The 226,785-nt window shown below is 69.5% G+C and carries 200 protein-coding genes, 2 tRNA genes and 1 riboswitch (1 of these 203 running past the window's edge); of the genes, 123 read left to right on the forward strand and 79 right to left on the reverse strand.

Translation table 11 applies throughout. The features are described 5' to 3' along the window. Positions 1–624, reverse strand: the 5' portion of a protein-coding gene (locus tag BJQ94_RS05235) for a biliverdin-producing heme oxygenase (RefSeq protein WP_265399583.1). 27 nt of this gene lie to the left of the window's left edge; the window shows 624 of its 651 coding nt (coding positions 1–624); the start codon lies at positions 622–624; the stop codon falls past the left edge of the window. A 135-nt stretch (positions 625–759) separates the two neighbouring features. Then, positions 760–841 (reverse strand) — tRNA-Leu (locus BJQ94_RS05240). A gap of 93 nt (positions 842–934) precedes the next feature. On the opposite strand from BJQ94_RS05240, the gene BJQ94_RS05245 reads away from it, so the two are divergent. From BJQ94_RS05245 to BJQ94_RS05265, 5 genes are read left to right on the forward strand one after another with little or no spacing between them, the layout of a single operon-like run. Continuing rightward, the gene (locus BJQ94_RS05245) at positions 935–1,915 is read left to right on the forward strand and encodes an ABC transporter substrate-binding protein (protein WP_265399584.1); all 981 of its coding nucleotides are present in this window, start codon (positions 935–937) and stop codon (positions 1,913–1,915) included. Positions 1,916–1,929: 14 nt separating this feature from the next. Further along, a complete protein-coding gene (locus BJQ94_RS05250; RefSeq protein ID WP_265399585.1) occupies positions 1,930–3,000 on the forward strand; it encodes an iron ABC transporter permease in 1,071 nt (356 codons plus the stop codon). Continuing rightward, positions 2,997–4,043, forward strand: coding sequence for an iron chelate uptake ABC transporter family permease subunit (locus tag BJQ94_RS05255; protein ID WP_265399586.1), 1,047 nt, complete (start codon positions 2,997–2,999; stop codon positions 4,041–4,043). Before BJQ94_RS05250 ends, BJQ94_RS05255 begins: the two co-directional genes overlap by 4 nt. Beyond that, a complete protein-coding gene (locus BJQ94_RS05260) occupies positions 4,040–4,933 on the forward strand; it encodes an ABC transporter ATP-binding protein (protein WP_265399587.1) in 894 nt (297 codons plus the stop codon). The genes BJQ94_RS05255 and BJQ94_RS05260 overlap by 4 nt, the downstream gene beginning before the upstream one ends. Positions 4,934–4,935: 2 nt before the next feature. Further along, positions 4,936–5,646: a GntR family transcriptional regulator gene (locus BJQ94_RS05265; RefSeq protein ID WP_265399588.1), complete on the forward strand. Its 711-nt coding sequence runs from the start codon at positions 4,936–4,938 to the stop codon at positions 5,644–5,646. 53 nt (positions 5,647–5,699) lie between these two features. Here the strand turns inward: BJQ94_RS05265 and BJQ94_RS05270 are convergent, their stop codons facing one another. After that, a complete protein-coding gene (locus BJQ94_RS05270) occupies positions 5,700–5,900 on the reverse strand; it encodes a hypothetical protein (RefSeq protein WP_265399589.1) in 201 nt (66 codons plus the stop codon). A gap of 155 nt (positions 5,901–6,055) precedes the next feature. Between BJQ94_RS05270 and BJQ94_RS05275 the strand changes: the two genes are divergently transcribed. From BJQ94_RS05275 to BJQ94_RS05310, 8 genes are all read left to right on the forward strand, one after another. Continuing rightward, complete coding sequence (locus tag BJQ94_RS05275; RefSeq protein WP_265399590.1) at positions 6,056–7,288, forward strand: ATPase, T2SS/T4P/T4SS family; 1,233 nt, start codon at positions 6,056–6,058, stop codon at positions 7,286–7,288. Then, positions 7,285–8,145: a type II secretion system F family protein gene (locus BJQ94_RS05280; protein ID WP_265399591.1), complete on the forward strand. Its 861-nt coding sequence runs from the start codon at positions 7,285–7,287 to the stop codon at positions 8,143–8,145. Before BJQ94_RS05275 ends, BJQ94_RS05280 begins: the two co-directional genes overlap by 4 nt. Continuing rightward, positions 8,142–9,077: a type II secretion system F family protein gene (locus BJQ94_RS05285; RefSeq protein WP_265399592.1), complete on the forward strand. Its 936-nt coding sequence runs from the start codon at positions 8,142–8,144 to the stop codon at positions 9,075–9,077. Before BJQ94_RS05280 ends, BJQ94_RS05285 begins: the two co-directional genes overlap by 4 nt. A 70-nt stretch (positions 9,078–9,147) precedes the next feature. After that, positions 9,148–9,333: a hypothetical protein gene (locus BJQ94_RS05290; RefSeq protein ID WP_265399593.1), complete on the forward strand. Its 186-nt coding sequence runs from the start codon at positions 9,148–9,150 to the stop codon at positions 9,331–9,333. A 6-nt stretch (positions 9,334–9,339) separates the two neighbouring features. Then, positions 9,340–9,750, forward strand: coding sequence for a TadE/TadG family type IV pilus assembly protein (locus BJQ94_RS05295; RefSeq protein WP_265399594.1), 411 nt, complete (start codon positions 9,340–9,342; stop codon positions 9,748–9,750). Then, positions 9,743–10,216: a hypothetical protein gene (locus BJQ94_RS05300; protein WP_265399595.1), complete on the forward strand. Its 474-nt coding sequence runs from the start codon at positions 9,743–9,745 to the stop codon at positions 10,214–10,216. Before BJQ94_RS05295 ends, BJQ94_RS05300 begins: the two co-directional genes overlap by 8 nt. A gap of 8 nt (positions 10,217–10,224) precedes the next feature. Then, entirely contained in the window at positions 10,225–10,671 is a 447-nt protein-coding gene (locus tag BJQ94_RS05305) for a pilus assembly protein TadG-related protein (protein ID WP_265399596.1), read from the forward strand. Between the two features lie 88 nt (positions 10,672–10,759). Beyond that, positions 10,760–12,025, forward strand: a complete 1,266-nt coding sequence (locus BJQ94_RS05310) for an acyl-CoA dehydrogenase family protein (protein WP_265399597.1) — start codon at positions 10,760–10,762, stop codon at positions 12,023–12,025. A gap of 30 nt (positions 12,026–12,055) precedes the next feature. On the opposite strand, the gene BJQ94_RS05315 is transcribed toward BJQ94_RS05310, so the two are convergent. Further along, positions 12,056–12,511: a MarR family transcriptional regulator gene (locus BJQ94_RS05315; RefSeq protein WP_265399598.1), complete on the reverse strand. Its 456-nt coding sequence runs from the start codon at positions 12,509–12,511 to the stop codon at positions 12,056–12,058. Between the two features lie 346 nt (positions 12,512–12,857). On the opposite strand from BJQ94_RS05315, the gene phoA reads away from it, so the two are divergent. Then, entirely contained in the window at positions 12,858–14,798 is a 1,941-nt protein-coding gene (gene phoA / locus BJQ94_RS05320; protein WP_265399599.1) for an alkaline phosphatase, read from the forward strand. A 141-nt stretch (positions 14,799–14,939) separates the two neighbouring features. Beyond that, positions 14,940–15,824 (forward strand): EamA family transporter, encoded by an 885-nt coding sequence (locus BJQ94_RS05325; RefSeq protein ID WP_265399600.1) that lies wholly within the window; start codon positions 14,940–14,942, stop codon positions 15,822–15,824. A gap of 390 nt (positions 15,825–16,214) precedes the next feature. Here BJQ94_RS05325 and rmuC read toward each other — a convergent pair whose 3' ends face one another. Together rmuC and BJQ94_RS05335 are read right to left on the reverse strand one after the other, a co-directional pair. Next, positions 16,215–17,540 (reverse strand): DNA recombination protein RmuC, encoded by a 1,326-nt coding sequence (gene rmuC, locus BJQ94_RS05330; protein WP_265399601.1) that lies wholly within the window; start codon positions 17,538–17,540, stop codon positions 16,215–16,217. 86 nt (positions 17,541–17,626) lie between these two features. Next, positions 17,627–18,244, reverse strand: coding sequence for an exonuclease domain-containing protein (locus BJQ94_RS05335; RefSeq protein ID WP_265399602.1), 618 nt, complete (start codon positions 18,242–18,244; stop codon positions 17,627–17,629). Positions 18,245–18,361: 117 nt separating this feature from the next. On the opposite strand from BJQ94_RS05335, the gene ychF reads away from it, so the two are divergent. The 4 genes from ychF to BJQ94_RS05355 all read left to right on the forward strand — a co-directional run bounded on the left by ychF (position 18,362) and on the right by BJQ94_RS05355 (position 21,614). Beyond that, the gene (gene ychF, locus BJQ94_RS05340; protein WP_265399603.1) at positions 18,362–19,435 is read left to right on the forward strand and encodes a redox-regulated ATPase YchF; all 1,074 of its coding nucleotides are present in this window, start codon (positions 18,362–18,364) and stop codon (positions 19,433–19,435) included. A gap of 85 nt (positions 19,436–19,520) precedes the next feature. Further along, positions 19,521–20,132, forward strand: coding sequence for an ImmA/IrrE family metallo-endopeptidase (locus BJQ94_RS05345; RefSeq protein WP_265399604.1), 612 nt, complete (start codon positions 19,521–19,523; stop codon positions 20,130–20,132). Beyond that, on the forward strand, positions 20,132–21,166 hold the full coding sequence (locus tag BJQ94_RS05350) for a DUF6545 domain-containing protein (RefSeq protein WP_265399605.1): 1,035 nt from the start codon (positions 20,132–20,134) through the stop codon (positions 21,164–21,166). The genes BJQ94_RS05345 and BJQ94_RS05350 overlap by 1 nt, the downstream gene beginning before the upstream one ends. Before the next feature lie 37 nt (positions 21,167–21,203). Further along, positions 21,204–21,614 carry a hypothetical protein gene (locus BJQ94_RS05355; RefSeq protein WP_265399606.1) on the forward strand — a complete coding sequence of 137 codons (411 nt, stop codon included), beginning with the start codon at positions 21,204–21,206 and terminating at the stop codon, positions 21,612–21,614. 208 nt (positions 21,615–21,822) lie between these two features. Here the strand turns inward: BJQ94_RS05355 and BJQ94_RS05360 are convergent, their stop codons facing one another. Further along, a complete protein-coding gene (locus tag BJQ94_RS05360) occupies positions 21,823–22,605 on the reverse strand; it encodes an SDR family NAD(P)-dependent oxidoreductase (RefSeq protein WP_265399607.1) in 783 nt (260 codons plus the stop codon). 141 nt (positions 22,606–22,746) lie between these two features. On the opposite strand from BJQ94_RS05360, the gene BJQ94_RS05365 reads away from it, so the two are divergent. Continuing rightward, positions 22,747–24,342: a cryptochrome/photolyase family protein gene (locus tag BJQ94_RS05365; RefSeq protein WP_265399608.1), complete on the forward strand. Its 1,596-nt coding sequence runs from the start codon at positions 22,747–22,749 to the stop codon at positions 24,340–24,342. Between the two features lie 41 nt (positions 24,343–24,383). Here BJQ94_RS05365 and BJQ94_RS05370 read toward each other — a convergent pair whose 3' ends face one another. Then, the gene (locus tag BJQ94_RS05370; RefSeq protein ID WP_265399609.1) at positions 24,384–24,809 is read right to left on the reverse strand and encodes a VOC family protein; all 426 of its coding nucleotides are present in this window, start codon (positions 24,807–24,809) and stop codon (positions 24,384–24,386) included. A gap of 102 nt (positions 24,810–24,911) precedes the next feature. Between BJQ94_RS05370 and BJQ94_RS05375 the strand changes: the two genes are divergently transcribed. Then, positions 24,912–25,898 (forward strand): WYL domain-containing protein, encoded by a 987-nt coding sequence (locus tag BJQ94_RS05375; RefSeq protein WP_265399610.1) that lies wholly within the window; start codon positions 24,912–24,914, stop codon positions 25,896–25,898. Here BJQ94_RS05375 and BJQ94_RS05380 read toward each other — a convergent pair. The 3 genes from BJQ94_RS05380 to BJQ94_RS05390 all read right to left on the reverse strand — a co-directional run bounded on the left by BJQ94_RS05380 (position 25,895) and on the right by BJQ94_RS05390 (position 28,474). Next, positions 25,895–26,248, reverse strand: a complete 354-nt coding sequence (locus BJQ94_RS05380; RefSeq protein ID WP_265399611.1) for a UBP-type zinc finger domain-containing protein — start codon at positions 26,246–26,248, stop codon at positions 25,895–25,897. The two genes, BJQ94_RS05375 and BJQ94_RS05380, sit on opposite strands and share 4 nt — an antisense overlap. Positions 26,249–26,348: 100 nt before the next feature. Next, entirely contained in the window at positions 26,349–27,242 is an 894-nt protein-coding gene (locus BJQ94_RS05385) for a hypothetical protein (protein WP_265399612.1), read from the reverse strand. 353 nt (positions 27,243–27,595) lie between these two features. After that, complete coding sequence (locus BJQ94_RS05390; protein WP_265399613.1) at positions 27,596–28,474, reverse strand: LysR family transcriptional regulator; 879 nt, start codon at positions 28,472–28,474, stop codon at positions 27,596–27,598. Positions 28,475–28,616: 142 nt separating this feature from the next. Between BJQ94_RS05390 and alsS the strand changes: the two genes are divergently transcribed. The 4 genes from alsS to BJQ94_RS05410 all read left to right on the forward strand — a co-directional run bounded on the left by alsS (position 28,617) and on the right by BJQ94_RS05410 (position 32,711). After that, positions 28,617–30,341 carry an acetolactate synthase AlsS gene (gene alsS, locus BJQ94_RS05395; protein WP_265399614.1) on the forward strand — a complete coding sequence of 575 codons (1,725 nt, stop codon included), beginning with the start codon at positions 28,617–28,619 and terminating at the stop codon, positions 30,339–30,341. Next, positions 30,338–31,069: an acetolactate decarboxylase gene (gene budA, locus BJQ94_RS05400; protein ID WP_265399615.1), complete on the forward strand. Its 732-nt coding sequence runs from the start codon at positions 30,338–30,340 to the stop codon at positions 31,067–31,069. The genes alsS and budA overlap by 4 nt, the downstream gene beginning before the upstream one ends. A 159-nt stretch (positions 31,070–31,228) precedes the next feature. Beyond that, the gene (locus BJQ94_RS05405; protein ID WP_265399616.1) at positions 31,229–32,269 is read left to right on the forward strand and encodes a hypothetical protein; all 1,041 of its coding nucleotides are present in this window, start codon (positions 31,229–31,231) and stop codon (positions 32,267–32,269) included. Continuing rightward, a complete protein-coding gene (locus BJQ94_RS05410) occupies positions 32,208–32,711 on the forward strand; it encodes a DUF1801 domain-containing protein (RefSeq protein WP_265399617.1) in 504 nt (167 codons plus the stop codon). Before BJQ94_RS05405 ends, BJQ94_RS05410 begins: the two co-directional genes overlap by 62 nt. Positions 32,712–32,762: 51 nt before the next feature. Here the strand turns inward: BJQ94_RS05410 and BJQ94_RS05415 are convergent. Beyond that, positions 32,763–32,833, reverse strand: a tRNA-Cys gene (locus BJQ94_RS05415). Positions 32,834–33,102: 269 nt separating this feature from the next. Between BJQ94_RS05415 and BJQ94_RS05420 the strand changes: the two genes are divergently transcribed. Genes BJQ94_RS05420 through BJQ94_RS05445 form a run of 6 tightly spaced genes read left to right on the forward strand, consistent with a single transcriptional unit; the run spans position 33,103 to position 40,318 of the window. After that, complete coding sequence (locus BJQ94_RS05420) at positions 33,103–34,743, forward strand: ABC transporter substrate-binding protein (protein ID WP_265399618.1); 1,641 nt, start codon at positions 33,103–33,105, stop codon at positions 34,741–34,743. Beyond that, complete coding sequence (locus tag BJQ94_RS05425; protein WP_265399619.1) at positions 34,721–35,704, forward strand: ABC transporter permease; 984 nt, start codon at positions 34,721–34,723, stop codon at positions 35,702–35,704. The genes BJQ94_RS05420 and BJQ94_RS05425 overlap by 23 nt, the downstream gene beginning before the upstream one ends. Further along, positions 35,701–36,591, forward strand: coding sequence for an ABC transporter permease (locus BJQ94_RS05430; protein WP_265399620.1), 891 nt, complete (start codon positions 35,701–35,703; stop codon positions 36,589–36,591). The genes BJQ94_RS05425 and BJQ94_RS05430 overlap by 4 nt, the downstream gene beginning before the upstream one ends. Continuing rightward, positions 36,588–38,351, forward strand: a complete 1,764-nt coding sequence (locus BJQ94_RS05435) for an ABC transporter ATP-binding protein (RefSeq protein WP_265399621.1) — start codon at positions 36,588–36,590, stop codon at positions 38,349–38,351. The genes BJQ94_RS05430 and BJQ94_RS05435 overlap by 4 nt, the downstream gene beginning before the upstream one ends. After that, positions 38,348–39,760 carry an NtaA/DmoA family FMN-dependent monooxygenase gene (locus tag BJQ94_RS05440; protein WP_265399622.1) on the forward strand — a complete coding sequence of 471 codons (1,413 nt, stop codon included), beginning with the start codon at positions 38,348–38,350 and terminating at the stop codon, positions 39,758–39,760. Before BJQ94_RS05435 ends, BJQ94_RS05440 begins: the two co-directional genes overlap by 4 nt. 39 nt (positions 39,761–39,799) lie before the next feature. Further along, on the forward strand, positions 39,800–40,318 hold the full coding sequence (locus tag BJQ94_RS05445; RefSeq protein ID WP_265399623.1) for a winged helix-turn-helix domain-containing protein: 519 nt from the start codon (positions 39,800–39,802) through the stop codon (positions 40,316–40,318). Between the two features lie 19 nt (positions 40,319–40,337). On the opposite strand, the gene BJQ94_RS05450 is transcribed toward BJQ94_RS05445, so the two are convergent. From BJQ94_RS05450 to BJQ94_RS05465, 4 genes are all read right to left on the reverse strand, one after another. Beyond that, complete coding sequence (locus BJQ94_RS05450) at positions 40,338–40,967, reverse strand: MBL fold metallo-hydrolase (RefSeq protein ID WP_265399624.1); 630 nt, start codon at positions 40,965–40,967, stop codon at positions 40,338–40,340. Further along, the gene (locus BJQ94_RS05455) at positions 40,967–42,061 is read right to left on the reverse strand and encodes an S-(hydroxymethyl)mycothiol dehydrogenase (protein WP_265399625.1); all 1,095 of its coding nucleotides are present in this window, start codon (positions 42,059–42,061) and stop codon (positions 40,967–40,969) included. The genes BJQ94_RS05450 and BJQ94_RS05455 overlap by 1 nt, the downstream gene beginning before the upstream one ends. Positions 42,062–42,168: 107 nt before the next feature. After that, the gene (locus tag BJQ94_RS05460) at positions 42,169–43,191 is read right to left on the reverse strand and encodes a PHP domain-containing protein (RefSeq protein ID WP_265399626.1); all 1,023 of its coding nucleotides are present in this window, start codon (positions 43,189–43,191) and stop codon (positions 42,169–42,171) included. Between the two features lie 86 nt (positions 43,192–43,277). Beyond that, on the reverse strand, positions 43,278–43,598 hold the full coding sequence (locus BJQ94_RS05465) for a hypothetical protein (protein ID WP_265399627.1): 321 nt from the start codon (positions 43,596–43,598) through the stop codon (positions 43,278–43,280). Between the two features lie 164 nt (positions 43,599–43,762). Here BJQ94_RS05465 and BJQ94_RS05470 point away from each other — a divergent pair, with 164 nt between their 5' ends. From BJQ94_RS05470 to BJQ94_RS05495, 6 genes are all read left to right on the forward strand, one after another. Next, positions 43,763–44,356: an HhH-GPD-type base excision DNA repair protein gene (locus BJQ94_RS05470; RefSeq protein ID WP_265399628.1), complete on the forward strand. Its 594-nt coding sequence runs from the start codon at positions 43,763–43,765 to the stop codon at positions 44,354–44,356. 119 nt (positions 44,357–44,475) lie between these two features. Further along, on the forward strand, positions 44,476–44,847 hold the full coding sequence (locus BJQ94_RS05475) for a hypothetical protein (protein ID WP_265399629.1): 372 nt from the start codon (positions 44,476–44,478) through the stop codon (positions 44,845–44,847). 119 nt (positions 44,848–44,966) lie between these two features. After that, a complete protein-coding gene (locus BJQ94_RS05480) occupies positions 44,967–45,683 on the forward strand; it encodes a DUF2461 domain-containing protein (protein ID WP_265399630.1) in 717 nt (238 codons plus the stop codon). 127 nt (positions 45,684–45,810) lie between these two features. Further along, complete coding sequence (locus tag BJQ94_RS05485; RefSeq protein ID WP_265399631.1) at positions 45,811–46,119, forward strand: hypothetical protein; 309 nt, start codon at positions 45,811–45,813, stop codon at positions 46,117–46,119. 55 nt (positions 46,120–46,174) lie between these two features. Continuing rightward, positions 46,175–47,257 carry a hypothetical protein gene (locus BJQ94_RS05490; RefSeq protein WP_265399632.1) on the forward strand — a complete coding sequence of 361 codons (1,083 nt, stop codon included), beginning with the start codon at positions 46,175–46,177 and terminating at the stop codon, positions 47,255–47,257. Between the two features lie 148 nt (positions 47,258–47,405). Beyond that, the gene (locus tag BJQ94_RS05495; protein ID WP_265399633.1) at positions 47,406–47,828 is read left to right on the forward strand and encodes a DUF1761 domain-containing protein; all 423 of its coding nucleotides are present in this window, start codon (positions 47,406–47,408) and stop codon (positions 47,826–47,828) included. 51 nt (positions 47,829–47,879) lie between these two features. Here the strand turns inward: BJQ94_RS05495 and BJQ94_RS05500 are convergent, their stop codons facing one another. From BJQ94_RS05500 to BJQ94_RS05530, 7 genes are all read right to left on the reverse strand, one after another. Continuing rightward, entirely contained in the window at positions 47,880–48,449 is a 570-nt protein-coding gene (locus BJQ94_RS05500; RefSeq protein WP_265399634.1) for a carboxymuconolactone decarboxylase family protein, read from the reverse strand. Between the two features lie 71 nt (positions 48,450–48,520). After that, the gene (locus BJQ94_RS05505) at positions 48,521–49,714 is read right to left on the reverse strand and encodes a GtrA family protein (protein ID WP_275875563.1); all 1,194 of its coding nucleotides are present in this window, start codon (positions 49,712–49,714) and stop codon (positions 48,521–48,523) included. 8 nt (positions 49,715–49,722) lie between these two features. Further along, positions 49,723–50,697 carry a phosphodiester glycosidase family protein gene (locus BJQ94_RS05510; RefSeq protein WP_265398211.1) on the reverse strand — a complete coding sequence of 325 codons (975 nt, stop codon included), beginning with the start codon at positions 50,695–50,697 and terminating at the stop codon, positions 49,723–49,725. Positions 50,698–50,782: 85 nt separating this feature from the next. After that, positions 50,783–52,417: an FAD-dependent monooxygenase gene (locus BJQ94_RS05515; protein ID WP_265398210.1), complete on the reverse strand. Its 1,635-nt coding sequence runs from the start codon at positions 52,415–52,417 to the stop codon at positions 50,783–50,785. A gap of 4 nt (positions 52,418–52,421) precedes the next feature. Further along, on the reverse strand, positions 52,422–52,739 hold the full coding sequence (locus tag BJQ94_RS05520) for a hypothetical protein (RefSeq protein WP_265398209.1): 318 nt from the start codon (positions 52,737–52,739) through the stop codon (positions 52,422–52,424). Positions 52,740–52,790: 51 nt separating this feature from the next. After that, a complete protein-coding gene (locus tag BJQ94_RS05525; RefSeq protein WP_265398208.1) occupies positions 52,791–53,543 on the reverse strand; it encodes an LON peptidase substrate-binding domain-containing protein in 753 nt (250 codons plus the stop codon). 152 nt (positions 53,544–53,695) lie between these two features. Next, positions 53,696–54,106, reverse strand: a complete 411-nt coding sequence (locus tag BJQ94_RS05530) for a GNAT family acetyltransferase (protein WP_265398207.1) — start codon at positions 54,104–54,106, stop codon at positions 53,696–53,698. A 59-nt stretch (positions 54,107–54,165) separates the two neighbouring features. On the opposite strand from BJQ94_RS05530, the gene BJQ94_RS05535 reads away from it, so the two are divergent. The 4 genes from BJQ94_RS05535 to gcvP all read left to right on the forward strand — a co-directional run bounded on the left by BJQ94_RS05535 (position 54,166) and on the right by gcvP (position 59,795). Then, positions 54,166–54,684: a GNAT family N-acetyltransferase gene (locus tag BJQ94_RS05535; protein WP_265398206.1), complete on the forward strand. Its 519-nt coding sequence runs from the start codon at positions 54,166–54,168 to the stop codon at positions 54,682–54,684. A gap of 165 nt (positions 54,685–54,849) precedes the next feature. Beyond that, a riboswitch (glycine riboswitch) is annotated at positions 54,850–54,948 on the forward strand. A 215-nt stretch (positions 54,949–55,163) separates the two neighbouring features. After that, complete coding sequence (gene gcvT, locus BJQ94_RS05540; protein ID WP_265398205.1) at positions 55,164–56,327, forward strand: glycine cleavage system aminomethyltransferase GcvT; 1,164 nt, start codon at positions 55,164–55,166, stop codon at positions 56,325–56,327. A 115-nt stretch (positions 56,328–56,442) separates the two neighbouring features. Continuing rightward, positions 56,443–56,814, forward strand: coding sequence for a glycine cleavage system protein GcvH (gcvH, locus tag BJQ94_RS05545; protein WP_265398204.1), 372 nt, complete (start codon positions 56,443–56,445; stop codon positions 56,812–56,814). Between the two features lie 83 nt (positions 56,815–56,897). After that, positions 56,898–59,795: an aminomethyl-transferring glycine dehydrogenase gene (gene gcvP / locus BJQ94_RS05550; protein ID WP_265398203.1), complete on the forward strand. Its 2,898-nt coding sequence runs from the start codon at positions 56,898–56,900 to the stop codon at positions 59,793–59,795. 124 nt (positions 59,796–59,919) lie between these two features. Here the strand turns inward: gcvP and BJQ94_RS05555 are convergent, their stop codons facing one another. Further along, positions 59,920–60,744, reverse strand: coding sequence for a CPBP family intramembrane glutamic endopeptidase (locus BJQ94_RS05555; RefSeq protein WP_265398202.1), 825 nt, complete (start codon positions 60,742–60,744; stop codon positions 59,920–59,922). Beyond that, positions 60,741–61,133 carry a DUF393 domain-containing protein gene (locus BJQ94_RS05560; RefSeq protein WP_265398201.1) on the reverse strand — a complete coding sequence of 131 codons (393 nt, stop codon included), beginning with the start codon at positions 61,131–61,133 and terminating at the stop codon, positions 60,741–60,743. Before BJQ94_RS05560 ends, BJQ94_RS05555 begins: the two co-directional genes overlap by 4 nt. Positions 61,134–61,442: 309 nt before the next feature. On the opposite strand from BJQ94_RS05560, the gene BJQ94_RS05565 reads away from it, so the two are divergent. The 11 genes from BJQ94_RS05565 to BJQ94_RS05615 all read left to right on the forward strand — a co-directional run bounded on the left by BJQ94_RS05565 (position 61,443) and on the right by BJQ94_RS05615 (position 76,943). Next, positions 61,443–63,062 (forward strand): ABC transporter substrate-binding protein, encoded by a 1,620-nt coding sequence (locus BJQ94_RS05565; protein ID WP_265398200.1) that lies wholly within the window; start codon positions 61,443–61,445, stop codon positions 63,060–63,062. Between the two features lie 115 nt (positions 63,063–63,177). Then, positions 63,178–64,107, forward strand: a complete 930-nt coding sequence (locus tag BJQ94_RS05570; RefSeq protein ID WP_265398199.1) for an ABC transporter permease — start codon at positions 63,178–63,180, stop codon at positions 64,105–64,107. Beyond that, positions 64,097–65,038, forward strand: a complete 942-nt coding sequence (locus tag BJQ94_RS05575; protein ID WP_265398198.1) for an ABC transporter permease — start codon at positions 64,097–64,099, stop codon at positions 65,036–65,038. The genes BJQ94_RS05570 and BJQ94_RS05575 overlap by 11 nt, the downstream gene beginning before the upstream one ends. Then, the gene (locus tag BJQ94_RS05580) at positions 65,035–66,783 is read left to right on the forward strand and encodes an ABC transporter ATP-binding protein (protein WP_265398197.1); all 1,749 of its coding nucleotides are present in this window, start codon (positions 65,035–65,037) and stop codon (positions 66,781–66,783) included. Before BJQ94_RS05575 ends, BJQ94_RS05580 begins: the two co-directional genes overlap by 4 nt. 70 nt (positions 66,784–66,853) lie before the next feature. Continuing rightward, positions 66,854–67,456, forward strand: coding sequence for a PH domain-containing protein (locus BJQ94_RS05585; RefSeq protein ID WP_265398196.1), 603 nt, complete (start codon positions 66,854–66,856; stop codon positions 67,454–67,456). 343 nt (positions 67,457–67,799) lie between these two features. Next, a complete protein-coding gene (locus BJQ94_RS05590) occupies positions 67,800–68,783 on the forward strand; it encodes an ABC transporter permease (RefSeq protein ID WP_265398195.1) in 984 nt (327 codons plus the stop codon). Between the two features lies 1 nt (position 68,784). Next, positions 68,785–69,720 carry an ABC transporter permease gene (locus tag BJQ94_RS05595; protein WP_265398194.1) on the forward strand — a complete coding sequence of 312 codons (936 nt, stop codon included), beginning with the start codon at positions 68,785–68,787 and terminating at the stop codon, positions 69,718–69,720. After that, positions 69,713–71,899, forward strand: a complete 2,187-nt coding sequence (locus tag BJQ94_RS05600) for an ABC transporter ATP-binding protein (protein WP_265398193.1) — start codon at positions 69,713–69,715, stop codon at positions 71,897–71,899. Before BJQ94_RS05595 ends, BJQ94_RS05600 begins: the two co-directional genes overlap by 8 nt. A gap of 63 nt (positions 71,900–71,962) precedes the next feature. After that, the gene (locus BJQ94_RS05605; protein WP_265398192.1) at positions 71,963–73,648 is read left to right on the forward strand and encodes an ABC transporter family substrate-binding protein; all 1,686 of its coding nucleotides are present in this window, start codon (positions 71,963–71,965) and stop codon (positions 73,646–73,648) included. A gap of 833 nt (positions 73,649–74,481) precedes the next feature. Next, positions 74,482–76,392 (forward strand): translational GTPase TypA, encoded by a 1,911-nt coding sequence (gene typA / locus BJQ94_RS05610; RefSeq protein ID WP_265398191.1) that lies wholly within the window; start codon positions 74,482–74,484, stop codon positions 76,390–76,392. Between the two features lie 95 nt (positions 76,393–76,487). Beyond that, the gene (locus BJQ94_RS05615; protein WP_265398190.1) at positions 76,488–76,943 is read left to right on the forward strand and encodes a hypothetical protein; all 456 of its coding nucleotides are present in this window, start codon (positions 76,488–76,490) and stop codon (positions 76,941–76,943) included. An 88-nt stretch (positions 76,944–77,031) separates the two neighbouring features. Here BJQ94_RS05615 and efeB read toward each other — a convergent pair whose 3' ends face one another. The 3 genes from efeB to efeU are packed head-to-tail and all read right to left on the reverse strand — an operon-like array spanning position 77,032 to position 80,483. Continuing rightward, complete coding sequence (efeB, locus tag BJQ94_RS05620; protein WP_275875564.1) at positions 77,032–78,387, reverse strand: iron uptake transporter deferrochelatase/peroxidase subunit; 1,356 nt, start codon at positions 78,385–78,387, stop codon at positions 77,032–77,034. Positions 78,388–78,417: 30 nt separating this feature from the next. Further along, positions 78,418–79,587, reverse strand: coding sequence for an iron uptake system protein EfeO (gene efeO / locus BJQ94_RS05625; protein ID WP_265398391.1), 1,170 nt, complete (start codon positions 79,585–79,587; stop codon positions 78,418–78,420). A 38-nt stretch (positions 79,588–79,625) separates the two neighbouring features. Beyond that, positions 79,626–80,483 carry an iron uptake transporter permease EfeU gene (gene efeU, locus BJQ94_RS05630; protein ID WP_265398390.1) on the reverse strand — a complete coding sequence of 286 codons (858 nt, stop codon included), beginning with the start codon at positions 80,481–80,483 and terminating at the stop codon, positions 79,626–79,628. A gap of 186 nt (positions 80,484–80,669) precedes the next feature. On the opposite strand from efeU, the gene BJQ94_RS05635 reads away from it, so the two are divergent. The 5 genes from BJQ94_RS05635 to BJQ94_RS05655 all read left to right on the forward strand — a co-directional run bounded on the left by BJQ94_RS05635 (position 80,670) and on the right by BJQ94_RS05655 (position 85,347). Then, positions 80,670–81,635 carry a hypothetical protein gene (locus BJQ94_RS05635; RefSeq protein ID WP_265398389.1) on the forward strand — a complete coding sequence of 322 codons (966 nt, stop codon included), beginning with the start codon at positions 80,670–80,672 and terminating at the stop codon, positions 81,633–81,635. Between the two features lie 36 nt (positions 81,636–81,671). Next, the gene (gene fdxA, locus BJQ94_RS05640) at positions 81,672–81,995 is read left to right on the forward strand and encodes a ferredoxin (protein WP_066594116.1); all 324 of its coding nucleotides are present in this window, start codon (positions 81,672–81,674) and stop codon (positions 81,993–81,995) included. A gap of 2 nt (positions 81,996–81,997) precedes the next feature. Continuing rightward, the gene (gene dapC, locus BJQ94_RS05645; protein WP_275875565.1) at positions 81,998–83,119 is read left to right on the forward strand and encodes a succinyldiaminopimelate transaminase; all 1,122 of its coding nucleotides are present in this window, start codon (positions 81,998–82,000) and stop codon (positions 83,117–83,119) included. Between the two features lie 115 nt (positions 83,120–83,234). After that, on the forward strand, positions 83,235–83,606 hold the full coding sequence (locus tag BJQ94_RS05650) for a hypothetical protein (RefSeq protein ID WP_265398388.1): 372 nt from the start codon (positions 83,235–83,237) through the stop codon (positions 83,604–83,606). A 445-nt stretch (positions 83,607–84,051) separates the two neighbouring features. Then, complete coding sequence (locus BJQ94_RS05655; RefSeq protein ID WP_265398393.1) at positions 84,052–85,347, forward strand: citrate synthase; 1,296 nt, start codon at positions 84,052–84,054, stop codon at positions 85,345–85,347. Between the two features lie 79 nt (positions 85,348–85,426). On the opposite strand, the gene dapD is transcribed toward BJQ94_RS05655, so the two are convergent. Next, positions 85,427–86,422 carry a 2,3,4,5-tetrahydropyridine-2,6-dicarboxylate N-succinyltransferase gene (gene dapD, locus BJQ94_RS05660; protein ID WP_265398387.1) on the reverse strand — a complete coding sequence of 332 codons (996 nt, stop codon included), beginning with the start codon at positions 86,420–86,422 and terminating at the stop codon, positions 85,427–85,429. A gap of 59 nt (positions 86,423–86,481) precedes the next feature. Between dapD and dapE the strand changes: the two genes are divergently transcribed. The 3 genes from dapE (at position 86,482) to BJQ94_RS05675 (ending at position 89,069) form a co-directional block, all read left to right on the forward strand. Next, a complete protein-coding gene (dapE, locus tag BJQ94_RS05665) occupies positions 86,482–87,585 on the forward strand; it encodes a succinyl-diaminopimelate desuccinylase (protein ID WP_265398392.1) in 1,104 nt (367 codons plus the stop codon). Between the two features lie 3 nt (positions 87,586–87,588). Next, positions 87,589–88,830: a hypothetical protein gene (locus BJQ94_RS05670; RefSeq protein ID WP_265398386.1), complete on the forward strand. Its 1,242-nt coding sequence runs from the start codon at positions 87,589–87,591 to the stop codon at positions 88,828–88,830. Between the two features lie 62 nt (positions 88,831–88,892). Beyond that, positions 88,893–89,069: a DUF3117 domain-containing protein gene (locus BJQ94_RS05675; RefSeq protein ID WP_084021373.1), complete on the forward strand. Its 177-nt coding sequence runs from the start codon at positions 88,893–88,895 to the stop codon at positions 89,067–89,069. Between the two features lie 93 nt (positions 89,070–89,162). Here the strand turns inward: BJQ94_RS05675 and BJQ94_RS05680 are convergent, their stop codons facing one another. Continuing rightward, complete coding sequence (locus tag BJQ94_RS05680) at positions 89,163–89,795, reverse strand: O-methyltransferase (protein ID WP_265398385.1); 633 nt, start codon at positions 89,793–89,795, stop codon at positions 89,163–89,165. An 87-nt stretch (positions 89,796–89,882) separates the two neighbouring features. Between BJQ94_RS05680 and BJQ94_RS05685 the strand changes: the two genes are divergently transcribed. After that, a complete protein-coding gene (locus BJQ94_RS05685; RefSeq protein WP_265398384.1) occupies positions 89,883–90,266 on the forward strand; it encodes a sec-independent translocase in 384 nt (127 codons plus the stop codon). Positions 90,267–90,359: 93 nt separating this feature from the next. Here BJQ94_RS05685 and BJQ94_RS05690 read toward each other — a convergent pair whose 3' ends face one another. From BJQ94_RS05690 to BJQ94_RS05705, 4 genes are read right to left on the reverse strand one after another with little or no spacing between them, the layout of a single operon-like run. Further along, positions 90,360–91,925 carry a succinic semialdehyde dehydrogenase gene (locus BJQ94_RS05690; RefSeq protein WP_265398383.1) on the reverse strand — a complete coding sequence of 522 codons (1,566 nt, stop codon included), beginning with the start codon at positions 91,923–91,925 and terminating at the stop codon, positions 90,360–90,362. Positions 91,926–91,985: 60 nt separating this feature from the next. Next, positions 91,986–93,140: a P-loop NTPase gene (locus tag BJQ94_RS05695; RefSeq protein WP_265398382.1), complete on the reverse strand. Its 1,155-nt coding sequence runs from the start codon at positions 93,138–93,140 to the stop codon at positions 91,986–91,988. Then, positions 93,133–93,774 carry a DUF1003 domain-containing protein gene (locus BJQ94_RS05700; RefSeq protein WP_265398381.1) on the reverse strand — a complete coding sequence of 214 codons (642 nt, stop codon included), beginning with the start codon at positions 93,772–93,774 and terminating at the stop codon, positions 93,133–93,135. Before BJQ94_RS05700 ends, BJQ94_RS05695 begins: the two co-directional genes overlap by 8 nt. Beyond that, entirely contained in the window at positions 93,761–95,092 is a 1,332-nt protein-coding gene (locus tag BJQ94_RS05705) for a CBS domain-containing protein (protein WP_265398380.1), read from the reverse strand. Before BJQ94_RS05705 ends, BJQ94_RS05700 begins: the two co-directional genes overlap by 14 nt. 172 nt (positions 95,093–95,264) lie before the next feature. Between BJQ94_RS05705 and BJQ94_RS05710 the strand changes: the two genes are divergently transcribed. Next, positions 95,265–95,963, forward strand: coding sequence for a general stress protein (locus BJQ94_RS05710; RefSeq protein ID WP_265398379.1), 699 nt, complete (start codon positions 95,265–95,267; stop codon positions 95,961–95,963). Between the two features lie 75 nt (positions 95,964–96,038). Here BJQ94_RS05710 and BJQ94_RS05715 read toward each other — a convergent pair whose 3' ends face one another. From BJQ94_RS05715 to BJQ94_RS05725, 3 genes are all read right to left on the reverse strand, one after another. Further along, positions 96,039–98,912, reverse strand: coding sequence for a cation-transporting P-type ATPase (locus BJQ94_RS05715; RefSeq protein ID WP_265398378.1), 2,874 nt, complete (start codon positions 98,910–98,912; stop codon positions 96,039–96,041). A 169-nt stretch (positions 98,913–99,081) separates the two neighbouring features. After that, positions 99,082–100,629, reverse strand: coding sequence for an aminopeptidase P family protein (locus BJQ94_RS05720; protein ID WP_275875566.1), 1,548 nt, complete (start codon positions 100,627–100,629; stop codon positions 99,082–99,084). A 57-nt stretch (positions 100,630–100,686) separates the two neighbouring features. Further along, positions 100,687–101,739, reverse strand: coding sequence for an endonuclease/exonuclease/phosphatase family protein (locus BJQ94_RS05725; RefSeq protein ID WP_265398586.1), 1,053 nt, complete (start codon positions 101,737–101,739; stop codon positions 100,687–100,689). A gap of 54 nt (positions 101,740–101,793) precedes the next feature. Here BJQ94_RS05725 and BJQ94_RS05730 point away from each other — a divergent pair, with 54 nt between their 5' ends. Further along, positions 101,794–102,666 carry a PHP domain-containing protein gene (locus BJQ94_RS05730; protein ID WP_265398585.1) on the forward strand — a complete coding sequence of 291 codons (873 nt, stop codon included), beginning with the start codon at positions 101,794–101,796 and terminating at the stop codon, positions 102,664–102,666. Between the two features lie 188 nt (positions 102,667–102,854). Here the strand turns inward: BJQ94_RS05730 and BJQ94_RS05735 are convergent, their stop codons facing one another. Beyond that, positions 102,855–104,336, reverse strand: a complete 1,482-nt coding sequence (locus tag BJQ94_RS05735; RefSeq protein WP_265398584.1) for a DEAD/DEAH box helicase — start codon at positions 104,334–104,336, stop codon at positions 102,855–102,857. Between the two features lie 269 nt (positions 104,337–104,605). Between BJQ94_RS05735 and BJQ94_RS05740 the strand changes: the two genes are divergently transcribed. Continuing rightward, on the forward strand, positions 104,606–105,223 hold the full coding sequence (locus tag BJQ94_RS05740) for a ferritin-like fold-containing protein (protein WP_265398583.1): 618 nt from the start codon (positions 104,606–104,608) through the stop codon (positions 105,221–105,223). Between the two features lie 73 nt (positions 105,224–105,296). Here BJQ94_RS05740 and BJQ94_RS05745 read toward each other — a convergent pair whose 3' ends face one another. Together BJQ94_RS05745 and BJQ94_RS05750 are read right to left on the reverse strand one after the other, a co-directional pair. Further along, on the reverse strand, positions 105,297–105,599 hold the full coding sequence (locus BJQ94_RS05745) for a hypothetical protein (protein WP_265398582.1): 303 nt from the start codon (positions 105,597–105,599) through the stop codon (positions 105,297–105,299). A gap of 7 nt (positions 105,600–105,606) precedes the next feature. Continuing rightward, positions 105,607–105,831, reverse strand: coding sequence for a DUF3107 domain-containing protein (locus BJQ94_RS05750; protein WP_265398581.1), 225 nt, complete (start codon positions 105,829–105,831; stop codon positions 105,607–105,609). 99 nt (positions 105,832–105,930) lie between these two features. Here BJQ94_RS05750 and BJQ94_RS05755 point away from each other — a divergent pair, with 99 nt between their 5' ends. Both BJQ94_RS05755 and BJQ94_RS05760 read left to right on the forward strand, forming a co-directional pair. Then, complete coding sequence (locus BJQ94_RS05755; protein ID WP_265398587.1) at positions 105,931–109,257, forward strand: UrvD/REP family ATP-dependent DNA helicase; 3,327 nt, start codon at positions 105,931–105,933, stop codon at positions 109,255–109,257. Next, on the forward strand, positions 109,254–112,688 hold the full coding sequence (locus BJQ94_RS05760; RefSeq protein ID WP_265398580.1) for an ATP-dependent DNA helicase: 3,435 nt from the start codon (positions 109,254–109,256) through the stop codon (positions 112,686–112,688). Before BJQ94_RS05755 ends, BJQ94_RS05760 begins: the two co-directional genes overlap by 4 nt. Here the strand turns inward: BJQ94_RS05760 and BJQ94_RS05765 are convergent. Then, positions 112,583–113,848: a phosphotransferase gene (locus BJQ94_RS05765; RefSeq protein ID WP_265398579.1), complete on the reverse strand. Its 1,266-nt coding sequence runs from the start codon at positions 113,846–113,848 to the stop codon at positions 112,583–112,585. The two genes, BJQ94_RS05760 and BJQ94_RS05765, sit on opposite strands and share 106 nt — an antisense overlap. 93 nt (positions 113,849–113,941) lie before the next feature. Between BJQ94_RS05765 and nudC the strand changes: the two genes are divergently transcribed. Together nudC and BJQ94_RS05775 are read left to right on the forward strand one after the other, a co-directional pair. Next, a complete protein-coding gene (nudC, locus tag BJQ94_RS05770; RefSeq protein WP_265398578.1) occupies positions 113,942–114,943 on the forward strand; it encodes an NAD(+) diphosphatase in 1,002 nt (333 codons plus the stop codon). Then, the gene (locus BJQ94_RS05775) at positions 114,936–116,657 is read left to right on the forward strand and encodes an ATP-dependent helicase (protein ID WP_265398577.1); all 1,722 of its coding nucleotides are present in this window, start codon (positions 114,936–114,938) and stop codon (positions 116,655–116,657) included. The genes nudC and BJQ94_RS05775 overlap by 8 nt, the downstream gene beginning before the upstream one ends. On the opposite strand, the gene BJQ94_RS05780 is transcribed toward BJQ94_RS05775, so the two are convergent. Continuing rightward, positions 116,548–117,471 carry a TOMM precursor leader peptide-binding protein gene (locus BJQ94_RS05780; protein ID WP_265398576.1) on the reverse strand — a complete coding sequence of 308 codons (924 nt, stop codon included), beginning with the start codon at positions 117,469–117,471 and terminating at the stop codon, positions 116,548–116,550. The genes BJQ94_RS05775 and BJQ94_RS05780 overlap by 110 nt on opposite strands. 133 nt (positions 117,472–117,604) lie before the next feature. Here BJQ94_RS05780 and BJQ94_RS05785 point away from each other — a divergent pair, with 133 nt between their 5' ends. The 7 genes from BJQ94_RS05785 (at position 117,605) to BJQ94_RS05815 (ending at position 127,376) form a co-directional block, all read left to right on the forward strand. Further along, positions 117,605–119,161, forward strand: coding sequence for an SDR family oxidoreductase (locus BJQ94_RS05785; RefSeq protein WP_265398575.1), 1,557 nt, complete (start codon positions 117,605–117,607; stop codon positions 119,159–119,161). Between the two features lie 101 nt (positions 119,162–119,262). Continuing rightward, positions 119,263–120,864, forward strand: coding sequence for an HNH endonuclease signature motif containing protein (locus BJQ94_RS05790; RefSeq protein WP_275875567.1), 1,602 nt, complete (start codon positions 119,263–119,265; stop codon positions 120,862–120,864). A gap of 91 nt (positions 120,865–120,955) precedes the next feature. Further along, positions 120,956–121,513 carry a GDSL-type esterase/lipase family protein gene (locus tag BJQ94_RS05795; RefSeq protein WP_265397713.1) on the forward strand — a complete coding sequence of 186 codons (558 nt, stop codon included), beginning with the start codon at positions 120,956–120,958 and terminating at the stop codon, positions 121,511–121,513. A 67-nt stretch (positions 121,514–121,580) separates the two neighbouring features. Further along, complete coding sequence (locus BJQ94_RS05800) at positions 121,581–123,494, forward strand: DUF2207 domain-containing protein (protein ID WP_265397714.1); 1,914 nt, start codon at positions 121,581–121,583, stop codon at positions 123,492–123,494. Next, entirely contained in the window at positions 123,494–123,832 is a 339-nt protein-coding gene (locus BJQ94_RS05805) for a DUF6804 family protein (RefSeq protein WP_265397715.1), read from the forward strand. Before BJQ94_RS05800 ends, BJQ94_RS05805 begins: the two co-directional genes overlap by 1 nt. A 210-nt stretch (positions 123,833–124,042) precedes the next feature. Continuing rightward, entirely contained in the window at positions 124,043–126,217 is a 2,175-nt protein-coding gene (locus BJQ94_RS05810; RefSeq protein ID WP_265397716.1) for a DEAD/DEAH box helicase, read from the forward strand. A gap of 130 nt (positions 126,218–126,347) precedes the next feature. Then, positions 126,348–127,376, forward strand: coding sequence for a 6-phosphofructokinase (locus tag BJQ94_RS05815; protein ID WP_265397717.1), 1,029 nt, complete (start codon positions 126,348–126,350; stop codon positions 127,374–127,376). Between the two features lie 107 nt (positions 127,377–127,483). On the opposite strand, the gene BJQ94_RS05820 is transcribed toward BJQ94_RS05815, so the two are convergent. Then, positions 127,484–127,747 (reverse strand): mycoredoxin, encoded by a 264-nt coding sequence (locus BJQ94_RS05820; RefSeq protein WP_088455649.1) that lies wholly within the window; start codon positions 127,745–127,747, stop codon positions 127,484–127,486. Positions 127,748–127,819: 72 nt separating this feature from the next. Between BJQ94_RS05820 and BJQ94_RS05825 the strand changes: the two genes are divergently transcribed. The 3 genes from BJQ94_RS05825 to BJQ94_RS05835 all read left to right on the forward strand — a co-directional run bounded on the left by BJQ94_RS05825 (position 127,820) and on the right by BJQ94_RS05835 (position 129,996). Next, positions 127,820–128,296 (forward strand): 8-oxo-dGTP diphosphatase, encoded by a 477-nt coding sequence (locus BJQ94_RS05825; protein WP_265397718.1) that lies wholly within the window; start codon positions 127,820–127,822, stop codon positions 128,294–128,296. A 177-nt stretch (positions 128,297–128,473) separates the two neighbouring features. Then, on the forward strand, positions 128,474–129,667 hold the full coding sequence (locus BJQ94_RS05830; RefSeq protein ID WP_265397719.1) for an inorganic phosphate transporter: 1,194 nt from the start codon (positions 128,474–128,476) through the stop codon (positions 129,665–129,667). Beyond that, entirely contained in the window at positions 129,664–129,996 is a 333-nt protein-coding gene (locus BJQ94_RS05835; protein WP_265397720.1) for a peptidase, read from the forward strand. Before BJQ94_RS05830 ends, BJQ94_RS05835 begins: the two co-directional genes overlap by 4 nt. A 353-nt stretch (positions 129,997–130,349) precedes the next feature. Here BJQ94_RS05835 and BJQ94_RS05840 read toward each other — a convergent pair whose 3' ends face one another. After that, entirely contained in the window at positions 130,350–131,624 is a 1,275-nt protein-coding gene (locus BJQ94_RS05840; protein WP_265397721.1) for a solute carrier family 23 protein, read from the reverse strand. Between the two features lie 124 nt (positions 131,625–131,748). Here BJQ94_RS05840 and BJQ94_RS05845 point away from each other — a divergent pair, with 124 nt between their 5' ends. Continuing rightward, positions 131,749–133,380 carry a carboxylesterase/lipase family protein gene (locus tag BJQ94_RS05845; RefSeq protein ID WP_265397722.1) on the forward strand — a complete coding sequence of 544 codons (1,632 nt, stop codon included), beginning with the start codon at positions 131,749–131,751 and terminating at the stop codon, positions 133,378–133,380. 205 nt (positions 133,381–133,585) lie between these two features. Next, entirely contained in the window at positions 133,586–135,007 is a 1,422-nt protein-coding gene (locus BJQ94_RS05850; protein ID WP_265397750.1) for an NCS2 family permease, read from the forward strand. 31 nt (positions 135,008–135,038) lie between these two features. Here BJQ94_RS05850 and BJQ94_RS05855 read toward each other — a convergent pair whose 3' ends face one another. The 5 genes from BJQ94_RS05855 to BJQ94_RS05875 form a co-directional block, all read right to left on the reverse strand. Further along, entirely contained in the window at positions 135,039–135,842 is an 804-nt protein-coding gene (locus BJQ94_RS05855) for an FCD domain-containing protein (RefSeq protein ID WP_265397723.1), read from the reverse strand. Positions 135,843–135,905: 63 nt separating this feature from the next. Beyond that, complete coding sequence (locus BJQ94_RS05860) at positions 135,906–136,694, reverse strand: 3-oxoacyl-ACP reductase (protein WP_265397724.1); 789 nt, start codon at positions 136,692–136,694, stop codon at positions 135,906–135,908. Positions 136,695–136,730: 36 nt separating this feature from the next. Then, positions 136,731–138,098 carry an aldehyde dehydrogenase family protein gene (locus BJQ94_RS05865; protein ID WP_265397725.1) on the reverse strand — a complete coding sequence of 456 codons (1,368 nt, stop codon included), beginning with the start codon at positions 138,096–138,098 and terminating at the stop codon, positions 136,731–136,733. Further along, complete coding sequence (locus BJQ94_RS05870; RefSeq protein ID WP_265397726.1) at positions 138,095–138,922, reverse strand: gamma-glutamyl-gamma-aminobutyrate hydrolase family protein; 828 nt, start codon at positions 138,920–138,922, stop codon at positions 138,095–138,097. Before BJQ94_RS05870 ends, BJQ94_RS05865 begins: the two co-directional genes overlap by 4 nt. Beyond that, complete coding sequence (locus BJQ94_RS05875) at positions 138,909–140,231, reverse strand: glutamine synthetase family protein (protein WP_265397751.1); 1,323 nt, start codon at positions 140,229–140,231, stop codon at positions 138,909–138,911. The genes BJQ94_RS05870 and BJQ94_RS05875 overlap by 14 nt, the downstream gene beginning before the upstream one ends. A 301-nt stretch (positions 140,232–140,532) precedes the next feature. On the opposite strand from BJQ94_RS05875, the gene BJQ94_RS05880 reads away from it, so the two are divergent. The 3 genes from BJQ94_RS05880 to BJQ94_RS05890 all read left to right on the forward strand — a co-directional run bounded on the left by BJQ94_RS05880 (position 140,533) and on the right by BJQ94_RS05890 (position 144,767). Further along, complete coding sequence (locus tag BJQ94_RS05880) at positions 140,533–142,065, forward strand: amino acid permease (RefSeq protein WP_265397727.1); 1,533 nt, start codon at positions 140,533–140,535, stop codon at positions 142,063–142,065. A gap of 255 nt (positions 142,066–142,320) precedes the next feature. Beyond that, positions 142,321–143,793: an aspartate ammonia-lyase gene (locus tag BJQ94_RS05885; RefSeq protein ID WP_265397752.1), complete on the forward strand. Its 1,473-nt coding sequence runs from the start codon at positions 142,321–142,323 to the stop codon at positions 143,791–143,793. A gap of 62 nt (positions 143,794–143,855) precedes the next feature. After that, the gene (locus BJQ94_RS05890; protein ID WP_345893480.1) at positions 143,856–144,767 is read left to right on the forward strand and encodes an alpha/beta hydrolase; all 912 of its coding nucleotides are present in this window, start codon (positions 143,856–143,858) and stop codon (positions 144,765–144,767) included. Here the strand turns inward: BJQ94_RS05890 and BJQ94_RS05895 are convergent. Genes BJQ94_RS05895 through BJQ94_RS05905 form a run of 3 tightly spaced genes read right to left on the reverse strand, consistent with a single transcriptional unit; the run spans position 144,749 to position 148,023 of the window. Then, positions 144,749–145,510, reverse strand: coding sequence for a glycosyltransferase family 2 protein (locus BJQ94_RS05895; protein WP_265397728.1), 762 nt, complete (start codon positions 145,508–145,510; stop codon positions 144,749–144,751). The two genes, BJQ94_RS05890 and BJQ94_RS05895, sit on opposite strands and share 19 nt — an antisense overlap. Next, on the reverse strand, positions 145,500–146,375 hold the full coding sequence (locus BJQ94_RS05900) for a fumarylacetoacetate hydrolase family protein (protein WP_265397729.1): 876 nt from the start codon (positions 146,373–146,375) through the stop codon (positions 145,500–145,502). The genes BJQ94_RS05895 and BJQ94_RS05900 overlap by 11 nt, the downstream gene beginning before the upstream one ends. 4 nt (positions 146,376–146,379) lie before the next feature. Next, positions 146,380–148,023, reverse strand: a complete 1,644-nt coding sequence (locus BJQ94_RS05905) for an AlkA N-terminal domain-containing protein (RefSeq protein ID WP_275875568.1) — start codon at positions 148,021–148,023, stop codon at positions 146,380–146,382. 119 nt (positions 148,024–148,142) lie between these two features. Between BJQ94_RS05905 and BJQ94_RS05910 the strand changes: the two genes are divergently transcribed. The 3 genes from BJQ94_RS05910 to BJQ94_RS05920 all read left to right on the forward strand — a co-directional run bounded on the left by BJQ94_RS05910 (position 148,143) and on the right by BJQ94_RS05920 (position 150,546). Next, entirely contained in the window at positions 148,143–149,366 is a 1,224-nt protein-coding gene (locus tag BJQ94_RS05910) for a PrsW family intramembrane metalloprotease (protein WP_265397730.1), read from the forward strand. Between the two features lie 191 nt (positions 149,367–149,557). Beyond that, positions 149,558–149,929, forward strand: a complete 372-nt coding sequence (locus tag BJQ94_RS05915; RefSeq protein ID WP_265397731.1) for an FKBP-type peptidyl-prolyl cis-trans isomerase — start codon at positions 149,558–149,560, stop codon at positions 149,927–149,929. A gap of 179 nt (positions 149,930–150,108) precedes the next feature. Then, positions 150,109–150,546, forward strand: coding sequence for a hypothetical protein (locus BJQ94_RS05920; protein ID WP_265397732.1), 438 nt, complete (start codon positions 150,109–150,111; stop codon positions 150,544–150,546). A gap of 26 nt (positions 150,547–150,572) precedes the next feature. On the opposite strand, the gene BJQ94_RS05925 is transcribed toward BJQ94_RS05920, so the two are convergent. From BJQ94_RS05925 to BJQ94_RS05950, 6 genes are all read right to left on the reverse strand, one after another. Then, on the reverse strand, positions 150,573–150,998 hold the full coding sequence (locus BJQ94_RS05925; protein ID WP_265397733.1) for a pyridoxamine 5'-phosphate oxidase family protein: 426 nt from the start codon (positions 150,996–150,998) through the stop codon (positions 150,573–150,575). A gap of 74 nt (positions 150,999–151,072) precedes the next feature. Beyond that, on the reverse strand, positions 151,073–152,350 hold the full coding sequence (locus BJQ94_RS05930; protein ID WP_265397734.1) for an LPXTG cell wall anchor domain-containing protein: 1,278 nt from the start codon (positions 152,348–152,350) through the stop codon (positions 151,073–151,075). A gap of 72 nt (positions 152,351–152,422) precedes the next feature. Then, entirely contained in the window at positions 152,423–153,670 is a 1,248-nt protein-coding gene (locus tag BJQ94_RS05935) for a cobalamin-independent methionine synthase II family protein (RefSeq protein ID WP_265397735.1), read from the reverse strand. 71 nt (positions 153,671–153,741) lie between these two features. Continuing rightward, on the reverse strand, positions 153,742–154,008 hold the full coding sequence (locus BJQ94_RS05940) for a protealysin inhibitor emfourin (protein WP_265397736.1): 267 nt from the start codon (positions 154,006–154,008) through the stop codon (positions 153,742–153,744). Between the two features lie 123 nt (positions 154,009–154,131). Next, positions 154,132–155,241 carry a M4 family metallopeptidase gene (locus tag BJQ94_RS05945; RefSeq protein WP_265397737.1) on the reverse strand — a complete coding sequence of 370 codons (1,110 nt, stop codon included), beginning with the start codon at positions 155,239–155,241 and terminating at the stop codon, positions 154,132–154,134. A 57-nt stretch (positions 155,242–155,298) separates the two neighbouring features. Then, complete coding sequence (locus BJQ94_RS05950; RefSeq protein ID WP_265397738.1) at positions 155,299–156,060, reverse strand: SDR family NAD(P)-dependent oxidoreductase; 762 nt, start codon at positions 156,058–156,060, stop codon at positions 155,299–155,301. Between the two features lie 171 nt (positions 156,061–156,231). Here BJQ94_RS05950 and BJQ94_RS05955 point away from each other — a divergent pair, with 171 nt between their 5' ends. Continuing rightward, positions 156,232–157,110 (forward strand): LLM class flavin-dependent oxidoreductase, encoded by an 879-nt coding sequence (locus BJQ94_RS05955; RefSeq protein ID WP_265397739.1) that lies wholly within the window; start codon positions 156,232–156,234, stop codon positions 157,108–157,110. Positions 157,111–157,355: 245 nt separating this feature from the next. Here the strand turns inward: BJQ94_RS05955 and BJQ94_RS05960 are convergent, their stop codons facing one another. The 3 genes from BJQ94_RS05960 to nirB are packed head-to-tail and all read right to left on the reverse strand — an operon-like array spanning position 157,356 to position 162,421. Further along, positions 157,356–158,501, reverse strand: a complete 1,146-nt coding sequence (locus BJQ94_RS05960) for a uroporphyrinogen-III synthase (RefSeq protein WP_345893499.1) — start codon at positions 158,499–158,501, stop codon at positions 157,356–157,358. 28 nt (positions 158,502–158,529) lie between these two features. After that, positions 158,530–159,630 (reverse strand): uroporphyrinogen-III C-methyltransferase, encoded by a 1,101-nt coding sequence (gene cobA / locus BJQ94_RS05965; protein WP_265397740.1) that lies wholly within the window; start codon positions 159,628–159,630, stop codon positions 158,530–158,532. Between the two features lie 4 nt (positions 159,631–159,634). Beyond that, positions 159,635–162,421, reverse strand: coding sequence for a nitrite reductase large subunit NirB (gene nirB, locus BJQ94_RS05970; protein ID WP_265397741.1), 2,787 nt, complete (start codon positions 162,419–162,421; stop codon positions 159,635–159,637). Between the two features lie 228 nt (positions 162,422–162,649). On the opposite strand from nirB, the gene nirD reads away from it, so the two are divergent. The 6 genes from nirD to BJQ94_RS06000 all read left to right on the forward strand — a co-directional run bounded on the left by nirD (position 162,650) and on the right by BJQ94_RS06000 (position 172,455). Further along, on the forward strand, positions 162,650–163,087 hold the full coding sequence (gene nirD, locus BJQ94_RS05975; protein WP_265397742.1) for a nitrite reductase small subunit NirD: 438 nt from the start codon (positions 162,650–162,652) through the stop codon (positions 163,085–163,087). Beyond that, a complete protein-coding gene (locus tag BJQ94_RS05980; protein WP_265397743.1) occupies positions 163,084–163,905 on the forward strand; it encodes a CbiX/SirB N-terminal domain-containing protein in 822 nt (273 codons plus the stop codon). The genes nirD and BJQ94_RS05980 overlap by 4 nt, the downstream gene beginning before the upstream one ends. A gap of 291 nt (positions 163,906–164,196) precedes the next feature. Continuing rightward, positions 164,197–165,633, forward strand: a complete 1,437-nt coding sequence (locus tag BJQ94_RS05985; RefSeq protein ID WP_265397744.1) for an MFS transporter — start codon at positions 164,197–164,199, stop codon at positions 165,631–165,633. Between the two features lie 138 nt (positions 165,634–165,771). Beyond that, positions 165,772–167,940 (forward strand): molybdopterin oxidoreductase family protein, encoded by a 2,169-nt coding sequence (locus tag BJQ94_RS05990; protein WP_265397745.1) that lies wholly within the window; start codon positions 165,772–165,774, stop codon positions 167,938–167,940. After that, entirely contained in the window at positions 167,933–169,726 is a 1,794-nt protein-coding gene (locus BJQ94_RS05995; RefSeq protein ID WP_265397746.1) for an FAD-dependent oxidoreductase, read from the forward strand. The genes BJQ94_RS05990 and BJQ94_RS05995 overlap by 8 nt, the downstream gene beginning before the upstream one ends. A gap of 350 nt (positions 169,727–170,076) precedes the next feature. Then, the gene (locus tag BJQ94_RS06000) at positions 170,077–172,455 is read left to right on the forward strand and encodes an FdhF/YdeP family oxidoreductase (protein ID WP_265397747.1); all 2,379 of its coding nucleotides are present in this window, start codon (positions 170,077–170,079) and stop codon (positions 172,453–172,455) included. A 5-nt stretch (positions 172,456–172,460) separates the two neighbouring features. Here the strand turns inward: BJQ94_RS06000 and BJQ94_RS06005 are convergent, their stop codons facing one another. After that, entirely contained in the window at positions 172,461–172,775 is a 315-nt protein-coding gene (locus BJQ94_RS06005) for a DUF6457 domain-containing protein (protein WP_265397748.1), read from the reverse strand. A gap of 211 nt (positions 172,776–172,986) precedes the next feature. Here BJQ94_RS06005 and BJQ94_RS06010 point away from each other — a divergent pair, with 211 nt between their 5' ends. Next, positions 172,987–174,495: an HNH endonuclease signature motif containing protein gene (locus BJQ94_RS06010; protein ID WP_275875569.1), complete on the forward strand. Its 1,509-nt coding sequence runs from the start codon at positions 172,987–172,989 to the stop codon at positions 174,493–174,495. A gap of 27 nt (positions 174,496–174,522) precedes the next feature. Continuing rightward, positions 174,523–175,050 (forward strand): 2'-5' RNA ligase family protein, encoded by a 528-nt coding sequence (locus tag BJQ94_RS06015; protein WP_265399044.1) that lies wholly within the window; start codon positions 174,523–174,525, stop codon positions 175,048–175,050. A gap of 42 nt (positions 175,051–175,092) precedes the next feature. Here the strand turns inward: BJQ94_RS06015 and BJQ94_RS06020 are convergent, their stop codons facing one another. From BJQ94_RS06020 to fdhA, 3 genes are all read right to left on the reverse strand, one after another. Further along, on the reverse strand, positions 175,093–176,298 hold the full coding sequence (locus tag BJQ94_RS06020; protein ID WP_265399045.1) for a molybdopterin molybdotransferase MoeA: 1,206 nt from the start codon (positions 176,296–176,298) through the stop codon (positions 175,093–175,095). A gap of 114 nt (positions 176,299–176,412) precedes the next feature. Continuing rightward, entirely contained in the window at positions 176,413–177,105 is a 693-nt protein-coding gene (locus BJQ94_RS06025; RefSeq protein WP_275875570.1) for an NTP transferase domain-containing protein, read from the reverse strand. 195 nt (positions 177,106–177,300) lie between these two features. Further along, a complete protein-coding gene (fdhA, locus tag BJQ94_RS06030) occupies positions 177,301–178,518 on the reverse strand; it encodes a formaldehyde dehydrogenase, glutathione-independent (RefSeq protein WP_265397965.1) in 1,218 nt (405 codons plus the stop codon). Positions 178,519–178,828: 310 nt separating this feature from the next. Here fdhA and BJQ94_RS06035 point away from each other — a divergent pair, with 310 nt between their 5' ends. Next, entirely contained in the window at positions 178,829–179,950 is a 1,122-nt protein-coding gene (locus BJQ94_RS06035; protein ID WP_265397964.1) for an AI-2E family transporter, read from the forward strand. A 156-nt stretch (positions 179,951–180,106) separates the two neighbouring features. On the opposite strand, the gene BJQ94_RS06040 is transcribed toward BJQ94_RS06035, so the two are convergent. Continuing rightward, positions 180,107–181,687, reverse strand: a complete 1,581-nt coding sequence (locus BJQ94_RS06040) for a Na+/H+ antiporter (protein ID WP_265397963.1) — start codon at positions 181,685–181,687, stop codon at positions 180,107–180,109. A gap of 189 nt (positions 181,688–181,876) precedes the next feature. Between BJQ94_RS06040 and BJQ94_RS06045 the strand changes: the two genes are divergently transcribed. The 4 genes from BJQ94_RS06045 (at position 181,877) to BJQ94_RS06060 (ending at position 186,232) form a co-directional block, all read left to right on the forward strand. Beyond that, positions 181,877–182,734 (forward strand): class II fructose-bisphosphate aldolase, encoded by an 858-nt coding sequence (locus tag BJQ94_RS06045; RefSeq protein ID WP_265397962.1) that lies wholly within the window; start codon positions 181,877–181,879, stop codon positions 182,732–182,734. Position 182,735: 1 nt separating this feature from the next. After that, positions 182,736–184,256, forward strand: a complete 1,521-nt coding sequence (gene dhaL, locus BJQ94_RS06050) for a dihydroxyacetone kinase subunit DhaL (RefSeq protein ID WP_265397961.1) — start codon at positions 182,736–182,738, stop codon at positions 184,254–184,256. A 130-nt stretch (positions 184,257–184,386) separates the two neighbouring features. Beyond that, a complete protein-coding gene (gene dhaK, locus BJQ94_RS06055; RefSeq protein WP_265397960.1) occupies positions 184,387–185,382 on the forward strand; it encodes a dihydroxyacetone kinase subunit DhaK in 996 nt (331 codons plus the stop codon). A gap of 172 nt (positions 185,383–185,554) precedes the next feature. Then, positions 185,555–186,232, forward strand: coding sequence for a maleylpyruvate isomerase N-terminal domain-containing protein (locus BJQ94_RS06060; RefSeq protein WP_265397959.1), 678 nt, complete (start codon positions 185,555–185,557; stop codon positions 186,230–186,232). A gap of 236 nt (positions 186,233–186,468) precedes the next feature. Here the strand turns inward: BJQ94_RS06060 and BJQ94_RS06065 are convergent, their stop codons facing one another. After that, positions 186,469–191,826, reverse strand: a complete 5,358-nt coding sequence (locus tag BJQ94_RS06065; protein WP_265397958.1) for a DUF4011 domain-containing protein — start codon at positions 191,824–191,826, stop codon at positions 186,469–186,471. Between the two features lie 564 nt (positions 191,827–192,390). On the opposite strand from BJQ94_RS06065, the gene rpsO reads away from it, so the two are divergent. The 8 genes from rpsO (at position 192,391) to BJQ94_RS06105 (ending at position 199,690) form a co-directional block, all read left to right on the forward strand. Next, complete coding sequence (gene rpsO / locus BJQ94_RS06070; protein ID WP_066594293.1) at positions 192,391–192,660, forward strand: 30S ribosomal protein S15; 270 nt, start codon at positions 192,391–192,393, stop codon at positions 192,658–192,660. Positions 192,661–192,843: 183 nt separating this feature from the next. After that, positions 192,844–194,724: a hypothetical protein gene (locus tag BJQ94_RS06075; RefSeq protein WP_265397957.1), complete on the forward strand. Its 1,881-nt coding sequence runs from the start codon at positions 192,844–192,846 to the stop codon at positions 194,722–194,724. Between the two features lie 238 nt (positions 194,725–194,962). Next, a complete protein-coding gene (locus tag BJQ94_RS06080; protein ID WP_265397956.1) occupies positions 194,963–195,370 on the forward strand; it encodes a hypothetical protein in 408 nt (135 codons plus the stop codon). 1 nt (position 195,371) lies between these two features. After that, positions 195,372–196,409, forward strand: a complete 1,038-nt coding sequence (locus BJQ94_RS06085) for an FAD:protein FMN transferase (protein ID WP_265397955.1) — start codon at positions 195,372–195,374, stop codon at positions 196,407–196,409. Next, a complete protein-coding gene (locus BJQ94_RS06090) occupies positions 196,409–197,077 on the forward strand; it encodes a ferric reductase-like transmembrane domain-containing protein (RefSeq protein ID WP_265397954.1) in 669 nt (222 codons plus the stop codon). The genes BJQ94_RS06085 and BJQ94_RS06090 overlap by 1 nt, the downstream gene beginning before the upstream one ends. Then, positions 197,074–198,456 (forward strand): NADH-ubiquinone oxidoreductase-F iron-sulfur binding region domain-containing protein, encoded by a 1,383-nt coding sequence (locus tag BJQ94_RS06095; RefSeq protein WP_265397953.1) that lies wholly within the window; start codon positions 197,074–197,076, stop codon positions 198,454–198,456. The genes BJQ94_RS06090 and BJQ94_RS06095 overlap by 4 nt, the downstream gene beginning before the upstream one ends. Continuing rightward, a complete protein-coding gene (locus BJQ94_RS06100) occupies positions 198,453–198,758 on the forward strand; it encodes a ferredoxin (RefSeq protein WP_265397952.1) in 306 nt (101 codons plus the stop codon). The genes BJQ94_RS06095 and BJQ94_RS06100 overlap by 4 nt, the downstream gene beginning before the upstream one ends. 95 nt (positions 198,759–198,853) lie before the next feature. Beyond that, a complete protein-coding gene (locus tag BJQ94_RS06105; protein WP_265397951.1) occupies positions 198,854–199,690 on the forward strand; it encodes a fructosamine kinase family protein in 837 nt (278 codons plus the stop codon). 14 nt (positions 199,691–199,704) lie between these two features. On the opposite strand, the gene BJQ94_RS06110 is transcribed toward BJQ94_RS06105, so the two are convergent. Beyond that, positions 199,705–200,259 (reverse strand): type 1 glutamine amidotransferase domain-containing protein, encoded by a 555-nt coding sequence (locus BJQ94_RS06110; RefSeq protein ID WP_265397950.1) that lies wholly within the window; start codon positions 200,257–200,259, stop codon positions 199,705–199,707. A gap of 276 nt (positions 200,260–200,535) precedes the next feature. Here BJQ94_RS06110 and BJQ94_RS06115 point away from each other — a divergent pair, with 276 nt between their 5' ends. Both BJQ94_RS06115 and BJQ94_RS06120 read left to right on the forward strand, forming a co-directional pair. Continuing rightward, the gene (locus BJQ94_RS06115; RefSeq protein ID WP_265397949.1) at positions 200,536–202,074 is read left to right on the forward strand and encodes an amino acid permease; all 1,539 of its coding nucleotides are present in this window, start codon (positions 200,536–200,538) and stop codon (positions 202,072–202,074) included. 212 nt (positions 202,075–202,286) lie between these two features. Beyond that, entirely contained in the window at positions 202,287–204,314 is a 2,028-nt protein-coding gene (locus BJQ94_RS06120) for a multicopper oxidase family protein (RefSeq protein ID WP_265397948.1), read from the forward strand. Positions 204,315–204,355: 41 nt separating this feature from the next. Here BJQ94_RS06120 and BJQ94_RS06125 read toward each other — a convergent pair whose 3' ends face one another. The 3 genes from BJQ94_RS06125 to BJQ94_RS06135 form a co-directional block, all read right to left on the reverse strand. After that, positions 204,356–204,808: a hypothetical protein gene (locus tag BJQ94_RS06125; protein ID WP_265397947.1), complete on the reverse strand. Its 453-nt coding sequence runs from the start codon at positions 204,806–204,808 to the stop codon at positions 204,356–204,358. An 84-nt stretch (positions 204,809–204,892) separates the two neighbouring features. Further along, positions 204,893–206,623 carry an alpha-glucosidase gene (locus BJQ94_RS06130; RefSeq protein WP_265397946.1) on the reverse strand — a complete coding sequence of 577 codons (1,731 nt, stop codon included), beginning with the start codon at positions 206,621–206,623 and terminating at the stop codon, positions 204,893–204,895. Between the two features lie 143 nt (positions 206,624–206,766). Beyond that, positions 206,767–206,928, reverse strand: coding sequence for a hypothetical protein (locus tag BJQ94_RS06135; protein WP_265397945.1), 162 nt, complete (start codon positions 206,926–206,928; stop codon positions 206,767–206,769). Between BJQ94_RS06135 and BJQ94_RS06140 the strand changes: the two genes are divergently transcribed. The 7 genes from BJQ94_RS06140 to BJQ94_RS06170 all read left to right on the forward strand — a co-directional run bounded on the left by BJQ94_RS06140 (position 206,903) and on the right by BJQ94_RS06170 (position 215,018). Further along, the gene (locus BJQ94_RS06140; RefSeq protein WP_265397944.1) at positions 206,903–208,039 is read left to right on the forward strand and encodes an ROK family transcriptional regulator; all 1,137 of its coding nucleotides are present in this window, start codon (positions 206,903–206,905) and stop codon (positions 208,037–208,039) included. The genes BJQ94_RS06135 and BJQ94_RS06140 overlap by 26 nt on opposite strands. Before the next feature lie 77 nt (positions 208,040–208,116). Beyond that, on the forward strand, positions 208,117–209,310 hold the full coding sequence (locus BJQ94_RS06145; RefSeq protein WP_265397943.1) for an LLM class flavin-dependent oxidoreductase: 1,194 nt from the start codon (positions 208,117–208,119) through the stop codon (positions 209,308–209,310). Between the two features lie 2 nt (positions 209,311–209,312). Continuing rightward, the gene (locus tag BJQ94_RS06150) at positions 209,313–209,957 is read left to right on the forward strand and encodes an FMN reductase (RefSeq protein ID WP_265397942.1); all 645 of its coding nucleotides are present in this window, start codon (positions 209,313–209,315) and stop codon (positions 209,955–209,957) included. A 216-nt stretch (positions 209,958–210,173) separates the two neighbouring features. Further along, positions 210,174–211,166, forward strand: coding sequence for a dihydroorotate dehydrogenase (locus BJQ94_RS06155; protein ID WP_265397941.1), 993 nt, complete (start codon positions 210,174–210,176; stop codon positions 211,164–211,166). Then, positions 211,166–211,471 (forward strand): helix-turn-helix domain-containing protein, encoded by a 306-nt coding sequence (locus tag BJQ94_RS06160; protein ID WP_265397940.1) that lies wholly within the window; start codon positions 211,166–211,168, stop codon positions 211,469–211,471. The genes BJQ94_RS06155 and BJQ94_RS06160 overlap by 1 nt, the downstream gene beginning before the upstream one ends. After that, positions 211,468–212,466 carry a dihydroorotate oxidase electron transfer subunit gene (locus BJQ94_RS06165; protein ID WP_275875571.1) on the forward strand — a complete coding sequence of 333 codons (999 nt, stop codon included), beginning with the start codon at positions 211,468–211,470 and terminating at the stop codon, positions 212,464–212,466. Before BJQ94_RS06160 ends, BJQ94_RS06165 begins: the two co-directional genes overlap by 4 nt. Positions 212,467–212,729: 263 nt before the next feature. After that, complete coding sequence (locus BJQ94_RS06170; protein WP_265399054.1) at positions 212,730–215,018, forward strand: polyribonucleotide nucleotidyltransferase; 2,289 nt, start codon at positions 212,730–212,732, stop codon at positions 215,016–215,018. Between the two features lie 117 nt (positions 215,019–215,135). Here the strand turns inward: BJQ94_RS06170 and BJQ94_RS06175 are convergent, their stop codons facing one another. Next, entirely contained in the window at positions 215,136–215,612 is a 477-nt protein-coding gene (locus BJQ94_RS06175; RefSeq protein WP_265399055.1) for an Lrp/AsnC family transcriptional regulator, read from the reverse strand. A 137-nt stretch (positions 215,613–215,749) separates the two neighbouring features. On the opposite strand from BJQ94_RS06175, the gene BJQ94_RS06180 reads away from it, so the two are divergent. Further along, the gene (locus BJQ94_RS06180) at positions 215,750–216,412 is read left to right on the forward strand and encodes a VOC family protein (protein ID WP_265399056.1); all 663 of its coding nucleotides are present in this window, start codon (positions 215,750–215,752) and stop codon (positions 216,410–216,412) included. A gap of 5 nt (positions 216,413–216,417) precedes the next feature. Here BJQ94_RS06180 and BJQ94_RS06185 read toward each other — a convergent pair whose 3' ends face one another. Then, the gene (locus BJQ94_RS06185) at positions 216,418–216,921 is read right to left on the reverse strand and encodes a glutathione peroxidase (RefSeq protein ID WP_265399057.1); all 504 of its coding nucleotides are present in this window, start codon (positions 216,919–216,921) and stop codon (positions 216,418–216,420) included. 240 nt (positions 216,922–217,161) lie between these two features. Here BJQ94_RS06185 and BJQ94_RS06190 point away from each other — a divergent pair, with 240 nt between their 5' ends. From BJQ94_RS06190 to BJQ94_RS06200, 3 genes are all read left to right on the forward strand, one after another. Continuing rightward, on the forward strand, positions 217,162–218,178 hold the full coding sequence (locus BJQ94_RS06190) for an aldo/keto reductase (RefSeq protein ID WP_265399058.1): 1,017 nt from the start codon (positions 217,162–217,164) through the stop codon (positions 218,176–218,178). Between the two features lie 163 nt (positions 218,179–218,341). Next, entirely contained in the window at positions 218,342–219,709 is a 1,368-nt protein-coding gene (locus BJQ94_RS06195) for a pitrilysin family protein (protein ID WP_265399059.1), read from the forward strand. Positions 219,710–219,769: 60 nt separating this feature from the next. Further along, positions 219,770–220,372, forward strand: coding sequence for a histidine phosphatase family protein (locus tag BJQ94_RS06200; RefSeq protein ID WP_265399115.1), 603 nt, complete (start codon positions 219,770–219,772; stop codon positions 220,370–220,372). A gap of 57 nt (positions 220,373–220,429) precedes the next feature. On the opposite strand, the gene BJQ94_RS06205 is transcribed toward BJQ94_RS06200, so the two are convergent. Continuing rightward, a complete protein-coding gene (locus BJQ94_RS06205; RefSeq protein WP_265399060.1) occupies positions 220,430–220,912 on the reverse strand; it encodes a GNAT family N-acetyltransferase in 483 nt (160 codons plus the stop codon). 59 nt (positions 220,913–220,971) lie between these two features. Between BJQ94_RS06205 and dapB the strand changes: the two genes are divergently transcribed. Then, positions 220,972–221,787, forward strand: a complete 816-nt coding sequence (gene dapB / locus BJQ94_RS06210; protein WP_265399061.1) for a 4-hydroxy-tetrahydrodipicolinate reductase — start codon at positions 220,972–220,974, stop codon at positions 221,785–221,787. Beyond that, complete coding sequence (locus BJQ94_RS06215; RefSeq protein ID WP_265399062.1) at positions 221,784–222,227, forward strand: tetratricopeptide repeat protein; 444 nt, start codon at positions 221,784–221,786, stop codon at positions 222,225–222,227. Before dapB ends, BJQ94_RS06215 begins: the two co-directional genes overlap by 4 nt. Before the next feature lie 207 nt (positions 222,228–222,434). Here BJQ94_RS06215 and BJQ94_RS06220 read toward each other — a convergent pair whose 3' ends face one another. The 5 genes from BJQ94_RS06220 to BJQ94_RS06240 all read right to left on the reverse strand — a co-directional run bounded on the left by BJQ94_RS06220 (position 222,435) and on the right by BJQ94_RS06240 (position 226,724). Beyond that, on the reverse strand, positions 222,435–223,427 hold the full coding sequence (locus BJQ94_RS06220) for a hypothetical protein (protein ID WP_265399063.1): 993 nt from the start codon (positions 223,425–223,427) through the stop codon (positions 222,435–222,437). A 900-nt stretch (positions 223,428–224,327) separates the two neighbouring features. Continuing rightward, positions 224,328–225,212, reverse strand: coding sequence for a TIGR01777 family oxidoreductase (locus BJQ94_RS06225; RefSeq protein ID WP_265399064.1), 885 nt, complete (start codon positions 225,210–225,212; stop codon positions 224,328–224,330). Positions 225,213–225,231: 19 nt separating this feature from the next. Beyond that, positions 225,232–225,657 carry an OsmC family peroxiredoxin gene (locus tag BJQ94_RS06230; RefSeq protein ID WP_265399065.1) on the reverse strand — a complete coding sequence of 142 codons (426 nt, stop codon included), beginning with the start codon at positions 225,655–225,657 and terminating at the stop codon, positions 225,232–225,234. A gap of 108 nt (positions 225,658–225,765) precedes the next feature. Beyond that, positions 225,766–226,251 (reverse strand): DUF4395 domain-containing protein, encoded by a 486-nt coding sequence (locus tag BJQ94_RS06235; RefSeq protein WP_265399066.1) that lies wholly within the window; start codon positions 226,249–226,251, stop codon positions 225,766–225,768. A 32-nt stretch (positions 226,252–226,283) separates the two neighbouring features. Next, the gene (locus BJQ94_RS06240) at positions 226,284–226,724 is read right to left on the reverse strand and encodes a thioredoxin family protein (protein ID WP_265399067.1); all 441 of its coding nucleotides are present in this window, start codon (positions 226,722–226,724) and stop codon (positions 226,284–226,286) included. Positions 226,725–226,785 lie beyond the last annotated feature (61 nt).

The raw sequence follows: 226,785 nt of genomic DNA on the forward strand, positions 1-226,785 counted from the left end.
GCCGTTGTACGTGAAGGCCGCATCGACCTCGGCCACCAGGGTGTCGACATCGGCGGGCGCGAGCGGCAGGGCGTTCAGCCGGTCGCGGTAGGCGCGCTTGTACTGCACGATATTGTTGATCGCGTCGAACCTGTAGAAACCCAGCTGCTCAGGGGCCGCGCCGTAGTGGCGGGCGACGAGGGCGGCGATGGCCTGGCCGCCGGATAGGTCGCCGAGGTAGCGGGTGTAGTGGTGGGCCAGGCACCGCACGCTGTCGGCGCTGGTGAGGGACTGCAGGTGGGAGATGTATTCGGTGGTCGACGGGAGCGGGGGATGCTCGCGGCGCCAGTCCTGCACCCCGAGCGCGGCCAGGTCGCTTTCGATCGCCGGCAGCCGGTCGAGGGCCGGGTCGAAGATTTCGATGCGGTCGACCTGGGAGACCCGGTCGACGAGCTGTTCGAGGGCTTCGTAGACCCAGGCGTACTGGCCGAGGTATCGGGTGTAGTCGGCGAGCGACAGATCGCCGCTCATCAACTCGGTAATGAACGAACGCGTCTCGGTGTCACGGTGCTGGCCGCTCGAGCTGGCGCGAAGATAATCGGCCAGGCTCGGCTGCTGGTCAAGAGTGTGCGGGGTCGTGTTCATGGGAGGAACCGATCTGCTTGGTTTGCGAGTAAGGCAATCCTAACCTAAGCAAATTCCGGTGGCCAGAATTGTGAGGGAGTTCCTGGAAGCGAACAGCGCACGACTTCAGATGGGTCGATAGCCGGTGTTCGTCGGTGCGGGAGAAGGGACTTGAACCCTCACGCCTTACGGCACAGGTACCTAAAACCTGCGTGTATACCAATTTCACCACTCCCGCGAGTGCGGCTCCAGTCTAGGGCGCGAGGCGCAGGCTGACCGGAAAAGCCGTCTCGTTCCCAATTCTGTCGACAATGTAGGTTAGCCTTGCCTTATGCCCATCTTGCCCGCGGACTTCCGCCCTGCCCGAATCCTCACTGGACTCGCCGCCTCCGCGGCCACGATCGCCCTCCTCGCCGGCTGCAGCGCGGGCGCCCCGGCGGATGCCGATGCCGGTAGCGGGCGCACCGTCGACACGGTCCTCGGAGAAATCACAGTGCCGGAACAGATCGACTCCGTCGTGGTCATCGAAGGACGCCGCGACCTCGATATCGCCCTGGCGCTGGAGCTGCCCGTTGTGGGGTTCCCGATCGAGGAGGAAGGCGCCCTCGAGCTGGAGTCCCCGCTCGCCGACGCCCGCTCCCTTGCCGAGGAGAACGGCGCGACGGGTCTCTTCCTGGCCGACGAGATCAACATCGAGGCGCTCGCCGAAGCCGCGCCGAGCCTCATCATCAGTCGCTCGGACGACGTCGAACCGATCCTCGACGAGCTCACCGCGATCGCGCCGGTGCTCGCGATCGGTGAACAGGACGTCTCCACCTGGCAGCAGGACCTGCTCCTGGTGGGCGAGGCGACCGGTACCACGGCCACCGCCGAGGCCCTCATCGCGGAGTACGACGCGCGGGTCGCCGACGTGGCGGCCACCTACGCCGATGTCATCGCGACCACGCTCGTCGTGCCGCTGGGCACTGACGCCGACGGATCGCAGGTGCGCCCGAACCGCCTGCTGTCCACCGTATTGCAGGATGTCGGCGCCGCGCCGAGCGCCGCGTTCGCCGAGGCCATCGCGACCGGCGACGGCGTGGAGTCCGGGCCGGAACAGCTCTTCGACGCGTTCAAGGATGCCGACGGAATCGTCGCGCTGGTGAACGTCGCCGACGAGTGGGCCGCCACCCAGGCGAACCCGCTGTGGACCCAACTGCCGGCAGTGCAGGCCGGGCACGTCGTGCGGTCAGACAAGTCCACCCACGAGGGCGGTCCGATCACAGCGATGCACGCACTCGACGTGGTCGAAGCGCTCTACGCCACCTTCTGACCCTCGGCCTTCCCGTGACAGCGACACCCTCCAGCGTGCCCTCGGCGAGCCTGACCCGCGTGGCGCTCGTCGGGGTGCTCGTCGTTCTGGCCGTCGTGGTCGTCGCGGTGATCAGCCTGTTGATCGGAACCCGGCAGTTCGATCCGGCCACCGTCTTCGGCGCCCTCACCGGCACCGCGGGGGAGGAAGCGCAGACCATCGTGCTCGGCCAGCGGGTGCCGCGCACCCTGCTGGGCATCGTGGGCGGCGCAGCCCTCGCGATTGGCGGTGCCCTGGTGCAGGCGCACACCCGCAATCCCCTGGCCGACCCTGGCCTGCTCGGCGTCACCGCGGGTTCAGCGCTCGCCGTGGTGTTGGCCGTTTCGCTCCTGGGCGTGACGACTCCGCTCGGCTACCTGTGGTTCGCGTTCGCGGGGGCCGCGACCGGTACCGTGCTTGTGGCGGTGTTCGGCACCCTGGCGACCAGACGGCGGGATGCCGGACCGGCTTCGCTGGTGCTCGCCGGTGCGGCTATCTCCGCGCTGCTCAGCGCCGTGACCGGGGTCATCCTGCTCCTGGACACCGCCACGCTCGACGTCTACAGGTTCTGGACCGTCGGCTCTCTGGCCGGCGGGCGCGGGACGGAGGCCCTCGGTGTGGTCTGGCCGTTCCTCGTTGTCGGCTTCATCCTCGCCGTGGCGCAGGCGCCCGCGCTCAATGCCCTCGCCCTCGGCGATGACATCGCCCGCAGCCTCGGCCGGAATCTGGCCGGGACGCGGGCACTCGGACTCGCTGCGGTGGTCCTGCTGGTGGGTGGCGCCGTCGCCTGCATCGGCTCGCTCGGCTTCGTGGGCCTCGTCGCCCCGCACCTCGTTCGACGGCTCTGCCGTGACGACCAGCGCGCTGTGATCCCGCTCTCCGCCGCGGCCGGAGCTCTTCTGGTGCTGCTCGCCGACATCGTGGGACGGGTGGTCGTGGCCCCGGCCGAGCTGCCGGTCGGGATCACCCTCGGGGTCCTCGGCGGGCCGGCCTTCCTGCTGCTGGTGATCTCGGCCGCCCGCCGCCGCCGCCGCCCCAGAGCACCCAGAGCACGGACCCTCTCGTGAGCGTCATCCGGCTCGGCCCACTCTCGGTGAAAGTGCGCCCCCGCCTGCTCGTGGTGTCGGTCGTTGCCCTGACCCTGGCCGTGGTCATCGCCGTCGTCTCGCTCGGCATCGGCGACTTCGCGCTCACCCCCATGCGAGTCGTCGAGGTGATCCTCGGCGGCGGCACACCGCGGGAGGAACTCATCGTTAGCACCCTCCGGCTGCCCAGAGCCATCCTCGCCCTCGTCATCGGTGCCGCCCTGGGCATTTCCGGTGCCATCGTGCAGACCACGGCCCGCAACGCCCTCGCCAGCCCCGACCTGCTCGGGGTCACCTCCGGGGCGAGCGCCGGCGCCGTCGCGGTCATCGTGCTCGGCGGCACGAGCGGCCAGGCCGCCGGTCTGCTCCGGTCCGTCGGGGTGCCCATCGCCGCGGTGGTCGGAGGGCTCGCCGCCGCCGCGCTCGTCGCCCTGGTGCTGCGCGTCGTGGATGCCGGCGGGGTACAGCCGATCCTCGTGGGCGTTGGCGTGTCGGCCTTTTTCGGCGGCCTGGTGAGCTGGATGATGATCGCGGCCAGCATCGACGACGCGGCCAGGGCGAACGTGTGGCTCACCGGCTCTCTGAACGGTCGGTCGTGGCCCGAATTGACGGCGGCGGGAACGGTGACCGTGCTCGGCTTGCTCGCGCTCGTTCCGCTCGCGCCCCGGCTCGCGACCCTGTCGCTCGGCCCGGACATCGCCCGGTCGCTGGGCCTGCGCCCCCTGCCCGCCGTCGTCGCGCTGCTGGTCGTGGCCGTGGTGCTCGTCTCCGTGGCGACGGCCGTCGCCGGCCCGATCGCGTTCGTCGCGCTCGTCGCCCCGCACCTGGCGCGGATGGCGTCCCGCGCTCCAACCCCGCCGCTGTTCGTGTCGGCGGCGCTCGGCGCCCTCATCGTGGCCGGAAGCGACATCGTGGCCCGCACCGTGCTCGCCCCGATCCTCCTGCCCGTCGGCGCCGTCACCGCGGCCGTCGGCGCCCCGTTCCTGCTCTGGCTGCTCGTTCGCGGCCGAAAGGCGTCAGCATGACCCACGACAGCACCCCTCGCCCGCCCGCCGCCGACGCCGACGAGGCGAGCGTAGACATCCGCCCGCCGGAGTCGAATCAGTTCGTGATCGACGGGCTGACCGTGCGCTATGGCGACCGGGTGGCGCTCGACCGGGTGAGCGCAACCCTCCCCGAGCGGGCGATCACGGCGGTCATCGGGCCCAACGGCTGCGGCAAGTCCACCCTGCTGCGGGCGCTCGGCCGACTCGCCGCGGCCGACGACGGCCGTATCTCGCTCGGCGGCACCGACATCGCATCGATCAAGACCAAGCAGTACGCGCGTCGCGTGGCCATGCTGCCCCAATCACCCGTCGCCCCGGAGGGGCTCACCGTCGCGGATCTGGTGGCGCGCGGCCGGGACCCCTACCGGCACTGGTACGACCAGTGGTCACGCGGCGATGAGGAGCTCGTGCGCGAGACCCTCGTGGCGGCGGACCTGACCGAGCTGGCCGACCGGCACCTCGACTCACTCTCCGGCGGCCAGCGGCAGCGCGCCTGGATCGCGATGGCCCTCGCCCAACGCACGGGCGTGCTGCTGCTCGACGAACCGACAAGCTTTCTGGATGTGGCCCACCAGCTGGAGGTTCTCGACCTGGTGGACAGGCTGCACGCCAATCTCGGGGTCACGGTCGTGATGGTGCTGCACGAGCTCAGCCTGGCCGCCAAGCACGCCGACCACCTTGTGGCCATGAAGGACGGCCGGATCGTCACCACCGGAACCCCAGCCGAGGTCGTGACGCATGATGTGCTGGCCGAGGTCTTCGGGATCGAGGCCGAGATCGTCCCCGACCGGCGCACCGGCCGGCCGCTCGTGATCCCCACGGGCCTGAGCGGGCGTGCGGCCACCGGAGTGCAGCGTGGGAGGATCTGACCATGAGTGACATCGCGGTCTTGCCCGCCGCCAGTGCGACAGTGCGCGCGGCCGACTCCGTTCGACGGCTCATCACCTCCGGCCGGCTTGCCCCCGGCAGCCGGCTGATCGAGAGCCGGCTGGCGGCCGATCTCGGCGTGTCCAGGTCGCCCCTGCGTGAGGCGTTGCGGGTGCTCGAGGAGGAGGGGTTGCTCTCCTCGGTGCCCAACCACGGGGTGACCGTCACCGAGCTCAGCGCGCAGGACGTCTACGAGATCTACACGCTCCGGCGCACCCTGGAGGAGATGGCCGTGCGGATCGGGGTGCCGGTCACCGATCCTGCGCGACTGGAGCGCCTCGACGGTGCCTTCGCGCAGATGCTCGAAAACGCGCACAACGGTGACGAGGACTCGGCCGCCGAAGACAGCCACCGCTTCCACCTCGCGCTCGTCGGCCTGGCCGGGCATTCCCGCCTGGAGCACAGCTACCGCTCACTCGCGCTCCAGCTCACGATGCACCTGAACCGGCGCGCCCGTGCGGCGAGCGAGACCCTGGTCGAACGGGCTGAACGCCACCGGCGGGTACTCGACCTGGTGCGGGCCGGCGACGCCGAGGCCGTCATCACCGAGCTCGCCGACGGGGCGGCCGTCACCCTCGTGCGCCGGCTGGGCGGTCCGGGCCTGCTGACTCCCGAAGCCGAACGCTGGTACCTGGCGGCGCTGGCCCACGACTGACGGATGACTGTGCGGACCGGGGCAGTTGCGGCCGCCGACCCGAAGGTTCTCGGTCAGAGCAGCCGTTCGACGAGGTCTTCCTGCTCGTGCGCCGCGCCGCAGTACCCGCGGTGACCCAGCGCCGTCGACACGCGCAGGGTGACCCAACCGTTGCGGTCCGCCCTGTCGTGGTCGGCCAGACGGCAGGGGCGCAGCCGATCTTCGCGGCTCGCCAGGAGGCGGGCAAGCGGAGTCAGTGGCGGGGTCTGGGCCATATGCCCAACCTAGAACCCGGACCGGGCCGATTCGGCGCATCCGGTCGGTTGGCGCACCCCCAGTAGGGGGCGACATTTCGGGCGCCCAGTTGCCCTAAAAGGCCGGCTGTGGATAACTCGCACGCGGCGGACCGCTCGTGGCGCAGGATTCCTACATGAGCGAGGCCGTGCGCATCATCACCGAGCAGGTGCGGCTTCGCGTGCGCCGCGACGGCGTCGACCTGGCCGCCAACGACACCCTGGCCGACCAGTACGTGCGCGACGAGGTGCGCCGGTACAGCGAACGGGCGCTGGGCGGGTCGATGCCGCTGATCGTCGACGAGTTCCAGGCGGCCAGGGAGGTGGTCGCCGCGCTCACCGGCTTCGGCGCCCTGCAACCGTTCCTCGACGACCCCGAGATCGAGGAGATCTGGATCAACTCGCCCACTCGGGTGTTCGTTGCCAGGGACGGCGTGCCCGAGCTGACCACGATGGTGCTCACCGAACGCGAGGTGCGCGACCTGGTCGAGCGGATGCTGCAAGCCTCCGGCCGCCGCGTCGACCTCTCGTCCCCGTTCGTCGACGCGTCCCTGCCCGACGGATCCCGGCTGCACGTGGTGATCCCCGACATCACCCAGCGGCACTGGTCGGTCAACATCCGCAAGTTCACCCGGCGCATCCGCGATCTCACCCAGCTGGTCGCGCTGGGCGCGCTCACCCAGCCGGCCGCCGACTTCCTGCGGGTGTGCGTGCGCGGCGGGCAGAACATCCTGGTCTCCGGCGCCACCCACACCGGCAAGACCACCATGCTCAACGCGCTGCTGTCGGCCACCCGGCGCACCGAACGCATCGTGACCGTGGAGGAGACCTTCGAACTGAGCGTGGGCGCCCGCGATGTGGTGGCCATGCAGTGCCGGCAGCCGAGCCTGGAGGGCGCGGGCGAGATCACTCTGCGCCGGCTGATCAAGGAGTCGCTGCGGATGCGCCCTGACCGGCTGGTGGTAGGAGAGGTGCGCGAGGCGGAGAGCCTCGACCTGCTCATCGCCCTCAACAGCGGCCTGCCCGGCATGTGTTCGATCCACGCCAACAGTGCCAGGGATGCGCTGGGCAAGCTGTCCACGCTGCCCCTGCTGGCCGGGCGCAACATCGACTCCGCCTTCGTGTTGCCCACCGTGGCCGGCTGCATCGACATCGTCGTGCACTGCGAGATCGACCGGCACGGTCGCCGCCGGGTGACCGAGATCATCGCGCCCAGCGGCCAACTCACCGGCGCCACCATCGAGGCGAGTCCGCTGTTCCTGATGAAGGACGGCGTGCTCGAACACACCGGAGGATTCCCCACCAAACTCGCCAAGTTCCGGGCCGCCGGCCTGGACCCCGCCGAGGTTCTGCGGAGGGGAGCGGCATGATCCTCATGCTGGGCAGCCTCCTCGGTGCCGGCCTGGTGCTGATGAGCGCGCCGCTGCTGTGGCCCGCCTCCCGCACCGGGAACAGGGGCGGCCGGCTGCTGGACGGCTGGCGGGCCCGCCTGGCTCAGGCCGGGTTCGGGTCGCTGCCGCTGTCGGTGTTCACCACGCTGTCCGGGGTGCTCGCCGTGGCCGCCGCCGCGCTCGCCGAGGCGCTGCTCGGAGTTCGGGCGCTCACCGTCGTCGCCGGCCTGACCTGGCTGATCCTGCCTACCCTTCTGGTGCTGTGGCGGGCCAGGGCCAGGCGCCGGCTCAACCGCACGGTGTGGCCGGACGTCGTCGACCACCTCGTCTCGGCGGTGCGGTCCGGCCTGGCGCTGCCCGACGCCGTGAGCAGCCTCTCGCAGGCCGGGCCGGTGGCCACCCGCACCGCGTTCGCCGAGTTCGAACGCGAATACCGGGCCACCGGCAACTTCGGCTACAGCGTCGACCGGCTCAAGTCCTCCCTCGCCGACCCGTTCGCCGACCGCCTGCTCGAGACCCTGCGGATGGCGCGGGAGGTGGGCGGCAGCGACCTCACCGTGGTGCTGCGCAGCCTGTCCAGCTGGCTGCGACAGGATGCCGCCGTGCGCGCCGAGGTCGAGGCCAAGCAGTCCTGGGTGGTCAATGCCGCCCGGCTCGGTGTCGCGGCGCCGTGGATCGTGCTCGTCCTGATCAGTTCTCGGCCGGAGGCCGCGCAAGCCTTCAACACCGCCGCGGGCACCGTCGTCATCCTCGGCGGCCTCACGGTGTCGGTGCTGGCCTACCGGGTGATGCTGATGCTGGGGCGGCTGCCCGAGGAACGCCGGTGGTTCCAATGAACACGATCGCCTGGGGCGCCTTTTTCGGGTCGATGCTGGGCATCGGGTTGTGGTCGCTGGTGAGCCTCACCCCGCGGCTCAGCCGGCCGCGTCTCGCGAATCGGTTGGCGCCGTACCTGCTCGACGTGTCGGCGGAGGCGCGCATCGTCGTCGGCCGGCGCTCGGTCGACCCGATCCCCGTGCTGGGCACCCTGTTCTCGCCGGTGTTCACCGCACTCGCCCAGGCCCTAGCCGGCGCGCTCGGCGGCGCCGACGTCATCGCCAGACGCCTGCGCCAGTCCGGCTCGGCACGCTCGGTCGAGGCGTTCCGCTCCGAACAGCTGGCCTGGGGCCTGATCGGCCTGGCCGCCGCGCTGCTCACGATTCTCGGCACACCCCTCGGCCGGGCCTGGCCGCTGGTCGTGCAGTTGGCCGCGCCTGTCGTCGCCGCCACGGCGGGGGTGGTGCTGCGGGACTCGGTGCTGAAACGGGCGGCGACGGCACGGCTGGCCCGGATGGACAGCGAACTGCCCACCATCCTCGAATTCCTCACCCTGTCCCTCGCGGCCGGGGAAGGCATCCTCGACGCCCTGCGGCGGGTGGCGCGCAGCACCTCGGGGGAGCTCTCGCGTGAGTTCGCCGGGGTGGTCGGCGACGTGCACGCGGGGGTCTCAGTCACCGCGGCGCTCACCGACCTGTCCCGGCGGATGCGCCTCACCTCGCTGACCCGTTTTGTGGACCAGGTCGTCGGCGCGATCGACCGAGGCTCCCCGTTAGCCGAGGTGCTGCGGGCGCAGGCGCAGGATGGCCGCGAGGAAGCGAAGCGGCACCTGCTCGAGGCCGCCGGCAAGAAAGAGGTGGCGATGATGGTGCCGCTGGTGTTCCTGATCCTGCCGATGACCATCGTGTTCGCGATTTTCCCCGGCCTGTTCGTGCTGCAGGCCGGCTTCTAGGCATACCCGAACCGTGCGACCAGAACCACCCCGCACCATCCGTGCACCACCCAGAAGAAAGCAGGACACCGTGAGTCTCATCATCCAGTTTCAAAACCGTATCCGCGCCTGGCTGCACGACGAGAGGGGTGACGTGCCCGGCTGGGTGCTCATCACTCTGATGACGGCCGGGCTCGTCATGATCATCTGGGGTCTGGCCGGACCGGCCCTCAGCGGCATCTTCGAGCAGGCCATCGACCGGGTCAGCGGCATCTGACGCGCCATGATCCGCGGCTGGCGCGGTGCTCCGGGCGACACCGAACGCGGTTCGGCCGTGGCCGAGTTCATGATGGTGACCGCCCTGCTCACCGCGCTCACCCTCGCCGTGCTGCAGCTGGCGCTGGCGCTGCACATCCGCAACACAGTGCTGGACGCCGCCGCCGAAGGCGCCCGGTATGCCGCCCTGGCCGACAGCGGGCTAGACCGCGGTGCCGAGCGCAGCCGCGACCTGATCACGGCGGCGCTCGGACCGGCCTACGCCGCGGATGTCTCGGCGAGCTACACCGAGGTCGCCGGGCAGCCGGGTGTGCGGGTGCGGGTGGTGGCCCCGCTGCCGTTGTTCGGGTTGCTGGGCATGGATCGGGGTTTGGAGGTGGAAGGCCATGCGGCCGTGGAGGGATTGGCGGATGACTGAGCTGCGCGCACTGCTGGCCGGGTGGCGGGCGGCGCTCGCCGGAGAGACGGGCTCCGCGTCGCTGGAGTTCATCGCCGTCGGCCTAATCCTGCTGGTGCCGCTGGTCTACCTCGTCGTGACGATGTCGGCGCTGCAGGGCGGTGCGTTCGCGGTGGAGGGCGCCGCCCGGCAGGCCGCCCGCGTGTATGTGCAGGCGCCCACCCCGGCGGAGGCCGAAGCACGGGCCGAGCGGGCGGTGCTGGTGGGGCTGGCCGACTACGGCATTGACGCGGCCGACGCCGAGGTGAGCATCGGTTGCGCGGGCGCGCCCGTCTGCCTGTCCCGGCGCAGCGTGGTCACCGTCACGGTGCGGGTGCAGGTGGCGCTGCCCTTTGTGCCCGCGGTGATCACGCGGTCTCGGGGTGCGAGCATCCCGCTCGAGGCGTCGGCGACCCAGACCGTGTCCAGATTCTGGCACGAGGGCTGAGGGCGCCGATGCGACGGCTCCGCCGCAGAGTGCAGGGCGAGGAGGGCTCAACCCTGCTGCTCACCATCTTCTACGGCTTCCTCGCGCTTGTCGTGGTGCTGATCGTGGTCGCCGCCACGAGCCTGTACCTCGAGCGCAAGAAGCTCTTCACCCTGGCGGATGGCGCGGCGCTCGCCGGTGCGGAATCGTTCGCGCTCGACGCGGTCGCGATCGACTCCGGCGAACTGCACGCCGCGCTCACCACACCCGAGATCCGGGCCGCCGCCACGGCCTACCTGGCCGCGGCGCCGCATCCGGAGCTGGAGTCCGTGACGCTCACGCGCGCCGAGACCGTGGACGGCCAGAGCGCCACGGTCTCCCTGCGGGCCTGGTGGCGCCCGCCGGTGCTCACCCTGTTCGTGCCCGACGGCCTGCCCGTGGAGGTGACGGCGGTCGCCCGCTCGGTGTTCCACTGACATTCGTTCCACTGCCGCGAAGCCCGTAGGATTAGTCAAAGCTTTGATCAATTTTCTATCCTCCCCTCTTCGCGTCGAAAGAAGTGCTGTGTCCTCATCGGTTTTCTCACCAACATCGTCGTCTGTCGTCGCACCCACGCTGCTCTCCGACCTGTCGCTCCAGACTGAGACCGAACAGCGCAACGCCGAGATGGTGATTGCCGCGGCACGAGCGCTTCGCCAGGAGCTACGGCAGGATCAGGATGCCGCGGACGATCGCGGAATCTACTCCGCCGGCATCCACCGGAAAATGCTCGAAAAAGGGTTGTACGACATCACCACCCCGCGCGCATATGGCGGGCTGCAGCTGCCTTTGCCGGTGCTGATGGCCGTGATCGTGGAGATCGCGACGGGCAACCCCGGTAGTGGGTGGAGTTTTGCGCTCGCGGCGCAGCACACCACCACAGTGGCCGCACACTGGCCCGAGGAGGTGCAGCGCGAGGCGCTAGCAGGTGGCTCGTTCCTGGCACCGCACCAATTCGCCCGTCCGGGCGACGTACGTGCTGTTGACGGTGGCTACATGATTGACGGCGATTATCCGTTCAGCTCCGGGTCGCCGTATTCAACCCACGTGATGATCTCGGCTCCGGTGCGTGATGCCGAGCCGGGTGATCCTGCTGCTCCGGATTATGTGACGCTGCTCATCCCACGGGAGGGCTACAACGTGCTGGACGACTGGCGCGGCTCATTCGGCATGAAGGCATCGGGCAGCAACACAGTGCGTTTTGCCAAACGATTCGTTCCGGGCGCCTGGGTGATCGCGGGCATCGGAGACGATGTGACCACGATTCCCGGCGGTGTGACGCTGCACAACGACGGGCTCTATTTCGGTCGCCTTGAGGCGTATCACCCGGTGGGACTGGCCGCCGTTGCCGTCGGGGCTGCGCGCGCAGCCATCGAGGAATTCACAACGGTAGTGAAGTCCGGTTCCGATAAGTTGAGCGGCTCGGCGAAGTCTGACGACCCCGCATTCCAGTACACCCTCGGTCTCGCCTCGGCGCGGGCCGACGCTGCAGAAGCGCTGGTTTACGCTGCCGTGGATGCCTACACAGCCGTCGGCCGTCGGCATCTGGCAACCGGGGTTTCGCACACCAGAACAGAACTCACCCGGATCGCAGGCCTCGGAACGTCCGCGATGAGCTTGGCCGAGAGCGCGGTCGATTCGGTATTTGAGCACATCGGCACACTGCGTGTGGTGGATGGCACCCGGGTTCAGCGCTACTTCCGCGACGTGTCCACCTTGCGCACCCACGGCCGGTTTCACCCCTACACGGTTGCAGTCGCGCACGGGGTGGCGATGCTCAGCGCACCCTGATAACACGCACCCGCGTGACCAGACGAAGAATCAGGCGCGAGAGTGGATGTCGGGCGGGGCTCCGCCGGCCAGCTGGCGCAGGAGCCGGACAAGTTCGGTGCGATCTGCGGTGGAGAGTGCGCCCGCCCATTGCTGTTCGCGCGCGTTAAGTCTGCGGAACAGTGCGGGAATGCGCGAGTGGCCCTCGGGGCTGAGGCTGAGCACCACGGAGCGTCCATCTCGGGTCGACGGGGTGCGCAGAATCCAGCCGTCGCGGTGAAGGGTTTTGGTGACCGCCGACACGGCCGCCCTGCTCATGCCACTCGCGCTGGCAAGCCGGGATCCCTCCATCGGTCCGTCGACCGCCAGCAGCGCCACAACGAAGAACGACGAGTAGTTCAACGCTGCCGGGCGGTGCACAGTCGATTCGAAGTCGTAGGACGTGACGCGTGCCACCCGCGCAAGCAGAACAAACAACAGCATCGCCTCGGCGTCGAGCTCAGGCACGAGGTCAACCGCGAGCTGGGTGAACTGAGCGGAGTAGTCATACGCGCCGTTGGGTGAGAGCGCATCCCGGATTCCGTCAGCGGCCTCGGATCCGTGCGGGTCCTCGGAACCGTGAGCGTCCAGCGTGATCTCCTCCAGGGTGGCCGCTCCCGGTGGTGAACGGCCTCCGTGAGAGTTTAGCGGCGGCGGGTGGGAAGCGGCGGGGTTGACGCAACGGCCCGGCACAGGGCATTTCGCCCGCTGTTCACCATGGGTTCAGGCGGCGTCTGTGCCAGCCCTGTTGCCTTGTGGGCGTTGCTTTCGAACCGGAAACAACACCGAGTCACCGATTTCAGGGGGAAACACCGTGTTCCGTGCCGCCAAGTCATCCACCCACCGGGGCCAGCGCGGCGCGCTGCTGGTCGCCGCCACCGGCCTCCTCGCCGGTGCCAGCATCCTCGCGCCACTCGGCGCCTACGCCGCCACCGACGACCACGGTGGCGCCGCCCGCAATGACGGCGACAAGACGGCCATGATTCGCGACTCCATCGTCGACGGCCCGGCCAAGAACGTCATCCTGCTGATCGGTGACGGGATGGGCGACAGCGAGATCACCGTGGCCCGGAACTACGCCGAGGGCGCCGCCGGCGAGCTCGCCGGCATCGACGCGCTTCCGCTGACCGGCCAGTACACCACCTACGCCCTCAACGAAGACGGCACCCCGAACTATGCCTCGGAATCGGCCTCCACTGCCAGCGGTTGGTCCACGGGCACCAAGACCAAGAACGGCTCGCTCTCGGTCGACATCAACGGCACCCCGCAGTCGACACTGCTGGAACTGGCCAAGGCCAACGGGCTGCGCACCGGCGACGTCTCGACCGCCGAAATCCAGGACGCCACCCCGGGCGCCCAGGTCGCCCACATCTCCGCCCGCGGCTGCTACGGCCCGGTGAAGACCACCGAAAACTGCGCCTCGGAGGCGCTCGAAAACGGCGGGCTCGGGTCCATCTCCGAGCAGCTGCTCACCCTGCGTCCCGACGTCGTGCTCGGCGGCGGGTCCGCCACCTTCACCGAGACCGCCGTCGCGGGAGACTGGGCCGGGCAGACGCTCTTCGAGCAGGCCACCGACCGTGGCTACCAGCTGGTGAACGATGCCGCCGGCCTCGACGCGATCACCGCGGCCGACCAGAGCGCCCCGGTGCTCGGACTCTTCACCGAGGGCAATTTCCCCACCCGCTGGGTCGGCCCTGAAGCCACCGTCGGCGGCGGCGACCTCGCCCCGGTCTCCTGCACGGCGAACCCCGAGCGCCTGGCCACCGGGCTGTCCCTGGCGTCTCTCACCGACAAGGCCATCGACCTGCTGTCGGCCGACAGCGAGCAGGGCTTCTTCCTGCAGGTCGAGGGTGCCAGCATCGACAAGCGTGACCACGCCGCGGATGCCTGCGGCCAGATCGGCGAGACCGTCGACCTCGACGAGGCCGTGCAGTCCGCCCTGGCGTTTGCCAAGGCCGACGGCAACACCCTCGTCGTGGTGACCGCCGACCACGCCCACACCAGCCAGATCGTCGGCTCGACCCCGCCCGGGCTCAGCGTGGCTCTGACCACCGAAGAGGGCTCGACCATGCTCGTCAGCTACGGCACCGCCGAAGCCGGGGAATCCCAGCAGCACACCGGATCCCAGGTGCGCATCGCCGGCTACGGCCCTGGTGCCGCGAACGTGCTTGGCCTGACCGACCAGACCGACCTCTTCTTCACCTCCGCCAACGCCCTCGAGCTCACGACCGACCTCGCCTCCCTCAGCGCGGCCGCGACTCTTGTGCTCGACCAGGCCACGGTCGCCCCCGGCGCGGACTTCACCGCTGCCGGTGCCGGCCTGGCCGCCGACTGGCAGGCCACGGGCGAGGTGAGCACCTCGGGTGCGGCCGACCCGCTGGGCGTGTCCGACGTGATCGACGGCGAGGCCGTCTTCACCGGCACCGCGCCGACCGAACCCGGTGACTACACGGTCACGCTGACCGGCGCGCAAACCGGCGTTGCGGTTTCCGCGGTGCTCACGGTTGCCGCAGCCGGCGTAGCGACACCGGATCCGACGCCCAGCGCGTCGCCCACGGCCACGGCCCCCGCCGCGGTCCTGCCCGGCGCTGACTCCGGTTCCGGTCCCGCCGCGAATGCTGCGGCCGCTGCGGTCGAGGTCCTCGCATCCACCGGGGTGCAGCTGGCACCGGTGGCTGGACTCGCTGCGGTGCTTCTTGCCGCCGGCGGTGCTCTGCTCGTGGTCCGTCGCCGTCGCCACGGTCTGAGCCACTAGGTTCCCCGCTCACCAGTGAAGGCCGCTCCTGCCGGGGCGGCCTTCGCCCGTTGAGGTGCCTTCAAGCATCCCTGGCGCGGGCGGGAGGCCGCCGGTTCGGTAATGTCGACGGAGTGCCGCATCCAGCGGCGAGGGAGACCAGTGACAGCCAAGCGTGACCGCCTCACCGGAGCCGGAGCCCAACTCGTCACCGAAGTGACCATCAACTACGGCTCGTCACTGGCCGGGCTGCTCATCCCCATGGTCGGCTCGCCGGTGGTGGTGGCCGTGCGCCAGCTGGTGATGGCGATCACCGTGCTGCCGTTCTACCGGCCCAAGTTCGTCACCTTCACCTGGGCCCGGCTCTGGCCCGCGCTGGCGCTGGGCGTCACGCTCGCGGTGATGAACCTCACCTTTTACGAATCGGTCGCCCGGCTCGGTCTCGGCGTGGCCGCGACCATCGAGTTCCTCGGCCCGTTCGCCGTGGCGCTGGCCGCGTCCCGGCGCTTCCTCGACTTCGTCTGCGCGGCCGCGGCCGCCGGCGGGGTGGTTCTGCTCACCTGGTCGGATGGCACGCTCGATCCAGTCGGCATCGCCCTGGCGCTCACCGCCGCTGCGGCGTGGGCCGGCTACATCCTGCTCACCCGTCGGGTGGCCACCCAGTTGCCCGGACTGGAGGGCATCACCATCGCCAGCCTGGTCAGTCTGGTGCTGCTCGTTCCGCTGGCGCTGTTCACGGTGGACTACTCGACGCTGAACTGGGGCGTCATCGGTCTGCTGGTCGCCGTCGGCATCCTCTCATCGGCGTTCCCGTACACGCTCGACACGTTCATCCTGCGGCGCATCACCCCGCGGCTCTACGCCATCATCACCAGCTTCGGCCCGGTCGTCGCGGCGGTGTTCGGGGTGCTGGTGCTCGGCGAGAGCCTGTTGCTGCAGCAGCAGATCGCTATCTTCGTGGTGTGCGCCGCCGCCGGTGCGGCGATCGCCACCCAACGCGAGCAACCGGTCTCCGACCTCGAGCGCACGGCCCGCGCCATACCGTAGAAGCACCCCGTTCGCGCGCCATTCGTGCGCGCCAGTTCGTAGCGACACCCCCGCCGACTTGCCGCAAAAGTACCCGTTTCGGGCGCTGAAGGGGCACTTTGCGGCAAGTCGCGGAGACACCCCACTTCGACTTCCCGCAAAAGTACCTGTCGCGGGCGCTGAAGGGGCACTTTGCGGCATCTCGGCGCGAGGGCTGCTCGGTGAGATGACAGGTGGTGCCCCCGCGGGGCTCCCGAGGGGGCGTCAACTGGCAACTCAGCTGCGCGTCCGCGGTGAGATGGCAGTTCGTGCCTCTTCGCGGCTCCTGAAGGGGCCTCAACTGGCAAATCGTCCGCGGACTACTCACGCAACGGGCCAGTGAGGGTGCGCTCGGTGGGGTAACCGAGCGGCTCAGTCGCGGGTGGGGATCGCTTCCAGCGCGTCTGTCTCCAGCGCCGCAACGAACTCGTACGCCACCAGCTCGCGCGGGGTGTCCTCGATGCCCGCCAGCGGGGCCAGCACCTTCGACTCGTCGAGGGCGTTGAGCTTGCGGGCGGTGGGCAGCACCTGGCGCTCCATCGAGCCCACGAAGCCGTTGTAGTCCTTCACGGTGCGCTCGATCGCGCGGCCGAGCTTCTCAATGTGGGTGGCGGTGGTGGCCAGTCGGGAGTAGAGCTCGCGGCTGAGATCGAAGAGCACCTGTGCGTCGTGTGTGAGTACATCCTGCTGCCAGCTGAACGCCACGGTCTTCAGCACCGACCACAGGGTGACCGGGGAAGCCAGGGCCACTCGCTTGCTGAACGCGAACTCCATCAGGGACGGGTCGGCTTCGAGCGCCGACGACACCAGCGACTCGCTCGGGATGAACGCGATCACGAGTTCGGGGGAGGCCTGCAGGCCCTGCCAGTAGGCCTTGCTGCCGAGAGCCGTGACGTGGTCGCGCACGGCCTTGACGTGCGCCTTCATGAACACGGCGCGCTGGGCGCCATCCGCCCCCGTGGCCGTGGCTGGAATCTGGCTGGCCTCGAGGAACGCCGTGAACGGCACCTTGGCGTCGACGGCGATGTTCTTGCCGCCGGGCAGGTGCACGACCATGTCGGGCCGGCCGGCGCCGGCATCCGAGCTGATGCTGGACTGCACGTCGAAGTCGACCCGCTCGATGAGCCCGGCGGCCTCGACCACGCTGCGCAGCTGGGTCTCGCCCCAGACACCGCGGGTGTTGTTGGCGCGGAGGGCGGAGGCGAGGGACTCGGCGGTACTGCGCAGCCGCTCCTCGGATTCGGTGGCCGAGCGCAGCTGTTCGGTGAGTTCCCCGTGCTGCAGGCTGCGCTGCTGCTCGAGCTCGGCGACCTTCTGCTGCATGGTCACCAGGCTGTCTTTCACCGGGGCCAGGGCTTGCAGCACCTGGCTTTCCTGCCGGTCACGTTCGGTGCGGGCGGCCTGGTCGTCGCGCTGCCGGTCGACGATCTCGCGGTACTGCCGCTTCTGGTCGGCGATCTGGTCGCGCAGGCCGTCAGCGGTGGCCTGCATCGACGCGAGCTCCTCCCGCAGCAGCGACTGCACTGCGGCCTCCCGGGAACGGGTTTCGGCGAGCACGACCTGGTGCCGCGCCTCGAGCACCGCGGGGTCGTCGCCCGTGCGAGCGCCCGCCTGGCGGCGCTGCAGCAACACGACGGTCACGAGAGCGCCGAGCACCACACCGAGGATGAGGCCGAGAAGAAGCGCGAGGAGGTCCATGCGGCCAGTCTGACAGCGACCACCGACACCGCCGGCAGGCCGGGCGCGCGTCGCCCGCGCCGGCCGCCAGAAAGGGGATGCGCTGGCTAGTTCAGCGCCATCGGGCCGTGCGTGGCCCGGTGCTCGCGGGTGGCGACCGGGCCGATCACGCCCACGTTGACGCCGCAGATGCGGGCGAGGTCTTCGACGGTATCGGCGCCGTGCCGGTCGGCGGCGTGGATGATGATCGCGGCGCAGGCCTCGGAGTCGGCGAGGGCATTGTGGTGTGAGAAGTCCTCGAAGCCGGCGGCCATCGCGGCCACCGGCAGCCGGTAGGAGTCGAGGTGGTAGGTCTTGCGGGCCACCTGCAGGCTGCAGACGTAGCGGAAGTCGGGCACGGTCATGCCCGTGATGGTGGACGCCGTCTTGATGACGCCCAGGTCGAAGCCCGCATTGTGCGCCACGAGCACGTCACCGTCGGCGAAGTCGACGAGGTTGGGCAGCTGCTGCGACCAGCTGAGCGCATCCACGACATGGTGGGGGGAGATGCCGTGGATCTTGATGTTCCACTCCTGGAACGCGTCATGGCCCAGCGGCGGCTTGATGAACCAGCCGATCTTGTCGACGACGACGCCGTCGCGCACCTTCACCAACCCCACGGAGCAGGCCGAGGCGGCCGACGAGTTGGCGGTTTCGAAATCGATGGCGGTGAAGTTGACGGGCACGCCTCATGGTCTCACGCGCCACCGACCTCGCTGCGCCGCGGGCATCCGTGCGCCGGAAAGTACCCCGAAAACACGCGGCAGAACGCCGAACGGGCTGAGCCGGTACCATGGACTCTCGTGGCTCTTACTATTGCAATCGTCGGACTGCCCAATGTTGGCAAGTCCACCCTCTTCAACGCGTTGACCAAGAACAACGTGCTCGCGGCGAACTACCCGTTCGCCACCATCGAGCCCAACGTTGGCATCGTCAACCTGCCCGACCACCGTCTGGCCAAGCTGGCCGAGGTGTTCGGCAGCGAGCGTCTGCTGCCGGCACCGGTGTCGTTCGTCGACATCGCCGGCATCGTGCGCGGCGCCAGCGAGGGCGAGGGCCTGGGCAACAAGTTCCTCGCCAACATCCGTGAGGCCGACGCCATCGCGCAGGTCATCCGCGGATTCGCGGACCCCGACGTGGTGCACGTTGACGGTGCCGTCGACCCGGCCAGCGACATGGAGACCATCAACACGGAGCTCGTGCTCGCCGACCTGCAGACCTTGGAAAAGGCGATCGTGCGTTACGAGAAGGAGACCAAGGGCCGCAAGCTCGACCCGAGCGTTCTCAAGACCGCGCTCGAGGCGCAGACCTTCCTCGACACCGGCAAGCCGCTGTCGGCGTCCAAGATCGACGTCGAGCCCATCCGCGAACTCGGCCTGCTCACCACCAAGCCCTTTATCTACGTCTTCAACGTTGACGAGGCCGTGCTGCAGGATGCCGAGAAGCTCGCCACGCTTGCCGCCCTCGTCGCCCCCGCCCAGGCCGTGTTCCTCGACGCCAAGCTCGAATCCGAACTCGCCGAGCTCGACGAAGAAGACGCCGCCGAGATGTTGGCCTCCACCGGCCAGGAGGAGAGCGGGCTCAACCAGCTCGCCCGCATCGGCTTCGACACCCTTGGCCTGCAGACTTACCTCACCGCCGGCCCCAAGGAAACGCGCGCCTGGACCATCCACAAGGGCTGGACCGCCCCGCAGGCCGCCGGAGTCATCCACACCGACTTCCAGAAGGGCTTCATCAAGGCCGAGGTCTTCGCGTTCCAGGACCTGATCGACGCCGGCTCCGTGGTGGAAGCTCGCGCCAAGGGCAAGGCCCGCATCGAGGGCAAGGAATACATCATGCAGGACGGCGACGTGGTGGAGTTCCGCTTCAACGTGTAGCGAAACAGCATCAAGAATCTGAAGGCGGTGAGCGGCACATGTGCCGGTCACCGCTTTTTTCTGCAGATGCTATCGGCGTTGGCTCGTGGATATCATTGAGAGCTCGAACAATCACATGCTGACGGCAGTCATACATGTCTCAGGTGCGCTGGATCCGGTTTGGGGGGACGCAGCGGATCGACACGACCATCGGATCACCTACGTGGACTATGCAGCACGACAACAACGCGCTGAACAACTGGTGCAGGAGATAGGCCTTCCCCGCCCCCTGAACTCGGAACTCCTCCACCGCCACATGGAGCAGCTCCGGAAGAAGAAGATCCTCGTCCTGCAGGCGCCTCAGGGATTGGTGGACAGAGGAATCTGCGCGCTCTGGCTCGAGGTTTCGGGTGAAGAATTTGAGCGGATCTACTACGCGCCGACAGACTCGGCCGTGCACCGGCAGCAGTTCGTGAATCATGAATTCGGACACATGATCCTCAACCATAAGAAGATGATCATGCCGGCCGACAGAGTTGCACTTCTCGCACCCCTCGTCCCGATGAACGCCATCGTCTCGGCGCTCTCCAGAAGCAGCTTCACTGACGAGGAAGAAGCAATGGCGGAAGTCATTGGGGACGAGCTTGCGATGATCCTTCGGAAGGACGCGGCACTGAGCAGGCGCCCGGCCGAGACCGGATTCGGGCAGATTCTCTGATGTTCGCACTGATCGAATACGCGGTGCTCGCGGCCCTCTGGGGCACGACCCTTCTCCTTGTCCCCAGCGCGCTCCGCGGAAAACGACGTCTGCTGTTCTGGTTCATGCTGGCCTTCGCCGTCACCATGTCGTTGATTTCCGACGGCCCGTATGCGGTCACTGACGGACTCCTAGGCGGAGTCGACATCACCTATTTCATCTTCCACGCGACAGCGATCCTTTGTGTGGCCTTGTTCGACTCCCTCATCCAGACGGCCGTCTCGAAGGCCGGGCTAACCTCCATTCGAAAGCGATTCGCCTTCTGGGGAGCGACCGGGCTGATCCTCCTCCAAGCTGGCCTCTTCTTCACTAACGACTGGAACATTGACAACCTCCAGTTCATCGGCCCTGGTGACTGGAGTCAGCTCGTCTACAGCTTCACGACCTGGATTGCTCTGATCGTTCTTGCGATCTCGACGATCGTCGCGTGCTCGACGGACTTCACGCGTCAGTCGGACACCTCGCTCAAGATTGCACTCGTGATGATCTCTGCCGGGTGCGCATTCGTGTCGCTCTACGTCGTTATTCAGATGGGTGTGGCGATCAACAGGGCAGCGGGTGGCACCACCGTCAACGCGACAGTTGATTTCTTGTCGGTGGCTTGCCCGCTCCTTGCCCCCGTTCTCCTGTCGCTTGGTCTCGGTCTCCGCCTGCTGATCGGAGCGTCCAGGAACCTGAGTGAGGCAGGCAGAAGCCGGCGGCTGCTGTGGAAGGTCACCCCACTTTGGGAGCGGCTGCTCGCCGACCGACCTGAGCTCAGTATTGAAGCGCCAATGTCACGGCTAACGGTGTGCTTTCGGGGGAAGCACGCGGCACACCTCCACCGCCGCTACGTCGAGGTTCGTGACAGTCTGCTTCTCCACCCCAACCAACCACTCTCAGCTCGCGAAGCCACGCTCATCCAGAGGATCGAAGAGCATATTCGCCAGGCCTCCGATGCATCTCGCGCAACCACAAACGACTCGAGGACCGATGAGTATCAAAACGCCCAGTGAAGCGGATGGGACGGCGGCCCCGCTACCCACTCCCCAGATGGAGCTCGCACGCAAACTGAATCTGCTGCTCGACGTTGTCGTGGCCGAAGGAAACACCCCGTACACCTACCGCGAGATCGCCGCCGGTCTCAAAGCCAAGAAGGTTTCGCTCTCGAGGGCCCGATGGCAGTACATGGTCAGGGGCGAAGGCCCTCTGGTCAGTGATGCCCTGCTTCTGACTGAGATCGCGAACTTTTTCGGGATTGCACCGGAGTACCTACTCGGGTCCGATGATGACCTGCCGGAGCGCATTGATTCTCAGCTGGAATTGGTCCGCATGATCCGGGTCAAGCGAGTGATCAACTTCGCGGCCCGAACCCTCGGGGATACGTCACCAGAAGCTCTTCGAGAGATCACGAAGCTTCTCGAGGGCGGGTTGTCCGGCGGCTCGAACCGGACGGACGAGTAACACCCTCCACGACCACGCGCCGATCGCAGAGCTGGACGGGCGGTGCGCAGGGTGGTGATCATCATGCCGAAAGAGGTAGGGTTAGACATGTCCAAGGGGGGATAAACGTCCCGCCGAGTGGGGGAACGCGGCGGGACGCAACGTGACCCAGGCGTGGGGGGACGCCTCGGGTCGCGAAACAACTCTATCGGCGACCCCATAAGCCGGACTACAACTCCTTCGTCAGCCCGCCATCGATGCGGAAATCAGCGCCGGTGACATTGCCCGCCCGATTGCTGGCCAGCACGAGCACGAGGTCGGCGACCTCCTTCGGTTCGGTGAACCTGCCGGTGGAGAACCCGCCGCCGGCGTCGATCACCCGCCGGCGCGCCTCATCGGGGGAGATGCCCATGGCTGCGGCCACCGTCGCCGCGACCCCGGTCTCGCCCAGCCAGAGCGACGTTGACACCGGTCCGGGACTGATGGTGTTGAAGCGCAGGCCCCGGTCGCCGAACTCCTTGGAGAGCGCCTTAGACAGGTTCCACACGCCCGCCTTCGCGGCCGAGTAGTCGATCACTCCCGGGTCGGGAAGGAAGGCGTTCACCGACCCGACGGTCACGACGGTTCCGCCGCCGCGCTCGATGAGCAGGGGGATTGCTGCGCGGGTGGTGCGCACCACCGCCATCAGGTCGAGGTTGAGCGTGGCCAGCCAATCCTCATCGGAGATGTCGAGAAACCCCGTCGTGCGGGGTGTGAGCGCACCGACGTTGTTGACGAGGATGTCCAGACCGTCTGCGGCCTCGGCGACCAGCGCTGCCGGGCCGGCGGCGGTCGACAGATCAACGGGAACAAAGCGGACGGCGTCGCCGAGGGCATCGAGCTCGGCCGACGATGAGCGGGACCCGGCGATCACCCGCACCCCCTCTGCGACGAGCGCCGTGGTCACGGCGAGTCCGATTCCCTTGCTGGCGCCGGTCACGACGGCGGTCTTCCCGACAAGCTCAAGATCCATGGGTCACGTTCCTTCGATTCGGGGCGAATGATGGGGTGGGGCGCGATCCTCCTGGCTGCCTGAGGTCACGATGATTCTCATCCTGTTTCATCCGATCGGGAACTCCCATTGGCCCCGGGACGCAGCGCCTATCGTGGGGGTATGCATCCGGGTCAGAATGTGCGTCTTGTCCTGCCGCACCAGCTCTTCGAGCAGCACCTCGACGCGGCGGGCGACACTGTGTTCGTGCTCATCGAGCATGACCTGCTCTTTCGCCAGTACCGGTTCCATTCCCACAAGCTGGTGCTGCATCGCGCGTCGATGGCGCGCTTCGCCGGCCGGTTGCGCGAGCGCGGCTACGAGGTCGTCGAGCTGCAGACTGATGCCTCCCGGAGCTCCCATGACCAGCTCGCCGAGTGTGTGCGCACGCGCGGGCCGGCGCGGGTGACCTGGTTCGACGTGGTCGATGACTGGCTCGAGCAGGATCTGTTCGCCGGGCTTGCCGACGGCGGGTATCGGATGCGCCCCGACGACGTGCTGGAGACCCCGAACTTCCTCACCGACCGGGCGGAGATCGACGACTGGTTCTCCCACAATGGCTCCCGCATGCAGGAGTTCTACGTGTGGCAACGCCGCCGCCTGGGCATCCTGCTCGACGACGGCAAACCTGTCGGCGGCAAGTGGTCGTTCGACGCCGACAACCGCAAGAAACTGCCGCGCGGCTATGCGCCCCCTGTCGTCGGTCGGTTCGCGGGCAACTCCGCGCTGCACAGCGAGGGGACCTTCGATTTCGACGCGCTGATGACCGACATCGACCCCGCCCAGGTGCCGCCCGAGGTCGACCTCGCCATCGCCTGGGTCAGCGCCGAGTTCCCGGATGCTCCGGGCGACCCGCAGCTGTTCGCCTGGCCGACGAGCGGCGATGAAGCGCGGGCGCATCTGCAGGAGTTCGTGCGCGAACGGCTGCACGACTTCGGGCCGTATGAGGACGCGATCTCCACGGTGCATCCGTTCATCAATCACGGCCTGCTCACCGCCGCGTTGAACGTCGGGCTGCTGGACCCGCGCGAGGTCGTGCAGGCCGTGCTCGACGGCGCCGATCAGGACACCCCGCTGGCCTCGGTGGAGGGGTTCGTGCGGCAGGTGGTCGGCTGGCGGGAGTACATGCGCGCCACTTATCGAACCAGCGGGCGCGGGATGCGCACTTCGAACCGGCTCGACCACCAGCGCGCGCTGGGGGAGGGTTGGTGGGACGCGACCACCGGACTGGCGCCGGTGGACCTGGTGATCTCCCGCGTGCTCGACACCGGGTACGCCCACCACATCGAGCGGCTGATGGTGCTCGGCAACGCGATGGCGCTGCTGCGCATCCACCCCGACGCGGTCTACGAGTGGTTCATGGAGATGTTCATCGACGCCTACGACTGGGTGATGGTGCCCAACGTTTACGCGATGAGCCAGTTCGCCGCGGGGGACGACATCACCACCAAGCCCTACGTGTCCGGCAGCAACTACCTGCGCAAGATGTCGGATCTGCCGGCGGGCGAGTGGATGGCCGATTGGGACGGCCTGTACTGGACGTTCATCGACGACCACCGCGCGGTGTTCGCGGCCAACCCCCGCACCCGCATGGTGGTCTCGCTGCTCGGCAACATGGACCCGGGCACCTGGGATGCCCATCGGCGCCGCGCCGACGCGCTCCTGGGCGTCGCGCAGAGCACGCCCCTGCTTGGGGCGCGCAGGCGCGAAGGACGCTGAGCGGGGCGAACGCATCCGTTTGCCCCGCCCGGATGGTCAGCTCAGGCCGCGCTCCACGCCACCTCCACGTCGAACACCCAGGTGACCCCGAAGGGGTCGGTGAGCATCCCGTACAGCGGCGACCACTGCGATGCTGCCAGGGGTTCGACGATGGTAGCGCCCTCGGCGAGCTTGTCCCAGTAGCCGGTGATCTCCGCCGCGTCCGTGCCACGGACGGAGACGTACACCGGGATCGTGCCCGGTTCGTAGGGCATCGCCGGCGGCACATCGAAGGCCATGATGCGGAACCCGTCGTCGGCGGTGACCGAGCCGAAGAGGATCTGGTCGGCCTCGGCCGGCTCGGTCACCCGGTGGGCATCCGCGTAGCTGACCGCGACCAGCTGGCCGCCGAAGACGCCCTGGTAGAACTCGAGTGCGGCGCGGGCGTCGCCGCGGAAGTTGAGGTGGGTGGTGGTCTGGATGGTCATGGCTGCTCCTCGGATGAAGGTGCCGGGCTTCTCCCGGACACCGGCCATGCTCACAGCAGAAGAGGACAGCTTCGGTCCTCTACTCCGCCTAGAGTGAAAAACATGACGTCCACCACATCAAGGCTGCTGCTGTTGCTCTCGTTGCTGCAGACCAGGCGGGACTGGCCAGGGGTGCTGCTGGCCGATCGGCTGGAAATCAGCCACCGCACCGTGCGCCGGGACGTCGAGCGCCTCCGCGAGATGGGGTACAGCATCCAGGCTATGAAGGGGCCGGATGGCGGCTACCGGCTGGATGCGGGCAGCGAACTGCCGCCGCTGCTGTTCGACGATGATCAGGTCATCGCACTCACCGTGGCGCTGCAGGCCGCCGCCGTGACCGGGGCCGGCATCGACGAGGCCGCCGTGCGGGCGCTGACCACGATGCGCCAGGTGATGCCCGCGCGCCTGCGCCACCGCCTGGACGCCCTCCAGTTCACGGCCATCCCCGCCCGCCCGGGAGTCGCCGGCGCCGACCCGGTGTCACCGGATGTGCTCGTCGCGCTGTCCACCGCCATCCGCGCCCGCGAGGTGCTGCGGTTCGACTACCCGAGCCGGCAGCCCGGCGATGCGGGCACCCCACCGCCGCCGCGCCGGGTCGAACCGCACCACCTGGTCACCTCGGGCGGGCGCTGGTACCTGGTCGGCTGGGACCTCGAGCTGGCCGACTGGAGGATCTTCCGCGTCGACCGGGTCACTCCGCGCATCCCCACCGGCCCCCGGTTCACTCCCCGCGAGGTGCCCGGCGGCAACGTGCGCGACTACGTGTCCGCCCGGTTCAAGGGCTCGCCGCGGGAGAACGACTGGCCGTGCCGGGGCACGGTCATCCTGGGCCTGCCGGCCAGCGCGGTGCTGCCGTTCGCCGGCGACGGCTCCGTGGAAGACCTCGGGCCCGACCGCTGCCGGTACGAGGTCGGCTCCTGGTCGTGGGTGGCGCTGGCCGCGGCGCTCGGCCGGTTCGACACCACCGTCGAGGTGGTCGGCCCGCCCGAGCTGGCTGCCGCCTTCGGGGACCTGGCTGTTCGGTATGCGGCCACCGCGTCTACGGACTAGCCACCGAGCTGATCCCGCCAGTCCGCAGGAACACGTCCGGCCGGGCCGGGAACGGGCTGGCTCGCGGGATGATGCTGCGGATCGGCCAGCCGTGGTCCGTGTGCGAAGGCATTCAGGTCATAGCTCCAAAACCAGTCCTCCCCAGGCTCGAAACTTTGGATGATCGGGTGATTCGCGAGCACGGCGTGCGCGGCGGCGTGGCGGTTCAGCGAATCGTTGCAACAGCCGATGTGACCGCAGGCGGCGCACCGCCGCAGATGCAACCACCAAGAACCGGTCGCGTCGCACTCGACGCATCCGGCGCCGCTCGGTGTGGCCCCGGGGTCGATACCGTGCTCGATCGATGCCATCGCTCCGCCTCCTGCCCGGGGATTCGTAACCGGTCCTGCCAGTGAAGTCTCGGGAACGCCGAATTTCAAGGCCGAATTCCAGCGGCGGCGAGCAAGCCGGCTAGCGCTGACTCGGGTCGACCTCGGGCTGCACGGTGTCGATCTGCAGGGCGCCGTCTCCGGTGGCGAGGGTCCAGGCTGCGCCGATGTAGGCGATGGCCGTCATCTCACCGGTGCCGAACCCCACGTTGAAACTGCCCGTGAGTAGAAGGCCCTCCTCGTCGCTCCCGTCGAACAGGCTGGGCGCCGTGGTGCGCAGGGTGTCCTCGGTGAGGGTGGCGGTGCCGCGCTCGTCACGGATGGCCGTGTCGACGATGGTGGCATCCGTGGCGGGGTAGGCGGCCCTGAACGGTACGCGCACCACCAGCAGCGGCGTGACCTGGTCCACGTCGAGGGTGGCGAAGATCTTGTCCACCTGGATGTCGGTGCTGCCGGCCCGCGGGCCGCCATCCCGGGCCAGGGGAGTCGGCAGACTCTGGGTGACGATCACGCCGGTGTCCCTGAGTCCGTCGCTCTCCACGAGCGGGGCAAAGCGTGCTTGCGCGGCCGGCGAGAACGCATCCTTGGCCGTGTCGAACCAGGCGCTGTCGGTCACCGAGTAGTCGTCCAGGCGCGTCGAGTCCAGGCCCTGTTCGGCCACGTAGGCCACCGCGACCTGCTGCGCGGCCCGAGCGTCGTCAATCGTGAAGCCGTAGGTTGTGAGGGAGTCGAGGTCGACGACGGCATCGTCGAACGGCACTGCGGCGGGGTCGATCGCGGTGCGGCAATACGATCCGGCGGCGTCCGTGACCTGCGCGGCGGCGATGACGTCGCCCCACGGTCCCTGGCTGTCGGATTCTGGGCAGGCCGCAACCGGGGTGCTGCTGGGATCGGTGGTGGGGGTCGCGCTCGCGACCGGGTCTGCCGTGCTGCCGGTGCCGGGGGAGGCGCCGGCGCATCCTGCCAGGGCCAACACCACGGCACTGATCAGGGCGGTACGCGCGACGGCGGTGGTGGGCCGGTGCCGGGCTGGAACGGGTCGACTCCGCCGGGCCGTTGCGGTCTCAGTCGAACCTGTGGCGTGTGTTGAACGGCGGAATATCCTCGTCATTGTGACCCCCTGTGGCGATAGTAACACCATGATTTTCCCCGGTCACGGCTTGTTCCCGAAGGGGGGTGGCGGGCGAATCCCTGCCGCATCGTGCAGCCGGCGTCAGTCGAGCATCCGCCGCCCGCCCGCGCTCACAACTGTTGCCCGTGCGGACAATTGTGGCCGGTGTGCCGGGCGCAATTGTCCGGAGCGGGAACAGTTGCGGGGCGGCGGGGCGGCTACTCGCCGGAGAGGGCCAGGTGCACGAAGGCGCGCACGGCCGCGGAGGCGCGGCGCTTGCGCGAGGCGGCCAGGTACACGGTGAAGTCGGGCACATCGGCCACGGGGATACGGCGCACGTTGAGGGCGTCGTGCGCGGCGAACTCGGGCAGCAGGGCCACGCCCAGGCCGTTGGTCACGTACTCGGCGGCCGTGCCGATGTCGGAGACCTCGATCATCACCCGGCGTTCCACACCGGCGGCCGCGAAGGCGTCGTCCACGATCTGCCGGCTGGCGTAGCCCGGCGGCAGGTCGATGAACTCCTCGGCGGCGAGGTCGGCCAGGTCCACGCCGGCGGACGCGGCGAGCGGATGCGCGGACGGCACCACGAGCACCATCGGGGAGGACGCTATCGGAACCGCAGACAGCGTCGCGGGCACCGCTCCGCTGAGCGCCAGGAAGGCCAGGTCGAGTTCACCGCTGGCCAGCTCTTCCACCAGGTCGGCCGACCCGCGCCGCGCGGCGCGGAGCCGCACGCCGACGCCGGGGTGGCCGCTGCGGTAGAGGCCGAGCAGGCGCGGCACGTTCACGAGCGTGACCGAGGTCATCAGCCCGATCACGATGGAGCCCGTGATGGCGTGGGTGGACTGCTGCGCCACGTCCCGCACCTCGTTCACTGCGTCGAGGGCCTCCCGCACCTTGGGCAGCAGCAGCTCCCCGGTGGAGGTGAGCCGGATCTGCCGTCGGCTGCGGTCGAACAGCTCCACGCCGAGTTCGCTCTCGAGCGCGCGCACCCCGGCGGACACGGCGGACTGCGCGATGGTGAGCCGTTCGGCCGCCCGGGTGAAATTGAGCTCCCCTGCCACGGCACTGAAGAATTCGAGCTGTCTGAGGTCCATACTCCCAGTGTCCCACTCACTCATCTGATCCGGAGATGATTGGCATCCGGTATCGGCGTTGTTCGTTATCGGTGGAGCGGGCAGGCTAGAGGAAGACACCGGTTCATCACCCGGCGCTGACACGCACTCCTGGAGGTACGGCATGGCTCAGAATTCATCGGTCCTGGATGAGAAAGTCGGCGCATTCGGCCCCGGCGCCCTGGGCTCGCCCCGACGCTCGGCCGACCGGGTCGTCGAGTGCCTCACGGCCTACGGCGTGAAGTGGATCTTCGGCGTGCCCGGCGCGAAGATCGACCCCGTCTACGACGCCCTCCTCGACGGCGGCCCGCAGATGATCGTGGTGCGCCACGAACAAAACGCCGCCTTCATGGCCGCCGCCGTCGGCCGCCTCACCGGTGAGCCCGGTGTGGTGCTGGTCACGAGCGGACCCGGCACCGCCAACCTCGCCACCGGCCTGCTCACCGCCACGACCGAGGGCGACCCGCTGGTCGCCATCTGCGGTGCGGTCTCGCGCGGCGACCGGCTCAAGCGCACCCACCAGGCCATGGATGCGGTGGGCATGCTCTCCGCCGTCACCAAATCCGCCGGCGAGGTGAGCATGGCCGACAACGTGCCGGAGGCCATCGCCAACGCCTTCCGCCAGGCCGTGCAGGAGCCCAAGGGCGCCGCGGCCGTCGTGCTGCCCTACGACGTGCTCACCGACTCCACCACTGTGTCGATGACAACCCCGCACTGGGTGCCGCAGCTGGGCGCCGCGCCGGCCGCCAGCATCACCGAGGCCGCCGACCTCCTCAGGAACGCCCAGTTCCCGGTGATCCTCGCCGGAGCGCGTTCCGGCTCCGATCGGGCCGTGGCCGCGCTGCACCGGCTGCTCGGCGCCGCCAAACTTCCCGTCGTCGAGACCTTCCAGGCCGCCGGCGTGCTCTCGCACGAACTCGAGGAGCACTACCTCGGCCGGGTCGGCCTGTTCCGCAACCAGCCCGGCGACGTGCTGCTGCACAAGGCCGACCTGATCCTGGCCATCGGCTACGACTTCGTCGAATATGAGCCGGCCAAATGGAACAGGGACCACCTGCGCCGCATCATCCACCTCGACGAACTCTCTGCAGACCTCGACGATTACTACCGCCCCACCATCGAACTGCGCGGCGATGTGGCCGAGACAATGGATGCGCTCGCGCTCGAGATCGACGGCCTCACCCTGTCGCCGTCGGCATCCGCGGTGGTCGCCACCGAGCGCGCCCGCCTGGCCGATGCCGACAATCCCGTGCCCGATCACGACGAGCTCGAGGGAGTGCACCCCGCCGAGCTGACCCTGGCGATGCGGGCCCTGCTGCCCGACGACACCACCGTGCTCTGCGACGTCGGTTCGCACTACATCTACATGGCCAGGCATTTCCGCACCTACCACCCGCGCACCCTGCTGTTCTCCAACGGCCAGCAGACGCTCGGCGTCGCCCTGCCCTGGGCGATCGCCGCCACGCTCGTGCGGCCCGGCACCCCGGTGGTCTCGGTGTCCGGCGACGGCGGGTTCCTCTACTCCGCCATGGAGTTGGAGACCGCCGTGCGGCTGGGCTCGACATTCACCCACATCATCTTCAACGACGGCACTTACGACATGGTCGCCTTCCAGCAGCAGGGCAAGTACGGCCGCACCTCCGGTGTGCAGCTCGGCGACTACGACGCTGTGCAGTACGCCGAATCGTTCGGCGCACACGGCTACCGCGTCACCCACCTCGACGACTTCGCCGCGGTGCTGCAACAGGCCATGGGCGAAGAGGGCCCGAGCATCATCGACGTGCGCGTCGACTACCGCAACAACAGGGATGAGCTCATGGCTGATCTGGAAAGCGACGTACTGCTATGAGCAACATCACGGTGTCCCGGCACGAGATCTTCCAGACCAGCCTGATGAGCGCCCTGCTCGACGGTGTCTACGAGGGCGAGATGACCGTGCGCGATCTGCTCGGCCACGGCAGCTTCGGCATCGGCACCTTCAACGGGCTCGACGGCGAGATGCTCATCGTCGACGGCACCTGTTATCAGTTGCGCGCCGACGGCGGAGTGAACAAGGCCGACCTCGGTGCTTACACGCCGTACGCGGTGGTGACGAATTTCGTACCGCACATCGAGAGCGAGCTGCCCGCCAACGTGCTCCGCACCGAGGCGAGCGAGTTCATCGACCACATGACGGCATCCGAGAACTACATGTACGCGCTGCGTATCGACGGTGACTTCGAGTGGATTCGGATGCGCACCGTGGTCAAGCAGCAGAAGCCCTACCGGCCCATGGTGGAGGCCACAGACGAAGACGCCATCGTCGAACTGCACAACGTGACCGGCTCGGTCGTCGGGTTCCGCACCCCGCTCTACGAGCAGGGTATCGGCGTGCCCGGCTGCCACGCGCACTTCATCACCGACGACCGCACCGGCGGCGGCCATGTGCTGGACTTCAAGCTGAAGAGCGGCAGCGCGGCCCTGTGCCTGGGTACCGACCTGCGCCTGCAGCTGCCGCTGACGGATGCGTTCCGCGACGCCAACCTGTCACCGGAAGACCTCGCGCGCCAGCTGGCCAAGACCGAGCAGCACGCCTGACCGTTCGAGGCGCGGGCCCGTAACAGACCCGTGCCACGGCTGCGAGTCATATGGCCGGTCCAAGCGATAACGTCGGGAGGGGAGGGTCCAGCCGGGGCGACGGGTGTTGTCCTCCTGGCGGTCCACCGAGGTGACCGCTGACCCGCCGACAGGAGACTGATGACGCGCACGACAACATGGGACGACTTCCGGGCGAGGATCGTGACTCAAGCGCGTGAGAACCGCATCGCATTCGCGATGGCAGTCTGGCTGGCCCTGGTTCTTGTTCCGACCTGTGTCGGCCTGGTGATGATGCTCTTCATCGGGCTTCCGCACTGGTTGGGCCTGTCCATGGCCGTTGTCGCGGGCCTTGCCGCGCCGCCAAGTCTGTACTTCAGATTGCGGGGCCGGTCGAACATCGGGATCAAGCTCCGACCGTATCGTCCGGAACCGGTCGGCAGGCTCACAAGCGCGGACGGTAATGTTCAGGCGTCGTCCTGGCGGTGGCCGATTCTCACCTGGACCGTCGTCTCCGCCGGGGCTTTCACCACGGCGACTCTCTTCTGGCTTCTCGACCCACCTCATCCGCTCCTGTGGGGGGCGGCACTCGTGATGGTTGGCGTTGCCGGAGCATTCCTTGTGGGCCTCACTCTGATGCGCCCCTTCGCTGTGCGGGCTTTGGCCCGGCTGCAGGCTGGACTGGAGCTGGACTATCCCGGTGCCACGTTCGTGATCTTCAAGTCGGCTCAGGTGTCATCGCAGATCGCCACCGCCGACTCTGAATCTCGGTTGACCTGGTGGAATGACAACACCACGCGAGCGGTAGTCACTTTCTCCACCGACGGACTTCGGGTCTGGGATCAGATCTGGGGTGAACGGAGGAATGTGGCGATGATTCCCTGGTCCCGATTCGACGCACTGGGCACGGCAGCGGCTCGGGTGCGGTGGCGCTATGTGCGGGGGATCGACCTGAGCGTCGTCTGCCAGCCGGGCGAGCAGCACATCGGTGTTCTGCTCCCGCCCGTGGAACCCAACTCGTACGGTCGCCCCATGTCGGACGAAGGCCTTCGCGCACTGTCCGCTCAGCTGACCGCCTGCCTCGGCAACCGCACTGCTGTGGGCGCCCCCGTGCCCACGGCAATCGGGCTACCGTTGAGACATGGCCACGGAGACCCCCAGCACAACCGGCGACGGACCGGTGAGCGCACCGGCAGAGCCTGATTCCGCCGTGCAGGATCTTGTCGCCGGCATCGATGGTGCCACCCGCCGGCGCGACGCGAACACCCTGCTCGAGCTGTTCGGCCGCATCACCGGCCAGCCGCCGCGCCTCTGGTACAGCTCGATCATCGGCTTCGGCAGCTACCACTACCGCTACGCCAGCGGGCGGGAAGGCGACGCCTGCGCGGCCGGGTTCTCGCCGCGGAAGGCGTCGACCTCGATCTATCTTGCCGACGGGGTCGGCGCCCATAGCGATGCCCTCGGGCGGCTCGGCCCGCACAAGACGGGCGTCGGCTGCCTGTACCTCACCGACCTGGCCAAGGTGGACCTCGCCGTGCTCGAGGAGATCCTCGCGGAGTCCTACCGGGCGGTGACCGCGGGCGTCTATACGCACCGCGCCGCCGACTCCGCGGCCGGCCGGCCCAGCCCCACGCCGCAGCCCTAGCCACGGCGCCAGCCTCAGCCGGCCCCGGTCCGCTCCGGCACCGGGCAGACGACGCGATGGCGGGAATCGAACCCGCGTACACAGCTTTGCAGGCTGCTCCCTGGCCTCTCGGGCACACCGCGATGGGTAACTCACGCCGCCGGTGCGGCGGCGCTGAGCACAAGTCTGACCTCACCGCGCACGCTCCGGAAGTCATGTGACGAAGGAAGACTGACGCCGGCCGGCGACCGTCCCCGAGGGACATAGAGCCTGCCAGCGGCGTTTGTTGCGCTTCCTAACACTTCGCGACGCCCCGTGACCGGCGGCGGGCGAGCGCAGGCACCCCGTGCCTATATTCGGAGCCACCCCTTGCCCGTCGCAGCAGCACAACCTCACCGAGGAGTTCAGTTTCATGTCTCGAAAGACCACCACAGCCACGGCCCTCATCGCCCTGGGCGTCGTGTCCGCCCTCAGCCTGACGGCGTGCGCCTCCGGCACCGCGGGAACGGCATCCTCGGCCACCAAGGTCGACGGTGGCACCATCGTCTACGGCCACCAGCAGGAACCGGCGTGCGTCTTCGGCGGCTGGATCGAGCAGGCCTATCTCTCCTCCCAGGTGCTCGACGGGCTCGTCTCGCTCGACGAGAACCACGAGGTCGTGCCCTGGCTCGCCGAATCCTGGAACGTGTCCGACGACCAGCTCACCTGGACCTTCACACTCAAGGACGGCGTCACCTTCACCGACGGCTCGGCGCTCACTGCCGGCGTCGTGGCCTACAACTTCGACTACTGGCTCGCCGGCGGCAACAGCACCGCCAGCGTCTGGTTGGCCGGGTACTACGCCTCGGCGGTCGCGGTCGACGACCTCACCCTCACGGTCAACCTGTCCAAGCCCTACCCCCGGCTCGCGGACAACCTCACGCAGGGGTATTTCGGCATCCAGTCGCAGGAGGCGCTGGAGACCCGCACCGACGAAGAGAACTGCGAGGCACCCATCGGCTCCGGCGCCTTCGTCGTGGACACCTGGAACCGGGGCGAGGACATCCTGCTGACCCGCAACGAGGACTACACCTCGCCGCCCGCCAACGCCAAGCACACCGGCGCCGCCTACGTGGACAGCATCGACTGGAAGTTCGTGGCCGACCCCACTACCAGGGCCGCGTCGCTGAGCGCCGGCGAAACCGACGTCATCTACGACGTACCGGCCGTGCAGTGGAAGAGCCTCGAGGCCGAGGGCTTCGACCTGCAGAAGTACGTCACCCCCGGCCGGCCGCAACAGCTGACCTTCAACACGTCCACCGGCCCGTTCGTGGACGAGGATGTGCGCAAGGCCTTCGCCTACAGCGTCGACCGCAAGTCGCTCGTCGAGACCATCGGCCAGGGTGTCATCCCCTACGAGGGCAACGGCGGCGTCAGCCAGGCCACCCCCGGATACAGCCAGGCGGCAGCCGATCTGTACAGCCTGGACACCGACGAGGCAGACAGCCTGCTCGACGCCGCGGGCTGGACCGGCCGCGACGCCGACGGCTACCGCACCAAGGACGGCGAGACTCTCGACGTGGTGCTGCCGTACGGGGCCGGAACCATCATCAACGCCGACGGCGCCTCCATCCTGCAGGGACTGCAGGAGCAGGCCAAGGCCACCGGGTTCAAGGTGGAGCTGATCCCGGTGCCGCAGAGCGCCCTGTTCGCGGGGGAGTACTCCCAGCCGGATGAGAAGGACATCAGCGTGGGCTACTGGACCGCGGTGACAGCCGGGATCCTCGCCATCAACTGGAACCAGAGCACGGCGGAGGCGCCGAACTACAACAACGCGTCGTTCACCAACTACCCGGACCTCGAAGCCATCATCCTCGAGGCGAACTCCACGGTCGACGTGGATGCCCAGAACGCCCTGTACGAAAAGGCCCAGGAGTACATCGCCGACCACGCGCTCGCCATCGGGGTCTACGACCGCCTCAGCACCCTGGCCGTGTCGCCGTCCCTCAAGGACGTCTGGCAGGAGAACGCGCAAGGGGGGCCGGTCTTCTATGACGCGTACTTCGTCGAGTAACGACACCCGCGGCCTCGCCGGCCCCCGCCTGCGCCGGGTCGCCGAGAAACTCGGCGGCGCCGTCGTGGTGCTGTTCGGCGCGGCCACGGCGGCGTTCCTGGCCCAGGCAGCGCTGCCGGGGGACCGGGCCACGGTCATCCTGAACATCCGCGCCGGCCAGGCCATCGAACGCACACCGGCCGAGCTGGCGCAGATCAACGACCAATACGGCCTGCAGCACCCCCTGCTGGTGCAGTACATCGACTACATCCGGGGCCTGATCGTGGGCGACTTGGGTGTGTCGTACCAGCAGTTCAAGCCGGTGTCGGAGGTGATCCTGCAGCAGATCGGCCCGACCATCGCCCTCACCGTGACGGCGATCGCGCTCGCCTGGCTCATCATGATCGTCTGGGTCACCCTCACGGCGGGCCGCACCGGCCGGTTCGGCGGGGTCGGGTCTGTCGTGGACACCACCTCGGCCGGACTGCCGCACTACTGGTTGGGCATCATCCTGTTGCTCGTGTTCTCCCTCGGCCTGGGCTGGTTCCCGGTGATCAGCGGTCCGTCGTTGGTCGGGATCGTGTTGCCGGCGCTGACCCTGGCGATTCCGCTGGCCGGCTTCATGGGCCAGGCCACCCGCACGGAGTTCGAACGCTCCCTAGAGCAGCCGTTCGTGATTTCGGCGCGGATGCGCGGAATGGGCGACACCGGCGTGCGCCTGCGGCACGTGCTGCGGCACTCGGTGCTCCCGGCGATCACCCTCTCCGGCTGGGCGCTCGGCGCCACGATCTCCGGCGCCGTGGTCGTGGAGACCGTCTTCTCCCGGCCGGGCATCGGCAAGGTGCTCGTCGGAGCCGTGAACTCCCAGGACATGCCCGTCGTCACGGGCATCGTCGTCCTCATCGCAGCGTTGTACGTCGTCGCCAACCTCCTGGTTGATGTGGCGTACACCCTCGTCGACCCGAGATTGAAGAGCGCATGACCACCCAGCTCACCCCGCCACCGGCCGCCCAGACCCCACCTGCCCAGACCCCGGCCGCGCCAAAACTGCCGGCGACCCGCACCGCGGTGTCACCCGGGCTCGTCGTCGCGATCGGCGCGATGCTGTTCTTCGTGGCGGCCCTGGTCGTTCCGGGCGCGCTGGCCACCCACGATCCCTACGCGCTCAACCTGGCGGATGCCCTGCATCCGCCGTCGGCCCAGTACTGGTTCGGCACCGACGAGGCCGGCCGCGACCTCTACAGCCGGGTGGTGTTCGGCACCCGCGAGTCGCTGTTGATCGGGCTTGGCGCCACGATCGTCAGTCTCACCCTGGCGCTGCTCCTCGGAGCGCTCGCCGCCCTGGGCGGCCGGTTCGTCGCCGGCACCGTCAACCGGGTGATCGAGGTGCTCCTCGCGTTCCCGACGCTGCTGTTCGCGCTGCTGCTGGTGGCGATCACCGGTCCGTCGGCCCTGTCCCAGGTGTTCGCCGTCGGGGTCGGCAGCGCTCCGGGTTACGCGCGCATCATCCGCGGCCAGATCCTCTCGGCCAGGAATTCCGGCTATGTCGAGGCCGCCGTCGCGCTGGGGCACAGCGACGGCCTCATCCTGCGCCAGCACATCGTGCCCAACGCCGTGCGGCCCCTGGTGGCGATCATCACCCTGTCCATCGGCCAGTCCATCGTCTGGGCGTCGAGCCTGTCGTTCCTCGGACTCGGCGTGGCGCCGCCGTCGCCGGAATGGGGCGCTCTGCTCGACGCCGGCCGGGTCTACATCACCCAGGCCTGGTGGCTCACCGTCATCCCCGGCCTCGTGATCGTGGCCCTGGCGCTGGCCGCGACCACCCTCGGTCGGCACATCCAAAACTCACTGGAGAAAGGCGAGAAATGACCGCCACGATCGATGCCCGCCGGGCCGCACGGCGTGTGCCTGCGCCCGGCGCCAACACCGCACAGGATGCGACGGAACCAGGCCGGAAACGCGGGCGGCTCAGCGTTTCCCATCTCAACGTCAGCTTCCGTCGGGGCGGCCGTCTCCACCAGGTTGTGCACGATGTGAGCTTCAGCCTGGAACCCGGCCAGTGCGTCGCCATCGTCGGCGAATCCGGCTCGGGTAAGAGTGTCACCGCGCGGAGCATCGTGGGACTGACCGGCAAGAACGCCGTCGTCGATGCCGACTCGATCCTCCTCGACGGTGACGACGTGCGCACCATCGGTTCCCGGCAGTGGTCTCAGATCCGCGGCCGGAGGATCGGGTTCATCCTGCAGGATGCTCTCGTCTCCCTCGACCCGCTGCGCCCCGTCGGCAAGGAGATCGCCGAAGCCCTCGCCCTGCACCGATGGGGGTCGCGCCGGGACCGCGCCGCGAAGGTCATCGACCTCCTGCGCGCCGTCGGGGTTCCCGCCCCGGAGAACCGGGCCCGCCAGCGCCCGGATGAGCTCTCCGGCGGCCTGCGGCAGCGGGCGCTCATCGCCTCAGCCCTGGCCCTTGACCCTGAGATCATCATCGCCGACGAGCCCACCACCGCCCTGGATGTGACGGTGCAGGCGCAGGTGCTCGCGCTCCTGGCCGAGACCAAGCAGCGCGGGGTGTCCGTCATCCTGATCAGCCACGACCTCTCGGTGGTGGCCCACCTCGCCGACCAGATCCTCGTGATGAAGGGCGGACGGGTCGTGGAAAGCGGCACGGCCGACCAGGTTCTCAACGACCCGCAACATCCGTACACCCGCAGCCTGATCAACGCGGTCCCCGGTGAAGACACCCGCGGCAAACGGCTGGGCCCCGCGCCCGACTCGGCGCCCGCCGTCGCTGTGCCTGCCGTCGATGTGTCTGCTCCGTCGGTCGCACCGCAGCAGGGCCGGGCGTACGACGGCCCTGTGCTCGAAGCCGTCAACCTGGTCAAGCGATTCACCACCCCCGACGGCACACTCACCACGGCCGTCGACGGGGTGTCGTTCACACTCGCCCGCGGAACGACGCTCGGCATCGTCGGCGAATCGGGCTCGGGCAAGAGCACGACCGCCCGGCTCGCGCTGGCGCTCTCCTCGCTGGATTCCGGCCACGTCACCCTGCTCGGCCAGGACTGGACATCGCTGCCCGAGTCCCGCCGACGCACCCTGCGCCGGGAGATCTCGGTCGTCTACCAGGACCCGCTGAGCTCCTTTGACCCGCGCTGGAACGCCGAGCGGATCCTGCTTGACAGCCTCACCGACGCCGACGGGCTCACCACCGCCCAGAAGAAGGCACAGGTCGCCGAGCTCGCCCGGCAGGTCGGGCTTCCGGCGGAGATCCTGCAGCGCTTTCCGCTCAACCTGTCCGGTGGGCAGCGCCAACGCATCGCCATCGCGCGTGCCCTCGCCCCCAACCCGTCGGTCATCGTGCTCGACGAAGCCGTCTCCGCCCTGGACGTGTCGATCCAGGCCCAGATCCTCGACCTGCTCGTGGACCTGCAGAAAGAGCGGGGGCTGAGCTACCTGTTCATCTCGCACGACCTCGGCGTGATCAGCCATCTCAGCGACCAGGTACTCGTGATGAAAGACGGTGTGGTCGTGGAACGCGGCACCCCGGATGACATCTTCAACCGCCCGGCGCACCCCTACACCCGCGAGCTCGTCAGCTCGCTCCCCGACCACCCCAGGAGAACCCCGTGAGCCAGAACCCCGCAGACCAGAACCCCGCCCAGGTCGCCGCACGCAAGCCCCTGCATTTCAACGCCTTCGTGATGAACACGACCTCGCACATCCACCACGGGCAGTGGCGCCGGCCCGACGCCGGGCAGGTCGACTTCAACGATGTGAACCTCTGGATCGATCTGGCCCGGCTGCTGGAGGAGGCCAAGTTCGACGCCATGTTCTTCGCCGACGTGAGCGGCCTGTACGGCGACTCGGATGCCGACTTCGACGTGTACGTGAAGGAGGGCCTGCAGATCCCGAGCAACGACCCCACCGTGCTGCTCGGCGCGCTCGCGGTGAGCACCACCAACATCGGGCTCGCGCTCACCTCGAACGTGGTGCAGAGCCATCCGTTCCACTTCGCCCGCCAGGTCTCCACCCTCGACCACATCTCCAACGGCCGGATCGCCTGGAACATCGTCACGGGCGTGCAGGACAACGGCGCGCGCAACTTCGGCCTGCCCCAGCTGACCGACCATGCCGAACGGTACGAGTGGGCAGAGGAATACGTCGACGTGGCCTACAAGCTGTGGGAGGGCTCGTGGGACGAGGGCGCCCTGCTCAAGGACAAGGAATCGGGGATCTTCTCCGACACCGCCAAGATCCACAAGATCCACCACGTGGGCAAGCGCTACTCGGTCGAAGGCCCGTTCCTGCCGTCGCCGTCACCGCAGCGCACCCCGCTGCTCTACCAGGCCGGGTCGTCGAAATCCGGGCGCGCCTTCGCCGCGAAGAACGCAGAGGCGACCTTCATCATCGCGCCGACGCCGGCGGTGGCGGCCGCGCAGATCACCGAGACCCGGGCACTGGCCGTTGGCTACGGTCGCAACCCCGACGACATCAAGTTCTTCCAGGGGCTGAGCTTCGTGATCGGCGACACCCAGGAGGAAGCGGAGGCGAAGGCCGCAGAGTACGAGAGCTATGTGAGCGTGGACGGCTACCTCGCGCACGCCGCCATCGTCGACAAGACCGGCCGGGTGTACCCGCCGGAGACCCTGGTGCGGGACGTCGACACCAACACCATGAAGGGGTTCCTGGAGTGGATCTCGCAGTACATCACCGACCGTGAGCCGGTGGTGGGAGACCTCGCCCTGCTGCAGTCCCGCAGCACCCGCATCGTCGGCACGCCGGAGCAGATCGCCGACGAGATCGAGCTGTGGCAGGCCGCGGGCGTCGACGGTATCAACGTGATCAACTGGGTGATCCCCGGTTCCTTCGCCGAGTTCGCCGACAAGGTGCTGCCCGTGCTGCGGGACCGTGGCCTCGCCCAACGCGACTACGCGGAGGGCCCGCTGCGGCAGAAGCTCTTCGGGCAGCCGCGCCTCAACGAGCGCCACCCCGCCGCGCGGTACCGGGGCGCATTCGCGGATACGCCGGTGACAGCATGACGTCCCGCCGGTCGGTCGAGACCCTACCCGGCGCGTGACATGGACTGGGCGGGCGGGGAGGCTGACGTGGGCGACGGCCGGGACGGTGATCAGGCGCGGGGATTCAGTTTCTCGGTCCAGCTCGACGGCGCTGGTGCGCTGCCGGGGCGCCCGGCCGCTCTGTCGCCGGAGGCTGTCGCCGCGGCGATGACTGAACTCGTGACCAGACTGGTGCCGGACGCGGAGGTGGACCTCGTCGTGGAGCCGGCCACACCGGCGGTGGCCATCCTGATCGACGTGAGCCGCCAGCTCCTTGTCGTCGACGATCGGCCGGTGCAGCTGAGCTACCGGGAGTTCAGGTTGCTCTGTTACCTGGTACTCCGCCCCGGCATCAGCGTCAGCCGGGAAGAACTGATCGACGCCCAGCGCCGATGGTCGCGGGTGACCAGCCCACGCACCATCGACGTGCACATTCAACGATTGCGGGTCAAGCTCGGGGCGTACGGTGACATCCTGCGCACCGAGCGCGGCATGGGCTACCGCTATGACGCGCACGCGGACGTGCGCATCCGCCGGTGAGCGCGGCTATTCGACGGTGTCAGTGACCGCGGGCGATCCAGTCGGCCAGGTCGCCGGCCTCGGCACCGATGGTGGTGGACTCGCCGTGCCCGGTGTTCACCATGGTCTCGGGCGGCAGGGTGAGCAGCTTGCCCGTGATCGATTCGATGATGGTGGGGAAGTCGCTGTACGACCGGCCGGTGGCGCCGGGGCCGCCGTGGAACAGGGTGTCACCGCTGAACAGGGTGCCGAAGACCGGCGCGTAGAAGCACACCGAGCCGGGGGAGTGGCCGGGGGTGTGGATGACCTCCAGCTCGATGCCGGCCACGGCGATGCGCTGCCCGTCGGCGAGCTCCCGCTGCGGTGCGGCATCCGGGTAGACGACGTCCCACAGCATCTTGTCGTGCGGGTGCAGCGACACCGGCGCATCCGTCGCGGCAGACACCGCGCCGGCGGCGCCGATGTGGTCGTTGTGCGCGTGGGTGCTGAGGATGCCGAGCAGCGTGCGGTCGCCGACCGCCGCGAGGATCGCCTCGGCGTTGTGGGCGGCGTCGATCACGACGCACTCGGTGTCGTCGCCGACGATCCAGACGTTGTTCTCCAGCGCCCAGCTGCCGCCGTCGAGGTCGAAGGTGCCCTCGGTGACGAGGTGTTCGATGCGTGCAGTCATCAGAGCACCACCACCGAACGCAGCACTACGCCTGCGGCCATCTTGGCGAAGGCCGCCTCGATCTCGTCGATGCGGATGCGTTCGCTGACGAAATCGGCCAGCGGCAGCCGGCCCTGCAGGTAGAGCTCGGTGAGCATCGGGAAGTCCCGCTCAGGCAGGCAGTCGCCGTACCACGAGCTCTTGAGCGAACCGCCGCGGCCGAAGACATCCGCCAGCGGGATTTCGAGCATCATCTTAGGAGTGGGCACGCCGACGAGCACCACTGTGCCGGCCAGGTCGCGGGCGTAGAACGCCTGCCGCCAGGTCTCGGGGCGGCCGACAGCGTCGATCACCACGTCGGCGCCGAAGCCGCCGGTGAGCGCCTGCACGGCCGCGACCACGCCGGCCTCGTCGAGCCCGGAGGAATCGATGGTGTGTGTGGCGCCGAACTCGGTAGCCTTGGCGAGCTTCTTGGCGTCGCGGTCGATGGCGATGATGGTGCTCGCTCCGGCCAGCTTCGAGCCGACCACCGCGGCGTCGCCCACGCCGCCGCAGCCGATCACGGCCACGGAGTTGCCTGCGCTGACGTTGCCGGTGTTCATGGCGGCGCCGATGCCGGCCATGATGCCGCAGCCGAGCAGGCCCACGGCGGCGGGGTCGGCATCCGGGTTCACCTTGGTGCACTGGCGCTCGTGCACCAGGGTCTTCTCGGCGAACGCGCCGATGCCCAACGCCGGGCTCAGCTCGGTGCCGTCGACCAGGGTCATCTTCTGGCTGGCGTTGAAGGTGTTGAAGCAGTACCAGGGTTCTGCCCGGGTGCAGGCGCGGCACTCGCCGCAGACGGCCCGCCAGTTGAGCACAACGAAGTCGCCGACGGCGACGTGGGTGACGCCGGCACCGATGATGCTCACCCGGCCGGCGGCCTCGTGGCCGAGCAGGAACGGGAAGTCATCGTTGATGCCGCCTTCCTTGTAATGAAAGTCGGTGTGGCAGACGCCGCAGGTCTCGATGTCGACGACGACCTCGCCGGGCCCTGGATCGGGGATGACGATCTCGGTGAGCTCCACGGGAGCCCCCTTCGAGCGGGCGATCGCGCCTGTGACGGTGATGGGCATGGAGCTCCTCGTGAGTTGCCGGGGCAGCCGGTGTGGCAGGCATCCAACCTACCGAAGCATCCTGACCGGGTGCCGGGGCGAGACTGCCCGGGCGTGGCGGCGGATGCTCAGCGGCCCGCGCGCGACCAGTCCAGCAGCTTCTCCACCGGCCAGGTCGTCACGATCCGCTCCGGCGGCACTCCGGCGGCCGCGGCGCGTTCGGCTCCGTAGGACAGGAAATCGAGGTGTCCCGGCGCATGCGCGTCGGTGTCGATGCTGAACAGGCAGCCGGCCGCCAGGGCGAGCCCGATCAGTTCCTCCGGCGGATCCTGCCGCTCCGGCCGGGAATTGATCTCGACGGCCACGTTGTTCTCGGCGCAGGCGGCGAAGACCCGCTCGGCGTCGAAGGTCGACGGCGGCCGGGTGCCGCGACCGCCGCCCACGAGGCGGCCGGTGCAGTGGCCGAGCACGTTCGTGTGCAGGTCGCGGATGCCGGCGAGCATCCGCCGGGTCATCGTGATCGAGTCGTCGCGCAGCTTGGAGTGCACGCTGGCGACGACGACGTCGAGCCGGGCGAGCATCTCGGCGGATTGGTCGAGCCGGCCGTTCTCGAGGATGTCGACCTCGATGCCGGTGAGCAGCCGCGCCCCGCCGGCTGGGGAGGCCGCGGTGAGGCCGGCGACCACGCCGAGCTGCTCCTCCAATCGGTCGGCGGTCAGGCCGTGTGCGACGGTGAGGGTGGGTGAGTGGTCGGTCAGCGCCAGGTATTCTCGGCCCAGCATCCCGGCGGTGGCCAGTATGAGGTCGATCGACGTCGTGCCATCTGACCAGTCGCTGTGCGTGTGCAGATCGCCGCGGAGAGCCTGGCGCAGCTCGCTGCCCCCGGCGGCGAGGGGGGCCTCGCCGCGCTGGCGCAGGTTGTCAAGATAGTCGGGCAGGCCATACAACGACTGCCCGATCACCTCGGCGGTGCGCCCGCCGATACCCTTCATCGCCCGCAGCCGGCCGTCGTGCACCCGATCGGCCAGCTCGTCCGCGTCGAGACCGGCGATGAGGCCGGCGGCCCGCCTGAACGCCAGCACCTTGAAGGTGGGGGACAGGTCGCGCTCCAGCCAGAACGCGATTTCGTTGAGGGCCTCGACGGAATCCATGCAACCATGATCGGCCCGAATGGCCGGAAAGGGGAGGCTCAGGCCCCGGTCCGGTCAGCTACTGTGCTGGTCGGGCACTGGCCAGGTCAGGCCACGTCGAAGTGCGCCACGGTGAGCTCCCGGTCGATCAGGAAGCCGTCGTCGGCCGGGTAGAAGACCGCCAGGTCGATGTCGTCCCCGGCGAACGCGACGATATCGGCGTGGGTGCGCCAGAACGAGATCGTGCGCACCTCACATCGGCCGTCCGGCAGGTCGCGGAACACCGCAACGGCGCCGAGGTTGCCGGGGGTCGACCTGTATTCGGTGAGCCCGGTTCGTTCGAGGTAGGCCGTGTACGCGGCGCGGTCCTCCGGCTTGATCCAGCCGGTCCAGCTGCGCATCACGCTGCCCGTGGGGATGTCCAGCATCTCCGCCTCCTCCGCCCGCCATTGCGCTCCAACTGTTCCCGTTCCGGACTTCTGCGCCCGGTGCGCCGGACGCAGAAGTCCGGTGCGGGCACAGTAGCGCGCCGAGCGGCGGTTCGTGTGGGGCTGCCCGTGCGGATGGTGTCGGGCGGTGCGAGAATGGGCCGATGACGCTGCACCTCACCGGCGATACCGCCGCAGACACCCTTCTCAGCGACAACCAGTTCGCGCTCCTGCTCGGCATGCTGCTCGACCAGCAGATCGCCATGGAGACCGCGTTCGCCGGGCCGGCGAAGATCCGCGACCGGATCGGCACCCTCGACCCGTCGGTGATCGCCGGGTACGATCCAGAGGCCTTCGTCGAGGTGTTCAGGCAGACCCCGGCGGTGCACAGATTCCCCGGCTCGATGGCCGCACGGGTGCAGACCCTGGCCGGGGTTGTCGTCCAGGACTGGAACGGTGACGCGGCCAGCATCTGGACCGCCGCCGCCCCAGACGGTGCTGCCCCGGACGGCGCCGAGGTGCTCCGCCGGCTCAAGGCTCTGCCGGGGTTCGGTGAGCAGAAGGCCAAGATCTTCCTCGCCTTGCTCGGCAAACGACTCGGCCTCGAGTCGGCCGGATGGCGGGAGGCCTCCGCCCCCTACGGCGAGGACGGTTCCCTGCGGTCGGTGGCCGACATCGTCGACCCTGAGTCTCTCGCCAAGGTGCGCGAGAGCAAGCGCGCGGCGAAGGCCGCGGCCAAGGAATCCGCCTCGAAGTAGCGCGAGAACGCGCGGACGCGCAGCACCTCCGCGGGGGTGTCGGGCCCGTAGCCGGGCCCTGTCCGCGGGTTTAGCATGGGCGCGTTCGCACCACCCCTTGATGCGCAGAGGAGTCCACCATGAGCACAGGCAACCCGAACACGACCCCGGCTGATTCGCTGCACGAGGTCGCGGGCATCCAGAAATACGCCATGCAGGTCGGTCAGGTCGCCGACGCGCTCTCGAAGGGCGATGCCCTCACCCAGCGCCTCATCGACGCTGTGCACAGTGGTGACAGCGGTGCCGTGCAGAAGATCTTCGCCGACATGGGAGTCGACACCCAGGTGACGCTCAAGACCGTGGATGCGATCGATCTCGTGCCGGCTGCGGATGGCGCGCAGCAGACCACGGCCACCGCGCGGGCACAGGCTCCCAAGGTGCGCACCGTGACCGTCACCATCGGGATCGGTCCGATCTCCATCTCGGTGACCGTGACGAAGAAATCCAAGTGACGGTTCCGCCATGCGCCATGCGCCAAGGCCTTCAGGGCCGTCCTGGTGCGACCGTGTCGATCGCTGCCGCTGGCCAATCGCGGGAGAATAGGGGGAGGTGACAAAAGGAGAGTGTGCGGGTGGGCCCCCATTTCAGTGAGCAGGCATTCGATTTTCTCGAGGAGCTCGAGCACCGCAACAACCGCGAGTGGTTCGAGGAGCACAAGGGCGTCTACGAGACCGAGTTGAAGGCCCGGATGCTCGAGGTGATCGAGGCGATCAACACCCGGCTGGGCGAATTCGCCCCCGACTACCTGCGGCCGGCGCCCAAGGCGATGCTGCGGATCTACCGCGATGTGCGGTTCTCCAACGACAAGACCCCGTACAAAACCCACCTGGCCGCGAACTGGCCCCGGCAGGGGCTGGAGAAGACCGGCGGCGCCGGATTCTTCCTGCAGGTGGGGGTGCACGGCGTGATGGTGGCAGCCGGCGCATACTCGCCGGGTTCACCGCAGCTGCACTCCATCCGCGAGTATCTGCTCGACCACCACGACGAGGTACGGACCCTGCTCGCCGAGGAGTCCCTCGTTCGGCTGGCCGAGCCGCTGGACGGACACCCGCTCATTCGCGGCCCCAAGGGGTTCCCCGTCGAGCATCCGGCCGCCGACCTGCTGCGGGTGCGGAGTTGGGCGCTGTTCGGGCGGATGCCCGGCGATGCCGCCCTGGCGGACGACTTCGTCGATGCGGTCGTGGAACGCTTCCGGGCGCTGGCGCCCCTGGTGGACTTCCTCAATGTTCCCCTGGCCGCGGTCACTCCCCTGGAGAGGGAAGCTGCCGCCGGTCGGCGCCGCGCCTGATCGATCATCCGCCAGCCCGCCGGACGCACCAGAACGGCGGACGCAAGCGAACGCCGGATGCACAAGAATGGTGGAGAAGAGTGGTCGCGGCCGAACCGGTCCAACGGGCCCTCGAAGGAGCACCAGAGTGAACGACCCCCGCGCCAAGATGGACGGCAACCACCTGCTCTCGTTGGGTGCCCCGCAGGCGGATTGGACGAAGGCGCCCGGTCGGGTGCCCGGATTCTGGGTGGCGTTGCTCGGGCTCGTCGTGGCCGTCGTCTACCCGATTCCCGCACTGGTGGTCGGTGCCGTCGGCCTCATCTTCACCCTGCAGGCCTACCGGGTCATCCCCGCGGGAGCCACCGGCCGGCGCCTCGTCATCGCCGCGTTGATACTGGCCGCGGCCACGGTGACCCTGGTGGCGTTGCAGATCGTGCTCGCCCTGGTGCTCTGACCTGCACCCGAACTGGGGCCCGGCGACCTGCGGCGACGCTGTTAGCGTTCAGACCATGAGAACACCTCGTCGACCGGGCATTCCTCTTCTCGGCCTTCGGGCACGCGCCATGCTCGCGGTCGGCGTCGTCGCGGTCGGGGCTCTGGCGCTCGCCGGATGCGCATCCGCATCGCCGGGCGCGCAGCCGACGCCGTCGGCATCCGCCACGCCCATGGCCACCCTCGACCCCGCGGCGGTCACCGCGCCTGCGCAGGTGTTGGGCGGCGACTGCTCCGCCCTTTTCACCGACGCTGAGGTGAGCACCATTCTCGGCATCGACGTATCGGCTCAGACCGCCTTCTCGGATGCTCCCACTGCGAACGCGGTACCGACTGTCGGCGGAGTCGTCTGCAACTGGACGCAGTCCGGCGCCAGCGAACCTGCCCTCAGCGCCGTGCTCGAGAGCACGGCGACAGTGGCGGCCGGAGCTGACGACATCACCTGCTACCAGTCCTCGGTCGACCCTGACGGCGCCCTCGCCGGATCCTGTTCCTTCGGTGTCACCTCTGGCCCGCTTTGGCTGACCGGGGTCGTCACCACCGCGGCCGGCACCACCGAAGACGATGCCAAAGCAGCGGCAGCGACCCTGAGCGCCGCGTTCGGTATGCTGGGCGCGACCGACCCGGGCGGCCCGGCTGTGGAGTCGACGGCCTGGCCGTTCAGCGGATGCGCCGACCTGTCTGAGCGGGCCGCGCTGGCGGTGCAGAGCCCCAACCTCGTCGGGAGCGACTCCGACATCGGCGGCGCCGGCCGTCCGGCGGGGGTGATGGCGGCGCTGAGGAGCGTCGGCGCGTTCAGTTGCAGCTGGTCAACGGACGGAGACGTCCCCGTCGGCCAGGTGAGCGGCTTCAATCTCGAGGCCCTGCCCGGCGGCGCGTGGGCGCAGACTGAGGTACTCGCCCTGCCGGGAGCCGAGGTGGTGGACCTGCCCGGGGTTGACCTGGCCGTGCGGGTACCGATGGATGCGGCGACGACGGGTGTCGCCGCGGCTCTGGATGTATTCGACGGAGGGAACTGGCTGCAGGTGTCGGGGCCAGACGACCTCGACGCGCTGGCTCCGGCCGTTACCGCGCTGGTCGCGGCCCTCAATGCTGGCTGAGGCTGGGCTGCCTGAGGCTGGGCTAGCTGAGGCTGGGCCGGCGGAATCTGGCGCACTTCGTTCTGGCTCTCGCCCGCTCTGCTCGATAGAGTCAAGTCGATAGCTGCCCGGCACATCTGGGTGCCCCGACACTCTGAGGGACGACACCATGTTTCTTGCCGAACTCAACTGGCTGGCCGTCCTGGTGGCCACCCTGGCCGCCTTCGTCGCCGGCGCGATCTGGTTCGGGCCGAAGACCTTCTTCCCGCTCTGGTGGAAGCTCATGGGCCACGGCCCGGACGAGCAGCCGGCAGGGAAGATGGCTGTCGTGTTCGGATCGACCTTTGTCGCCGCGCTCGTGGAGGCGACGGCCGTCGCATCCGTCATCCATTTCGTCGCTGCCACGGATCCCGGCTTCGGCACCCTGCAGGGCGGCGTCACCGGACTGTTGCTCGGGATCGGCCTCGCGGCGGCCTCCTCGCTGTCGCACCGGCTCTTCGCCGGCCACGGATTCCGGGTCTGGCTGATCGAGTGCGGCAGCGACGTGCTGAACCTCACCATCATGGGATTGATCCTGGGCAGCTGGCGCTGAGCCCGGTGAGGTCATCCGGCCTTCCCGGCGGCGCCCGCTGCCGAGTGTGGTTCAGATACCGCCCACGAGAGCGTCGCGCAGGCGGTCGCTGAGTCCGGGCGGCACGTCCACGTCCACCGCGAGGGCCTGCACGGCCCGGCTGAAGTAGTTGCGTGCAGCGGCCGCGAGGGCGACATCCACGATCTCCCGGTCGCTCAGGCCGAGGGCGCGCAGGCGCAGGCTGTCCGCATCCGTCATGGCCGAAGCGTCTGCGCCCACCTTCTGGGCGAAATCCATCATCGCGATCTCGACCTCCGACAGGCCGGCGTCGTGGAAGTCGAGGGCGATGCGCACGAGTTCGGCTTCGCTGAAGTAGCGCAATGACTTGCGGCCGTGCGCGAGCCGGCAGTGCCGGGAGCGGGTGCCGAGGGCGGCCGCGAGGGTGACCAGCTCGTAACGACGTTTGTCCATCGGGCCGGCGATGGCGTGGATGAGGGCCTCCCACGCCGCGTAGGCCTCGGGGTTGAGGCTCATGGCCCGGGTGTGGCTGGCCACGTAACCCTGGTCGTCGAGGTCCTCGGCGTAGAAACGAGCGGTCGCACCGGTCGCCTCGGCTGCCGTGGGAGTGCTGATGATCGCCATTCCGGGTGCCTCCGTCTGCTCGTTCCCAGCAATGGTGGCACCCGGTCCCATCCGGCGGAAGGGACCGCCGCTCAACTGTGCCCGATCCGGACAAATGGTGCCGCCGCACCGGGTGCAGATGTCCGTTGCGGGAACAGTTCAGGCGGGGCGGGCGGGGACGCCGGAGCGGGCGGGGCGGGCGGGGTGCGCCGGGTGCGGGCGAACACCACTCGACGCTGCACCTGGAAGCTGACCAGGTAGAGCACGGCATCGGTGAGCAGCTTCGCGGCCAGCAGCGGAACGCCCAGGTGGGTGAGCAGTGCCAGACCCAGGTAGCTGGCCCCGAGCAACGCGGCCGCCAGGCCCAGGTAGGCGGCGGCGTCCCGGCGCAGCCGGCGGGGGTGCCGGGTGGTGAAGACCACGTGCCGGTTCAACAGGAAGTTCACGCTGCCGCTCACGAGGCGGGCGCACACCACGCTCAGCGCCAGAGAACCGCCCTGACCCCACAACCCGTGCCCCGCGAACAACGGGCCCACGAAGACCAGGCCCACGAACAACTGCAGGGCGGCCACGTCGAGCAGGAACGAGCCGAAGGACACGGCGCCGTAGACGAGCAGCGGGCGCATCACCCTGAGCGAATCGGCCACCGGCCGGAAGTGCGACGACGCATTCCCCTCCAGGTATACGGTCTCGATATCGATCTCGTCGATGCCCCGGCCGGCAGCGGACGCGTCGAGCAGGGTGTTCAGTTCGTACTCGAACCTCTCGCCCTGCACGGTCAGCAGGCCCTCGAGCAGCGACGCCGGGTAGCCGCGCAGCCCAGTCTGGGTGTCCCGGATGCTGCGGGCGGTGGTGAGGCGGAACGCCTGAGTCGCGAGCGTGTTTCCCACGCGGCTGCGCAGCGGAACCTGCCCGGTGAACCGGCGTCCGCCGAGCACCAGCGGCGGGTCGGTCCGGCCGGCGTGATGCTCGACGCGGGAGGCGACCCGCAGGATGTCCCGCACCCGGTGCTGGCCGTCGCTGTCGGCGCAGACCACGTCGGCACCGGGGTAGGTGGCGAGAATGTGGCGGAACCCGGTCTTGAGCGCGTGGCCCTTGCCCAGGTTCACCGGGTGGCCGATGACGTCGGCGCCCAGAGTGAGCACGGCGTCGAACAGCGGGCGGTAGACCTCGCCGCTGCCGTCGTCGACGACCACGATCGTGCTCGTCGGGGCGGCCAGGGTGAGGTCGGTGACCAGGGTCACCAGGCGGGCATCCGGTTCGTAGGCCGGGATCAGGATGATCATCGGCCGACTCACCCTTCGATGTAGAGGATGTCGGAGGTGCCGCGTTCGGTGCCGGTGCCGAGCGGGTCGTTCACCAGGGAACCGTTGAAGTACATCGTCGACGAGCCGCCGCCGTCGAGGTTGTATGCGGTAGTGACACCCAGGCCCTGCATGATCTCGGCCAGCCCGGTGAGGGTCACACCCGCGCTGTAGCCGGGGCTGCGGCCGTCGACGACCACGAAGACCAGGTGGTTGTCGTCGATCACGCCGATGGCCGTGCGCGGTTGGTCGCCCTGGATCGAGTGGTTGCCCACATTGGTGTCGATCTCGACGTCTTCGATGCCGTCGACGACGGCGCCGTCCTCCACGATCGCCGGCCCGAACGAGACCGTGTTCCAGACTCCGTCGGCGAGCAGCTCGTCGGCCGTGGTCGCGGTCTCGTCGTACACCTGCACGGACCCGTCCAGGTAGAAGGCGAGGCCTTGCCTGGCGCCCTCGTCGCGGTAGACCACGCCGTTGCGGATGACGATGCCCGTATCGCGGAAGCCGTAGTAGTCGCCGTTGATGGCGAAGATCGCGTTGTTGTCCGCCGCGATATCCGAGGTGGTTTCGGTGATGTTCTCGCCGAAGGTGTTCTTGGCGAAGGCCGAGCGCAGCGCCGTCGCATCGGTGAGGGTGACGTCGGCCACGTAGTAGGTGACGGTGTCGTCGCCGGTGCCGGTGACGACGGTGGAGATCGTCACGTCGGCGTCATCGGAGTCGTAGGTGCTGTCGGTGACAGTGGCGTCGGCCGCGGAAGCGTCCGCTGTGGCGTCGTCGGTCGCGGTGACCGTGGAATTCGCGGCTTCGTAGGCGTCGACGTCGGTGATCTCCGGGTGCTCGATCACGAAACGTTCGAGCGCCCAGGTGGTGGTTCCGCCGAGCGCCAGGGTGAGGGCGAGGGCCGAGCCGATGATCACCCGGCGTCGTCTGCGCCGGGGCTTGACGGTGGTTGATGGTCGCATTCCCCCTGTTTAGGCGGCGACTCTATGCGGTCTCCCTCACCCGCCTATGGGAGCACTATGAGGTGGCGGCGGGTCTCCTGACCGGTCAGGCCGGCAGCGGGCGGGCGCCGAGGGCACGCAGATACTCCGCGGCGCCGGTCAGATCGGTGCCGGCGGCGCGGTAGCCGAGATACCCGTCCCAGCGCACCAGATACTGCGCCGTGCCCGGTCGCCGGCGCGACAGCGCGGCCGCTCGCGGTGCGGCGGACCAGCGCGAGCGCGGCGCGGCGGGAACCTGCTCAACAGTGGCCAGGTGCGCCCACCGTGCCCGGAACGCGCGCACCTCGGTGTCGGGCCAGAGCGCGGCCGGCCCGCACAGCAGCATCCGGAACACCGGCGGCCGCGGTTCGTCGCCGGCGGGGGAGGCCGGGGCCGCGCCCAGGCCCGGCTGCGGAAAGCGTTCACCCGCACGCGGCCCGCCGGCCGGGCGCGGCCGTCCCTCCACCGAGAGCGGGCTCTCCCGGTAGCGGATGCCCAGCTCGGAGACCACGCGGAAGCCGGCCCGCCGCACGGCGCGGCTGCGCAGCAGCAGCGCGGCCAGCCGGATGCCCGGGCCGGCGCGCAGCTCCCGCAGCACCGGGTTCCGGCTGGTCGCCACTCGGAACGCCCGGTCTGTCATCGCGAGCACCGAGCGGGCGACGGGCAACCGTTCCCGCTCGTAGCTCTGCAACAACGTCGGGGCGGCGACTCCACGGCAGACGAGGGCGAGCTTCCAGCCGAGATTCACGGCATCCTGTATGCCCGTGTTCATGCCCTGCGCGCCCGCCGGGCTGTGGATGTGCGCGGCGTCTCCGGCCAGGAACACCCGGCCGCGCCGCATGGTGTCGGCGAGGCGGCTGCTGACGGTGAACTCGGTGAGCCAGGCGGGGTCATGCAGCACGATGGGCTCCCTGGTGTGCCGGGCGACGGCGGCCCGCGCGAGAGCCAGTGTCGCCGGGCCGGTGCTCACGGTGGGCGGCAGCATCACGAGCAGCCGCCAGCTGGCCGGCGTGAGCAGGGGGAAGAGGAATAGCGGGCCCGACCTGCCCAGATAGACGTGCACCATGCCGCGCTCGGGCCCATCGGCCTCGAGGTCGGCGAGGAGGAAACGCTGCGGGTAGGCCCGGCCGGTGAAACCCGACCCGGTCAAGCGCCGGGTCATGCTGTGCGCGCCGTCGCAGCCCACGACATAGCGGGCGCGCACCACCCTGGACGGCACGCCGGGGGAGTCCAGGGTGCAGGTGACGCCGTGCTCGTCTTGCACGAGGCCGGTCAGGGTGAGCGAGCGGCGGATGCCGACCCCGGCGCTGGCCAGCCGGTCGAGGAGCACCCGTTCGGTGGCGGCCTGCGAGAGGAACAACAGGAACGGAAACCGGGTGTCGCCGAGGGCGTCGTCGAACAACGGCACGGCGTGGGTGCGACCGCCGGACCTGGAGCCGCGAGTGTGCAGCAACAGCGTCGCACTCGGGATGCCGGCGGTCACCAGGTCGTCGGCGAGCCGGTTGCGGGCGAGGACCTCGAGGGTGCGGGCCTGGATTGCCATCGCCCGCGACTCGTGCACGGCATCCGGCGCCTGGTCCACGAGCTGCGCGGCGACGCCGAGGCTGTGCAGTTCCCTGGCCAGGGTGAGTCCGGAGGGGCCGGCACCGACGATCAGGACGTCGGTGTCGAAGCCGCTGGAATCGGGGTCCGGCCCGGCCATGAGATCAGCCCGCGGTCGGATCCGCGGGGCTGGAGGCGGCATCCGCGGCCGGGGCGGGCGCGAACGAGGTCTCCTTCACCATGCGGCCGGAGCGGTCCCAGGTGCGCCACATTCCCACTTGCTGGCCGAGGTCGAACTCCCCGGAGCGCAGGAGCGAGCCGTCGAGCCGAAACCACTCCCAGTGCCCGTGCAGCTTGCCGTCGAGTTCGAAGCCGCTCGCCTTCACCGACCCGTCCGCGAACCTGTCGTGACGGAGCTTGGGGCCGTCGGCCGGTCGCGACGGCGACGGATGTGGCGGCGGCGTGGGTTGCGATGTTGGCATACCCCCATGCTGCCCCGGAAAACCGATGCGTTCTAGGTGCGCGGGCGCGGCTCAGTTTTCGGGGTCGAGGTCGTCGGGGCCGAGTTCATCGGTGTCGAGGCCGTCGTCGTCGAGGTCGCCAGGGCTGGGAAGCCGGAACGCATCCGCGGCGGCCTCGGTGTGGTCGAAGATCGATCGCAGCAGGCCGGCCATGGTCGTGGAGCGGAGCATCGCCACCTGGTCGAGCGGGCCCACCGGCGCAATGCCGGCCAGCTGCCAGGCGGCTTCCACCGGATCCTCCGAGAGCGCAACGTCGGCGGACCAGGCGTCGTCGGTGAATTCGCTGGCCAGGGCCAGGGTGCGGCGCACGGTCTGCTCCGCGAGGATGCGGAGCGGCGTCAACGCGTCGTCCCACACGAGCGACGGCAGCTCGCGCACCACGGCCTCCGGATACGGGGCGTCGTCACTCCACTCGACAACCTCGATGCGGCGGTCGCCCTGGGCGACAAGGCCGACGAACCCCTCCGGGGCGACCAGCTCGATCACCTGCGCCACGGTGCCGGTACTGAACGGATGTTCGCCGCCGCCCACCTCCTGGCCGCGTTCGATGAGCACGACGCCGAATTCGGCCGGTTCGGACTCGAGGATGCGCGCGAGCATCATCAGGTAGCGTTCCTCGAACACCCGCAACTGCAGGGGCATGTAGGGGAAAAGCACGGATCCGAGCGGGAACATCGGCAGGCCGGATGCGTCGGCACCCGCGTCTGTGTCGCCCGCGAGGTCCGGTGTCCCGGGCTCGTCGGGTGGGTTCCCCTGATTGGCCATGAACCCAGCGAAGCACGCTCCCGCCCGAATGCCAAGCACCGAACCCGACTGTCGCCGGCAACTGGTCCCCGAGCGGACATCTGCGTCCGGCGCACCGGGCACAGATGTCCGGGCCGGCAACAGTTGCCGCGGGTGCCGACCGCTGGGGCAGGTCAGTCCAGGCGTTTGGCCAGCACGCGAACATCGGCATCCGCGTAGCCCAACCGGTCGTAGAAGCCGACCACGTGGGCGTTCGACCCGCGCACCATCAGCTGCAGCTTGACGGCGCCGTGCTCGACGAGCCAGGACTCGGCCGCCGTCATGAGCTGTCGGCCGCGGCCGGCGCCGCGCTCCGCCCCCGCCACGGCCAGGTAATACACCCAGCCGCGGTGGCCGTCGTGTCCCACCATCACGGTGCCGACAAGCCGGCCGTCGCGGAAACCACCGAGGACGGTGGAGGTCGCTCCGTCGAGGGCGCGCTGGAGATCGGCGGCCGGTGGATTCCACGGGCGGGTCAGGCCGGCCTCCTCCCACAGGGCGACGACAGCATCGACGTGAGCCGGGGTGATCTCAGCAATCTCCATCGGTCCATTCTGCCCGGGCACGGCGGGGTTCTGTGCCGGGGCACTGGCATGCTGGATGGATGACTGACGCCGCGTTCGACCGTGCCGTATTCGACCGTGCCGGCGGCCCGTACACGTTGCGGCGTGCACGCACCGAGGACGTGGCGGCGATAGTCGGTCTGCTCGCCGACGACCGGCTCCGCTCCGCCGAGGAATCCACCGCGGATGGCGATCTGGCTCCGTACCTGGCCGCGTTCGCCGCCATCGACAGCGCGCCCGATCAGCTGCTTGCTGTTGTCGAGGACCCAACCGGGCGCGTTGTCGCCACGCAGCAGCTGACGGTTCTGCCCGGTCTGGCCCGGCTGGGCGCCACCCGGTTGCAGATCGAAGCCGTGCGAGTGAGCGCCGACCTGCGCGGCAACGGTCTCGGCAGCGAGATGATCACGTGGGCCGTGGACTACGGTCGTGCCCGCGGTTGCCGGCTGGTGCAACTCACCTCCGACTCGTCACGCACCGACGCCCACCGGTTCTACCGGCGTCTTGGCTTCACGTCCTCACACGTCGGCTTCAAACTCGCGCTCAACATCCGCGAGCCGTGAGAAAAGCCCCAAAATCGGGGATTTTTTGGGGCTCAACTCGCGGCTCGCGGGCCGTGGGGTGTTACGGGGAGGAAAACTCTGGGGCTGGGCGGGGGAGACTCTCTTATCCGCGGCAGGTGGGTCGGTTAGACTTCGACCAGCAGAATCAATTGAATACTGGGCCAAACGTTTGATGCGGGAGAGTTCGACGTCTTAGAGACGAGCGAACACCGAAGGAGCAATCCTCCCCGACAATCTCTCAGGTACTCGTACCGCATCGAACGGGCCACTCTGAAAAGCGGATGAGCACAGTGCGTCCGGGAACCGCATCCGCGAGACCCGGTCAGAACTGCCAAGTCCCGCCCATGGTGAAAGCCGGCGTCGCGCAAGCGGCCGGCGAAGCTCTCAGGCCAGACGACAGAGGGGGAGTTCCCACCGGGGTTCGAACGAGCCCCGGAGCAACTCGTCCGGCGCATGCCCGGCGACGAACCGGAGAACTCATGACCTCGGCCAGCCCTGACCTCACCCACTCCTCGGACGACCACGCTCCGACCGAACGGTTCTCACCCCTGCACGCCGCCCATGTGGCCGCCGGCGCCAGCTTCACCGACTTCGCCGGCTGGCAGATGCCGGTGCGCTATTCCAGCGACCTGGCCGAGCACCACGCCGTGCGCAAGGCCGCGGGTCTCTTCGACCTCTCCCACATGGCCGAGATCCGGGTCTCCGGCCCGCAGGCCGGCGAGTTCCTCGACCATGCCCTGGCCGGCCAGCTCTCGGTCATCGACCTCATGCAGGCCAAGTACAGCCTGCTGCTGAACTCCCGCGGCGGCATCATCGACGACCTCGTCGTCTACCGCACCGGTGAGACCGAATTCCTCGTGGTCGCCAACGCCGGCAACCACGACCAGGCCCTCTCGGCACTCAGCAGCCGGGCCGCCCGGTTCGACGTCACCGTGGCCGACGAAAGCGATGAAACTGCCCTCATCGCCGTGCAGGGCCCCAACGCCCTCGCCATCGTGCAGGCCACCGAAGGCCTCAGCGTCGACGGCGACCTGGCCGGGCTGCGCTATTACCGCGCCATCACCGGCAACTTCGCCGGAACCCCCGTGCTCATCGCCCGCACCGGCTACACCGGTGAAGACGGCTTCGAGCTGTACCTGCCGAATGCGGCTGCCCTGGCCCTCTGGGACGCCATCGTGGTCGCCGGAGCACCGCACGGCCTGGTTCCGGCCGGGCTCGCGAGCCGCGACACCCTGCGCCTCGAAGCCGGCATGCCGCTCTACGGCCACGAACTGACCACATCCACCTACCCCGCCCAGGCGGGCCTGGGCCGCGTCGTCAACCTCGCCAAACCGACCGACTTCGTCGGCCGCACCGCCAGCGAAGAAGGCCCCGCCGGCGACGCCCCCGTGCTCGTCGGCCTGGTCTCGGCCGGCAAGCGCGCCGGTCGTGCCGGCTACCAGATCTTCCGCAGCCCCGATGCCACCGAAGCGGAGGGCGTCATCACCAGCGGCGCCCTCTCACCTACCCTCGGCTACCCGATCGCCATGGCGTACGTGCCGCCGGCGCTGGCCCGCCTCGACACCGAGGTGTTCATCGACGTGCGCGGCACCCGCTCGCCGGCCACCGTCATCGCCCTGCCGTTCTACAAGCGCCGCAAATAACCCACGGTGAACGGATCACCCGAACCGGGCATCCGGCACCCGCTGTCACGTAAGCCTCGTGCAGCGCACCAGATTTGATCACCCCCTGAGATCACACCCTTCGAGAGGAACCACCATGGCCGACAAGACCGAACTCCAGTACACCGCAGAGCACGAGTGGGTGCTCGTTGACGGCGACACCGCCACCGTCGGCATCACCGCCTACGCCGCCGACAAGCTCGGCGACGTGGTCTTCGTGGAGTTGCCCGAGGTCGGCAGCTCCGTCGCCTCCGGCACCGTCGTGGGCGAGATCGAGTCCACCAAGTCGGTGGGCGAACTCTTCGCTCCCATCGACGGCACCGTCGCGGAAATCAACGACGCCGTCGTGGACAGCCCCGAACTCGTCAACAGCGACCCGCTCGGCGACGGCTGGCTCATCAAGGTGACCTTCGACACCCTGCCGACCCTGCTCAGCTACGCCGAGTACTCCGCCATCATCGGCGAATAACAGCCCGCCCGGCCTCACCGCCACCCGCCGTACCGCCACACCTCGCACGACCGAATCAGACCCCGGAAAGAGCCTTCCCCCACATGTCGCAGCCCTTCACCCAGCGTCACATCGGCACGGATGCCGACGCGCAGTCCCGCATGCTGGCCGTCCTCGGCCATTCCAGCGTCGAGTCGCTCGTCAACGCGGCCGTTCCCGCATCCATTCAGGTCGAGCAGTACCGCCGCGAGGGTGACAGCACCCTGCCGCCCGCGGCCACCGAACGGGAGGCCATCCAGGAGCTGCGCGCCCTGGCCGACAAGAACACCGTGAAGCGCTCGATGATCGGGCTCGGCTACTACGACACGATCACGCCCGCCGTGATCAAGCGCAACGTGCTGGAGAACCCCAGCTGGTACACCGCGTACACGCCGTACCAGCCCGAGATCAGCCAGGGCCGCCTCGAGGCCATCATCAACTTCCAGACCATGGTGGCCGACCTCACCGGCATGGCCACCGCCAACGGTTCGATGCTCGACGAGTCCACCTCCGTGGTCGAGGGTATGCTGCTGGCCCGACGCGCGAGCAAGAGCCCGTCGAACCGATTCATCGTCGACGCGGATGCCCTGCCCCAGACCCACGCGCTGCTCGGCAACCGCGCCCACGCGCTCGGCATCGAACTGGCCGTGCTGCCCCTGGACGAGAGCACCACCGCGGAGGACCTCGGCGACTACTTCGGTATCTTCGTGCAGTACCCGGGAGCCTCCGGACGCGTCTGGAACCCCGCCGCCGTGATCGCCCTCGCGCACGAGAACAAGGCCCTCGCGATCGTCGCCGCCGACCTGCTGGCGTTGACCCTGATCACCTCGCCCGGCGAGCTCGGGGCCGACGTGGCCGTGGGCACCAGCCAGCGCTTCGGTGTGCCGATGGGCTTCGGCGGACCGCACGCCGGCTACCTGGCCGTGCGCAAGGGCCTGGAGCGCCAGATGCCCGGCCGCCTCGTGGGCGTGAGCGTCGACGCCGCCGGCCACCCCGCCTACCGCCTGTCGCTGCAGGTACGCGAACAGCACATCCGCCGCGACAAGGCCACCTCCAACATCTGCACCGCCCAGGTGCTGCTCGCCGTGATGGCCGGCATGTACGCGGTCTACCACGGGCCTGAGGGCCTCAAGGCGATCGCCACCGAGGTGCACGAACGCGCCGGTGCGCTGGTTGCGGCCCTCCGCGCCATCGACGTCGACGTGGTCAACGACAGCTTCTTCGACACCGTGCGGGTGTCGGTCCCGGCCGGTGCCGCCGCTATCGTGGCGCAGGCAGCCGCCGCCGGTTACAACCTGCACCAGGTGGATGCGACGACCATCGGCATCTCGGTCGACGAGACCACCACCGCGGCCGACCTCACCGCCGTCGTGGGCTTCTTCGGCGGCCGCGACGCCTTCGGTCACGTCGTTCTCGACGTGATCCAGCCCGGCCTGCCCGACGATCTGGCCCGCACCAGCGCGTACCTCACCCACGCCGTGTTCAACACGCACCGCTCGGAGACGAGCATGATGCGCTACCTCAAGCGCCTGGCCGACTACGACTATGCCCTGGACCGCGGCATGATCCCGCTGGGCTCCTGCACCATGAAGCTCAACGCCGCCACCGAGATGGAGGCCGTCACCTGGCCCGAGTTCGGCGGACTGCACCCGTTCGCACCCAAGGCCGACGTCGAGGGCTACCTCGAACTCATCCGCCAGCTCGAAACCTGGCTCACGGATGTCACCGGCTACGACTCCGTGTCGCTGCAGCCGAACGCCGGCAGCCAGGGTGAACTCGCCGGGCTCCTGGCCATCCGCGGCTTCCACCTCGCCAACGGTGACGTGGACCGCACCGTCTGTCTGATCCCGTCCAGCGCGCACGGCACCAACGCGGCATCCGCTGTGCTGGCCGGCATGCGCGTGGTGGTCGTGGCCTGCGACGAGCTCGGCAACGTCGACCTCGACGACCTCCGCGCCAAGATCGCCGAGCACGCGGGCAACCTCGCCGCGCTGATGATCACCTACCCCTCCACCCACGGCGTCTACGAGCACGAGGTCGGCGCGATCTGCGCCGCCGTGCACGACGCCGGCGGCCAGGTCTATGTCGACGGCGCCAACCTCAACGCCCTGCTCGGCTTTGCCCGGTTCGGTGACTTCGGCGGCGACGTCTCGCACCTCAACCTGCACAAGACCTTCTGCATCCCGCACGGCGGCGGCGGCCCCGGTGTCGGCCCGGTCGCGGCCAAGGCCCACCTGGCGCCGTTCCTGCCCGGGCACCCGCTCGCGCAGGACGACGAGCACTACCTGCTCGGCGGCACCGGCACCGAAACCGTCGTGCACGGCGGCGGCCCGGTCTCGGCCGCGCCCTACGGCAGCCCGAGCATCCTGCCCATCTCCTGGGCGTACGTGCGCATGATGGGCGCCGACGGCCTCAAGCAGGCCACCGGCGCCGCCGTGCTCGCGGCCAATTACGTGGCCACGCAGCTCAGCGGCCACTACCCGGTGCTCTACGCCGGCGACAACGGCCTGGTCGCGCACGAGTGCATCCTCGACCTCCGCCCGCTCACCGCGGCCACAGGGGTCACCGTCGACGACGTGGCCAAGCGCCTCGTCGACTACGGTTTCCACGCGCCCACGATGAGCTTCCCGGTGGCGGGCACGCTCATGGTGGAGCCCACCGAGAGTGAGGACCTCGGCGAGATCGACCGGTTCATCGAGGCCATGATCGGCATCAAGGCCGAGGCGGATGCCGTGGCCGCCGGCACCTGGCCGGCCGACGACAACCCGCTGCACAACGCGCCGCACACCGCCCAGAGCGTGATCGAGGGGGAGTGGACGCACCCGTACACCCGCGAGACCGCCGTGTACCCCGTGCGCACGCAAATCCGCAACAAGTACTGGGCGCCGGTGCGCCGCATCGACAACGCCTACGGCGACCGCAACCTGGTCTGCGCCTGCCCGCCGCCCGAGGCCTTCGAGTAAAACCCCCCTCGCGAGCACTCGCTGGTCGAGCTTGTCGAGACCTGGTCACCTGGTCTACTTCGACAGGCTCAGCACGGCGTCGACAAGCTCGACCAACGGCGTGGGCGCGTCTCTGAGGTTGGATTTAGGACGTGGGGGTGAGGAGGGCGGGCCACCAGAGGACCGCCAACGGGTAGCCGACGAAGGAGAGAATGTCCAGGACCCAGTGCGCGATCACCAGGGGCATCACGCGGCCCCAGCGCAGGTAGCACCAGCCGAAGACGACACCCATCAGGGCGTTGCCCACGAACGGGCCGATGCCCTGGTACAGGTGGTAGCTGCCGCGCAGCAGGGCGGCCGACACGATGATGGTCCAGGCGTTCCAGCCGAGTTCGCGCAGCCGGGTGAACAGGTAGCCCACCACGATGAGCTCCTCGCTCAACGCACTGCGGAGCGCGGAGAACACCAGGATCGGGATGGTCCACCAGAAGGTGTCCAGCGGTGACGGCACCACGGCCACAGTGAAGCCGAGCGCCCGCCCGGCGAGGTACAGGCCGAGCCCGGGGATGCCGATGAGCAGCAGCAGCCCGCCGCCGCGCAGCAGGTCCCGGCGCGGCTCGGTGAAGTCCACGCCGAGTCGGCGGAACGCGCTCTGCCCCGGCTGCCAGAGCAGGTAAAGCACCAGGGCGACCGGGAACAAGGCGAAGAAGATCCCGAGGAACTGGTAGGTGAAGTCCAGCCACTCGCGGGTCGACTGCGACCCGTTGATGGTGGCCGACTGGTCGGCCAGGGCGACCTCCGCCGTGAGCCTGGAGATGATCGAGACGATCGAGTACACGGCGGATGCCCCGAGCGAGAGCCCCAGCACGATGACGATCTCCCAGCGCAGCCGAACCGGAGACGCGGCCGGGGGTGCTGCGGACGCCGGTTCGCCGGACGCCTCCGGCGGGCCGTACGGGGAGGCGCTCATGCCGCGCTCGGCATCCGGCAGGCCGGGGTGCCACCCGGCAACCGGTAGCGGTACCGCGCCACGAGACTGTAGCCCGCCTCCGCGACCCAGGACCACGGCGGCACCGTGGCCAGCCAGCCGAGGACCCGCAACGCAACAATCGGCTGCCCACGCAACAAAGCGGCAACGGCGGCCGCGCCCCCGTACCGCCGGCCCCCGGTCACGAACCAGACCCTGGACCTGGCCTGCTCCTCGGTCAGCCCGAACGCGGCGAGGTCGGTCCACTGGAATGGGGCCGTGGCCGGCACCCGGGGGAGGGTGCGCTGCAGCCACAGAATCGCCGTGGTGCAGAAGCCGCAGTCGCCATCGAAGATGAGCGTGGCGGGCGATTCGCGTTGGGAAGTCGACATTCCTCTATTTTGCGCCCTCGTCGCTGGAGTGTCGTCGGGGAGCCCGGGGGCGGTGGCCGCCGGCAAAGGAAATCGCTTGCACAGACTGTTAGGACCAAGGTCCCAAGCATCGTGAGAGATCCTCGCAAGATTCGCAGATAAACCCGCATAAATCACGCTCTGCGCAAGAATCGTGCGTCTTTGGTTACTCCTATGTAACGTTTACCGCCACGTTTTGCACCGGGCGCAAGACAAACCTAGGGTTTTGATAACTAGTGCGCCGCCATGGTTACAAGCCGTGTGGCGCCAACCCTTTGCACAGGAGGAATTTTGAAGAGATCCCGCATGGGCCTGAGCGCCCTCGCGCTAATTTCGGTGAGCGCTTTGGCGCTGGCCGGCTGCGCGTCATCGAGTGACGACGCTGCCGCACCGGAGACCGACTCGTCGGCCATCGTCACCACCAACGGCAGCGAGCCGCAGAACCCGCTGATCCCGACCAACACCACCGAGACCGGTGGCGGCAAGATCACGACCTCGCTGTTCGCCGGCCTGGTTTCGTACAACGCCGACGGATCGACCGCCAACGAGGTCGCCAAGTCGATCGAGTCCGACGACGCGACCAACTGGACCGTCACCCTGAACGACGGCTGGACCTTCACCAACGGTGAAGCAGTCACCTCTTCTTCCTTCGTCGACGCCTGGAACTACGGCGCGCTCTTCAGCAACGCCCAGAGCGCCTCCTACTTCTTCGACGACATCGCCGGCTTCAGCTACGACGCCGACTCCGAGCTCACCGGCCTGAAGGTCGTCGACGACACCACCTTCACCGTCGAGCTGTCCTCCCCTGAGGCCGACTGGCCGCTGCGCCTGGGCTACACGGCCTTCATGCCGCTGCCGAGCGTCGCGTTCGAAGACATGGACGCTTTCGGCGAGAACCCCATCGGTAACGGCCCGTACATGCTGGCCGAAGAGGGTGCCTGGGTCCACGACGAGGGCATCAACCTCATCACCAACCCGGACTACGACGGCGTGCGCAAGCCCGTCAACGGTGGCCTCGACATCGTCTTCTACGCCACGCTGGACGCCGCATACGCGGATGCCCAGGGCGGCAACCTCGACGTGCTGGACGCCGTTCCGGACTCCGCATTCGAGACCTACGCAGATGAGTTCGGCGACCGTTCGGTCAACCAGCCGGCCGCTATCTTCCAGGCATTCAACATGCCGTACTACCTCGAGCACTGGAGCGGCGACGAGGGCAAGCTGCGTCGTGCAGCCATCTCGATGTCGATCGACCGCGCTGAGATCACCGACGTCATCTTCCAGGGCACTCGTACCCCGGCGACCGACTTCACCTCCCCGGTCATCGACGGCTACTCCGACGCCCTCGACGGCGCCGACGTCCTCGAGTACAACCCCGACGAAGCCGTGAAGCTGTGGAAGGAAGCCGACGCGATCTCCCCGTACGGAGACACCACGTTCGACATCGCGTACAACTCCGACGGTGGCCACCAGGCCTGGGTCGACGCTGTGACCAACAGCATCAAGAACACCCTGGGCATCAACGCCGTCGGCAAGCCGTACCCGACCTTCGCTGCGGCGCTGGAAGACCGTTCCGCCGAGAAGCTGACCGGTGCCACCCGCGCCGGATGGCAGGCCGACTACCCGTCCCTGTACAACTTCCTCGCGCCGCTGTACAAGACCGGTGCCGGATCGAACTACGAGGGCTACAGCAGCACCGAATTCGACACCCTGCTCGAAGAGGGTGCCGCGGCCGAGAACGTTGAAGACGCAACCGCGAAGTACCAGGCGGCTCAGGAAGTCCTGCTCAAGGACCTCCCGACCATCCCGCTGTGGTACTCCAACGTTGTGGGCGTCTGGTCCGAGAGCGTCAATGACGTTGTCTTCGGCTGGGATTCCGTTCCGCTGTACTACCAGATCACCAAGGGTTAATACCTAGTTCCAACCGCAGTGCAATGTCCGGGGCGTCAAGCCCCGGACATTGCACTGACTAGACTCATTCAGTGATTGCGACCCTCATGCATAAAAGATTTACGGAGCTCACCTGATGCTGTGGTACACAGGCAGGCGCATCCTCCAGATGATCCCCGTCTTCTTCGGGGCGACATTCTTGATCTACTTCATGGTCTTCTCCCTCCCGGGTGACCCGATCGCGGCGCTCTACGGTGACCACCCGCCGTCGCCAGGTGTACTCGAGCAGATTCGGGCCCAGTACAACCTGGACAAGCCCTTCATCGTGCAGTACCTCATCTACATCGGCCACTTCTTCCAGGGCGACCTCGGCACGACCTACTCAGGTCGCGCCGTCGGTGATGTGATGGCCTCCGCCTTCCCCATCACCTTCCGCCTCGCCATGCTGGCCCTGGCCTTCGAAGCCTTCTTCGGCATCATCGTCGGCCTCATCGCCGGCCTCCGTAAGGGCAAGTGGTTCGACGCCAGCGCCCTCGTCGTGAGTCTGCTGCTGATCAGCGTGCCGACCTTCGTGGTCGGCTTCATCCTGCGGCTGGTCTTCGGTGTGCAACTGGGCTGGTTCAGAACCACCGTGAGCGGCGCAGCCCCCTGGGGCGAGCTCGTGCTCCCGGCCATCGTGCTGGCGTCCGTCTCGTTCGCCTACATCGTGCGCCTCACCCGCGCCAGCGTTGCCGACAATCTCAATGCCGATTTTGTTCGCACCGCAACCGCCAAGGGACTCTCGCGTCGCCGCGTCGTCACCGTTCACGTGCTGCGCAACTCGCTCGTGCCCGTCGTCACCTTCCTCGGTGTCGACCTCGGTTCACTCATGGTCGGCGCGATCGTCACCGAGGGAATCTTCAACATCAACGGTGTCGGTGGCACGGTCTTCAAGGCCATCAGGCTCGGTGAGAGCACCACTGTGGTGTCGTTCATCGCCGTCATGGTCGTGATCTTCGTCGTCGCCAACCTGCTTGTCGACCTGCTGTACGCAGCTCTGGACCCAAGGATTCGTTATGCCAAATAAGCCTGGCCAGGCCCACTTCGTCGCTGCACTGGAGGACACCCCGGTAGCCGCAGTCGACCGCCTCGACGAGAACGAGAAGGCGCGCAGCACCTGGGCGGATGCCTGGGACTCGATGCGCCGCCGTCCCACGTTCTGGATCTCAGCGGCGCTGATCCTCCTGATCGTGGTGGTGGCGCTGTTCCCCACCCTGTTCACCCAGGTCGATCCGCGCCAGTGCGTGCTCGGCAACAGCAACGGCGACCCGGAGGCCGGACACCCGTTCGGTTTCAACCGCCAGGGCTGCGATGTCTACTCGCGCACCATCTGGGGCACCCAGGCGTCGCTCACCGTCGGGCTCCTCGCCGCCAGCATCGTCACGCTGTTCGGCATCATCGTGGGCGCCCTCGCGGGCTACTACGGCGGCTGGCTCGATGCGATCGTCTCCCGCATCGGCGACATCTTCTTCGCCATCCCCACCGTGCTCGGCGCCATCGTGCTGATGTCGGTGCTGCCGACCGCAACGCCCACCTCGGTGGCCTTCGTGCTCTCGGTGTTCGCCTGGCCGCAGATCGCCCGCATCATGCGCGGCGCCGTGCTGTCGGCGTCGAACTCCGACTACGTGATGGCCTCGACCGCCCTCGGCGTGTCGAAGTTCCGCATCCTGCTGCGCCACGTGGTGCCCAACGCGATCGCCCCCGTGATCGTGATCGCCACCGTCTCACTCGGCACGTTCATCGTGGCCGAGGCGACGCTGTCGTTCCTGGGTATCGGGCTTCCGCCGAGCGTGATGTCGTGGGGTAACGACATCGGCACGGCCCAGACCTCCATTGTCACCAGCCCGCAGGTGCTCCTGTACCCCGCGGCCGCCCTGTCCATCACGGTGCTCGCGTTCCTGATGCTCGGCGACATTCTGCGCGATGCGCTTGACCCGACGGCGAGGGCGACTCGATGAGCCAGACACTCCTAGACACCATCCCGGAGGGGATCGAGAACGAAGAGCAGCCGCTGCTGCAGATCCGTAACCTCGAGGTCGCCTTCCGCACCCAGCGCGGACTCGTTCCCGCCGTGCGTGGCGTCGACCTCACCCTGTACGCCGGCCAGACCCTGGCGATCGTGGGGGAGTCCGGTTCGGGCAAGACCACCACCGCCCAGGCGATCATCGACCTGCTCCCCGGGGCCGGCAAGGTCACCGGCGGTCAGGTGCTGTTCGAGGGCCGCGACCTCACCAAGTTGAACGCCAAAGAGATCCAGGCGGTGCGCGGAAACCTGATCGGCTACGTGCCGCAGGACCCGATGTCGAACCTCAACCCGGTGTGGAACATCGGCTTCCAGGTCGAAGAAGCCATCAAGGCCAACGGTCTCGCCCAGGGCAAGGAAGCGCGCGCCCGCACAATCCAGGTTCTGCAGGAGGCCGGCCTCAGCGACGCTGCGGATCGCCTCAAGCAGTACCCGCACCAGTTCTCCGGCGGTATGCGCCAGCGCGTACTGATCGGCATCGGCCTCTCCGCCCGGCCCAAGCTGCTCATCGCCGACGAGCCCACCTCGGCGCTCGACGTCACCGTGCAGCGCCAGATCCTCGATCACCTCGGCACCCTCACCCGCGACTACGGCACCAGCGTTCTGTTCATCACGCACGACCTCGGCCTGGCCGCGGAGCGTGCGGAGCAGCTCGTGGTGATGTACAAGGGCAGGGTCGTCGAATCCGGTCCGTCCCAGGAGATCCTCGCCAACCCGCAGCACCCGTACACGCAGCGCCTGGTGTCCGCGGCGCCGAGCCTGGCCTCCCGCCGCATCCAGTCGGCCAAGCACTCCGGCTCAGACGACGCCGAGATCTTCGGCGGCGGCTCGCTCGACGACACCCTCGTCGCGCGTGCGGCCGAGCGGGAGAACGCGGCCCCGGTCAAGGACCTGATCTCGGTCAAGGACATCTCCAAGGTGTACCGGATCCGCAAGAAGGGCCTGCGCACCGACGAGCTCCGCGCCGTCGACGGCGTGTCTTTCGGCATCCAGAAGGGCACCACAACGGCCCTGGTGGGCGAGTCCGGTTCGGGCAAGTCCACTGTCGCCAAGCTCATCCTGCAGCTGGAGAGCATCACCAGTGGCGCGATCGAGTTCGACGGCCAGGATGTCGCCGGCCTCAAGGGCAAGGACCTGCTGAAGTTCCGCCGCCGGGTGCAGCCGGTCTTCCAGGACCCGTACGGCTCCCTCGACCCGCAGTACAACGTGGGCAACACGATCGCCGAGCCCCTGCTGGCGCACGGCGTCGGCACGAGCAAGGAACGCCAGGACCGGGTCAAGGAGCTGCTCGAGCAGGTCTCCCTGCCGTGGGCGTCCCGGTACCGCTACCCGAGCGAGCTGTCCGGTGGCCAGCGCCAGCGCATCGCCATCGCGCGGGCGCTCGCTCTCAAGCCCGACGTGCTCGTGCTCGACGAGGCCGTATCGGCCCTCGACGTGCTCGTGCAGGGCCAGGTGCTGAACCTGCTCACCGAGCTGCAGACCGAGCTCGGCCTGACCTACCTCTTCATCACCCACGACCTCGCTGTGGTGCGGCTCGTCGCCGACAACGTGTGCGTGATGCAGAAGGGCCGGATTGTGGAGGCAGCGTCGACCGACGATGTCTTCGACAGCCCGAAGCAGGCCTACACGCAGGAACTGCTCGCCGCCATCCCCGGCGGCAACTTCGAGTTCGGCCGCTAGGCACGCATTCGATAGGACTGCCCCTCGGCCTGTGGCCGGGGGGCAGTGCTCGTCAGGGAGGGAACCGACGATGCAGAAGGCGGCACGGGGCCGGCCGGCCGGCGTCACCCTGCGTGCCCGCGCCTCGGTGCTCGTCGGTATCGCCCTGCTCGCCCTGGCGGCTCTGCTGCTCGCTGACGCGCTCCTCCGCGGCCGCTGGGACGTGGCCGTGCTCTCCCTGCCCGCCCTGGGCCTGGTGGCTTGCCTGGCCGTCGAGGTGTTCCTGCGCCCGGGCATCCGCGTGCACCACGGCGGTATCACCGTGATCAACCCGCTGCACACCGTCGAGGTTCCCTGGTCGCAGGTGGCCGGGGTGACCACCCGGTTCCTGGTGTCCATCGAGACCGTGGGTGGCGGGCGCATCCGCAGTTGGGGCGCGCCGTCTGCCGCCCGCAGCCGACCGACGCGGGCACGCTCGGTCGACTCGACCGACGCGGATGCCGGCGGCTGGCTGCGCCCCTCGTCGCCGCACCGGGTGATTGAGTCGTATGTCGCTCAATTCGGGTCGTCTGCACTGCCGGCGGTCGTCGGCGCCCCTGGCGCCGCGCCGCGCCGCCGCTGGCACACGACGACGGCCGGCGTGGCCGGCGCGCTCGTGCTCGTCGCCGTGTTCCAGCTCCTCATCGGCGGCTGACCACTGCTCAGATGAGCGCACGTTTCGGTGGTCTCGGCCCATATTCATAAGGATTTCGTGCTAAATCCTAGAAATTCCGGCTGATTCACGCGAATTACGAGTTTCCTGCGAAAGTGCCGTCAACGCTCGCCTAGGCTCTCTCCAACACCTGCTGAGCACCGGAGCTCTGATCGCTAAGTGCTTCTCCTGGGGGAGCTGAGGGGGAACATCGTGAAGCGCACCACCCTGTTTTTCGAGTTGACTGCCACCGAGCCTGTCGGCACTGCTGGGAGCGCTCCGAGTAAGGGTTCGCTACCCGGCCAGCGACGGGTGGCCGGACTCTAGAAGCCGTTCGAGCACCGACATGGTCTTCTACACCCTGCGGCGATTCGTCAACTACTTCATCCTCTCGGCTATCGCCACCTGCCTGGCCTACGTCGTCGCCAGCCTCGCGCTGGACCCCGCCGCCAAGTACTACGGACGCAACCCGCAGCCCAGCGCCCACGTGATCGAGAGCATCCTGAACGGCCTCGGTGTGAACCCCGACGTGCCCGTGCTCGTTCGGCTGTGGAACTGGATCGTCAACCTGGTCACCCAGGGCTCGCTCGGCGAGACCGTTGGCGGCAAGTCCGTCGTCGCCGAGATCGTCACCCGATCCGGCGTCAGCCTGCAGCTGCTCCTGCTCGGCTCCATCATCGGAGCTATCCTCGGCGTCGTCCTCGGCGTCTGGGGGGCCGTGAAGCAGTACTCGCTCAGCGACCAGACCGTCACCTACGGCTCGTACCTGGTCTTCGCCACCCCCACGTTCGTGATCGGCGTGCTCCTCATGATCGGCGCGACCGTGCTCAATGGAGTGGTCGGCCAGCAACTGATCACCTTCACCGGGTCGTACTCGGCCGGCCTCACCGGCTCCTGGTGGGACCTGCTGGTGGACAGGGGCGTGCACCTGTTGCTGCCGACCATCGCCCTGGTACTCACGGGCGCGGCCAGCTACTCCCGCTACCAGCGCAGTGTGATGCTCGATGTGCTCGCCTCCGACTACATCCGCACCGCCCGTTCCAAGGGCCGCTCGCGCAACTCGGCGCTGGTGCGCCACGGGGTGCGGGTGGCGCTCATCCCGATGTCCACATTCTTCGCCTACAGCTTCGGCACCCTCGTCTCCGGGTCGATCATGCTCGAGATCGTGTTCTCCTTCCACGGCATGGGCGAGTTCACCCTGCAGGCCATCACCCAGAGCGACATCAACGCCGTTGCCGGCTCCACGCTGTTCCTGGCCGTGCTCGTGCTGTTCTCCTCCACCCTGTCCGAAATTCTCTACGCAGCACTCGACCCCCGGGTGAGGAACTGACATGTCGATCGTCGAAGGCGCCAGCGCCACCCTCGTGACCGGGCCGGAGCCCGAGGCCACCCCGGTTGCGCTCGCCCGCAAACCGCTCTCCAGGGGCCGCCTGATCTGGAACCGCCTCGTGCACACCCCGCGATTCTGGATCGGTGCCGTCGCGATGGCGTTCATCGTTCTCTGGGCCGTGTTCGGCCCCATGCTCTACCCGGTGGACGCCTTCAGTCGCGACCCGCTCAACATGGGCATGGGCCCCACCCAGCTGCACTGGTTCGGCACCAACAACATCGGCCAGGACATCTACGCGCAGACGCTTATCGGCCTGCAGAAATCGCTGGTGATCGGCCTGATCGCCGGGCCGCTCGGCACTCTCATCGCGGCCGTGGTCGGCTCGGTGGCCGGCTATGTCGGCGGTCTGGTCGACGGCGTGCTGGTCTGGCTGATCAACCTGCTGCTCGTGCTGCCGTCGTTCATCCTGCTCGTCATCCTCAGTCCGCTGTTCGAAGACCTCTCCTGGGTGTTCCTCACGGTCTTCCTGGCCGGATTCAGCTGGATGATCATGGCCCAGGTGATCCGGTCGCAGACCCGGTCGCTGCGCGGCCGCGACTTCGTCAAGGCGGCCAGGTACATGGGCGTGCCGATGCCCACCATCCTGGCCAGGCACATCATCCCCAATGTGGCTTCGCTGCTGATCATCGACGCGACCCTCGGCGTGGTGGCCATGATCATGGCCGAGACCAGCCTGAGCTACTTCGGTTTCGGCATCCGCGCCCCCGACGTGTCGCTGGGCACCCTGCTCTCGGAGGGCACCGCCGCCGCGGTGACCCGACCCTGGCTCTTCGTCTTCCCGGCGGGCGTGCTCATCGCCACTCTCTTCGCCGTCAGCCTGATCGGGGACGCCTTGCGCGACGCCGTCGACCCCACCTCGGGAGTGAACCGTGACTGATTTCCTGACCGCGGCCGCCGATGCCGGCCGTGTGAGCGGCCGCACCCCGTTGCTGCGGGTGCGGAACCTCTCCGTGACCTTCCCGCAGCGCAGCGGCCCGGCCGTCAACGCCGTGCGCGGCATCAGCTACGACGTGCACGAGGGCGAGTTCCTCGGCATCGTCGGCGAATCCGGCTCGGGTAAATCGGTGTCGTCGCTGGCACTGATGGGGCTGCTGCCGAGCTCGGCGCAGGTGTCCGGCAGCATCGACTTCGACGGCCACAAGCTGCTGGAGATGAACGACCGCCAGCTCTCCGGCCTGCGCGGCCGCGATCTCTCGATGATCTTCCAGGACCCGCTCTCCGCGCTCACCCCCGTGTACACGGTCGGCGACCAGATCGCCGAAGCCCTGCTGCTGCACGACGCGGCACTGAGCAAGCAGGCGGCACGTGCCCGAGCCGTTGAACTGCTCAAGGTGGTGGGCATCCCCGCCCCCGAACGCCGCGCCAAGGCGTTCCCGCACGAGTTCTCCGGCGGCATGCGCCAGCGCGCGATGATCGCCATGTCGATCGCCAACGACCCCAAGCTCATCGTCGCCGACGAGCCGACCACGGCCCTTGACGTCACGATCCAGGCCCAGATCCTCGAAGTGCTCGAGAAGGCCAAGGAGCTCACCGGCGCCGCCGTGGTGCTGATCACTCACGACCTCGGGGTCGTCGCCGGTCACGCCGACCGCATCGCCGTGATGTACGCGGGCAACCTCGTGGAGAACGGCAGCACGGCCGATGTCTTCAGCGAGCCGCACATGCCGTACTCGATCGGGCTGCTGCGCTCCGTGCCCAATATGCAGACGGCCGGCACTCAACGGCTGGTTCCGCTCGAGGGCCGGCCACCGTCGCTCACCGCCCTGCCGCCCGGATGCCCGTTCGCGGCCAGGTGCCCGATCGCACTCGACGTGTGCAGTGAGGTGGAACCGCTCCTCGCCGTGCACGGCGAGTCCGCCGCCGACGTGGCCGTGCCCGGCCTCGAGCTCGCGCCCGATCCGACCCTGGACGGCCATGTGGCCGCCTGCCACCGGGCCGGCGAGATCGCGTCGGGCCGTCTCACCCGGGCCGACGTCTTCCCGCGCCCGGCGCCGCTGGAGATGCAGCACGCCGCGACGCGAGAGACCCAGGTACCGGTGCTCACCGTCACGGGCCTCAAACGGCACTTCCCGCTCACCAACGGGGGACTCTTCTCCCGGCGGATCGGCACGGTGCGGGCCGTCGATGGCGTCTCGTTCTCGATCCAGCCCGGCCAGACCCTGGGCCTGGTCGGCGAGTCCGGCTGCGGCAAGTCGACCACCATCCTCGAGATCCTCGAGATGACCACGCCGCAGGCCGGGCAGATCCTCATCGACGGCACCGACATCGGCACGGCCAGCCGGGCCGAGCGCCTGAAGTTGCGTAAAGACGTTCAGATCGTCTTCCAGGACCCGATGGCCGCCATCGACCCGCGTCTGCCGATCGGCGAGGTGATCGGCGAACCCCTCACTGTGCACGGAGTCGGCCGCGCCGAGCGACGGGCCCGGGTGCAGGAGCTGCTCGATCTGGTCGGGCTCGACCCGCAGATGGCCGACCGCTATCCGCACGAATTCTCCGGTGGTCAGCGCCAACGCATCGGCATCGCCAGGGCCCTGGCCACGAACCCGCGCCTGGTTGTGCTCGACGAGCCGGTCTCCGCCCTCGACGTGTCGATCCAGGCCGGCGTGATCAACCTGCTCGAAGACCTCAAGGAGCAACTGGGGCTGTCCTACCTCTTCGTGGCCCATGACCTCGCCATCGTGCGGCAGATCGCCGACACCGTTGCCGTCATGTACCTGGGCCGCATCGTGGAGTACGGGCCGGTGGCCGAGGTGTTCTCGCACCCGCGGCATCCGTACACGCAGGCGCTCATCTCGGCGGCGCCGATCCCCGACCCCGAGATCGAGCGCAGCCGCACCCGGGTGCTGCTCGAGGGCGACCTGCCCAGCCCCACCGAGGAGATCACCGGCTGCAACTTCCGCACCCGGTGCCCGCTGTACCGGCTGCTCGACCCGGCCGCGCAATCCCTATGCGCCACCGACGACCCGCCGCTGGTCACCCACGACGGCGTCGACGCCGCCTGCCACCACGTGGACCGCAACCAGATCGTCGACTCGGCACTCGCGCTCACCCCCTGACCATTCCGCCCCACCAACCCGGCACAGCAAGCACGGCCCTCACCAAGAAGAGAAGGAAACCCTATGCGTCGTAGAAACACCGCATTCGCGGCAGTCGCCGTTCTGAGTGCGTCTGCCCTACTGCTCACAGCCTGCGCGCCAGGCAACACCGCCACCGATTCGCCGAGCGACGGCGCCACTGAGGAACTGCCCAGCACCGCGTGGACGGTCGCGGACGCGGCCGACGTGGAAGACGGCGGCACCCTGAACCTGGCCATCAACGCCATGCCGGTGAACTGGAACACTTTCGAAGTCGACGGCAACGAGGTCGACACTGTGAATACCGTTGAGCCCACCTGGGGCGGTCCGATCGAGATCGCCGAGGACGGCACGGCCGTGGTCAACCCCGACTATGCGGTTTCCGCCGAGGTCATCGCCGACGACCCGCAGGTCGTGGAGATCAAGCTGAACCCGGATGCGGTCTGGGAAGACGGCACACCCATCACCTACAAGGACTACGTCGCCACCTGGCAGGCCATGAACGGAAGTAACGAGGAATACCTCTCCGCCTCCACCGCGGTCTTCGAGGACATCACGGCCATCGAGCCGAAGGACGACGACTTCGACTTCACCGTCACGTTCTCCCAGATCACGGCGGACTGGCAGTCGATCTTCACGGGCGTGCTGCCCGCGTCGGTCGCGTCGACCCCCGCGACCTTCAACGAGGCCTACACCACCACCCCGGTGCCGTCCTCCGGTCCGTTCATGATCTCCGACATCGATGCCTCCGGCCAGGTGGTCACCATGGTGCGCAACCCCGCCTGGTGGGGTGAAACCCCCAAGCTCGACACCATCATCGTCAAGGTCGTCGACGGCGCCACGCAGGCCACTGCCTTCGGCAACTCCGAGACCGACGTGCTGTACATCTCGTCGAACGCCGACGCGTACCAGACGGCGAAGAAGCGCACGGATGCCGAGATCCAGGCATCCGGCGGTCTCACCTGGACCCACGTCACCATGAACAGCGCGAAGGGGCCGCTCGCCGACGTCACCTTGCGCCAGGCCATCGGCCACTCGATCAACCGTGAGCTGATCTCCGAATCCGCCAACACCCCGGTGGGTGTCGACGCGACCACGCAGGGCAGCTACATCTTCATGCCCGGTCAGAAGGGCTACGAAGACAACGTGGGAGCCGCCATCGGTTTCGACGTCGACGCCGCCGCCGACCTGTTCGACAAGGCCGGCTACACGCTGAACGACGACGGACTGCGCGAGAAGGACGGCGACGTGCTGACCCTCTCGATCACGGTTCCCGCCGAGACGCCGACGAACAAGCAGCGCGCCGTTCAGGTGCAGGCCGACCTCAAGGATGTGGGTGTCACCGTCAAGCTCGACGAGGTTCCCGCCGCCAAGTACTTCTCGGACTACATCATCCCCGGCGACTACGAGATGACCAGCTTCTCCTGGCAGGGCACGGCATTCCCGATCTCGTCGAGCGAGGCGCTGTTCTCCCCGGTCGACTCCGAGTCGAACTTCACCGGCATTACCGACGACTCGCTCGCCGGCCTGTACGACGAGGTGAATGCGGAGCTCGACCCCGACGCCCGCCTGAAGATCGCCGACAAGATCGACAAGGTCCTCGCCGACTACGTGCCGATCATTCCGCTGGCCCCGCTGCCGAACGTGTACGCGGTGAAAGACGGACTGGTCAACTACGGCGCCAAGCAGTTCCAGTCGGTCGACTGGACAGTGGTGGGCTGGGCCAAGTAAGGAACAGGAGCTGTAGCCGGCGTTAGCCGGCCTGTGACCTGAGGATGGGGCGTGGCCGAGGCCGCGCCCCATCCGTGCGTCTACCCGCGCCATCGCTCGAAATCGCCGAGCACTCGTGACCAGTCCGTGGGTGCTGCCGCAGTCTCGGGACTCGCTCGCGGGGTCTCGATAAGCTCGACCAGCGGCGGGGGAGCGTCCTCGGGATCGGCCGTCGGGTGTCTCGGGATCGAATTGCCTCGTCGGTCGAGCTTGTCGAGACCTGGTGACCTGGCTTGCGTGTCGCTCCCGCCTCGTTGGTCGAGCTTGTCGAGACCTGGTGACCTGGCTTGCGTGTCGCTCCCGCAGTCTCTGGACTCGCTCGCGGGGTCTCGACAAGCTCGACCAGCGGAGGGAGATTGGCCGCCGGATGTCTTCGGGCCAAACCCACCTCGTCGGTCGAGCTCGCCGAGACCTCTTGACCCGGTCTGCGTGTCGCTCCCACCTCGTCGGTCGAGCTTGTCGAGACCTGGTGACCTGGCTTGCGTGTCGCTCCCGCAGTCTCTGGACTCGCTCGCGGGGTCTCGGCAAGCTCGACCAGCGGAGGAAGATTGGTCGCCGGATGTCCTTGGGCCAAACCCACCTCGTTGGTCGAGCTCGCCGAGACCTGGCGGCGGGGTTCGGCGGCCGGAAAGACACCGCATATCGCACTGTATATAGGAGTGATCGGATTCGGCCCGACGCGAAGTGGGCCGAGTACGGTAGCATAGACCCTTGGGTCCGTAGTGACCCCACTCATCCACTCTGCGCCGCATGTGATTTTTCGCGGCATCCATTCTTCGTAAGGATCTATTTTTATGGCGATTGCTACCCGCAATAACCTCCGGAATGTTGCAATCGTTGCCCACGTTGACCACGGCAAGACGACGCTGGTCGACGCGATGCTCCAGCAGACGAACTCGTTCGCCGAGCACTCGCACACCGAAGAGCGCGCGATGGACTCCAACGAGCTCGAGCGCGAAAAGGGCATCACGATCCTCGCCAAGAACACGGCGATCTCGTACAAGGGCGTTCACGCCACCGACGGCCCCATCACCATCAACGTCATCGACACCCCCGGCCACGCCGACTTCGGTGGAGAGGTCGAGCGCGGCTTGTCCATGGTCGACGGTGTCGTGCTCCTCGTCGACGCGTCTGAGGGCCCGCTGCCGCAGACCCGCTTCGTGCTGCGCAAGGCACTCGAGGCGCACCTGCCCGTGATCCTCCTGGTCAACAAGACCGACCGTCCCGACGCGCGTATCGATGAGGTCGTCGAAGAGAGCCAGGACCTGCTCCTCGGTCTCGCCTCCGACATGGCCGACGATGTGCCCGACCTCGACCTCGACCTGGTCCTGAACGTTCCCGTCGTCTACGCCTCGGGCCGCAGCGGTGCTGCCAGCCTGAACAAGCCGGCCAACGGCGCGCTGCCCGACAACGACGACCTCGAGCCGCTCTTCGGTGCGATCCTCGAGCACATCCCGGCGCCGGTCTACGACGACGAGCACCCGCTGCAGGCCTGGGTCACCAACCTCGACTCCTCGCCGTTCCTCGGTCGCCTCGCGCTGCTGCGCATCTTCCAGGGCACGATCAAGAAGGGCCAGACGGTCGCTTGGATCAAGCACGACGGCAGCATCGCCAACGTGCGCGTGACCGAGCTCATGATCACCAAGGCGCTCGACCGGTACCCGGCCGAGAGCGCCGGCCCCGGTGACATCGTCGCCGTCGCCGGTTTCCCCGACATCACCATCGGTGAGACCCTCGCCGACCCCGAGGACCCGCGCCCGCTGCCGACCATCACGGTCGACGACCCCGCCATCTCGATGACCATCGGCACCAACACGTCGCCGCTCATCGGCAAGGTCAAGGGCCACAAGCTCACCGCCCGCATGGTCAAGGACCGTCTCGACAAGGAGCTCGTCGGTAACGTCTCGCTCCGTGTTCTGGACATCGGTCGTCCGGACGCCTGGGAAGTCCAGGGTCGTGGCGAGCTCGCTCTCGCCATCCTGGTCGAGCAGATGCGCCGCGAGGGCTTCGAACTCACCGTCGGCAAGCCGCAGGTAGTTGTCAAGCGCGTCGACGGCAAGATCCACGAGCCGTACGAGCACCTCACCATCGACTCGCCCGAAGAGTACCTCGGCGCGATCACGCAGCTCCTCGCCGCCCGCAAGGGTCGCATGGAGAACATGGCGAACCACGGCACCGGCTGGGTCCGCATGGAATTCATCGTTCCGTCGCGCGGCCTGATCGGCTTCCGCACCGAGTTCCTCACGGACACCCGCGGTACCGGTATCGCCAACGCGATCTTCCACGGCTACGAGGCCTGGGCTGGCACCATCAACACCCGCACCAACGGCTCGATCGTGGCCGACCGCGCCGGTGTCGTAACGCCGTTCGCGATCATCGCCCTGCAGGAGCGCATGCAGTTCTTCGTGAACCCGACCGAAGAGGTCTACGAGGGCATGGTCATCGGCGAGAACTCGCGCGGTGACGACATGGACGTGAACATCACCAAGGAGAAGAAGCTGACCAACATGCGTCAGTCCACCTCCGACACGTTCGAGTCGATGACGCCGTCCAAGCAGCTCACGCTTGAGCAGTGCCTGGAATTCGCCCGCGAAGACGAGTGCGTCGAGGTCACCCCCGCCGTCGTTCGTATCCGCAAGGTCGAGCTCGCCGCATCCGCTCGTCAGCGCAACGTCTCGCGCCTGAAGAAGCAGGACGCGAACTAGTCCGAAAGTAGTCTCTGACCGCAGGCATCTCGTTCCGATTCGTTCGGGCCGGGATGCCTGCGGTTTTTTGTCAGCCGAACACGTGTGAGGAAACCATGACCACATTCACAACGACCGCGTCACCGCTGCGGATGGGACTGGCCCTCGTGGCGCTGCTGGCTATCGCGCCCGCGCTGGCGGGCTGCTCCGACGGGCAGGTGCAGGATGCCGTGAACGGGGCCGTGCAGGGCGCCACCGACGGAGACGTGAGCCTGGGCGGAGCGCTGCCGGACGGTTGGCCCACGGACATCCCGGTGATCGACGGCGAGATCAAGTTCGGCGCCGGCAACACCACCAACGGCGATCAGGGCTGGGTGGTCACCGTGGCGTCCAGCGCCGCTGACCCGCTGGCCGACGCCGAGCAGAAGCTCGTCGATGCCGGCTTCGAGCCTGACACCGGCAACTCGGCCAACGTGGGCGACGTGGGAGTGGTGGCCCTGAAGAACGCCGCCTACATCGTCACGATCGCCGGCACCCCCGACGGCGTGCTCTACACGGTCGCTCCCGCGTAACCCCTCGTCCCCCTTACGCGAGCCGTGAGTTGAGCCCCGAAAACTCGAGTTTTTCGGGGCTCAACTCACGGCTCGCGGGCTGTGGGGGTTAGGTGAAGAGACCCGCGCCTACGTAGGAGCCCTGGCGGGCTCCTGGGGGGACCGCGAAGAGGGCCGAGCCCACGTGACGGATGTATTCGTTCAGGGCGTCGTGGCGGGCCAGATTCAGCTGCACTGTGGTGAAGCTCTGCGGTGTGCGCTGGAAACTGATGAAGAACAGGCCGGCGTCGAGGCGGCCGAGTGAGTCGTTGCCGTCGACGAAGTTGTACCCGCGGCGCAGGATGCGGATCCCGTCGTTCTGGGTCGGATGCGCCAGACGCACGTGCGCGGCGGTGTCGATCAGCGGCTGGTCCGCGCGACCGGCGAGCTCGAAATCCGGTTCGGTGAACTCGGTTCCCCCCGACAACGGAGCGCCCTCACCCTTGTTGCGGCCGATCACGGTCTCCTGCTCACGCAGGCTGGTGCGGTCCCACGTTTCGATGGTCATCCGGATGCGCCGGGCCACGAGATACGACCCGCCCGCGAGCCAGGCCGGGCCGTCGTCAGACCCCACCCAGAGGTGTTCGGTAGCGGCTGCAGGCTCCTCGGCCTTGATGTTGGCCGTGCCGTCCTTGAAGCCGAAAAGGTTGCGCGGGGTGGCCTGACTGGTGCTCGTCGACGAGGTGCGGCCGAAGCCGAGCTGCGACCAGCGGATGGCGGCCCGTCCGAAGGCGATGCGGGACAGGTTGCGGATGGCGTGCACGGCGACCTGGGGGTCGTTGGCGCAGGCCTGGATGCAGAGGTCGCCGCCGCTGGTGGCGTCGTCGAGCATGTCGCCGGGGAAATGCGGCAGGTCGACAAGGTCCGCCGGTCGTCGGGCGGCCAGGCCGAACCGGTCGACTCCCGCCGCGGTCTGGAACAGGCTGGGACCGAAGCCGAACGTGATCGTCAGGCCGGCCGGCGGCAGGCCGACCGCCTCGCCGGTGTCCTGCGGCGGGGCGTCGTACGGTCCGCTGACCGCCCCGTATTCGCCGATGTCCTGGCCGGCGGTCATGGCGGCGGCGGCGACAGTCCAGTCCTGCAGCAGCTCGATGAGGTCCGCCCGACTGGTGCCGTCGGTCACGTCGAAGGCCGCGAAGTGCAGCCGGTCCTGGGCCGGCGTGACAATGCCGGCCTGGTGCTTCTGATAGAACTGGTAGACCGCGCCGGCATCCGTCTGGGCGGACGGCGCCGAGACGGCCATCGCGACCCTGTCGCCGGCGATGCCCAGTCCGAGACCGGCCACTCCCGCCCCCGCCAGCCCGAGCAGACCGCGTCTGGACAGGCCGCGGCGTTCGTCCTGGGGCGCCGCCGCGGTCTCCGGCGTGCGCGCGGGGGCGCTCGTCGGATCGGAGGCGGGGGAGTCGGGGGTGGGGGAGTCGGTCATGGTGCGGGGCGGTCTTTCGTCGACGCGGTCTTAGAGGACGAGCGTAGCGGTGAGCTGGTTGAGCGGCTCACCGAGGGCGTTCACCTGGTCGGCGAATGCCTTGATCTCGGCGGGGGTGAGGTCGGTGTACAGGGTGAAGCCGTCGCCGACGCGCTGGGCGTCGAGCAGGGCCTGCAGGGCGGCGAACTCACTGTCGAGGTCGGCTGCCAGGTCGGCGTCCTCTTCGAGCAGGATGTCGCGCACGCCGTCGTAGAGCACCTTGGCGCCGTCGATGTTGGCCTGGAAGTCCCACAGGTCAGTGTGCGACCAGAATTCTTCCTCGCCGGTGACCTTGCCGGTGGCGACCTCGTCGAGGAGGCCGATCGCGCCGTTGGTCTGCTGCGACAGGGTGAAGCTGAGGTCCTGGACCTTTTCGTTCAGGGTGGTGGTGTCCTCCACCAGAAGGTCGGCGAGGTTCTGGCGCTGCTCCGGCGTGTACGCCGTGAAGCCGGCTTCGGCCTCGGCCGGCCAGAGGTCCTTCTCGATCGCGTGCCAGCCGGTCCAGTCCTGGCCCTCCTCGAGGTCGGCCTCGCGCAGGTCGAGCTGCGGGTCGAGGTCGCCGAACGACTCGGCGACGGTCTCCACCCGCTCCCAGTGCGCGCGGGTGGATGCGTAGAGGGCGCGGGCGGTGTCGTCGTCGCCGGCCAGGTAGGCGTCAGCGAAGGACTGCGTGCCGGTGACGAGCTGCGCCACCTGGTCCCGCACATACGCGGCGTAGTTGGTGTTGGCCACCTCGACCTGGGCGTCCAGGTCGGCGTCCACGACAACGTCGTCGCCGGAGGCGGTGACGGTGAAAGCGTTCTTGTCGATGCCGTCGCCGGTCATGCCCGGCTTGCAACTGGTGATGTAGCTGCCCTCGGCCAGCTGCACGACGAGGTCGCGGCTGAGGCCGGGGCCGATGTTCTCGGCTTCACCCACGATGCGCAGGCCGTCCTCGGCGAGCAGGTAGAACTCGGTGACCTGGTCGCCGGAGTTCGTCACCCTGAAGCTGACGTTGCCGGCAGGGGCCTCCGCGGCCGACACGGCGCAGGCATCCGCGCTGCTGTCGACGGTGAGGGCCTGGTCGGAGCTTGCGGTGGTGTCGGCGTTGGCGACACAGCCGGTGAGGACCAGCAGGCCGCCGAGTGAGGCGGCAACGAGGGGGAGGAGGCGGGCGCGCATGGGTGTCCTTAGGAGGGAGGCGGTGCGAGGTTGTGGGGTCAGTGGGCGGCGACCGCGGATGCGGTCTGGCGCGGTGCGGAGGCCGAGGCCGGCGACGGGGTGCGGCTCTTCAGGATGAAGAGGGTGAGCGTGGGCACCAGGTAGGCGAGCCAGACCCCCAGCTCGAACCAGGTGGTGGCCGGGGAGAAGTTGAGCGTGCCTTTCAGCAGCGTGCCGTACCAGCTGTCCGGTGGGATCACGGCGGAGACGTTGAACGCGAGAGCGTTGAGCCCGGGCAGGATGCCGGCCTCCTGCAGGTCGTGCACACCGTAGGAGAGCACGCCGGCGGCCACGACGATGAGGATGGCGCCTGTCCAGGTGAAGAACCGGCTCAGGTTGATCTTGAGCATGCCGGCGTAGATCAGCCAGCCCAGGCCCACGGCGGTAAGGATGCCCAGGCTCGCCCCGACCAGCGGCATGGTGGTCGCGCCCGTGGCTTGCACGGCGGCCCAGATGAACAGGGCGGTCTCGATGCCCTCGCGGCCCACCGCGAGGAACGCGACGAGCACGAGGCCCATGCCGGTGCCGACGAGGTGCTTGTCGATGCTGCCGTGCAGGTGGCCCTTGAGGTCACGCGCTGTGCGCAGCATCCAGAACACCATCCAGGTCACCAGGCCCGTGGCGATGATGGAGAGCAGCCCGCCGATGGTCTCCTGGGCGGCGAAGCTCAGCCCATAGGTGCCGAAGGTGAGGATCGCGCCGATGGCGAGGGCCAGCAGCACGGCGAGCCCGACGCCCGTCCAGAGACGGGCGAGAACGTCGCGGCGGCCGATTTTCACGACGTAGGCGATCAGGATCGTCACGATCAACGCGGCTTCAAGGCCTTCGCGCAGGCCGATCAGGTAGTTTGCGAGCACAGTGCTTCCCGGTCGTGGAGAGTGGGGTGTGGAGATCTATCCAAAGATGGTAAGGCTAACCTTACCCATCCACTCTACGTACCTTGCGCGGATGTGTCCAGCTAAGATTTGTCAGCGGCCGGCAGCCGGGCCGCTCGTGCCCAGCACCACCCGCCACCGCTCGTTCGCGTCGTTCAGGAGTCACCCATGGTCATGTCCGGTACCGGTGAGCGCGTGGTCTTCGTGCTCGATGCGCCCGGCGACGAGTCCCTCCTCACCGGCGGAACGATCGCCCGCCTTCTCGACGACGGTGCAGAGGTGACGGTGCTCTTCGGCTCGTCGGGATCGTCGGCCCCGTCCGCGGCCGCCGTCTCGGCGGCACGCTCGGCGTTGGGGGAGGGCGATCCGGCCCAGTGGCGGGTGCTCTCCGGCGCGCCGGAGGATGCCGCGCGCCGGAGCGTGCTCGGCGAGGCCCTCGCCGAGACCGAGGCGACCGCCGTCGTGACCGCCGCCGCCGACCCGGTGCTGCGCCAGGCGGCGACAGACGCTGCCGGCGACCACGGCGTGCCGGTGTTCCTCAGCAGCCGGGTCTCCGCCGCGCCCGGCCAGCGGCTCACCGCGATCGATGTGAGCGACCACCTCGACCGCAAACTGCACGCCCTGGCCGCCTACGACGCCCGCTGGCAGGTCGATGGCCGGGTGGTGCACCTCGTCGACGGCGGAGAGGCCCTGGTCACCGGCACCGAAACGTATGTGCGCGCCGGCGCCCCGGCATCCGTTGCCGCCCTCGAAGCCCCGACCGTCGCCACCCGCCTGATCGCGACCCTGGTGGCGCTGGCCGCCGGTGTGCTGTTCGGCGTGCTGGGTACCGTGGCCCACCAGACCACCGTGGACCTCGGACCGGTGAGTCTGCCCATCGGCCTGGTGCTCTCGCTGGTCGCCTGCGGCACCCTGCTCGTTGGCCTGCGGTTGGTGGTCGGTGACCGCCTCGTGGTGCTCGCAGCCGCGATCGGGCTGCTCGCCACGGTGTTCCTGTTGTCGCTGCGCAGCACCGGCGGGTCGGTTCTGGTGCCCGCCGGAGTGCTCGGCACGGTCTGGACGGCCGTGCCGGCGCTGGTGGCGGCCCTCGTGCTCGCCTGGCCCCGAATACCGGCCAGACGGCCGACGGCGTAGACTGGCACCTTAGTTCGTGAAGGGAATTCCGCCACTGTGACGTATGTGATCGCCTTACCCTGCGTGGACGTTAAAGATCGCGCCTGCGTCGACGAATGCCCCGTCGACTGCATTTACGAGGGCGAACGCTCCCTCTACATCCACCCCGACGAGTGCGTCGACTGTGGTGCCTGCGAACCGGTCTGCCCGGTCGAGGCCATCTACTACGAAGACGACCTCCCCGAGCAATGGGCCGACTACTACAAGGCCAACGTCGAGTTCTTCGACGACATCGGCTCGCCCGGCGGAGCCGCGAAGGTGGGCGTGATCGCCAAGGACCACCCGGTGATCTCGGTGCTCCCTCCCCAGGTTCAGCACTAGCAGTGCTGAAGCCGCTTCCCGACTACCCGTGGGACCAGATGCTGCCGTTCGCGCAGCAGGCCAGGGCCCACGCTGACGGCATCGTCGACCTGTCCATCGGCTCACCGGTGGATGCCACCCCGCCCGTGGTGCAGGCCGCGCTGGCGCACGCGACGGATGCGCACGCCTACCCGCAGACCACCGGCACCCCGGCGCTGCAGCAGGCCATCATCGCCTGGTACGCCCGCCGCCGCGGTGTCACCGGGCTGACGGAGAAGAACGTGCTGCCCACCATCGGCTCGAAGGAGCTCGTGGCGCTACTGCCGTTCATGCTCGGCCTGGGCGAGGGCGACACCATCGTGCACCCTCTGGCCGCGTACCCCACCTACGCCATCGGCGCGGCCATGGCCGGTGCGGATGCGGTCCCGTCCGACGACCCGGCCCAGTGGCCGGAGACGACCAAGCTGATCTGGCTGAACAGCCCCGGCAACCCCGACGGCCGGGTGCTGAACGTCGAACACCTCCGCGCCGCGGTTGCCCGCGCCCGGGAACTGGGCGCCGTGATCGTCAATGACGAGTGCTACGCCGAGCTGGGCTGGGACGCCCCGTGGGACGCCGAGCCGATCCCGAGCATCCTCGACCCCCGGGTCACCGACGGCGACACTCACAACATCGTGGCGATCTACTCGCTGAGCAAGCAGTCCAACATGGCCGGCTACCGCGGCGCGTTCGCCGCCGGTTGCGACAGCGTGCTCGGCCGCCTGCTCACCGTGCGCAAGCACGCCGGCCTGATGCTGCCCGCGCCCCTGCAGGCCGCCATGGTGGCCGCTCTGGGCGACGACGAGCATGTCGCCGTACAGCGGGAACGCTACCTGGCGCGCCGGCAGGTGCTGCTGCCCGCCCTGATCGCCGCCGGATTCACTATCGACAACAGTGAGGCAGGCCTCTACCTCTGGGCCACAGCCGGTGTCGACGCCTGGGACTCCATCCGCCAGCTCGCCGAGTTGGGCATCCTGGCCGGTCCAGGACCGTTCTACGGCGACTTCTACCCGCGGCACGTGCGGTTCTCGCTCACCGCCACCGACGAGCGCATCGCCGCCGCCGCGGCCCGCCTGCGCGCCTCGGTCGCCACCGCTGGCGCATAACTCCTGCAATTCGTGAGGCCGGCGGCCACCGGATACCGGAATCCCGCCGAAACTGCCCGCCTCGGCGAGATTCAGCAGGAGTTGTGCTCACCGCCGGCGTGCTTAGGCTGGGGGCATGGCGGACAGGACGGATCCGGTCGACGACGCTGCCGTCGATGACTATGCCCTCGGCGTCGCCGTCCTGCAGGCGCTGGTGGCCGAACTTCCCGCGCATCCGCCGGTCACGCTCGGCCGCATGTTCAACGGCGACGGCGTGAAGGTGCGCGAGAAGATCTTCGCGTTCATCGGCCGTAACGGCGACCTCGTCGCGAAGGTGCCTGAGCCCCGGGTGCTGGAGCTGGTGTCCTTGCACACGGGCGCGCCCGTCGTGATGGGCCGTCGCACGATGCGCGAGTGGGTGCGGCTGCCGGCCAAGGCCGGGGTGGCAGCCTGGGGCGAGGTACTCGACGAGGCCTACCGCTTCGGTCTGACCCGCCCGCTGCCCTGACCTCGAATTCGTCACTCTCGTTCTTTCAGACGGTGCCGCGTTCACAACCCCTGCAATTCGCCAGGGTGACGGGCAGCGGATGTGGGAATCATGCGGGAAGGCGCTTCGGCGGCGGAATTCTGCAGGAGTTGTGCTCGCCACAGAGGCGTGGAAGGGTTCATTCGGGCCCTATGGCCCTGGCGGTGTCCGGCGCGGCGGTACGCTGGAATCCAAGACGTCCACAGCGCGGAACGGGCTGTGGCGTACTGCCAACGGACCCCGCGCGATGTTGGCGGATGCAACAGTATGCCCCGCGGCGGAATAGGCTGTAGGCGGGTTATCGTTGCCAAGCACCACGAGCGTGCTGCGGCGGACCGCCACAGACCAACAGCCGAAAGGCTTTGAAATCCAGGGAGGCGCCGTGAGCGACGTCGCGCAGCGAACACCATCCAATGAGCCGCAGTTCATCGACCGGCCCGTACCGGGCCCGCAGACGGCCACTCTGACCTACCCGGGGGGATCTGCGCAGTTCCCCATCCTGGGCAGCACAGACGGTCCGTCCAGCATCGACATCGGCACGTTGACCAAGCAGACCGGCTTCACCACGTTCGACTCTGGATTCGTGAACACGGCGGCGACGAAGTCAGCCATCACGTACATCGACGGTGAACACGGCATCCTGCGCTACCGCGGCTACCCGATCGAGCAGATCGCGCAGAACTCGAGCTTCCTCGAGACCGCCTGGTTGCTCATCTACGGTGAGCTGCCCAGCGACAGCGAACTGAGCGCGTTCGACACCCGCATCCGCCGGCACACGCTGTTGCACGAGGACCTGCGCCGCTTCTTCGACGCGCTGCCGCACAACGCGCACCCGATGTCGGTGCTCTCGGCCGGGGTCTCCGCCCTGTCGACCTACTACCAGGACTCCTTGAACCCCAAGGACCCCGAGCAGGTCGAGCTGTCGATGATCCGCCTGCTCGCCAAGCTGCCCGTGATGGCCGCGTACGCGCACAAGAAGAGCATCGGGCACGCGTTCCTGTACCCGGACAACTCGCTGAGCTTCGTGGACAACTTCATCAAGCTCAACTTCGGCACCCTCGCCGAGCCGTACCAGGTGAACCCCGTCGTGAGTAAGGCGCTCGAACGCCTGCTGATGCTGCACGAGGACCACGAGCAGAACGCGTCCACCTCGGCCGTGCGCCTGGTGGGTTCCACCGAGGCCAACCTGTTCGCCTCCGTCTCCGGCGGCATCAACGCCCTCTCCGGCCCCCTGCACGGCGGCGCCAACGAGGCCGTGCTCACCATGCTCAGCGACATCAAGGCGTCGGGCGAAGGCGTGCAGAAGTACGTCGAACGGGTGAAGAACAAGGAAGCCGGCGTGCGCCTGATGGGCTTCGGCCACCGGGTCTACAAGAACTACGACCCGCGCGCCAAGCTGGTCAAGGAGAGCGCCGACGCTGTGCTCGAGGCGCTCGGTGTGAAGGACGACCTGCTCGACATCGCCAAGGAGCTCGAGTTCATCGCGCTCAACGACGACTACTTCAAGGAGCGCAAGCTCTACCCCAACGTCGACTTCTACACCGGCGTGATCTACAAGGCCATGGGCTTCCCGCCGCGGATGTTCACGGTGCTGTTCGCGATCGGCCGGCTGCCCGGCTGGATCGCGCACTGGCGGGAGATGAACCTCGACCCCGCCGCCAAGATCGGCCGCCCGCAGCAGCTCTATACGGGCTCTGTGGCCCGCGACTACCCGCAGGCGTAGCCGTCCAGGCTCGCGAGCCGTGAGAAAAGCCCCTTCCCGGAGTCCGGGAAGGGGCTTTTCTCACGCCTCGGCGAGGGGGTCAGGCGTGCAGGGCCGCATTCAGCACGATGCCGGCTGCCCGGGGCAGCACCTCGACGGCGCCTGAGATCGAGTTGCGGCGGAAGAGCAGGTTCGGCACCCCGGAGAGGTCCTTCGCCTTGGCCGTGCGCAGCGCGCCGTCTGCAGTGCGCGTCCCATCCAGCAGCACCACCTTGGTGCCGGCCGTGACGTACAGGCCGGCCTCCACCACGGAGTCGTCGCCGATCGAGATGCCGATGCCGGAGTTGGCGCCGAGCAGCGCCCGCTCGCCGATCGTGACCCGCTGGGTGCCGCCGCCGGAGAGCGTGCCCATGATGGATGCGCCGCCGCCGATGTCGGACCCGTCACCGACCACAACCCCCTGCGACACCCGGCCCTCGACCATCGAGACACCCAGGGTGCCGGCGTTGAAGTTGACGAAGCCCTCGTGCATGACCGTAGTACCGGGGGAGAGGTAGGCGCCCAGGCGCACCCTGGAGGCGTCGGCGATGCGCACCCGCTCCGGCGACACGTAGTTGAGCAGTGGCGGGAACTTGTCCAGGCCAGAGGCGGTGATGCCGTGACGCTGCAGCGACGGCCGGAGGCGGTCGAAATCGGCGGGCAGCACCGGCCCGGCGTTGGTCCAGACCACATTGGGCAGGTGGCCGAAGATGCCGTCGAGGTTGATGGTGTTGGGCTTGACCAGCAGGTGCGAGAGCAGGTGCAGCCGCAGGTAGGCATCCGAGGTGCCGGCGGGCGCGGCGTGCAGGTCGATCTCCACGGTCACGGCCTCGAGGCGCACATTGCGCCTGGCGTCCGGTCCGGCGGCCTCTTCCAGCTCGGTCGGCACGATCCAGCGGTCGCGGTCCTTGGGCAGTGCGCCCAGCTGGGGCGCCGGGTACCAGGTGTCGAGCACGGTGCCGTCACCGGCGATCGTGGCGAGTCCGTACCCCCAGGCGTGTGTTGCCGCGGGTGCGACGGAGTCTGACAGGGGTTCGGGGGGAAGCGCGGTGACCATGGCTCTAGATTAGTAGAGTGCCCTCAGACCTCACCGCAGAACCCCTCGCAGGCTCCGCTCTGCCCACGCCGCCCCACGCCGCCCCGGTCCTCGACCTCGGCCTGTCGTCGATCGAGCTGACCCGCGCCATCTGCGACGTCGAATCCGTCTCCGGCAACGAGACCCCGCTGGCCGACGCCATCGAGACCGCGCTGGTCGGGCTGACCCACCTCGAGGTGATCCGCGACGGCGACACCATCGTGGCCCGCACCAACCTGGGCCGTGCCCAACGCGTCGTGATCGCCGGGCACATCGACACCGTCCCGCTGAACGACAACCTGCCCACCCGCTTCGAGACCATCGACGACGTGGACTATCTCTGGGGTCGCGGCACCGTGGACATGAAGGCCGGCGTGGCCGTGCAGCTCAAGCTCGCCGCCGAGCTCGCCGACCCCAGCGTGGACGTGACCTGGATGTGGTACGACCACGAAGAGGTCAACGCCGCCCTCAACGGCCTCGGCCGGCTCGCCACCAACCGCCCCGACCTGTTCCAGGGCGACTTCGCCATCCTCGGTGAACCGAGCAACAGCCAGGTCGAGGGCGGCTGCAACGGCAACGTGCGCATCGAGGTCCGCACCTTCGGCAAGCGGGCGCACTCCGCCCGCGCCTGGGTGGGCGAGAACGCGATCCACAAGGCCGCCCCGATCCTCGACATCCTCGCCGCCTACCAGCCCCGCGAGGTGGAGGTGGAGGGCCTGGTCTACCGGGAGGGACTGAACGCCGTCGGCATCAGCGGCGGTATCGCCGGCAACGTCATTCCCGACGAGTGCATGGTGCACGTGAACTACAGGTTCGCCCCCAGCCGCACCGCCGCCGAGGCCGTTGCCCACCTGGAGGAGCTCTTCGCCGGCTTCGACATCACCGTCGTCGACCTCGCCGAGGGCGCCCGCCCCGGCCTGGACGCCCCGCTCGCGCTCAAGTTCCTCGAGGCCGTCGGCGCCGAACCTCGACCCAAGTACGGCTGGACCGATGTGGCCAGGTTCTCGGCCCTGGGCATCCCCGCCGTGAACTACGGCCCCGGCGACCCGCTCAAGGCGCACGCCGACGACGAGCGCGTGGCGCTGACGCAGATCACCGACTGCGAAGATTCCCTGCGCGCCTGGCTGACCGCACCGATCGGCTGACCGGTGACGCCCACCAGCACCTCCGCGACGCCGGTGCGCCGCGGCCGGCCCGCGGCCGTGCCCGCGCGCTGGCGGGCCCGATACCGGCTGGTGCCCTGGTGGGCGAAAGTCATCACCATCTGGCTGCTCTCCCGGGTGGTCACCACCACCCTGGTCATGGTGCTCGCGAGCGTGCAGGGGCAGAACCCCTGGACGACGGCCAAACCCGGCTATACGGCGTTTGCCACCATGTGGGACTCGCTCTGGTACAACATCGTCGCCGTTGGCGGCTACCCGTCGGTGCTGCCCGTCACCGCTGAGGGCCACATCGGCGAGAACGCCTGGGCCTTCATGCCGGGCTACCCGGTGGTGGTGCGCCTGCTGATGCTGCTCACCGGCGCCCCCTGGGCATCCGTGGCGGTCTTCGTGTCTGTGGCCTGCAGCCTCGGCACGGCGTTGCTGTTCTACAGGCTGATGCGGCGGGTGCAGCCGCAGTCCACCGCGCTGTTCGCCGTGGTGCTGTTCTGCGCGGCCCCGCTCTCGCCGCTGCTGCAGTTCGGCTACGCGGAGTCGATGCAACTGCTGCTGCTCACCCTGGCGCTGCTACTCGTGCTTGAGCGGCGCTACCTGCTGCTCGTGCCGGTGATCGCGGTGATGGGCCTGACCCGGCCGACCGGGCTCGCCTTCGCCCTGTTCCTGGCCCTGCACGTGGGCTACCGCTGGTACAGCCGCGCCCGCGACCCGTTCCCGCTGCGCGAGGCGGTGACGGCGTCAGCCGTGGCCGTGTTCAGCGGCCTGATGGGCCTGGCCTGGCCGGCGCTGGCCTGGGCAGTGACCGGGTCGGTCACGGCGTACACCGACACCGAGCTGGCCTGGCGGTCGGCCTACATCGGCTATCAGGAGCTGGTGCCGTTCACGGCCTGGTTCCAGAGCGGGGTGTGGTGGCTCGGCCAGCCGCTGGGCATCGTCGCGGTGGTGGCGCTGATCCTGGCCTTCACCGTGGCGATGTTCACGCCGTGGGTCAAGAGCCTCGGCGTGGACCTGCGCCTGTGGGTGCTGTCGTACGCGCTCTACCTGTTCGCGGTGTTCTTTCCGCAGTCGAGTGTTTTCCGATTGCTGATGCCGATGTTCCCGCTGCTCGGCGCGCTCGCCAGGCCGCGCAGCATCGTGTACCGCGTTGTGGTCACACTGCTGCTCATCTGCGGCCAATGGGGCTGGCTTCTGCTCTGTTGGGGCGTGGACGGAGCCGATTGGACACCGCCCTAATTACTGTCTGACGGCCGAATGGTCGATAATAGGAGTACAGACTACGAATGGAAGGGGAGTTCATGGCGGCCATGAAGCCACGGACCGGAGACGGGCCAATGGAGGCTGTAAAGGAGGGGCGCCTGATCATCGTGCGTGTACCGCTCGAAGGTGGAGGTCGACTCGTCGTCTCTGTGAACGACGCCGAAGCCAAGGAGCTTCACGATGCGCTCGCCGGAGTAGTCACCCCGGCTGTGTAGATTTAGATCTTTCGAGTAATCGGCTGTGCGGGATTCCGCCCAGCCGATTGCTGTATTCGGATACGCCCGCCTGAGCGCTGCATCCGGATGCGACTACGCGCGCAGCTTCGTGATCTGCAGCAGGCCGTCGCCCACGGTGGAGAGCGCGCTGATCACGGCCTTCGACGAGGCGATCTCGCTCAGCAGGGTGCGGAAGCCGGTGGCGACGTCGTCGCGCTGCACGGGGTCGGCCACCCGGCCGCGCCAGAGGGCGTGGGCCACCAGTACGGTGCCGCCGGGTCGAGCCAGGCGCAGGCCGTGTTCGACGTACTCGATGACCGACTGCGGGTCGGCATCCACGAAGACGATGTCGTAGGAGTTCTCGTTCATGCGCGGCAGTACCTCGGCGGCACGGCCGGTGATCAGGCGCACCCGGTTGGTGGGGATGCCCGCCTCGTGGAAGTTGGCCTTGGCGTGCTGCTGGTGGTCGACCTCGATGTCGATCGAGGTAAGGGTGGCGCCGGGGGCGCCGGTGAGCAACCAGATGCCGGAGACGCCCGCCCCGGTGCCGACCTCGAGGATGCTGCGGGCTCCGGTGGCGGCGGCGATGACGGCCGATTGCGCGCCGACGGAGGGGGCGATCGCGTCGATGCCCAGCTCGAGCGATTGCTGCCGGGCTCGCGCCAGGGCGTCGTTCTCCACCACCGAGTCGTCGGCGAATTTCCAGTTCAGATCTTTGTCAGACATTCCGCAACTCCAGTAAGTGAATAGAACAAGACTAGGGCCGGGCGGCCCGTGGTTCTGGGAGGCCTCGCCGGGGGTTATTCTGAGGGAATGTTTGGTCTGACGTTCGAGAAACTCCTGCTTATCGGGATCATCGCCGTCTTCCTGCTCGGACCGGAGAAGCTGCCGCACTATGCGGCCCAGCTGGCCCGGTTGGTGCGTCAGCTGCGGGACATGGCCAACGGCGCCAAGGACCGGATGAAAGACGAGATGGGTCCGGAGTTCGACGATGTCGACTGGAAGAAACTCGACCCGCGCCAGTATGACCCGCGCCGCATCATCCGGGAAGCCCTGACCGAGGACGAACCGGTCAAGCCGCAGTCCGCGGTGGTCTCCCGATCTGGCCCCAACCCCGACAGTGCCTACCTGCAGCGGAAGCGCGCACGCGAGGGCACCCTCACCGGGCCGGCCCCCTTCGACTCCGAGGCCACCTAGGCTCAAGCTCTGCCGCCGACGCCACCACCTCGCGGAGCTGTTCTGACCGTCTCGTTGATCGAGCTTGTCGAGATCCGGGGCTTCGGCGGGCGGCTAGCGCCGTCGGGCCACCTTCAGCGTGCGGGCGAGCAGCACCATCGGGCCCACCAGCCGGGCGAACTCCGTACCGGTGCCGGGCAGGCGCAACACCCCGGTGGCGCGGGAGATGGTGACGGGGTTCACGAAGCGCAGCAGCCCCTCCGGCCCGTTGCGACGGCCCAGCCCCGAGCTCTTCACTCCACCCATCGGGGCGTCGACGGCGGCGAAGGAGCCCCGGTAGCCCTCGTTGACGTTGACGCTGCCCGCCTCGAGGGCACCGGCAACACGCAGGCCGCGCCGGGCGGAGCCGCTGAGCACCGACGCGTTGAGCCCGTACTCGCTGTCGTTGGCGGCGAGGATCCCCTCCTGCTCGGTATCCACGACCGACACCGACACCACCGGTCCGAACGTCTCGCCGGCGAAGCAGAGCATGGCCGGGGTGACCCCGGTGAGGATGGTCGGTTCGAAGAAGTACGGGCCGAGGTCGGGTCGGGGGCGCCCGCCGACCTGCACTGTGGCACCATGCCCGACGGCGTCGGCGACATGTCGGGTGACCCGCTCGAGCTGGGCCTGGGAGGTGAGTGAGCCCACATCCGCCCGGTAGTCGAGCCCGGATCCGAGGATCAGCGCGCGGGTGACGGTCACGAACTCCCGCAGGAACTGCTCAGACACCGCCCGTTGCACGTAGATGCGCTCGATCGACACGCAGAGCTGCCCCATCGACGAGAAGCAGGCGTAGGCGGCCTGGGCGGCGGCGCGATGCGGGTCGACGTCGTCGAGCACGATCATCGGGTTCTTGCCGCCCAGTTCGAGCGAGGCCCCGGTGAGCGTGCTCGCGGCCTGCTCGCCCACCGTGAGCCCGGTAGCGGTGGAGCCGGTGAAACACACGTAGTCGGCGCCAGCCGTCACGGCACCGCCGATCTCGGCGCCGCTGCCGGTGACGACCGCCCACAGGTCGGCGGGCACACCGGCGTCGATGAACGCGCGACGCAGCAGCAGGATGCTCAGCGCGCCCTGGTTGTCGGCCTTCTGCACTACCCCGCAGCCGGCGGCCAGCGCGGGCACGACGTCCATCGCGGCTAGGCTCAGCGGGAAGTTCCACGGGGTGATGACCCCGGCGACGCCCTTGGGCCGGTAGCGCACCGTGGTGGTGACCAGAACGGGTAACCCGGAATGGCGCCGCTCGCCGCCGAGCACCCGCCTGGCGGCCAGGGCGTTGTACCGGGTGACGCCCACGGCCTGGAAGACCTCCTCGAAGGCCTGCCCGCGGGTCTTGCCGGTCTCGGTCTGCAGGGTGTCGAGCAGGCTCTCCCGGCGGGAGAGCAGCAGGTCGTGCGCCCGCAGGAGCACGGCTCGGCGGTGCGCGAACCCGGCGCGGGCCCAGCCGATCTGGGCGAGGCGGGCGCGGGCGTAGGCATCCGCCAAGTCGCTGAGGCTGCTGAGCGGCAGGGCGTGCAGCTGTTCGCCGGTGAACGGGGCGATGACGCTCACGCTCTCGCCCGTCGTTGAGCGGATGTCGCGGGTCAGTTCGGCCGTGGACGGAGGTGCCGAGGGGAGAGCGGAAAGCGTCGTCGCAGTCATGCCCGTCAGTTTAGACATGCTTGCCGACAGCCTGCACGCGCACGAGCGTCAGCGGGTCGGTCAGCGCGGCGAGATGCCCAGGTTGAGGCCGGCGAGGCCGCGGCCCCTGGTGGCCAGCCGGTCGGCGATGGCCTGGATGGCGGTGGCGGCCGGGTCGGCCGGGTCGCCGAGCACCACGGGCAGGCCGGAGTCGCCGCCGCTGCGGAGGGCGACGGAGAGCGGCACCTGGCCGAGCAGTGGCACCGGGGTGTCCTGGCCGGCGGAGAGCCGCCCGGCGACCTCCGCGCCGCCGCCGGCGCCGAAGATCTCCAGCAGCGTGCCGTCGGGCTGCATCAGCCCGGACATGTTCTCGATCACGCCGTAGATCTTCTGGCCGGTCTGCCGGGCCACGGCGCCGCTGCGCTCGGAGATGTCGGACGCGGCCGGCTGCGGTGTGGTGACCACGATGACCTCGGCGTGCGGCAGCAGCTGCCCCACCGAGATCGCGATGTCCCCGGTGCCCGGCGGCAGGTCGAGCAGCAGGATGTCGAGGTCGCCGAAGTAGACCTCGGTGAGGAACTGGGTGATGGTGCGGTGCAGCATCGGCCCGCGCCAGGCGACGGCCACCGAGGTGTCGTCGACGAACATGCCGATCGAGATGACCTTCACGTCGAAGCCGATCGGCGGCAGGATCATGTCGCCCACCTGGGTGGGCTTGACCATGCCCGCCTGGCCGCCGGGCGCGGTGGGCGGGGTGACCAAGCCGAGCAGGCCGGGGATCGAGAAGCCATAGACGTCGGCGTCGACGATGCCCACGCGCAGACCCCGCGCGGCGAGTGCCACGGCGAGGTTGGCGGTGACGGTGGACTTGCCCACCCCGCCCTTCCCGCTGGTGATCGCGTAGATGCGGGTGAGCGAGTCCGGGGAGAACTGCAGACTGCGGGCACCCTGGCCGCCGCGCAGCTTCTCGGTCATGGCGCGGCGCTGTTCGGGGGTCATCACGGAGACCACCACCCGGGCCAGGCCGGCGCCCACGACGGACTCGGCGGCCTCGCGCACATCCGTCTCGATGCGGGTGGCCGCCGGGCAGCCGGCGATGGTGAGGCGGATGTTGACGGTGGCGCCGCCGTCGGCGTCGATCGTGACACCGGAGACCATGTCGAGCTCGGTGATGGGCTTGCGGATCTCCGGGTCGATGACGCGGGCGAGGGCCGCCCGAACCCGATTCTCAGTCAACCGGGTGCACCTCGTGCGAGCCGGTGCGGGTGTCGACGGTGCGGCTGACCCGGGGGCTGGCCTCACGTTCCTGGCTCTCCTGCTCGCGGCTCTCGCGGTCGCGGGCGGCCTCGCCTTCCCGGCGGGCCTGCTCGTCGCGCTGGTCGAGGTTGTCGAGCATGGCGCGCAGTTCGGCGCGCAGGAAGTCCTTCGAGGCGAGGTCCTTCATGCCCAGGCGCAGCGCCACCACCTCACGGGCGAGGTACTCGGTGTCGGCCAGGTTGCGTTCGGCGCGTTGCCGGTCCTGTTCGAACTGCACCCGGTCGCGGTCGTCCTGCCGGTTCTGCGCGAGCAGGATCAGCGGCGCCGCGTACGACGCCTGCAGCGACAAGACCAGGGTGAGCGCGATGAAGCCCAGCTCGATGGAGTCGAACCGCAGGCTGACGGGGGAGAGCGTGTTCCAGGCGATCCAGAAGATCGTGAACAGGCTCAGGCCCAGCAGGAACCACGGCGTGCCCATACCGCGCGCGACGGCTTCGGTGAGGCGGCCGAACCTGTCGTTGCTGCGCCCGTTGCGTTTGCGGCCGACGATGTTGCTGGTGCGCAGGCCCTTGGGAGTGTCGAGGCGTAGCTCGCTCTTGTTAGCGCGTGCCATTGTCGTGCCTCCGTCCACCGGGTAGCGGGATGCTTCCTGTTACAAGCTGGGTTCTCGCCGTGGCACGTTTACGCACCTCGTCGTTGCCGTCGTGACTTCGCCAGTCGTCCGGCAGCAGGTAGTCGAGCACGTCATCAATCGTCACCACCCCGACGAGTCGGTGGTTGTCATCGACCACGGGCACCGAGACGAGGTCGTAGCTGGCCAGGATGCGCGAGACCTCGGCCGCCGACGTGTCGGCGGTGACGGGCTCCAGACCCAGGTCGAGCAGGGTGCCGAGGCGTTCGTGCGGCGGGTAGCGCAGCATCCGCTGGAAGTGCACCATGCCCAGGAACCGGCCGGTGGGCGGTTCGTACGGCGGCAGGGTGACGCAAATGGCGGCGCCGAGCGCGGGCGCCAGGTCGTGCCGGCGGATGAGGGCGAGGCCCTCGGCCACGGTCGCGTCGGCGGAGACGATGATCGGCTCCGTGGTCATCAGGCCGCCGGCGGTGTCGGGGGCGTAGGAGAGCAGGAACCTGACGTCGTCGGCTTCCTCCGGCTCCATCAGGTCGAGCAGCTGCTCACCGCGCTCCTCGGGCAGCTGGGCGATGAGGTCGGCCGCGTCGTCGGGCTGCATGTGGTCGAGCACCTCGGCGGCGCGCGAGTCGCCGAGCCGGGTGAGGATGCCCACCTGCTCGCTTTCGGGCATCTCCTCGAGCACGTCGGCGAGGCGGCCGTCCGGCAGCTCCTCCGCCACCTCGAACATGCGCTGGCGGGGCAGGTCGAGCAGGGTATTCGCGAGGTCGGCGGGCTTCATGTCCGAGTAGGTGGCGATGAGCTGCTCGGCCGACTGGGCCTCGCCGGCCGTGACCTTCTCGTAGACCTCGGCCCAGTTGGCGAAGGCCGTTGCTCCCTTGGCGAACGGGGACGAGCTGGTCTTGGGGCGGCGCACGAAGAGCTGGCTGATCGCCCACTCACCCTGGCCGGATTCCTCGATGGCGACGTCTTCGATGGCAGCCTCGCCCGAGCCGTCGTTGAACGCGACCCGGCGGCCGAGCATCTCGGCGATCACGCGCACCTCGCCGCCGCGCTGCTCGAAGCGGCGCACGTTGATCAGCCCGGTGGTGATGATCTGGCCACTGCCGATGCTGGTGACCCGGCCGATCGAGACGAACACCCGGCGCTTGCCGGGGATCTCGACGATCAGGCCGACCACGCGGGGCGGGTCGTCTTTTCGGTAGACCACCAGGACATCGCGGACCTTGCCGACACGGTCGCCCGCGGGGTCGAAGACGTTGCACCCGGCCAACCGGGCGACGAAGACTCTGGTGTTTGCCACACCTCTAACTTAGCCGGTGCGGGCTGCCCGGAGGCCGGGGCGGAGCCGCCGTGCCGCGGCCGTCAGAGTGCGCGTGCGGGCGCCCGGCGGTGTGCCTGTCATCGGGGCATTCTCCCAACGGATGCACAGCGGGCTCATCGGGGATTCCCGGGGGCCGTGAAAGAATGGGTACATGACCAATCAGAGCCCATTCGGCGGTCGTGCCGCCGCCGCGCTGTACCCCGTGCTGCCCAAGGGCGAGGTCGTGGCGACGTACGAGACCTACAACGAAGCCCAGCTGGCCGTGGACGTCCTCGCGAAAGCCGACTTCCCCGTGAAGCAGCTCTCCATCGTGGGCAACGACCTCAAGACCGTGGAACGGGTGACCGGCAAGCTCACCTGGAGCCGCGTCGCTCTGGCGGGTGCCGCATCCGGTGCCTGGCTCGGGGTGTTCTTCGGCCTGTTGTTCTTCATCTTCTCGCCGGACGCGGCCGGGCTGCCGTTCGTGTTCGCCGCCGTGCTGATGGGCGCCGGCTTCGGCATGCTCTTCGGCCTGGTCAGCTACGCCCTCAACCGCCGCCGCAAGGACTTCACCTCGACCATGCAGGTGATCGCCGGCAACTACCAGGTGATCGTGAACGTGGAGCTGCTGAACAAGGCCCGCAACCTGCTGGCCGGCCAGGCTGAGCCGGCCGGCGCCCCGGCGCCGCATCCGTCCGACCCGCCGCGCTCCGCGCCGCAGCAGCCCGTGCCGCCCGCGGCGCCCACCGGGGACCAGCCGACAGCGCCGCCCGCGTACGGCCAGCCCGCCCCGCCGGTCTCTGCGCCGCCCGTCGCAGGCCCGTCCGACCCGCAGCCGCCGGTGTCCGGCCCGATCGACCCCGCACGCTAACCGCATCTGGTCCCCGTCCGGACAACTGCACCCGGCACACCGGGCGCAAATGTCCGCATGGGGACCAGTTGAGCGTCAGGCCTGTGGGCGGCGACGGCCGCGCACCCGCCGGGCAGCCTCGTGGGTGGCGATCATGACGAGACCGGCGGCCAGCACGAACGCCCAGTCCAGCAGGCTGAGCGGCCCGGTCTGGAAGAGGACGGCCACCCACGGCGCGTACACGATCACGAGCATCACGCCGAGGCCGAAAACGCAGGCCAGCCAGAACGTTCGGTTCGAGAACTGGTAGCTGGAGAACAGACCGCGTTCGCTTCGGTTCTGGATGATGTTGATCAGCTGGCAGAGCAGGATCGTGACGTAGGTCATGGTGGTGGCCTGGGCGACGATCGAGTCGCCGACGGCACCTGAGAACGGGTCGACGCCCGCGCGGCCGTAGAACAGCAGGTAGTTCGAGATCGCCAGTACGCCCATCAACGATCCAGTGCCGAGCACGGTACGGATGCTGCGGCGGTTGAGGATGTGCGAGGCCGGATCTCGGGGTGCCAGTTTCATCACCCGGCCGGACTCCGGGTCGCGCCCGAGGGCGGCGATGGGGAGCAGCTCCCCGAGCAGGTCGATCGCCAGGATTTGCAGCACGTTGAGTGCCAGCGGTACGCCGGCGATGGTGGCGAGCAGGAGGCTGACCACGCTGACGACGAGTTCGGCCGCGTTCGAGGTGAGGCAGGCGATGACGCCCTTGGCGATGTTCGCGTAGATCACCCGGCCCTGCTCGATGGCGCGCACCAGGGTTGCGAAGCTGTCGTCGAGCAGCACGACCTCTGCGGCCTCCTTGGCCACATCGGTGCCTGAGGCGCCCATGGCGACTCCGATGCTGGCGTGGCGGAGGGCGGGGGCATCGTTGATGCCGTCTCCCGTGACGGCGACGACGTGGCCGGAATCCCTGACCAGGTCGACGATGCGGGTCTTGTCTTCCGGGTTGACCCGGCTGAACACCGTGCAGCCGGTGAGGGCATGGGCGAGCACGTCGGCATCCGGCATCGCGGCGAGCTCCTCGGAGGTGACCACGGTCAGGTGCCCGCCGCTGTCGAGCCCCGCCTGCCTGGCGATGGCCTCTGCGGTGCGGGAGAAGTCTCCCGTGATGATGTTCACCGTGATCTGCGCGGCCAACGCCAGACGCATCGCCTCCGGCACTGACTCGCGGATGGGGTCCACCATCGAGACGAGGCCGAGCAGCACGAGATCGCGCTCGATGGTCGTCGGGTCGTCGGATGTCGCCTCTGCGGGCGTAACCTCGCGCACCGCATAGGCCAGGTTACGCAAGCCCCGGTCGGACTTCGCCGCGTGGACGGCGAGGAAGCCCTGCCGGTCGGCATCCGTGAGGGGGCGCACGGTGTCGCCGTCGCTGATGCGCGCGCACGCGCGCACGACGCTCTCCGGGGCACCCTTCACGTGGGCGGTGAGGGTGCCGCCGGCGCTTTCGCGGACGGAGGTCATGAGCTTGCGGGCGGAGTCGAACGGGTACTCGCGCACTTCGGTCTGCGCTGCGGACTCGGCCGTGACGTCGAGTCCGGCCTTGGCGGCCGCCGTGAGCAGCGCGCCCTCCGTGGGGTCACCCAGGATATGCCAGCCGGCATGCGAGCCGTCCGGAGGGAGCAGCCTGGCGTTCCCGGCGAGCACGCCGGTTCGGAGGAACGCGGACAGCCGGTCGTGGTCGGCACCGGCGGCATCCGCCACTGTCGGGCCGGTGGCCTCGATGGCGCCCGTCGGGTCGTAGCCGATGCCGCGCACGGCATAGTCGCGTCCGGCCACGACCAGTTCGGTGACTGTCATCTCGTTCTTGGTCAGCGTGCCGGTCTTGTCGGTGCAGATCACCTGGGTGGCGCCGAGGGTCTCGACCGCGCTCAAACGCTTGACCAGGGCCTGACGCTGGGCCAGTGCGCCGGCAGCCTGGGCGAGGGCGGTGTTCACCTCGGCCGGAAGGCCCTGCGGCACGACGGCGCTCGCGAAGCCGACCGCGAACAGCAGGGCCTCGTGGAAGGGCAGGTCGGCCTTCACCGCGACGATCAGCAAGACCACGGACAGACCGACGGCGAGGTACGTGATCACCTTGGCCAGGTAGCCCATCTCCACTTGGAGGGGGCTCAGGGTGCGCGGCGCCGACTGGGTGAGGTGGGCGATGCGGCCGAGTTCGGTCTGGGCGCCGGTCGCGACGACCACGCCGACGGCCTCGCCGGTTGCCACCGTGGTGCCGGCATGTGCGGTGTTGTGGCGCTCGGCCACCGCCACGTCGGTGAGGATGGCGTGGGTGAACTTGCGCGTCGGGTCGCTCTCGCCCGTGAGCGCGAACTCGTTCGTCGCGAACGAAGTGGCCTCGATCAGCCGGATGTCGGCGGGCACGGCGGCGCCCTCCTCCAGCCTTACGATGTCGCCGACGACCACGGCTGTGGAGTCCACCTGGGTGAGCGCTCCGTCGCGCTGTACCTGGGTGAGCGACTGGGCCAGGTGCTGCAGGGCGGCCATGGTCTTGCCGGCCCGGTACTCCTGCGCGAACCCGATCGACGTGTTCAGCAGCACCAGCAGCACCAGGACCGCCGAGGTGAGGGTGTCGCCGAGGTAGCCCGTGATCACCGCGCAGGCGAGCAGCAGCACGATCATCCAGTCCTTGAACTGGAGCAGGTAGCGCACGAGCAGGGACTCCTGCCGTACCTGCACGATCACATTGTCGCCGTAACGCTGACGATGGTCGGTGATTTCCGGGCCCGTGAGTCCGCTGCGGCGGGTGGCGAACCGGGTCAGGACGTCAGCCTCGGCCAGCCTGTAGGCGTCGCCGGCCGCGATCGCGGCGCTGACGGGATCGCCGTCCGGGGGTGTGGGCTGGATGCTCTCTGCGACGCCGTGCGGCTGATCGCCGTTTGACTGCTCGTCGTGCCGTGCCGTGCCCTGGTGCATGAGGACTCCCGGGTAAGCCGGGGCTTGCGGATCCGGACCTGCCGATATATAGCCAGCCTATCGAGTCTGGATCGCGGCCGCGCGGGCAGACCACAACTGGTCCCCGTCCGGACAACTGCACCCGGCGCACCGGGACCAGTTGTCCGCACGGGGACCAGTTGGGCGCGAATCAGGCCTGCAGGGCGGCCATCCACGCTTCCACGGCGGCCGAGTCGCGCGGGATGCCAGCCGAGAGGTTCTCGGCGCCGGTCGCGGTGATCAGGATGTCATCTTCGATGCGCACACCGATGCCGCGGTACTCCGCGGGCACGGTGAGGTCGTCGGGCTGGAAGTACAGGCCGGGTTCGATCGTGAAGACCATGCCAGCCTCGATGACGCCGTCCATGTACATGTCCCGGCGGGCCTGGGCGCAGTCGTGCACGTCCAGGCCGAGGTGGTGGCTGGTGCCGTGCACCATGTAGCGGCGGTGCTGGCCGTTCTCGGGTAGCAGGGCTTCCTCAGCCGTGACGGGCAGCATGCCCCACTCCGCGGTGCGGCAGGCGATCACGGCCATCGCGGCCGCATGCACCTCCCGGAAGATGGCGCCGGGCTTGGCCACGAGGAAGGCGGCGTCCGCGGCCTCACGCACGGCGTCGTAGACGCGGCGCTGCACATCGCTGAAGGTGCCCGTGATCGGCAGGGTGCGGGTGATGTCAGCGGTGTAGTAGCTGTCCACTTCCACGCCGGCGTCCAGCAGCATGACGTCGCCGGCACGCACCGGTCCGTCGTTGCGGGTCCAGTGCAGGATGCAGGCGTGCGGGCCGGAGGCCGCGATGGTGTCGTAGCCGACGGTGTTGCCGTCGACGCGGGCGCGGGTGTTGAAGACGCCCTCGACGAGACGCTCGCCCCGCACGTGCGTGCTGGAGCGGGGCAGGTCGCGGATGACGTCCTCGAAGCCGCGGGCGGTGGCCGCCACCGCGAGGCGCATCTGGCCGATCTCGTAGGCGTCCTTGACCAGCCGCAGCTCGGACAGGTCGCGTGCGAAGCCGGCATCCGCGTCGTGCTCGCCGTTGATCTCGACGCTGAACGGGGCGTCGGCGGCGTTCGCGGTGAGCATCTTCTCGGCCGCGTTGCGCAGGCGCGCATCGTCGACCTGGCCGGTGAGGAACGGGTCGGCTTCGCGCACGAGCAGCGTCTCGCTGTCGACCTTGCGGAGCACATCGGCGAAATCGTCGATCCCACGCACGGTGATGGCGAGGTCGCCGGCGACCTGTCCGATCGACGGCCGCGGGCCGATCCAGAATTCGCCGATCTCGGAGTTGGCGTAGAACTCGTCGGAGTCCCGACCGGCGCGCTCACGGAAGTAGACCGTGGTGTCGTGGCCGGTGGCCGTGGGTTCGAACACGAGCACGGCACCGGGTTCGGAGTCGCTGCCCCACCCGGTGAGGTGGGCAAAGGCGGAGTGGGCGCGGAACGCGTAGTCGGTGTCGTTGGCACGCTGCTTGAGGCGTCCGGCCGGCACGATCAGGCGGTGGCCGGGGTAGAGCCGGGAGATGCGCTCACGCCGGGCGGCGGCGAACGGCGCCTGCTCGCGGGCGGGCGGCACCTCCTCTGCGCGGTCGGCCCAGCCGCTGGAGATGTACTCCTTGAACCCCTCGGAGCCGGGGGTCGTCGACCGGTTCTCGTTCGAGCGGGCGGCGGGGGCGGGTGCGGGGGCGGTATCGGTGGAGTCAGCCATTCCTCCATTCTTCCACCCGTACCGCGGCGGTGGTGCGGTCCAGGCTCCTCGAGCGGCTCAGCCTGCCGGGGACAGCGTGGCCACGATGGGCCGGTGGTCGCTGCCGGCGGCGTCCTCCGTGCTGATCACGTGCATGCTGTCCACCTGCCAGTCCGCGGTGGCCAGAACGTGGTCGATCGGGGTGCCGAGCAGGGTCGGCGCCCAGGCGGGCCAGGTGCCGGCTGCCGCCGACCCGGCCGAAAGGGCGGCATCGCGGCAGTCGCCGAGTTGGGCATCGGCGGCGCCGGCCCGGCCCGCGAAATGGTCGAGCGTGGCGTTGAAGTCGCCCGCCATGATCACGCCGCCACCGTCGGCACGTGCGCTGCACTGCCCGGCCAGCCAGTCGAGGTCAGAGCGCCAGTTCGACATCTCCCACTGGATCGGGGCGACGGCGTGCACGGCGATGATCGTGGGACCGGAGCCATCCGCCGGTTCGGCGATGACGGTGGGCAGCACGTTGGTGTTGCCGGGCGGGCCGGAGCCCTCGGCCGAGGTGACCGTGTAGTCGCCGAGGTCCGGGCTGATCAGCAGGGTTGTGGACCTGGCCTTGGAGATCAGGTCGAACGACACCGTGTGCACCCACATCGGCCGGCCGGCGGCGCGCATGGCCTCGGCGATGAGCACCCCGGTCTCCTCGGTGGTCTCGGGCAGGGTGACGACGTCGGCGTCCTCGGCGAGGGCGAGGTCGGCGATGGCCTCTGCACCGGGTGCGTCGCCGAGGGTGTTCCAGCTCAGCACGGTGATCGCGCCGTCGGCGCCGGCTCCATCCGCCGACGCCGAGGCGCCGGTGCCCAGCCCGCGGTTCACCAGAATGCCGGCGTTGACGACGCCGAAGATCACCAGGAGAACCATCAGGATGGCGGTGGTGCCACGCAGCGGCCGCACCAGGAGCAACAGCAGCGCGAGCAGCATCAGCAGGGCGACCGCCACGAGCACGGCCAGCCCGCGCAGGGACACCGCGTGCGCGACGACCCAGCTGTTCTGCAGGCCCACGAGCTCGGGCCAGGCCAGCACGGTGAGGATGCCCGCGGTCGCGAGGACCACGACAGCTCTGAAGAGGAAGGAGAACATAGATGAGTCACTGTAGGCGACCTGGCTGCATTCCGCGCCAACTAGCATGGGGGAATGGCAGTCGAACGGCGTTTCACGGGTCCGATCGACCTACATACCCACTCCAGCGTCTCCGACGGCACCGAGACCCCCTCGCAACTCGTGCGCGCCGCCGCGGCGGCCGGGCTCGGCACGGTGGCGCTCACTGATCACGACTCCACGGCGGGCTGGTCGGAGGCATCGGTCGCGGCCCGGACCGCCGGCATCGCCCTCATCCCCGGCATGGAGTTCAGCACCAGGGTCGGCCACACCAGCATCCACCTGCTGGCCTACCTGTTCGACCCGTCGGATGCGGGGATCGTCGCCGAAACCGCGCACATCCGGAAAGCTAGGCTCACCCGCGCCGAACAGATGGTGTCCCGCATCGGCGCCGACTACGCGATCACCTGGGACGACGTGCTCGCCCAGACCACCACCGGCGGCACTGTCGGCCGGCCGCACATTGCCGATGCGCTGGTCGCGAATGGGCTGGCCCTCACCCGCAGCGAGGCCTTCGCCGGCATCTTGCACTGGGAGGCCGGGTACTTCCAGCCGCATTACGCCCCGGACCCGCTGCGCGCCGTTGCCCTGGTGCGCGCGGCCGGGGGAGTGCCCGTGATCGCGCATCCGGCCACCCGTGGTGTCGCCGACGTGATGGCCGAGAGCCGACTCGCCGCCCTCGTGGCGGCCGGCCTGTTCGGCCTGGAGCTGCGGCACCGGGAGAACAAGCCGGAGGCCACCGCACGGCTGACCATGCTCGCCGAGAAGTACGGCCTGGCCATCACCGGCTCCAGCGACTATCACGGTGAGGGCAAGCCCAACCGGCTCGCCGAGAACACGACCACGCCCGAGGTGCTCGAACGTCTCATCGGCGAGGGCCGCGGTTCGGAGCCCGTGTTCGCCGCTTGAGCCAGGCCGTCCAGCCGCCCGATCCCGGCCGCTTACTTCTCGCGAGTTGCCGCAAGACGCCCCTTCGCGGGCGCTGAGGGGGCATTGTGGCGTACGTGGGCGCAGCGCACAGCACCGAGATACGTCAAACGGCCCCTTGGCGAGCTGTCAAGGGGCCGTTTGCGGCAAGTCGGTGCTGCGCGTGCGAACTACGCGGTGGGCGCCTGCGGGGAGCGGCGGCGAGTGCGGCTGCGGCGGCGCGGGGCGCTGTTGCCGTCGTGGTGCTCGGCTCCTCCGCCGTCGTGGGTGCCGGCGGACGGCGTGGCGGCGGGGGCATCCGGGTTGGTGCTGGAGCCGACCCGCGTGCGGGTGCGGGGTGCCTGGTCGGTACTGCGGGCCGAGCCCGAACGACCGGAGTCCGAACGACCGCCGGAGCGGCTGTCGCTGCGGCCGCCGCGGTTGGCGTCGCGGCCGGATGCGGCGCCGGGAACGGTCTCCTTGATCGGGGTCGCACGGAGGCGACCCTTCGACCCGGCCGGGATATTCAGGTCGGTGTAGAGGTGCGGCGACGAGGAATAGGTCTCCTGCGGCTCCGGGGTACCGAAGTCGAGGGCCTTGTTGATCAGGGTCCACTTGGGCATGTCGTCCCAGTCCACGAAGGTGACCGCGATGCCGGTCTTGCCGGCGCGGCCGGTGCGGCCCACGCGGTGGAGGTAGGCCTTCTCGTCTTCGGGGATGGTGTGGTTGATCACGTGGGTGACGTCGTCGACGTCGATGCCGCGGGCGGCGACATCCGTGGCGATCAGGATGTCTTTCTTGCCGGCCTTGAACGACGCCATGGCGCGCTCGCGCTGCTCCTGGTTGAGGTCGCCGTGCACGGCGGTGGCGTTGAAGCCGCGGTCGCCGAGCTCTTCGACGAGCTTGGCTGCGGCACGCTTGGTGCGGGTGAAGATCACGGTCTTGCCGCGGCCCTCTGCCATCAGGATGCGGCCGATGACCTCGTCCTTGTCCATGTTGTGCGCCCGGTAGACGAGGTGCTCGATGTTGGCCTGCATGAGGCCCTCATCGGGGTCGCTCGCGCGGATGTGGATGGGCTTGGTCATGAACCGGCGGGCCAGGGCCACGATCGGGCCCGGCATGGTGGCCGAGAACAGCATCGTGTGGCGGGTGGACGGCGTCTGCGAGAACAGCTTCTCGATGTCGGAGAGGAAGCCGAGGTCGAGCATCTTGTCGGCCTCGTCGAGCACCATCTCGCGCACGTTGGCGAGGCTGAGCAGGCGCTGGCTGGCGAGGTCGAGCAGGCGCCCCGGGGTGCCGACGACGATCTGCGCGCCGGCCTTGAGCTGCTCGATCTGGCCCTCGTAGGCCTTGCCGCCGTAGATGGAGACGATGGAGGTGGCGCGGTTGCCGGCGGCGAGTTCGAGGTCTTCGCTGACCTGAACGCACAGTTCACGGGTGGGCACGACGACGAGCGCCTGCACACCGGGCTCGGGGTTGAGGCCGAGCCGCTGGATCAGCGGGAGGCCGAAGCCGAGCGTCTTGCCGGTGCCGGTCTTGGCCTGGCCGATGATGTCCTGGCCGCTGAGGGCGAGGGGGATGGTCTGGGTCTGGATGGGGAACGGCTCGAGAATGCCCTTGGCGGCGAGAGCCTCGACCATGTCCTGGTCGATATTGAGTTCGGTGAAGGTCACGTGTTTTTTGCCTGTCTGGCTCGAAGCGGGATGCGCCCGTCTTCTGCTTCAGGCGCAAGTCCACCGATCCGACGCCGGTGAATGACACCAGACTATAGGGCGCCCCTGTGCAAAGGCAGGTGGCGGCTCGGCGAGCCCACCGCAAAGCACCCTCCAGAAGGGGAAGGTGGACCTATGCTTGGCTGGTGATCTCGTGGTTAGGTAAACGTCCCAAACGGGCAGAGACGCCCCGGCTGTCGGCCAGGGCTGAACGCCGAGCGACGACCAAAGTGGACATCACCGAGTTGGTGCCTGATCTGCTCACCTACCTCGGCCAGGCCGCATATTTCGAATTAGGCATGTTCGAAAGTCTGTCGACGGCCGTTATAACCGCGCCGACGCTCGCCGCCAAAGAGGGCCTGAGCCTGGCCGCCGGGCGCGCGCTGTCGAAGCACCACGGCCTCATCGACGAGATCCGCCGCCGTGACGGCGAACCGGCCACGGTGATGGGCCCGTTCGTGAGCGCCCTCGACCACTTCCGCGAGGCCACCGCCGGCGCCGATTGGCACGAGCTGCTGCTGAGCTGCTACCTCACCGGCGGACTGCTCGACGACTTCTTCATCAGGCTCTCCGACGCGCTGCCCGGCGACATCGGGCCGCGCATCGCCCACCTGCTCGGCGAGCACGGCGGCGCCGATGTGCTGGTGCACGAACTGGCCGCGGCCATCGCCGCGGAGCCGGCGCTCGAATCACGGCTGGCTCTGTGGGGCCGCCGACTGGTCGGCGACACCCTGCTCGTGGCCCGGTCGGCCATGGCCGTCACCCAGGACTCCCGCATCGAACCGGTATTCACCGAGCTGATCGCGGCGCACACCCGCCGCATGGACGGCCTGGGCCTCACGGCATAACGCGGCCTGTGCGGCACGCACAAAACACCCCCATCGAGACCGACGGGGGTGTTTCAGAGAAAACGACGTGCGACTAAGCCGGGAGGCCGGTCTTGCTGATCGTGTGCAGCATCTTGAGATCCGCGGCCTCACGGCGACGACCCAGAACCACATCGACAACGACGGCAGCGGCCGTGGCGACCACGAGGGACACCCACCAGATCCAGCCGCCGTCCCACGCCCAGCCGAGCCAGGTCAGGCCGACCCAGACCAGCGACGCGACACCCGTACCGACGGCCGGCACGAGCACGGACCCGTGCGTGAGCCGGCGGGGCAGGGCGTAACGCACCGCGAGCCCGAGCACTGCACCGCCGAGGGCGACGAACAGGAGCTCCATGGGAGTCTTACGCCACGAAGCCGACGCGGCGCGAGGACTCGGAGCCCAGCTCGACGTAGGCGAGGCCGACGGTCGGCACGATGTACACGTGCCCCTTCTTGTCACTGAGCTTGAGGTACCCGGTCTGCCCCGCGAGAGCGGCTGCGACAGTCTCCTCGATCTCGGTAGCGGGCTGGGTCGACTCGAAACTGATCTCCCGGGGGGAGTTGAAGATGCCAATGCGAATGTCCACGGATGCGCCTTTCGGTTGCCTACCCGCTCAGATTACGACATGCCCGCAGGTCGGCCGGCCACGTTCACTGTCGGCGCAACCCGTTACCGTTGGAGCGTGATGAACCCGGTGACCGAACTGCTCGATGAACCGCTCAATGACACATCTGTCGACACGTCCGGTGACACGACCGCGCTGGATGCCTCGCAGCGGTCGGTGCTCGACCTTGCCGTCGACAGATCCGCCGCCGTGATCGGCGCCCCCGGCTCCGGCAAGACGCACACCCTGGTGGAATTCGTCGCCGACCGGGTGCTGTCTCGCGGCTTCTCACCGAGCGAAGTGCTCGTGCTCGTGCCCACCCGCACGGGCGCCACGGCGCTGCGCGACAGGCTCGCCCTGCGCCTCAAGGTGCCCACCAACGGCCCGCTCGCCCGCACCATGAACTCGGTGGCGTTCCAGATCGTGCGGGACGCCGAGGTCGCCGCCGGCCGCATCAGCCCGACCCTGCTCACCGGTGGCGAGCAGGACCAGATCATCGCCGAGATCCTGGCCGGCGACATCGCCTCCGGCACCGGACCGGCCTGGCCCAGCCCGCTCGACGCCGAGGTGCGGGGCCTCCGCGGCTTCCGGACCGAGCTGCGCGACCTCATGATGCGTGCCGTGGAATACGGCGTCACCCCCGGCAGGCTGGCGGCACTCGCCGCCGACAACGCCAGGCCGGAGTGGGCGGCCGCGGCCGCGTTCATCCGCGATTACCAGGACATCAAAGACCAGAGCCGGCCCGGCCAGTTCGACTCCACCGAGCTCGTGCAGTTCGCCGCCGCGATCGTGCAGGATGCCCCGAGGCTGAGCCGGCGCCCGGCCGCAACCGACGGGCCGACGTCGCTGGCCGCCGTGTCGACCGGCAACCCGCTCGGCCCCCTCGGCGCCCTCAGGCTGATCGTGCTCGACGACGCCCAGGAGGCCACCCAGTCCACGCTCGCGCTGCTGCGCCAGTTCGCGGCCCGCGGCGTCACCGTCGTGGCCTTCGGCGACCCCGACCTCAGCACGGGGTCGTTCCGCGGCGCCCACCCGGATGCCCTCGGCCGGCTCGGTCACTACCTCGGCCTGCCCGACGTGGCCACCCTGAACCTCGACTCCGTGTACAGGCACGGCAGTGAGCTGCGCGGGGTCATCCGCGAGTTCACCGGACGGATCGGCGCCGCGGCGGCCGGAACCCAGCGTGCCGCCGGCAGCGCCGACGCGAGCACGGCCGAGGACGATGCCGACCCCGCAGCCGGAGCTGTGCAGACCGTCGTGACCACCAGCCCCGCTGACCAACTCGCCGTGATCGCCAGGCGCCTGCGCGAACGCCACGTTCTCGACGGCCTCCCGTGGGGCCGGATGGCCGTGATCGTGCGCACCGGCGCGCTCGTGCCCGCGCTCTCCAAGGGCCTGGCCGCGCTCGAGGTGCCCACCCAGGTGGCCGCGTCGCAGGCGGCCCTCCGCGACGAACCGGCCGTGCGCGCGTTCGTCCTCGCCCTCGACGTGACCCTCGGCCGCCGGCCGCTCGACGCCGACGCCGCCGCCCTGCTGCTGCGCGGCCCGCTCGGCGGCCTCGACCCGATCACCCTGCGGCGCCTGCGCGCGGCGCTGCGCCAGCTGGAACTCAGCACTGACGGCAGCCGCACCGCCGACGAGCTGCTCGTCGAGGTCTTCAGCACCCCGGCCATGCTCGAGAGCATCGACAACCGCACCGCCAGGCGCGCCGCCTCCTGCGCCAAGAACCTGCGCCAGACCCGCACGGCCTTCCTTGCCGGCGCCACCATCGAGGAACTGCTCTGGGGCCTCTGGCAGCGCAGCGGCCTCGCCCCGGCCTGGGCCGAACAGGCCACCGGCACCGGCCTCGACGCCGACGAAGCGAACCACAACCTCGACGCCGTCGTCGCCCTGTTCTCCGCGGCGCAACGCTTCGTCGAACGCACCCCGGCGGCCCCGCCCGTGCTCTTCGTGGAGCACCTCGTCGACACCGACGTGCCGGAAGACACCCTGGCCCCGCGCGCCCTGGCCGAGTCGGTGCTGGTCTCCACCCCGAGCGGCACCATCGGCAGCGACTACGACCTCGTGGTGCTCGCCGGCGTGCAGGAGAACGTGTGGCCCGACCTGCGCATCCGCGGGTCGCTGCTCGGCGCCGGCGACCTCGCCCTGCTCGCGGCCGGGGAGACGCCGGACCCGGCCGGCGCCCGCACGAGCGTGCTGCACGACGAGCTGCGTATGTTCGCCCAGGCCGCCTCGCGCAGCACGACCGAACTTCTCGTCACGGCCGTCGACAACGACGACAACCAGCCGAGCGCGTTCCTGCGGCTGCTCCCCGAACCCGACCCGAGCCCGCTGACCCGCTACCCGCTGTCGCTGCGCGGGCTGGTCGGGCGCCTGCGCCGCGACCTCACCCAGACCCTGCGCCCGCGCCTGCACCCGGCACCTGCCAGCACTCCGGGCACCACACCAGACCCGGTCGCCGCGCTGCCCACCGTGCTACCGGCCAGGGCCACGGATGCCGCCGCCACGCTGGCCCGCCTCGCCGGCGAGAAGGTGCCCGGCGCGTCACCCGACGACTGGTACGGCCTGCGCCCGGCCAGCACCGCCAGACCGCTCAACGACCCCGAGGCCGGCGACGGCCCGGTGCGCGTCTCACCGTCACGGATGTCGGCGTTCGAGACCTGCCCGCTGCACTGGCTGATCGGCCAGATCGGCGGCGGCGACTCGAGCACCGCCGCCAACCTCGGCACCATCATCCACAAGGTGATGGAAGACGCCACCGACCCGGCGCACGCCGCCGACCCCGCCCAGATCACCGCGGATGCGCTCTGGGCCGGCGTCGAGGCGCGCTGGGGCGAACTCGTCTTCGATGCCGACTGGCAGTCCCGCGTGCAGAAGACCCAGGCCCGCGAGCTCACCGACCGGCTCGCCGCCTACCTCGGCGACGGCGCCCGCGACGGCACCCGGCTGCTCAGCGCCGAGGGCCGGTTCGCCCTCGAGCTGGACGGCGCCGTGCTCTCGGGCACCATCGACAGGGTGGAACGGCTGCCGGACGGTCGCGCCGTGATCGTGGATCTCAAGACCGGCAAGGGCGACCCCACCAGCGACAGCGGGGTCGCCGAGCACCCGCAGCTCGGCGCCTACCAGCTGGCGTTCTCGGCCGGCGTCATCGACGGCCTCGAACCGGGCATGGAACTGGCGGGCGCCCGGCTGGTGATCGTGTCCTCCGGCACCCAGAAGCAGAACTACCGCAACCCCACCCAGCCGGCCTTCACCCCGGAGGAGCTCGCGGCCTTCACCAAGCGGGTCACCGACGACGCGGCCGGCATGGGCGGTGCCACCTTCGTGGCCGAGATCGCCGACCACTGCCTCGACCCGCGCTCCTACGGCTCGTGCCGCATCCACGTCATCAAGCAGGTCAGTTCATGAGCACCCCAGCCACTACCACCGAAGCCAGCCCGACCAGGTCGGTCTCCTCCGTCAACATCTCCGCCCTCGACATCGCCGCGGCATTGGGCATGTTCCCGCCCACCAGCGAACAACAGGCCGTGATCGAGGCCCCGCTCACCCCCACCCTCGTGGTGGCCGGCGCCGGCAGCGGCAAGACCGAGACCATGGCCAACCGGGTGCTCTGGCTGCTCGCCAACGGCCATGCCAGGCCCGACCAGATCCTGGGGCTCACCTTCACCCGCAAGGCCGCCGGTGAGCTCGCCGAACGCATCAATGGGCGCATCCGCCAACTCAGCGAGGCCGGGCTGATGCCGTCGGCCGGCACCGACGGGGGAGTGGCCCTGCCGGGTGAGCCCGGGTCGGTGCGGACCCTCGACTCCGCCGACCTGTTCAACGCCCCAGCGGTCTCCACCTACAACTCCTTCGCCAGCCGGCTGTTCACCGACAACGCCCTGCTGCTCGGCCGCGAACCGGAGTCGGTGCTGCTCAGTGAGACCAGCGCCTGGCTGCTCGCCCGCCGGGTGGTGGTAGCCAACGGCGATGGTCGGCTGGTGCAGTACGGCAAGGGCGTCGACGCCGTCACGGATGCCGTGCTCTCGCTCAGCCGCGCCCTGGCCGAGAACCCACCCCCGTTCGTGCCCGGCGAGGAGCCCGTGCCGCACGACCTCGCCCGCCTGGCGCAGAGCTTCGGCTACCTCGCCGAGCTGCCCTACGGCAACCCGCGCAAGAAGAAACCGTACGACTCCGTGCTCGAGGCCATCGCGGCCGTGGCGCCGCTGCCCGTGCTGGCCGAGCTGGCGGATGCCTACGGGTGCGAGAAGCGCCGCCAGGGACTGATCGAATTCTCCGACCAGGTGGCCCTGGCCCTGCAGGTCTGCCGCAAGGTGCCTGCAGTGGTGTCCCGCTACCGCGACCAGTACCGCGTCGTGCTGCTCGACGAATACCAGGACACCTCCGTGCTGCAGACCGAGCTGCTGCGCACCCTCTTCGCGCACCACCCGGTGATGGCCGTCGGCGACCCGCACCAGTCCATCTACGGCTGGCGCGGCGCCAGCTCCGCCAACCTGCTCGGCTTCTCGACTGACTTCGCCGGGCTGGCCAACACCGAGGCGCCCTCGATGTCGCTCTCCTACACCTGGCGCAACCCGGTCACGGTGCTCGAGACCGCGAACGCTCTCGTCGCCCCGTTGAGCGCGCAGCTGCGCGCCCGGCCCAACGGCATCCAGGTGGAGACCCTCAAGGTGCCCCGCGGCAAGGCCGCCGGTCAGGTGCAGGCGGCCATGCACGAGAGCATCGCCGACGAGGCGGCCGCGATCGCCCGGTGGTTCGCCGCCAGGCTCGGCAGCGGTCCAGACGGCAGAGCCGGCGAACCCGACACCGAGCCGGAGTCCGGTGCCATGCTCTTCCGTGCCCGCCGGGACATGGAGTTCTACGCCGAGGTGCTGCGCGAACACGGTGTGCCCGCCCACGTGCTCGGGCTCGGCGGACTGCTCTCCACCCCCGAGGTGGCCGACGTGCTCGCCGTGTTGCGGGTGGTGCACGACCCGTCCGCCGGCAGCGACCTGATCCGGCTGCTCACCGGCGGTCGCTGGCGCATCGGCGTGCGCGACCTGCAGGCCCTCTCGAACGTGGCCGGCTGGCTGGCCACCCACGACTGGGCGCAGAAGGCCGTGCCCGACGACCTCAAGGCCAAGCTGCGTGCCTCCGTGGCCACTGAGGAAAGCCGGTCGCTTGTCGACGCTCTCGACTTCGTCGCCTCCGCCCCCGAAACACACGGGCAGCTGGCCGATTTCAGCGACGACGGCCGGCAGCGACTACGCCAGGCCGGACGCCAGCTGGCCTGGCTGCGCAGCCGCGCGAGCCTCGGCCTGCTCGACTTCGTGCGCCTGATCGAGCAGGAGACCCTGCTCGACCTGGAACTGGTCGCCAACGAGAGCCACGGCCGGGCCCTGGCCAACCTGTATGCATTCCACGACGCGGTGTCGGCGTTCCTCGACAGCGATGAGCAGGGCACCCTGGCCAGCTTCCTACGCTGGCTGGCCCGCGCGGAACGCCAGGACGACCTCGGCCCCCGCGGCGAGGCCGCCGAACCCGGAACCGTGCAGCTGCTCACCATCCACGGTTCCAAGGGACTGGAATGGGATTACGTGGCCATCCCCGGGCTGACCGAGAAGAACCTGCCGGCGCCATCCCGCGAAACGACCGGCTGGTTGCGCTTCGGTGAACTGCCCTACCCGTGCCGGGGCGACCGAGCCGAGCTGCCCGAGCTGCGCCGCCTCGGCCACGAGACCCAGCTCTCCTTCGACATCGACTTCGAGCTCTACAAGCAGGAGCTCGCCGACCGGCACGACGCCGAGGAACGGCGCCTGATCTACGTGGCCACCACCAGGGCCCAACAACAGTTGCTTCTCACCGGGGCTTTCTGGGGCGGCGGCACAACGGTGCGAAAGCCCAGCCGGTATCTACTCGAGCTGGCCGAGGCGGGCCTCATCGCCGAGCTGCCGGAGGGCAGCGAGCACGAGGACAAACCCGTCACCGACGAGGACGCCACCGAAGTCTGGCCGTTCGACCCGCTCGGCAACCGCCGGGCGGTCGTGGAGGCCGCGGCCGCGCTGGTGCGCGCGCACGACGATGGCACGGACACCGTGACCACGGACACGCCCTGGTCGCGGGAAGTGACCCTGCTGCTCGCCGAACGGGCCCAGCGCCTGGCCGGGCCCGGCTCACTCGACCTGCCCACCCGCATCCCGGCGTCACGGTTCAAGGATTACGTCGACGACCCGGCTGCCGTGTTGGCCAAGCTGCGCCGGCCGATGCCCGAGCGGCCGTACCGGGCCACGCGCCTGGGCACGCTGTTCCACTCCTGGGTGGAGCAGCGCTCGACCGGGGCCTCGTCCGGCGACCTCATCGACGTCGGGCCGGGGGAGCTGGACCTCGACCAGGATGCCGACGGTGACGGCATGCCGCTCGAGCTGGAGCAGTTGGACAGGTTCAAGGCCACCTTCGAGAGGTCCCCGTGGGCCGCACTGGCGCCGGAGGAAGTGGAGATCGAGATCCACCACGTGCTGGGTGATCAGGTCTTCATCTGCAAGCTCGACGCCGTCTACAAGACGCCGACCGGGTACCACGTGGTGGACTGGAAGACCGGCAAGGCGCCCAAGGACGCCGCAGACCTCGAACTCAAGCAGACCCAGCTGGCGCTGTACCGGCTCGCCTACGCGCGCTGGAAGGGCATCGACCCTGCCATCGTCGACGCCGTGTTCTACTTCGTCGCCGACGACACCATCGTGGCGCCCGAGCGGCTCTACTCCGAGGACGACCTTCTGCGGGCCTGGTCGTCGGTGGCCGCGTCGTCCGTCGCCGCGGCGTCGCCGACGGTGGACACCGGGCCGGTGGAGTCGTCGGCATAGTCGGTGCCGCCGGCCTCGACGGAGCCGTTGCCCACGATTCCGATGTCGGGAGCGTTGAAACCGGTGCCATCGAAGCTCGTCACCCTGGCGAACGAGCCGGTGTCGGCGAAGTCGCTGGTGCCGTACTCGTCGTTCTCGAAGTCGTTGCGGCCGGCCGACTCGTTCGCCTGCGTGCGCGGGGTGTCTTCGAGCATCGACTCCACATCCGACACGCTGAGGATCGGGCCGGTCTCCGGGGAGAGTGAGTTCATGGTGTGGCTGTGCACGTTGTCGACGAGTCCGTCGAGCATCGAGACGGCGTCGTCGACGATGGCCTCGTCGTGGGTGTCCACGCCGTGCAGCAGCCAGCGGGCCAGCTCCAGCTCGGCGTAGAGCATCGCCCGCTGGGTGATCAGCGGGTCGTTGCCCTGGCGGGCCGCCGCGTAGGTGGCAATGGCCGTCTCGGCCGCGTCGCCCCGGGCGGCGAGCAGCCAGTTGAGGTCGCGGGCCGGGTCGCCGACGCTCAGGGCCGACCAGCCGAGCACCGCACACACGGCGTCGTCACTGATCAGGAAGGACTCCGCGGCCAGCGACCCGTGGATCACCGTGGGCGTGAACTGCCAGAGGCTGTCGTCGTCCGTGGCGAGTTCCCAGCGGCGCAGCAGTGCGGCGGGCAGCTTGCCGGTGCCGGCAGCCCGGTCGATCAGGTCGATCGTGGAGGTGCGGCAGTCCAGGGCGCTCTGCTGTACGAGGCCGGCATCGCCGATGAACGCCGTCGGCAGTCCGTGGATGGCGGCGATGGCACGGCCGATCGACCCGGACACGCCCTCGTGGCCGGTCAGGGCATCAGCGTCGTATGAGGCGCCCGGCAGGCGCTCGTAGACCACGGCGCGGGTGCCCTCGAAGGGGGCCTGGCCCACGAACACCGGCACGTCGAACGGCAGCCGGCTGCGGTTGCCCGTCGTGAGGGCACGCAGTGCCACGAGGTCCGCGGACTGCTCGGTCTCTGCGGCCTGCGACGTGGGAACCCGGATGATCAGCTCCTTCTCATCGCGGGTTATCAGCAGGGCGGAGTCGAACGACCCGCCGCTGCCGAGACTGTGGTTTCGGGCGTGGGCGACGTCGAGCTCCGGCACTGCATTGGTGGCCAACGCGGCTAGAGTGAGATGGGATCTGGCCATGCCTTATAGGTTAGGTCGAGTTCCTCCCGGTGAGGCCATTCGCCACGCCTGCAGTCAACTTCGGCACGTGTTGCCCGATCCTTGAGGGGTCTCATGTCGTTCAGGTTCACGGCCAGGCTGCCATTGTCCAGGCACGCGGTCGATCGCGACAATGACGCGCGCGCCGAACCCGAGCTGTTCGAGCGGCTCTGGGCGGATGCCGGCACCCGCGTGCTGCCGCTGTGGAAGGGCAAGGCGCTGCTCGACGCATCCGCCGCGGGCGTGGCGCCCAGACTCCTGCTCCTGACGCCGGCCGACCTGCCCGGCGTGCTGCCGGCAGCCGCCCTGCGCGTCTACCTCGGTCGTTCACTCGACGCCGAGGCCGCCGAACCTGTCGGCACCGCGCTCGTGGCCGTTCCGCTGGACGCCGAGCAGGCCGCCGCGCTCGAACCCGACGACACCCGCTGGGTGGGCCTCCGCGACTACGCCACCCTGCTCTCCGACCGGGACACCGGAATCCTCACCGAATCCCTCGGCATCCTGCACTGGCACGACTCCCACCCGCACTGCCCGCGCTGCGGCGCCGCCACCGAAGTGACGAGCGGCGGCTGGGTGCGGCACTGCCCGGTCGACGGCAGCCAGGTCTTCCCGCGCACCGACGCGGCCGTGATCGTGCTCATCACCGACGGCCTCGACAGGGTGCTGCTCGGCTCCAACGCCATGTGGGAGGCCAACCGGTACTCGCTGCTGGCTGGCTTCGTCGAACCCGGCGAATCCTTCGAGTCCGCCGTCGTGCGCGAGGTCTTCGAGGAATCCGGCATGCGCGTCGCCGACCCCGTCTACCAGGGGTCGCAGCCGTGGCCATTCCCCGCGTCGATCATGGTCGGTTTCACCGCCAGGCTCGCCGACGGCCAGCACTCGGCCGGTCTCGTGCCAGACGGCACCGAGATTTTGGACCTGCGCTGGTTCAGCCGCGCCGAGCTGTCCGACCCCGAGAACGGCATCATGCTGCCCGGCACCTCGTCGATCGCCAGGGCCCTCATCGATGACTGGCTGGCCAGGCCCGCGCCGGTGGCGCCCGACGCCGCTGCCGGGCAGGGGAACCCGGGTGTCTGACCCGTTGCCTCCCACCGCCGAGTCCCTGCTCACGGGACTGGACGAACAGCAACGCGTGGCCGCCGAGGCGCTGATCGGGCCGGTCTGCATGCTCGCCGGCGCCGGAACCGGCAAGACCCGGGCCATCACGCACCGCATCGCCTACGGCGTGATGAGCGGCGCCTATTCGCCCAACCGGGTGATGGCGCTCACCTTCACCGCCCGCGCCGCCGCCGAACTCCGTGGCCGGCTCCGGCAGCTCGGCGCCGGCGGCGTCGCCGCGCGCACCTTCCACGCGGCCGCGCTGTCGCAGCTCAACTACTTCTGGCCCCACGTCGTCGGCGGGCAGGCGCCACGCATCCTCGAGGGCAAGGGCCGGCTGCTCGGCCACGCCGCCGAGGTCCTCAAGCTCAAGCTCGATACCGCCACCCTGCGTGACCTCGCCGGCGAGATCGAATGGCGCAAGACCAGTGGCCTCAGCCTCGAGCAGTACGCCACGGCCGGCCGCGCCCTGCCCGGCCGGCTCGACATCGACCAGACCCTGGACATGCAGGCCGGGTACGAACGGCTCAAGGACGACCGCAAGCAGATCGACTTCGAAGACGTGCTGCTGGCCATGGCCGGCATGATCGAAGCCGAACCGTCAGTGGCGCTGCAGGTGCGCGAGCAGTACAGGTTCTTCGTCGTCGACGAGTTCCAGGACGTCTCTCCGCTGCAGTACGACCTGCTGAAACTGTGGCTCGGTGACCGGCGTGACCTGTGCGTGGTCGGCGACGCCAGCCAGACCATCTACTCGTTCGCCGGCGCGCGCAGCGACTACCTGCTCGACTTCCCCAAGCACTACGAGGATGCCACCGTGGTGCGCCTCGAACAGAACTACCGCTCCACCGCGGCCATCGTCGCCACCGCCAACCAGCTCATGCGGGGCCGGCCCGGCGCTCTGTCGCTGCAGGCTGCCGTCACCGAGTCCGGCGCGGAACCCGCCGTGCGGGAATACCCCAACGACATGGCCGAGGCCCGCGGGGTGGCGCAGAGCATCTTCGAACTCGTCGAGTCCGGGGTGGCACCGGAGGACATCGCCGTGCTCTACCGGGTCAACGTGCAGGCCGCGCTGCTCGAGACCGCGCTCGGCGACGTGGGTGTGAGCTACCAGATCCGCGGCTCCCGGCGGTTCTTCGACCAGCCCGAGGTGAAGCAGGCGGTGATGTCGCTGCGCGCCGCATCAGTGTCGATCATGGGCGAGCCGCTGTTCAAATCGGTCAGCGACGTGCTGCGCGGCCTCGGCTGGAGCCAGACCGCACCGGAGACCCGCGGCGCTGTGCGGGACCGCTGGGAGGCACTCAACGCCATCATGGGGCTCGTCGACCAGGCAGCCCCCGGCACCACGTTCCGGCAGTTCACCGACGAGTTGATGGAACGCCAGGCCGGTCAGCACGAACCCACCGTCGCGGCGGTGACCCTGGCCACCCTGCACTCGGCCAAGGGTCTGGAATGGGACACCGTGTTCGTGGTCGGGCTCTCCGAGGGGCTCGTGCCGATCAGCTATGCCGGCACCTTCGAGCAGGTCGACGAGGAACGCCGGCTGCTTTATGTCGGCGTCACCCGCGCGCGCAAACGACTCTCGCTCAGCTGGTCCGCGGCCGGAACCCAGCAGCGTTCCCCGCGAGAACGATCACGTTTTCTGGCAGAAATCGGCATCCGCACCGCTCGTGCGGCCGGTGCGCGCGGCGCCTGACCATCAGGGTCTCCGCGTCGATCGCCAGCGACGCCGCCGCGAACTCGTTCGACGCGGCGAACAGCCGTTCGTGCACGATGCCGGCGACGGCCGTGGCGACCTCGATGCCCAGCCTCGTCGTCTCCGTCGGCGCCGTGCGATGCAGCAGCTGACTGGCGATGGCGGGCCAGGCCGGGTCGTCGTCGACCCTCTCGAGCTCCAGGCAGGTCAGGCACGGGCCGGCGCCGGGTTCCACCAGCGGTCCGACGCGCGCCTCGGCGTCGCTGAACAGCACCGGCAGGTGGGGCACATCCCTGCGCAGCCAGCGGCCGTGCCGCTCGGGTGCGAGCACAAAATGATCCACGATCACGGCCAGGTCCGGCGCCATCCGGCCGGGCGCCTGTTCCTGCGCGCCCGCGGACACGACGCCGACGCCCAGGTCGGTCAGCAGGCCCCGGATGCGGTCGGCGGTGTGGCCTGCTCCGTCGACGCACACAACGGGCCGGGGGCCGGATGCGTCCGGCCCGGTCGGCGGGCTGAACCAGCTCGACGTCACGGCCGCGGGCTCACCGCGCCGCACCTGGCGTCGGTCGACGGTGACCAGCGCGGGGGCCAGGGCGCGCAGCAGGGCAATGGTTGCCGCATCCGTCGCCCCGGCCTGCCGGCCGAGCATGAGTGCCCCCGACCGGGGCACCCCCACCCGCAACGCGGCGATCACACTCTCCAGCGGTGCCGTCACCCCCGGCACTATCGCCAGCGGGCGGTCGATGCCCAGCTGGATGGTGTCCGGGGTGCGCCACACGAGCGGGTACCGGGGGTCAAGTCGAAGAATCATCCGGCGATCTTCCCCCAGGACGCAGGGATCGCGTCGAATCCGTCCACAGGCCACCGCCCGAGCCCTCGGGCTGCACCGACGCACGGCACGGAATGCGCAGGTCAACCCCAGACTCCGGCCCTAGGCTGACGCAATGACAGACACGACTGCCCTCCGAATCCTGGTCACCGGCGCCACCGGGTACATCGGCGGCCGCCTGGTGCCCAAGCTGCTCGAGGCCGGCCACGAGGTGCGGGTGCTGGTGCGCTCGCCCCAGAAACTGCTCGACGTGCCGTGGGCGCACGACGTGGAGATCGTCGAGGGCGACCTCGGCGACCGGGCCTCGGTCGCCGCCGCCAGCGCCGGCATCGACGTGTTCTACTACCTCGTGCACTCGATGGGCGCAACGGGCGACTTCGAGCAGACCGAGCGCACCGCGGCGCGCAACGTGGCCGCCGCCGCGGCCGAGGCGCAGGTGTCCCGCATCGTCTACCTCGGCGGTCTGCACCCGGACAGCCCCACCCTCTCACCGCACCTGCGCTCGCGCGCCGAGGTCGGACGCATCCTGCTGGCCTCCGGCGTGCCCACAGTGGCATTCCAGGCCGGCGTCGTCATCGGCTCGGGTTCCACCTCGTTCGAGATGATCCGGCACCTCACCGACGTGCTGCCGTACATGCCGGCGCCCCGGTGGGTGCGCAACTTCATCCAGCCGATCGCCGTGCGCGACGTGCTCTACTACCTCGTGGCCGCCGCGGTCCTGCCGGCCGAGGTGAACCGCACCTTCGACATCGGCGGGCCCGACGTGCTGCGCTACGGCCAGATGATGAACGGATACGCCGTCGAGGCGGGGCTCCACCAGCGTCCCATCGCCCCGCTCCCGGTGCTCACCCCGTGGCTCGCGTCGCAGTGGGTTAACCTCGTCACCCCGATCCCGCGCAGCCTCGCGGTGCCGATCATCGCGTCGCTGCAGTACGACTGCGTGATGCACGACCACGACATCGACGCGGTCATCCCGCCGCCCGAGGGCGGACTCACCACCTACCGCCGGGCCGTGCGCCTGGCCCTGGGCCGCATGCGCGACGGCGATGTGGAGACCAGCTGGCAGAACGCGGCCACAGAGGGTGCCTCGAGCAACCCGCTGCCCAGCGACCCCGACTGGGCCGGCCACCTCGTCTACACCGATATCAAGGAGAAGAGCACCTCGGCCAAGCCGGCCGACCTGTGGCGGGTCATCGAGAGCATCGGCGGCGAGAACGGCTGGTACTCCTTCCCGCTGGCCTGGGCCGTGCGCGGCTGGATGGACAAGGTCGTCGGGGGAGTGGGCCTCCGGCGCGGACGCCGGCACCCCGACCGGCTGCAGACCGGCGACGTGCTCGACTTCTGGCGGGTCGAACGCATCGACCGGGGAAGTTTCCTGCGGTTGCGCGCCGAGATGCGGGTGCCAGGCCGCGCCTGGCTCGAGATGCGCGCGGAGCCCACCGCCGACGGCGGCTCGATCTACCGCCAGCGCGCCGTGTTCTTCCCGCGCGGCCTCGGCGGCCGGCTGTACTGGTTCTCGATCCTGCCATTCCACGGGGTGATCTTCAGTGGCATGGCCAACCGCATCACGGCCGCCGCCGAGACCGAGACCGAGGCCGCCGCCGTTGACGCGGATGCGGATGCCGTCGTGGCCGCCGCCGAGGCCGTTGCCGCCGAGGCTGCTCGCAGCTGACCTGGCCCGGCCAGCGCGGGCTGTCACCCCCCCAAAAAAAAAGTTCTGCACAACCTTGTTTCTGCCCAGACAAACGTTCGTTGTTGAGTTATTCTCAATATATGCCCACCATCGCAGATTCCTTCACCTCCGACCCGGTGCTTTCCAGCACCGGGCCCGGTGCGGTCCCGGCTGCGGATTCCCTGATGGCGGCGGTTTCCGCGGTCGACGAATTGGGTTCGTGCAGTGCAGATTACGACGCGTTGAGTGATGCGGAACTGCTGGCCGGGCAACGGGATTTGGCCCGGTTGCGGGGCCTGGTGGAGACCCGGTCGGTGTGGCTGGCGAAGACCCTCGCGCACCGGTCCCGGCGGGAGCTGGGCCAGCAGGGACTGGCGGCCCGGCAGGGCTTCCTCTCGCCGGATGAGCTGATTCAGGAGATGACCGGGTCAACCCGACAGGATGCCCGCAAGCTCGTGGACGTGGGCCGGATGCTCGGCGATGCCGAGGCCGCGCAGGAAGCGCAGGCCGCGCGCGCGGCCCAGGCGGAGGACGAATCGGCCATCGCGCCGGGTCTGTTCGATGAATTCACGTCGCTCGAGGAGCCGGTGGCCCTGCCGTGGCACGCACCGATCTCCGACGCCGTGAGCACCGGGGCCCTCTCGGTCGCGGCCGCGCACGCGATCCGAACCGGCCTGGGCGACATCGATTCCGTCGTCACCGGCCAGACCCTCGCCGACGCGGTGCGCACACTCCTGGAGGAGTCCCGGCGGATGAACGTGGACGCGCTGCTCAAGCGCTCCCGGCGGATGCGGGACTCGCTCGATGAGGCCGGCATCGCCATCCGGGAGCAGAAGGCCTGGGACGACCGGTATCTGCGGGTGTGGAAGACTCCGTCCGGGCAGGTGCACATCCACGGTTTGTTCCCACCGGAGCAGGGCGAGTTCATCATCGCGGTCTACGACAGCCTCACCGGCCCGCGCCGCGGCGGCGTGAGGTTCGTCGACCCGGACCGGGCCGCGTGGGCCAAGGCCGTGCAGGACGACCCGCGCAGCACCGAACAGATCGCCGCCGACACCTTCATCGACCTCCTCAAGGCCGGCACCGAGGTCAACCCCAACCGGATGCTCGGCGGCCGCACCCCCGCCGTGCGGGTGCTGACCACTGAACCCGACCAGCGCCCCGTCAGGCGCCCCGCGCCCGCACCCGTAGCAGCGAGTGCGCCGGAACCAGACGACATCCTCGTGGCGATCCCCGACGGCACCGGCCACGGCTACATCGAAGGCAACCCGGCACCGGTGTCAAAGGAGAGCATCGACCGATTGATCTGCACCTCAGGCACCGTCGAGGTCGTCTTCGACACCGACGGCCAGCCGCTGAACCTGGGCCGGGAGGAGCGAATCTTCAGCCAGGCGCAACGGCTGGCCCTGGCCGCGCGCGACGGCGGCTGCAGGTGGGGCACGTGCGACCGGCCGCCCTCCCGCACCGAAGCCCACCACCTCGAACACTGGGCCCGCGACCACGGCCATACCGACATCCGCCTGGGCATCCTGCTCTGTCCACCACACCACCGCCTCCTGCACGCCCAGGGCTGGCAGATCTTCGAGCATCACGGCCGGTACTGGCTGCGGCCACCGGCATCCGTCGACCCCGGCCAGGTACTCATCGAACTTCACGGCACGCACTCCGCCACCCCCGAGCGGGAGCAGAACCCGCGGGAGTAGCGGCACCCGCTGGGGGCAGGTTGCCAGCTTGGACCCTAGCCAGCGACCACCCGTGAGCGCATCATGGAAGGCAAGCGGTGAGGAGTCGCACATGGCTGGAGTTGTGGTGTTCGTGGGTGACGGCCTGAGCGCGGGCGCACGCTGGGATGAGAGGTTCCCCGAATTCGAGGTGCACAACCTCGGCGTGAGCGGCGATACGACCGATGAGGTCATCGCCCGGCTCGATTCCGTCGCCGAGACTGACCCAGACGCCGTCGTCTTGCAAGTGGGTACAAACGACGTCGGCTGGCAACGCTCGGACGAATACATCGTGCGCAACATCGAGACCATTCTCTGGACCCTGCACAAGAAACTCCCCGTCACCCGGTTGCTCGTGCAATCGGTGCCGCCACGCGAGCAAGAATTCGTGCCCCTGATCCGCACGATCAACTGCCACGTGCGCCAGTTCGCGCCCACGGTGAAGGCCCACTACCTCGACCTCTGGCCGGCCCTGGCCGATTCCGAGGGAAAACTCAGCGCCGAATGGTCCACCGACAGCCTCCATCTCACCGAGGCCGGATACGTCGTCTGGCTCTCCGAGCTGCGGCCGGCACTCGTCGACCTGCTCGAGAGCCCGCAGACCCTGCCCATCAGCACCCAACCGGCCTGACCCGTCTTGCAGGCACAACCGGTCGAGACATCCGGGTTGCGCCCGCCGCGGTGGCTAGCATGAAGGCATGCGCAGACCCGTTCGTCTCATTGCCAGCCTCGCCTTCGCCGCTCTCACGCTCGCCGGGGTAGCCGGTGTCGGCGGTGCAGGCGCCGCCGCGGCGACGGCTCAGCCCGCGCAGGGCTCCACTGTGGCTGCGCCCTCCGTCCGACTCCTGCCGGCCGGCGTCGACGACTTCACCTTCGTTTCCCTGCACGCCGACTACACACTCGGCCGCGACGACGAGGGCCACTCCACCCTGGCCACGACCGAGACGATCGTCGCCCGGTTTCCCGAGACCGACCAGAACCACGGAATCCGGCGACAGATTCCCACCCACTACGACGGTCAGCCGACCGGCCTGTCCATCGACAGCGTCACCGACGAGACCGGCGCGGCCAGGGACTTCGAGACCGAGACCATCACCGATGACACCGACGCCGAATTCCTCAGCGTCACCATCGCTGCCGACGACTTCGTGCACGGCGACCAGACCTACGTCATCAGCTACAGCCAACAGCATGTCATCCTCTACCCCGACGACGCGGCAGATCAGGAGTTCTACTGGGAGGTGAACGGCACGGGCTGGGCCCAGCCGTTCGGCAGCGTGTCGGCAAGTCTGCACGTGGCACCCGAACTCGTGTCGGCGCTCACCGGCCAGACGGCCTGTTACCAGGGCGGCACGACATCCGGAGCGGCCTGCGACACCCTGGCCGGCGCTGCGGATGGCGACGAGTGGGTCATCGAGGCCGGCGCGAACGACCTGGGACCGCACGAGGGTCTCACCCTGGCCGTGGCGTTCGACGAGGGCACCTTCGTGCCCAGGGACGACTCGTTCACCGCCAATCCGTTCCCCACCATCGCGCTCCTCGCCGCGCTGGCCGCGCTGGCAACGGCCGGGATCGGCGTCGTCGTCCGCGGTACCCGGTGGCGCAATCAGCCCGGCCGCCCCACGATCATCCCCGAGTACCTGCCGCCGGCCGGCGCCAACCTGCTGCAGTCCGGCGACGTGCTCGGCGCCAGGGCCGCCGGCAAGGCCCTCACCGCCCAGTTCCTGCAATTCGCCGTGAACGGCAACGTGCGCGTGCTCGAGGGCGACGGCAAGAACCACTATCTTCTCGAGCTGCGCTCCCGGGCGAACCTGGATCCCACCGAACGAGCGGTGCTGGATGCCCTGTTCTCGGCCCGCCAGAAGATCGGCGCTGTGCGCGACCTCAAGAAGAAGAGCACCACGCTGGGCACGGCGCTGCAGAAGGTGCGCAGGGATGCGCGCAAACAGATGCTCGGCGACGGGCTGCGGGAGAAGAAGGGCGGCGCGGTGCGCCGGTGGTTGATGATCGCGGCCATCGTCACCGGTCTCGTCGCCGTGGTCGCGAGCATCGTCGCGTTCGCCACCGAGGTGGCCGGGGCCTGGCCGGCCCTGTTCCTGGCGGCAGGACTGGCCGGCGCCATTGTTACGCTTGCAGTGACCGGCGATGTTCGACCGCTCACCGCTCGCGGCGCCGAACTCCGCGACTACCTGAAGGGCGTCATCGTGTACATCTCGCTGGCCGAAGCCGACCGGCTCCGTGTGCTGCAGAGTCCCCAGGGCGCCCTGCGCACGCCCTACCGGCCGGAGGCCGGAACCGCTGTTGCGACCACGGAACCCGTGCAGGTGCTCAAGCTCTACGAACGGCTGTTGCCGTTCGCGGTGCTCACCGGTGAAGAGAAGCAGTGGTCGAAGGTACTCGGCGACTACTACGCCGGCACCCGCGAGCAGCCCGACTGGTACGTCGGCAGCGCACCGTTCAACGCCGTCTACTTCGCGACCGGCGTTTCCGCGTTCGCCAGCTCCACCTCGTCGGCCTGGTCGGGGAGCGCGTCGAGCTCGTCCAGTTCCGGGTCAGGCGGCGGTGGATCCGTCGGCGGCGGCGGCGGCGGCGGCGGGGGAGGGGGCGTCTGATGGGCACCCCGGCAGAACCCACCTACACCCGCTCCGCGCTCGCCCCCGGCCTGCTCGGGGCCATCGCGCTGCTGGCCGGACTGGCCCTGCTCGACGTGGACAGTTTCGTGATCATCCGGTACGTCGTCAGCATCCTGGCCCTGATCATCTGCGTGTTCGTCATCCAGGCGAAGAGCTGGTGGTGGCTCATCGGCCTGGTGCCCATCGCCGTGCTGTGGAACCCGATCGTGGTCATCGAGCTGCACGGGCAGGGCTGGGTGTCCGCGCAATTCATCGCGGCCCTGGTCTTCATCATCGTCGGCATCCGGACAAAGGTCCCGGTACCGATGCACCGATGAATCCGGGTGCGGGCATAGACTGAGAGCACGTCTGGAGAACCCGGTTGGTGTCTCGACCGTGGCCCCGCAGAGATCAGCGCATTCGTAGCTGACCGATGCGGCGTCGCGTTGCTCGATTCTGGGGTTCGGCGTATCGATCGCAAAGGCATCCTGCGGATGCGAACACGACGAGCGCGCATGTTTGTACGCGCTGGTGTGAAGTGGAGAAAAATGGCCTACACCCGCCCCCACGGAGCGGGCCGCGCTGGCGCCGGCAGCGGTCGAACACGTCAACGTCCGCGCTCCCGCGACGACGACGCCCCCATCATCCCGATCCTCGCCCGCAAGGTGCGCGAGGTCGAGGCCAAGGCGCAGAGCGGTGCCAAGCTCGGCCCCACCAACCGCACCAAATACCAGGTCATCGCGCTGCTGATGCGCGAGGAACGCGCCAGGGTGAAGGCGGACGGCGAACTCACCGACGCGAACCGCGCCGAACTGCTCAAACGCCTCGACGGCATTGCCCAGATCCTTGCGAAGACCGCCGCCCGCGACACCAGCCTGATCACCCTGCTCGAACCGGATGCCGGCGTCTCCACCGTCGCGCAGCGGTTCCGCCGGGACTGGCTGCTGGAATCCGGCGCCGACCTCAGCCCGGACGAACTCATCATCACCCGCGAACCCGAGGCCAAGCCAGAGGTGCCGCAGAACCAGGTCATCCCACAGTCGGTGCGGGCCCGCCAGTTGGCGAACCCGTTCCTCGCGCCGGACTTCAGTGCCGTTCAGGCCGCCCCGGTCTCCTCCGCCCGCCGGCTCGCCAACTGGGAACTGCTCGGCCCGCTCTTCAAGTCCTTCGAATACGGCTCCGGCGGCCAAGCCGCCAGCATGGACTTGCCGGAAGCGCCGCTCGTCGACAGGCTCTCCCCGCCCGGCATGGAACTCATGCGTCACCAGGCCCGCTTCATCGAGAGCGCCCGCCTCGGCCAGCGCAGCTACCTGCTCGCTGACGAGCCCGGCCTCGGCAAGACCGCGCAGAGCCTTCTCGCCGCATCCGTGGCCGGCGCCTACCCGCTGCTGGCGATCGTGCCCAACGTCGTGAAGATGAACTGGGTGCGCGAGGTCGAACTGTGGACCCCGCACCGCCGCGCCACCGTCATCCACGGCGACGGCGACACCCTCGACGCCTTCGCCGACGTTGTCGTGGTCAACTACGACGTGCTCGACCGGCACCTCGCCTGGCTCGGCACCCTCGGCTTCAAGGGCATGGTCGTCGATGAGGCCCACTTCATCAAGAACCTGCAGTCGCAGCGCTCCAAGCACGTGCTCAGCCTCGCCGACCAGATCCGCCGCCGCACCCCGGGCAACAACCCGCTGCTGATGGCGCTCACCGGTACCCCGCTGATCAACGATGTCGACGACTTCCGCGCCATCTGGCAGTTCCTCGGCTGGATCGACGGCGACAAGCCCACCGCCAAGCTCATGCAGCGCCTCGAGGAGACCGGGCTCACCCCTGCGGATGCGGGCTTCTACGCCGCTGCCCGCTCGGCCGTCATCGACATGGGCATCGTGCGCCGCCGCAAGGTCGACGTGGCCGCCGACCTGCCCGCCAAGCGCATCGCCGACCTGCCAGTCGAGCTCGACAGCGAACTCGGCCGCTCCATCCAGAAGGCCGAACGCGAACTCGGCGCCCGCCTGGTCAAGCGCTACAACGCCCTCGTGGCCGCCCGCCACCCCGGCGTGAAGGCCCCGGTCCTTTCTGACGACGAACGCACCGCGTACATCCGCGCCGTCGCCCACGCCGACCTCGAAGAGTCCAAGGGCACCAGCACCGGTGAGAACGTCTTCACGATGGTGCGCAAGATCGGCCAGGCCAAGGCCGGACTCGCCGCGGACTACGCCGCACAGCTCGCACACTCGGTGGGCAAGGTCGTCTTCTTCGCCAAGCACATCGACGTGATGGATGCCGCCGAGGAGATCTTCGCCAAGCGGGGCCTGCGCACAGTGTCACTGCGCGGCGACCAGAGCGCCCTGGCCCGCCAGGCGGCGATCGACTCCTTCAACACCGACCCGGAGGTCGCTGTTGTGGTGTGTTCGCTCACCGCCGCCGGCGTCGGCGTGAACCTCCAGGCCGCATCCAACGTGGTGCTCGCCGAACTCAGTTGGACCGCGGCAGAGCAGACGCAGGCCATCGACAGGGTGCACCGCATCGGCCAGTCCGAACCGGTGACGGCGTGGCGGATCATCGCCGCGCACACCATCGACGCGCGCATTGCCGAACTCATCGGCAGCAAGCAGGGCCTCGCGGCCCGCGCGCTCGACGGCGCCGACGACGAGGTGTCGCCAGCCGATTCCGTGCAAGCCAGCGCGTTGGCCTTCGTGCTCACGCAGGCGCTCGACGGAGAGCTTTAACACCGGGCCGGAAGTCCCTACCCCCGAGCAGCGCCGCCGGTGTTGACTTGATCCAGGCATGAGCCCGCCACCATGATGGGGACGGGCAATCTGCCGAAATATACATGCATGCACTAAGGAGTAGCCAGATATGAAGATCGGTATCCTCACCAGCGGTGGAGACTGCCCGGGCCTCAACGCAGTGATTCGGGGTGCTGTCCTCAAAGGAGGCCGCGCGTACGATTCCGAGTTCGTGGGCATCCGCAACGGCTGGAGAGGACTGGTGCAGGGCGAGTTCATGAAACTCGACCGGCACAGCGTTCGTGGCCTGTCGCGCCAGGGCGGCACCATCCTCGGCAGCTCGCGCACGAACCCCTACGAGGGCGAGAACGCGGGACCGGAGAACATCCAGAAGACCATGGACGCTGAGGGTATCGACGCCATCATCGCCATCGGTGGCGAGGGCACCCTCACGGCCGCCCGCCGCCTCACGGATGCCGGCCTCAAGATCGTCGGCGTGCCGAAGACCATCGACAACGACCTCGCCGCCACCGACTACTCCTTCGGCTTCAACACCGCCGTCGAGATCGCCACAGAGGCCATCGACCGGCTGCGCACCACGGCGGACTCCCACGGCCGGTGCATGATCGTCGAGGTCATGGGCCGCCACGTGGGCTGGATCGCCCTGCACTCCGGCATGGCCGGCGGCGCACACGCCATCCTCATCCCCGAGCAGCCGCAGACCATCGAACAGATCTGTGCCTGGGTCGAGAGCGTCCGCGACCGCGGCCGCGCCCCGGTCCTCGTCGTCTCCGAAGGCTTCCTGCTCGCCGAAATGGGCGAGGCCCACTCGCACAAGGGCCTGGACGCGTTCAACCGTCCCCGCCTCGGCGGCATCAGCGAACTCATCGCCCCCATGGTCGAAGAGCGCACCGGCATCGAGGCCCGCGCGACGGTCCTCGGCCACACCCAGCGCGGTGGCGCCCCGTCGGCCTACGACCGGGTGCTCGCCACCCGCCTCGGCATGGCAGCGGTCGACGCTGTCGTCGACGGCAAGTGGGGATCCATGGTCTCGCTCAAGGGCACCGACATCCACACCGTCAGCATCGCCGACGCCACCATGGACCTCAACCGGGTCACTCAGGCGCGCTACGACGAAGCCGCAGTGCTGTTCGGCTAAACCCCGCAGCACGAACGCAGACTGCCCGGGCGACTGATGTCGGCCGGGCAGTTCTTGTTGTCGCGGGCAGTTCTTGTTGTCAGTGGAGCCTTATCGTCAGTCGACGGTCAGGCTGCGGGCGCGAGCTTGGCCTGCACCTGCGCGAGCGACGGGTTCGTCGCGGCCGAGCCATCCGGGAAGAGCACGGTGGGCACGGTGCGGTTGCCGCCGTTGAGGCTCATCACGAGCTCGGAGGTGCCGTCGACCTCCTCGACGTTCACCTCGGTGTAACCGATGCCAACCTTGTCGAGCTGGCTCTTCAGGCGCGAGCAGTAGCCGCACCAGGTGGTGGTGAACATCGTGATAGTTCCGGTCTCAGGCACAAAATCCATGCATACAGCGTAACCGAGGAATCGGGGAAAACGCTTGCGGCCGCCAGCTGGGCCGCTCGCTACGATGAAGCCATGATCCAGCTGCCCCAGGTGTGCGTGTGCTACCTCACCCGCCTGTCCGAGACCGGCGACCGCCAGGTGCTGCTAGGACGCAAGAAGAAGGGGCTGGGCCTGGGCAATATCGTGGGCCTCGGCGGCAAGCTCGAGCCGGGGGAGTCGCCCGTCGACGCCGCGGTGCGTGAGGTCGAGGAAGAATCCGGCCTGACCGTGCTCGCGGATGCGCTCACCCCGATGGGTGTGCTCACCTATCTGTTCCCGCACCGGCCGGCCTGGAGTCAGCGCTCGAACGTCTTCGTCACCGACAGGTTCACCGGCATCCCGCGGGAGTCTGACGAACTGAACCCGGTGTGGTTCAGCATCGCCGAGCTGCCCGTCGACGAAATGTGGGACGACGCCAGGCACTGGCTTCCGGGGGTGCTGGCCGGCATCCCCGTTGAGGCCACCTTCACCTTCGGTGCGGATCTGGCCACCGTCGTGGCCCGTGACTGAATCTGGCAACACGGTTGCTGAACGTTATGAAGACGGCTGCTGAACACCTCCTGAATTGACCTGCCCGCCTGAGGCTGTCAGGATCAACGAGGCCCGGTTTCGAGCCAGCCAATTCTCTTGGCGTGCCGGGCCACTCGTCCAGACGCGGTCCGGGACGAGTCACAAGGAAAGACGCCGGTGGATTTCACCCTTATCGTCGCGCTGGTCATCGCACTGGCACTCATCTTCGACTTCACCAACGGGTTCCATGACACGGCCAACGCCATGGCCACGCCGATCGCCACCGGGGCCATGAAGCCCAAGGTGGCCGTCGGCATCGCGGCCGTGCTCAACCTCGTGGGCGCGTTCCTCTCCACCGAGGTGGCCAAGACCGTCTCCGGCGGCATCATCAAGGAGGGCGAAGGCGGCATCCAGATCACGCCGGAGCTCATCTTCGCCGGCCTGATCGGCGCCATCGTCTGGAACCTCATCACCTGGCTGCGGGGACTCCCGTCCAGCTCCAGCCACGCACTCTTCGGCGGCCTGATCGGCGCCACGGTGATCGGTGTCGGCGCGCAGGCCGTGGCCTTCGACGTCGTGGTCGCCAAGGTGATCCTGCCCGCGTTGATCGCCCCGATCACCGTCGGCATCGTCGCGTTCATCGCCACCCGTATCGCCTATGCCATCACCCGCCGCGACGTCGGCAAGCCGGATGGCCGTGGCGGCTTCCGTTATGCGCAGATCTTCTCCTCGTCGCTCGTGGCCCTCTCGCACGGCACCAACGACGCCCAGAAGACCATGGGCGTGATCACGCTCACCCTCATCGCCGGTGGCTACCAGGCCGTGGGAACCGGTCCCCAGTTCTGGGTGATCGCCTGCTGCGCCCTGGCCATCGCGATCGGCACGTACACCGGCGGCTGGCGCATCATCCTCACCATGGGCAGAGGCCTCACCGAGATCAAGCCCGCCCAAGGCTTCGCGGCCGAGACCAGCACCGCCGCCACCATCCTGGCGTCCAGCCACCTCGGCTTCGCCCTCTCGACCACCCAGGTGGCGTCCGGCTCGGTCATCGGCTCCGGCCTGGGCCGTCGTGGCTCCACCGTGCGGTGGGGCATGGCCGGCCAGATCGCCCTCGGCTGGCTGCTCACGCTCCCCGCATCCGCCATCATGGGCGCATTCGCGGCCGGCCTGGCGTTGCTCGGCCCGATCGGCATCGTGCTCGACGTCGTGATCGGCACGATCGTGGTCTACGTGCTCTTCCGTTGGTCCAAGCGCGACCGCATCTCGCACGACAACATGCTGCACGACATCGATGACGCGGGCCACGTCGTGAAGATCAAGAAGACGCCCCGCAAGCCGTCCCGCAAGGACCGACAGAAGGTTGCACTGTGATCGACTGGGCCGCTTTCCTCGTTGTCGCCGCCGCCTCGCTGGTGTCGTCGGCGATCGTCGTGTCGCTGTACTCGCTGGGCCTGCGCCTGCTCACAACGGCCGGGCGCATCCCCACCGTCGAACCCGCCGAGTTCACCGGCGCCATCACCGTGCTGTCACCGGCCCGGGCCGCGAAAGACGCCAAGCGGGCCCGCAAGGCACGCAAGGCCAACCCGCTCACGGCCGGCCAGAAGCGCGTCGCTCAGTACGCCGGCTACCTGTGCTTCGCCCTCTGCGGCCTGATCGTGCTCTACGGCGTCTACCTGATCGTTCCCGCCCTGCACAAGTAACCCGCACCCTCCCGCGAGCCGTGAGTAAAGCCCCAAAACCCGAGTCGGGTTGGGGCTTAACTCACGGCTCGCGGATGTGGGGGCGCGTGCTGGGACCCACCGGGGGAGTTCTCGGGTGCGCTGAGCGCCCCTCGAGGGCCTGCCGGGTGCGCTGACCGTCCCGGGAGGGGCACACACGGTGCGCTGAGCGCCCCCCACGTGCCACGAGACGTGGCCACAGGGTGAGGTGGGTGTCGCGTGTGCCCGGGGCGTGCGCATCCCGCGAGCCGGCGCGCGAAGCCCGCGAGCCGTGAGTTTGGCCCCGAAAAGTGCGTCGGGTTGGGGCTTAACTCACGGCTCGCGGGACGGTTTGGCTAGGCCGTGCGGCGTACCCGGCCTACCCAGGTCATCAGGTGGTAGATCACGATGGCGGCGACTGTGCCCAGCGCGATGCCGTTGAAGGTGAGGGTGCCGGCGCTGAAGGTGTAGTCGGCGATACCGATGATGAGTGCCGTCGCGGCGGTGAACTGGTTGACCGGCTTGCTGAAGTCCACCTTGTTGTCGAGCCAGATCTTCACACCGATGATGCCGATGAGCCCGTACAGGGCCGTGGTGACCCCGCCGAGCACGCCCGCCGGGATGGTGCTGATGACGGCGCCCACCTTGGGGGAGAGGCCCAGGAGCACGGCCACGATGCCGGCCACCCAGTAGGCGGCCGTCGAGTAGATACGGGTGGCGGCCATCACCCCGATGTTCTCGCCGTAGGTGGTGGTGCCGGAGCCGCCGCCGAAGCCGGCGATGACGGTGGCCAGGCCGTCGGCGAGCAGCGCCCGCCCGGTGAGCTTGTTCACCGAGCTGTCGGTCATCTGGGCGACGCCGCGGATGTGGCCGACGTTCTCGGCGATGAGCACCAGCACCACGGGCAGGAAGGCGGGCAGGATGGCCCAGACGGCCGGGTTCTCGAACGGGTTGGTCGGCAGGGTGAGCGGCGGCAGGCCCACCCAGGCGGCGTCACCGACGGCGCTGAAGTCGATCTGGCCCTGCATGAGCGCTGCCAGGTAGCCGACGATCACGCCGAGGAAGATCGACAACCGGCCCAGGATGCCGCGGAACACGACAGTGGACAGGATGACGGCGGCGAGCGTGATCACGGCGGTCAGCGGCGCCACGGTGAAGTTGGCCTTGGCCACCGGCGCCAGGTTGAAACCGATCAGGGCCACGATCGCGCCGGACACGACGGGCGGCATCAGCGCGTCGATCCAGCCGGCCCCGGTGACCTGCACGATGCCGCCGACCACGGCGAGCAATACGCCGACGGCCAGGATGCCGAACAGGGCGCTGCCCATGCCCGCGGTGGCGACCGCGGCGGTGATCGGGGCGATGAATGCGAACGACGAACCCAGGTAAGAGGGCAGCTTGTTGCGGGTGATCAGCAGGAACAGGATCGTGCCGATGCCGGAGAACAGGATGGTGGTGCTCGGCGGGAAGCCGGTGATCAGCGGCACCAGGAAGGTGGCGCCGAACATGGCCACCACGTGCTGGGCACCGATGCCGATGGTGATGGGCCAGTTGAGGCGTTCGCCCGGGGCCACGACGTCGGTCGCGCCGACAGTCTTACCGTCGCCGTGCAGGGTCCAGGGCAGTGCCATTCGTGTCTCGTTTCTGTGGGATCCGGCCGGCCGTGTGCCGGCGAGGCCCTAGCTGAGCGTAGTGGCCCGTCGAGCGGGCCACCCAGTTTGCCCGGGCGTCAGCGTACGGGATTAGGATCACCCCATGACTTCGGACACCGGCACCCGCGCCCTCGATCCGCTCGAGGTCAGGGTGTCCGGCGGGCTCGTGCGCGGCGTCCGTGAGCGCGGCATCCGCGCCTGGCGTGGCATCCCGTATGCGGCAGCGCCGGTGGGCCCGCTGCGGTTCCGCGCCCCCGTGCCGCCGGAACCCTGGCGGGGCGTGCGCGATGCCGCCGGGTTCGGCCCGGTGGCCACGCAGAGCCACAAGGGCCAGTTCATCGGTGCGCACCCGCGCATCCCGCAAAGCGAGGACTGCCTCAATCTCAACGTGATCGCGCCCGACCGGCCGAGCGACGACGGGGCGCTCTGCCCGGTGATGGTGTTCGTGCACGGCGGCGCATACAGTGTGGGCTCGTCCAGGGAGAACCCCCGCCAGGGCGAGGGCCTCGTGCGTCGCGGCGGCATCATCTATGTGGGGCTCAACTACCGGTTGGGTGCGCTCGGCTACCTCGACTTCAGCCGCTACTCCACGCCGGAGCGTCCATTCGAGAGCAACCTGGGCCTGCGCGACCAGGTTGCGGCGCTGGCCTGGGTGCGCGCCAACATCCGTGCCTTCGGCGGCGACCCGGATGCGGTGACCCTGTTCGGCGAATCGGCCGGCGGCAATGCCGTGACGACGCTGATGACCGTACCGGCGGCCGGTGGGCTGTTCCAGCGGGCCATCGCCCAGAGCTCCCCGCCGAACGCCGTCTACCCGCCGGCGCTCACAGCCGAGTGGGCGGCGACGTTTGTGGGTATCCTCGCCGAACAGACCCTCGGCGCCCCGGAAACCGGGGCGGCGCCCGTGCATCCCGCCGCGCAGCTGGCAAACCACCCGGTCGAGCCGCCGGTGAGCTCTGGCCTCACCGACGCCGAGGCCGTGCGGCTGTTGCTCGACGCCGACCCAGCCCGCCTCGCCGGTGCCACCACCACCCTCACTGTGCGCTCGCCCGACCAGTACCCCGGCACGATCCCGCTCTGTCCCGTGATCGACGGCGATTTCTTGCCCGAACGGCCCCTCGACGCGTTCCGGGACGGCCGGGCCGCCCGCATCCCGCTGATCATCGGCACCAACGAGCGGGAGGGCTCCCTGTTCAGCGGGCGCATCGACATCCTCGCGTCGACGCCGCCGCGCATGCGGGCGGTCTTCGCGAACACCAAGAAGAAGGCCAGGAAGGCGCTCAAGGCCCAGTACCCCGGTATCCCCGCGCCGCGGGCCGCGCTCGACTTCGGCGGCGATTACTCGTTCTGGTACCCCAGCGTCAAGGTGGGGGAGCGGCACTCCCGGTACGCTCCCGTGCACTTCTACCGGTTCGACGCCGCGCCCCGATTGCTGCGACGGATGGGCCTGGACGCCACCCACGGGCTGGAGCTGTTCCCGCTCTTCGACAGGCTCGACGGCTGGTTCGGGCGCGGCATGACCGTGCTGGGCGGCCGACGGGCCTTCAAGGCCATCGGTGCGCGCATGCAGGGCTGGTGGCTGGCCTTCGCCGCCACGGGCACTCCAGGGGACGGCTGGCCGGAGTACACCGAGACCGAGCGTTTGACGCTCATCATCGACACCAGGGACCGGGTGGAGTCTGATCCGCACGCCGAACGCCGGGTCGCGTGGGGCAAGTTCGTGCCGCACGTTTGACCACGCGGGTTGGGCCGATTTCCACGACCGCGCGCCGCGTCGTAGACTGAGGCGTTTGGCGCGCCGGCCGAACGTCGACTTGGAGAGCATCATTTCCGTATCAGAGCACGAGTCCACCGCCGCTGCAGCACCCGCCACGACAGGCGCCACGACGGGGACGGCGCCTGCCTCGCCGTCGGAGCCGACAGGTCGCGGCACGAGGTCGGTGCTCGACCGCTACTTCGAGATCACCCGCCGCGGTTCCACCTGGGGCCGAGAGGTGCGCGGAGGCCTGGTGACTTTCGTCACGATGGCCTACATCGTCATCCTCAACCCGCTCATCCTCGGTGGCTTCAGCGCCGACCAGGCCGCCGTCGACGTGGCCGGCAACTGGCTGCCCAACGGCCAGGTCGCCGCGGTCACCGCGCTCACCGCCGGCGTCATGACGATCCTCTTCGGTGTCATCGCCCGCCTGCCGTTCGGCTTCGCCGCCGGGCTCGGCATCAACTCCTTCCTCGCCGTGAGCGTTGTGGGGCAGGTCACCTGGCCCGAGGCCATGGGCCTGGTCGTCATCAACGGCCTCATCATCGTGCTTCTGGCCTCCACCGGCCTGCGCGAGATGATCTTCACCGCCGTGCCGCGTCAGCTCAAGATCGCCATCACCGTGGGCATCGGCCTGTTCATCGCGTTCATCGGTCTGGTCGACTCCGGTTTCGTGCGCGCCAGCGGCGTCGCCTCGCCGCCCGTGCAGCTCGGCGAGTCCGGCTCCGTCGCCAGCCTGCCCACCGCCGTCTTCGTGATCGGCCTGCTGCTCATCGGCGTGCTCGTGGCCCGCAAGGTCAAGGGCGCCCTGCTCATCGGCATCGTCGGCACCACGGTGCTCGCCGTCATCCTCGAGGCGATCTTCAAGGTCGGCCCGTCGCTGGGCACCAACCCGGCCGGCTGGAACCTCAACGCCCCCGTGCTGCCCACGAGCTTCGTCGCACTGCCCGACCTCTCCCTCGTCGGGCAGGTGAGCTTCGGCGCGTTCGAACGCATCGGCGTGCTCGCGGCCGTGATGCTCGTCTTCACGCTCGTGTTCACGAACTTCTTCGACGCCATGGGCACCATGACCGGCCTCTCCAACGAGGCCGGCGTCTCCGACAAGAACGGCAACTTCCCCCGCCTCAAGTCCGCGCTGATCGTCGAGGGTGTCGGCGCCGTCGTCGGTGGCGCCACCTCCTCGTCGTCGAACACCGTGTTCATCGAGTCCGGCGCCGGTATCGGCGAGGGCGCCCGCACCGGCTTCGCCAACGTCGTCACGGGTCTGCTGTTCCTCGCGGCGATGTTCTTCACGCCGCTCACCCAGATCGTGCCGCTCGAGGTGGCCGCCGCCGCCCTCGTGATCGTGGGCGCCATGATGGTGTCGCAGATCCGGTTCATCGACTTCAGCGACTTCTCCATCGTGCTGCCGGTGTTCCTCACCATCATCGTGATGCCGCTGAGCTACTCCATCGCCAACGGCATCGGCGCCGGCTTCATCAGCTGGGTCATCGTGCGCTCGCTCTCCGGCAAGGCCCGCGAGATCAGCCCGCTGCTCTGGATCGTCGCGGCCGGCTTCCTGGTCTTCTTCGTGCGCGGCCCCATCGAGGTCTTGTTCGGCGTCTAACCGGATGCGCGCGGCCGACCGCCCGGGTGCTCTACTCCAGGAAACCGCGCAAGAGTAGCGCGGTACCGGCGAGGTGCTCGGCCATGGCCTGCGCCGCCGCATCCGGGTTGCCGGTGAGGATCGCCATCACGATCTGTTCGTGCTGATGGTTGGAGTGCGCGATGTTGGGGCCGAGCGAGGGGATGCCGTCGAGCAGTTCGTTGGCCCGCATGCGCACCTCGGCGAGCAGCGGCACGAGCGAGCTCGAGCCGGCGAGCTCGCCGATGGTGAGGTGCAGCCGAGAATCGAGCCGGCGGTAGTCCTCGTCGGTGGCGGCGATGGAGTCGCCCAGGCTGGTCCACAGGGCGTCCCGGTCGGCCGGGGAGAGCGGTCGGGCAGCGGCCTGCCTGGCGGCGCCCACCTCGAGTACCTCGCGCAGGATCAGGGCGTCGTCGATCTCCGCCGGAGTGAACCGCCGCTGGGCCAGCGGTTCGCCGCCGGGGCCCGGCGCCGGGGTCGGTAACTCGTCGACCACGAAGGTGCCGCCGTAGCGGCCGCGGCGGGACACCAGGTAGCCCGCCTCGCCCAGCGACGCGAGGGCGTCGCGCAGGGTGTCCCGGCTCACGGCGAGCATGCCGGCGAGATCACGTTCGGCGGGCAGCCGCTCGCCCGGAGCGATCAGGCCCAGCCGCACGGTCTGCAGCAGACGCTGCACGGTCTCCTCGAACGCGTTGCCGCCGTGCACGGGTCGAAGCAGCAGCTCAGACCGGATGCCGCCGACCGGTTCGGTGCCCGTCGGGTCGGTGCCCGCGGATTCGGTGCCGGCCGGTTCGGTGTCGTTTCCCTGCTGGATCATGGTCTACCTATTCTGCCCGTCGGGTCACTCCGCCCGGTCCTGCCCGCCGGCCTCTCCGCGCACCTACTCCGGCGTCACGTACGCCGAGCTGATGCCGCCGTCGACGAGGAAGGTGGAGCCGGTGATGAAGGAGGCATCGTCGCTGGCCAGGAAGGCGACGGCCGCGGCGAGTTCTTCGGGTTCGGCGAACCGGCCCACCGGGATGTGGATAAGGCGGCGGGCGGCCCTGGCCTGGTCCTTGGCGAAGAGCTCCTGCAGCAGGGGGGTGTTCACCGGGCCGGGGCAGAGCGCGTTGACCCTGATGCCCTGCCGGGCGAATTGCACGCCCAGCTCGCGGCTCATCGCGAGCACGCCGCCCTTCGACGCCGTGTAGGAGATCTGGCTGGTGGCCGAGCCGAGCACCGCCACGAACGACGCGGTGTTGATGATCGACCCGCTGCCCTGGGCCACCATGTGCCGCAGCGCGGCCCGGCAGCACAGGTACACCGACTTGAGGTTCACATCCTGCACCTTGTTCCAGGCGGGCAGCTCGGTGGTCTCGATGGAGTCGTCGTCGGGTGGGGAGATGCCGGCGTTGTTGAAGGCGATGTCCACGGAGCCGTAGGTGGCGGCCGCGGTGTCGAAGAGGGTGTTCACCTGGTCTTCGTCGGTCACGTCGACCTGCACGAAGAGGCCCCCCACCAGCTCGGCCGCGGCCGTTCCGGTGGTTTCGTCGACGTCGCCGATCACGACGGTGGCGCCCTCGGCGGCGAACCGTTTCGCGGTGGCCAGTCCGATCCCGCTCGCGCCGCCGGTGATCACGGCGACCTTGCCGGCCAGGCGCTGGGTGAGGTTGATCGGGGTGATGCTCATGACTACTCCTTGGGGCGGGGGCGGGGTCTCGGTGGGTCAGAGGCCGTCGACGGCGATGAAGACGTTCTTGGTCTCGGTGAAGTTCAATGGGGCGTCGGGGCCGAGCTCGCGGCCCAGGCCGGACTGCTTGAACCCACCGAACGGGGTCGTGTAGCGCACCGAGGAGTGCGAGTTGACCGACAGATTGCCGGACTCCACTCCGCGGGCCACCCGTACCGCCCGGCCCAGGTCCCTGGTCCAGATGGACCCGGAGAGCCCGTATCGGGAATCGTTGGCCAGCTGCACGGCATCCGCCTCGTCGTCGAAGGGCAGCACCGTGACGACGGGGCCGAAGATCTCCTCGGTCACGCTGCGGTCGGTGCGGCTGGCCGGGGTGAGCACAGTGGGCGGCACCCAATAGCCCGGGCCGTCGGGGGCGCTGCCGCGGAAGGCGACGGGCGCGTCATCCGGCAGGAACTCCGACACCCTGGCCAGGTGAGCGGCCGAGACGAGCGGGCCCATCTCGGTGGCCTCATCGGTCGGGTCGCCCACGACCACGCCGGCCACGGCCGGTTCGAGCAGTTCCATGAACCTGTCGTAGACGGTGCGCTCCACCAGGATGCGGCTGCGCGCGCAGCAGTCCTGGCCGGCGTTCTCGAAGACCCCGTACGGCGCCGTGGCGGCGGCCTTCTCCAGGTCGGAGTCGGCGAAGACGATGTTGGCGCTCTTGCCGCCGAGCTCGAGGGTGACCCGTTTCACCTGCGCGGCGCAGCCGGCCATGATCCGGGTGCCCACGGCGGTGGACCCGGTGAAGACCACCTTGCGCACGTCCGGGTGGGTCACGAAACGTTCGCCCACCACGGAGCCCCGGCCGGGCAGCACCTGGAACAGGCCCTCGGGCAGGCCGGCGGCCAGCGCGAGTTCGCCCAGACGGATGCTGGAGAGCGGCGTCCATTCCGCCGGTTTCAGGAGCACAGCATTGCCTGCGGCAAGGGCCGGTGCGAATCCCCAGGCCGCGATGGTCATCGGGAAGTTCCACGGGGTGATCACGCCGACAACGCCGAGCGGTTCCTGGAAGGTGACGTCGATGCCGCCGGCGACCGGGATCTGCCGGCCGAACAGCCGTTCGGGGGCGGCCGAGTAGTACTGCAGCACGTCGCGCACATGGCCGGCCTCCCATCGGGCCTGGCTGATCGGATGCCCCGAGTTGGCCACCTCGATGCCGGCGAGGTTCTCCCGGTCACCGTCGACGGCCTCGGCGAAGCGGCGCAGCATGGCGGCCTTGTCGGCGGGGGCCACCCTGGCCCAGAGCTTCTGCGCGGCCACGGCACGCGCCACGGCGTCGTCGGTGGCGGTGAGGTCGAGGTGCGCCACGGTGGCCACCGCGGTCTCGGTGGCCGGGTTGATCACGGTGTAACTGGTCACGGCTGGATGCTCCCTTCCGGGGCGCTGGGGGTGGCGGTGACGGGGTTGGCGGTGCTGGCGGAAGCGGTGCGGCGTCCGTCGGCCGCGGCGACGAGCCCGCTGAAGAGCCGCAGGTCGCCCTGAGCCTCCTCCGGGTGCCACTGCACGGCCACCGCGAAGGTGGCGGTCGACAGTTCGACGGCCTGCACGATGCCGGGGTCGGAGGTGCCGGTGACCGAGAGGCCGTCGGCCAGCCGGTCGATGGCCTGATGGTGGTAGACGGGCACGGTGAGCGCGGCATCGCCGACCAGCCCGCTGAGCAGCGACCCCGGTTGCACGGCGACGTCCACCGTGTTGAAGATGCCGTGGCCGGCCTGGTACCTGGTGTCGCCGACCAGGTCGGGCAGGTGCTGGTGGAGCGTGCCGCCGAGGGTCACATTGAGCACCTGGGCGCCGCGGCAGATACCGAGGAAGGGCAGGTCGCGCTCGAGGGCGCCGCGCAGCAGCGCGTCTTCCCAGGCGTCCCGGTCCGGGCGGGGTTCGTCGGTGAGTGGATGCGCATGCTGCCCGTATCTGGCCGGCTCGATGTCTTTGCCGCCCGTGATCACCAGGCCGTCCAGCGCGTCGAGAACGCGCGCGACGATGCCCGCGGTGACCGGCTGCGGCGGCAGCAGCACGGCGATGCCGCCGGCCCGGGTGATGGCGTCGAAGTAGACCTTCGGCAGGAATGCCGCCGGCACGTTCCACACCCCGGTGCTGGCCTGTTCCAGGTAGGTGGTGAGGCCGATCAGCGGGGGAGTGCCCGATGCGCCCGCCGGCGGGTCGAGGAGATCAGAGGCGTTCAAAGCCGCGCACCCTCTCCCAGTCGGTGACCACGGCGTCGTACGCGGCCAGTTCGATGCGGGCGTTGTTGAGGTAGTGGTCCACGACCTCGTCGCCGAAGGCCGCCCGGGCCACGGGTGACTCGGCGAAGAGCGCCGCGGCCTCGCGGAGCGTGGCCGGCACCCGCGGGGCGTCGCTGGCGTAGGCGTTGCCGACGAAGACGTCGTCGAGCTCAAGCTTGTTCTCGATGCCATAGAGGCCGGCGGCGATGAGTGCGCTCACGGCCAGGTACTGGTTGACGTCGCCGCCCGGCACCCGGTTCTCCACCCGCATGCCGTGCCCGCGGCCCACGACCCGCAGCGCGCAGGTGCGGTTGTCCAGCCCCCAGGCGATCGCGGTGGGCGCGAAGCTGCCGGCCACATAGCGTTTGTACGAGTTGATGTTGGGGGCAGAGAACAGGGTGAGCTCGCGCATCACGGCGAGCTGGCCGGCCAGGAACTGCCGGAAAAGGGTGGACATGCCGTGTTCGGCATCCGCGTCGGCGAAGACCGCCGACCCGTCGGTGCCGCGCAGGCTGATGTGGATGTGGCAGCTGTTGCCCTCACGCTCGTTGAACTTGGCCATGAAGGTCAGGCTCTTGCCGTGCGCGTCCGCGATCTCCTTGGCGCCGTTCTTGTAGATCGAGTGGTTGTCGCAGGTGACCAGCGCAGGCGCGTAGCGGAACGCGATCTCCTGCTGGCCGAGGTTGCACTCGCCCTTGACGCCCTCGCAGTACATGCCGGCGCCGTCCATGGCCAGGCGGATGTCGCGCAGCAGTGGCTCCATCCGGGTGGAGGCGAGCAGGGCGTAGTCGATGTTGTAGTCGGTGGCCGGGGTGAGCTCGCGGTAGCCTTTCTTCCAGGCCTCCCGGTAGCCGTCGTCGAAGACCATGAACTCCAGCTCGGTGCCCACGAAGGCCTCCAGGCCCAGGGCGGCGAGCCGGTCCAGCTGCTTCTGCAGAATCTGTCGCGGTGACTCGACCACCGGGGCCTCGTCGAGCCAGTGCAGATCGGCGGTCACCAGGGCGGTGCCCGGCAGCCACGGGGCCACCCGCAGAGTGCTGAGGTCGGGCATCATCACCATGTCGCCGTAGCCGCGTTCCCAACTCGACATGGCGTAGCCGTCGACGGTGTTCATGTCCACGTCCACCGCGAGCAGGTAGTTGCAGCATTCCGCGCCGTGTGACTGCACGTCCTCCACGAACAGGCGGGCGGAGACCCGCTTGCCCACCAGGCGGCCCTGCATGTCGGTGAACGCCACGATGACGGTGTCGATGGTGCCGTCCGACACCATCCCGGCGAGCGCGCCCACCTCCAGGTAACCGCGATTGCGCGGCGGGATGCTCACGGCGGCGGGGCGGTTCTCGGTCATGGGATCTCCTCGTGGACGGTGCGCGGGGCGCGAAGTGCGAGAGCTGACAGGGAGCAAACGGAGCGATCCCGACCATTAGAACACAGCTCACCGACGGAAAGGCGGGCGAGTGTTTACACAGTGTTTACATCCAAAGGTATGTGCAGCGCACCATTGGGTGCCTAGGCTCGGGCGACAACCGAACCCTGCAGTATGCGACCACCTACCCTCAAGGAGCCCACTGGTGTCTGAGTCCGCCCGATCCGTTTCCGGCGTTACATATACGCCCGCCGAGGCCGGTTATTTCGAGAAACGTTCGCTCAAGCGCACCGCCGGATTCTGGGGGATCTGGGGGATCGGCATCGCCGCGGTCATCTCCGGTGACTTCTCCGGCTGGAACTTCGGCCTGGCCTCCGCGGGCTTCGGCGGCATGCTGATCGCCTTCGTGCTCGTAGTGGTGATGTACTTCACGATGCTGTTCTCGATCGGGGAGATGTCCGCCGCGATGCCGCACACCGGCGGCGCCTACTCCTTCGCCCGGGCGGCCATGGGCCCGTGGGGCGGTTTCATCACCGGGCTGGCCGAGACCATCGAGTACGTCGCCACCACAGCGGTGATCGTCTACTTCTCCGCCGCCTACGCCAACGGCATCACCTCGGTTCTGTTCGGCTTCGAACTGCCCGGCTGGCTGTGGTGGGTGATCCTCTACGCGGTGTTCATCCTGCTGAACATGGCGGGAGCATCCGTCTCGTTCGCCTTCGCCCTGGTCGTGGCCGTCATCTCGATCGCGATCCTGGCCGTGTTCGCTGTCCTGGCCGTGGTGTCCGGTCAGTTCAGCGTCGACAACCTCTTCGACATCGTGCCGGATGCCGGCCAGAGCGCGTTCCTGCCACACGGCGTACTGCCGATCCTCTTCGCGCTGCCGTTCGCCATGTGGTTCTTCCTCGGCATCGAGGAGCTGCCGCTGGTGGCCGAGGAGGCGCACAACCCCACCAAGGACATCCCGCGCGCGGGTATCACCGGCATGATCACCCTCGTGGTCTGCGGCGCGGCCGTGCTGGTGCTGAACCCCGGCGTGAACGGCTCCGAGGCCCTCGGCGTCTCGGGGGAGCCGCTTCTGGACGGCTTCCGGGCGATCCTGCCCGACGGCCTGGCCGCCGTGCTCAGCGCGTTCGCGCTGATCGGGCTGCTCGCCTCGCTGCAGGGCATCATGTTCGCCTACGGCCGCAACATGTACTCGCTCAGCCGGGCCGGCTACTACCCCAAGGTGCTCTCCCTCACCGGCAAGCGGCAGACGCCCTGGGTGGCACTCATGGTCGGTGCTGTGATCGGTTTCCTGGCGCTCGTCGTGGTCGACCTCACCGGCGGCGCGGCCGGCTCCGGCGGAGCCATCGTGCTCAACATCGCCGTCTGGGGGGCCGTGCTCGCCTACGTGCTGCAGATGGCATCGTTCATCATCCTGCGCCGGGTGTTCCCCGCCGCCAAGCGGCCGTACGTGAGCCCCACCGGTGTGGTGGGCGCCGTGGTGGCCGGCATCATCGCCCTGGCGATCTTCCTGGGCTTCCTGCTCAACGAGGCGTTCCGGCCGGCCATCGTGGCGATCGCGGTCGTCTACGTGGTGGGGCTGGTGCTGTTCGCCCTCTTCGGCCGCAGCCGCCTGGTGCTCTCCCCCGAGGAGGAGTACGCGCTCTCCGGCGGCCTGCACGGCGACCCGCAGGCCGAGGGGTACGACGCCATGGAGAATGACGTCTTCCCCGAGGAGCCAGCCGCCAAATAACCTGCCCGCCCCGGCCCGCCCGCTTTTTTCTTGCATCGGGTGGGCCGGCGGCGACGGTTCCCTGCGTGAGACCGGCGAATCTCGCGGCTCCCGTGCCGTGCCGCACGCCCGCGATAGAGTGAATCGGTCATGAGCCACAAGCTCGTCCCCGACGGCAACGGAGCCAGCGTGCACACCACACCCAGCATGTCCACAGACACGACCAACACCGCATCACCGAGCACCGAATCGACGACTACCGACGTGACCATCGATATGACCACACCGGAGGATCTCAGCGCCGACATCCCCGCGGTCACTCCCGGCTTCCGCATCGAGCGTGACTCGCTCGGCCGCGTCGAGGTTCCCGCCGACGCCTACTGGGGCGTGCACACCAAGCGTGCCCTGGAGAACTTCCCCATCGCCAAACGGCCGATCTCGGTCTACCCCGACTTCGTCGTTGCCCTCGCCTCGGTGAAGCAGGCCTGCGCCCGCGCCAACGCCGAAGTCGGCGCGCTCAGCCAGGAGCGCGCCGACTGGATCGACGCCGCCTGCCAGGAGATCATCGAGGGCAAGCACCACGACCAGTTCGTCGTCGGGGTCATGCAGGGCGGGGCTGGCACCTCCACGAACATGAACGCCAACGAGGTCATCTGCAACCTTGCCCTGGAGAACGCCGGCTACGGCCGCGGCCGCTACGACATTCTCAGCCCGATCGACCACGTCAACCGCAGCCAGTCCACCAACGACACCTACCCCACCGCGATCAAGATCGCCCTGGCTTTCTTCCTCAAGCACCTGCTGCGCGAGCTCAAGGCACTGCAGGGCTCCTTCTCGGTCAAGGCCGAGGAGTTCTCGCAGATCCTCAAGGTGGGCCGCACCCAGATGCAGGACGCCGTGCCGATGACCCTCGGCCAGGAGTTCCACGGCTTCGCCACCACGCTCGGCGAGGACTACGACAGGCTCACCGAGACCATCTGGCTGCTCGCCGAGATCAACCTGGGCGCCACCGCGATCGGCACCGGCATCACGGCCGATCCCGGCTACGCGGCCGCGGCCATCCGGCACCTCAATGTGATCACCGGACTCAAGCTGGAAGCCGCGCCCGACCTGATCGAGTCCACCAGCGACGCCGGCAGCTTCATGTCGTTCAGCGGCAATCTCAAGCGCAGCGCCATCAAGCTCTCCAAGATCTGCAACGACCTGCGCCTGCTCTCCTCGGGCCCGCAGGCCGGCTTCGGTGAGATCAACCTGCCGCCGCGCCAGGCCGGTTCGAGCATTATGCCCGGCAAGGTCAACCCGGTCATCCCCGAGGTCGTCAACCAGGTGGCGTTCGCCGTGGCCGGGGCGGATGTGACGGTGACGATGGCCGCAGAGGGCGGGCAACTGCAGCTCAACGCCTTCGAACCCGTCATCGCGCACTACCTGTTCCAGAGCCTCACCTGGATGACCCAGGCCATGTGGACGCTGCGGGTGAACTGCATCGACGGCATCACCGCCAACGAGGACCGCCTGGCGGCCATGGTGGGATCGAGCGTCGGTGTGATCACGGCGCTCATCCCGCACATCGGCTATGCCGCCGCGGCCGCGCTGGCCCAGACCGCCCTGCTCACCGGGCGCAACGTGGCCGACCTCGTCGTGGAGGCCAACCTGATGACCAGGGAAGATGTTCTGCGCGAACTCGAGCCCGCCAGGCTGTCCGGCATGGAGCCGGACACCGGCACCTCCTCCATCCCGATCATCGAGTAGCCGCGATCATCGGCTGAGCGCAGAGGGCGCCGCGGAGGGGAACCCGGCGCTACTCTGGTGCCGTGTCCCTGCGTGTGCGGCAGCAGCACCGGAAAGAGCCGATCCGGCCGGATCGTCTCGCGAGGCTTGACGCCGCCCTGCCGGACCTCGACTGGACGATCCTGCCGCCCGGAACCGAGCGGTGCACCTTCCCGGCACCCAGCGGCAACCTGGCCGCCATCGCTCTCGGGCGCACCGGCGACCCGCGGGTGGTCCTGGTGCCGGGGGCGACGGGGTCCAAGGAAGACTTCGTGCTGCTTGCCCCGATCCTCGCCGACGCCGGCTACAGGGTGGAGAGCTTCGACCTGGCCGGCCAGTACGAGTCGGCCACGGCCGGTCCGGCGGCCGGCCTGCCGTACGACTACGACCTCTTTGTGGCCGACCTGATCGCGGTGCTGGAATCGGGGCGCACCCCGGTGCACGTGCTCGGCTATTCGTTCGCCGGCCTCGTCACCGAGCTGGGGTTGGCGCGGCGTCCGGAGCTGTTCGCGTCGCTGGTGCTGCTCACCACGCCGCCGCAGCCGGGGCAGACCTTCCGCGGGGTGCGCTGGCTCGGCCCGGTCAGCGGCCTGGTGCCGCCGCACGTCATCGCGTCCCTGATGATCTGGGGCATCGTCACCAACCGCAATCACACCCGGCCAGGCCGGCTCGCGCTCGCTCGGCTGCGGTTCGGGTACACCAGCCGGTCGAGCCTCGACGAGATCATGGGACTGATGAAGCACACCCCCGACGTGCGCCGGCACCTGGCCGGCAGCGGGGTGCCCATGCTCATCGCCGTGGGCGACCGGGACCTGTGGAAGGTGCGGCTGCACCGCAGGTTCGCCCGCCGCATCGGCGCGGAGCTGCGCATCTACCCGGCCGGGCACAGCCCCTGCGAGACGACCCCGCACCAGCTGGCTCATGACCTGCTCGCCCTCTACGCGCGCGGCCGCTGATTGCGCCGGCGGATGTGCCAGGGCGAGTAGGCCGGCCAAGCGGAGAAGAGCGTGCGGCCGGCCCACGCCACCCGGCGGCCGAGACCGTGCGGTGTCTCGAACGGGCGGGCGGAGATGCCCACCCGCAGGGTGCGGTCCACCGTGACCGGTTCCTCAGGGCCCAGGTGCATGCTGAAGTCGAGGTCGTCGTGCACGTCCCTGCGGCGGCGACGCACCCGGCCACGGTTGGCGGCCCAGACCTGCCGGCGCATCGCGAAGTTCGAGCCGAACAGCACCGGGTGCCCCAGCCACACCCCCATCCAGCGGAAGTACCCGCCGATGTACAGCCGGGCGCCGAGCCAGGCCGTCACCGGGCCGCAATCGTAGAAGTCGCCTGGACCGGTGTACACGGCGGTGTCGGGGTCGGCCGTGAACCTGGCCTCGATCCGCTCGAGCCAGTCCACCGGCGGCACCGAGTCGGCGTCGAGCCTGGCGATCACGTCGCCGGTGGCCGCGTCATAGCCGGCCGCGGCGGCCGGCCAGATGCCGCGCAGAGGCTCGGTGACAAGGCGCGCGCCGGCCGCGCGCGCAACCGTGGCCGAGGCATCCGTGCTCGCGTTGTCGACCACGACGATCTCGTCTGCCGGGCGGCGTTGTTGGGAGAGGGCGCGCAGGCAGGTGCGCAGGAAAACGGCGTCGTTATAGACCGGAATGACCACCGAAATGGTGATCGGAGTGCGGGGCCCGCCCAGGTCAGATCTCACGGCAATGGGTTGTGAGCAGCCCGATGCGGTCGATGGAGACGGTGACCGTCGAACCATCCTTGAGGAAGACCTGCGGTTTGCGGCTGTAGCCGGCGCCGCCGGGGCTGCCGGTGGAGATCAACGTGCCCGGCATCAGGGTGGACGTGAGCGAGAGATACGCGATGATCTCGGCCACCGTGCGCACCATGTCGCCGCTGGAGGCATCCTGCAGCACCCGCCCGTCGACGTGAGTGGTCAACCAGAGGTTCTGCGGGTCGGCGATCTCGTCGGCGGTCACCACCAGCGGGCCGGTGGGGGTGAACCCGTCGAAGGATTTGCAGCGCGACCACTGGGCCTCGGAGAATTGCAGGTCCCTCGCGGTGATGTCGTTCACGACCGTGTAGCCGAAGACGTAGTCCAGGGCGTCGCGCACCGACACATTGCGGGCGGGGCGGCCGATGATGACGCCGAGTTCGGCCTCGTAGTCCACCTGGGTGGTGAGGTCGGTGGGCCAGGTGATGATCGATTCGTGCCCGGTGAGGGAGTTCGGCCACAGCGAGAAGACCGTCGCGGCCGTCTCGCTGCGCAGCTTGAGCTCGGAGGAGTGGGCGGCGTAGTTGGCGCCGATGGCGATGATCTGCGGCGGGCGCAGCACCGCGGAGGAGTGCCGGAGGTCGTCGATCGGGGTGAGGCTGGCCCCGTGGGTGAGCGCGTTCGCGGTGAGCGCCCGCACCCTGTCGAACTCGGGAGCACCCTTCTCGATGAGGTCCTGCAGATCGCGCGGGGCGTCGTCGATCACCTCGTCGAGGAAGAGCGCCGCGTCGTCCACCACGATGGCTAGACGGGGGGTGGATTGGCCTTCGACTCTGAGGTGCGCAAACTTCACTTTCTCAGCGTAACGGGGCAGAGCCGTTCTGGCTGGGAACTTCGGGCCCGGCCGGTCGGGCCGTGCCCGCCGCCCGCCACAGGTGCATGCCGGCGTAACTGCGCCACGGCGCCCAGCGGCTGCCTCGCGCGGCGAGGTCTGCCGCCTTCGCCGGCAACCCCAGCCGGTCGGCTCCCTGGCGCAGTGCGAGATCGCTGGTGAGCAGGATGTCGGGGCTGCCGAGCACCCGCATGGCCACGTAACCGGCCGTCCACGGGCCGATCCCGGGCAGGGCGGTGAGCCTGGCCGTGAGTTCGTCGCGGGACTCGCCGACGTCGAGCACGAGGTCACCGGTTGCCAGTGCCTCGGCGACCCGGATGATCGTGGTGATGCGGGCGGCCGGGCCGCGCAGCACCTCGTGGCCATCCTGGGCGATGCGGGCGGCGGTGGGGAAGAGGAGGAAGGGCGTGCCTGTGTCGTCCCCGGCGGCGTCCGCGCTGGTCTCCGCGGCGGCATCCCCGAAGGAGGACACGGGCTCGCCGAGGGCGGCGCTCAGCCGGCCGAGCGCAGTGCGAGCGGCGGCGACGGAGACCTGCTGGCCCAGCAAGGCCCTGAACAGCGTCTCCTCGGCGTCGAGGCTGCCCGGCACCCGGATCCCGGGGATGCGACGCACGGACCCGGCCAGCGCCGGGTCGTCCGCGAGGGCGCGGTCGATGGCCTGGGCATCCGCGTCGAGGTCGAACAGTCGCCGCACCCGGCTGACCAGGGGAGCGAGGTCGGCAAGGTTGCTCAGCCGCGCCGTGCAGGCGAGGGCCGGGGCGGCAGGCGAGCCGGCCAGCGACAACTGCAGCGCCGCCGCGCCGTGCGGCAGCCGCAGGGTGCGTTCGTACGTCTCGGGGCCGCGCCTCTCGACGCCCGGTATGGCGCGCACGCCCAGGAAGTCCAGCAGGCCCTGGCCGTCGAACGGCGCTCGGGCGGGTAGCAGCAGGCGGATGGTGGAGCCGGGGGCCGCGTCATCCGAGCCCGCCGGCGTGGCGCGGACCCCCGCTGCCCTGGTCCCAGCCCGCAGGGCCGAGGGGGTGCGCTCGTACACGGAGCCGATGGTGTCGTTGAATTGCCGCACGCTGCCGAAGCCGGCCGCGAACGCGATGTCGGTGATCGACAGGTCGGTGCCGGTGAGCAGCACTCGCGCGGTCTGCGCGCGGTGGGCGCGGGCCAGCGCCAGGGGACCGGCGCCGACCTCGGCGACGAGCACCCTGGTGAGGTGTCTCGGCGTGTAGCCGAGGCGCCTTGCCAGCCCCGGTACCCCCTCGCGTTCGACGGTGCCGTCACCGATCAGCCGCATCGCCCGCGCGGCCAGGTCGTCACGGATGTTCCAGGCCGGCGACCCTGGCACGGCATCCGGCAGGCAGCGTTTGCAGGCGCGCAGCCCCGCCTCGTGCGCGGCGGCGGCCGTGAGGTAGAACGACACATTGCCGGGCTTGGGCGTCATCGCCGGGCAGCTCGGCCGGCAGTAGATGCCGGTGGAGTGCACGCCGGTGATGAACTGGCCGTCGAAGCGGGCGTCCCTGGACGACATCGCCCGGAACCGTTCGGCGAACACCGGGTCGTCCACGGCGCCCCTGGCGGAGGCGCCGGCGGGCGCGTCTTCGGCGGCGGGAGATGTCATCGCGTTGGTCACCCATCAAGACTGACACGCCCACCCCTCGACCGGTAGCGGGAATCGGACACCGCAGGCGGCCGGAATCAGGCCTGCCGAACCGGCCCCGTCCCCCTAAACTGGCTCGCATGACCCTCGACCCGACAGGCCGATCCATCGCCGTACCCGCGCAGGACGCACCCATTCAGAGCCCGGTCTGGAGTGCGCCGGTGCGGCGCACCAGGCTGAGCACCGTCGTCTGGGCGAGTGTGGGAATCGTGGTCGCCGCCCTGGCGGTGATCCTGGTGCTGGTCTACCTGTCCACGTTCCTCGGAGCCGGCGCACTGCTGGTCTGCCTGCTGCTGGCGCTGGTGCCGCTCACCCTGGTGATTCTGGCCGTGCGCTGGATCGACCGGTGGGAGCCGGAGCCGCGCCCCGCCCTGTGGTTCGCGTTCCTCTGGGGCGCTGGTGTGTCGATTGTGACCGCTCTGGTGTTCGATCTCGGGGTGCAGATCGTGGTCGCCACCAGCGGCACCGCCCGCCCGGCCGGGGATTTCCTGACCGCCGTGGTGCAGGCGCCGCTGGTGGAGGAGTCCGCCAAGGGCTTCGGCCTCCTGCTGCTGTTCTGGGTCATCCGCGGCCAGTTCAACGGCCCCATCGACGGGGTGGTCTATGCGGCCATGATCGCCGCGGGCTTCGCATTCTCGGAGAACATCCAGTACTTCGGCGTGGCCATGCTCGACGGCGGGATCGCCACGCTCGGCGTCACTTTCCTGCTGCGCGGGGTGCTCTCCCCGTTCGCGCACGTTCTGTTCACGGCCTGCACCGGCTTGGCGGTCGGCCTGGCCGCACGACGGGCCACCGGATCGCGCTACATCGGCACTGTGCTCATCGGGCTCGCCGCGGCCGTGCTGCTGCACGCAGTGTGGAACGGCGCGTTCTACTTCCTCACCACGGATGCGTCGCTAGTGGGCTACTACTTCCTTGTCCAGTTCCCGATGTTCCTCGGCGCGATCATCACCATGGTGATGCTGCGACGTCAGGAGGAGAGACTCACCGTGCAACGGCTCGGCGACTACGCTGCCGTCGGCTGGTTCACCGCCGCGGAGGTGGACATGCTGGCCACACCGCGCGGCCGGCGCCAGGCCCGCGCCTGGGCGCACGCCCAGCCGCCGGCCCGCCGGATGGCCATGAACCGCTTCATCGTGGATGCGACGAGGCTGGCCTCGGTGCGGCAACGCCTCGTGAGCGCTCAGGCGCATCCGTCACGCTCGACCGCCGAATCGCACCGGACGGAGCCGTCGGCCGACCAGGCTGAAGAGGCCAGGCTGCTGGGCCTGCTGATGGCCGACAGGGCCGAAGTCATCGGCTGACCTCCCACGAGGCTGACCCCGTGAGGCTGACCCCGTGAAGACGAGAAAACTCGCCGCCCGGTGGTGTGGCACTGCCGACAACTCTCCCGGTGCGACGAGTTTTGTGAAATAAGCATGCGCCTTGGGCCCGCGTTCGCGCAAGGGGGAATTTCTCGGGTGCGTCGCCGCCCGGAATCCGATTGGATGGACTCATGACTGATTTGAACAACAAGCCAGAACTCGACTTCCCGGAGGGCCCCGCGCCCGAACAGCTCGACATCGTCGACATCGTGGTGGGCGACGGGGCAGAGGCCACCGCCGGCGCCACCGTCGACGTGCACTACCTCGGTGTCGAGTACGACACCGGCGAAGAATTCGACTCCTCCTGGAACCGAGGCCAGTCGATCAACTTCCCGCTTGGCTCCCTCATTGCCGGCTGGCAGCAGGGCATCCCCGGTATGAAGGTGGGCGGTCGACGCAAGCTCACCGTGCCCCCGCACCTGGCCTACGGCCCCGCCGGCTCCGGTCACCGCCTCTCCGGCAAGACCCTGATCTTCGTGATCGACCTGCTCGGCGTCAGCTAGGACCTGCCAGCTCGGGCCCGTCGGCCCCACCCGCTGCGACACGCACCCGCGTGATTCATGATCGGATGCCCCGGAGACCGCAGACAGCGCTCCGGGGCATCCGCTTTGCCTTTTCCCGGCTGCCCGGGGAGTGAGCGGGTGCCCTCGCGCTCCACGCCGCCGTCTATGGATAATGGGGCATGATCACAATCGACTGTGCCCGTGCGTTGCAGCAGGCCGGATTGCGTTGGCGTCCGGCGTCGGGGGATTCGTTCCGGATCGAGAGGCCGGGCTTCGACTCCGAGGTCTTCACCGTGAGCGAGATGACGATCGAGGCCCACGAATTCGACACCGGCACCATCCTCGGCTTCAACGGCACGACGGAATGGGCGCTGGATTCGCTCGCGCTGGAAGACGCGCTGTGGCTGCCGAGAGAAGACCAGCTGCGCGCCCTCCTGCGCGGCACCTTCCGCTCGCTGCACAGGCAGGGCGAGGGCAGCTACCGGGTGACCGTGCATGTGCGCGGACTCGACGAAGCCTTCGAGGCCGAGACCGCCGAGGATGCCTACGGCGTCGCCGTGCTCATGCTGATCGGCCTCTCCGGTGAGGGGCACATCACGCCGGCCTCGTCACTTTAGTACCGCTCCGGCCAGTACCGTTCCGGCTAGTACCTTTCCGGCTCGGGTTCGAGCGCGAACCGGCGACCGGTGATCTCGGTGGGGGTGATCTCCACCCAGATGTACTTGAGGGTGGGCACCAGCGGGCGCAACGGAAGCGCGTTGGCTGCGTCGATCTCCGCCTGCGTGTCCAGCACCCGGGCGATTCCCTTGACGACAACGCTCCAGGCATCGGCCCGCCCGATGTCGTCGGTCTCCAGTGCGACCTTGTTGTTCACCGTCAGCGCGAGCAGTTTGGTGCCCTCCGCCGTGCGGAACAGCAGGCGCTGGTCTGCGGCGACGAAGTTGAGCGGGAAGATCTCGATGTCGTCGGCGACACTGGCCGCCAGACGGCCGAAGCTCGAGGAGAGCAGCAGTTCCCAGCAGTCGTTTGTGCTCAGAATGCGGACCGGATCAGGGTCGTTGATGTCCATGCTTCATATTCCCACTTTGCGGCCCACTCGGCGACTACGTGCGAGTGGGCCGCGGCGTGTTGCCCGGCAGAGGGTCAGACCTTGGGGGCCTGGTCCTGGGTCGCGGTGTGGGTGCGTCGGCGGACCATCGTCACGGCGAGGAGGATTCCGCCGAGCAGAAGGGCCGCGCCGGCGATCAGGAACACGGGCTGGGCATCCGCGCCGGTCTCGGCCAGTGCCGCCGCGTTGTCGCCGCCGGCACCGGAACCGCCGCCGCCACCGGCAACCGGGAGCAGCGGGCTCACGGGGCTGGTCGAGGTGGGTGTCGGGGTCGAGGTGGGAGTCACCGGCAGGGCCGGCGACGAGGTGTCCGTGGGGGTGGGCGTCGGGCCGTCAGACGGCGTCGGCGTGCCGGGCGTGCCGGGCGTGCCGGGGGTGCCGGGCGTGCCGGGTGTCGGGGTCGGCGTGCCGGACGGCGTGGGAACCGGCGTGCCCGTCGGGGTGCCACTGGGTGTGGGCGACGGGGTGCTCGTCGACGTGGGGATTGGAGTCGAGGTCGCGGTCGGGGTCGGCGTCGCGGTGGGTGTCGTCACCGAGGCCGGCAGGATTCGGTTGGTGAGCGACGCCGTGCAGGTCACGTAGGAGCCGGGCGCGGTGACGTTGCCGTTGTTGCACTGGTTGATCGTCACGGGCAGGGCTGTGGTCTGGGTGGACGGACGCACGACGCAGGTCACGCGCTGCGTGCCGCCGCCGCCGTTCGCTGCGCCGTTGCACTGGGTGATGGTGGCGTTCGTGGTCGACTGCACAGGGTCGCAGTTGAGGGTCGGCTGGGTGCCGCCGCCGGCCCCGGAACCCACGCACTGGTTGACCGTGGCGGGGCTGGTGGTGGCGTTGCCGGTGATGTTGTTGACCACCTGTACCCGGCAGGTGACGGTTGCGCCGCCGCCCTGGCCGGAGGCGTTGCACTGGTCGACCACGGTCGTGGCGGTGGGGAAGTTGACCGGCAGGGTGGTGCAGGTCAGCGCGGTGTTCGCGGCGCCGGTGCAGGTGCGCACGACGATGACGGAGCTGGAGACGCCGGTGGCGACATCCAGGTAGTTCGTGACGGTGACGTCGCACTCCACGGCCTGGCCGCCGGCGTTCTGGATGCCGTTGCACTGGTTGACGTTGCCGGGAACGGCGGCGGCGGAGGCCGGTGCCTGCGTGGTGCCGAGAATGGCGGCCGCGACGATCACGAGGCCGAACGTGGCCGCGAGGCCGCGACGCAAGAGGGCCGCTGAGCATCCGTGTCGCGGTCGCTCACTGAGGTGTGTCGGTTCGGCGCCACCGCCGATGTCGGGAATGAAAGAATCGGTCGATCGTGCCGTAGCCATTTGGGGCCCCCTTGTTCGCGGGCCTCGTGACCCCCATTGAGGTCACGATATCAGCTACGTGATTCCGAAGTATTACGGGATGGTTACGCCGTTCCGCGCCCACAGCCTCGTGGTGGCCAGCTCGGCGCCGGCCACGAGGGCGTCGAGTTTCGCCCAGGCGATCTGCGGGTGGATGCGGCCGCCGAGACCGCAGTCGGTGGAGGCGATCACGTTCTCGCGGCCGACGACGTTCGCGAAGCGCTCGATCCGGTCGGCCACGAGCTCTGGGTGCTCGACGACATTGGTGGCGTGGCCGATGACGCCGGGAACGATCTGCTTGCCGTCCGGCAGGGTCACATCCTCCCAGATGCGCCATTCGTGTTCGTGGCGGGCGTTGGCACCCTCGAACGAATAGGACCCGGCGTTGATCTCCAACATGGTCTCGACGAGGTAACGGAATTCGAGGTCGGTGGTGTGCGGGCCGTGCCAGCTGCCCCAACAGAGGTGGAACCGGATCTGCTCCTCCGGCAGGCCGCGGAGGGCGTGGTTGAGAGCTTCGACCCGGATGCGGGTGAAGGCCAGGTAGTCCTCCACGGAGGGGGCCGGGTTGATCTGGTCCCAGTTCTCGGCGATCGACGGGTCGTCGATCTGCAGGATCAGTCCGGCGTCGATGACGGCCCGGTACTCCTCGCGCAGCGCGTCGGCCATCGCCCAGATGAACTCCTCCTCGGTGGCGTAGAACTCGTTGCCGATGCGCGAGGCGCTGCCGGGGGAGAGCGCGGTGATGAAGCCCTGCTGCGCGCCGGCCGCGGCCAGGCCGGTCTTGAGGTGGGCGATGTCGGAGGCGATGGCATCCTGGCCCGTGTAGCTGACCGTGCCGGTGGCCGTGGGGAAGGCCGGCGCCCGGTCACCCACCGAAATGCCGCTCTTCGGATCACCGTAGGCATCGGCGAACAGGGTCCAGTCTCGGCGGTCGGGGAAGGTGGTGAGCTGCACGTTGCCCGGGCTGGAGCGCACGGGAGCGCCGGCGAACGGTCCGCCGGGAACCAGCTCGAGGCCGCTGAGGCGCTGGAAGGAATATGACCACCAGGCGCCGTAGTCGACGGCGCTGGACATGGCCTTGCCGAACTCGCCGTCACCGGGAAGGGTGAGGCCGGTGTCGACCTGGCGCTGCACCAGGTCGACCACGGCGCCTTCGAGCAACGGCTGGAAGCCGGCCGGGCTGTCGAGGGTGAGGCGTCCGGCGGCGGCGTCCTGACGGGCGTCGTTGGCGTCGAGCAACGCGGCCGTTCTCGGAAGGCTGCCGGCGTGGGTGGTGGGGATGCGGTTCGCGGTGGTCATGCCGTCAGTATCCCAAGCACGGCCGGTGACCGCGGGATTGTTACGCGGCTGTGCTTTCAGCGCTCGGCTTCTCAGCGCTCGCTGGCCGCCCGCACCCTGTCGATCAGGTCCTTCCAGGCGCCGCGCACCTGGGGTTCGGCGAGCACGACCTCGTGCGGTGCGCAGCGGATACGGTACACATAGCGGTCAACGGCCGGTGTCGTGTCTTCGGCCTCGTCCCAGGGCAGCTCCTCCAGGAACTGCATCCAGGCCGCCGCATCCGGCTGTTCGTCGACCTGCACGTCCCAGGTGACCCGGAGCCCAGCGATCCCCCCGCTGCGTGAGACGACGACCTTCATGGCCCCATGCTACGTCCGGCGACGCCGGGAGCGGGGATGTCGACACGATCGGCAGCGGCTTCCCAGCGGGCGCCGGTGCAGCCGTGCCTGAGGCCGCCCCGGGCCGGGCCGGGCGGCCTTCGGTCAGGACGCCGCGCGCAGCGGATCGAGGGTGATCCCCACGCCCTGCCAGCCGCCTCTGACCGCTTCGTGTTCGAGGGACCCAGATCCGTAGCGCCGGATGGCCGCCGCCTCCGTGGCGCGCGCGAACACCGCGAAGGTGGCGGTGGCGGTCAGATCCGGGCCGGTGAGGGTGTCGTACCAGATCTGTCCCGGAGCCTCCCAGGCGTTGCCGCCGATGGCGTCGGCCACCAGGTAGAACGCCCGGTTCGGGATACCCGAATTGAGGTGCACTCCGCCGTAGTCGTCCTCGGTGTCCACGTAGCCGGACATCGAGTCGGGCTGCGGGTCGGTTCCGAGCACATCGTCGTCGTAGGCGGTGCCCGGCGCCTTCATGGAGCGCAACGCCTGTCCCTGCACCTCCTCGGTGAACAGCCCGGCTCCGATCAGCCAGCTGGCCGTAGCGGTGTCCTGGCCCAGTGCGTACTGCTCGACGAGGGCACCGAACACGTCGGAGACCGATTCATTGAGGGCACCGGACTGGCCCTGATAGACGAGATTGGCGCTGTACTGGGTCACGCCGTGGGTGAGCTCGTGCGCGATCACGCTCAACGAGATCGTGAACCTGTTGAAGACCTCGCCGTCGCCGTCGCCGAACACCATCCGCTCGCCGTCCCAGAACGCGTTGTCGTAGTCGCGGCCGTAGTGCACCGTGGCGTCCAGCGGCAGGCCGCGCCCGTCGATGGAGTCGCGCTGGTACTGGCTCCAGTAGAGCCCGTGGGTGTCGCCCAGGCCGGTGTAGGCCTCGTTGACCGCCACATCGGCGACAGGCGGCTGGCCCTCCGTGCGCACGACCCGGCCGGGCAGTCTCTGCAGGTGGCCGGCGTCGCTGATGGTGCGCGTGGTGACCCCGGGCACGGCCGAAGCCGGCGGCAGGGGCGCCGCGGTGGGGTGGCGGTCGCCCAACCGCAGGTTGCGGATGGGGGCGTCGAGCTGCAGGGAACGTCTGGCGGCCGCCGCCGCGGCCGAGTAACGCGGGTCATCGACCTCGGCCAGGTGCGCGAGGAGATACGGCGGCACGATGCCGCAGTGAACGGTGGGGACGGGGCTCTGGGTGGGGTGTCTGCCTGTCATGCGGTGAGTCTGCCAGCCCGCGCCGACATTCGCACCTGTCTGCGCCGGCCGGCTGCCTCACAGGGCCGACCAGCCGCCATCCGACGCCAGGACCACGCCGGTGACGTTCGCCGCGTCGGTACTGGCGAGCCAGGTGATCGCGGCGGCGAGCTGCTCCGAGGTGGCCACGGGCGGCAACACGTGCTGGAACACCGGCCCGAGCACCGACCCGGCCAGGGGCGACAGCATCGGGGCCTCGATATTGGTCTGCACACCGCCGGGGGCGACGGCGTTGCAGCGGATGCCCTGGGCGGAGTACATCACCGAGGTGTTGCGGGTGAGGCCGATCACGGCGTGCTTGGAGGCCGTGTACGCCACCCCGGCCGCACCGCCGCGCAGGCCGGCCTCGGAGGAGACGTTGACGATGGAGCCGCCACCGCCGGCCACCATGACCGGCAGGGCCGCCCTGAGCAGCCGCATCATCCCGGTCACGTTGATGCCGAAGACGCGGTCCCAGGTGGCGTCGTCGACCTCGGCGACGGGCAGGAAGCCGTCCATGACGCCGGCGACGTTGGCGACGACGTCGATGCGGCCGTTGGCCGCGGCCACCAGCCGGGTCGTGGTGTCTTCGTGGCTGATGTCGCCGTCGACAGTGACGATGTCGAGGTCGGCGTACTGGTCGAGAAGCTCCTGCAGCCGGGCGGGAACGACGTCACCGGCGATCACCCTGGCGCCCTCCTGCGCGAGGCGCACAGCTGTCGCCTTGCCGATGCCGGAGCCTGCTCCAGTGACGATCGCGGTCTGGCCGGCGAACCGGTCCGGGGTCACGGCTGAAACCATCGGGGTGCTCCTTTGCAGTCCTGACGCGGTGAGATGTGTACGCGGTCGCGGGCGTGATGCCGCGAACGCACCATTCATAGCACCGTCAGAGCGCCACGGCGCGGGGGTCGTGGCTGCTGTGACAGATCCCGTAGCGGGCGCTCTGTCCGAGCCGATTTGTAGACTGCGGGTATGCGCTATGGAATTGTGATCCTGCCCCAGTTCGCCTGGCCGGAAGCCCGCCGGCGGTGGCAAGGCGCCGAGCAGTACGGTTTCGACCATGCCTGGACCTACGACCACCTCTCCTGGCGCAGCCTCGCCGATCAGCCGTGGCACGCCACCATTCCCACGCTGGCCGCGGCCGCGGCGGTCACCGACCGGGTCCGGCTCGGCACCTTCGTGGCGTCACCGAATTTCCGGCATCCGGTGCCGTTCGCCAAGGAGATCGCCACCGTCGACGAGATCTCCGGCGGACGCCTCACGCTCGGGGTGGGATCCGGCGGAACGGGCTTCGACGCCTTCGTGCTGGGCCAGCCGACGTACACGCCGCGCCAACGGCACGACAGATTCGCCGAGTTCGTCACCGACCTGGACCAGCTGCTGCGCCACGAGGAGCCCGGCGCGGGTGGCTTCAGCTTCTCGGGTGACTGGTTCACCGCGGTGGACGCACGCATGGTGGGCCGGCCGGCCCAGAGCCCGCGGGTGCCGTTCGTGATCGCGGCCAACGGGCCCAAGGGGCTGAGGCTCGTGGCCGAGCATGCCGCCGGCTGGGTGACCACCGGAGCCGACGGCGCCGTGGGCGAGGACTGGTGGAACGCGGTGGCGGCCCTGTCGCACCGGCTCGACGACACCCTCGCCGCGGCGGGCCGCGAACCAGGCACCCTCGACAGGTACCTGTCGCTCGACAGCGGCGGGGCATACTCGCTGCAGAGCCTCGGCGCCTTCGACGACGCCGTCGGGCGCGCCGCCGAGCTCGGCTTCACCGATGTGATCAGCCACTGGCCGCGCGCCGACGGCATCTACGCCGGTTCGGAGTCGGTCCTCGACGAGGTCGCCGCCCGCCTGGCCTGAGCGCCCGCCCGCCCGAGTGTCCCCCCGGGCTGGCGCAGCGACTTCGCCCAGTCGAAGCAATTCGACGAGAAGCCCCTCGCCGACTTGCGGCAAAATTCCCCTTCAGCTCACGTGAAGGGGCGTTTTGACGTAAGTCGGCGCAGAGCAACCCGCCGACTTGCCGCAAACTGTCCCTTCAGGGCGCCCGAAGGGGCGTTTTGACGTAAGTCGGCGCAGAGCAACCCGCAGCGAGGCAGGCTGTCGGGCTAGACGTCGATGCGGTAGCCGCGCTTGATGACGGTGGCGACCAGCGCGGGCACCGGTAGGGCCTGGCGCAGCCGGCTGATGGCCACGTCCACGGCGTGGTCGTCCTGGATCTCGGGTAGCGCGGCCGTGAGGTCGGCCCGGGAGAGCACCGACCCGCGTGCGGCGAGAAGTGCGCGCAGGAGCGTCAGCGAGGTCGGCGGCAGCATGGCGGATGTGCCGGCCACCCGAACCTGCCGGCCGCGCAGTTCCACCAGCCCGTGCCGGCTGTCCAGGCGCAGCACGCGCTCGTCGGCCAGGTAGTCGCAGACCAGCTTGATGAGCGCGCCCATGCGGAACCGCTCCGGCACGATCGGTGTGATGCCGGCGGCCACGAGGGGAGCGGCGGTGACGTGGCCGACCGCGGCGGCCACCACCGGTCCGCGCAGGGCCTCCTGCAACGCGTCGAGCCTGCCGACGCCATCCGCTGCGCCGAACAGCGCCTCGACGGCCGGAGCGCTGGTGAACGTCACGGCGTCCAGGGAGCCCGTGCAGACGGCGTCGATGAGTTTGAGCACCCGGCTCGAATCCTCCGGCAGCAGCCAGCGGTAGGGGGCGACGGTGAGCACGGTGGCCCCCGCGTCGCGCAGGCGTTCGATCTGGGACTCGTCGGTGAACCCGTGCAGCTGCACGGCAACGGTGAGCCCGGCGGCGCCCTCGCCGAGCACCTTGTCCACGAGCGAACGGGTGGTCTCCTCGTCGCTCATGCCGGAGTCGTCGAGGTTGGCGGCGCGGATCGCGCCGCGCGCCTTGGGGCCGCGCACGAAGATACGGCTGTGCTCGAGGGTGGTGGTGAGGTCGTGGCCGAGCCCGGCCGCATCCGCCGCCTCGAACCAGCGACGCACCCCGTACGACGTGGTCGCCAACAGGATGTCGGGGCGTGCGGCGATGATCGCGGCGGTGTCCGCGGTGATCTGTGAGTCGTCGGCAGCGGCCGCGATGCGGATGGCCGGGGCGTGCAGGACGTCGCCGCCACGTCTCTCGAACGCAGCGATCAGGTCTTCGCTTCTGCGGTCGGAAGTGACGCCGATGCGGAAGCCCTCGAGCTGGTCCGGGCGGAAGCCGGGCAGTCCGGCTTCGATTCCGATGTCGTTAACGGTGTCTCCGATGGTCTGGGGCAGAACGTCTTGGGCAGGGTTACCTCTGGCCTGAGAGTGTAGCGGCGTTCGCGAGCACCGCTACGGCCGCGGCGTCGTCGCACTGGGCCAGCCGCACGACCTCGCCGATCACGAGCACGGCTGGGGAGCGCGCGCCGACCTCGCCGGCCACCCGCACCACGGTGTCGATGTCGGCCACCGTGGTGCGCTGCTGCGTGGAGAAGCCGCGTTCGATGATGGCGATGGGCATGTCGGCACGCATGCCGTGGCGGGCCAGGCCGCTCGCCAGGTGCGGCAGGGTGCCCACGCCCATGAGCACAACGATGGTGCCGCCCAGGCCCACCAGGTGGGCCAGTTCGTCTTCGCTGAGCGGCACGTGGCCGCTCAGCACGGTGAACAGGCGCGAGACATCGCGGTGGGTCACCGGGATGCCCGCGAGCGCCGGCACGGCGATGGCGCTGGTGACCCCGGAAATGACGGTGACCGGCACGCCGGCGGCACGGCAGGCGGCCATCTCCTCGCCGCCGCGACCGAACACGAACGGGTCGCCGCCCTTGAGGCGAACGACGGTGAGGCCGGACAGGGCGCTGGCCACGAGCATCCGTTCGATCTCGACCTGCGGCACGGCGTGGTGGCCCGGAAGCTTGCCCACGTTCACCAACTCGGCGCCCGGAGCCCACTCGTCGATCAAGGCGCGCGGCCCGAGCCTGTCGTAATAGACGATGTCGGCACCGCGGAGCGCGGTGAGCGCGGCGACCGTGAGCAGGTCGTCGTCGCCGGGGCCGCCGCCGACGAGGGTGACATGGCCGGGCCGGGAGACCGGAGCGGCCGCCTCACGGGTGAGCCAGACCGACCGTTCGGCGCAGGCAGCGGCGACCAGCGGCTGGGCCTCGGCGGGAACATCGACGACCACGACGAGGTCGACGGCGGAGACGAGGTCGCGCCAGAGCGCGGGGGAGTGCGGCCAGGCCACCGGGCGCACCTGCGGGTTGGGCACCTCGAACGTGTCGGCCGCGAGGTAGACCACGGCGCCGGCGGCCACGTAGCGGGCGATCACACGGCGTGCGGGACGGCTGCCGCCGAGCACGAGCACGCGGCGGCCGGAGACGTTCAGCGAAATGTCGAGCGACGGTGTCGGCATGGTGTCATTCTCCCTTGTCGTGCGCGCCGGCGGCGGCTTCGTGTCGTGCGGTGACGGAGGAGGCGGTGGCGGCGCGGTCCGCCGGCCGCATCGGGATGCGCGCGCCGGCGAGCAGGACGGGTCCGGTGGCCGGAGCGTCGTCGTCGGGTTCGTTGACGCTGACGCCGAAGTAGTCGGCGCCGGTCTGCACGGCGCCGGTCGGTACGGCAGCGGTCGCTGCCGCGTCGCGCTCAGCGGGCCAGGCCGGGCGCGGCTGGCCACGCTCGAGAACCTGCACGATGGCCGGGTCGGGGGTGGTCGGCGCGTTCACGAACGAGCGGAACCGGCGCAGGCGCTCCGGGTCTTTGAGCGTCGCCGCCCACTCGTCCTCGTAGCTGCCCACGTGTGCCGACATCGCGAGTTCGAGCTCGGCGGCCAGGCCCAGGCTGTCGTTCACGACCACGTCGCGCACGTGCTCGAGTCCGCCGGGCAGCTCCTCCTGCCAGCGCGCGGTGCGCTGCAGGCGGTCGCCGGTGCGGATGTAGTACATCAGGTAGCGGTCGATGTAGGCGATCAGGGTGTCGTCGTCGAGGTCCTGGGCCAGCAGCTGGGCGTGCGCCGGCTGGAAGCCGCCGTTGCCGCCCACGTAGAGGTTCCAGCCCAGCTCGGTGGCGATGATGCCGATGTCCTTACCGCGGGCCTCCGCGCACTCGCGGGCACAGCCCGAGACGCCGAGCTTGAACTTGTGCGGCGACCGCAACCCGCGGTAGCGCAGCTCGAGCTGGATGGCCATGGAGACGGCATCCTGCACGCCGAACCGGCACCAGGTGCTGCCCACGCAGCTCTTCACGGTGCGCAAGCTCTTGCCGTAGGCCTGGCCGGATTCGAAGCCGGCGTCGACGAGGATCTTCCAGATCTCGGGCAACTGCTCGAGCCGGGCACCGAACATGTCGATGCGCTGGCCGCCGGTGATCTTCGTGTACAGCTTGTACTCCTCGGCGACCTCGGCGATCACCTTGAGCTTGGCCGGGGTGATCTCCCCGCCCGGGATGCGCGGCACCACCGAGTAGGTGCCGTCCTTCTGCATGTTGGCCAGGGCACGGTCGTTGGTGTCCTGCAGGCCGCCGCGGCCGGCATCCAGCACATAACCGTTGGTCTGGGTGGCCAGGATCGACGCGATCGTGGGCTTGCAGATGTCGCAGCCGAGGCCGGTGCCGAAGCGCTCCATGATGTCGTCGAACGAGGTGAGCTGCAGGATGCGCACGCTCTCGAACAGTTCGCTGCGGCTGAGAATGATGTGCTCACAGAGGGCCTTGGAGACCTCGATGCCGGCCTTCTTCAGCTCGGTTTCAAGGATCTTCTTGACCAGGGGAACGCAGGAGCCGCACTGGGTGCCGGCGCGGGTGCAGGCCTTGAGCGGGCCGAGTTCGGTGCAGGCCTCGCCGTGGTCGCCGCGGATGGCTTCGCGCACGGCGCCGACCGAGACGTTGTTGCAGGAGCAGAGCTGCACGTCGTCGGGCAGGTCGGTGCCGGCGGGCGGTTCGGCGCCGGCGGCGGAGAGGTAGGCGCCGGGCTCTGCGGGCAGTTCCCGGCCGAGCAGCGGGCGGAGCGAGGTGTACGGCGAGGCGTCGCCGACGAAGATGCCGCCGAGCAGGGTTTTGGCGTCGCCCGTGACGACGATCTTTTGGTACAGGCCGCGGGCCGGGTCGGCGTAGACCACCTCGAGGCAGTGCTCGGTGCGGCCGAGGGCGTCGCCGAAGCTGGCGACCTCCACGCCGGAGAGCTTGAGCTTGGTGGCGTCGTCGATGCCGGGGAAGAGCGCTTCGCCGCCGTGCAACCGGGCGGCGGCGACCTCGGCCATGGCGTTGGCTGGCGCGACCAGGCCCACGCAGACGCCGTTGATGTTGGCGACTTCGCCGATCGCCCAGATGCCGTCGGCCGAGGTGCGGCAGTCGTCGCCGATGACGATGCCGCCGCGCGGACCGAGCTCGAGGCCGGCGGCCCGGGCGAGTTCGTCGCGCGGGGTGATGCCGATGGAGAAGACCACCAGGTCGGCGTGCAGCTGGGTGCCGTTGCCGAGGGCGACGCCGAGCACCCGGCCGGTGGGGGAGCGCAGGATCTCGGTGGGCCGGGTGCCGAGAGCCAGGGTGATGCCCTGCGCACCGATCAGCCGGCCGAGCGCCTGACCGGCGCCCTCGTCGAGTTGGGCGCTCATCAGCCAGTTGCCCGAGTGCACGAGAGTGGATGCGGCGCCGAGCCTGGCGAGCCCGCCGGCGGCTTCGAGGCCGAGCAGTCCGCCGCCGACAACCACGACGTTGGCCGGGCGACCCAGCCGTTCCTTGAGCCGGGCGACCTCGCCCACGAGGAAGTCGACGTCTTCGAGAGTGCGGTACACGTGGCCGGCCTCTGCACCGGGGATGGGCGGCACCGTGGCGGCCGAGCCGGTGGCGAAGACCAGATCGTCGTAGTCGATGCGCTCGCCGTCTTCGAGGGTGATGACCCGGGCATCCGCGTCGAGGCCGGTCACCTTGCTGCCGCTGCGGTAGCTGATCGACTCTGAGTCCCACAGAGTTGTGTCGCCGAGAGTGAGGTCTTCGGAGTCGACGAGGCGGCGGGACAGCGCCACCCGGTCGTAGGGGAGGTGCGGCTCCTCGCCGAACACCGTCACGGTGTGGGCGGCGGAACCGGGCCCGGCGGCCGTGGCGCGGGCGGCCATCGCCTCGGTGAACCGGTGGGCGGCGGGGCCGCCGCCGATCACCAGGACGCGTCGGGGCGTGCCGGAGTTATCCGAGGCGGGGGTGACGTTGTCCATGGGAGGCCTTCCAGGTGGTGAGCTGTTCCGTCAGCCTAAAAGTCGGCGATTTCCCTACCGTGTCGCCGGAGTAACGGAGTGTGACGGGCGCCTCACGCAGTGGGGGGAGCACTGAGAGGTCTTCGTTACGCGATCGTCACGGCCTCGCACGATGGCCGACACGCGGGCTGCTTACCGTTGACATCAGGACCAGCTCACCCCACTTGCTCACAACCACTGGAGGACCCCGTGCAGACAACCACCGACTCGCACGACTCCACCGGCACCGCCGCCGAGTGGACCAGCGTGTGCGACTTCGACCGCCTCGAACCACTCTGGGGTGAGGCCGCGTTGATCGACGGCGTGCAGATCGCCCTCGTGCTACTCCCGGACGGCAGCCTCTTCGCGGTCTCCAACCAGGATCCGGCCACGGGCTCGTTCGTGATGAGCCGCGGCATCGTCGGGTCGCGCGGCGCCCGGCCCACCCTGGCTTCCCCCCTGCACAAGCAGGTCTACGACCTCGAAACCGGCGAGTGCTTCACCTCGGCCGACTACGCACTGCGCACCTTCCCGGTGCGCGTCGACCACGGCACGGTTCAGATCCAGGTGCACGAACAGGCCCAGGTGAACGAAGAGGCTCAGCTGGGCACAGCGGCGCCCGTCGACGTGGAGTTCGCGGCCGCATGATCAGCGTTCCGGTGCGCACGGGCCCGGTGCGCACGGCCCAGAGGGGTCTCGCCCCGGTTCTGCTGGCGACCTCGCACGGCACCAGCGACCCGGCCGGCCAGCGCGCCGTGCTGGCCCTCGTCGAGGCCGTGGCCGCAGCGGCGCCGCAGCTCACCGTGGTGGGCGGCTATGTCGACGTGCAGAGCCCGGATGTGCCCACCTGCCTGGCCGGGATCGCCGCCGGTCCGGCCGAGGGCGGCAGTTCAGCCGACCGGCCCGTCGTGATCGTGCCGTTGCTGCTCTCGGCCGGGTACCACGTGCGGGTCGACCTCGCCGAGGCCGCCGCAGAGGCCGGCCAGCCCGTGCGGGTCACCGGGGCGCTCGGCCCCGATCCGCGGCTGGCGCGCATCCTCGCCGACAGGCTGTGCGAGCTCGACCTCCAGCGCGACGACACCGTGGTGCTCGCCGCCGCCGGTTCCACCGACGCGAACGCCGTCACCGACTGCCACACCCTCGGCGAACAGCTCGCCGTGGTTCTCGGCCGGCCCGTCACCGTCGGCTTCATCTCCGCCGCCCAGCCCCGCCTGGCCGACGCCGTGCTCACCGCCCGCGCCGGCGCACCCGGCCGGGTCGTGGTGGCCACCTATCTTTTGGCGCCCGGCTACTTCGCCGGCCTGGCCGAGAACTGCGGCGCGGATGCCGTGAGCCGCCCGCTGCTCGTAGACGGAGAAGCACCGCCGCGGCAACTCGTTGACGTGGTGCTCGACCTCTACGCGTCGGCCTCCCGGCTGGAGCAGGCGCTCGCCGGCCTGCCCTGGTCGTTCAGCCCCCGCCCCTGACCAGTCGAGGCGACCGGGTCTGTGTGTGGCTCCCACTCGCTGGTCGAGCTCGTCGAGACTTCGTGACCTGCGTGTGTGTCGCGAGTTCCACTTCGACAGGCTCACCCCTGAGCGCCACCGCGCTCATGTGTCCGACATGTAACAGCGGCCTATCAGAGCCACCCGGCGGGGGTGACAACACGGTGACCAAAAGGTAACTGACCCAGCCTTCCACCGAAACACCGGATGCGTAGCGTCAGTGTCACGCAGCCAGCGCAGCACTCCCGGCACCACATTCTTGAGGAGAACCTGATGACCCCGACGACCAGCGCCCCACCCTCCCCGTTCGCCACGGACACAGTCGGCACCGACACAGCCGTCCCCGCCGCATCCGCCGAACTGGTGCACCGCCCGGGCCGGTGGATCGACAACTGGAACGCCGAGAACCCGACGCAGTGGGCCAATGGTGGCAAGGCCATCGCCTCCCGCAACCTCAAGTGGTCGATCTTCGCCGAGTTCCTCGGCTTCGTGATCTGGCAGCTCTGGAGCATCGTGGTGGTGCAGCTGCCCAATGCCGGCTTCACCTTCGACACCGGCCAGATCTTCTGGCTCATCTCGATCCCCAGCCTGGTCGGCGCCACCCTGCGCTTCCCCTACACCTTCCTGGTGCCCAAGTTCGGTGGCCGCAACTGGACCATCATCTCCGCGGGCCTGCTGCTCATCCCGTCGATCGCCCTCGGCTTCGCGGTGGGCAACCCGGAGACGCCGTTCCCGGTGATGCTGCTCATCGCCGCGCTCGCCGGCCTCGGCGGCGGCAACTTCGCCAGTTCGATGTCGAACATCACCTACTTCTACCCGCAGAGCCAGAAGGGCTGGGCACTCGGCCTGAACGCCGCCGGCGGCAACCTCGGTGCCGCCGTGGCCCAGCTGGTGGTGCCGATCGTGATCACCCTCGGCGCCCTCGGCACGCTCAACCTTCCGCTGGCCGGCTTCTTCTGGGTGCCGTTCATCCTGCTCGCCATGTTCGGCGCCTGGAAGTACATGGACAACCTCTCCAGCGCGAAGGCCGACTTCGCCGGTTCGATCGCCGCCGTCAAGGAACCGCACCTCTGGATCCTCGCCTTCCTCTACATCGGCACCTTCGGTTCCTTCATCGGCTTCGCCAGCGTCTTCCCCAAGCTCATCGCCGATCAGTTCCCCGAGTTCTCCACCTTCCACGTCGTCTCGGCGTCGCTGTCGCTCGCCTTCCTCGGTGCCCTCACCGGCTCGCTGGCCCGCCCGTTCGGCGGCCGCCTGGCCGACCGCTTCGGCGGCGCCCTGGTCACGGTCTCGGCCTTCGCCGTGATGGCCGTCGGCGCGGTGCTGGTGAACCTGGTGCTGCCGCTGGGCAACTTCTGGCTGTTCCTGGTCACGTTCCTGCTCATCTTCGTCGCCACCGGCGTCGGCAACGGCTCCACCTACCGCATGATCCCCAGCGTCTTCGCCGCCAAGAGCGGGGTCGCGGATGCCCACAAGAACTCCGGCGACGTCAACACGCAGCGCAAGACCGCGGCGGCCCTCGGCCTCATCTCCGCGATCGGTGCCTACGGCGGATTCATCATCCCGCAGGTGCTCGGCTTCTCGAAGACCTCAACCGGTGACTACTCCAGCGCAATCTACGCCTTCGCCGGTGCCTACGTGGTGATGATGGCCGTCACCGCGTTCGTCTACCTCCGCCGGGGCTCCTCGGTGGCCGGCCACCGCATCTAACTCCCGCACAATCTCACCCCGCACCTCCCGCACCTCCCGCACATCCCGCGAAAGCGGTCGTGTGGTCGCCTCAGCACCGCCGAAGCAACCACATGGCCGCTCTCGCGGACTTGTATCGCACATTTGAAGGGCCACACCGTGAATGCCGTCGACACGCACTGCCCGTACTGCGCCCTGCAGTGCGCAATGACGCTCACGCCCGCCACGCTCACGCCCGTTTCGGCAGCCCCCACCCGACCCGCGGATGCGATCAGCCTCCCGGTCACCATCGCCGGCCGGGCCTTTCCCACCAACCGCGGCGGCCTCTGCAAGAAGGGCTGGACCGCGGCCGAACTGCTCGGCTCGGCCGACCGCATCCGCGAACCCATGCGGCGCCAGAGCGACGGCAGCTTCGCCCCGGTCTCCTGGGCAGACGCGCTCGACCTCATCGCCGAGAAGCTCCGCGCCGGCCGCGCCGAGTTCGGCGCCGACTCCGTGGGGGTTTTCGGCGGTGGCGGTCTCACCAACGAGAAGGCCTATCAGCTGGGCAAGTTCACCCGGCTGGCCCTCGGCTCCTCCCGCATCGACTACAACGGCCGGTTCTGCATGTCCAGCGCCGCCGCGGCCGGCAACCGGGCCTTCGGCCTCGACCGGGGCCTGCCGTTCCGGGTCGAGGACCTCGACGCGGCCGACACCATCCTGATGCTCGGCTCCAATGTGGCCCAGACCATGCCGCCGTTCATCGGCCACCTCGACGGCGCCCGGCAGGCCGGCGGCCTCATCGTGGTCGACCCGCGCCGCACGGCCACCGCCCGGCTCACCGACGACGGCGCCGGCATGCACGTGCAGCCGGCCCCCGGCACCGACCTGGTACTGCTGCTCGGCCTCACCCACCTGGTCATCGCCGAACGCCTCGCCGACACCGACTACCTCGCTGGCCGCACCACCGGCTTCGACCAGCTGCGCTACAGCGTGGCCGGCTGGTACCCCCAGCGGGTGCAGGAGCACACCGGCGTTCCGGTCTGGCAGCTGCGCGACCTGGCCCGCCGGCTCGCCGCCGGGCGGGGCACCTACATCCTCACCGGCCGCGGCGTGGAGCAGCACGTGGACGGCACCGACACCGCAACGGCCGCCATCAACCTCGCCCTGGTGCTCGGCCTGGTCGGCACCGAGCACTCCGGTTACGGCACCCTCACCGGCCAGGGCAACGGGCAGGGCGGCCGCGAACACGGCCAGAAATGCGACCAGCTGCCCGGCTACCGCAAGATCACCGACCCAGCCGCCCGCGCGCACGTTGCCGGGGTGTGGGGAGTGGAGCCGCACAGCATCCCCGGCGCGGGCATCCCCGCCGTCGAGCTGCTGGGCGCGCTCGGCATGCCAGGCGGCATCCGCACCCTGCTCGTGCACGGCGCCAACGTCGTGGTCTCCGCGCCGGATGCCGACAGTGTGCGGCAGGGTCTGAAGAACCTCGATTTCCTCGTGGTCTGCGACTTCTTCTTCTCCGAGACGGCAGCCCTGGCGGACGTGGTGCTGCCGGTGACGCAGTGGGCCGAGGAGGAGGGCACGATGACCTCGCTCGAGGGCCGGGTTCTGCGCCGCCGACGCGCGATAGAACCGCCCGCCGGTGTGCGCAGCGAACTCTGGATCTTCCAGGAGCTGGCCAGCCGGCTGAACGCCCCCGGGGTCTACAGTGCCGTGCCCGGCGAGGTCTTCGACGAGCTCTGCCGGGCCTCGGCGGGCGGCATCGCCGACTACTCCGGCCTCGACTACGCCCTGCTCGACGCGGGGGAGCCGGCATACTGGCCCTACCCGGCCGGATCCGGCGGCACGCCGCGCCTCTTCCTCGAGAGATTCGCGCACGACGACGGCCGGGCGCGCATCGTGGCCGTCACGGCCCGCTCCGTGACCGCGCCGGCTCAGACACAGGGCGCGCTCACCCTCATCACCGGCCGGCTGCTCGAGCACTACCAGTCCGGTGCCCAGACCCGACGGGTGCCGGAGCTCGCCGACGCACAACCGGAAGCGCGCATGCAGGTGCACCCCGCCACGGCCGCCGGGCTCGGCCTCGTCGACGGCGGCTGGGCCGAACTGGCCAACGAACGCGGCATCGTGCGCTGCCACGCGCAGCTGACTGCCGACATCCGGCCCGACACCGTGTTCCTGCCCTTCCACTTCCCCGCCGACCAGCGCGCCAACCTGCTCACGGCCGGGGCCACCGACCCGATCTCCGGCATGCCCGAGTTCAAGCGCACCGCCGTGCGGGTGCGGGCGATCGATGCCCCCGACCAACCGGCCACCGACCACGAGAGGGTGATGGCGGATGCCTGAACTGACCAACCCTGGGCCGACGGCCCCCGAGCGCATCGTCGTCGTCGGCTACGGCCCGGTGGGCGCGCGGTTCGTCGATGAAATCCTGCCGCTGGTGGAGGCCGGTCTGGCGGAGCTCACCGTGGTGGGCGCCGAGGCCGTGCACGCCTACAACCGGGTGCTCCTGGCCGACTACGCCGTGGGCAGCACCCACCGCGACGCCCTCGACCTCACCGACGGCGGGCGGGCGCGCGCCGCCGGCGCCACGATCCTCACCGGCACCAACGTCACGTCGGTGAACCGCACCATCCGCACCGTCTCGCTGGGCGACGGCAGCACCCTGCCCTACGACAGGCTCGTGCTCGCCACCGGTGCGCGCGCCAATGTGCCCACCCTCGACGGTGTCAAGCGGGTGCGCCGCGGCCTGATGAAGCCCGGTGCGGATGCCGGCGGCCTCGACTCCTCCGAGGCCCCGTTGCCCCGCGGCGTGAGCGCGCTCCGCGACCTGGCCGACGCCGCCACCGTGCTGGCCGCCGTGCAGGCCGGCAAACGCATCGTGGTGCTCGGCGCCGGGGTGCTCGGCATGGAGATCGCCCTGGCCGCCGCGGCGGCCGGCGCGCAGGTGTGCGTGGTCTACCACGGCGAGATCCCGATGAACCGTAATCTCGACCGCGGCGCAGGCTCGGTGCTCACCCGTGCAGCCAGGCAGGCCGGCGTCGCCATGGTCAACCATGCCCGCGCCGAAAGCGTTTTGTTCCACCACGACGACGACGGCGTCGAGCGCTTCGAGGCGCTCATCTGCGCGGACGGCAAGCAGATCAGCGGCGACCTGCTGGTGCTCTCCTGCGGCGTGGGCGCCCGCACCGAACTCGCCCATCTGGCCGGCCTGCCCGTGTCGACGGGCATCCTGGTCGATGAGTCGTTGCAGAGCTGGGCGGATGCGTCCATCCACGCCATCGGCGACTGCGCACACGTGGCCGCCCGGCCCGCCGACGCCGACCTGGGCGCCGCCTGGAACGGCGCCAGGATGGCGCCGGCGGGTGGTCCGTCCGGCCTGATCGGGCCGGGCTGGCGCCAGGCCGACCGGCTGGCGGCGCGATTCACCGCCGAGATCACCGCCGGCATTCCCGCGGGCCGGGGCGCTCCGCGCACACCGGCGGTGGCGGGGATCGCAGACCACACGTCCGTCGGAACCGATGGCGGCAGTCTGGCGGCGGGCGACTCGGCCACCATCGCCGCGGAGCCGGCTGTCGCGGCCGAGCCCGGCGCATCCGTCGTGATGCTCAAGGCCGAGGGCATCGACGTGGTCGCCGCCGGTGACACCTCGGCCGACCCGTTCGACGCCGCCCTGGCCGAGACCGACGCGCACGCACACGGCTGCGCAGCCGGTGACCAGGCCCCGCTGGCCGTGGCACAGTGGGCGGACCCCGAGCACGGCCGTTACGTGAAGATGGTCACCCGCGGCGGCATCCTCACCGGGTTCGTCTGCGTGGGCATGCCGCGCACCGGCGCCGAACTCACCCTGCTGTTCGAGCGCGGCAGCGAACTGCCCGCCGACCGGTCGGTGCTGCTGCGCTTCGACGGCCCGGACTACGACCCGGCCGCCGCGGGAGACGCGTTTGCACCCGAGTCGACGGTGTGCTGGTGCAACGGCGTGACCGTCGAGGCGATCACCACCTCGGCGCGGGCCGGCAACGACACTGTGGCCTGCATTGGGGCGGCCACCCGCGCGGGTACCGGCTGCGGCGGCTGCAAGGGCCGTATCGGCGAGGTCCTCGAGCGCTTCGCGGCCCAGACTGTGGCCTGAGCGTCCAGCGCAGCCTTCCCCAGTCGCCGAGAGCTCCTGCGCCGAGCCACCCTCCGCCGACTTGCTTCAAAGTGCCCCTTCAGCGCATCCGAAGGGGCGCTTTGGCGGAAGTCGGCGTAGCGCCCTCCGCCGACTTGCTTCAAAGTGCCCCTTCAGGGCATCCGAAGCGGCACTTTGGCGTAAGTCGCGCGGTGCCGTCAGGCGCTTCGCGGCCCAGAGTGTGCCCTGAACGTTGCCGAGTGCTTGCCGTGCGCCACGGATGCTGATAGCCCTGAAGGGGTAACTCCAGTGTTCTCCGGGTGCCGGCGCGCGAGCGCTCGGCGGTTCCGGCCGGTGAAGGGATTCCCAGGATGACGCCCAAAAAAGTGACCACCAACCCCGCGCACGATACCGGTGCGGCGCGGGAGAAGAGCCCTGTGCACCTGGACAACGCCGATGAGGCGGGGGAGACGACCCTGGAGATCGGCTCGCCGAAGTCGTGGGCGGCGGGCGTTCCCGGGGTGCTGCACTCCACCATCCCGGCGTTGGAGCAGATGGGCGTCACCCGCAGTCGCAAGACCCTGCTGGCGATGAACCAGAAGGACGGCTTCGACTGCATGAGCTGCGCCTGGCCCGACCCCACCCACCGCAAGACCTTCGAGTTCTGCGAGAACGGCGCCAAGGCCGTCACCTGGGAGGCGACGCCAATCACCATCGGCTCAGAGTTCTGGGCCGAGCATCCGGTCAGCGACCTGCTCGGCCGCACCGAGTACTGGCTGGGCATGCAGGGCCGGCTCACCGAGCCCGTCTACAAGGCCGCCGGCGACGACTACTACCGGCCGGTGAGCTGGAACGAGGCGTTCCGGCTGCTCGCCGACAAGCTCAACAGCCTCGACTCGCCCGACCAGGCCGCGTTCTACACCAGCGGTCGCACCTCCAACGAGGCCGCATTCGCCTACCAACTGTTCGTGCGGGCGTTCGGCACCAACAACCTGCCGGACTGCTCCAATATGTGCCACGAGTCGTCGGGCTGGGCGATGGGCCAGACCATCGGCATCGGCAAGGCCACCATCACCTACGACGACTTCGGCAAGGCCGACCTCATCATCGTGATGGGCCAGAACCCGGGCACCAACCACCCGCGGATGCTGACCGCCCTGGAAGAGGCGAAGGACAACGGCGCCGAGATCGTGGCGGTCAACCCCATGCCGGAGGCCGGGCTCAAACGGTACAAGAACCCGCAGCGGGTGAAGGGCATCATCGGCCACGGCACCGGCATGGCCGACCAGTTCGTGCAGGTGCGGCTCGGCGGCGACATGGCGTTGCTGCAAGCAGTGTCCAAGCGGGTGCTCGCCGCCGAGGCCGCCAACCCGGGCACTGTGCTCGACCACGAGTTTCTGCGCGAGCACTGCCAGGGCCTCGAGGAACTTACCGCGCATCTCGCCCAGGTCGACGAGCAGGCCGTGCTCGAGGCCACCGGGCTGCGCACCGCGGAGATCGACGAGCTCGCCGCCCGGTACCTCCGGGCGGAGAAGGTGATCATCACCTGGGCGATGGGCCTCACCCAGCACAAGAAGGGTGTCGCCACGATCAAGGAGATCATCAATCTGCTGCTTCTGCGCGGCAACATCGGCAAGCCCGGCGCTGGCGCCTCGCCGATCCGCGGGCACAGCAATGTGCAGGGCGACCGCACCATGGGCATCTGGGAGCAGATGCCGCCGGCGTTCCTCGATGCCCTGCAGCGGGAGTTCGGTTTCGACCCGCCGCGCGAGCATGGCACCGACGCCGTGCAGACCATCACCGGTCTGCAGAACGGCGACATCAAGGTCTTCGTGGCGCTCGGCGGCAACCTCGTCTCGGCGATCAGCGACACCCAGGCAGCCGAGGCCGCGATGCACGGTGCGGAGATGACGGTGCAGGTCTCCACCAAGCTCAACCGGTCGCATGCCGTGGTGGGCGACGCGGCGCTGATCCTGCCCACGATGGGCCGCACCGAGATCGACCGGCAGGCCACGGGCGTGCAGTTCGTGTCGGTGGAGGACACGGTGTGCGCGGTGCATCCGTCGTGGGGGAAGGTGGCCCCGGTATCAGCCAGCCTGCTCTCGGAGGTGGCCATCGTGAGCCGCCTGGCGCGGGCCGTGCTCGGCACGAAGGTGAACGTGGATTGGGTGGGCTTCGAGCGGGACTACGACCTGATCAGGGAGCACATCTCGCACGTCGTCGCGGGCTGCGACGACTACAACAGCAAGATCCGCCGCGAGGGCGGCTTCCTGCTGCCGAACGGGCCGCGGGACTCCCGCACCTTCCCCACGCCCACCGGCAAGGCGATGCTCACAGTCAACGACCTCGAACGCCTCGAGCGGCCGGCCGGCACCCTCATCCTGCAGAGCCTGCGCTCGCATGACCAGTTCAACACCACCATCTACGGGCACGACGACAGGTATCGCGGCATCAAGAAGGGCCGGCACGTGGTGTTCGTGAACCCCAACGACCTCGTGGAGCTGGGCCTGGCCGACGAGCAGCTGGTGGATATCCACGGTGTCTACGACGACGGAGTCGATCGGGTGCTCCGCGGCTTTCGGGCGGTGGCGTATCCCACCGCCCGGGGCTGTGCGGCGGCGTACTACCCGGAGGCCAATGTGCTCGTGCCGCTTGGCCAGGTGGCCGAGGGCAGCAATACGCCGGTGTCGAAGGCCGTCATCGTGCGGTTGGAACCGGCTCGCACAGCGGATGCCGTGTTGAGTTCCTAGGCGAGCTACTGGGCGGTGTGCGCCCACCCGTCGTCCCTGCCGCCGTCGCCGGTGTTCCGCGTGGCCTGTGTGGCCACCTCGACGGCGCGCTGGACGGCTTCGGTCACGGCCTGCTTGCCCGAGGTGCGCGTCATGCCGGCCGCGTATCCCACCAGAAAGGTGCTGATCGGTCCGCCGTCAGGGCCCACGGATCTGGCCGTCTCGGCGGCCAGGCCGAGCAGCAACGGGTAGTCCACGTCCAGGTCGAGAATCTGCAGCGCCTGGGTCAGACGGCGACTCAGATCATCGAGCCGGCCCGGGTCGTCAGCGGGGGTCGTCATGGGTCTCCTTCTGGCCGGATGCGGCACGATTCGCGCGCTCCAGGAATAGCACCATTCCGGCTGCGCGGCAATCAGTCCGGAGCGTGGGCTCGGGGACGAATCGGGGGCTGCCGTGCTCCGCCCACTCCTCCACAAGTGGCCGATCAGAGATCTTTTCCACACCCCCTTGGAGAGGGGTTGGAGTGTCGGTGGTGGGTGCGATTATGAACGCATGAGCAGCCCAGCAGAGCAGTTCCCGCCCGATCCGGATGACCCGGACCACGACACCCGCGGCCCGGATGCCGGCGCCCACGAGCACGCCCACCGACGACGCCGCACCCTGCAGGAACAGGCCCGGACAACCCTGGCCAGGAAGGTCGCGAAGGCCCAGAAAGCCCATCGGGGCATCGCGAAGGCGAACGCGAAACGGGCCCGCGCACTGGCCGATTTGCAGCAGTGGAGCAGCGACCCGGTGAACGCGAAACTGCTCAACCCCGACTACGCCCTCGAGCGGGCGCGCGGCCCGGTCCTGACCGACGCGCAGGCGAGCCCGCGGACGATCGCGGCGTGGGAGGATCAGGAGATCGCCCGCCGCACGGTGACGAGCGAGGTCGCCTGTGCCCTGCACCTGGCCGATCGCACCGCGGAGAACCTGATCGGCGAATCGTCGATGTTCGCCGGGCCGATGACGTTGACACTGACGGCGATGAGCCGGGGTGAGATCAGTTACCGGCACGGGCAGGTGTTGATGGAGCAGCTCAGCTTCATTCCGCTCGAGGAAGCCGCGGAGCTGGTAACAGAGCTGTTGCCCGCGGCGAAGGACCTCACTGTGGGCAAGCTGAAGGTGAAGGCCCGGCGGTTGCGGGAGCATCGGCACCCGGAAACCCTCACCAAACGTGCCACAGCCGCCGTGGCCGAGCGCGGGGTGTGGTGGGAGGGCCGACCCGATGGCATGGGCACTCTCACCTGGTACGGCACCGCCGAGCAAACTCAGGCCGCGCACGACCGGCTCACCCGCATCGCCCAGGCCACCCAGGACGCCGAACGCCAGGACGACAACATCCCGGAAGACCGGCGCCGCACGATCGGCCAGATCTGCGCCGACGCGCTGGCGGACCTGACCCTGGACGGCGTCACCCCGACCGGCACCGGCGGCGGCATCCACGGGCAGGTGATGATCACCGTCCCGGTGCTCACCCTGCTGGGTCGCACCGAGGAGCCCGGTTTTCTCGAAGGATACGGGCCGATCCCCGCCGACGTGGCCCGGGAGATCACCGGTGGAGCGCCCAGTCTCACCCGACTGCTCACCCATCCGGAAACCGGTGCCGTGCTCTCCGTCGGGAAAGAGCATTACACCGTCCCCGCCGACCTCCGCCGCTGGCTCAGACTACGAGACGGCACCTGCCGGTTCCCCGGCTGCACCCGGCCGGCATCCCGCAGCGAGATCGACCACACCACAGCGTGGGAGCACGGCGGACCCACCGACTACGACAACCTCGCCCACCTCTGCGGCCCCCACCACCGGCTCAAGCACCAGACCCTGTGGTCGGTCGTGCAGGAACCCGGCGGGGTGTTGGTCTGGACCTCCCCGGCCGGCGCCACCCACCGCACCTACCCCGAAACCACCCTCGGACCACCACCCACACTGCCCCCACAGCCGGCCACACAGCTGGACACGCCGACAGAAAGGCCCGCACCGGACCGGTCCTCGAGCGAGCCGCCGGAAGATCCACCCTTCTGACCTGTCCTGGCAGGGCAAGATGAGCAGATGCGCAGCATCGAATTGACCTTCGACCTGGCGACCGAGGCCGCCTTCACAGCAGAGTGGGCGGCCCTCCAGGACGCGGGACTTCCCAATCTGGGCCGGCATCAGGGCGCGAGCAATCGACCACATCTCACCCTGGCTGCAGGCCCGGCGCTGGAGATTAAGGACGCCCTGCAGGCAGTGTTCGGCCCGGATCCACAGCGGGCGGGGGCAGTGCTGCCGGTTGACCTCCGGGTCTCCGGCGTGGTGCTCTTCCGGGCGGGCTCCGGCCGGTTCGTGCTCGCGCGTCCCGTGGTGATGACCAGGGCACTGCTGGAGCTGCATCGAGCCGTTCTCGAGCTGGCTCCCGGGGCAGTCGAGCTGACCCAGCCCGATCGGTGGACGCCGCACGTCACCCTGGCCCGTCGGCTCAGCGCCGATCAGGTCACCGAGGCTCTCGCAGTTCTCGGCGAACCGCCGGCGGTGGGGTCCTGTGTTGCGGCGCGGTTCTGGAACGGCGAGACGAAGACGCTGACTGCTCTGGCGGGCTGACGGGGGATCGCCGCGATCGGCGGGGCGGGCTACCTGACGTAGCTACCAGGGCAGCGGAAGTGTGGCCACAGGTTCGGGCGCGCAGGCGCCGCCGGGCGGCACGACGGCCACGCCGTCGGCCTCGGCGAGCCCGCGCAACATGCCGGACCCCTGCCGTGCCGTGGGCACCGCGCCCTCCTCGGTGAGCCGGTACGCCACCAGGCGGGTGGACCCGCTGAGATTGGCAACGTCGTGGGCGAGGGCCACCCGGCCGAGAGTCGCCAGCGGGCGCCCGAGCATCCCGTCGATCAGTGGCATGCCCAGGCTGGCCAACACGAGCATCGCCGCCAGCGGGTTGCCGGGCAGGCAGAGCATCAGGCGCCCGTCGGCCAGGCGGGCGACCATCACAGGGTGGCCGGGGCGCATCCGCACACCGTCGATCAGCACGGTGGCCCCGAGCGCGGCCAGAGCTGCACGCACATGGTCGGCCGGGCCGCGGGCGCTGCCGCCGGTGCTGATCACGAGTGCGCCGGTGCTCGATCGGATCGCCGCGGTGGTCTGGTCGAGGTCGTCCGGCAGTCGCCGCAACGCACTGACGTGCACACCCAGGCCGGTGAGCAGGGCTGGGAATTCGGGGGAGTAGGCGTCCCGCACCTGGCCGCGGCCGGGGATACCGGATTCGATCACCTCGGTGCCGAGCAGCAGCAGCTCCACGGTCGGCGTCGTCGTCACGGTGAGGGAGTCGTGACCGGTCACCGCCGCCAGCGCCACACGCGGCGCGGTGAGCAGACAGCCGGGCTCGAGCATCAGTTCGTCGAGTCCGCATTCCTCGCCGCGGGCGCGCACGTGCTCGCCCGCCGCCGGCTCGTCGGCTCCCGCCAGGGCGGAGCGCGTGAGCGTGGCGCGGCCCGCCGCATCCGCCCGACCGACCACACCGTGCTCCGAGCGCAGGATGCCGTGGGTCCCGGCCGGCACGCAGCCGCCGGTGGCGATGGGCCGGGCGGTTCCCGGGGCGAGGGGCTCGGTCGCCGGCGGGTCGCCCGCGAGGATCGGCTGGCCGAGCAGCCACGGCTCCTCGCCATTGACGGCCCAGCCGTCCATGGCCGAGGACGCGAAGCTCGGCAGCGCGGTCAGCGAGTGCACCGGAATGGCGAGGGTGCGTCCGACGGCCGCGGCGAGCGACACGACCTCCGTGGCCCGGGGCATCCCAGCGCCGAGCCCGTGCACGCTCGTCCTGGCCTCCAGCCACTCCATCAGCGGACGCCCCATCGGCAAGCCCTGCCGTCGGCACGGTTCGCACCGGTGCGGTGGATCGTGGGCATGGCGCGCTCCTCGGTAATCGTCGACGACGGTGTCGCCTGGGTCAAGGCTAACCAGTCGTCGCTAGACCAGGGGTGTGGGCGGGTGCTCGTTCGGACGTGCGGCCCGACCCGAACCCGCATGTTCATCGGGCACCGTGGCCAGGCGCGGAACCTCGATGCCGAGCCTGGCGGCGTCGGCCGGGGTATCCACATCGTCGCTCAGTGCTTCGGGCAGGTGCAGTTCGTGCAGGGTGAGCCCGCCGATCAGACTCATCACGGACAGGTTCTCCGCCGGCCCCAGTGCGGCGGCCGCGTCGGCGAGGGCCGCGCGCCGGTACAGGGCGAGCAACGGCTGCCGGCGGCCGGCGGCGTCGACGGTGATGACGCCATCCGCGGCCTGGCCGTCGAGTTCGGCCAGGAGCGCCGCCACGGCCTCGCCGGGCCGCACGAGATCGCCGGCCAGCACGACGACCCAGTCGGCATCCGCATCCGCCCCCGCTGCACCGGTCAGCGTCTCCAGACCGGCCACGATCGCCGCCGCCGGGCCACCCCACCGGGGTCGCTCCACGGTTCGCAGCACCGAATCGGGCAGGATGGCGTCGGATCCGACCACGCAGATCCGCCGTGCCCCGGCGGCGGCGGCCAGCACCCCGTCGAGCAGGCTGCGCCCGTGCCAGACCAGTGCTGTCTTGTCGATGCCGCCGAGCCGTCTGGCCCGGCCACCCGCCACAACGATCGCGTCCCACCTGCGGGCTGACGGCGCTTTGGTGTGCATGGGGGTCCTTGTATCGGGGCGGGATCGGGGCGGGTCCGTGGGGCGGGGGTCTGGGGCGCGGCCACGGTACCGCGGCGCATTCAGGCTACCGGCGCAGCGCACGACAAACCGGGACCGGGCCGCGTGATGCCGCCCGATCCCGGATGTGGTGTGCCTGTCTGCCGCCTCGGTCAGAGACGACCCGACTCGACTGACTCAGTCCTTGAGGTAGCCGTTCGGGTTGAGCACGTACTTCGTCGCCGCTCCAGCGTCGAACTCGGCGTACCCGCGCGGGGCATCCTCGAGGCTGATCGGCTGGGCGTGCACGGCCTTGGCGATCTGCACCTTGTCGTGCAGGATCGCCATCATCAGCTGCCGGTTGTACTTCATCACCGGGCACTGACCGGTGGTGAACGACAGCGACTTGGCCCAGCCGGTGCCCAGGCTGATCGACAGTGAACCCACCTTGGCCTCTTCGGTGGCAGCGCCAGGGTCGCCCGTGACGTAGAGCCCGGGAATACCGAGCGCGCCGCCGGCCGCCGTGATCTTCATCAGCGAGTTCAGAACCGTGGCCGGCTTCTCCTTACCGGCGTCCTTGCCGTGGCCGTGCGCCTCGAAGCCCACGGCGTCCACCGCGGCATCCACTTCCGGCACGCCCAGGATCTGCTCGATCTGGTCCTGCGGCTCGCCCTTGGTGAGGTCGATGGTCTCGCAACCGAAGCTGCGGGCCTGCGCGAGGCGATCCGGGTTGAGGTCACCCACGATCACCACGGATGCGCCCAGCAGCTGCGCGGATGCCGCCGCCGCCAGTCCCACCGGTCCGGCGCCGGCGATGTAGGCCGTCGAGCCCACGCCGATCCCTGCGGTGAAGGCGCCGTGGAAGCCGGTCGGGAAGATGTCCGACAGCATGGTGAGGTCGAGGATCTTCTCCAGCGCCTGCTCCCGGTCGGGGAACTTCAGCAGGTTCCAGTCGGCGTAGGGCACGAGCACGTACTGCGACTGCCCGCCGACCCAGCCGCCCATGTCGACGTAGCCGTACGCGCTGCCCGGACGGTCCGGGTTCACGTTCAGGCAGACGCCGGTCTTGCGCTCCTTGCAGTTGCGACAGCGACCGCAGGAGATATTGAACGGGACCGACACGATGTCGCCGACCTTGATGAATTCGACGTCGCGGCCCACTTCGACCACCTCGCCGGTGATCTCGTGGCCGAGCACCAGGCCCATCGGGGCCGTTGTGCGCCCGCGCACCATGTGCTGGTCCGAGCCGCAGATGTTCGTGGTGATGGTTCTCAGGATGACACCGTGCTGAACCTGCCGCCCGACATTCGCCGGGTTGACGCCAGGTCCGTCCTTCAGTTCGAACGTGGGATAGTCGATGTCGATGACGTCGACCTTGCCAGGTCCTTCGTAGGCAACTGCCCTGTTTCCTGCCATTTTGTATCCTCCTTGATACCTGTTGTGACACCTGAACCGGTCGGTTCGCGCTTGTGGCGCACGGCATCCTCAGTGGTGTTTCCCGGTGGTTCGCCCCCCGTCGCCGGCAAGCCGTCGACCGCGCTGGGGCACTCTCCATGGCACTACACGAGACTGGGAATTTCAAGGGTGTACGGAATCCAAAACGTGTGTATCGTGTGTGCGTCGAGCATGCGTTCGCCGGGTGATTCTCCGGTGATTCGCAGGGTGCGATCGGATGCCGCGCGGCGGGTTTCGAGCTATGTCGCGTCGGGTTGTCTAGGGTGGTCCCATGCGAACCCCAGACAACTCCGGTGCCCGCGTGACCGGTGCCCCCTCCGCCGGCCCCACGACATTGCGCACGCTGCTGACCGACAAGCTGGGCTGGCTCGGCCTGCGCAGCGCGCAGATCCTGCTGGCGCTCGCGCTCGTCGGCGTCATCATTTTCATCCTCGTGCAGGTGAAGCTCGTGGTGATCCCGGTGCTGATCGCCATCATCCTGGCCTCAGCGTTGAGCCCGGTGGTCGGCTGGCTTCGCCGCCGCGGGCTGTCGCCGATCGTGGCCACCTGGATCACCCTGCTGGCCGCCATCGTCGTGTTCGGCAGCATCGTGACGCTCATCGTCCTCGCGGTCGAGAACCAGTGGAGCACCCTGTACGAGAACGCCTCGACGGGCATCGACCAGCTGTCGACCTACCTCACCGAGGGACCGCTGGCGATCGACGCCACCCAGCTCGAGGATGCCCGCAACGCCGGCATCGACTTCCTCACCAGCAGCCAGTTCGGCTCCGGCGCGCTCGCCGGGGTCTCGGCCGCCGGTGAGTTCGTCACCGGCCTGGTACTCGTCATCGTGATCCTGTTCTTCTTCCTCAAGGACGGCGACGTCATCTGGGCGTTCTTCCTGCGCCCGTTCCAGGGCGAGCGACTGCAGCGCGGCCGCCGCATCGGCAGGACCTCGGTGCGGGTACTCGGCGGCTACGTGCGAGGCACGGCCATCGTCGCCTTCGTCGACGCGGCCGCGATCGGCATCGGCCTCGCCATCCTCGGGGTGCCGCTGGCCCTGCCGCTGGCCGTCATCGTGTTCCTCACGGCGTTCATCCCGCTGATCGGGGCAACCGTGGCCGGTATCCTCGCCGCGCTCGTGGCCCTCGTCGCCAACGGCTGGGTCGTCGCCCTGATCGTCGTGGGCATCGTGGTGCTGGTCAACCAGCTCGAGGGCAACTTCCTGCAGCCCGTCGTGATGGCGCAGTCGCTCAAACTGCACCCCCTGGTCATCCTCGTGGCCCTCACCGCCGGCACCATCGTGGCCGGCATCATCGGTGCCGTGCTCGCTGTGCCGATCGCCGCCGTGGGCTGGGCCATCGCCAAGACCTGGAACGAGCCGCCGCTCGCCACACAGCCCAAGCTGGCCTAGCCGCGCCGCCGCGCTCGTCCTGAACCGGGCGCGGGCGCGCGGCATTCTCGCGGCAGGTGTTAGTCCCGGCGGCACGTGTTCTTATGCGTGCCACCGGGATTAACTCGTGCCGCGGGGCTTAACCCGTGCCGCGAGCGCGAGGACGCGTCGTCCCGCTCAGCCCTCGAGGCGTTTGGGAGAGCCGGCCTTGAGCGCGGTCTCCTCCACATCGATGAACGCCAGCGCCGAGCGGATGGCCGGCTCCTGGTAGCGCCCCTCCACCCGGGCGGCGAGCACGGCCTCCCGCTCGGCCTCGATCATGGCCCGGCGCAATCGGTTGTACGCGGCCGGCAGCGGCTCCGCGTCATCCGGCGCCGGGTTGTCGAGCGCGTCGGCGAGGAACACCGCGTTGGTGCGCAGCCGGCCGATCACCCGGGCCTCGTCGGCGTCGGTCGCCTCGGCATCCAGCCGGGCCAGTCCGGCGGTCTGCGCCTCGGCGAGGAGCATCTGCGCCTCGATCCGCTCCTGAGACCGGTCCGGCGGCGGCAGGCGCAGCCGGCGGATGATCCACGGCAGCGCGAGTCCCTGCACCAGGGTGCCGACCACAACGATGAACGCGAGAAGCTGCAGGAACTCCCGCTGCGGCGTCTCCGGCGGCAGCAGGAACACCGCCGCGAGGGTGACGACCCCGCGCATCCCCGCGAACGACACCGCCACTCCGGTGCGCCAGCTCCAGCCCCGCTCCCGCAGCCGGCGTGGCCCGTACCGGTAGATCGAGGTGGTGATCGCCATCCACACGAACCGCGACACGAGCAGGGCGGCGAGGATCACCACCGCGATGCCCACGGTGCGCCAGAACCCGGCGCCGGTGAGCATGACGCCCTCGAGGATGGCCTCCAGGTTCAGCCCGATGAACAGGAACACGGCGTTCTCGAGCAGGAACTGGATGGTGCGCCAGTTGATCGACTCCGCGATGCGGGCCTCGGCCGACTGGATCACCGGCGCCCGGTAACCCAGGTACAGGCCGGCGATCACCACCGCCAGCACCCCGGACCCGTGCACGAGCTCACCCAGGATGAACGCGAGATACGGCGTGACGAGAGACAGGCTGGTGTCGAGCACGGGCGCGTGCAAACGCCGCCGAATCATCGCGAGCACGTAACCGACCGCCAGGCCCACGCCCACTCCGCCGACCACTGCCACCGCGAAGTCGCCGGTCACCGAGAGCGGGCTCACCGTGCTCAGGATCGCCGCGATGGCCGCGTTGAGGGCCACCAGGGCGGTGGCGTCGTTGAGCAGGCTCTCACCCTCGAGCACGGTCACCACCCGCCGCGGCAGGCCCAGGCGCCCGGCGATGGCCGTGATCGCCACGGCATCCGTGGGCGCGACGACGGCACCGAACGCGAACGCGGCGGCGAGCGTGATCGCGGGCACCACCAGCCACGCCGTCAGCCCCACCGTCACCACGGTGAAGGCCACCAGCCCCACCGACAGCAGCAGGATGCCGTCCCGCCTGGCCCGCACGTCGACGACCGACGTGCGGATGGCCGCCGCGAACAGCAGCGGAGGCAGCAACCCGTAGAGCACCAGGTCGGGTTCGAGCTCGATGCGCGGCACCGTCGGCAGGAAGGACGCGGCCGCGCCGACCACCACGAGCACGAACGGCGCGGACCAGCCGATCCGCCGGGAGAACCCGGTCACCGTCACGGTGACCACGACGAACGCGACAATCCAGACGATGGTGCTGACAGGGTCCATAGCGACAATTATGCGCAGCCGGGCGCCGTGGCGGGGGATCCGGCGGCGGGTATCCCTGGACGCGCCGGCGGGCGGCAGGTTTGGCATGGCAGGTTCGGCATGGCAGGTTCGGCATTGCCGGTTCGCGAGTTGACGCCTACGATCCCCAGCACACGCGAGGACGCGAGCACGCGAGGAGGCGGGGCGCACATGGCCGTGAGCACTCTCAAGGAGATCGTCGATCGTGCCTTCGCCGAGAAATACGGCGTTCCCGCGATCAACATCGTGAACGACCTGACCATGGAGGCCGTGCTCGCCGGAGCGGTCGAGGCCCGCTCCCCGGTGATCGTGCAGACCTCGGTGAAGACCGTCAAGTCGATCGGTGCCGACGTTCTGTTCGCCATGTGGGCGGCCATGACCGCGGGCATCGAGGTGCCCGTTGCGCTGCACCTGGATCACTGCCCCGACCGTGACGTGATCACCGAATGCCTCACACGCGGCTGGAACTCGGTGCTGTTCGACGCGTCCACCCTGCCGGTGGAGGAGAACCAGCGCCAGACCATCGAGGTGGTGCGCCAGGCCCGCAGCTTCGGCGCTCACGTGGAGGGCGAGATCGAGTCGATCACGGGTGTGGAAGACGGCGTGGGCAGCGACACCGAGGCGGCCAGGCAGAGCCTGGCCGTGTCGCTCAGGTTCATCGAGGCCACCGGGGTCGACGTGTTCGCGCCCGCGATCGGCAACGCCCACGGCGTGTACAAGCGGGAGCCGGTGCTCGACTTCGAGCGGGTGAGCGACCTCGTCGCGGCGCATCCGATCCCCATTGCTCTGCACGGTGGCAGCGGCATGACGGATGCCCAGTTCACCGACCTGATCGGTCGCGGCTGCGCCAAGGTGAACATCTCCACCGCGCTCAAGATCACCTACATGAAATCGAACCTGTCCTTCCTCACGGATGCCCAGGCCCGCGACAAGTGGGACCCGCCGTCGCTGTTCGCCAAGGTGCGCACCGACATCGTCTCCCTCACCACGGGCCTCGCCGAGCAGTTCGGCAGCGCGGGGAAGGCCTGAGATGCCCGCACTGATCTTCGACTGCGACGGGGTGCTCGCCGACACCGAACGGGACGGCCACCTGCCGGCGTTCAACCAGACCTTCGACGAGTTCGGGGTGCCCGTGCACTGGAGCGACGCCGACTACGCCGAGAAGGTGAAGATCGGCGGCGGCAAGGAGCGCATGGCCAGCATCCTCACCCCGGCGTTCGCGCGTTCGCTCGACCTGCCGCACGACCCGGTCGGCCGGGCCGCGACCCTCCAGCAATGGCACAGGCGCAAGACCGCCATCTACACCGAACGTGTCGCCGCGGGGGTGCTGCCGGCGCGGCCGGGCATCCGGCGGCTGGCGGATGCCGCGGCAACCGCCGGCTGGATGCTCGCCGTGGCGTCCACCTCGGCGGAGGCCTCGGTGCGGGCGGTGCTCGAGCACGCTGTCGGGCCCGACCTGGCGGCCCGGTTCCACGTGTTCGCCGGAGACATCGTGCCCGCTAAGAAACCGGCCCCCGACATCTACCTGCACGCGCTGCGGGAACTGGGACTGGACCCGGCCGAGACCCTGGTGATCGAGGACAGCGAGAACGGGCTCAGGGCGGCGCTCGCCGCCGGGCTCACCGCCCTCGTGACGGTGAGCAGTTACACGGTGCACGAAGACTTCGACGGGGCCGCCCTGGTGGTGACCTCGCTCGGCGACCCGGAGGGGCCGGTCGCCGGGATTCTGAGCGACCCGGCCGGCATCCGCCCCGGGCCGTACGTCACGCTGGCGGACCTCGGCCGGATCCTCGGCCTGCCCGACCCCGACCCGCACCCCCAGACGAACGCCGACCCGGCGCCCACAGAGAGCGAGACACCCATGACCGGCCTGGCAGACACCGAATTCGTCGTGCGCAGCATCGCCCAGACGGCGGTGGACAACGAGAAGGAGTTCGGCGACCTCGACGCCGTCGTCGGCGACGGTGACTTCGGCTACTCCCTCGCCCGGGGCTTCGAGATCGTGCTGGCCGACTGGGACGGCTTCGACCGCAGCAGCCCGAGCGCGTTCCTGCAGAAGGTGGGCATGGTCATCTCCGGGCGCATCGGCGGCACCTCCGGCCCGCTCTGGGGCACCGCGTTCCTGCGGGCGTCGATCGCCGTCAAGGGCAGGGACTCCGTGAGCGGCAGCGACGCCGTGGCCATGCTCCGAAGCGCCATCGACGGCATCAAGGCCCGCGGCAACTCCGATGTGGGCGACAAGACCCTGCTCGACGCCCTCGTACCGATGACGGATGCCCTCGCGGAGGAGGTCGCCACCGGCACCGACGCGCCCGCCACGCTGCGCCGCCTGGCCGCGGTGGCCCGGCGCAGTTCGGATGAGACCGCCATGCTGCAGGCTCGCCGCGGCCGGGCCAGCTACACGGGGGAGCGCAGCATCGGCTCGCCCGACCCGGGCGCGGTGGCTGTGGCCGTGATCCTGGAACGGCTCAGCGCCGAGTGGGACGCCAGGGTGCGCTCCTCCGCGGGTTCGCAGGGCGCCGCCGAGCGCCCGACGAGCCACACCGAATGACCAAGCCACAGCGACCGAGCCACACCGACCAGGCCGCACCGACCGAGCCGCACCGACCAGGCCGCACCGACCGAGCCGCACCGACCGAGCACCGCATCGTCACAGACCGCATCGCTACAGAGAGGGAGCCATGAAGAAATTCGTCAATGACCCGAAGCAGTACGTTCCGGAGATGCTCAAGGGCATCGCGCTCGCCAACCCGGATACCCTCCGGTACGTGCCCGCGTACAACCTGATCATGCGCGCCGACGGCCCCAACCCCGACAAGGTGTCGATCATCCAGGGGTCCGGCTCCGGCCACGAACCGGCGCACGTCATGACGGTGGGCAAGGGCATGCTCGACGCCGCGTGTCCGGGCGACGTGTTCTCGGCGCCGCCGATGGACTACGTCTACGAGACCACCAAGCTGCTGGCCTCGCCCAAGGGCGTGCTGCTGCTGGTGAACAACTACACCGGCGACCGGATGGCCTTCGAGATGGCGCAGGAGCTCAGCGCCGCCGACGGAGTGAACGTGAAGACCCTGTTCATCGACGATGACGTCGCCGTGCAGGACTCCACCTACACGGTGGGGCGGCGCGGGGTGGCCGGCAACTTCTTCGTGATGAAGGCCGTGGGCGCCGCCGCCGAACAGGGCGCCGACCTCGACGAGCTGATCCGGATCGGGCAGAAGGTCGACAGCGTCACCCGCACCATGGGCATCGCCCTCACCTCGTGCACCCCGCCGGCGAAGGGGTCGCCGTTGTTCGAACTCGGTGAGGACGAGATCGAGGTGGGCGTGGGCATCCACGGCGAACCCGGCCGGCGCCGCGCCAAGCTCACCAGCGCGAACGAGATGACCGACGAGCTGCTGGATGCCGTCGTCAACGACCTGCCCTATGTGGCCGGCGACCGGGTGGCGCTGATGATCAACGGGCTGGGCGGCACGCCGATCAGCGAGCTGTACATCCTGTTCGGACGGGCGCACGATCGGCTGACCGAGCTGGGGATCACGGTGGGCCGCAGCTACGTGGGTGAGTACTGCACCTCACTCGACATGGCCGGGGCGTCCCTCACCCTGGTGCGGCTCGACGACGAGATCGAGGCGCTGCTCGAAGCGCCGGCCGAGATCGCCGCACACGTGTTCTGAGGCCGGCCCCGGCGCCGCCCTGGAGGCGCCGGGGTGATGACTCCGTGTGAGCCGGGACGCTCGCGCGGGGCGGTGGCCGAGCGCACCGGTTCCTGGACCGGTCGACTCGGCCATCGTGTCGGTGGTGCTGCAGCCCTGTACCGTGATGGTGCCGTGCCGGTACTCTGTGGGCATGAGTGAGACTCCCAATGACTGGTCAGACACGGTTTTCGCCTTCGATGCGGCCACCAGGTGGTTCGTCTCGGTGACAGCGGGCATCGCCGAGCGGGCGGCGGGCGACCCGGCGGTTTGGGCAGAGGTGGGCCTGGGCGAGTGGACGGTGCGCGACCTCGTCGGGCACACCAGCCGCGCCCTCTCCACCATCGAGACCTACCTCGACCTCGCGGCCGAGGAGGATGCCGCCGGCGTGGCCGCACCCGTTGAGGTGACCTCGCCCGCGGCCTACTTCGAGCGGGCGCTCGCCGCGGGCACCCCGGAGATCATCGCGCAACGAGGCCGCGAGACCGCAGCGACCCTCGGTGCCGAGCCGGCCAGGGCCGTCGCGGCGCTCGCCGCCCGGGTGCTGGCCCGGGTGGCCACCCTCGACGGCGCCGAGCCGGCGGAGACGCCGGCCGGGCGCATCCGCATCGCCGAGTACCTGCCGTCGCGCACGCTGGAGCTCACCGTGCACACCAGCGACCTGCTGCAGAGCCAGGGGGTGCCGGCCGCCGAGCAGACCGTGCCGGAACCCGCCGCCGCCGCGACCCTGCACGTGCTCGCCGACCTGGCCGCCCAGAAGGGCGTCTCCGCTCCGCTGCTTCGCGCCGTCACCGGCCGGGCGCCGCTGCCCGCCGGCTTCACGGTGCTCTGAGCCGCCCGCCAGGTTCGGACTGGCCCGATTTCGCTAGTTGGAGGGCCCTGCACACTAGCGAAAGTGGGCCAGTCCCGCCAGGGCGTGAGGTGACTGGCCCGAATTTGCTAGTGGGAGGGCGGTGCGGATTAGCGAAAGTGGGCCAGTCGCGCCAGTCGCGCCAGTCGCGCCAGTCATGCCAGACGGGCCAGTCACCCCAGTCGGGCCAGTCGGGCCAGTCGGGCCAGACGGGCCGGTCAGGCCAGGGCGGCGGCCTCGTGCGCCTGGCGGGCGGCGTCGAGGGCGTCGAGCGTCTCGGCGAGGCGGGCGAGCACGGCGTCCTGGTCGTCCAGCCACTCCGGCATCCACACCCGCTCCACCGCGGGCCAGCCCATCAGCCGGGAGAGCACCTCGACGGGCAGGCCATCGCGGTCGGAGACTGTGCGGCGGGCGGCCCAGCTGGGGCCGTCGAGCAGCACGGCCATAACCGGATGCTCCGGGGCCCCGCCGGTGGCCACGCTGAGGTCCACCCGGAAGTCGGACAGTCCCACGTCCGTCTGCACGGCGTAGCCGCGCTCGCGCAGGGCCTGGGCGATCTCCTCCCGGTGCCGGTCCAGCGCCCCGGACTGGCGCAGCGGGCTGGCGAGCCCGTCCGAGCCGCCCGCGGCCAGGTCGAGGTAGGCGCGCAGGTCCTTCACCCCGGCCGAGATGGTCTCCTCCGCGCGCAGATCGGCGGGCGCGAAGCTGCTGAACACGATCACCTGACGCCGGGCCCTGGTGATCGCCACGTTCAGGCGGCGCTCGCCGCCCGGCAGGTTGAGCGGGCCGAAGTTCAGCGGCAGCCGGCCGGAGGCATCTGCGCTGAACGCCGTGGAGAACAGGATGGTGTCGCGTTCGTCACCCTGCACATTCTCGAGGTTCTTCACGAACAGGCCGTCGGTCTCGCTCTCCAGCGCGTGCACGATGCGGTCCTCGCCACTGTCGCGCAGGCTCCCCTCGATGAGGGCCCGCTGCTGCACGTTGAAGGTGATCACGCCGATCGACGGCACGCCCTCGGGATCGGCCGCGAACCTGGCGACGATCTCGGCCACGATGGCCTCGGCCTCGACGGGGTTGGTGCGCAGGTTCTTGCCCTTCCCGCTGCGCAGGAAGGTGCCGTCGACCCGGCGGAGGCTGACGCCATAGCCGGCGGCGCCCGCAGCGTCGGCGGGGGCATCCGTGCCCGCAGCGTGATGCGGCGCCGGGAACGAGGAGAGCCGGTCGCGGTAGTAGGCCCGGTTGCTGAACGCGATCAGCGACTCGTCCTGGCTGCGGTAGTGCCAGGAGAGCCACTTGCTGGGCACCTGCGCCTGCACGCACTCGGAGAGGATCGACTCCTCGTCGCGTACGAACTCGAGGGTGTCACCGTCGTCGTCGCCGGCGCCGATGGCGGACTCGGCGAACGAGGTGGGTGGCATTTGCTTGCTGTCGCCCACCACGACCACCGAGCGGGCTCGGCCCATGGCGCCGACGGCGTCTGACACCCGCACCTGGGAGGCCTCGTCGAAGACCACGATGTCGAACAGGCCGGCCTGGGCGGGGAAGAACCTGGCCACGGACTCCGGGCTCATCAGCATGCAGGGCATGATGTCGGTGATCAGGTCGCCGAACTCGTGCATGAGTTCGCGCACGCCCATGCCGCCGCGCTGCCGGTCGAGCTGGCGTTTGAGCAGGCCGAGGCGCGCGGTCGTGTCGGTGTCGGGGGCTGTCCCGGGGGTCGCGCCGTCGGCGTCGGCCGCGGCCCCGATGCTGCGCCGCCGCAGCACGCTGTACGGGATGAAGGTGGGCAGGTGCCGGCGCACCGCCCCGGACGACGTGGTGAAGCGGGTGATCGACCGGTTCTGTGCGGCCGCGTCGAACTGGTCGAGGGTGGTGGCCGAGCCGCGTTCGGCCACGGATGCGTCGGCGAGCCCCTTCTCCAACGCCAGTCCGGCGTCGTCGGCGTCGACCTCGCCGCGGAGCACCGCGGTGTGCGCGGCCGTGAGCCCGAGCCGGGTGAGCGGCTCGAGGTGCTCGAGCAGCGCCACCCAGCGGCTGAGGGAGGGCAGCCCGGGCGCCTGGGCGTCCCGTTCGCCGGCGCCGCGCGACCAGACCGACACGAGACCACCGCCGGCAGCCCAGCCGGCGACGGCGGCCGGGCCGGCCCCTGTCGCCGTCATCACGGCCTGCAGCGCGAGCAGGGCACGATTCAGAGCGGTGGAGAGCGGCACATCCGGTTCGGGGGTGCGCTCGAGGTAGTCGCGCAGCGCGGCCACGAAGTCGGCGCCGAGCTCCCGGTGTCCGGAGGCGACGGTGCCGCCCGCCCAGCGCAGCCAGGCGAGGCGGGTGCCCAGCTCGTCGCGGCCGGTGTGGTCGGCGTCGCCGACCAGCGGGTTCCAGCCGTCGTCGATGCTCACGCCGTCCACGGCGCGCACCTGGGCGCGCAGTGCCTGCAACTGAGCCTGGCTGTCGGCGAGCTGACCGGTCACGGTGGAGAGGGTGCCGAGGGACAGCTTGGCGCCGGGCCTGAGGTCGGCGGCCAGCCGGGCGAGCACGGCCTTCCGGCGGCCGCGGCGGCCGAAGAAGCCCGAGGCATCCGCCGCCTGCGCGTCGCGGTGAATCGCCGCGGCGTCCAGTCGCAGCGCGCCGGGCTCGAGCACGGTCAGCGCCGGATGCGCCGCCTGCGCGAACGCGGCCGTGGCCGATTCGGCGGCCTCGGCTGCCGCGGCCCAGGCCGGGGTGCGGGTGTCGTCGAGGATACTCAGCGGCACCCGGTCGGCGGCGGCGAGGCTGCTCAGGGTGACGAATTCGGTGGGGCTCGCGCACGCGGCCACCACGGCGGCGGCCGCTGCGCTCGGGCCGGCCGGGTCGTCGGCGCGGGGGAGCCCGGCCAGCGCCTCGTCGAGCGCGGCCGCGGCCCGGGCCACCGTCACCAGGTCCAGCGGGTGGGCGGGCGGCTCGGTCACGAACGCCCACGGATGCTGCGGCCGAGGCCGCACCGGATCGGTCACGTCCGGCAGGTCCCGCAGCATCCGCCGCAGCAGGGCCAGCTCGTCGGCCGTGATGCGCGCGGGCAGGTCGGCGGACAGAGGCAGCGCGCGCACGTCATCGTCGGCGGTGAGCTGCGCGGTGCGGGCGGAGTAGAACGACAGTCCGGCCCCGTTCTGCTCGTGCAGCCGGTCGGTGTACCTGGCCAGGCTGCGCCGGGCGGTGCCGAGCACGTCGAGGTCGTTCTTGAGGCCCTGGCCGTCCACGGTCACGGCGTGCTCGAGCGCCAGCCGGATCTGGGCGCGCACGGCGGCCGGCTTGGTGGCCTTATCGTGCAGGTCGAGCGCGAACGGGCCCATGCCCACCTCGGTCAGGCGGGCCTGCACCACCTGCAGCGCGGCACGTTTCTCGGCCACGAACAGCACCTTCTTGCCCTCGTACACGGCGCGGGTGAGCAGATTGGTGATGGTCTGCGACTTGCCGGTGCCCGGAGGGCCCTCGAGCACGAAGGTGCGCTCGGCGATGGCCTCGGCCACCGCGGCGAGCTGCGACGAGTCGCCCGGCACCGGGCATTCGGCGCCGAGAGCGTCGAGATCGGCCGGTTCCGGCAGCGGCACCGGGTCGACGAACGGCTGGGTGGGTGTGTGCACGAGGTGGTTCACCAGGGAGTTCTCCGCCAGGGTCTGCCAGTTCTCGTCGAGGTCCTTCCACAGCCGGAACTTCGCGAACTGCAGGATCGACAGGTCGAGGGTCTCCTCGACGCGGAACGGCAGGCCCGCGGCCAGCAGGGCCTCGCGGGTGGCCCGGAACGCGCCGGCCAGGTCGATCCCGGCGGCGTCGTCGGCCGGGCTGGCCAGCCCGGGGATGCTGAGATTGTGCTGCTGGCGCAGCCTCTCGAGCAGGCAGTAGTTGGGCGTGGACGTGCCGGCCTCGTCGAGCCGCACCCTGTAGTCGCCGCCCCGGCCGGCCGGTTCGAGCACAACGGGCACGAGCACCAGGGGGCTGCGCAGCTCCCGGTCGTTCACGGTCCAGACCAGCGACCCGAAGGCCAGGTACAGATTGTTGGCGCCGGTCTCCTGCACCACGGTGCGGGCCTTGTAGGCCAGAGCGCGCAGCCGGGTGGCGTAGGCGGTGTCGGTGACGTCCGCGTACACGGCGCGCTTGTCGGCGAGCACCGCCGCCAGCTGGTCGGCGGGCAGATCCCGGCCGAACCGGATGCCGCGCTCCCGGTCGGTCGTCGCCATCCGGTCGGAGGGCAGCAGGGTCAGCCCGGTGCCGCCGGTGATGAGGTCTTCGACATCGGCGAGGTGCTGGTCGGGCACGGTGAGCGCGAGGGCGCCGCGCTCGGTGAAGTTGATCAGCCGGTTGCGCAGGCTGAGGTCGAGCAGGGCGTTCTTCCACTGGTCGATCCGGGGCGGGGTTACCCGGGGAGGTGTGACGTCGGCGGCGACGGGCGCCGGGGCATCCGTCACCTGGGCCGTGCTGGCGGGCGCGGCCGGCCCGCCGGGCACGGCTGCGGCCGGCCGGTACTCGGTGACCAGCACGGTGCCGTCACCGGCCACGGTGCGGGCGGGCAGCGGCAGGATGTGCGTGCGTCGCGCCTGCACCACGTCGACGACGCCGATCACGCTGTCGAGGTCGCTCAGCCACTCCACCCGGGGGGAGCGCTGCGCCTGCGCGAAGGTGACCGGGCTGCCGGCGCCGTGATTGGTGACCTGGGTGGTCTCGACGAGCCGGATCAGGTCGAGGTCGAGAAGGTTGATCACCTCGGCCACGTCGGTGAGCGCAGGCGCCCCGAGGGTCTCCTCCTCGCGCCAGTAGCCGAGGAACGCATGCCCGTCGACCACCCAGAGCAGGGGGTGCAGCCCGGCCTGTTCGAGGGCCGCGGCCATCACCACGACGGTGTCGAGGCAGGTGCCGACCCCACCGGACGCGCCGCCGGCGGCGACGGTGCCGAGCACCTCGCCGGGCGTGCGCACCTTCTGTCCGTCGTCGACCCAGCTGGCCGGCGGGGTGGCATACCGGATGCCGCGGGCCCGCATGGCCACGAAGATCGCCTCGACCACCTGGTCCACCCGTTCCGCGCCGGACTGGTAGCCGGGCATCGATGCCGATCCCGTGCGGGCCTCCAGCAGTGCGGCGGCCTCGCCCAGCAGTACGGCGACCTCGGGGTGGTTCGGCAGCACGTGCGCCGAGAGCATCTCCAGGGCCAGGTCCACCGGCTGGGCGATCCACTGCTGGGCGGCGAGCAGCTGGATCGGCTCGGCGGCCTCGGCCACGACGGTGCCGTCCACGAGCAGGCTGGCGTGGATCGTCGCCGGACGTTGCTCCTCGATGAGAAGCATGGCGGCGGGGTCGACGGTGAGGGATACATCCGTGAAGGTGGCGGTGCGTTCGGCGGCGAGGTCGACGAGCAGGTCACGCGCGGTGCCGACGGTATCGCCGGCACTCAGCACCTCGAGCCGCAACACGGCCTCCCGCCGGGCCGGTCCGCGGTTGTCGACACCCACCCGGCCCACCACGTTGATGCGGTTGTGCGCGAGGGCGTAGCTGAGCACGGGAGTCACAGTGAGCGACAGGGAGATGTCAGTGGAGGGAGGTGCGGCCACGGTGGAGTTCGAGGAAGTGGTACCGGTGGTGGGTGAGTCGGGAGCGGTCGATTCCGGCCGAGTCGATTCCGGCCGAGTCGATTCCGGAGGAGTGGAGCCCGGCGCGGTCGGTTCCGGGCTGGTCGGTTCCGTGTCGGTCGATGGCATCGGGCGCTCCTCATGTCGTGCGGGTTGGTGCATGTGCTCTTGTCCCCCGCGCGGGGGACCATTCAATCATCGGCGCGTGGGTACCTGTCCCGAGGGAACCCGCGCGTGCGGTGTGTCACGCCTCGCGGCCCGCTTTAAGTCTCGCGGCACGCATTAGGTACGCGAATAGCTAGTGCCGCGGGATCTCAATAGTGCCGCGAGCGAACTAACTAGTGCCACGAGCATGAACTAGTGCCGCGAAGCGAGCAGCAGATGCGACGGCGCGGAGCCTTCACTGCGGCGGGGGAGGAACCCCGATCCGGCAGGGGGAGTCCAACTCTGCTAAGATCTTGAGGTTGCCGTTCAACGGCCGCGGATAAAGAGAGCTCAGGCATTCTGCCCCGAGCACCGCGCAGTGAGAGAAAGGGGATCCCATCTATGGCACTCGAAGCTAATGCTAAGAAGGCGATCATCGAAAAGTACGCTACCCACCCAGGCGACACGGGTTCCCCCGAAGTCCAGATTGCTATGCTCACGCAGCGCATTCTCGACCTCACGGAGCACCTCAAAGAGCACAAGCACGACCACCACTCGCGTCGTGGCCTGCTCCTCCTGGTTGGTCAGCGTCGCCGCTTGCTCGGCTACCTGTCCGACGTGGACATCAACCGTTACCGCTCGCTCATCGAGCGTCTCGGCCTGCGCCGCTAGGTAGTAGCCGAATGGTTCGCTGATAACGCGATCTTCTTCGAAACGGGCCGTCACCCATCTGGGTGACGGCCCGTTTTGTGTACCCGGGGCCCGGGTCGGGGCCGGAGAACGGCCGGCAAAAAAAGTGCCCCAGGCCGCCCTCTGGCGCGCTAGCATTTGCGCAACCCGATCACAGAGGACTCCATGTCAACTCCCAGCTTCGCCGAGCGCTTCCGCTATTGGTTCGACAACGTGATGGCCAGGGGAGCGGGCGCGCTGATGGCCTTGCTCGCGCTGGCGAGCCTGGTCTTCATCGCCATCGTGGCCCTCATTGTCGTGGTCTTCAGCCTCTTCCCCGACCGGGAGCCCGGCGAGCAGGCTCCGGACTTCTTCGAGGTGTTGTGGGGCAACCTGATGCGCACCCTGGACAGCGGCACCATGGGCGGCGACGCCGGCTGGGGGTTCCGCGGCGCGATGCTCGTCGTCACGATCGGCGGCGTCATCATGGTCGCCAGCCTGATCGGCATCATCTCCAGTGCCTTCGACTCCAAGGTGGAGGAACTCCGCAAGGGACGCTCGAAGGTGCTCGAAACCGACCACACCCTCATTCTCGGCTGGAGCTCGAAGATCTTCCCGATCGTGAACGAGATCTGCATCGCCAACCAGTCGCGGAAGAACGCCACCATCGTCATCCTCGCCGACCGGGACAAGGTGATGATGGAGGACGACCTCCGCAGCCTGGTCACGCCAGGCAAGACCCGCATCATCTGCCGCAGCGGCGACCCGATGAGTCTGACCGACCTCGAGATCAGCAATCCGCACACCGCGCGCAGCGTGATCGTCCTCGGCCCCGAGGACAGCGACGACCCGGACTCGATCGTGATCAAGACCACGCTGGCGCTCACCAACAACCCGCGGCGGAAGCCCGGTCCGTATCACATCGTCGGGGAGATCCAGCAGCCGGAGAACCTCGAGGCCGCCCACCTGGTGGGCCGCAACGAGGCCCACTGGGTGCTGGCGAGCGACCTCATCAGCCGCATCACCGTACAGAGCTGCCGGCAGAGCGGCCTGAGCGTGGTCTACACGGAACTCCTCGACTTCGACGGTGACGAGATCTACTTCACCGAACAGCCCACCCTGGTGGGACGGAGCTACTTCGACGCCCAGCTCGCCTTCGCCGACTGCTCCGTGATCGGGGTTCTGCAGGGTGATGCCGTGCACCTCAACCCCGCCCATGACCTGCTCCTCGCCGCCGGGGACCAGCTCATCGTGATCGCGGAGGACGACAGCCTCATCCGGCTCGCCACCCCGGGAACCGTCGACGTGACCGCCGTCAGTGAGATGCGCGAACTCACACCGGCGCCCGAACGCACCCTCGTTCTCGGTGCCAACAGTGGACTCGCGGCCATGCTCGGAGAACTGGACGACTATGTGGCCGTCGGGTCCAGTGTCACCATCGTGGCCGACCTCGACCTGCCCGACCTTCCCGGCTACCTCAACATGAGCGTCGAGGTGCGACGCGGCGACGCGACGAGCAGGACCGTGCTCGAGAGCCTGTCGGTGCAGGGCTACGACCACATCATCGTGCTCGCCTACAAGGAAACCCTGGAAGCCCAACGGGCCGACGCGAAAACGCTGATCACCCTGCTGCACCTGCGGGACATCGCCGACCGGGCCGGGGTCGACCTCAACGTGGTCAGTGAAATGCTCGATGACCGGAACCGAGAACTGGCCGAGGTGACCCAGGCCGACGACTTCATCGTCAGCGACAAGCTGATCAGCCTGATGCTCTCCCAGGTCTCCGAGAACAAGCGCCTCACGGAGGTCTTCGACACTCTCTTCGCCAGCGACGGCAGCGAGATCTACCTGCGCCCGGCCGAGCTGTACATCGCGGCCGGCGCATCCGTCGACTTCTACACCGTGCTCGAAGCGGCCCGCCAGCGCGGCGAGACCGCGATCGGGTTCCGGGAGGCGGCTCACGCGCGCAGCAGCGCGCACGCCTTCGGGGTCACCGTCAATCCACAGAAGGGGGTCAAGCGCAGCTTCGGCACCGGCGACAAGATCATCGTGCTCGCCGACTCCTAGCCGCTCGCCCACCGACCTGCCATCGAAAGGGGCCGCCACGTTCTCGTGGCGGCCCCTTTTTGTGTAGCCCAGGCGGCGCCTGGGGGAGCGCCTGGCGTCCACAGCACACCCGGATAAGACCTCCGGCCGGCGCACAGACGGCTCATAGGTGGCGCATAGGGCAGGGCCGCAGTCTGGAGTCTCGAGACAGCCGGGAGACCGGCACTCGCCCACCGGACTGAGAAAGGCGGCACGGAAGATGAACCTGCACGAGCGAGGCAAGAGACTGGCCACCATCATCACGAGCACCATCGGGCTGGCCGCCGTGGTCGCCGCGTCGGCGCTCGGTCTGCACGAGTGGGCCGACTCAGAGGCCACCAATCTGTCCAGCTCCGACACGTCGACCGGCACGACGGATGCCGCCGGCGAGTCGACGAGTACCGGCACGGATTCCTCGAGCACGGATTCCTCGAGCACGGATTCGTCGAGCACGGAGTCCTCGAGCACGGAGTCATCGACTACCGAGTCCTCAAGCGACGACACCTCGAGTACCGGCTCGTCGAGCACGGAGTCCTCGAGCTCCGATTCCTCCAGCTCCGATTCCTCGAGCTCCGCGGTCAGCCCGGCCACCGGCAGCACCTCCGACGCGACCTCGAGCGGATCCTGACATGACCCACACTCTGACCGACCCCGCCCGCACGGCCTCCCGCGACTGGACCCTGTGGAGCACCACCGCCCGGCTGGTCGTCACCGACCCCGCCCAGATCGCCCTGGCCAGCACCCTCGCCGACGCGCTCCTGGCCGACGTCGACCGGGCGGCGAGCCGCTTCAGGGCCGACTCCGAACTCCAGCTCGCCGCCGGCATGCTGCACCAGGGCGTCGAGGTGAGCAACACCCTGGCCGACCTGGTGCGCCAGGCGCTCGCCTCCGCGGCCCTCACCAACGGCGACGTCGACCCCACCCTCGGCTACGCGCTCGACGCCGTCGGCTACGACCGCGACATCCGCCTGGTCGAAGACCACGGCGTGCCCGTGCGCGCGATCGTGTCGCGCCGGCCCGGCTGGAAGAGCGTGTCGCTGGTGGGCAACCGGCTCAAGGTGCCCGCGCACCTGGCGCTCGATCTCGGCGCCACCGCCAAGGCCGTGGCCGCCGACTGGACCGCCACGGTGATCAGCGCCGCGCTCGGCTGTGGCGTGCTGCTCAGCCTCGGCGGCGACATCGCCACCGCCGGCCCGGCCCCGGCCGGCGGCTGGCAGGTGCGGGTGCACGATGCCCCGGCCGACCCGGCCGCGACCATCACCCTCGCCGCCGGCATGGCCCTGGCCACCTCGAGCACCCAGCACCGGCGGTGGAAGATGGCCGGGCAGTCCCAGCACCACATCCTCAACCCGCGCACCGGGCGGCCCGCCGAGCCGGTCTGGCGCAGCGCCAGCGTCGCCGCCGGCAGCTGCCACCGGGCCAATACCCTGAGCACGGCCGCGATCGTGCGCGGCGCGGCCGCCGTGCCGTGGCTCACCCAGCTCGGCGTGGCCGCGCGCCTCGTCGACGCGCAGGGCGCCGTGACCCTTCTCGGCGGCTGGCCCGCCGAACCGGCCGGGCCGGTCGCATCCGCCCACACCCTCGTGCTGCGGCGAGCCACCGACACGCCGTCGCCCTATCTGGACGGCGCCCCGCTCACCCACGGCCAGAACAGACCAGTGGCCTGATGGACGAGGCATTCTGGGCCCTCGGCCGCGGCACCGGTGTGGTGGCCCTCGTGCTGTTCACCCTCTCGGTGCTGCTGGGCATCCTCACCCGGTCAGGCCGGCCGCTGTTCACGGTGCCGCGGTTCTCGATCACCCTGATCCACCGCAACGTGTCGGTGCTGGCCACGGTGTTCATCCTCATCCATATGCTCTCGCTGCTGGCCGACTCCTATGCCCAGCTCACCGTCGTCGACCTGGTGTTCCCGTTCCTCGGCGCCTACCGGCCGGTCTGGCTGGGCCTGGGCACCGTGGCGGTCGATCTCCTCATTGCCGTCGTGGCCACCAGCCTGTTGCGCCGGCACGTCGGCCAGCGGGTCTTCAGGGTCGTGCACTGGTCGACCTACCTGATGTGGCCCATCGCGCTCGCGCATTCCCTCGGCACCGGCACGGATGCGGGCCAGGCCTGGTTCCTGGCCCTCGCGGCGGCCTGCACCGTCGCCGTGCTCGCCGCGGTGGCCTGGCGGGTCACCGCCGGGTTCGTCGAATACCGGTCGGTCCGCCGGGCCGAGCAGTTCGTGAACGACCTGCACATCCTCACCGCACGCAGCGGCCAGGCGCCCGCATCTGCTCGTCTAGACCCCCATCGTTCCCCGCATCACCTGAGCCCCCCGGTTGGGAGAAGACCATGACCATCGTCACCGACGCCCCACGGCAGAGTCCGAACGACCCCGATCCCATCCCGGCCCCGCTCGGCACGTCCCGGCTCACCCGGGCGGCCGCGCCCGACCTCGGGCATCACCTGGCGGTCTACGGCGCCCTCCCGGCCGTGACCGGCTCCGCGGAGCTGCTCGAGACCCTTCGCGCCGCCGGGCTCGAGGGTCGCGGCGGCGCCGGGTTCCCGGCCTGGCGCAAGCTCGCCGCCGTGCCGGCCGCGGCTCGCAGCCGCGCCGTGGTGATCGGCAACGCCGCAGAGGGCGAGCCGCTGAGCATCAAGGACGCCACCCTGCTGCGCACCGCCCCGCACCTGGTCATCGACGGACTGCTCAGCGTCGCCGCCGCGGTCAACGCCGCGGAGGCCTACCTCTATGCACCGGCCGCGCTGCTGCCGCACCTGGGCCGAGCCCTGGCCGAACGATCGGATGCCGGGGGCGTGCAGATGCGGGCCGCGGCCGAGAGCTTCGTCTCCGGCGAGGCATCCGCGGTGGTCAACGCCCTCGCCGGGCGCCCCGCCGTGCCCCGCGACGGGGCGATCCGCCTCACCACCTCCGGGCTGGGCAAGCGGCCCACCCTGCTGCACAACATCGAGACCCTCGCCCAGATCGCCCTCATCGTGCGGTTCGGGGCCACCTGGTTCCGGTCCCTCGGAACGGCGACAGACCCCGGCACCCGCCTGGTCACCGTGAGTCGGGGCCTGTCCGCGGCCGGCGTCGCCGCGAGCACAACTGTTCCCCGTGCGGACAATTGCGTCCCGCGCACCGGGCGCACTAGTCCGCTTCGGCAACAGTTGGGCACCGAGGCGGATGCGCCCGGCCACGCCACCGCGACGGTGCCAACCGCGACGGTGCTCGAGGTCGTCGGCGGCAGCAGCATCGACGAGGTCCTCCGGTTCGCCGGGGTCGACCCGAGCGCCGTGGCGGCCGTGCTCGTGGGCGGCTATCACGGCGCCTGGCTGCCGGGGGAGGCCCTGCACACGGGCCTGGACCGCGCCAGTCTGGCTCCGTTCGGCGCGAACCCGGGCGCGGGCATCCTGTTCGCCCTCGAGACGGGCCGGTGCCCGCTCACCCTCGCCGCGGCGATCGCCGACTACCTCGCCGGCGAAAGCGCCGGCCAGTGCGGACCGTGCGTGAACGGACTGCCGGCCATGGCCGGGGTGCTCGGCCGCCTCGCCGCCGGGGACCGCGACCCGCGCCTGCCCGGCGAGGTCGCCCGCCTCGCCGCCCTGGTCACCGGGCGCGGCTCCTGCCACCACCCGGACGGCACCGCCCGCTTCGTGCTGAGCACCCTCACGGTGTTCGAGGCCGATGTCGCCGCGCACCTGCACGGCAGCTGCGCCAAGGCGCACTCATGAGCGCCCGGATGCTCGACTCGACCGGACGCCTCGCGCAGGCCACGGAACGGTCTGCCCTCGCGGTGCTGCACATCGACTGGACCGCCTGCGACGGCCGGGGCCTCTGCACCGAGCTGCTGCCCGACCTGCTGCACCGCGATGACTGGGGCTACCCGCTGGCCCTGGGCTACGGCTCCGACGTGCCGGTGCCCGGCGCGCTCGGGGCCGCCGCCACCGACGCGGTCTCCCTCTGCCCCCGACTGGCCCTCACCCTCCGCGACCCCGTGCGCAACCTCTCCCGCGACCCCGCCCGCGAGCCGTGAGCAAAGCCCCTTCCGGGCGCCCGGATGCGTGCTCTTCTCACGGCTCGCGGGCCGGGGACGTAGCGCCGGGAGGCGCATGCGGCAAGAGTGGAGGGATGAACGACTTCGGCGATGCTCTCGACGGCGCTCCACTCGGCGGCGATCCCCGGGGCTTCGACAAACGCCGACACGGCGCGCCCTCCGGCTTCTTCGAGGCCGAGGCAGCCGGCCTGGTCTGGCTGGCGGTGCCCGGGGGAGTGCGCACGGCGCAGGTGATCGACCTGGAGCCCGGCCACATCGTGCTCGAGACCATCGACGAGGTGCCGCCCACCGCCGCTGCCGCCCGCGTGTTCGGCGCCGAACTCTCGGTGACCCACTCGGCGGGAGCGTCGGCGTTCGGAGCCCCGCCCGACAACTGGAGCGGCCCGTTGTTCATCGGCAACCGCAGCCTCCCGACCGCGTTCGACCGCACCTGGGGCGCGTTCTACGCGCGTTACCGGGTGCTGCCCTACCTCGACATCGCCCTCGACGTCGGCGGTATCACGGCCCGGCAGTCCGAGGCCGTGCACGCGGCCTGTGCGCGGATCGAGGCCGGCGACTTCGACGACGGAGCCCCGCCGGCCCGGCTGCACGGAGACCTGTGGACCGGCAACGTACTCTGGTCGGCCGACGGTGTCGTGTTGATCGACCCCGCCGCCCACGGCGGCCACCGCGAGACCGACCTGGCGATGCTGGCCCTGTTCGGCTGCCCCTTCCTCGAGGAGATCACCGCGGGCTACGAGTCGGCGGCGCCGCTCAAACCGGGGTGGCGGGCGCGTACGCCGCTGCACCAGCTGCATCCGCTGGCCGTGCACGCCGCGGGCCACGGCGCGGCCTACGGGCGCGCGCTCGAGCAAGCCGCCGAGGCGGTGCTGGAACTGCCGGCGACCGCCCGGCCCGACGACTCCGAGTAGCCGGCCGGCGGCGACTAGGTGGTCTGGCCGGCGTGAGCGCCTTCCCGCACCTCTTCGATCACCTTCGCGTTGAATGCCGGCAGATCGGCGGGGGTGCGGCTGGAAACGAGACCCTGGTCCACCACGACCTCCTCATCGACCCAGATGGCGCCGGCGTTCTGCAGGTCGGTCTTCAGACTCGGATACGACGTGAGGGTGCGCCCGTCGATCACGCCGGCCTCGATGAGGATCCAGGCGGCGTGGCAGATGGCCGAGACCGGCTTGTGCGCGCTGAAGAAGTCGCGGGTGAAGGCGATCGCGTCGGTGTCCAGGCGGAGGTGGTCGGCGTTCACGACGCCGCCGGGTAACACGAGTGCGTCGAAGTCTGCGGCCTTCGCGTCGGTCACCGCCAGGTCGACATACTGCGAGTGACCCTTCTTGCCTGTGACCGTCTCGGTGGCGGGGGAGACGAGCACGGCGGTGGCGCCGGCATCCGTCACAGCCTGCCAGGGGCTGCTCAGCTCGCTGTCCTCGTAACCGTCGGTGAGCAGGAATGCGATGCGCTTGCCGGTGAGTTCGGTCGTCGTCATGGTGTTCTCCTCGTTCTGAGTCTGGGCAGCGGATGATGTCGGGGGCCGATCGGCCTCCGTCAATTCCACGCTAGCCACGACCGCGCGTCCGGCCGCCGATACTCACGAAACCGTGAGGTTTCGCGTGTCTTGGGGACCGTCGACACTGTCGATGACGTTCTCCAGAGGGCCGGAATCCTCTGCGGCACATCACGGCGTTGACCGGTAGGGCCTTTGGGGCTGCCGCCGCCGGACGCGCCGCCCTAAACTTGTGCTTTACACGGATCGGATACACCCATGAGTCTCTGGCGCACGAAGAGCATCGAATCCTCGATGGCGGATTCCCTGGAAAAGGGGCACAGCCTTAAACGTACCCTCGGCACCTGGGACCTGATGGTGATGGGAGTGGCGGTCGCCGTGGGCGCCGGAATCTTCTCGGTGGGCGCCAAGGCCGCCGGCAGCTACGCCGGGCCGTCCGTGACGCTGGCCTTCGTGCTCGCCGCGGTCACCTGCGCCCTGGCGATCATGTGTTACGCCGAGTTCGCCTCCGCGGTGCCCGTCGCCGGGTCGGCTTACACCTTCACCTACGCCACCCTGGGCGAGCTGCTCGCCTGGATCATCGGCTGGGACCTGATCCTGGAGATGCTCACCGCCGCGGCCGTGATCGCCAAGTACTGGGGCATCTACCTCAGCAACGTCTTCGCGCTCTGGCACTGGGACATCCCGGCCACCATCAATGTGCTCGGCCTGCAGGTGAGCTGGGGCGCCTTCGTGATCGTCGCGATCTTCACCGCTTTGCTCGTGATCGGCACCAAGCTCTCGGCCAGGGTCGCGAGCATCTTCACGATCATCAAGGTCGCTATCGTGCTCTTCGTCATCGTGGTGGGCGCCTTCTACATCAACCCGGCCAACTACACCCCGTTCATCCCCGAGTCCGTGCCCACCACGGATGGCGTCGGCAGCGACGTGTGGACCCAGTCGCTGTTCTCCTTCATGAGCGGCGCCGCCCCGGCGCAGTACGGCATCTTCGGCCTGCTCGCCGGCGCCTCGCTGGTGTTCTTCGCGTTCATCGGCTTCGATGTCGTGGCCACGAGCGCCGAAGAGGTAAAGAACCCGCAGAAGACCCTGCCGCGCGGCATCTTCGCCGGGCTCGCCATCGTCACGGTGCTCTATGTCGGTGTCAGCCTGGTGCTAACCGGCATGGTGCCGTACACCGTGCTCGCCGACGCCAAGGACGCCTCCCTCGCCACGGCCTTCGTCGCCGTCGGTGCCGGCTGGGCCGCGCAGGTCATCTCCATCGGCATCCTGGTGGGCCTCACCACCGTGATCATGGTGCTGCTGCTCGGGCTCTCCCGGGTGCTGTTCGCCATGAGCCGCGACGGCCTGCTGCCGCGCTGGCTCAGCGTCACCTCGGAGAAGCGCGGCACCCCCGCCCGCATCCAGATCATCACCGGCGCCGCGGTCGCGCTCATCGCCGGGCTCACCGACGTGGGCGTGCTCGAAGAGATGATCAACATCGGCACGCTGTCGGCGTTCGTGCTCGTGAGCATTGCCGTGGTGGTGCTCCGCCGGAAGCGGCCGGACCTCAAGCGCTCCTTCAAGGTGCCGCTGTCGCCGTACCTGCCGATCCTGTCGGCCGTGCTGTGCTTCTGGCTGATGCTCAACCTCACCACGCTCACCTGGGTGCGGTTCGCGGTGTGGCTGGTCGTCGGCTTCATCGTGTACTTCAGCTACGGCCGCAAGCACTCCATGGTGGGAATCGAGGCCAAGCGCATCGTCGACGCCACCCGCCGCGAGGAGATCGAGGCCGAGGAACGGGCCCTCCGCGGCAAGTAACTGTTCCCCGATCGGACAATTGCGCCCGGTGCGCCGGGCGCAATTGTCCGTTGTGGCAACAGAAGTGAGGCGGAGCCGGCGGGTGAGGGCCTCGCGGTGGCCGTGAGGGCGGAGTAGCGTTTTTGGCGGATGGCCCGTTCGCAGGGAACGGCCACGAGGGTACCGCGCCCCCGGAGGGAGACCTCATGCGCCGATACTCGGAGTGACCATCGGTGACGACGGCGCTTCTGCTTGCACTCGACCTCGGCGCGGCAATTCTCACCGCCGCCGCCTGGATCGCCGCCGCCGTGCTCGCCGTCGGGCTCCGCACGCGAGGGTCGCCGACGGCCGCCGCGCCGTCTGCGGATGCCGGGCCGGCCGTACCGACCGTACCGACAGCGCCGGATGCCGCGCCCGCGCTGACGCGCCGCCGCCGCCGGGGCTGGCTCGCGGTCGCGCTGCTCGGCGTGGGCCTGGCGGGCCTGGTCGCCCAACTGCTCTGCACCGCCCTGCTCGCGGACCACGGCTGGTGGTTCGTGCAGGAGAAGGCGCTGTTCGCCTTGCCGGTGGCCACCGTCGGAGCGATCGCCGCCGTGCTCCTGGCCGGCCCCGACCTGTGGGCTGTGGCCCACGGCATCCGCCCCGCTCTCGGTGCGCGCGGCGCGGCGGCCCTCGTCGGCGCGGCGGCTACCGGCGTCGCCGGGGTCGCGGCCCGAGTGGTGATCGGCTACCCGATCGAGCCGGTGCCGGCGCTGGTGCTCCTGGCACTGATCGGGCTGGTCACGGCCCTCGCCCACGCCGTGTTCGCCGGGCGCCCGAAGCGGGTGGTCACCGGGCTGGCGGCGTTCAGCGCCCTGGTGCTGGTGGCATCCGTTGGAGTGGTCTGGCTCTCCAGCGCCGCGCTGCCCGGCGCGCTGGCCTCGGCACACGAGCACACCGCCGCGGGCCCGCCGGCGCCGGGCGACGTCTCGGTGACGGAGCTGCGCACGCCGGCCGGCCAGCCGGGCACCCTGCGCACCTTCGATCTCACGGCGGGGCAGCAGAACGTGACGCTGGCCTCGGGGACGAGCGTCGCCGCCTGGACCTACGGGTCGCTGCCCGGCCCCGAACTGCGGGTGGACCAGGGCGACCTCGTGGAAGTGACCCTGCACAACACCGACATCGCCGACGGCGTCACCATCCACTGGCATGGCTACGACGTGCCCGCGGGCGAGGACGGGGTGGCCGGCGTCACCCAGAACGCGGTCCTGCCCGGCGACTCCTTCACCTACAGGTTCCCGGCGACCGACCCGGGCACCTACTGGTACCACACGCACCAGGTCTCCTCCGATGGCGTGCGGCGCGGCCTGTACGGCAGCCTCGTGGTGCTGCCGCCCGGCGGGGTGCCGGAGAGCGTCGACCTGACCGTGCCGCTGCACACGCTCGGCGGGTCGGTGATCCTCGGCGAGTCGGATGCGGCGACGACGCGCGCCGTGCCGGCCGGGCAATCGGTGCGCCTGCGGCTGATCAACACCGACCAGGTGCCGCACCGCTTCCACCTGGACGGCGGCCCGTTCACCGTCGTCGCCGCGGACGGTCGTGACCTGCTCGGTCCCACCCCGGTCACCGGGAAAGCCCTGCGCATCCCCGCGGGTGGGCGGCTCGACGTGTCCGTGGAGATTCCGGACTCGGGTCTGCGGCTGACGAGCAACGCCTCGGCGGAGGCCGTGCTGTCGCTGTCGCCGGGCGGGGAGACGGTGCCGGCGCCTGCGGACCCCGCAGACTCCGGTGATCTCGACCTGCTGCATTACGGCACACCGCAGGCCCAGGCGCTGCCGACCGGGGGCGGGCAGGTCGAGGCCACCATGGTCCTCGACCGTAATCCCCGGTTCCTCGGCGGCCGGCCCGTCTACGGCTACACCGTCAACGGCGACGTGTTCCCGCACATCCCGAGCATCGAGGTGAGCGAAGGCAACACCGTGCGGCTCACCGTGGCCAACCGCGGCGCGGAGACGCATCCGATGCACGTGCACGGCCACCACGTGCGGGTCGTCTCGCGAGACGGCATCCGCTCGACGGGATCACCGCTGTGGCTGGACACCTTCGACGTGCAGCCGGGGGAGGTGTGGGTGGTCGAGTTCGTGGCGGACAACCCGGGCATCTGGCTGGACCACTGCCACAATCTCGAGCACGCGGCCGAGGGCATGATGATGGCGCTGGCCTACCGGGGCGTGGCGAGCCCGTTCGAGCAGGGCGGCGAGCACGGCAACAGGTCCGAGTGACTCGGCCGGGCGGGTAGCCCGGGAATGCGCGACGTGCCCGATCAGACCGAGTCGTCGGCGGCCGTGTTCGCAGCAGAGCTGCGCTCCGCAACGGGGGTCTGCGTGCTCGTCGCGCGCACCGAGGCGGCGCCCATCTCGGCGAGCGCGAGGACCACGAAGGCGTTGACGCCGTGCAGCAGCCCGAGGCCGGGCAGGCCGAACGAGATGTACCCGAGCATCACCTGCACGAGCACGGCGACGAGCAACCAGGCCGCCCATCTGATCCCGATCCGGCCGACCAGAGCGATCACAAGCAGGGCGAGGGCAAGAAGAGGGATGACGTACTGCCCGACGATGCTGTGCGTGATGAAGCCGACGATGCCGGCGTCTTCGGAGACTGTGGAACCCTGCTCGGCGGTCACGATGACGGAGAACGTGGCCCAGGCGATGACGGCTGCCTGGATGACGACACAGGCGGCGATGATGTGGCAGACGATCCGGTACACCCCACGCATGGCGGGTCTCCCTTCTATCCGGTTGCTATCCGGCCGACCCCTGGTCGACGCCGACCCGTTTCAGCGGCCAGCGTACGCCCGCCCCTAGAACCTGTACAGCCGGGCGTCCCACGGGCGGAGCGCCGCCGACCCGTCGCCGCGGTAGTTGCCCAGCACCAGCTCGGCGCCGGAGATGTCGTCGGGCAGCCATTCGCCCTGCACGGTCAGGGGTTCGTCGGAGGCGTTCGCCAGCACCAGCAGCATCTGGCCGTTCCGTGAGCGGGTGAACGCGTACAGCTGCTCGTGATCGGGCTCGATCAGCTCGAAGTCCCCGAGCGCCACCACCGGGTCCGCGTGCCGCAGCGCGATCAGCCGTTGGTAGAAGGCGAACACGCTGCGGGGAGCGTCCCGGTCGGCCGCCACGTTGATGCGCGGGTAGTTCGGGTTCACTGCCAGCCACGGGGTGGCGGTGCTGAAGCCCGCGTGGGCGGAGTCGTCCCACTGCATGGGGGTGCGAGCATTGTCCCTTCCCATGGCGTGCACGCCGGCCAGCACGCTCGCCGGCGACTGGTCGAACTGCTCGACGGCCTCGCGGTAGTGGTTGAGCGATTCGATGTCGCGGTAGTGCTCGATGCTCTCGAACCGCACATTCGTCATGCCGATCTCTTCGCCCTGGTAGATGTAGGGCGTGCCGCGGTGCAGATGCAGCACCAGCGCCCACAGGGTCGCGGACTCGTACCGGAACTCGTCGTCGTTGCCGAACCTGGAGACCAGCCGCGGCTGGTCGTGGTTGTTCAGGTAAAGGCTGTTCCAGCCGGTCTCGGCCAGGCCGTCCTGCCAGCGCGCCAGGCTCTGCTTGAGCGGCGGCAGGCGGCGGGGCAGCGGATCGAACTTGTGCGCGCCCTGATCGAGCGAGACGTGCTCGAACTGGAAGATCATGTCGACCTCCGCACGCGCGGCATCCGTGAACAGCACGGCGTCGTCGATGCTCACGCCGGGCATCTCGCCCACGGTGAGGTGTTCTCCGGTGCGGCCGGCGAACACCGCGCGGTGCATCTCCTGCAGGTAGTCGTGGATCTGCGCGCCCATGGGGGAGCCTCCATCGGTGGCCGCCTGCGGCCCGCTCACCAGTTCGGGTTGTTTGGCGATGAAGTTGATCACGTCCATCCGGAACCCGTCGACGCCGCGGTCCAGCCACCAGTTCATCATCGTGTAGACCGCCTGGCGCACCTCGGGGTTCTCCCAGTTGAGGTCGGGCTGCTGCTTCGCGAACAGGTGCAGGTAGTACTCATCCGTGGTCGGGTCGAGGGTCCAGGCCGGGCCGCTGAACGCGCTGCCCCAGCCGTTCGGCTCGGCGCCGTCGGCTCCGGGCTGACGCCACCAGTACCAGTCGCGTTTCGGGTTGTCCAGCGACGACCGCGACTCGACGAACCACGGATGCTCGTCGCTGGTGTGGTTCACCACCAGGTCCATCACGATCTTGAGGCCGAGCTCGTGGGCCTCGGCCAGCAACAGGTCGAACTCGGCCAGGCTGCCGAACACCGGGTCGATGTCCTGGTAGTCGCGGATGTCGTAGCCGTTGTCGTGCTGCGGCGACGGGTAGACGGGGGAGAGCCAGATGGCGTCGACGCCGAGCTCGGCGAGATAGCCGAGCTTGGCGCGCACCCCGCCGAGGTCGCCCACGCCGTCACCGTCCGAGTCCGCGAAGCTGCGCGGATAGACCTGGTAGACCACGGCGGTCGTCCACCACGGTGCCGCGACCGACGGCTGATCGGGCCGCGCGTTCTCTGCGCTCTCGGCGGACTCGGCGGGGGTGCGGCTGTCGACACTGGTCACGTGGGATCCTCCTGGCCGGGGAACGTCCGGGCGGGGCGGGCATCCAACGGCGCGAATTGGTTTTCTGGTGGAAAGAAGTCGTTGGACCAATCTAGTGGGAGTCTCCCCGCACGCGCAGCCTCCGACCGGGGCCGGCCGATATGTCAAGATGAGAGCCAGCCCGCTCGGGGGCCAGGGAAGGCGAACGCCATGTACGGGAGTGCGGAGGCTGCTGCGCCGACGAGTTCTGCGGCGATCAGTGCGGTGCCGACGAGTTCTTCGCCGATCAGTGAATCGGCCATGGCCCTGGCGCGCGCGGTGCTCATGCACGGACCGATCTCCCGCGGCGAACTCGGGCGTCGCCTCGGTCTCTCCCCGGCCAGCCTCACCCGCTTGAGCCGGCCGTTCTTCGATCGCGGCCTGTTCGTCGAGGTGAGCGACGACAACAACGCCGGTGTCGGCCGCCCCACCCGGCCGCTGGACGTGCGGATGGACGGGCGCCGATTCGTCGGAGTCAAACTCACCGGCGACGACGCCTTCGGCGTGCTCACCGACCTCCGCACCACCGAGCTCGCCTCCGGCCACCGGGCGCTCCCGACCCGCGACGTCGAGACCGTCGTGGCCCACCTCGTCTCCCTGGTGCGCGAACTCGCCGAATCCGGCTCGATCGCGGCGGTCGGGGTATCCGTCGGCGGGAACGTCACCGACGCGCGGGTCGTCACCCGGGCGCCGTTCCTGGGCTGGCGGGAGGTCGACCTCGCGTCGGCACTGGAAGCGAACCTCGGCATCCCGGTGCTGGTGGAGAACGACGTGGCCGGCCTCGCCGCCGCCGAACAGTGGTTCGGAGCGGGCCGCGGCACGTCCAGCTTCGCCGTGCTCACCATCGGCATCGGCGTGGGCTACGGCCTCGTCGTGAACGACCAGGTCATTACGACCAGGGACAGCGGTCTGGGCCTCGGCGGACACCTGCCGCTCGACCCCGACGGACCGGAGTGCGCCCTAGGACACCGCGGCTGCTCGGAGGCCATGCTCACCGAGGCGAGCATCCAGGCGACCGTGGGGCGGATGCTCGGACGCGACGTGGCCTACCCGGAGGTGCTGGCGCTCGCCGCAGCGGGGGACCCCGCCGCGCTGGGCGTACTGCGGGCCTCCGGCCGGGCGCTCGGCCGGCTCGTGGCGCTCATCACGAACCTGGCCATGGTTGACACCGTCGTGCTCTCGGGCGAGGGCATCGGGCTGTGGAACGTCGTGGCCGACGAGATCGTCAGCACGGCCCGCGCCGGCCGGGACCCCGAGGCCTCCGCCCTGCAGATCAGCGTGGACGAGAGCGGCGTCTCGTCCTGGGCCCGGGGAGCGGCGGCCGTCGCGATCCAGCACACCCTGGCCAGGCTGACCCTCGCCGACGAGCCGCGCGGAACCGGCTGGCCGCACCGGTGAGGTGCCGGGAATAAGATCGTCCCGACTGCCGTTGACACCCACATACATGCAAACGCATTGAATCCTGGAGGCTGAAAATGCAGTTCGGAATCTTCACAGTCGGCGATCTGACCACCGATCCCACCACGGGGCAGACCCCCACCGAGCACGAGCGCATCAAGGCCATGCTCACCATCGCGCAGAAGGCCGAAGAGGTCGGCCTCGACGTCTTCGCCGCCGGCGAGCACCACAACCCGCCGTTCGTGCCGTCGAGCCCGACGACCATGCTCGGCTACATCGCGGCCAAGACCGAGCGGATCATCCTCTCCACCGCCACGACGCTGATCACCACGAGCGACCCGGTGAAGATCGCCGAGGACTTCGCGATGCTCCAGCACATCGCCGACGGCCGGGTGGACCTCACCCTGGGCCGCGGCAACACCGGCCCGGTCTACCCGTGGTTCGGCCAGGACATCCGCCAGGGCATCCCGCTGGCGCTGGAGAACTACGCGCTGCTGCGCCGGCTCTGGCGTGAAGACTACGTCGACTGGGAGGGCCAGTTCCGCACACCGCTGCAGGGCTTCCAGTCCACCCCGCGCCCGCTCGACGGCGTGCCGCCGTTCGTCTGGCACGGCAGCATCCGCAGCCCGGAGATCGCCGAGCAGGCCGCGTACTACGGCGACGGCTTCTTCTCCAACCACATCTTCTGGCCGGCCTCGCACACCGCCAAGATGGTCAAGTACTACCGCAACCGCTTCGAGCACTACGGCCACGGCACCGCCGCGCAGGCCATGGTGGGCCTCGGCGGCCAGGTGTTCATGAGCAAGAACTCGCAGGACGCCAAGAGCGAATTCCGGCCCTACTTCGACAACGCACCGGTGTACGGCAACGGCCCGAGCATGGAGGACTTCACCTCGCAGACCCCGCTCACGGTCGGCAGCCCGCAGGAGGTCATCGACCGCACCCTCGGCTTCCGCGACTACGTCGGCGACTACCAGCGTCAGCTCTGGCTGATGGACCACGCCGGCCTGCCGCTGAAGACCGTGCTCGAGCAGCTCGACATCCTCGGCGAGGAGGTCGTGCCGGTGCTCCGCAAGGAGTTCGCGAAGAACCGTCCCGCCGATGTGCCGGATGGCCCCACCCACGAATCCCTGGTGCTCGCCGCCCAGGCGCCGGTTGCCACCGCAGCCGTGCTGCGCGACGACCTCGACACCTCGGCCGCGATCGCGCCGCACCGGCGCGCATCCGGTGCCGCGTTCGGCCTGGCCGGCGCCGGCAAGACCGGAGCCTAGGAATGACCGAGCGCACTCTGGCGGTCGTCTCCGCCGGGCTCAGCCAGCCGTCGTCGACCCGGCTGCTCGCCGACAAGCTCGCCACGGCCACCGTGGCGCGGCTTGCCGACGAGGGCATCAGCACCACCGTGGTCACCTACGAGCTGCGCGACTACGCGCAGGACATCATGAACAACATGCTCACCGGGTTCGCCAACCCGCGGCTGGAAGAGATGATCGAGGCCGTCACCGCGGCCGACGGCCTGATCGCCGTCACCCCGATCTTCACCACCAGCTACAGCGGCCTGTTCAAGACCTTCTTCGACGTGCTCGACAACCGCTCGCTCACCGACCAGCCCGTGCTGATCGGCGCGACAGCGGGAACGGCCAGGCACTCCCTGGCGCTCGACTACGCTCTGCGGCCGATGTTCACCTACCTGCACGCCGTGGTGGTGCCCACGTCGGTGTTCGCCGCGTCGGAGGACTGGGGCACCGGAGACAGCGGCGGCCGGATCGACAGCCGCGTGGCCACCCTCCCGGCGCGCATCGAACGCGCGGCGGGGGAGCTCGCGGCCCTGGTCGCCCGCTCCGACCGCTCCACCCGGGTGCGCGACCCCTTCGAGCTGCCCGCCGGCTTCAACCCCAGCGGGATGTTCCCGCCCCGCTAGGTTCCACGAAAGCGGTCGTGTGGTCACCTCAGTTCGCTGAGGTGACCACACGGCCGCTTTCGCGTGCTTGAGGGGGCGCATTGCACAGGTCGCCTCACCGCGGGACTTTTGGCTCTGCCCGGCCTTCGCGCCGGGCGACAGACTGGGGATCGGTGCGCCGGAGAGAGTGCGTCCGCAGAGACGGACGCCGTGACAACCGCGCAGACAGGTCGTCGCATGGTCCCCGTTCTCGATGCCACGGCGGTCCCGGATGCCCGCGCCGCGTTCTTCGCCGCCGCAGCCGTGACACCGGCGGCACCGGACGCCACCGCCGTCGACCTGTCCGTGCGGATCGGCTCCCTCACCCTGCGCAGCCCGGTGATGCCGGCATCCGGCTGCTTCGGCCCCGAACTCGGCGCGCTCATCCCGGTCGCCGAACTCGGCGCCACCGTCACCAAGACCGTCTTCGGCTCGGCCCGCGGCGGCAACCCCGTGCACAGGCTCACCGAGATCCCCGCCGGCATGGTCAACAGCGTCGGCATCCCCAGCCGCGGCCCGGCCGGCTACCTGGCCGAGCTGCACCCCCGCTACGCGGCCCTCGACGCCCCCACCATCATCAGCGTGGGCGGGCACCGGCCGGGCGAATACGCCCCGGTCGTTGAGGCCCTGCGCGAGATCGGCAGCGCGTACGAACTCAACGTGTCGTGCCCCAACCTCGACCGCGACGGCACCGACATCGGCTCCGACCCCGCCGCCATTCGCGCGGTCGTCGCTGCCGTGCGCCGGGTCACGGACAAGCCCATCATCGTGAAACTGCCGGTGCTCGTTGCATCCATCGCGGACTGCGCCCGCGCCGCCGAGGAGGCCGGCGCCGATGCGGTCTGCGTGGCCAACTCCATTCCGGCGATGCCGCTCGACCCGATCACCCGCCGGCCGATCCTCGGCAACGTGATCGGGGGCCTGTCCGGGCCGTCGATCAAACCGATCGTGCTGCGGCTGGTCTGGCTGGCCTCACGGGCCGTGCAGATCCCGGTGATCGCCTGTGGGGGAGTGGAGAGCGTCGACGATGCCCTCGACTACTTCTCGGTGGGCGCCAGCGCCGTGCAGGTGGGCACGGCCGGCTTCGCTCGGCCCTTCGCCGCGGTTCAGATCGCCCGCGGGCTGCGGCAACGATGCCTCGACGCCGGAGCCGGCAGCATCCGCGAGCTGCTCGAATCGGAGGCGTTCTGATGGGCGCCGCCGCGAAACCGATGGCCGTGGTGGTGCGTGCCCTCGACACCCTCACCTGCCTGGCCGGGCACCCGCAGGGCCTCACCATCCAGCAGCTGCACCACACCCTCGGCATCCCGCTGGCCAGCATGCACCGCATGCTCGCCACCCTCGAGCACGAAGAATTCATCAGCAGGTGCCGGGTGAGCAAACGCTACGTGCTCGGCACGGCCGCACGATCACTGACGCAGCCGCTCACCCAGGAGCCCGTCCCCGAGGGCCGCCCGGTTGCCTCGCCCGCCGGCCAGACAGGACCCACCCCGTGACGCTCACCCCGCCCACGAGCACCCCGCCCACGAGCACCCCGCCCACGAGCACCGCCACCGAGGCCTACCTCCGCGGCCGTGCGGCCGCCGCCCGGCAGCGCGCCTTCGCCCAGGCGGATGCCGCGGCGCTCGACGGACTCATCTCGGTGCGTCCACGCGCGGCCGTGCCCCGCCCGCAACCGGTCTGGGACGACGCCGAGGTCCTCCTGCACGAGCCGGTGGCCCAGCGTTACCACCGCCTGGTTCTGGCCAGCGACACCATCGCCGCCACCGCGCAGGCCGGCCAGTTCATGATGATCACGGTGCCGCCGCACGACGGCGACCGGATCCTGCTGCCCCGGCCGATGGCGATCCACCGCCGCCGGCCGGCGACCACCAGCCGGCCCGGCACCATCGAGCTGATCTACGGTGTGGTCGGCCGCGGCACCCGCGCCCTGGCCGCCGTGCCCGTCGGCGCCCGGCTGCAGGTCACCGGCCCGCTCGGCCGCGGCTTCGAGTTTCCGGCCGCCACCCGCTCGGCCCTGCTGATCGGCCGGGGCGTCGGCGTCTGCGGGGTGATGGGCGCAGCGGAAGACGCCGCGGCAGCGGGCATCCGCACGACCATGGTGCTCAGCGGCCAGCGGCCGGAGCAGCTGCTCGGCCGCAGCGACTGCGCCGACCTGGGTGTGCGCGTGATCGAGGCCACTGACGACGACGGCTCCAGCGACCTGGCCACCCTCGGCAACCGGTTGCGCGCCGAATTCGACGGCGGTACCCCCGACACCACCCCGCCCGACGTGGTCATGGTGTGCGGCGCCGGCGTGCTCGCCCGCCTCGCCGCCGAACTCGGCGCGCACTGGGGCGTGCCGGTGCAGGCCTCGCTCGAGGCGCACATGGCCTGCGGCCTCGGCTACTGCCACGGCTGCGCCGCCCCCGTGCGCACCGACCCGAGCGTGGAGGGTCCGCTGGTCTGCGCCGACGGGCCGGTCTTCGACGCCGCCATCCCTATCGTTTAACGCCTGTTCTGCTAGGGTTGGTCAGGTAGTTCTTCGGATCTACCCGCAGTACCCGGAGCAGACTGGCAGGACGCTGGTCCTCGGTGGTGGTTTCCCAACGCACGGCGCGCCCAGAGCGCAGCCCCGTTGGTGAATTTCTACTGGTGGCCAGCAACGTCAGCGCCCAACACATGTTCGGCAGCTAGTTCTGCCTGATCCTGCTCCGATGTCCCACTCGCGCGCCACACGGGCAAACGAGTCTAAACAAAGGAGAGAACCCCCATATGGAGGGTCCAGAAATCACGTTCGCCGAGACCGTTATCGACAACGGCAAGTACGGCAAGCGCACCATCCGTTTTGAAACCGGGCGTCTCGCCCAGCAGGCGCAGGGCTCAGCCGCCGCCTACATCGACGAAGAGACCATGCTTCTCTCCGCCACGAGCGCCAGCAAGCAGCCGAAGGACAACTTCGACTTCTTCCCGCTGACCATCGATGTCGAAGAGCGCATGTACGCCGCTGGCCGCATCCCGGGCAGCTTCTTCCGCCGCGAAGGTCGCCCGTCGACCGAAGCGATCCTCACCTGCCGTCTGATCGACCGGCCGCTGCGCCCGTCGTTCGTCGACGGCCTGCGCAACGAGATCCAGGTTGTCGTCACCGTTCTGGCCATCGCGCCCGACGAGTACTACGACGTCCTGGCCATCAACGCCGCGTCCATGTCCACCCAGATCGCCGGCCTGCCGTTCTCCGGCCCGATCGGTGGCGTCCGCGTCGCCCTCATCCCCGACGACAACGGCTCCGGCCAGTGGGTCGCCTTCCCGAAGCACTCGCAGGTTGAAGAGGCCGTGTTCAGCATGGTCGTCGCCGGCCGCGTTGTGGCGGATGCCGATGGCAGCGAAGACGTCGCGATCATGATGATCGAGGCCGAAGCGACCGACAACGCCTGGACCTTGATCCAGGGCGGCGCCATCAAGCCGAACGAAGAGGTCATCGCCGAGGGTATCGAGGCGTCCAAGCCGTTCATCAAGCAGCTCATCGTCGCCCAGCAGCAGGTCGCCTCCGCAGCGTCCAAGCCCACCGGCAACTACCCGCTGTTCCCGCCGTACACCACCGAGGTCTACGACGCTGTCGCTGCCCTGGCGTACGACGGCCTCAAGGACGTCTACGTGATCGCCGACAAGATCGCGCGTCAGGATGCCGACGACGTGCTCAAGGCATCCGTCAAGACCGCCATCGCGGCCAAGGTCGAAGCCGGCGAACTGCCCGCCACAGCCAACAACCAGGTCGGCGCGGCGTACAAGTCCGTCACCAAGCTCGTCGTGCGCTCCCGCGTGCTCAACGAGGGTGTTCGCATGGACGGACGCGGCCTGGCCGACATCCGCCCGCTCGACGCCGAGGTTGCGGTCATCCCGCGCGTGCACGGTTCCGCTATCTTCCAGCGCGGCGAGACCCAGATCCTGGGTGTCACCACGCTGAACATGCTCAAGCTCGAGCAGACCATCGACTCCCTGAGCCCGGTCACCAAGAAGCGCTACATGCACAACTACAACTTCCCGCCCTACTCCACCGGTGAAACCGGTCGGGTCGGCACGCCCAAGCGTCGCGAGATCGGCCACGGAGCGCTCGCTGAGCGTGCCCTGGTTCCCGTGCTGCCCACGCGTGAGGAATTCCCGTACGCCATCCGTCAGGTCTCCGAGGCGCTCAGCTCCAACGGTTCCACCTCGATGGGTTCCGTCTGCGCCTCCACCCTGTCGCTGCTGAACGCCGGAGTGCCGCTGCGCGCCCCGGTCGCCGGCATCGCCATGGGCCTCATCTCCGACACCGTCGACGGCAAGACCCGCTACGCGGCTCTGACCGACATCCTCGGCGCCGAAGACGCCCTCGGCGACATGGACTTCAAGGTTGCCGGCACGGCTGAGTTCGTCACCGCGATCCAGCTCGACACCAAGCTCGACGGCATCCCCGCGTCGGTCCTGGCCGGCGCGCTGACGCAGGCGAAGGATGCTCGTACGACGATCCTCGCCGTGCTGAACGCCGCGATCGACAAGCCCGACGAGATGGCACCGACCGCGCCCCGCGTGATCAGCGTGCAGATCCCCGTTGACAAGATCGGCGAGCTCATCGGCCCGAAGGGCAAGATGATCAACTCGATCCAGGACGAGACCGGAGCCGACATCTCGATCGAGGAAGACGGCACCGTGTACATCGGCGCCGTCGATGGTCCCTCGGCCGAGGCCGCTCGCGCCATGGTCAACTCCGTCGCGAACCCCACCAACCCCGAGGTTGGCGAGCAGTTCCTCGGAACTGTCGTGAAGATCGCCGCCTTCGGCGCCTTCGTCTCGCTTCTCCCGGGCAAGGACGGCCTGCTGCACATCTCTGAGGTGCGCAAGCTCGCCGGCGGCAAGCGCGTGGAGAACGTCGAAGACGTCCTCGGCGTGGGCCAGAAGGTCCTCGTTGAGATCACCAAGATTGACGACCGTGGCAAGCTTTCGCTCGCCCCGGTCCTCGCCGATGAAGCCGACACGCACGGTCGTGACGCTGCATCCGAGGGACCCGAAGCTCCGGCCGAAGGTTAGTCGCTAGTTCTGCCGACCACCTCTCGCCAGGTGCGTCGGTAAGACGGAAAACCCGTCCTGCTTCGGCAGGGCGGGTTTTTTGCGCGTGCGGCGCACACGAAGGATGCGGCGGCGCGGTCAGGGCCGCGGCTGCACGCCACGCTCGAGCAGCGGGGTCACCCGGAACGGGATGAGCTCGCCCATCGCCAGGGACGTCTCGGTGCGTTCAACGCCCGCACAGGCCAGGATGGTGCGGTCGATGCGGAAGAGGTCTTCGGCGTCGGCGCAGGCCACCCTGATGAGCAGGTCGGCGGCGCCGCTCATGCCGTGCGCCTGCACGATCTCGGGGATCAGGGTGAGCTCCGCGATGATCTCCGCGGCCCGCTTCTGCTCGATGTACACCTCGATGAACGCTGTCAGCGGGTAGCCGAGCACGGCCGGGCTGATCCGCCGGTCGAAGTCGAGGAAGACGTTCGACTCCTCGAGCCGGGTCATCCGCGCCTGCACGGTGTTGCGGGAGAGCCCGAGCGTCTGGGCGAGACCCACGTATGTGCTGTGCGGGTCGGCGCACAGGGCCCTGAGCAGCTCGAGGTCGACTTTGTCCAGACGGTGCATACTGCCTGACGTTAGCACGCCAGGTGGCCCCAGAACAGGGCACATTGCACACTGTGACGCGACGCAGTTGCGCGGCTGGGCAATGTGCAGTTCCGGCCAGGGTTGACCGGGCCCACGGTGCGCGGAAGAGTGGTCGAATGGACGACACCCGCCAGACCCTCACTCCTGCCCAGACCCACTCTGTGCTCGCCGGGGGCGACTTCATCCACCTCGAGGGCGCCCTGTACGCCGACTACCGCACCCGGGACTTCGCCGCCGGGGTGCGCCTGGTCGATGCCGTCGCCGCCGACGCCGAAGCGCTGAACCACCATCCGGATGTTGCGCTGGCATTCGGGTCGGTGGGCTTCACGTTGAGCTCCCACGACGTGGGCGGCGTCACCGAACGCGACCTCCGGCTGGCGCTGCGCATCCAGGAACTCGCGGCGGAGCAGGCGGCCAGGGCCACGCACCTGCCGCCGAGCCGCACCGATGTGGCCATCGACTGCAGCGACGAGGCGGCCGTGCGCCCGTTCTGGCGGGTCGGGCTGGGCTACCTGGAGTCGGGTCCGGCCGACGCCCTCGAACTCACGGACCCGCGCGGGACGGGGCCCAAGGTGTGGTTCCAGCACATGGAGATCCAGCGCACCGAGCGCAACCGCATCCACCTCGACGTGTACGTGCCGGTGGCCGACTGCGAGGAGCGGGTGCAGGACATCATCGACGTCGGGGGAGTGCTGCTCACCGACGAACACGCCCCGGACTGGTGGGTGTTGGCCGACCCGGAGGGCAACGAACTCTGCGTGTGCAGCTGGGACGCCTGACCACGTCAGGCGGCTGTTCGCACCAACGCCTTCTCGATCGCGGCCACGAGCTGGGCCGACTCCGGCTCAACGGTTGAGGCGAACCTGTCGACCACGACACCGTCGGCGTTCACGAGGAACTTCTCGAAGTTCCACTTGATCAGGCCGGGCAGCACGCCCTTCTTGAACCTGGTCAGCTCGGCATAGAGCGGATGCTGGTTCTTGCCGCGCACATCCACCTTGGCGGTGAGCGGGAAGGTGACGCCGAAGTTGAGTTCGCAGAACTGCTGGATGTCTTCTTCGCTGCCCGGTTCCTCGCCCATGAACTGGTTGCAGGGCAATCCGAGTATCACCAGGCCGTCGTCGGCGAAGCGCCGGTAGAGCGCCTCGAGTCCGGCGTACTGGGGGGTGAAGCCGCACTTCGAGGCCACGTTGACCACGAGCACCGTCTTGCCGGCGAACCGGCCGAAGGTGGTGGGCGTGCCGTCGATGAGGGCGAGCGGGATGTCGTACAGTGCGGAGTCTGACATGCCGGAAAGACTACTCCCCGCCCGTTCCGATGGGCTGGACAGGAGGCGTTTTTCGGCCGAACGGGGGGTGAAGCCGAACGTTTCGGTAACGCTTACCGCGCGCCCCCAGCGGAAAATCTGGATCGGGTTATTCTCGGCTGTACACGGGTTGGCGCGGGCACCGCGACGGCGGGTAGATCGGGTGGTGACGGCATGAGGGGCAGCGCGGTGGTGGGCAGTGTTTCGACAGACAGTGCGGCAGTGGACAGCGTGGAGACCGGCAACCTGCAGACCCACCCCGTGCAGGTGCAGCACACCGAACCTGTCACCATCCCCGAGCGTTCCCGCCTGTCGGCTCCCGGTATCCGGCGCAGACTCGGCGACACCGACCTCACCGTGCACCCGCTGGCGCTCGGCTGCAGTGTTTTCGGCTGGACCACCGACGGCGACACCGCCATGGCGATCCTCGATCGGCACTGGGAACTCGGCGGCAACTTCCTCGACACCGCCGACAGCTACGCCGCCGGCCGCAGCGAGGTCGTGATCGGGTCGTGGATGCGCACCCGCGGGGTGCGCGACGACATCGTCATCTCCACCAAGATCGGCCGCAACCGCGACAATCCCGGACTCTCGCCGCGCAGCATCGTCGGCGCCGTGCACGCGTCGCTCGAACGCCTCGGCACCGATCACATCGACCTGCTGCACTTCCACTACGACGACCTCGACGTGCCCCTGGAGGAAAGCCTCGGGGCGATGGAGACCCTCATCCGCAGCGGAGCGGTGCGCCACCTCGCCGCGTCGAACTTCACCGCTGAGCGGCTGATGGAAGCCCGGGTGCTCGCCGCCAACGGTCTGCCCCGCTTCGTGGCCGTTGAGACCCCGTACAACCTGATGAACCGGGTCTCGTTCGAATCCGCCCTGGCGCTGGTCACCCACGCGCAGGGCCTCGCCGTGATGCCGTACTTCGCGCTGGCGCACGGATTCCTCACCGGCAAATACCACTCCAAGGCCGACCTCACCGACAGCGTCCGTGCCGGCCGCGCGGCCGCGTATCTCAACCGCACCGGCCTCAAGGTGCTCAGCACAGTGGAGCGCATCGCGGAGGACCACGGCGTGGCGCCGTCGACCATCGCGCTGGCCTGGCTGTTGGCGCGTGACAACGTCGCGGCCCCCGTGGCCAGCGCGAGCCGCCCCGAGCATGTGGAGGCCCTCGTCGCCGCAGCCGCCGTGAAGCTGGGCCGGGCCGACATGGTGGACCTGGACAAGGTGTCGGCGTAGGGCGTCAGTCAGATCGAACCCGACGTTTTGGGGAGGCACCGGCCTCGACAGCGCGACAGTAACATGACCGGGTCAACCGCGACAGGGCACGGCCGGCGGGATCCCGTCGCCGGGCCGGCGGCTGCGGCATCCGCTCAGACACGTGTCGTAAGGTGGAAGGGATATGAACGGTGCCGTTGAATTTCCCCTTGACCTGACCGAACTGTCGTTTCGGGCCGCTGGCGAGTCCCTCGTGAGGCGGACCGTGCTACCGAGCGGTGTGCGCATCGTCACCGAGCAGGTGCCGGGCAGCCGTAGCCTCACCATCGGCTACTGGGTGGCTGTGGGCTCCCGCGACGAACAACCCGGTCACTTCGGCTCCACGCACTTCCTCGAGCACCTGCTCTTCAAGGGCACCGCAGCGCGCTCGGCGCTGGACATCGCCATCGCCTTCGACGCCGTCGGCGGCGAGCACAACGCGATGACCGCCAAGGAATATACCTGCTACTACGCCAAGGTGCAGGACCGCGACCTGCAGATGGCGGTCGAGGTACTCACCGACATGATCACCTCGTCGGTGCTCGACCCCGCCGAATTCGAGACCGAGCGCGGCGTCATCCTCGAGGAACTCGCGATGGCCGACGACGACCCGGCCGATGTCGCCAACGAACGGTTCTTCCAGGCCGTGATGGGCGAGCATCCGCTGGGCCGGCCGATCGGCGGCAGCCCGGAGACCATCCGCGCCGCCAGCCGCGACGCCGTCTGGGAGCACTACCGGGCCAACTACCGCCCGCAAGACCTCGTGGTGACCGTGGCCGGCGCCGTGGACCACGACGTGCTCGTGGCCGCCGTGACCCGGTCGCTGCTGCAGGCCGGCTGGGACCTGAGCGAGCACGCCGCGCCCGTCGGCCGGCGCTCCGGCTCGGCCGCCGTCATCAGCCAGGGCCGACCCGTCACGGTGGTGCACCGCCCGCTCGAGCAGGCCAACATGCTCATCGGCGTGCCGGGCCTCGTGGCCGCGGACGACCGCCGGGTGGCGATGAACGTGCTCACCTCGATCTTCGGCGGCGGCATGTCGTCCCGCCTGTTCCAGGAGGTGCGCGAGAAGCGCGGCCTGGCCTACTCCGTGTACTCGTTCGCGCCCGGCTACTCCGACGCCGGCATCTTCGGCATGTACGCCGGCTGCACGCCCGCCAAGGCCGGGCAGGTGGCCGAGATCATGCTCGACGAGTTGCACCGCCTTGCCGAGCACGGCGTGACCGCCGACGAGATGAAGCGGGCATCGGGGCAACTCTCCGGCGCATCCGCCCTGGCCCTCGAAGATTCAGACACCCGGATGTCCAGGCTGGGCCGTTCGGAGATCACCCTCGGCGAATTCGTCGACCTCGACGAGGCGCTGCGACGCCTGGCGCTGGTCACCGCGGATGACGTGCAGCAGCTGGCCGTGGACATGGCCTCACGGCCGTTCTCCGTCGCCGCCGTCGGCGCCCTGGACGACGACGTCTTCGACGGCATCGTGCCGCGCGCCGCAGCGCCGCTCCCGCTCAACTGACCCGCCGCTGCACGGCAGCCCCAGATCCGGCTCGACGCTCCACCAACCGAAAGGGCGATGATGCCCCAGTACCTCTACCTCGTGAGACACGGCGAACAACAGGATGCCGAGTACGGCCTCCCGGATGGCCCGCTGTCCCCGCGAGGCAAGCGGCAGGCGCACCTCATCGCCGAACGCCTCGGCGGGGTGCCGTTCACCGGCGCCTGGCACTCCCCGTTGCAGCGCGCCGCAGAGACCGCGGCGATCATCGCCGAGCGGTTGCCGTCGCTCACCCCGGTCGCGTCGCCGCTGCTGTTCGACTGCATCCCCACCGGCCGTGCGCCGGAGATGCCGCAGTCGTACTCGCCGTTCTTCAACTCCGTCAGCGAGGCGCAGATCGAGGCCGGCCGCGCCCAGATGGAAGACGCCGCCGCGGAGTTCCTGCACCCGCAGCGCGGACCCCGGCACGACCTGCTGATCACCCACAACTTCGTGATCGGCTGGTTCGTGCGCGAGGTACTCGGCGCCCCCGACTGGCGCTGGATCAGCATCAACCAGGCCAACTGCGGCCTCACCGTGTTGCAGCAGAAGCCCGGCCGCCCGTGGTCGCTGGTCACGCACAACGACCTCGGCCACCTGCCCGTCGAGCTGCGCACCGGTCTGCCCGACCCCCTGCTCTTCTAACCGGCCCCGGCTCACCTGCCCGGCTCACCAGCACCGCCGACGGCCACGCACGGGCGGCTAGACGAGGACCTTGCGGTACCAGTTCGTTGCGTTGGGGTTGTCGTTGTACGGCACCACGTCTTCATAGCCGGAGCGCTGGTACAGCTTGCCGGCCGCCTCGAGGCTCGCGTTCGTGTCGAGAACCATCTCGGTGGCCCCGAAGCCCCTGGCCCGCTTCTCGAGTTCGGCGAGCAGCAGCCGACCCCAGCCGCGGCCGCGCACCTGCGGTTGCAGCCACAGGTGCTTCGCCTCGAACCGCACCGCGCCATCCGCCCCGTCGTCGATGCGACGGATGCCGCCGCAGCCGACGAAGGTGCGGGAGCCCGGTTCGTCGCTCACGAGCAGGAACTGGCCGAGGGGCGGCACGAACTGTTCGGGGGCCGGGAATGTCGTGCGGTACCCGCCGGCGTGCGGGAACGTCGACGCCCGGTCGCTGAAGTATTGGGTGAGCAGGGCGATCGAGCCGGCATCGGTCACGGAGACCGCGGTGAATTCTGGCATGCACCCAGGCTACGTGCCCCGGCACCGGGGGCAACCGCCACGCTTGGTAGATTGGCAGCATGACAACACGGGTGGCCGTCATCGGCGCAACGGGCAAGATGGGTCGCCTGGTCTGCGACCTGGTCGACAAGGATCCGGGGTACGACCTGGTCGCCAGACTCAACTCGGCCAGTGCCCTCTCCGAGATGCTCGGCGCGGATGTGGCCATCGACCTCACCGTGCCGGCGGTCAGCCAGGGCGTCGTCGACTTCGCCCTCGACAACGGCATCCGCGTCCTGGTGGGTACCTCCGGCTGGTCGCAGGCCCGCATCGACACCCTCGGCCACAGGCTCGCGGGCCGCACGGATGTCGGCGCCGTGATCATCCCCAACTTCTCGCTCGGGTCCGTGCTCGGCACGGCCTTCGCCGCCCTCGCCGCGCGGTTTTTCGACTCGATCGAGATCGTCGAGGCGCACCAGGCCGGCAAGGTCGACTCCCCGTCCGGCACCGCGGTGCGCACCGCCGAGCTGATGGCTGCCGCCCGCGCCGGCCTCGGCCCCGTCGCCGCCCCGCACATCGACCAGCGCGCCCGCGGCCAGCAGATCGCCACGGTTCCGGTGCACAGCCTGCGGCTGGCCGGGGTGCTCGCCCGCCAGGACGTGATCTTCGGCGGTGCGGGGGAGACCCTCACCATCACCCACAACACCCTTTCGGCCGACGCCTACGAACGCGGCATCCTGGTGGCCCTGGCCGCCGCCCGCGACTGTGTGGGCGTCACCGTGGGGCTGGACCAGCTCATCGACCTCGGCCTGGCCGGCGAGCCCGCCGAGGCTGCCCCGGCACCGGCGGTGCCGCCGGCCCAACCCGAAGAGGCCGAGATGGAGCCTGGCGAATGAAGGGCCGTATCGCCGTCGTCGTGATGGCCCTCCTGCTGGTCTTCTACCTGGTGCTCGTCGGTTGGCGAGCCGTGCTGTTCGTGCAGAGCGGCGACCCGGTCGGCATCCTCATCGGGGTCGCGCTCATCGTGCTGCCGATCATCGGCGCCTGGGCCCTGGTGCGCGAGATCCTCTTCGGCCTCCGGTGCGAACGCCTGGTCACCCAGCTTGACGCCGAGGGCGAGCTGCCGGTCAATGACCTGCCCAGCCGGCCCAGCGGCCGCCCCTACCGCGAGGCCGCCGACGCCCAGTTCCCCGGGTACCGCGACGCCGTGGATGCCGCCCCCGAGGACTGGCGGGCCTGGTTCCGGCTGGGACTGGCCTACGACGCCTCCGGCGACCGTCGCCGCGCGCGCGGCGCCCTGCGCACGGCGATGTCCCTGGAGAAGTCGGCGCACTGAGCCGCTCCGCGCCCTGAGCCGCTCCGTGCCGCTCCTCGCCTGGAGCCGTTCCGCTCCGAGCAGTTCCGCGCCCTGAGCCGCGCGCGCCGCCAGCCGATGCGCGCCGCGAGCCGTTGCGCGGGTGCCGTGCCGTTCCGCGGGTGGCGTGCCACCCGCGAATCGGCGTATGACCCGCGCAACTCCGCCCAACTATCCACCGGCCGGGTCTCAGCGCTCCCACAACCGGGGACGGCCAGGGGTGAGGCCCAGCACCGCCAGCCGGGCCGTCAAACGCGGCACGCTCAACCCGGTGGCGTGGTCCCACCGCACGAAGCCGAGCACCTGCCGGCGGATGGCGTCTTCCCGCACCTTCTCCTCGTACACCACCTCAGCGGGGGTGCGTCCGTTCAGCATGACGGGGTCGAAGTACTTCACCCGGCCATCGCTTTCTCCCACCCCGCGCAGGTGCAGCCAGAAAAAGTCCGTGAAGACAGTGCGGCCGTCGACCTCGAACGGATGCTGCAGCACAGGTTCGGTGAACCCGGCCAGCGCGAGGCTGACCCGGCTTCCGGACTCATCGGGGGAGCCCGACAGGGGTGACGCGAAGTCGATCACAGTTCGGGCCCGCACCGAGCCGCGGAAGGGCAGCATCCGCTCCCACGTCTCGAGCAGCGTCGCCCGGTCGGTGAGCGGCATCGTTCGTCCGGACCGGTCGATGGCCAGGGCCCGGTCTGCGGCCGCGACCGCCGACCGGAGATCCACCACGGTTGCCAGGTCAATCACCGTGCGAGCGACCGTCGTGACCAGCACGCCGTCGCGCAGCTCCACATCCCGGGCATCGAAGCCCACCGCGTGCTTGCGGACGCCGGGCTCCGAACGTCCCCCTGTCGCCCGTTCGGTGAGGAAGTGCACATCCTCCGGCCACGGTGCCAACAGCGGCAACTGCCACACCGCCGCCGCGGATTGGTGCGAGAGCGGCAGCGCGCCGCCCCGGCCGAGCGCGGCGGCCCGCACCCGGAGGGCATACCGCTGGTCGCGGTCGAGCGCCTCCCAGACCGCCATCGGCGTGTATCGGCCCCAGCCAAGGCGATGCAGGTGGCCGCGCTCGGCACCGCGCCGCAGGCGGAGGTCACCGCCGAACGCGCGCCGATAGTCGGCGGCGAGGAGTAGTTCAGGGGGGAGGGCCGGTGGGGAGGCGCTCTGGTCGCGGGATTCAGTCATGCGGCCAGTGTCGGCGCTCGTCGTCGCCGGGCCTGGCGTTGGGTTCGTTCCGTGCGAAATGGCGGTCACTGGCCCCTGTGCAGGGGCGGCCGTTGTGACGGGCTGGCCGTGGGCAGGATCTGCCGCCGCAAAGTCCCTGTCACCGTGAAGGACTGGATTGTGACGGCTCTGCGGGGAGGAACCTGCCGGTGTTCCAGACTGGCATGTGATGGATCTGACGGTATGGAACCTGCCGCCGTCCAAGACTGGCCTTGATGAAGGACCCGCCGGTGTCACGGACTCGTTTCTGTGTAGGACCTGCCGCAGTGATGGACTCGTTTCTGTGTCGGACCTGCCGCTGTTGGGACTCTGACGCAGTGGGAGATCTGCCCCGGTCCCGGGACAGGCCAGGTAGACGCGCGGTCTGCGGCGGGCACCGGCGGGCACCCGTTGGTGAGCTGTGCAGGCGATGCGCGGGTGCGGCGCCGTTTCGCGGGTGGCACGCCACCCGCGTAACGGCGTGTGACCCGCGCAGCGCGATTTTGCCCGAAATAGGCCTGGCGCGGTGCCCGCGTAACGGCGTGTGACCCGCGTAACGCGGTGGACCAAGGGTGTGGGGGTGGCACGCCACCCGCGAAACGGCGTGTGACCCGCGCAGCGCGATTTTGCCCGAAATAGGCCTGGCGCGGTGACCGCGTAACGGCGTGTGACCCGCGTAACGCGGTGGACCAAGGGTGCGGGGGTGGCGCGGTGCCCGCGAAACGGCGTGTGACCCGCGCAGCGCGGTGGAGCCCGGATGTGGGGGTGGCGCGGTGCCCGCGTAACGGCGTGTGACCCGGGCGCCCGGCCCGGCCCGTCAGCGGCGGAACAGGGCCGGGCGGGCCGGGGCAGAGCGGGGCAGAGCGGGGCAGAGCGGGGCGGCTAGCGCAGCATCCAGGTGACAGCTTCGGCGGCCGTGCGGTGGGTGAACCTGAACCCGTCGGCCTCCAGCTTGGCCGAACTCACCCGCTGGTCGGCGAGCAGCAGCTGCCTGGCGGCATCCTGCAAGGCCAGGGTGAGCACCTTCTCCGGAACCGGAACGAGGAACGGCCGGCGCAGCGCGACGGTGACGGCCTTGATCACATCGTTGGCGGTGGCCGGGGTGGGGCCGGTGAGGTTCACCGGGCCGCTCAGTGAGGAGGTGAGCAGGTGCACGATCGCGGCGGCCTCGTCGTGCAGGCTCACCCACGGCCAGCTCTGCGTGCCGCGGCCGAGCGGGCCGCCGAGGCCAAGACGCACGATCGGCAGCAGCGGCTTCAGGGCGCCGCCCTTGGCGAGCACCAGCCCGGTGCGCAGCAGCACGACCCTGGTGTTCTCGGGGGCCAGGCGTGCCTCAGCCTCCCAGGTGGTGACCACGGTGGCGAGGAAGTCGCTGCCGGGCGCGGACTCCTCGGTGAGCTCCTCGCCCGGCCGGTTGCCGTAGACCCCGACCGCTGACGCGTTGAGCAGCACGGCTGGCGGCGTGGCGGAGCGCCGCATCGCGTCGGTGAGGGTGCGGGTGGCCTGCACCCGCGACTCCATGATCTGGCGCCGGTAGGACGCGGTCCAGGGCAGGCGCCCGATCGAGGCTCCGGAGAGGTTGACCACGGTGTCGATGCCGTCGAAGACCGCGGGGTCCAGGCTCAGCGTCGCCGGATCCCACAGGATCTCGGCCGAGCTGCGCGTGGGGCGACGCACGAGGCGCACGACGGTGTGTCCTGCCGCCTCCAGCTGACGGCGCAACTCCGTGCCGACCAGCCCGGAGGCTCCGGAAATGAGTACTCGCATGACGATGTCCGGCTGCCGCTTAGGCCAGCTCGGCTTCGATGGTGATCGGGATCCCGGTCAGGGCCTGCGAGATCGGGCAGTTCACCTTCGCATCCTGCGCGAACGCCTCGAACTCGTCCTCGGTGATCCCCGGCACGCTGGCGCTCACGAGCAGGTGGCTGCCGGTGACGCCGGTTCCGGCGACGAAGGTGACGGCCGCGGTGGTCTGGATGCTGGTGGGCGTGTGGCCGGCACCGGCGAGGATGTTTGCGAGTGCCATCGAGAAGCAGGAGGCGTGGGCGGCGCCCAGCAGTTCCTCGGGGTTGGTCGTGTTCGCGGTGCCTTCGGCCCTGGCCTTCCAGTTCACCGGGAACGACCCGGCGTGGGAGGAATCGAGCGTGACGGTGCCGGACCCGGCCATCAGGTCGCCGGTCCATACGGTGGTTGCTTCGCTGGTCAGGGCCATGGTGTTACCTCCTGGAAAGTGGATCACCAGCCTAACCGGCAGGCCTGGATCGCTCCCAGGGAATTCCCTGCCGATACGCAGGGGAGCGTACCAGCGGGTAGGTCGACGCTAGACCGAGGCCGGCCCGCGGCCGATGATGCGCGCCCGAACAAGAAGCAGGTACAGCTGGCAGCCCAGGCAGTAGTCGAACACCGCGTTGAGGAACGCCGCCACGAACGCTGCCGCGGCGGCGATGGGCACGCCGGCCGGCACCCCCGCCAGTCCGAGCACGACGCCGGCGAGGGCGACGACGAGGCCGATGCCCTGCGCGAAGGTGGGCGGCGCCGGGTCCTCGAGCGCCGCCGGCGCGCCGAGCCGCGGGCGCACCAGGGTCTTGTAAAGCAGCCCGTACGGATGCCGGGCGACGCCCGCGAAGGTTCCCCAGGCGAAGACGACCGTCTGCAGGGCGAGCAGGGCCAGCGCGGCACCGGATGCACCCACGAGCGCGAGGAAGATCACCACGAGCAGCACAACGGCGGTGATCGAGGCACCGAAGCGGGGGCCGCGCGGGTCGATTCCGGCCGGCTTCCGGGCGGGGGCGGGCTGCTGGGTCATCGGGGATCCTGATCTGTCGGTCGGCGGGAGGGTTAGACGGTGCGGGCGAGCTCGTCGAGATGGGCGACGAGCGTGGCCCGGTTCGGCACCCCGCCCACCCGGGCGCGCACCCGGCCGTCGGCATCGAGAACGAGCGTGGTGGGCGTCTGCAGGATGTTGAACCGCTGGGACAGGTCGGCCCGGTGGGTGAGGTCCACGTCCAGGTGCTGCACGCCGGTGCGGGCATCCGCCACCTCGCGCAGCAGCACGGCCGTGCCGGGGCAGCGGGCACAGAATTCGGTGGAGAACTGCAGCAGCGTCGCCTGGTGTCCGAGCGGCTCCGAGCTGCCCAGCTGGGCCGCGGTCACCGGTTCGCATGCGTCGCGGCCCGAGCCCGCCGTGAGCCGGCCCTGTCGACGGCGCCAGAGCAGGCCGAGCCCGGTGGCGGCCGCGACCAGCAGCACGATCACGAGCAGGGCGGCGGCGGGATTCATGCCAGCGAGATTACGCCCGGGCCGCCCGCCGAACCGGCGTGTGACGGCAGATTACGCCCGC

The sequence above is a fragment of the Cryobacterium sp. SO2 genome, assembly GCF_026151165.2.
Taxonomy (GTDB): Bacteria; Actinomycetota; Actinomycetes; order Actinomycetales; family Microbacteriaceae; genus Cryobacterium.

What these genes read in the sequence shown, in the direction of transcription:
- BJQ94_RS05245 (WP_265399584.1), top strand. Translation starts at nt 935, where the DNA reads ATGCCCATCTTGCCCGCGGACTTCCGCCCTGCCCGAATCCTCACTGGA.
- BJQ94_RS05260 (WP_265399587.1), top strand. Translation starts at nt 4,040, where the DNA reads ATGACCCACGACAGCACCCCTCGCCCGCCCGCCGCCGACGCCGACGAG.
- BJQ94_RS05265 (WP_265399588.1), top strand. Translation starts at nt 4,936, where the DNA reads ATGAGTGACATCGCGGTCTTGCCCGCCGCCAGTGCGACAGTGCGCGCG.
- BJQ94_RS05270 (WP_265399589.1), bottom strand. Translation starts at nt 5,900, where the DNA reads ATGGCCCAGACCCCGCCACTGACTCCGCTTGCCCGCCTCCTGGCGAGC.
- BJQ94_RS05275 (WP_265399590.1), top strand. Translation starts at nt 6,056, where the DNA reads ATGAGCGAGGCCGTGCGCATCATCACCGAGCAGGTGCGGCTTCGCGTG.
- BJQ94_RS05280 (WP_265399591.1), top strand. Translation starts at nt 7,285, where the DNA reads ATGATCCTCATGCTGGGCAGCCTCCTCGGTGCCGGCCTGGTGCTGATG.
- BJQ94_RS05285 (WP_265399592.1), top strand. Translation starts at nt 8,142, where the DNA reads ATGAACACGATCGCCTGGGGCGCCTTTTTCGGGTCGATGCTGGGCATC.
- BJQ94_RS05295 (WP_265399594.1), top strand. Translation starts at nt 9,340, where the DNA reads ATGATCCGCGGCTGGCGCGGTGCTCCGGGCGACACCGAACGCGGTTCG.
- BJQ94_RS05300 (WP_265399595.1), top strand. Translation starts at nt 9,743, where the DNA reads ATGACTGAGCTGCGCGCACTGCTGGCCGGGTGGCGGGCGGCGCTCGCC.
- BJQ94_RS05305 (WP_265399596.1), top strand. Translation starts at nt 10,225, where the DNA reads ATGCGACGGCTCCGCCGCAGAGTGCAGGGCGAGGAGGGCTCAACCCTG.
- rmuC (WP_265399601.1), bottom strand. Translation starts at nt 17,540, where the DNA reads ATGGACCTCCTCGCGCTTCTTCTCGGCCTCATCCTCGGTGTGGTGCTC.
- BJQ94_RS05350 (WP_265399605.1), top strand. Translation starts at nt 20,132, where the DNA reads ATGTTCGCACTGATCGAATACGCGGTGCTCGCGGCCCTCTGGGGCACG.
- BJQ94_RS05355 (WP_265399606.1), top strand. Translation starts at nt 21,204, where the DNA reads ATGGAGCTCGCACGCAAACTGAATCTGCTGCTCGACGTTGTCGTGGCC.
- BJQ94_RS05360 (WP_265399607.1), bottom strand. Translation starts at nt 22,605, where the DNA reads ATGGATCTTGAGCTTGTCGGGAAGACCGCCGTCGTGACCGGCGCCAGC.
- BJQ94_RS05365 (WP_265399608.1), top strand. Translation starts at nt 22,747, where the DNA reads ATGCATCCGGGTCAGAATGTGCGTCTTGTCCTGCCGCACCAGCTCTTC.
- BJQ94_RS05370 (WP_265399609.1), bottom strand. Translation starts at nt 24,809, where the DNA reads ATGACCATCCAGACCACCACCCACCTCAACTTCCGCGGCGACGCCCGC.
- BJQ94_RS05375 (WP_265399610.1), top strand. Translation starts at nt 24,912, where the DNA reads ATGACGTCCACCACATCAAGGCTGCTGCTGTTGCTCTCGTTGCTGCAG.
- BJQ94_RS05380 (WP_265399611.1), bottom strand. Translation starts at nt 26,248, where the DNA reads ATGGCATCGATCGAGCACGGTATCGACCCCGGGGCCACACCGAGCGGC.
- BJQ94_RS05390 (WP_265399613.1), bottom strand. Translation starts at nt 28,474, where the DNA reads ATGGACCTCAGACAGCTCGAATTCTTCAGTGCCGTGGCAGGGGAGCTC.
- alsS (WP_265399614.1), top strand. Translation starts at nt 28,617, where the DNA reads ATGGCTCAGAATTCATCGGTCCTGGATGAGAAAGTCGGCGCATTCGGC.
- budA (WP_265399615.1), top strand. Translation starts at nt 30,338, where the DNA reads ATGAGCAACATCACGGTGTCCCGGCACGAGATCTTCCAGACCAGCCTG.
- BJQ94_RS05405 (WP_265399616.1), top strand. Translation starts at nt 31,229, where the DNA reads ATGACGCGCACGACAACATGGGACGACTTCCGGGCGAGGATCGTGACT.
- BJQ94_RS05410 (WP_265399617.1), top strand. Translation starts at nt 32,208, where the DNA reads ATGGCCACGGAGACCCCCAGCACAACCGGCGACGGACCGGTGAGCGCA.
- BJQ94_RS05420 (WP_265399618.1), top strand. Translation starts at nt 33,103, where the DNA reads ATGTCTCGAAAGACCACCACAGCCACGGCCCTCATCGCCCTGGGCGTC.
- BJQ94_RS05425 (WP_265399619.1), top strand. Translation starts at nt 34,721, where the DNA reads ATGACGCGTACTTCGTCGAGTAACGACACCCGCGGCCTCGCCGGCCCC.
- BJQ94_RS05430 (WP_265399620.1), top strand. Translation starts at nt 35,701, where the DNA reads ATGACCACCCAGCTCACCCCGCCACCGGCCGCCCAGACCCCACCTGCC.
- BJQ94_RS05435 (WP_265399621.1), top strand. Translation starts at nt 36,588, where the DNA reads ATGACCGCCACGATCGATGCCCGCCGGGCCGCACGGCGTGTGCCTGCG.
- BJQ94_RS05445 (WP_265399623.1), top strand. Translation starts at nt 39,800, where the DNA reads ATGGACTGGGCGGGCGGGGAGGCTGACGTGGGCGACGGCCGGGACGGT.
- BJQ94_RS05450 (WP_265399624.1), bottom strand. Translation starts at nt 40,967, where the DNA reads ATGACTGCACGCATCGAACACCTCGTCACCGAGGGCACCTTCGACCTC.
- BJQ94_RS05455 (WP_265399625.1), bottom strand. Translation starts at nt 42,061, where the DNA reads ATGCCCATCACCGTCACAGGCGCGATCGCCCGCTCGAAGGGGGCTCCC.
- BJQ94_RS05460 (WP_265399626.1), bottom strand. Translation starts at nt 43,191, where the DNA reads ATGGATTCCGTCGAGGCCCTCAACGAAATCGCGTTCTGGCTGGAGCGC.
- BJQ94_RS05465 (WP_265399627.1), bottom strand. Translation starts at nt 43,598, where the DNA reads ATGCTGGACATCCCCACGGGCAGCGTGATGCGCAGCTGGACCGGCTGG.
- BJQ94_RS05470 (WP_265399628.1), top strand. Translation starts at nt 43,763, where the DNA reads ATGACGCTGCACCTCACCGGCGATACCGCCGCAGACACCCTTCTCAGC.
- BJQ94_RS05475 (WP_265399629.1), top strand. Translation starts at nt 44,476, where the DNA reads ATGAGCACAGGCAACCCGAACACGACCCCGGCTGATTCGCTGCACGAG.
- BJQ94_RS05490 (WP_265399632.1), top strand. Translation starts at nt 46,175, where the DNA reads ATGAGAACACCTCGTCGACCGGGCATTCCTCTTCTCGGCCTTCGGGCA.
- BJQ94_RS05495 (WP_265399633.1), top strand. Translation starts at nt 47,406, where the DNA reads ATGTTTCTTGCCGAACTCAACTGGCTGGCCGTCCTGGTGGCCACCCTG.
- BJQ94_RS05500 (WP_265399634.1), bottom strand. Translation starts at nt 48,449, where the DNA reads ATGGCGATCATCAGCACTCCCACGGCAGCCGAGGCGACCGGTGCGACC.
- BJQ94_RS05505 (WP_275875563.1), bottom strand. Translation starts at nt 49,714, where the DNA reads ATGATCATCCTGATCCCGGCCTACGAACCGGATGCCCGCCTGGTGACC.
- BJQ94_RS05510 (WP_265398211.1), bottom strand. Translation starts at nt 50,697, where the DNA reads ATGCGACCATCAACCACCGTCAAGCCCCGGCGCAGACGACGCCGGGTG.
- BJQ94_RS05515 (WP_265398210.1), bottom strand. Translation starts at nt 52,417, where the DNA reads ATGGCCGGGCCGGACCCCGATTCCAGCGGCTTCGACACCGACGTCCTG.
- BJQ94_RS05520 (WP_265398209.1), bottom strand. Translation starts at nt 52,739, where the DNA reads ATGCCAACATCGCAACCCACGCCGCCGCCACATCCGTCGCCGTCGCGA.
- BJQ94_RS05525 (WP_265398208.1), bottom strand. Translation starts at nt 53,543, where the DNA reads ATGGCCAATCAGGGGAACCCACCCGACGAGCCCGGGACACCGGACCTC.
- BJQ94_RS05530 (WP_265398207.1), bottom strand. Translation starts at nt 54,106, where the DNA reads ATGGAGATTGCTGAGATCACCCCGGCTCACGTCGATGCTGTCGTCGCC.
- BJQ94_RS05535 (WP_265398206.1), top strand. Translation starts at nt 54,166, where the DNA reads ATGACTGACGCCGCGTTCGACCGTGCCGTATTCGACCGTGCCGGCGGC.
- gcvT (WP_265398205.1), top strand. Translation starts at nt 55,164, where the DNA reads ATGACCTCGGCCAGCCCTGACCTCACCCACTCCTCGGACGACCACGCT.
- gcvH (WP_265398204.1), top strand. Translation starts at nt 56,443, where the DNA reads ATGGCCGACAAGACCGAACTCCAGTACACCGCAGAGCACGAGTGGGTG.
- gcvP (WP_265398203.1), top strand. Translation starts at nt 56,898, where the DNA reads ATGTCGCAGCCCTTCACCCAGCGTCACATCGGCACGGATGCCGACGCG.
- BJQ94_RS05555 (WP_265398202.1), bottom strand. Translation starts at nt 60,744, where the DNA reads ATGAGCGCCTCCCCGTACGGCCCGCCGGAGGCGTCCGGCGAACCGGCG.
- BJQ94_RS05560 (WP_265398201.1), bottom strand. Translation starts at nt 61,133, where the DNA reads ATGTCGACTTCCCAACGCGAATCGCCCGCCACGCTCATCTTCGATGGC.
- BJQ94_RS05570 (WP_265398199.1), top strand. Translation starts at nt 63,178, where the DNA reads ATGCTGTGGTACACAGGCAGGCGCATCCTCCAGATGATCCCCGTCTTC.
- BJQ94_RS05575 (WP_265398198.1), top strand. Translation starts at nt 64,097, where the DNA reads ATGCCAAATAAGCCTGGCCAGGCCCACTTCGTCGCTGCACTGGAGGAC.
- BJQ94_RS05580 (WP_265398197.1), top strand. Translation starts at nt 65,035, where the DNA reads ATGAGCCAGACACTCCTAGACACCATCCCGGAGGGGATCGAGAACGAA.
- BJQ94_RS05585 (WP_265398196.1), top strand. Translation starts at nt 66,854, where the DNA reads ATGCAGAAGGCGGCACGGGGCCGGCCGGCCGGCGTCACCCTGCGTGCC.
- BJQ94_RS05590 (WP_265398195.1), top strand. Translation starts at nt 67,800, where the DNA reads ATGGTCTTCTACACCCTGCGGCGATTCGTCAACTACTTCATCCTCTCG.
- BJQ94_RS05595 (WP_265398194.1), top strand. Translation starts at nt 68,785, where the DNA reads ATGTCGATCGTCGAAGGCGCCAGCGCCACCCTCGTGACCGGGCCGGAG.
- BJQ94_RS05605 (WP_265398192.1), top strand. Translation starts at nt 71,963, where the DNA reads ATGCGTCGTAGAAACACCGCATTCGCGGCAGTCGCCGTTCTGAGTGCG.
- typA (WP_265398191.1), top strand. Translation starts at nt 74,482, where the DNA reads ATGGCGATTGCTACCCGCAATAACCTCCGGAATGTTGCAATCGTTGCC.
- BJQ94_RS05615 (WP_265398190.1), top strand. Translation starts at nt 76,488, where the DNA reads ATGACCACATTCACAACGACCGCGTCACCGCTGCGGATGGGACTGGCC.
- efeB (WP_275875564.1), bottom strand. Translation starts at nt 78,387, where the DNA reads ATGACCGACTCCCCCACCCCCGACTCCCCCGCCTCCGATCCGACGAGC.
- efeO (WP_265398391.1), bottom strand. Translation starts at nt 79,587, where the DNA reads ATGCGCGCCCGCCTCCTCCCCCTCGTTGCCGCCTCACTCGGCGGCCTG.
- BJQ94_RS05635 (WP_265398389.1), top strand. Translation starts at nt 80,670, where the DNA reads ATGGTCATGTCCGGTACCGGTGAGCGCGTGGTCTTCGTGCTCGATGCG.
- BJQ94_RS05650 (WP_265398388.1), top strand. Translation starts at nt 83,235, where the DNA reads ATGGCGGACAGGACGGATCCGGTCGACGACGCTGCCGTCGATGACTAT.
- dapD (WP_265398387.1), bottom strand. Translation starts at nt 86,422, where the DNA reads ATGGTCACCGCGCTTCCCCCCGAACCCCTGTCAGACTCCGTCGCACCC.
- BJQ94_RS05675 (WP_084021373.1), top strand. Translation starts at nt 88,893, where the DNA reads ATGGCGGCCATGAAGCCACGGACCGGAGACGGGCCAATGGAGGCTGTA.
- BJQ94_RS05680 (WP_265398385.1), bottom strand. Translation starts at nt 89,795, where the DNA reads ATGTCTGACAAAGATCTGAACTGGAAATTCGCCGACGACTCGGTGGTG.
- BJQ94_RS05685 (WP_265398384.1), top strand. Translation starts at nt 89,883, where the DNA reads ATGTTTGGTCTGACGTTCGAGAAACTCCTGCTTATCGGGATCATCGCC.
- BJQ94_RS05690 (WP_265398383.1), bottom strand. Translation starts at nt 91,925, where the DNA reads ATGACTGCGACGACGCTTTCCGCTCTCCCCTCGGCACCTCCGTCCACG.
- BJQ94_RS05700 (WP_265398381.1), bottom strand. Translation starts at nt 93,774, where the DNA reads ATGGCACGCGCTAACAAGAGCGAGCTACGCCTCGACACTCCCAAGGGC.
- BJQ94_RS05710 (WP_265398379.1), top strand. Translation starts at nt 95,265, where the DNA reads ATGACCAATCAGAGCCCATTCGGCGGTCGTGCCGCCGCCGCGCTGTAC.
- BJQ94_RS05715 (WP_265398378.1), bottom strand. Translation starts at nt 98,912, where the DNA reads ATGCACCAGGGCACGGCACGGCACGACGAGCAGTCAAACGGCGATCAG.
- BJQ94_RS05720 (WP_275875566.1), bottom strand. Translation starts at nt 100,629, where the DNA reads ATGGCTGACTCCACCGATACCGCCCCCGCACCCGCCCCCGCCGCCCGC.
- BJQ94_RS05725 (WP_265398586.1), bottom strand. Translation starts at nt 101,739, where the DNA reads ATGTTCTCCTTCCTCTTCAGAGCTGTCGTGGTCCTCGCGACCGCGGGC.
- BJQ94_RS05730 (WP_265398585.1), top strand. Translation starts at nt 101,794, where the DNA reads ATGGCAGTCGAACGGCGTTTCACGGGTCCGATCGACCTACATACCCAC.
- BJQ94_RS05745 (WP_265398582.1), bottom strand. Translation starts at nt 105,599, where the DNA reads ATGGAGCTCCTGTTCGTCGCCCTCGGCGGTGCAGTGCTCGGGCTCGCG.
- BJQ94_RS05755 (WP_265398587.1), top strand. Translation starts at nt 105,931, where the DNA reads ATGAACCCGGTGACCGAACTGCTCGATGAACCGCTCAATGACACATCT.
- BJQ94_RS05760 (WP_265398580.1), top strand. Translation starts at nt 109,254, where the DNA reads ATGAGCACCCCAGCCACTACCACCGAAGCCAGCCCGACCAGGTCGGTC.
- BJQ94_RS05765 (WP_265398579.1), bottom strand. Translation starts at nt 113,848, where the DNA reads ATGGCCAGATCCCATCTCACTCTAGCCGCGTTGGCCACCAATGCAGTG.
- nudC (WP_265398578.1), top strand. Translation starts at nt 113,942, where the DNA reads ATGTCGTTCAGGTTCACGGCCAGGCTGCCATTGTCCAGGCACGCGGTC.
- BJQ94_RS05780 (WP_265398576.1), bottom strand. Translation starts at nt 117,471, where the DNA reads ATGATTCTTCGACTTGACCCCCGGTACCCGCTCGTGTGGCGCACCCCG.
- BJQ94_RS05785 (WP_265398575.1), top strand. Translation starts at nt 117,605, where the DNA reads ATGACAGACACGACTGCCCTCCGAATCCTGGTCACCGGCGCCACCGGG.
- BJQ94_RS05790 (WP_275875567.1), top strand. Translation starts at nt 119,263, where the DNA reads ATGCCCACCATCGCAGATTCCTTCACCTCCGACCCGGTGCTTTCCAGC.
- BJQ94_RS05795 (WP_265397713.1), top strand. Translation starts at nt 120,956, where the DNA reads ATGGCTGGAGTTGTGGTGTTCGTGGGTGACGGCCTGAGCGCGGGCGCA.
- BJQ94_RS05800 (WP_265397714.1), top strand. Translation starts at nt 121,581, where the DNA reads ATGCGCAGACCCGTTCGTCTCATTGCCAGCCTCGCCTTCGCCGCTCTC.
- BJQ94_RS05805 (WP_265397715.1), top strand. Translation starts at nt 123,494, where the DNA reads ATGGGCACCCCGGCAGAACCCACCTACACCCGCTCCGCGCTCGCCCCC.
- BJQ94_RS05810 (WP_265397716.1), top strand. Translation starts at nt 124,043, where the DNA reads ATGGCCTACACCCGCCCCCACGGAGCGGGCCGCGCTGGCGCCGGCAGC.
- BJQ94_RS05815 (WP_265397717.1), top strand. Translation starts at nt 126,348, where the DNA reads ATGAAGATCGGTATCCTCACCAGCGGTGGAGACTGCCCGGGCCTCAAC.
- BJQ94_RS05820 (WP_088455649.1), bottom strand. Translation starts at nt 127,747, where the DNA reads ATGGATTTTGTGCCTGAGACCGGAACTATCACGATGTTCACCACCACC.
- BJQ94_RS05825 (WP_265397718.1), top strand. Translation starts at nt 127,820, where the DNA reads ATGATCCAGCTGCCCCAGGTGTGCGTGTGCTACCTCACCCGCCTGTCC.
- BJQ94_RS05840 (WP_265397721.1), bottom strand. Translation starts at nt 131,624, where the DNA reads ATGGCACTGCCCTGGACCCTGCACGGCGACGGTAAGACTGTCGGCGCG.
- BJQ94_RS05845 (WP_265397722.1), top strand. Translation starts at nt 131,749, where the DNA reads ATGACTTCGGACACCGGCACCCGCGCCCTCGATCCGCTCGAGGTCAGG.
- BJQ94_RS05855 (WP_265397723.1), bottom strand. Translation starts at nt 135,842, where the DNA reads ATGATCCAGCAGGGAAACGACACCGAACCGGCCGGCACCGAATCCGCG.
- BJQ94_RS05860 (WP_265397724.1), bottom strand. Translation starts at nt 136,694, where the DNA reads ATGAGCATCACCCCGATCAACCTCACCCAGCGCCTGGCCGGCAAGGTC.
- BJQ94_RS05875 (WP_265397751.1), bottom strand. Translation starts at nt 140,231, where the DNA reads ATGGTGTCGGACGGCACCATCGACACCGTCATCGTGGCGTTCACCGAC.
- BJQ94_RS05885 (WP_265397752.1), top strand. Translation starts at nt 142,321, where the DNA reads ATGACCACACCGGAGGATCTCAGCGCCGACATCCCCGCGGTCACTCCC.
- BJQ94_RS05905 (WP_275875568.1), bottom strand. Translation starts at nt 148,023, where the DNA reads ATGACATCTCCCGCCGCCGAAGACGCGCCCGCCGGCGCCTCCGCCAGG.
- BJQ94_RS05910 (WP_265397730.1), top strand. Translation starts at nt 148,143, where the DNA reads ATGACCCTCGACCCGACAGGCCGATCCATCGCCGTACCCGCGCAGGAC.
- BJQ94_RS05915 (WP_265397731.1), top strand. Translation starts at nt 149,558, where the DNA reads ATGACTGATTTGAACAACAAGCCAGAACTCGACTTCCCGGAGGGCCCC.
- BJQ94_RS05920 (WP_265397732.1), top strand. Translation starts at nt 150,109, where the DNA reads ATGATCACAATCGACTGTGCCCGTGCGTTGCAGCAGGCCGGATTGCGT.
- BJQ94_RS05925 (WP_265397733.1), bottom strand. Translation starts at nt 150,998, where the DNA reads ATGGACATCAACGACCCTGATCCGGTCCGCATTCTGAGCACAAACGAC.
- BJQ94_RS05930 (WP_265397734.1), bottom strand. Translation starts at nt 152,350, where the DNA reads ATGGCTACGGCACGATCGACCGATTCTTTCATTCCCGACATCGGCGGT.
- BJQ94_RS05935 (WP_265397735.1), bottom strand. Translation starts at nt 153,670, where the DNA reads ATGACCACCGCGAACCGCATCCCCACCACCCACGCCGGCAGCCTTCCG.
- BJQ94_RS05940 (WP_265397736.1), bottom strand. Translation starts at nt 154,008, where the DNA reads ATGAAGGTCGTCGTCTCACGCAGCGGGGGGATCGCTGGGCTCCGGGTC.
- BJQ94_RS05945 (WP_265397737.1), bottom strand. Translation starts at nt 155,241, where the DNA reads ATGACAGGCAGACACCCCACCCAGAGCCCCGTCCCCACCGTTCACTGC.
- BJQ94_RS05950 (WP_265397738.1), bottom strand. Translation starts at nt 156,060, where the DNA reads ATGGTTTCAGCCGTGACCCCGGACCGGTTCGCCGGCCAGACCGCGATC.
- BJQ94_RS05955 (WP_265397739.1), top strand. Translation starts at nt 156,232, where the DNA reads ATGCGCTATGGAATTGTGATCCTGCCCCAGTTCGCCTGGCCGGAAGCC.
- cobA (WP_265397740.1), bottom strand. Translation starts at nt 159,630, where the DNA reads ATGCCGACACCGTCGCTCGACATTTCGCTGAACGTCTCCGGCCGCCGC.
- nirB (WP_265397741.1), bottom strand. Translation starts at nt 162,421, where the DNA reads ATGGACAACGTCACCCCCGCCTCGGATAACTCCGGCACGCCCCGACGC.
- BJQ94_RS05980 (WP_265397743.1), top strand. Translation starts at nt 163,084, where the DNA reads ATGATCAGCGTTCCGGTGCGCACGGGCCCGGTGCGCACGGCCCAGAGG.
- BJQ94_RS05985 (WP_265397744.1), top strand. Translation starts at nt 164,197, where the DNA reads ATGACCCCGACGACCAGCGCCCCACCCTCCCCGTTCGCCACGGACACA.
- BJQ94_RS05995 (WP_265397746.1), top strand. Translation starts at nt 167,933, where the DNA reads ATGCCTGAACTGACCAACCCTGGGCCGACGGCCCCCGAGCGCATCGTC.
- BJQ94_RS06000 (WP_265397747.1), top strand. Translation starts at nt 170,077, where the DNA reads ATGACGCCCAAAAAAGTGACCACCAACCCCGCGCACGATACCGGTGCG.
- BJQ94_RS06005 (WP_265397748.1), bottom strand. Translation starts at nt 172,775, where the DNA reads ATGACGACCCCCGCTGACGACCCGGGCCGGCTCGATGATCTGAGTCGC.
- BJQ94_RS06010 (WP_275875569.1), top strand. Translation starts at nt 172,987, where the DNA reads ATGAGCAGCCCAGCAGAGCAGTTCCCGCCCGATCCGGATGACCCGGAC.
- BJQ94_RS06015 (WP_265399044.1), top strand. Translation starts at nt 174,523, where the DNA reads ATGCGCAGCATCGAATTGACCTTCGACCTGGCGACCGAGGCCGCCTTC.
- BJQ94_RS06020 (WP_265399045.1), bottom strand. Translation starts at nt 176,298, where the DNA reads ATGGGGCGTCCGCTGATGGAGTGGCTGGAGGCCAGGACGAGCGTGCAC.
- BJQ94_RS06025 (WP_275875570.1), bottom strand. Translation starts at nt 177,105, where the DNA reads ATGCACACCAAAGCGCCGTCAGCCCGCAGGTGGGACGCGATCGTTGTG.
- fdhA (WP_265397965.1), bottom strand. Translation starts at nt 178,518, where the DNA reads ATGGCAGGAAACAGGGCAGTTGCCTACGAAGGACCTGGCAAGGTCGAC.
- BJQ94_RS06035 (WP_265397964.1), top strand. Translation starts at nt 178,829, where the DNA reads ATGCGAACCCCAGACAACTCCGGTGCCCGCGTGACCGGTGCCCCCTCC.
- BJQ94_RS06040 (WP_265397963.1), bottom strand. Translation starts at nt 181,687, where the DNA reads ATGGACCCTGTCAGCACCATCGTCTGGATTGTCGCGTTCGTCGTGGTC.
- BJQ94_RS06045 (WP_265397962.1), top strand. Translation starts at nt 181,877, where the DNA reads ATGGCCGTGAGCACTCTCAAGGAGATCGTCGATCGTGCCTTCGCCGAG.
- dhaL (WP_265397961.1), top strand. Translation starts at nt 182,736, where the DNA reads ATGCCCGCACTGATCTTCGACTGCGACGGGGTGCTCGCCGACACCGAA.
- dhaK (WP_265397960.1), top strand. Translation starts at nt 184,387, where the DNA reads ATGAAGAAATTCGTCAATGACCCGAAGCAGTACGTTCCGGAGATGCTC.
- BJQ94_RS06060 (WP_265397959.1), top strand. Translation starts at nt 185,555, where the DNA reads ATGAGTGAGACTCCCAATGACTGGTCAGACACGGTTTTCGCCTTCGAT.
- rpsO (WP_066594293.1), top strand. Translation starts at nt 192,391, where the DNA reads ATGGCACTCGAAGCTAATGCTAAGAAGGCGATCATCGAAAAGTACGCT.
- BJQ94_RS06075 (WP_265397957.1), top strand. Translation starts at nt 192,844, where the DNA reads ATGTCAACTCCCAGCTTCGCCGAGCGCTTCCGCTATTGGTTCGACAAC.
- BJQ94_RS06080 (WP_265397956.1), top strand. Translation starts at nt 194,963, where the DNA reads ATGAACCTGCACGAGCGAGGCAAGAGACTGGCCACCATCATCACGAGC.
- BJQ94_RS06085 (WP_265397955.1), top strand. Translation starts at nt 195,372, where the DNA reads ATGACCCACACTCTGACCGACCCCGCCCGCACGGCCTCCCGCGACTGG.
- BJQ94_RS06090 (WP_265397954.1), top strand. Translation starts at nt 196,409, where the DNA reads ATGGACGAGGCATTCTGGGCCCTCGGCCGCGGCACCGGTGTGGTGGCC.
- BJQ94_RS06095 (WP_265397953.1), top strand. Translation starts at nt 197,074, where the DNA reads ATGACCATCGTCACCGACGCCCCACGGCAGAGTCCGAACGACCCCGAT.
- BJQ94_RS06100 (WP_265397952.1), top strand. Translation starts at nt 198,453, where the DNA reads ATGAGCGCCCGGATGCTCGACTCGACCGGACGCCTCGCGCAGGCCACG.
- BJQ94_RS06105 (WP_265397951.1), top strand. Translation starts at nt 198,854, where the DNA reads ATGAACGACTTCGGCGATGCTCTCGACGGCGCTCCACTCGGCGGCGAT.
- BJQ94_RS06110 (WP_265397950.1), bottom strand. Translation starts at nt 200,259, where the DNA reads ATGACGACGACCGAACTCACCGGCAAGCGCATCGCATTCCTGCTCACC.
- BJQ94_RS06115 (WP_265397949.1), top strand. Translation starts at nt 200,536, where the DNA reads ATGAGTCTCTGGCGCACGAAGAGCATCGAATCCTCGATGGCGGATTCC.
- BJQ94_RS06125 (WP_265397947.1), bottom strand. Translation starts at nt 204,808, where the DNA reads ATGCGTGGGGTGTACCGGATCGTCTGCCACATCATCGCCGCCTGTGTC.
- BJQ94_RS06140 (WP_265397944.1), top strand. Translation starts at nt 206,903, where the DNA reads ATGGCCCTGGCGCGCGCGGTGCTCATGCACGGACCGATCTCCCGCGGC.
- BJQ94_RS06135 (WP_265397945.1), bottom strand. Translation starts at nt 206,928, where the DNA reads ATGAGCACCGCGCGCGCCAGGGCCATGGCCGATTCACTGATCGGCGAA.
- BJQ94_RS06145 (WP_265397943.1), top strand. Translation starts at nt 208,117, where the DNA reads ATGCAGTTCGGAATCTTCACAGTCGGCGATCTGACCACCGATCCCACC.
- BJQ94_RS06150 (WP_265397942.1), top strand. Translation starts at nt 209,313, where the DNA reads ATGACCGAGCGCACTCTGGCGGTCGTCTCCGCCGGGCTCAGCCAGCCG.
- BJQ94_RS06155 (WP_265397941.1), top strand. Translation starts at nt 210,174, where the DNA reads ATGGTCCCCGTTCTCGATGCCACGGCGGTCCCGGATGCCCGCGCCGCG.
- BJQ94_RS06160 (WP_265397940.1), top strand. Translation starts at nt 211,166, where the DNA reads ATGGGCGCCGCCGCGAAACCGATGGCCGTGGTGGTGCGTGCCCTCGAC.
- BJQ94_RS06170 (WP_265399054.1), top strand. Translation starts at nt 212,730, where the DNA reads ATGGAGGGTCCAGAAATCACGTTCGCCGAGACCGTTATCGACAACGGC.
- BJQ94_RS06175 (WP_265399055.1), bottom strand. Translation starts at nt 215,612, where the DNA reads ATGCACCGTCTGGACAAAGTCGACCTCGAGCTGCTCAGGGCCCTGTGC.
- BJQ94_RS06180 (WP_265399056.1), top strand. Translation starts at nt 215,750, where the DNA reads ATGGACGACACCCGCCAGACCCTCACTCCTGCCCAGACCCACTCTGTG.
- BJQ94_RS06185 (WP_265399057.1), bottom strand. Translation starts at nt 216,921, where the DNA reads ATGTCAGACTCCGCACTGTACGACATCCCGCTCGCCCTCATCGACGGC.
- BJQ94_RS06195 (WP_265399059.1), top strand. Translation starts at nt 218,342, where the DNA reads ATGAACGGTGCCGTTGAATTTCCCCTTGACCTGACCGAACTGTCGTTT.
- BJQ94_RS06200 (WP_265399115.1), top strand. Translation starts at nt 219,770, where the DNA reads ATGCCCCAGTACCTCTACCTCGTGAGACACGGCGAACAACAGGATGCC.
- BJQ94_RS06205 (WP_265399060.1), bottom strand. Translation starts at nt 220,912, where the DNA reads ATGCCAGAATTCACCGCGGTCTCCGTGACCGATGCCGGCTCGATCGCC.
- dapB (WP_265399061.1), top strand. Translation starts at nt 220,972, where the DNA reads ATGACAACACGGGTGGCCGTCATCGGCGCAACGGGCAAGATGGGTCGC.
- BJQ94_RS06215 (WP_265399062.1), top strand. Translation starts at nt 221,784, where the DNA reads ATGAAGGGCCGTATCGCCGTCGTCGTGATGGCCCTCCTGCTGGTCTTC.
- BJQ94_RS06220 (WP_265399063.1), bottom strand. Translation starts at nt 223,427, where the DNA reads ATGACTGAATCCCGCGACCAGAGCGCCTCCCCACCGGCCCTCCCCCCT.
- BJQ94_RS06225 (WP_265399064.1), bottom strand. Translation starts at nt 225,212, where the DNA reads ATGCGAGTACTCATTTCCGGAGCCTCCGGGCTGGTCGGCACGGAGTTG.
- BJQ94_RS06230 (WP_265399065.1), bottom strand. Translation starts at nt 225,657, where the DNA reads ATGGCCCTGACCAGCGAAGCAACCACCGTATGGACCGGCGACCTGATG.
- BJQ94_RS06235 (WP_265399066.1), bottom strand. Translation starts at nt 226,251, where the DNA reads ATGACCCAGCAGCCCGCCCCCGCCCGGAAGCCGGCCGGAATCGACCCG.
- BJQ94_RS06240 (WP_265399067.1), bottom strand. Translation starts at nt 226,724, where the DNA reads ATGAATCCCGCCGCCGCCCTGCTCGTGATCGTGCTGCTGGTCGCGGCC.